Origin of the sequence: Thermotoga sp. RQ7, assembly GCF_000832145.1 — a bacterium.
GTDB classification, from domain to species: Bacteria; Thermotogota; Thermotogae; order Thermotogales; family Thermotogaceae; genus Thermotoga; species Thermotoga neapolitana.
Window position 1 is genome coordinate 228,861 of sequence record NZ_CP007633.1, and the last position, 230,686, is coordinate 459,546.

General features: G+C 47.3%; 230 protein-coding genes, 4 tRNA genes, 1 other RNA gene and 5 pseudogenes (2 of these 240 only partly in view). 108 read left to right on the forward strand and 132 right to left on the reverse strand.

The genetic code is table 11. The features are described 5' to 3' along the window. The 5 genes in view from tpiA to dnaX are tightly spaced (at most 51 nt apart) and all read right to left on the reverse strand, a layout consistent with a single transcriptional unit that may run on beyond the window. Positions 1-588, reverse strand: partial view of a triose-phosphate isomerase gene (gene tpiA, locus TRQ7_RS01210; RefSeq protein ID WP_041844526.1) — the 5' portion only. 144 nt of this gene lie to the left of the window's left edge; 588 of the gene's 732 nt are visible here — the first part of the coding sequence; it begins with the start codon at positions 586-588; its stop codon lies beyond the left edge, outside the window. Positions 589-608: 20 nt separating this feature from the next. Continuing rightward, positions 609-1,820 carry a phosphoglycerate kinase gene (gene pgk / locus TRQ7_RS01215; RefSeq protein WP_041843805.1) on the reverse strand — a complete coding sequence of 404 codons (1,212 nt, stop codon included), beginning with the start codon at positions 1,818-1,820 and terminating at the stop codon, positions 609-611. Between the two features lie 51 nt (positions 1,821-1,871). Next, complete coding sequence (gene gap, locus TRQ7_RS01220; RefSeq protein ID WP_041843806.1) at positions 1,872-2,873, reverse strand: type I glyceraldehyde-3-phosphate dehydrogenase; 1,002 nt, start codon at positions 2,871-2,873, stop codon at positions 1,872-1,874. Positions 2,874-2,889: 16 nt separating this feature from the next. Then, positions 2,890-3,246, reverse strand: a complete 357-nt coding sequence (locus tag TRQ7_RS01225) for a YbaB/EbfC family nucleoid-associated protein (RefSeq protein ID WP_015920311.1) — start codon at positions 3,244-3,246, stop codon at positions 2,890-2,892. A gap of 1 nt (position 3,247) precedes the next feature. Continuing rightward, positions 3,248-4,669: a DNA polymerase III subunit gamma/tau gene (dnaX, locus tag TRQ7_RS01230; RefSeq protein WP_015920312.1), complete on the reverse strand. Its 1,422-nt coding sequence runs from the start codon at positions 4,667-4,669 to the stop codon at positions 3,248-3,250. An 87-nt stretch (positions 4,670-4,756) separates the two neighbouring features. Here dnaX and TRQ7_RS01235 point away from each other — a divergent pair, with 87 nt between their 5' ends. Further along, the gene (locus tag TRQ7_RS01235; protein ID WP_231556123.1) at positions 4,757-5,326 is read left to right on the forward strand and encodes a transglycosylase SLT domain-containing protein; all 570 of its coding nucleotides are present in this window, start codon (positions 4,757-4,759) and stop codon (positions 5,324-5,326) included. On the opposite strand, the gene TRQ7_RS01240 is transcribed toward TRQ7_RS01235, so the two are convergent. Genes TRQ7_RS01240 through csaB form a run of 3 tightly spaced genes read right to left on the reverse strand, consistent with a single transcriptional unit; the run spans position 5,323 to position 7,358 of the window. Continuing rightward, complete coding sequence (locus TRQ7_RS01240; protein WP_144399051.1) at positions 5,323-5,799, reverse strand: tartrate dehydratase; 477 nt, start codon at positions 5,797-5,799, stop codon at positions 5,323-5,325. The two genes, TRQ7_RS01235 and TRQ7_RS01240, sit on opposite strands and share 4 nt — an antisense overlap. Next, entirely contained in the window at positions 5,796-6,404 is a 609-nt protein-coding gene (locus tag TRQ7_RS01245) for a site-2 protease family protein (protein WP_015920315.1), read from the reverse strand. Before TRQ7_RS01245 ends, TRQ7_RS01240 begins: the two co-directional genes overlap by 4 nt. Positions 6,405-6,407: 3 nt before the next feature. Next, positions 6,408-7,358, reverse strand: a complete 951-nt coding sequence (gene csaB / locus TRQ7_RS01250; RefSeq protein WP_015920317.1) for a polysaccharide pyruvyl transferase CsaB — start codon at positions 7,356-7,358, stop codon at positions 6,408-6,410. Between the two features lie 62 nt (positions 7,359-7,420). Between csaB and TRQ7_RS01255 the strand changes: the two genes are divergently transcribed. Beyond that, positions 7,421-8,161, forward strand: coding sequence for an MBL fold metallo-hydrolase (locus TRQ7_RS01255; protein WP_038068151.1), 741 nt, complete (start codon positions 7,421-7,423; stop codon positions 8,159-8,161). Here the strand turns inward: TRQ7_RS01255 and fliY are convergent. Genes fliY through TRQ7_RS01305 form a run of 10 tightly spaced genes read right to left on the reverse strand, consistent with a single transcriptional unit; the run spans position 8,151 to position 18,319 of the window. Beyond that, positions 8,151-9,185, reverse strand: a complete 1,035-nt coding sequence (fliY, locus tag TRQ7_RS01260) for a flagellar motor switch phosphatase FliY (protein WP_015920318.1) — start codon at positions 9,183-9,185, stop codon at positions 8,151-8,153. The two genes, TRQ7_RS01255 and fliY, sit on opposite strands and share 11 nt — an antisense overlap. Beyond that, positions 9,182-10,168 (reverse strand): flagellar motor switch protein FliM, encoded by a 987-nt coding sequence (gene fliM, locus TRQ7_RS01265; protein WP_015920319.1) that lies wholly within the window; start codon positions 10,166-10,168, stop codon positions 9,182-9,184. The genes fliY and fliM overlap by 4 nt, the downstream gene beginning before the upstream one ends. A 9-nt stretch (positions 10,169-10,177) precedes the next feature. Then, positions 10,178-10,684: a flagellar basal body-associated protein FliL gene (locus TRQ7_RS01270; RefSeq protein ID WP_015920320.1), complete on the reverse strand. Its 507-nt coding sequence runs from the start codon at positions 10,682-10,684 to the stop codon at positions 10,178-10,180. A 9-nt stretch (positions 10,685-10,693) separates the two neighbouring features. Continuing rightward, positions 10,694-11,557, reverse strand: coding sequence for a flagellar motor protein MotB (locus TRQ7_RS01275; protein WP_038068229.1), 864 nt, complete (start codon positions 11,555-11,557; stop codon positions 10,694-10,696). Beyond that, positions 11,557-12,345, reverse strand: a complete 789-nt coding sequence (locus TRQ7_RS01280; protein WP_038068153.1) for a motility protein A — start codon at positions 12,343-12,345, stop codon at positions 11,557-11,559. The genes TRQ7_RS01275 and TRQ7_RS01280 overlap by 1 nt, the downstream gene beginning before the upstream one ends. Positions 12,346-12,349: 4 nt before the next feature. Next, on the reverse strand, positions 12,350-12,553 hold the full coding sequence (locus TRQ7_RS01285) for a flagellar FlbD family protein (RefSeq protein ID WP_015920323.1): 204 nt from the start codon (positions 12,551-12,553) through the stop codon (positions 12,350-12,352). A gap of 6 nt (positions 12,554-12,559) precedes the next feature. Next, positions 12,560-14,842, reverse strand: a complete 2,283-nt coding sequence (locus TRQ7_RS01290; protein ID WP_041844528.1) for a flagellar hook-basal body complex protein — start codon at positions 14,840-14,842, stop codon at positions 12,560-12,562. Then, positions 14,842-15,513 carry a flagellar hook assembly protein FlgD gene (locus TRQ7_RS01295; protein ID WP_015920325.1) on the reverse strand — a complete coding sequence of 224 codons (672 nt, stop codon included), beginning with the start codon at positions 15,511-15,513 and terminating at the stop codon, positions 14,842-14,844. Before TRQ7_RS01295 ends, TRQ7_RS01290 begins: the two co-directional genes overlap by 1 nt. Then, the gene (locus TRQ7_RS09455) at positions 15,510-17,408 is read right to left on the reverse strand and encodes a flagellar hook-length control protein FliK (protein WP_052472215.1); all 1,899 of its coding nucleotides are present in this window, start codon (positions 17,406-17,408) and stop codon (positions 15,510-15,512) included. The genes TRQ7_RS01295 and TRQ7_RS09455 overlap by 4 nt, the downstream gene beginning before the upstream one ends. Beyond that, complete coding sequence (locus TRQ7_RS01305; RefSeq protein ID WP_041843807.1) at positions 17,405-18,319, reverse strand: hypothetical protein; 915 nt, start codon at positions 18,317-18,319, stop codon at positions 17,405-17,407. Before TRQ7_RS01305 ends, TRQ7_RS09455 begins: the two co-directional genes overlap by 4 nt. Before the next feature lie 86 nt (positions 18,320-18,405). On the opposite strand from TRQ7_RS01305, the gene TRQ7_RS01310 reads away from it, so the two are divergent. Together TRQ7_RS01310 and TRQ7_RS01315 are read left to right on the forward strand one after the other, a co-directional pair. Next, a complete protein-coding gene (locus TRQ7_RS01310) occupies positions 18,406-18,873 on the forward strand; it encodes a hypothetical protein (RefSeq protein ID WP_041843808.1) in 468 nt (155 codons plus the stop codon). A gap of 33 nt (positions 18,874-18,906) precedes the next feature. Further along, positions 18,907-19,503 (forward strand): hypothetical protein, encoded by a 597-nt coding sequence (locus tag TRQ7_RS01315; RefSeq protein ID WP_041843809.1) that lies wholly within the window; start codon positions 18,907-18,909, stop codon positions 19,501-19,503. Here TRQ7_RS01315 and TRQ7_RS01320 read toward each other — a convergent pair. Continuing rightward, complete coding sequence (locus TRQ7_RS01320) at positions 19,500-20,633, reverse strand: DegT/DnrJ/EryC1/StrS family aminotransferase (RefSeq protein ID WP_041843810.1); 1,134 nt, start codon at positions 20,631-20,633, stop codon at positions 19,500-19,502. The two genes, TRQ7_RS01315 and TRQ7_RS01320, sit on opposite strands and share 4 nt — an antisense overlap. Before the next feature lie 4 nt (positions 20,634-20,637). After that, complete coding sequence (locus TRQ7_RS01325) at positions 20,638-21,399, reverse strand: TatD family hydrolase (protein WP_041843811.1); 762 nt, start codon at positions 21,397-21,399, stop codon at positions 20,638-20,640. A gap of 161 nt (positions 21,400-21,560) precedes the next feature. Here TRQ7_RS01325 and cysE point away from each other — a divergent pair, with 161 nt between their 5' ends. Genes cysE through TRQ7_RS01350 form a run of 5 tightly spaced genes read left to right on the forward strand, consistent with a single transcriptional unit; the run spans position 21,561 to position 25,221 of the window. Continuing rightward, positions 21,561-22,232: a serine O-acetyltransferase gene (gene cysE, locus TRQ7_RS01330; protein ID WP_041843812.1), complete on the forward strand. Its 672-nt coding sequence runs from the start codon at positions 21,561-21,563 to the stop codon at positions 22,230-22,232. Next, positions 22,135-23,010: a cysteine synthase A gene (gene cysK / locus TRQ7_RS01335; protein ID WP_041843813.1), complete on the forward strand. Its 876-nt coding sequence runs from the start codon at positions 22,135-22,137 to the stop codon at positions 23,008-23,010. Before cysE ends, cysK begins: the two co-directional genes overlap by 98 nt. Next, positions 23,007-23,438 (forward strand): DUF123 domain-containing protein, encoded by a 432-nt coding sequence (locus TRQ7_RS01340; protein ID WP_041843814.1) that lies wholly within the window; start codon positions 23,007-23,009, stop codon positions 23,436-23,438. The genes cysK and TRQ7_RS01340 overlap by 4 nt, the downstream gene beginning before the upstream one ends. Next, complete coding sequence (locus TRQ7_RS01345) at positions 23,377-24,942, forward strand: ribonuclease J (protein ID WP_041843815.1); 1,566 nt, start codon at positions 23,377-23,379, stop codon at positions 24,940-24,942. Before TRQ7_RS01340 ends, TRQ7_RS01345 begins: the two co-directional genes overlap by 62 nt. A gap of 33 nt (positions 24,943-24,975) precedes the next feature. Then, positions 24,976-25,221: an acyl carrier protein gene (locus TRQ7_RS01350; RefSeq protein ID WP_041843816.1), complete on the forward strand. Its 246-nt coding sequence runs from the start codon at positions 24,976-24,978 to the stop codon at positions 25,219-25,221. A 7-nt stretch (positions 25,222-25,228) separates the two neighbouring features. On the opposite strand, the gene TRQ7_RS01355 is transcribed toward TRQ7_RS01350, so the two are convergent. The 5 genes from TRQ7_RS01355 to TRQ7_RS01375 form a co-directional block, all read right to left on the reverse strand. Then, entirely contained in the window at positions 25,229-26,158 is a 930-nt protein-coding gene (locus tag TRQ7_RS01355; protein WP_236681727.1) for a hypothetical protein, read from the reverse strand. Then, positions 26,155-26,946 carry an S-adenosyl-l-methionine hydroxide adenosyltransferase family protein gene (locus TRQ7_RS01360; protein ID WP_015920338.1) on the reverse strand — a complete coding sequence of 264 codons (792 nt, stop codon included), beginning with the start codon at positions 26,944-26,946 and terminating at the stop codon, positions 26,155-26,157. The genes TRQ7_RS01355 and TRQ7_RS01360 overlap by 4 nt, the downstream gene beginning before the upstream one ends. Positions 26,947-27,095: 149 nt before the next feature. Further along, positions 27,096-27,257 (reverse strand): rubredoxin, encoded by a 162-nt coding sequence (gene rd / locus TRQ7_RS01365; RefSeq protein ID WP_015920339.1) that lies wholly within the window; start codon positions 27,255-27,257, stop codon positions 27,096-27,098. A gap of 9 nt (positions 27,258-27,266) precedes the next feature. Beyond that, on the reverse strand, positions 27,267-27,662 hold the full coding sequence (locus TRQ7_RS01370; protein ID WP_041843818.1) for a class II SORL domain-containing protein: 396 nt from the start codon (positions 27,660-27,662) through the stop codon (positions 27,267-27,269). Between the two features lie 12 nt (positions 27,663-27,674). Further along, positions 27,675-28,187, reverse strand: coding sequence for a rubrerythrin family protein (locus TRQ7_RS01375; protein WP_038068166.1), 513 nt, complete (start codon positions 28,185-28,187; stop codon positions 27,675-27,677). Positions 28,188-28,479: 292 nt separating this feature from the next. On the opposite strand from TRQ7_RS01375, the gene TRQ7_RS01380 reads away from it, so the two are divergent. The 7 genes from TRQ7_RS01380 to TRQ7_RS01410 are packed head-to-tail and all read left to right on the forward strand — an operon-like array spanning position 28,480 to position 34,450. Beyond that, positions 28,480-28,920 carry a hypothetical protein gene (locus TRQ7_RS01380; RefSeq protein ID WP_041843819.1) on the forward strand — a complete coding sequence of 147 codons (441 nt, stop codon included), beginning with the start codon at positions 28,480-28,482 and terminating at the stop codon, positions 28,918-28,920. Positions 28,921-28,955: 35 nt separating this feature from the next. Then, positions 28,956-29,501, forward strand: a complete 546-nt coding sequence (locus TRQ7_RS01385; RefSeq protein ID WP_015920343.1) for a hypothetical protein — start codon at positions 28,956-28,958, stop codon at positions 29,499-29,501. 51 nt (positions 29,502-29,552) lie between these two features. Then, positions 29,553-30,959, forward strand: a complete 1,407-nt coding sequence (locus TRQ7_RS01390) for a DUF916 domain-containing protein (protein ID WP_168098967.1) — start codon at positions 29,553-29,555, stop codon at positions 30,957-30,959. 4 nt (positions 30,960-30,963) lie between these two features. Further along, positions 30,964-32,106, forward strand: coding sequence for a secretin and TonB N-terminal domain-containing protein (locus TRQ7_RS01395; RefSeq protein ID WP_041843820.1), 1,143 nt, complete (start codon positions 30,964-30,966; stop codon positions 32,104-32,106). Next, a complete protein-coding gene (locus TRQ7_RS01400; RefSeq protein ID WP_041843821.1) occupies positions 32,103-33,410 on the forward strand; it encodes a secretin and TonB N-terminal domain-containing protein in 1,308 nt (435 codons plus the stop codon). The genes TRQ7_RS01395 and TRQ7_RS01400 overlap by 4 nt, the downstream gene beginning before the upstream one ends. A 1-nt stretch (position 33,411) precedes the next feature. Next, a complete protein-coding gene (locus TRQ7_RS01405; protein ID WP_041843822.1) occupies positions 33,412-34,131 on the forward strand; it encodes a hypothetical protein in 720 nt (239 codons plus the stop codon). A 4-nt stretch (positions 34,132-34,135) separates the two neighbouring features. Continuing rightward, on the forward strand, positions 34,136-34,450 hold the full coding sequence (locus tag TRQ7_RS01410) for a hypothetical protein (protein ID WP_038068171.1): 315 nt from the start codon (positions 34,136-34,138) through the stop codon (positions 34,448-34,450). Here the strand turns inward: TRQ7_RS01410 and TRQ7_RS01415 are convergent. Next, on the reverse strand, positions 34,441-35,427 hold the full coding sequence (locus TRQ7_RS01415; RefSeq protein WP_168098969.1) for a BTAD domain-containing putative transcriptional regulator: 987 nt from the start codon (positions 35,425-35,427) through the stop codon (positions 34,441-34,443). The two genes, TRQ7_RS01410 and TRQ7_RS01415, sit on opposite strands and share 10 nt — an antisense overlap. A gap of 284 nt (positions 35,428-35,711) precedes the next feature. On the opposite strand from TRQ7_RS01415, the gene TRQ7_RS01420 reads away from it, so the two are divergent. The 7 genes from TRQ7_RS01420 (at position 35,712) to TRQ7_RS01450 (ending at position 41,260) form a co-directional block, all read left to right on the forward strand. Then, the gene (locus TRQ7_RS01420; protein WP_041844529.1) at positions 35,712-36,242 is read left to right on the forward strand and encodes a cupin domain-containing protein; all 531 of its coding nucleotides are present in this window, start codon (positions 35,712-35,714) and stop codon (positions 36,240-36,242) included. A 25-nt stretch (positions 36,243-36,267) separates the two neighbouring features. Beyond that, complete coding sequence (gene speD / locus TRQ7_RS01425; protein WP_041843824.1) at positions 36,268-36,660, forward strand: adenosylmethionine decarboxylase; 393 nt, start codon at positions 36,268-36,270, stop codon at positions 36,658-36,660. A gap of 13 nt (positions 36,661-36,673) precedes the next feature. Continuing rightward, the gene (speE, locus tag TRQ7_RS01430; protein WP_041843825.1) at positions 36,674-37,555 is read left to right on the forward strand and encodes a polyamine aminopropyltransferase; all 882 of its coding nucleotides are present in this window, start codon (positions 36,674-36,676) and stop codon (positions 37,553-37,555) included. Positions 37,556-37,627: 72 nt separating this feature from the next. After that, positions 37,628-38,959, forward strand: a complete 1,332-nt coding sequence (miaB, locus tag TRQ7_RS01435) for a tRNA (N6-isopentenyl adenosine(37)-C2)-methylthiotransferase MiaB (RefSeq protein ID WP_041843826.1) — start codon at positions 37,628-37,630, stop codon at positions 38,957-38,959. Beyond that, entirely contained in the window at positions 38,922-39,782 is an 861-nt protein-coding gene (locus TRQ7_RS01440; RefSeq protein ID WP_041843827.1) for a phospholipase D-like domain-containing protein, read from the forward strand. Before miaB ends, TRQ7_RS01440 begins: the two co-directional genes overlap by 38 nt. Next, positions 39,760-40,566 carry a Cof-type HAD-IIB family hydrolase gene (locus TRQ7_RS01445; protein WP_041843828.1) on the forward strand — a complete coding sequence of 269 codons (807 nt, stop codon included), beginning with the start codon at positions 39,760-39,762 and terminating at the stop codon, positions 40,564-40,566. The genes TRQ7_RS01440 and TRQ7_RS01445 overlap by 23 nt, the downstream gene beginning before the upstream one ends. Beyond that, positions 40,526-41,260, forward strand: a complete 735-nt coding sequence (locus tag TRQ7_RS01450; protein WP_201771672.1) for a hypothetical protein — start codon at positions 40,526-40,528, stop codon at positions 41,258-41,260. Before TRQ7_RS01445 ends, TRQ7_RS01450 begins: the two co-directional genes overlap by 41 nt. A 1-nt stretch (position 41,261) precedes the next feature. Here the strand turns inward: TRQ7_RS01450 and TRQ7_RS01455 are convergent, their stop codons facing one another. The 4 genes from TRQ7_RS01455 to TRQ7_RS01470 all read right to left on the reverse strand — a co-directional run bounded on the left by TRQ7_RS01455 (position 41,262) and on the right by TRQ7_RS01470 (position 43,037). Beyond that, a complete protein-coding gene (locus TRQ7_RS01455) occupies positions 41,262-41,492 on the reverse strand; it encodes a hypothetical protein (protein WP_201771673.1) in 231 nt (76 codons plus the stop codon). 147 nt (positions 41,493-41,639) lie between these two features. Next, entirely contained in the window at positions 41,640-42,038 is a 399-nt protein-coding gene (locus TRQ7_RS01460) for a nucleotidyltransferase domain-containing protein (RefSeq protein ID WP_012644900.1), read from the reverse strand. Further along, a complete protein-coding gene (ispF, locus tag TRQ7_RS01465; RefSeq protein ID WP_041843830.1) occupies positions 42,020-42,502 on the reverse strand; it encodes a 2-C-methyl-D-erythritol 2,4-cyclodiphosphate synthase in 483 nt (160 codons plus the stop codon). The genes TRQ7_RS01460 and ispF overlap by 19 nt, the downstream gene beginning before the upstream one ends. A 4-nt stretch (positions 42,503-42,506) precedes the next feature. Further along, positions 42,507-43,037, reverse strand: a complete 531-nt coding sequence (locus TRQ7_RS01470) for a Holliday junction resolvase-like protein (RefSeq protein ID WP_041843831.1) — start codon at positions 43,035-43,037, stop codon at positions 42,507-42,509. Between the two features lie 53 nt (positions 43,038-43,090). On the opposite strand from TRQ7_RS01470, the gene nadE reads away from it, so the two are divergent. Continuing rightward, positions 43,091-43,936, forward strand: coding sequence for an NAD(+) synthase (nadE, locus tag TRQ7_RS01475; protein WP_041843832.1), 846 nt, complete (start codon positions 43,091-43,093; stop codon positions 43,934-43,936). 26 nt (positions 43,937-43,962) lie between these two features. Then, the gene (locus tag TRQ7_RS01480; RefSeq protein ID WP_041843833.1) at positions 43,963-45,891 is read left to right on the forward strand and encodes an exopolysaccharide transport family protein; all 1,929 of its coding nucleotides are present in this window, start codon (positions 43,963-43,965) and stop codon (positions 45,889-45,891) included. A 28-nt stretch (positions 45,892-45,919) separates the two neighbouring features. Here TRQ7_RS01480 and TRQ7_RS01485 read toward each other — a convergent pair whose 3' ends face one another. From TRQ7_RS01485 to TRQ7_RS01505, 5 genes are read right to left on the reverse strand one after another with little or no spacing between them, the layout of a single operon-like run. Further along, positions 45,920-47,320: a clostripain-related cysteine peptidase gene (locus tag TRQ7_RS01485; RefSeq protein WP_041843834.1), complete on the reverse strand. Its 1,401-nt coding sequence runs from the start codon at positions 47,318-47,320 to the stop codon at positions 45,920-45,922. A gap of 14 nt (positions 47,321-47,334) precedes the next feature. Further along, the gene (locus TRQ7_RS01490) at positions 47,335-48,762 is read right to left on the reverse strand and encodes a hypothetical protein (RefSeq protein ID WP_041844531.1); all 1,428 of its coding nucleotides are present in this window, start codon (positions 48,760-48,762) and stop codon (positions 47,335-47,337) included. 4 nt (positions 48,763-48,766) lie between these two features. Next, a complete protein-coding gene (locus TRQ7_RS01495; protein ID WP_083941457.1) occupies positions 48,767-49,378 on the reverse strand; it encodes an HAD family phosphatase in 612 nt (203 codons plus the stop codon). Next, entirely contained in the window at positions 49,368-50,570 is a 1,203-nt protein-coding gene (locus TRQ7_RS01500; RefSeq protein ID WP_041843835.1) for a hypothetical protein, read from the reverse strand. Before TRQ7_RS01500 ends, TRQ7_RS01495 begins: the two co-directional genes overlap by 11 nt. 1 nt (position 50,571) lies before the next feature. After that, complete coding sequence (locus tag TRQ7_RS01505; protein ID WP_041843836.1) at positions 50,572-53,550, reverse strand: SLBB domain-containing protein; 2,979 nt, start codon at positions 53,548-53,550, stop codon at positions 50,572-50,574. 203 nt (positions 53,551-53,753) lie between these two features. Between TRQ7_RS01505 and TRQ7_RS01510 the strand changes: the two genes are divergently transcribed. The 15 genes from TRQ7_RS01510 to TRQ7_RS09600 all read left to right on the forward strand — a co-directional run bounded on the left by TRQ7_RS01510 (position 53,754) and on the right by TRQ7_RS09600 (position 69,727). Next, a complete protein-coding gene (locus TRQ7_RS01510; RefSeq protein ID WP_041843837.1) occupies positions 53,754-53,948 on the forward strand; it encodes a DUF1659 domain-containing protein in 195 nt (64 codons plus the stop codon). A 14-nt stretch (positions 53,949-53,962) separates the two neighbouring features. After that, positions 53,963-54,172 carry a DUF2922 domain-containing protein gene (locus TRQ7_RS01515; RefSeq protein ID WP_004081161.1) on the forward strand — a complete coding sequence of 70 codons (210 nt, stop codon included), beginning with the start codon at positions 53,963-53,965 and terminating at the stop codon, positions 54,170-54,172. Between the two features lie 18 nt (positions 54,173-54,190). After that, complete coding sequence (locus TRQ7_RS01520; RefSeq protein ID WP_004081162.1) at positions 54,191-54,424, forward strand: hypothetical protein; 234 nt, start codon at positions 54,191-54,193, stop codon at positions 54,422-54,424. Continuing rightward, positions 54,417-54,779: a sigma factor gene (locus tag TRQ7_RS01525; protein WP_041843838.1), complete on the forward strand. Its 363-nt coding sequence runs from the start codon at positions 54,417-54,419 to the stop codon at positions 54,777-54,779. Before TRQ7_RS01520 ends, TRQ7_RS01525 begins: the two co-directional genes overlap by 8 nt. A 46-nt stretch (positions 54,780-54,825) precedes the next feature. Continuing rightward, positions 54,826-55,236: a glucosaminidase domain-containing protein gene (locus TRQ7_RS01530; RefSeq protein ID WP_041843839.1), complete on the forward strand. Its 411-nt coding sequence runs from the start codon at positions 54,826-54,828 to the stop codon at positions 55,234-55,236. Positions 55,237-55,262: 26 nt separating this feature from the next. Then, on the forward strand, positions 55,263-56,489 hold the full coding sequence (locus TRQ7_RS01535; protein ID WP_041843840.1) for a sugar transferase: 1,227 nt from the start codon (positions 55,263-55,265) through the stop codon (positions 56,487-56,489). Beyond that, on the forward strand, positions 56,468-57,757 hold the full coding sequence (locus TRQ7_RS01540) for a glycosyltransferase family 4 protein (protein ID WP_041843841.1): 1,290 nt from the start codon (positions 56,468-56,470) through the stop codon (positions 57,755-57,757). Before TRQ7_RS01535 ends, TRQ7_RS01540 begins: the two co-directional genes overlap by 22 nt. 4 nt (positions 57,758-57,761) lie before the next feature. Beyond that, a complete protein-coding gene (locus tag TRQ7_RS01545; protein WP_041843842.1) occupies positions 57,762-58,793 on the forward strand; it encodes an SDR family oxidoreductase in 1,032 nt (343 codons plus the stop codon). Between the two features lie 18 nt (positions 58,794-58,811). Further along, entirely contained in the window at positions 58,812-60,992 is a 2,181-nt protein-coding gene (locus TRQ7_RS01550; RefSeq protein WP_041843843.1) for a bi-domain-containing oxidoreductase, read from the forward strand. Positions 60,993-61,113: 121 nt separating this feature from the next. Then, positions 61,114-62,316, forward strand: coding sequence for a glycosyltransferase (locus TRQ7_RS01555; RefSeq protein ID WP_041843844.1), 1,203 nt, complete (start codon positions 61,114-61,116; stop codon positions 62,314-62,316). Between the two features lie 51 nt (positions 62,317-62,367). Continuing rightward, complete coding sequence (locus TRQ7_RS01560) at positions 62,368-63,828, forward strand: O-antigen polymerase (protein WP_168098971.1); 1,461 nt, start codon at positions 62,368-62,370, stop codon at positions 63,826-63,828. A 273-nt stretch (positions 63,829-64,101) separates the two neighbouring features. Further along, positions 64,102-65,538: a glycosyltransferase gene (locus tag TRQ7_RS01570; protein WP_083941388.1), complete on the forward strand. Its 1,437-nt coding sequence runs from the start codon at positions 64,102-64,104 to the stop codon at positions 65,536-65,538. Between the two features lie 16 nt (positions 65,539-65,554). Further along, positions 65,555-66,727, forward strand: coding sequence for a nucleotide sugar dehydrogenase (locus TRQ7_RS01575; protein ID WP_041843848.1), 1,173 nt, complete (start codon positions 65,555-65,557; stop codon positions 66,725-66,727). Between the two features lie 1,778 nt (positions 66,728-68,505). Next, on the forward strand, positions 68,506-69,423 hold the full coding sequence (locus TRQ7_RS01585) for a glycosyltransferase (protein WP_041843850.1): 918 nt from the start codon (positions 68,506-68,508) through the stop codon (positions 69,421-69,423). A gap of 181 nt (positions 69,424-69,604) precedes the next feature. Next, positions 69,605-69,727, forward strand: a complete 123-nt coding sequence (locus TRQ7_RS09600) for a hypothetical protein (RefSeq protein WP_343327290.1) — start codon at positions 69,605-69,607, stop codon at positions 69,725-69,727. 80 nt (positions 69,728-69,807) lie between these two features. Here TRQ7_RS09600 and TRQ7_RS01590 read toward each other — a convergent pair whose 3' ends face one another. From TRQ7_RS01590 to TRQ7_RS01635, 10 genes are read right to left on the reverse strand one after another with little or no spacing between them, the layout of a single operon-like run. After that, positions 69,808-71,034, reverse strand: a complete 1,227-nt coding sequence (locus TRQ7_RS01590) for a sulfatase-like hydrolase/transferase (RefSeq protein WP_041843851.1) — start codon at positions 71,032-71,034, stop codon at positions 69,808-69,810. Next, positions 71,031-72,521: a flippase gene (locus TRQ7_RS01595; protein ID WP_041843852.1), complete on the reverse strand. Its 1,491-nt coding sequence runs from the start codon at positions 72,519-72,521 to the stop codon at positions 71,031-71,033. Before TRQ7_RS01595 ends, TRQ7_RS01590 begins: the two co-directional genes overlap by 4 nt. 16 nt (positions 72,522-72,537) lie before the next feature. Continuing rightward, complete coding sequence (locus TRQ7_RS01600) at positions 72,538-73,860, reverse strand: alkaline phosphatase family protein (protein WP_041843853.1); 1,323 nt, start codon at positions 73,858-73,860, stop codon at positions 72,538-72,540. 41 nt (positions 73,861-73,901) lie between these two features. Then, positions 73,902-75,062, reverse strand: coding sequence for a sulfate adenylyltransferase (sat, locus tag TRQ7_RS01605; RefSeq protein WP_041843854.1), 1,161 nt, complete (start codon positions 75,060-75,062; stop codon positions 73,902-73,904). A 13-nt stretch (positions 75,063-75,075) separates the two neighbouring features. Then, positions 75,076-75,513 carry a hypothetical protein gene (locus tag TRQ7_RS01610; RefSeq protein ID WP_041843855.1) on the reverse strand — a complete coding sequence of 146 codons (438 nt, stop codon included), beginning with the start codon at positions 75,511-75,513 and terminating at the stop codon, positions 75,076-75,078. A gap of 11 nt (positions 75,514-75,524) precedes the next feature. After that, positions 75,525-76,877 (reverse strand): DASS family sodium-coupled anion symporter, encoded by a 1,353-nt coding sequence (locus TRQ7_RS01615; protein WP_041843856.1) that lies wholly within the window; start codon positions 76,875-76,877, stop codon positions 75,525-75,527. 4 nt (positions 76,878-76,881) lie between these two features. Next, complete coding sequence (locus TRQ7_RS01620) at positions 76,882-77,088, reverse strand: hypothetical protein (RefSeq protein WP_041843857.1); 207 nt, start codon at positions 77,086-77,088, stop codon at positions 76,882-76,884. Then, positions 77,085-77,912 (reverse strand): PHP domain-containing protein, encoded by an 828-nt coding sequence (locus tag TRQ7_RS01625; protein WP_041843858.1) that lies wholly within the window; start codon positions 77,910-77,912, stop codon positions 77,085-77,087. The genes TRQ7_RS01620 and TRQ7_RS01625 overlap by 4 nt, the downstream gene beginning before the upstream one ends. Then, positions 77,912-78,514 (reverse strand): adenylyl-sulfate kinase, encoded by a 603-nt coding sequence (gene cysC / locus TRQ7_RS01630; RefSeq protein ID WP_041843859.1) that lies wholly within the window; start codon positions 78,512-78,514, stop codon positions 77,912-77,914. The genes TRQ7_RS01625 and cysC overlap by 1 nt, the downstream gene beginning before the upstream one ends. 29 nt (positions 78,515-78,543) lie before the next feature. Further along, complete coding sequence (locus TRQ7_RS01635) at positions 78,544-78,765, reverse strand: ribbon-helix-helix domain-containing protein (protein WP_041843860.1); 222 nt, start codon at positions 78,763-78,765, stop codon at positions 78,544-78,546. A gap of 95 nt (positions 78,766-78,860) precedes the next feature. On the opposite strand from TRQ7_RS01635, the gene TRQ7_RS01640 reads away from it, so the two are divergent. The 5 genes and pseudogenes from TRQ7_RS01640 to TRQ7_RS01655 all read left to right on the forward strand — a co-directional run bounded on the left by TRQ7_RS01640 (position 78,861) and on the right by TRQ7_RS01655 (position 83,805). Further along, the gene (locus tag TRQ7_RS01640) at positions 78,861-79,325 is read left to right on the forward strand and encodes a hypothetical protein (RefSeq protein WP_236681728.1); all 465 of its coding nucleotides are present in this window, start codon (positions 78,861-78,863) and stop codon (positions 79,323-79,325) included. A gap of 28 nt (positions 79,326-79,353) precedes the next feature. Then, entirely contained in the window at positions 79,354-80,751 is a 1,398-nt protein-coding gene (locus tag TRQ7_RS09460) for a glycosyltransferase family 4 protein (RefSeq protein WP_236681742.1), read from the forward strand. Positions 80,752-80,761: 10 nt separating this feature from the next. Beyond that, positions 80,762-80,908, forward strand: a pseudogene (locus TRQ7_RS09605) (glycosyltransferase family 4 protein); the annotation flags it as partial. A 1-nt stretch (position 80,909) separates the two neighbouring features. Further along, positions 80,910-82,313, forward strand: a complete 1,404-nt coding sequence (locus tag TRQ7_RS01650) for a lipopolysaccharide biosynthesis protein (protein WP_011942971.1) — start codon at positions 80,910-80,912, stop codon at positions 82,311-82,313. 334 nt (positions 82,314-82,647) lie between these two features. Beyond that, complete coding sequence (locus tag TRQ7_RS01655) at positions 82,648-83,805, forward strand: AAA family ATPase (RefSeq protein ID WP_041843861.1); 1,158 nt, start codon at positions 82,648-82,650, stop codon at positions 83,803-83,805. A 54-nt stretch (positions 83,806-83,859) separates the two neighbouring features. Here the strand turns inward: TRQ7_RS01655 and TRQ7_RS01660 are convergent, their stop codons facing one another. The 5 genes and pseudogenes from TRQ7_RS01660 to TRQ7_RS01680 form a co-directional block, all read right to left on the reverse strand. Beyond that, positions 83,860-84,210 (reverse strand): nucleotidyltransferase domain-containing protein, encoded by a 351-nt coding sequence (locus TRQ7_RS01660; protein ID WP_004081204.1) that lies wholly within the window; start codon positions 84,208-84,210, stop codon positions 83,860-83,862. After that, positions 84,161-84,460 (reverse strand): annotated as a pseudogene (locus TRQ7_RS01665) (HEPN domain-containing protein); the annotation flags it as partial. The gene TRQ7_RS01660 and the pseudogene TRQ7_RS01665, both read right to left, overlap by 50 nt. Before the next feature lie 314 nt (positions 84,461-84,774). Continuing rightward, positions 84,775-85,623 (reverse strand): phage portal protein, encoded by an 849-nt coding sequence (locus tag TRQ7_RS01670; protein ID WP_052472218.1) that lies wholly within the window; start codon positions 85,621-85,623, stop codon positions 84,775-84,777. 119 nt (positions 85,624-85,742) lie between these two features. Next, positions 85,743-86,936 (reverse strand): PBSX family phage terminase large subunit, encoded by a 1,194-nt coding sequence (locus TRQ7_RS01675; RefSeq protein WP_052472219.1) that lies wholly within the window; start codon positions 86,934-86,936, stop codon positions 85,743-85,745. Continuing rightward, positions 86,914-87,306 (reverse strand): hypothetical protein, encoded by a 393-nt coding sequence (locus tag TRQ7_RS01680; protein WP_052472220.1) that lies wholly within the window; start codon positions 87,304-87,306, stop codon positions 86,914-86,916. The genes TRQ7_RS01675 and TRQ7_RS01680 overlap by 23 nt, the downstream gene beginning before the upstream one ends. 439 nt (positions 87,307-87,745) lie before the next feature. Here TRQ7_RS01680 and TRQ7_RS01685 point away from each other — a divergent pair, with 439 nt between their 5' ends. From TRQ7_RS01685 to TRQ7_RS01695, 3 genes are all read left to right on the forward strand, one after another. After that, complete coding sequence (locus tag TRQ7_RS01685) at positions 87,746-88,294, forward strand: hypothetical protein (protein WP_041843862.1); 549 nt, start codon at positions 87,746-87,748, stop codon at positions 88,292-88,294. Positions 88,295-88,645: 351 nt separating this feature from the next. After that, positions 88,646-89,863: an AAA family ATPase gene (locus TRQ7_RS01690; RefSeq protein WP_038054488.1), complete on the forward strand. Its 1,218-nt coding sequence runs from the start codon at positions 88,646-88,648 to the stop codon at positions 89,861-89,863. A gap of 9 nt (positions 89,864-89,872) precedes the next feature. Next, the gene (locus tag TRQ7_RS01695) at positions 89,873-90,391 is read left to right on the forward strand and encodes a DUF4276 family protein (RefSeq protein WP_012644934.1); all 519 of its coding nucleotides are present in this window, start codon (positions 89,873-89,875) and stop codon (positions 90,389-90,391) included. 177 nt (positions 90,392-90,568) lie between these two features. Here the strand turns inward: TRQ7_RS01695 and TRQ7_RS01700 are convergent, their stop codons facing one another. Continuing rightward, positions 90,569-91,621 carry a chromosome partitioning protein ParA gene (locus TRQ7_RS01700; protein WP_041843863.1) on the reverse strand — a complete coding sequence of 351 codons (1,053 nt, stop codon included), beginning with the start codon at positions 91,619-91,621 and terminating at the stop codon, positions 90,569-90,571. 89 nt (positions 91,622-91,710) lie between these two features. Between TRQ7_RS01700 and TRQ7_RS01705 the strand changes: the two genes are divergently transcribed. Beyond that, positions 91,711-92,955 (forward strand): HD domain-containing phosphohydrolase, encoded by a 1,245-nt coding sequence (locus tag TRQ7_RS01705; RefSeq protein WP_161595585.1) that lies wholly within the window; start codon positions 91,711-91,713, stop codon positions 92,953-92,955. On the opposite strand, the gene TRQ7_RS09770 is transcribed toward TRQ7_RS01705, so the two are convergent. Genes TRQ7_RS09770 through TRQ7_RS01720 form a run of 4 tightly spaced genes read right to left on the reverse strand, consistent with a single transcriptional unit; the run spans position 92,939 to position 95,754 of the window. Further along, positions 92,939-93,037: a UDP-N-acetyl glucosamine 2-epimerase gene (locus TRQ7_RS09770; protein WP_144399056.1), complete on the reverse strand. Its 99-nt coding sequence runs from the start codon at positions 93,035-93,037 to the stop codon at positions 92,939-92,941. The genes TRQ7_RS01705 and TRQ7_RS09770 overlap by 17 nt on opposite strands. After that, a complete protein-coding gene (locus TRQ7_RS01710; protein ID WP_038066242.1) occupies positions 93,034-94,137 on the reverse strand; it encodes a glycosyltransferase in 1,104 nt (367 codons plus the stop codon). Before TRQ7_RS01710 ends, TRQ7_RS09770 begins: the two co-directional genes overlap by 4 nt. Before the next feature lie 28 nt (positions 94,138-94,165). After that, positions 94,166-94,879, reverse strand: coding sequence for a queuosine precursor transporter (locus TRQ7_RS01715; RefSeq protein ID WP_012644938.1), 714 nt, complete (start codon positions 94,877-94,879; stop codon positions 94,166-94,168). Next, on the reverse strand, positions 94,879-95,754 hold the full coding sequence (locus TRQ7_RS01720; protein WP_041843864.1) for an MBL fold metallo-hydrolase: 876 nt from the start codon (positions 95,752-95,754) through the stop codon (positions 94,879-94,881). The genes TRQ7_RS01715 and TRQ7_RS01720 overlap by 1 nt, the downstream gene beginning before the upstream one ends. 115 nt (positions 95,755-95,869) lie before the next feature. Between TRQ7_RS01720 and TRQ7_RS01725 the strand changes: the two genes are divergently transcribed. Beyond that, the gene (locus TRQ7_RS01725) at positions 95,870-96,199 is read left to right on the forward strand and encodes a DUF1292 domain-containing protein (RefSeq protein WP_038066244.1); all 330 of its coding nucleotides are present in this window, start codon (positions 95,870-95,872) and stop codon (positions 96,197-96,199) included. 28 nt (positions 96,200-96,227) lie between these two features. On the opposite strand, the gene rpsR is transcribed toward TRQ7_RS01725, so the two are convergent. The 4 genes from rpsR to TRQ7_RS01745 all read right to left on the reverse strand — a co-directional run bounded on the left by rpsR (position 96,228) and on the right by TRQ7_RS01745 (position 97,813). After that, positions 96,228-96,455: a 30S ribosomal protein S18 gene (rpsR, locus tag TRQ7_RS01730; protein WP_038066246.1), complete on the reverse strand. Its 228-nt coding sequence runs from the start codon at positions 96,453-96,455 to the stop codon at positions 96,228-96,230. Positions 96,456-96,469: 14 nt separating this feature from the next. Next, positions 96,470-96,898: a single-stranded DNA-binding protein gene (locus tag TRQ7_RS01735; RefSeq protein WP_041843865.1), complete on the reverse strand. Its 429-nt coding sequence runs from the start codon at positions 96,896-96,898 to the stop codon at positions 96,470-96,472. Then, entirely contained in the window at positions 96,898-97,281 is a 384-nt protein-coding gene (gene rpsF, locus TRQ7_RS01740; protein WP_012644945.1) for a 30S ribosomal protein S6, read from the reverse strand. Before rpsF ends, TRQ7_RS01735 begins: the two co-directional genes overlap by 1 nt. Before the next feature lie 76 nt (positions 97,282-97,357). Continuing rightward, complete coding sequence (locus TRQ7_RS01745) at positions 97,358-97,813, reverse strand: metal-dependent transcriptional regulator (protein WP_012644946.1); 456 nt, start codon at positions 97,811-97,813, stop codon at positions 97,358-97,360. Between the two features lie 77 nt (positions 97,814-97,890). Here TRQ7_RS01745 and TRQ7_RS01750 point away from each other — a divergent pair, with 77 nt between their 5' ends. Continuing rightward, the gene (locus TRQ7_RS01750; RefSeq protein WP_236681743.1) at positions 97,891-98,205 is read left to right on the forward strand and encodes a hypothetical protein; all 315 of its coding nucleotides are present in this window, start codon (positions 97,891-97,893) and stop codon (positions 98,203-98,205) included. Here the strand turns inward: TRQ7_RS01750 and TRQ7_RS01755 are convergent. Genes TRQ7_RS01755 through TRQ7_RS01770 form a run of 4 tightly spaced genes read right to left on the reverse strand, consistent with a single transcriptional unit; the run spans position 98,193 to position 104,570 of the window. Further along, positions 98,193-99,533, reverse strand: a complete 1,341-nt coding sequence (locus TRQ7_RS01755; RefSeq protein WP_041843866.1) for an FAD-dependent protein — start codon at positions 99,531-99,533, stop codon at positions 98,193-98,195. The two genes, TRQ7_RS01750 and TRQ7_RS01755, sit on opposite strands and share 13 nt — an antisense overlap. 5 nt (positions 99,534-99,538) lie before the next feature. Further along, the gene (locus TRQ7_RS01760; RefSeq protein ID WP_041843867.1) at positions 99,539-101,176 is read right to left on the reverse strand and encodes a CehA/McbA family metallohydrolase; all 1,638 of its coding nucleotides are present in this window, start codon (positions 101,174-101,176) and stop codon (positions 99,539-99,541) included. A gap of 13 nt (positions 101,177-101,189) precedes the next feature. Then, entirely contained in the window at positions 101,190-103,298 is a 2,109-nt protein-coding gene (locus TRQ7_RS09710) for a carbohydrate ABC transporter permease (protein ID WP_041843868.1), read from the reverse strand. A gap of 9 nt (positions 103,299-103,307) precedes the next feature. Further along, a complete protein-coding gene (locus TRQ7_RS01770) occupies positions 103,308-104,570 on the reverse strand; it encodes a sugar ABC transporter permease (RefSeq protein WP_041843869.1) in 1,263 nt (420 codons plus the stop codon). Positions 104,571-104,666: 96 nt separating this feature from the next. On the opposite strand from TRQ7_RS01770, the gene TRQ7_RS01775 reads away from it, so the two are divergent. The 5 genes from TRQ7_RS01775 to TRQ7_RS01795 all read left to right on the forward strand — a co-directional run bounded on the left by TRQ7_RS01775 (position 104,667) and on the right by TRQ7_RS01795 (position 109,541). Further along, positions 104,667-105,926, forward strand: coding sequence for an ABC transporter substrate-binding protein (locus tag TRQ7_RS01775; protein WP_041843870.1), 1,260 nt, complete (start codon positions 104,667-104,669; stop codon positions 105,924-105,926). Positions 105,927-106,049: 123 nt separating this feature from the next. Next, positions 106,050-107,366, forward strand: a complete 1,317-nt coding sequence (locus TRQ7_RS01780; RefSeq protein WP_041843871.1) for an NCS2 family permease — start codon at positions 106,050-106,052, stop codon at positions 107,364-107,366. A gap of 38 nt (positions 107,367-107,404) precedes the next feature. Continuing rightward, positions 107,405-108,145, forward strand: coding sequence for a basic amino acid ABC transporter substrate-binding protein (locus TRQ7_RS01785; protein WP_041843872.1), 741 nt, complete (start codon positions 107,405-107,407; stop codon positions 108,143-108,145). 14 nt (positions 108,146-108,159) lie between these two features. After that, positions 108,160-108,810, forward strand: a complete 651-nt coding sequence (locus TRQ7_RS01790; protein WP_041843873.1) for an amino acid ABC transporter permease — start codon at positions 108,160-108,162, stop codon at positions 108,808-108,810. Then, positions 108,807-109,541, forward strand: a complete 735-nt coding sequence (locus TRQ7_RS01795; RefSeq protein ID WP_041843874.1) for an amino acid ABC transporter ATP-binding protein — start codon at positions 108,807-108,809, stop codon at positions 109,539-109,541. Before TRQ7_RS01790 ends, TRQ7_RS01795 begins: the two co-directional genes overlap by 4 nt. Here TRQ7_RS01795 and TRQ7_RS01800 read toward each other — a convergent pair. Genes TRQ7_RS01800 through TRQ7_RS01815 form a run of 4 tightly spaced genes read right to left on the reverse strand, consistent with a single transcriptional unit; the run spans position 109,486 to position 113,124 of the window. Then, entirely contained in the window at positions 109,486-111,159 is a 1,674-nt protein-coding gene (locus tag TRQ7_RS01800) for a penicillin-binding transpeptidase domain-containing protein (RefSeq protein ID WP_041843875.1), read from the reverse strand. The two genes, TRQ7_RS01795 and TRQ7_RS01800, sit on opposite strands and share 56 nt — an antisense overlap. Next, positions 111,156-111,494: a hypothetical protein gene (locus TRQ7_RS01805; RefSeq protein ID WP_012644959.1), complete on the reverse strand. Its 339-nt coding sequence runs from the start codon at positions 111,492-111,494 to the stop codon at positions 111,156-111,158. The genes TRQ7_RS01800 and TRQ7_RS01805 overlap by 4 nt, the downstream gene beginning before the upstream one ends. Then, a complete protein-coding gene (locus TRQ7_RS01810) occupies positions 111,491-112,114 on the reverse strand; it encodes a hypothetical protein (RefSeq protein ID WP_038066271.1) in 624 nt (207 codons plus the stop codon). Before TRQ7_RS01810 ends, TRQ7_RS01805 begins: the two co-directional genes overlap by 4 nt. Continuing rightward, positions 112,114-113,124, reverse strand: a complete 1,011-nt coding sequence (locus tag TRQ7_RS01815; RefSeq protein ID WP_012644961.1) for a rod shape-determining protein — start codon at positions 113,122-113,124, stop codon at positions 112,114-112,116. The genes TRQ7_RS01810 and TRQ7_RS01815 overlap by 1 nt, the downstream gene beginning before the upstream one ends. Positions 113,125-113,202: 78 nt before the next feature. Here TRQ7_RS01815 and TRQ7_RS01820 point away from each other — a divergent pair, with 78 nt between their 5' ends. The 4 genes from TRQ7_RS01820 to TRQ7_RS01835 are packed head-to-tail and all read left to right on the forward strand — an operon-like array spanning position 113,203 to position 117,460. Then, positions 113,203-114,843, forward strand: coding sequence for a putative manganese-dependent inorganic diphosphatase (locus TRQ7_RS01820; protein ID WP_041843876.1), 1,641 nt, complete (start codon positions 113,203-113,205; stop codon positions 114,841-114,843). A 4-nt stretch (positions 114,844-114,847) separates the two neighbouring features. Next, positions 114,848-115,744, forward strand: coding sequence for a DMT family transporter (locus tag TRQ7_RS01825; RefSeq protein WP_012644963.1), 897 nt, complete (start codon positions 114,848-114,850; stop codon positions 115,742-115,744). After that, entirely contained in the window at positions 115,674-116,753 is a 1,080-nt protein-coding gene (locus TRQ7_RS01830) for a Gfo/Idh/MocA family oxidoreductase (RefSeq protein WP_012644964.1), read from the forward strand. Before TRQ7_RS01825 ends, TRQ7_RS01830 begins: the two co-directional genes overlap by 71 nt. Beyond that, positions 116,753-117,460, forward strand: a complete 708-nt coding sequence (locus TRQ7_RS01835) for a rhomboid family intramembrane serine protease (protein ID WP_038066274.1) — start codon at positions 116,753-116,755, stop codon at positions 117,458-117,460. The genes TRQ7_RS01830 and TRQ7_RS01835 overlap by 1 nt, the downstream gene beginning before the upstream one ends. Here the strand turns inward: TRQ7_RS01835 and TRQ7_RS01840 are convergent. From TRQ7_RS01840 to TRQ7_RS01865, 6 genes are all read right to left on the reverse strand, one after another. Then, positions 117,447-118,751, reverse strand: a complete 1,305-nt coding sequence (locus tag TRQ7_RS01840) for a nucleotide sugar dehydrogenase (RefSeq protein WP_012644967.1) — start codon at positions 118,749-118,751, stop codon at positions 117,447-117,449. The genes TRQ7_RS01835 and TRQ7_RS01840 overlap by 14 nt on opposite strands. Then, the gene (locus TRQ7_RS01845) at positions 118,745-120,202 is read right to left on the reverse strand and encodes a radical SAM protein (RefSeq protein WP_041843877.1); all 1,458 of its coding nucleotides are present in this window, start codon (positions 120,200-120,202) and stop codon (positions 118,745-118,747) included. The genes TRQ7_RS01840 and TRQ7_RS01845 overlap by 7 nt, the downstream gene beginning before the upstream one ends. Beyond that, positions 120,162-120,584, reverse strand: a complete 423-nt coding sequence (locus tag TRQ7_RS01850; RefSeq protein WP_231555923.1) for a thioesterase family protein — start codon at positions 120,582-120,584, stop codon at positions 120,162-120,164. The genes TRQ7_RS01845 and TRQ7_RS01850 overlap by 41 nt, the downstream gene beginning before the upstream one ends. Further along, a complete protein-coding gene (ftsH, locus tag TRQ7_RS01855) occupies positions 120,584-122,416 on the reverse strand; it encodes an ATP-dependent zinc metalloprotease FtsH (RefSeq protein WP_041843878.1) in 1,833 nt (610 codons plus the stop codon). Before ftsH ends, TRQ7_RS01850 begins: the two co-directional genes overlap by 1 nt. Next, positions 122,403-123,662, reverse strand: coding sequence for a tRNA lysidine(34) synthetase TilS (gene tilS, locus TRQ7_RS01860; RefSeq protein ID WP_012644971.1), 1,260 nt, complete (start codon positions 123,660-123,662; stop codon positions 122,403-122,405). The genes ftsH and tilS overlap by 14 nt, the downstream gene beginning before the upstream one ends. Before the next feature lie 62 nt (positions 123,663-123,724). Beyond that, positions 123,725-123,800 (reverse strand) — tRNA-Thr (locus tag TRQ7_RS01865). A 763-nt stretch (positions 123,801-124,563) separates the two neighbouring features. Here TRQ7_RS01865 and proC point away from each other — a divergent pair. Together proC and TRQ7_RS01880 are read left to right on the forward strand one after the other, a co-directional pair. Next, positions 124,564-125,331 (forward strand): pyrroline-5-carboxylate reductase, encoded by a 768-nt coding sequence (proC, locus tag TRQ7_RS01875; RefSeq protein WP_012644973.1) that lies wholly within the window; start codon positions 124,564-124,566, stop codon positions 125,329-125,331. Then, positions 125,332-125,871, forward strand: a complete 540-nt coding sequence (locus tag TRQ7_RS01880; RefSeq protein ID WP_012644974.1) for a GNAT family N-acetyltransferase — start codon at positions 125,332-125,334, stop codon at positions 125,869-125,871. Here TRQ7_RS01880 and TRQ7_RS01885 read toward each other — a convergent pair. The 6 genes from TRQ7_RS01885 to TRQ7_RS01910 all read right to left on the reverse strand — a co-directional run bounded on the left by TRQ7_RS01885 (position 125,868) and on the right by TRQ7_RS01910 (position 135,616). Beyond that, on the reverse strand, positions 125,868-129,974 hold the full coding sequence (locus TRQ7_RS01885) for a PolC-type DNA polymerase III (protein ID WP_041843880.1): 4,107 nt from the start codon (positions 129,972-129,974) through the stop codon (positions 125,868-125,870). The two genes, TRQ7_RS01880 and TRQ7_RS01885, sit on opposite strands and share 4 nt — an antisense overlap. Then, positions 129,961-130,458, reverse strand: coding sequence for a crossover junction endodeoxyribonuclease RuvC (gene ruvC, locus TRQ7_RS01890; protein ID WP_038066281.1), 498 nt, complete (start codon positions 130,456-130,458; stop codon positions 129,961-129,963). Before ruvC ends, TRQ7_RS01885 begins: the two co-directional genes overlap by 14 nt. A gap of 81 nt (positions 130,459-130,539) precedes the next feature. Continuing rightward, the gene (queA, locus tag TRQ7_RS01895) at positions 130,540-131,547 is read right to left on the reverse strand and encodes a tRNA preQ1(34) S-adenosylmethionine ribosyltransferase-isomerase QueA (RefSeq protein WP_041843881.1); all 1,008 of its coding nucleotides are present in this window, start codon (positions 131,545-131,547) and stop codon (positions 130,540-130,542) included. Between the two features lie 10 nt (positions 131,548-131,557). After that, entirely contained in the window at positions 131,558-132,994 is a 1,437-nt protein-coding gene (gene lnt / locus TRQ7_RS01900; protein ID WP_041437364.1) for an apolipoprotein N-acyltransferase, read from the reverse strand. Continuing rightward, positions 132,987-134,138 (reverse strand): DegT/DnrJ/EryC1/StrS aminotransferase family protein, encoded by a 1,152-nt coding sequence (locus TRQ7_RS01905; RefSeq protein WP_041844538.1) that lies wholly within the window; start codon positions 134,136-134,138, stop codon positions 132,987-132,989. Before TRQ7_RS01905 ends, lnt begins: the two co-directional genes overlap by 8 nt. 95 nt (positions 134,139-134,233) lie before the next feature. Further along, positions 134,234-135,616, reverse strand: a complete 1,383-nt coding sequence (locus TRQ7_RS01910; protein ID WP_041843882.1) for a DegQ family serine endoprotease — start codon at positions 135,614-135,616, stop codon at positions 134,234-134,236. A gap of 115 nt (positions 135,617-135,731) precedes the next feature. On the opposite strand from TRQ7_RS01910, the gene ftsY reads away from it, so the two are divergent. Genes ftsY through TRQ7_RS01930 form a run of 4 tightly spaced genes read left to right on the forward strand, consistent with a single transcriptional unit; the run spans position 135,732 to position 139,324 of the window. Continuing rightward, complete coding sequence (ftsY, locus tag TRQ7_RS01915; RefSeq protein WP_041843883.1) at positions 135,732-136,616, forward strand: signal recognition particle-docking protein FtsY; 885 nt, start codon at positions 135,732-135,734, stop codon at positions 136,614-136,616. Beyond that, complete coding sequence (locus TRQ7_RS01920) at positions 136,613-137,266, forward strand: DUF2225 domain-containing protein (protein WP_012644982.1); 654 nt, start codon at positions 136,613-136,615, stop codon at positions 137,264-137,266. Before ftsY ends, TRQ7_RS01920 begins: the two co-directional genes overlap by 4 nt. Next, entirely contained in the window at positions 137,242-138,906 is a 1,665-nt protein-coding gene (locus tag TRQ7_RS01925; protein WP_041843884.1) for a peptidoglycan DD-metalloendopeptidase family protein, read from the forward strand. Before TRQ7_RS01920 ends, TRQ7_RS01925 begins: the two co-directional genes overlap by 25 nt. A gap of 10 nt (positions 138,907-138,916) precedes the next feature. Then, positions 138,917-139,324: an RrF2 family transcriptional regulator gene (locus TRQ7_RS01930; protein WP_231555936.1), complete on the forward strand. Its 408-nt coding sequence runs from the start codon at positions 138,917-138,919 to the stop codon at positions 139,322-139,324. A gap of 18 nt (positions 139,325-139,342) precedes the next feature. Here TRQ7_RS01930 and TRQ7_RS01935 read toward each other — a convergent pair whose 3' ends face one another. The 5 genes from TRQ7_RS01935 to TRQ7_RS01955 are packed head-to-tail and all read right to left on the reverse strand — an operon-like array spanning position 139,343 to position 142,533. Further along, on the reverse strand, positions 139,343-139,537 hold the full coding sequence (locus TRQ7_RS01935) for a hypothetical protein (RefSeq protein ID WP_012644985.1): 195 nt from the start codon (positions 139,535-139,537) through the stop codon (positions 139,343-139,345). A gap of 3 nt (positions 139,538-139,540) precedes the next feature. Continuing rightward, complete coding sequence (gene sfsA, locus TRQ7_RS01940; protein WP_012644986.1) at positions 139,541-140,209, reverse strand: DNA/RNA nuclease SfsA; 669 nt, start codon at positions 140,207-140,209, stop codon at positions 139,541-139,543. Continuing rightward, positions 140,206-140,685 (reverse strand): flavin reductase family protein, encoded by a 480-nt coding sequence (locus TRQ7_RS01945; RefSeq protein WP_081434628.1) that lies wholly within the window; start codon positions 140,683-140,685, stop codon positions 140,206-140,208. Before TRQ7_RS01945 ends, sfsA begins: the two co-directional genes overlap by 4 nt. Then, positions 140,606-141,985, reverse strand: coding sequence for an MFS transporter (locus tag TRQ7_RS01950; RefSeq protein ID WP_041843885.1), 1,380 nt, complete (start codon positions 141,983-141,985; stop codon positions 140,606-140,608). The genes TRQ7_RS01945 and TRQ7_RS01950 overlap by 80 nt, the downstream gene beginning before the upstream one ends. Further along, positions 141,982-142,533 (reverse strand): hypothetical protein, encoded by a 552-nt coding sequence (locus tag TRQ7_RS01955; protein WP_038066315.1) that lies wholly within the window; start codon positions 142,531-142,533, stop codon positions 141,982-141,984. Before TRQ7_RS01955 ends, TRQ7_RS01950 begins: the two co-directional genes overlap by 4 nt. 86 nt (positions 142,534-142,619) lie before the next feature. On the opposite strand from TRQ7_RS01955, the gene TRQ7_RS01960 reads away from it, so the two are divergent. Further along, positions 142,620-143,153 carry a hypothetical protein gene (locus tag TRQ7_RS01960; RefSeq protein ID WP_038066289.1) on the forward strand — a complete coding sequence of 178 codons (534 nt, stop codon included), beginning with the start codon at positions 142,620-142,622 and terminating at the stop codon, positions 143,151-143,153. A gap of 23 nt (positions 143,154-143,176) precedes the next feature. Here TRQ7_RS01960 and TRQ7_RS01965 read toward each other — a convergent pair. From TRQ7_RS01965 to TRQ7_RS01980, 4 genes and pseudogenes are all read right to left on the reverse strand, one after another. Beyond that, positions 143,177-143,722 (reverse strand): annotated as a pseudogene (locus tag TRQ7_RS01965) (D-alanine--D-alanine ligase); the annotation flags it as partial. Positions 143,723-143,768: 46 nt separating this feature from the next. Then, complete coding sequence (gene corA / locus TRQ7_RS01970) at positions 143,769-144,824, reverse strand: magnesium/cobalt transporter CorA (protein ID WP_038066295.1); 1,056 nt, start codon at positions 144,822-144,824, stop codon at positions 143,769-143,771. 84 nt (positions 144,825-144,908) lie between these two features. Beyond that, positions 144,909-145,457 (reverse strand): DNA protection during starvation protein, encoded by a 549-nt coding sequence (dps, locus tag TRQ7_RS01975; RefSeq protein ID WP_012644993.1) that lies wholly within the window; start codon positions 145,455-145,457, stop codon positions 144,909-144,911. Between the two features lie 109 nt (positions 145,458-145,566). Then, complete coding sequence (locus TRQ7_RS01980) at positions 145,567-145,977, reverse strand: PHP domain protein (RefSeq protein WP_012644994.1); 411 nt, start codon at positions 145,975-145,977, stop codon at positions 145,567-145,569. Between the two features lie 323 nt (positions 145,978-146,300). Here TRQ7_RS01980 and carA point away from each other — a divergent pair, with 323 nt between their 5' ends. Together carA and carB are read left to right on the forward strand one after the other, a co-directional pair. After that, positions 146,301-147,473: a glutamine-hydrolyzing carbamoyl-phosphate synthase small subunit gene (carA, locus tag TRQ7_RS01985; RefSeq protein ID WP_012644996.1), complete on the forward strand. Its 1,173-nt coding sequence runs from the start codon at positions 146,301-146,303 to the stop codon at positions 147,471-147,473. Beyond that, positions 147,473-150,772 (forward strand): carbamoyl-phosphate synthase large subunit, encoded by a 3,300-nt coding sequence (carB, locus tag TRQ7_RS01990; RefSeq protein ID WP_012644997.1) that lies wholly within the window; start codon positions 147,473-147,475, stop codon positions 150,770-150,772. The genes carA and carB overlap by 1 nt, the downstream gene beginning before the upstream one ends. 17 nt (positions 150,773-150,789) lie before the next feature. Here carB and leuB read toward each other — a convergent pair whose 3' ends face one another. From leuB to ilvB, 9 genes are read right to left on the reverse strand one after another with little or no spacing between them, the layout of a single operon-like run. Then, positions 150,790-151,854 carry a 3-isopropylmalate dehydrogenase gene (leuB, locus tag TRQ7_RS01995; protein ID WP_012644998.1) on the reverse strand — a complete coding sequence of 355 codons (1,065 nt, stop codon included), beginning with the start codon at positions 151,852-151,854 and terminating at the stop codon, positions 150,790-150,792. A 3-nt stretch (positions 151,855-151,857) separates the two neighbouring features. After that, complete coding sequence (gene leuD, locus TRQ7_RS02000) at positions 151,858-152,358, reverse strand: 3-isopropylmalate dehydratase small subunit (RefSeq protein WP_038066298.1); 501 nt, start codon at positions 152,356-152,358, stop codon at positions 151,858-151,860. A 4-nt stretch (positions 152,359-152,362) separates the two neighbouring features. Next, positions 152,363-153,616 carry a 3-isopropylmalate dehydratase large subunit gene (leuC, locus tag TRQ7_RS02005; protein ID WP_041843886.1) on the reverse strand — a complete coding sequence of 418 codons (1,254 nt, stop codon included), beginning with the start codon at positions 153,614-153,616 and terminating at the stop codon, positions 152,363-152,365. Then, positions 153,617-155,158 carry a 2-isopropylmalate synthase gene (gene leuA, locus TRQ7_RS02010; protein WP_012645001.1) on the reverse strand — a complete coding sequence of 514 codons (1,542 nt, stop codon included), beginning with the start codon at positions 155,156-155,158 and terminating at the stop codon, positions 153,617-153,619. It abuts the gene before it with no gap. Then, positions 155,145-156,761: a citramalate synthase gene (cimA, locus tag TRQ7_RS02015; RefSeq protein ID WP_012645002.1), complete on the reverse strand. Its 1,617-nt coding sequence runs from the start codon at positions 156,759-156,761 to the stop codon at positions 155,145-155,147. The genes leuA and cimA overlap by 14 nt, the downstream gene beginning before the upstream one ends. 12 nt (positions 156,762-156,773) lie before the next feature. After that, on the reverse strand, positions 156,774-158,438 hold the full coding sequence (ilvD, locus tag TRQ7_RS02020) for a dihydroxy-acid dehydratase (RefSeq protein WP_038066300.1): 1,665 nt from the start codon (positions 158,436-158,438) through the stop codon (positions 156,774-156,776). Further along, entirely contained in the window at positions 158,428-159,438 is a 1,011-nt protein-coding gene (ilvC, locus tag TRQ7_RS02025) for a ketol-acid reductoisomerase (RefSeq protein ID WP_012645004.1), read from the reverse strand. Before ilvC ends, ilvD begins: the two co-directional genes overlap by 11 nt. After that, positions 159,438-159,953: an acetolactate synthase small subunit gene (ilvN, locus tag TRQ7_RS02030; protein ID WP_012645005.1), complete on the reverse strand. Its 516-nt coding sequence runs from the start codon at positions 159,951-159,953 to the stop codon at positions 159,438-159,440. Before ilvN ends, ilvC begins: the two co-directional genes overlap by 1 nt. Further along, positions 159,950-161,695: a biosynthetic-type acetolactate synthase large subunit gene (gene ilvB / locus TRQ7_RS02035; RefSeq protein ID WP_041843887.1), complete on the reverse strand. Its 1,746-nt coding sequence runs from the start codon at positions 161,693-161,695 to the stop codon at positions 159,950-159,952. The genes ilvN and ilvB overlap by 4 nt, the downstream gene beginning before the upstream one ends. Before the next feature lie 227 nt (positions 161,696-161,922). Here ilvB and TRQ7_RS02040 point away from each other — a divergent pair, with 227 nt between their 5' ends. The 5 genes from TRQ7_RS02040 to TRQ7_RS02060 are packed head-to-tail and all read left to right on the forward strand — an operon-like array spanning position 161,923 to position 167,927. Continuing rightward, positions 161,923-164,085, forward strand: coding sequence for an aspartate kinase (locus tag TRQ7_RS02040; RefSeq protein WP_041843888.1), 2,163 nt, complete (start codon positions 161,923-161,925; stop codon positions 164,083-164,085). Positions 164,086-164,090: 5 nt separating this feature from the next. After that, positions 164,091-165,131 carry a threonine synthase gene (gene thrC, locus TRQ7_RS02045; protein ID WP_038066304.1) on the forward strand — a complete coding sequence of 347 codons (1,041 nt, stop codon included), beginning with the start codon at positions 164,091-164,093 and terminating at the stop codon, positions 165,129-165,131. Beyond that, entirely contained in the window at positions 165,128-165,973 is an 846-nt protein-coding gene (locus tag TRQ7_RS02050) for a homoserine kinase (protein WP_041843889.1), read from the forward strand. The genes thrC and TRQ7_RS02050 overlap by 4 nt, the downstream gene beginning before the upstream one ends. An 11-nt stretch (positions 165,974-165,984) precedes the next feature. Then, positions 165,985-166,719, forward strand: a complete 735-nt coding sequence (locus tag TRQ7_RS02055) for an ABC transporter ATP-binding protein (protein ID WP_041843890.1) — start codon at positions 165,985-165,987, stop codon at positions 166,717-166,719. Continuing rightward, positions 166,701-167,927 carry an ABC transporter permease gene (locus TRQ7_RS02060; RefSeq protein ID WP_041843891.1) on the forward strand — a complete coding sequence of 409 codons (1,227 nt, stop codon included), beginning with the start codon at positions 166,701-166,703 and terminating at the stop codon, positions 167,925-167,927. Before TRQ7_RS02055 ends, TRQ7_RS02060 begins: the two co-directional genes overlap by 19 nt. Here TRQ7_RS02060 and TRQ7_RS02065 read toward each other — a convergent pair. From TRQ7_RS02065 to TRQ7_RS02075, 3 genes are read right to left on the reverse strand one after another with little or no spacing between them, the layout of a single operon-like run. Further along, positions 167,919-169,049, reverse strand: coding sequence for an NADP-dependent malic enzyme (locus TRQ7_RS02065; RefSeq protein WP_041843892.1), 1,131 nt, complete (start codon positions 169,047-169,049; stop codon positions 167,919-167,921). The genes TRQ7_RS02060 and TRQ7_RS02065 overlap by 9 nt on opposite strands. Before the next feature lie 4 nt (positions 169,050-169,053). Further along, positions 169,054-169,548 (reverse strand): FumA C-terminus/TtdB family hydratase beta subunit, encoded by a 495-nt coding sequence (locus TRQ7_RS02070; RefSeq protein WP_012645013.1) that lies wholly within the window; start codon positions 169,546-169,548, stop codon positions 169,054-169,056. Further along, complete coding sequence (locus TRQ7_RS02075; RefSeq protein WP_012645015.1) at positions 169,538-170,356, reverse strand: fumarate hydratase; 819 nt, start codon at positions 170,354-170,356, stop codon at positions 169,538-169,540. Before TRQ7_RS02075 ends, TRQ7_RS02070 begins: the two co-directional genes overlap by 11 nt. A 45-nt stretch (positions 170,357-170,401) precedes the next feature. Between TRQ7_RS02075 and TRQ7_RS02080 the strand changes: the two are divergent. The 4 genes and pseudogenes from TRQ7_RS02080 to TRQ7_RS02095 all read left to right on the forward strand — a co-directional run. Beyond that, a pseudogene (locus TRQ7_RS02080) lies at positions 170,402-170,773 on the forward strand (TrpB-like pyridoxal-phosphate dependent enzyme); the annotation flags it as partial. Positions 170,774-170,848: 75 nt separating this feature from the next. Further along, on the forward strand, positions 170,849-172,084 hold the full coding sequence (locus TRQ7_RS02085) for an RNA-guided endonuclease TnpB family protein (protein ID WP_041437377.1): 1,236 nt from the start codon (positions 170,849-170,851) through the stop codon (positions 172,082-172,084). Between the two features lie 28 nt (positions 172,085-172,112). Then, a pseudogene (locus TRQ7_RS02090) lies at positions 172,113-172,892 on the forward strand (TrpB-like pyridoxal phosphate-dependent enzyme); the annotation flags it as partial. A 13-nt stretch (positions 172,893-172,905) separates the two neighbouring features. Then, a complete protein-coding gene (locus TRQ7_RS02095; RefSeq protein WP_041843894.1) occupies positions 172,906-173,760 on the forward strand; it encodes a cation diffusion facilitator family transporter in 855 nt (284 codons plus the stop codon). On the opposite strand, the gene TRQ7_RS02100 is transcribed toward TRQ7_RS02095, so the two are convergent. The 18 genes from TRQ7_RS02100 to hslV all read right to left on the reverse strand — a co-directional run bounded on the left by TRQ7_RS02100 (position 173,757) and on the right by hslV (position 190,694). Then, positions 173,757-176,033 (reverse strand): AAA family ATPase, encoded by a 2,277-nt coding sequence (locus TRQ7_RS02100; protein WP_041843895.1) that lies wholly within the window; start codon positions 176,031-176,033, stop codon positions 173,757-173,759. The genes TRQ7_RS02095 and TRQ7_RS02100 overlap by 4 nt on opposite strands. After that, positions 176,030-176,617 (reverse strand): hypothetical protein, encoded by a 588-nt coding sequence (locus tag TRQ7_RS02105; protein ID WP_041843896.1) that lies wholly within the window; start codon positions 176,615-176,617, stop codon positions 176,030-176,032. Before TRQ7_RS02105 ends, TRQ7_RS02100 begins: the two co-directional genes overlap by 4 nt. A gap of 179 nt (positions 176,618-176,796) precedes the next feature. Next, positions 176,797-177,414 carry a hypothetical protein gene (locus tag TRQ7_RS02110; protein ID WP_012645021.1) on the reverse strand — a complete coding sequence of 206 codons (618 nt, stop codon included), beginning with the start codon at positions 177,412-177,414 and terminating at the stop codon, positions 176,797-176,799. Positions 177,415-177,418: 4 nt separating this feature from the next. Further along, complete coding sequence (locus tag TRQ7_RS02115) at positions 177,419-178,000, reverse strand: sigma-70 family RNA polymerase sigma factor (RefSeq protein ID WP_012645022.1); 582 nt, start codon at positions 177,998-178,000, stop codon at positions 177,419-177,421. A 1-nt stretch (position 178,001) separates the two neighbouring features. Further along, on the reverse strand, positions 178,002-179,555 hold the full coding sequence (locus tag TRQ7_RS02120; protein WP_012645023.1) for an ABC transporter permease: 1,554 nt from the start codon (positions 179,553-179,555) through the stop codon (positions 178,002-178,004). 13 nt (positions 179,556-179,568) lie between these two features. Next, positions 179,569-180,534 (reverse strand): ABC transporter permease, encoded by a 966-nt coding sequence (locus tag TRQ7_RS02125; RefSeq protein WP_012645024.1) that lies wholly within the window; start codon positions 180,532-180,534, stop codon positions 179,569-179,571. Positions 180,535-180,596: 62 nt separating this feature from the next. After that, the gene (locus tag TRQ7_RS02130; RefSeq protein WP_041843897.1) at positions 180,597-182,336 is read right to left on the reverse strand and encodes an ABC transporter substrate-binding protein; all 1,740 of its coding nucleotides are present in this window, start codon (positions 182,334-182,336) and stop codon (positions 180,597-180,599) included. A 15-nt stretch (positions 182,337-182,351) separates the two neighbouring features. After that, positions 182,352-183,521 carry an oligopeptide/dipeptide ABC transporter ATP-binding protein gene (locus tag TRQ7_RS02135; RefSeq protein WP_041843898.1) on the reverse strand — a complete coding sequence of 390 codons (1,170 nt, stop codon included), beginning with the start codon at positions 183,519-183,521 and terminating at the stop codon, positions 182,352-182,354. A gap of 16 nt (positions 183,522-183,537) precedes the next feature. Further along, positions 183,538-183,750: a heavy-metal-associated domain-containing protein gene (locus TRQ7_RS02140; RefSeq protein ID WP_012645027.1), complete on the reverse strand. Its 213-nt coding sequence runs from the start codon at positions 183,748-183,750 to the stop codon at positions 183,538-183,540. Continuing rightward, a complete protein-coding gene (fmt, locus tag TRQ7_RS02145) occupies positions 183,747-184,688 on the reverse strand; it encodes a methionyl-tRNA formyltransferase (protein WP_012645028.1) in 942 nt (313 codons plus the stop codon). The genes TRQ7_RS02140 and fmt overlap by 4 nt, the downstream gene beginning before the upstream one ends. Continuing rightward, positions 184,685-185,905, reverse strand: coding sequence for a GTPase HflX (hflX, locus tag TRQ7_RS02150; RefSeq protein WP_144399151.1), 1,221 nt, complete (start codon positions 185,903-185,905; stop codon positions 184,685-184,687). The genes fmt and hflX overlap by 4 nt, the downstream gene beginning before the upstream one ends. 13 nt (positions 185,906-185,918) lie before the next feature. Beyond that, positions 185,919-186,191 (reverse strand): RNA chaperone Hfq, encoded by a 273-nt coding sequence (gene hfq, locus TRQ7_RS02155; protein WP_012310528.1) that lies wholly within the window; start codon positions 186,189-186,191, stop codon positions 185,919-185,921. Between the two features lie 37 nt (positions 186,192-186,228). After that, positions 186,229-187,146 (reverse strand): tRNA (adenosine(37)-N6)-dimethylallyltransferase MiaA, encoded by a 918-nt coding sequence (gene miaA / locus TRQ7_RS02160; protein ID WP_012645031.1) that lies wholly within the window; start codon positions 187,144-187,146, stop codon positions 186,229-186,231. After that, positions 187,143-187,907, reverse strand: a complete 765-nt coding sequence (locus tag TRQ7_RS02165) for a class I SAM-dependent methyltransferase (protein WP_038066330.1) — start codon at positions 187,905-187,907, stop codon at positions 187,143-187,145. The genes miaA and TRQ7_RS02165 overlap by 4 nt, the downstream gene beginning before the upstream one ends. Then, positions 187,834-188,091 (reverse strand): hypothetical protein, encoded by a 258-nt coding sequence (locus tag TRQ7_RS02170; protein ID WP_012645033.1) that lies wholly within the window; start codon positions 188,089-188,091, stop codon positions 187,834-187,836. Before TRQ7_RS02170 ends, TRQ7_RS02165 begins: the two co-directional genes overlap by 74 nt. 28 nt (positions 188,092-188,119) lie before the next feature. Then, complete coding sequence (locus TRQ7_RS02175) at positions 188,120-188,749, reverse strand: hypothetical protein (RefSeq protein ID WP_041843899.1); 630 nt, start codon at positions 188,747-188,749, stop codon at positions 188,120-188,122. Between the two features lie 11 nt (positions 188,750-188,760). Then, positions 188,761-190,152, reverse strand: coding sequence for an ATP-dependent protease ATPase subunit HslU (gene hslU / locus TRQ7_RS02180; protein WP_012645035.1), 1,392 nt, complete (start codon positions 190,150-190,152; stop codon positions 188,761-188,763). 11 nt (positions 190,153-190,163) lie between these two features. Then, positions 190,164-190,694 (reverse strand): ATP-dependent protease subunit HslV, encoded by a 531-nt coding sequence (hslV, locus tag TRQ7_RS02185; RefSeq protein WP_038066339.1) that lies wholly within the window; start codon positions 190,692-190,694, stop codon positions 190,164-190,166. An 80-nt stretch (positions 190,695-190,774) separates the two neighbouring features. Between hslV and mnmA the strand changes: the two genes are divergently transcribed. Both mnmA and TRQ7_RS02195 read left to right on the forward strand, forming a co-directional pair. Then, positions 190,775-191,851: a tRNA 2-thiouridine(34) synthase MnmA gene (gene mnmA, locus TRQ7_RS02190; protein ID WP_012645037.1), complete on the forward strand. Its 1,077-nt coding sequence runs from the start codon at positions 190,775-190,777 to the stop codon at positions 191,849-191,851. Then, a complete protein-coding gene (locus tag TRQ7_RS02195) occupies positions 191,848-192,777 on the forward strand; it encodes a GAF domain-containing protein (protein WP_041843900.1) in 930 nt (309 codons plus the stop codon). Before mnmA ends, TRQ7_RS02195 begins: the two co-directional genes overlap by 4 nt. 8 nt (positions 192,778-192,785) lie before the next feature. Here the strand turns inward: TRQ7_RS02195 and TRQ7_RS02200 are convergent, their stop codons facing one another. The 4 genes from TRQ7_RS02200 to TRQ7_RS02215 are packed head-to-tail and all read right to left on the reverse strand — an operon-like array spanning position 192,786 to position 195,535. Further along, positions 192,786-192,980, reverse strand: a complete 195-nt coding sequence (locus TRQ7_RS02200; RefSeq protein WP_012645039.1) for a DUF6485 family protein — start codon at positions 192,978-192,980, stop codon at positions 192,786-192,788. Then, complete coding sequence (locus TRQ7_RS02205; protein WP_236681746.1) at positions 192,977-193,582, reverse strand: hypothetical protein; 606 nt, start codon at positions 193,580-193,582, stop codon at positions 192,977-192,979. The genes TRQ7_RS02200 and TRQ7_RS02205 overlap by 4 nt, the downstream gene beginning before the upstream one ends. Positions 193,583-193,587: 5 nt before the next feature. Then, positions 193,588-194,565 (reverse strand): clostripain-related cysteine peptidase, encoded by a 978-nt coding sequence (locus TRQ7_RS02210; protein ID WP_236681730.1) that lies wholly within the window; start codon positions 194,563-194,565, stop codon positions 193,588-193,590. A gap of 58 nt (positions 194,566-194,623) precedes the next feature. Further along, the gene (locus tag TRQ7_RS02215) at positions 194,624-195,535 is read right to left on the reverse strand and encodes a TIGR01212 family radical SAM protein (protein WP_038066341.1); all 912 of its coding nucleotides are present in this window, start codon (positions 195,533-195,535) and stop codon (positions 194,624-194,626) included. A gap of 70 nt (positions 195,536-195,605) precedes the next feature. Here TRQ7_RS02215 and TRQ7_RS02220 point away from each other — a divergent pair, with 70 nt between their 5' ends. Both TRQ7_RS02220 and TRQ7_RS02225 read left to right on the forward strand, forming a co-directional pair. Further along, positions 195,606-197,339 carry a proline--tRNA ligase gene (locus TRQ7_RS02220; protein ID WP_041843903.1) on the forward strand — a complete coding sequence of 578 codons (1,734 nt, stop codon included), beginning with the start codon at positions 195,606-195,608 and terminating at the stop codon, positions 197,337-197,339. Continuing rightward, positions 197,336-198,841 (forward strand): YifB family Mg chelatase-like AAA ATPase, encoded by a 1,506-nt coding sequence (locus tag TRQ7_RS02225; RefSeq protein WP_041843904.1) that lies wholly within the window; start codon positions 197,336-197,338, stop codon positions 198,839-198,841. Before TRQ7_RS02220 ends, TRQ7_RS02225 begins: the two co-directional genes overlap by 4 nt. Here TRQ7_RS02225 and fliJ read toward each other — a convergent pair. Next, complete coding sequence (gene fliJ / locus TRQ7_RS02230) at positions 198,838-199,269, reverse strand: flagellar export protein FliJ (protein ID WP_041843905.1); 432 nt, start codon at positions 199,267-199,269, stop codon at positions 198,838-198,840. The genes TRQ7_RS02225 and fliJ overlap by 4 nt on opposite strands. Before the next feature lie 110 nt (positions 199,270-199,379). Between fliJ and tmung the strand changes: the two genes are divergently transcribed. Genes tmung through TRQ7_RS02250 form a run of 4 tightly spaced genes read left to right on the forward strand, consistent with a single transcriptional unit; the run spans position 199,380 to position 203,174 of the window. Beyond that, entirely contained in the window at positions 199,380-199,955 is a 576-nt protein-coding gene (tmung, locus tag TRQ7_RS02235; protein WP_041843906.1) for a type-4 uracil-DNA glycosylase, read from the forward strand. 4 nt (positions 199,956-199,959) lie between these two features. After that, positions 199,960-200,472 (forward strand): metal-dependent transcriptional regulator, encoded by a 513-nt coding sequence (locus TRQ7_RS02240; RefSeq protein ID WP_012645047.1) that lies wholly within the window; start codon positions 199,960-199,962, stop codon positions 200,470-200,472. 1 nt (position 200,473) lies between these two features. Beyond that, positions 200,474-201,403 (forward strand): SDR family oxidoreductase, encoded by a 930-nt coding sequence (locus tag TRQ7_RS02245; protein WP_012645048.1) that lies wholly within the window; start codon positions 200,474-200,476, stop codon positions 201,401-201,403. Continuing rightward, positions 201,396-203,174 (forward strand): AAA family ATPase, encoded by a 1,779-nt coding sequence (locus tag TRQ7_RS02250; RefSeq protein WP_236681731.1) that lies wholly within the window; start codon positions 201,396-201,398, stop codon positions 203,172-203,174. The genes TRQ7_RS02245 and TRQ7_RS02250 overlap by 8 nt, the downstream gene beginning before the upstream one ends. A gap of 176 nt (positions 203,175-203,350) precedes the next feature. On the opposite strand, the gene groL is transcribed toward TRQ7_RS02250, so the two are convergent. From groL to ssrA, 3 genes are all read right to left on the reverse strand, one after another. Beyond that, positions 203,351-204,967 (reverse strand): chaperonin GroEL, encoded by a 1,617-nt coding sequence (gene groL, locus TRQ7_RS02255; protein ID WP_038066349.1) that lies wholly within the window; start codon positions 204,965-204,967, stop codon positions 203,351-203,353. Between the two features lie 14 nt (positions 204,968-204,981). Next, positions 204,982-205,257, reverse strand: coding sequence for a co-chaperone GroES (gene groES, locus TRQ7_RS02260; protein WP_041843908.1), 276 nt, complete (start codon positions 205,255-205,257; stop codon positions 204,982-204,984). Between the two features lie 203 nt (positions 205,258-205,460). After that, positions 205,461-205,818, reverse strand: a transfer-messenger RNA (tmRNA) gene (gene ssrA / locus TRQ7_RS09485). A 115-nt stretch (positions 205,819-205,933) separates the two neighbouring features. Between ssrA and TRQ7_RS02265 the strand changes: the two genes are divergently transcribed. The 9 genes from TRQ7_RS02265 to TRQ7_RS02305 are packed head-to-tail and all read left to right on the forward strand — an operon-like array spanning position 205,934 to position 214,258. Then, the gene (locus tag TRQ7_RS02265; protein WP_038066356.1) at positions 205,934-206,971 is read left to right on the forward strand and encodes an ABC transporter permease; all 1,038 of its coding nucleotides are present in this window, start codon (positions 205,934-205,936) and stop codon (positions 206,969-206,971) included. Positions 206,972-206,984: 13 nt separating this feature from the next. Beyond that, a complete protein-coding gene (locus tag TRQ7_RS02270) occupies positions 206,985-207,926 on the forward strand; it encodes an ABC transporter permease (RefSeq protein WP_012645054.1) in 942 nt (313 codons plus the stop codon). 12 nt (positions 207,927-207,938) lie between these two features. Continuing rightward, a complete protein-coding gene (locus TRQ7_RS02275) occupies positions 207,939-208,940 on the forward strand; it encodes an ABC transporter ATP-binding protein (RefSeq protein WP_041843909.1) in 1,002 nt (333 codons plus the stop codon). Between the two features lie 3 nt (positions 208,941-208,943). Continuing rightward, complete coding sequence (locus TRQ7_RS02280) at positions 208,944-210,098, forward strand: ABC transporter ATP-binding protein (protein ID WP_041843910.1); 1,155 nt, start codon at positions 208,944-208,946, stop codon at positions 210,096-210,098. Further along, complete coding sequence (locus tag TRQ7_RS02285; RefSeq protein ID WP_012645058.1) at positions 210,095-210,586, forward strand: hypothetical protein; 492 nt, start codon at positions 210,095-210,097, stop codon at positions 210,584-210,586. Before TRQ7_RS02280 ends, TRQ7_RS02285 begins: the two co-directional genes overlap by 4 nt. 12 nt (positions 210,587-210,598) lie before the next feature. After that, complete coding sequence (locus tag TRQ7_RS02290; RefSeq protein WP_038066359.1) at positions 210,599-211,591, forward strand: ABC transporter ATP-binding protein; 993 nt, start codon at positions 210,599-210,601, stop codon at positions 211,589-211,591. Further along, the gene (locus tag TRQ7_RS02295; RefSeq protein ID WP_012645060.1) at positions 211,575-212,423 is read left to right on the forward strand and encodes a VIT1/CCC1 transporter family protein; all 849 of its coding nucleotides are present in this window, start codon (positions 211,575-211,577) and stop codon (positions 212,421-212,423) included. The genes TRQ7_RS02290 and TRQ7_RS02295 overlap by 17 nt, the downstream gene beginning before the upstream one ends. 13 nt (positions 212,424-212,436) lie before the next feature. Beyond that, on the forward strand, positions 212,437-212,997 hold the full coding sequence (locus TRQ7_RS02300; RefSeq protein WP_012645061.1) for a 3'-5' exonuclease: 561 nt from the start codon (positions 212,437-212,439) through the stop codon (positions 212,995-212,997). A gap of 4 nt (positions 212,998-213,001) precedes the next feature. Beyond that, entirely contained in the window at positions 213,002-214,258 is a 1,257-nt protein-coding gene (locus tag TRQ7_RS02305) for a PhoH family protein (protein WP_012645062.1), read from the forward strand. On the opposite strand, the gene scpB is transcribed toward TRQ7_RS02305, so the two are convergent. From scpB to trpS, 3 genes are read right to left on the reverse strand one after another with little or no spacing between them, the layout of a single operon-like run. Next, a complete protein-coding gene (gene scpB / locus TRQ7_RS02310; RefSeq protein WP_012645063.1) occupies positions 214,223-214,726 on the reverse strand; it encodes an SMC-Scp complex subunit ScpB in 504 nt (167 codons plus the stop codon). The genes TRQ7_RS02305 and scpB overlap by 36 nt on opposite strands. Then, positions 214,716-215,393, reverse strand: coding sequence for a ScpA family protein (locus tag TRQ7_RS02315; RefSeq protein WP_041843911.1), 678 nt, complete (start codon positions 215,391-215,393; stop codon positions 214,716-214,718). The genes scpB and TRQ7_RS02315 overlap by 11 nt, the downstream gene beginning before the upstream one ends. A 9-nt stretch (positions 215,394-215,402) precedes the next feature. After that, the gene (gene trpS, locus TRQ7_RS02320) at positions 215,403-216,389 is read right to left on the reverse strand and encodes a tryptophan--tRNA ligase (RefSeq protein WP_012645065.1); all 987 of its coding nucleotides are present in this window, start codon (positions 216,387-216,389) and stop codon (positions 215,403-215,405) included. 51 nt (positions 216,390-216,440) lie between these two features. Here trpS and TRQ7_RS02325 point away from each other — a divergent pair, with 51 nt between their 5' ends. From TRQ7_RS02325 to TRQ7_RS02335, 3 genes are read left to right on the forward strand one after another with little or no spacing between them, the layout of a single operon-like run. Beyond that, entirely contained in the window at positions 216,441-217,055 is a 615-nt protein-coding gene (locus TRQ7_RS02325; RefSeq protein ID WP_012645066.1) for a DUF4897 domain-containing protein, read from the forward strand. Next, on the forward strand, positions 217,027-217,761 hold the full coding sequence (locus TRQ7_RS02330; protein WP_012645067.1) for an NAD-dependent protein deacylase: 735 nt from the start codon (positions 217,027-217,029) through the stop codon (positions 217,759-217,761). The genes TRQ7_RS02325 and TRQ7_RS02330 overlap by 29 nt, the downstream gene beginning before the upstream one ends. Then, positions 217,758-218,255: a DUF6115 domain-containing protein gene (locus TRQ7_RS02335; RefSeq protein WP_012645068.1), complete on the forward strand. Its 498-nt coding sequence runs from the start codon at positions 217,758-217,760 to the stop codon at positions 218,253-218,255. Before TRQ7_RS02330 ends, TRQ7_RS02335 begins: the two co-directional genes overlap by 4 nt. On the opposite strand, the gene prmC is transcribed toward TRQ7_RS02335, so the two are convergent. Together prmC and TRQ7_RS02345 are read right to left on the reverse strand one after the other, a co-directional pair. Beyond that, positions 218,236-219,084, reverse strand: a complete 849-nt coding sequence (gene prmC, locus TRQ7_RS02340) for a peptide chain release factor N(5)-glutamine methyltransferase (RefSeq protein ID WP_012895896.1) — start codon at positions 219,082-219,084, stop codon at positions 218,236-218,238. The two genes, TRQ7_RS02335 and prmC, sit on opposite strands and share 20 nt — an antisense overlap. Continuing rightward, positions 219,033-219,341 carry a metal-sulfur cluster assembly factor gene (locus tag TRQ7_RS02345; protein WP_012895895.1) on the reverse strand — a complete coding sequence of 103 codons (309 nt, stop codon included), beginning with the start codon at positions 219,339-219,341 and terminating at the stop codon, positions 219,033-219,035. The genes prmC and TRQ7_RS02345 overlap by 52 nt, the downstream gene beginning before the upstream one ends. Before the next feature lie 70 nt (positions 219,342-219,411). Between TRQ7_RS02345 and TRQ7_RS02350 the strand changes: the two genes are divergently transcribed. From TRQ7_RS02350 to TRQ7_RS02365, 4 genes are read left to right on the forward strand one after another with little or no spacing between them, the layout of a single operon-like run. Further along, positions 219,412-219,696, forward strand: a complete 285-nt coding sequence (locus TRQ7_RS02350; protein WP_012645071.1) for an MTH1187 family thiamine-binding protein — start codon at positions 219,412-219,414, stop codon at positions 219,694-219,696. Next, a complete protein-coding gene (locus TRQ7_RS02355) occupies positions 219,668-220,420 on the forward strand; it encodes an ABC transporter permease (RefSeq protein WP_012645072.1) in 753 nt (250 codons plus the stop codon). The genes TRQ7_RS02350 and TRQ7_RS02355 overlap by 29 nt, the downstream gene beginning before the upstream one ends. Continuing rightward, the gene (locus TRQ7_RS02360) at positions 220,417-221,361 is read left to right on the forward strand and encodes an ABC transporter substrate-binding protein (RefSeq protein WP_012645073.1); all 945 of its coding nucleotides are present in this window, start codon (positions 220,417-220,419) and stop codon (positions 221,359-221,361) included. The genes TRQ7_RS02355 and TRQ7_RS02360 overlap by 4 nt, the downstream gene beginning before the upstream one ends. After that, a complete protein-coding gene (locus tag TRQ7_RS02365; protein ID WP_012895892.1) occupies positions 221,358-222,065 on the forward strand; it encodes an ABC transporter ATP-binding protein in 708 nt (235 codons plus the stop codon). The genes TRQ7_RS02360 and TRQ7_RS02365 overlap by 4 nt, the downstream gene beginning before the upstream one ends. Here TRQ7_RS02365 and TRQ7_RS02370 read toward each other — a convergent pair. After that, positions 222,049-226,296, reverse strand: coding sequence for an acyl-CoA dehydratase activase (locus TRQ7_RS02370; protein WP_041844540.1), 4,248 nt, complete (start codon positions 226,294-226,296; stop codon positions 222,049-222,051). The genes TRQ7_RS02365 and TRQ7_RS02370 overlap by 17 nt on opposite strands. Before the next feature lie 100 nt (positions 226,297-226,396). On the opposite strand from TRQ7_RS02370, the gene TRQ7_RS02375 reads away from it, so the two are divergent. From TRQ7_RS02375 to secG, 6 genes are all read left to right on the forward strand, one after another. Further along, positions 226,397-226,472 (forward strand) — tRNA-Lys (locus TRQ7_RS02375). A 5-nt stretch (positions 226,473-226,477) separates the two neighbouring features. After that, positions 226,478-226,564: transfer RNA gene (locus TRQ7_RS02380), tRNA-Leu, on the forward strand. Between the two features lie 11 nt (positions 226,565-226,575). After that, positions 226,576-226,650, forward strand: a tRNA-Gly gene (locus tag TRQ7_RS02385). A gap of 49 nt (positions 226,651-226,699) precedes the next feature. Further along, positions 226,700-227,854: a TIGR00529 family membrane protein gene (locus TRQ7_RS02390; RefSeq protein ID WP_144399064.1), complete on the forward strand. Its 1,155-nt coding sequence runs from the start codon at positions 226,700-226,702 to the stop codon at positions 227,852-227,854. Then, positions 227,851-230,601: an excinuclease ABC subunit UvrA gene (uvrA, locus tag TRQ7_RS02395; protein WP_041843913.1), complete on the forward strand. Its 2,751-nt coding sequence runs from the start codon at positions 227,851-227,853 to the stop codon at positions 230,599-230,601. Before TRQ7_RS02390 ends, uvrA begins: the two co-directional genes overlap by 4 nt. A 20-nt stretch (positions 230,602-230,621) precedes the next feature. Continuing rightward, on the forward strand, positions 230,622-230,686 hold the start of the coding sequence (gene secG / locus TRQ7_RS02400; protein WP_038066371.1) for a preprotein translocase subunit SecG. The gene runs 166 nt beyond the window's last position; only the first 65 of its 231 coding nucleotides appear in the window; it begins with the start codon at positions 230,622-230,624; the stop codon falls past the right edge of the window.

Consider the following 230,686-nt stretch of genomic DNA (forward strand, 5'->3'; position numbering starts at 1 on the left):
CCTGATCGTCTCAGCCGTTTCATCGTCGTACATCTCAGAAAGAAGCCTTCTTATGAACGCATGCACTTCCTGAGCCTGCTGTGGTGTTGCTACCTTTCCTGTTCCGATCGCCCACACGGGTTCGTAGGCTATGACCACCTTCTGTGCTTCCTCTCTGCTGAGACCGTAAAGTCCTTCTCTTATTTGTTTTTCAACAACGCAGAACGTGAGACCCTTTTCTCTTTCCTCCAGAGTTTCACCCACACAGAAGATGGGTGTCATTCCCTTTTCAAGAACAGCCCTGATCTTTCTGTTTATCAGTTCATCGTCTTCCTTGAAGATGCGCCTTCTTTCGGAGTGTCCCACGATCACGTACTCAACGCCGATTTCTTTCAGCATAACCGGTGACACTTCTCCCGTGAACGCCCCCTGGTCCTCGTAGAAGACGTTTTGAGCACCGAGTTTGATGTTTCTACCCGAGAGGATCTCTCCAACTTCGGATAGTGCGGTGAACGGCGGACAGACCACTATCTCGAACTCTTTCACATCGTGCAGTTCGTTCAGAAGGAGCGACACGAATTTTTTTGCCTCAGATATGGTCTTGTGCATCTTCCAGTTTCCGGCAAGAATCAATCTACGCCCTGTTTTTTTTTATCGGCGATGCTGGCGATGCCAGGAAGTTCTTTTCCTTCGAGGAACTCGAGCGACGCTCCACCACCCGTTGAAACGTGCGAGAACTTGTCCTCGAGTCCGAATTTGTTGACGGCAGCGGCACTGTCTCCTCCTCCGACGACCGTGATGGCACCCTTTTCGGTGAGAGAGGCAATGGCAAGTGCTATCTGTTTTGTTCCTTCGGCGAAGTCGTCGATTTCAAAGACTCCCATGGGACCGTTCCAGACAACTGTTTTTGCATCGGAGAGTTTTTGTTTGAAGAGTTCCACCGTCTCAGGCCCTATATCGAGTCCCATCCATCCCTCAGGGATACCATCGTCTATCCTGACGACCTTCTTCTCCACACCCGGTTCGATCTTCTGTGCTATGACAGCATCAACGGGAAGTACGATTTCGACACCCTTTTCTTTTGCCTTGCCGAGGAGTTCTTTTGCAAGATCGAGTTTGTCTTCCTCGTACTTCGAAGATCCTATCTGTTTTCCAAGGGCTTTCAGGAATGTGAACATCATAGCACCACCGATGAGGATTCTGTCGGCCTTTTCCATGAGGTTCGTGATGACCCCGATCTTGTCGGAGACCTTCGCTCCGCCGAGAACAACCACGTAGGGCTTTTCAGGGTTGTACGTCACCTTGGAGAGGAACTTTATCTCTTTTTCCATGAGAAAGCCAGCGACACTGGGTATGAACTGGGCTATTCCAACGTTGGAGGCATGAGCCCTGTGGGCGGTACCGAAAGCATCGTTCACATGGATGTCCGCAAGACTGGCCCAGAACTTTGCAAGCTCAGGGTCGTTCTTGGTCTCTCCAGGATGAAATCTGGTGTTTTCAAGAAGGAGTACTTCTCCTTCCTTCAGCTCCTCTACTGCCTTCTTCACTTCATCACCGACTACTGCCGGAACGAACTTCACCTCTTTGCCCAGAAGTTCGGAGAGTCTCTTTGCAACGGGCTCAAGACTGAACTCAGGAGAAGGTTGACCCTTTGGCCTTCCAAGGTGGGAGAGAAGTACCACCTTCGCACCCTGATCGAGCACGTACTTTATCGTCGGAAGGGCAGCCTTTATTCTCGTGTCATCCCGAACGACCCCATCTTTCACGGGCACGTTGAAATCAACCCTCATGATAACCCTTTTTCCTTTCAGATCGACGTCCCTTACGGTCATCTTTTCCATGATCACACCCCCTTGTTTGAGTGTGGAAAGGGCGGGAACACCCGCCCTGAATTACATCTTGAGGAGAAGCTCAAGGGTGTCAACGACTCTGTTGCTGTATCCATACTCGTTATCGTACCAGGAAGCGACCTTTACGAGCTTCCCACCGATGACGTTGGTGAGTGTGGCGTCGAAGATTCCGGAGAACGTCGTTCCGATGATGTCACTGCTCACGATGGGATCTTCGTTGTATCCGATGATGCCCTTGAGTTTTCCTTCGGTGGCTTCTTTCATGACTGCGTTCACTTCTTCCACTGTGGTTTCCTTTTCGACGAGAACCGTAAGGTCCGTGATGGATCCATCGGGAGTTGGCACCCTTATAGCCATTCCATCGAGCTTTCCTTTCACTTCTGGAACAACAAGAGCCACAGCCTTCGCCGCACCGGTGGTGGTGGGTATGATGTTCACCGCAGCGGCCCTGGCTCTTCTCAGGTCCTTGTGTGGAAGGTCGAGCACCCTCTGGTCGTTCGTGTAGGAGTGAACGGTTGTGAGCATTCCACTGACGATTCCGAATTTCTCGTGGAGAACCTTCACTATGGGTGCGATGGAGTTCGTTGTACAGGATGCACAGGAAATGATCTTGTGTTCGGGCTTTAGCTGGTCTTCGTTACAGCCAATGACGACCGTGATGTCTTCGCCCTTTGCGGGGGCGGTGATGATGACCTTTTTTGCTCCAGCCTGAAGGTGAAGCTCTGCCTTCTCCCTGTTTCTGAACACACCCGTGGATTCGATGACGAAGTCAACTCCCAGGTCTTTCCATGGGAGTTTGGAAGGATCTGGCTCTGCAAAGACCTTGATCTCTTTTCCATCGATGATCAGAGAGTTATCTGTGTACTCAACCTTTCCAGGGAACTTCTTGTGAACGGAGTCGTACTTGAGAAGGTGTGCAAGTGTCTTGGTGTCTGTCAAATCGTTGATAGCCACCACTTCGATGTCGGGGTTCTTCCTTTCGTAGATGATCCTGTAGACCAGTCTTCCTATCCTACCGAAACCGTTAATAGCCACTCTTGCCATGCTCTTTCCCTCCTTCTTACATTAATCCTGGTATTCCAAACTGCTGGGTGATTTTGCTCATTTCTTCCTCTCGACGTTTTTCAATTTTCTCCATGATCTCATTCACAGCGGCTGCAAGAAGATCCTTCAACGTTTCAAGATCTTCCTTCAGATCCTCATCGATCTCTATTTCCTTTACCCTGCGATCACACGTTGCCACGATCCTGACAGCACCACCTCCAACGGAGGCTTCCACCTCCATCTCGGAAAAACTCTCCTCCATCTCCTGCATCTTCTTCTGCAGTTCTTCCTGCATCTTCATGAAATCCTTCAGGAGTTTTTCCTGCTTTCCCCCACCCAGACTCTTTCCACCGAAACTTTTGATCTTTTTCAAATTATCCCTCCTGTTCGAAGAGCTTCAAGATCTTTTGAGAAACCTTCTCCACCGTCTCCTCTTTCCCCATCAGACGAAGTTCTACCTCTACTCTCTTTCCCAGCTTCTTCGAAAAGAGGTTCTCAAGTTCAGGAAGCTTTTTCTTCATGAGTTCATAGTGCATCGCTTTGGAAGAATCGAACGTCACAACGACCTTCCCATCCTCGAAACTCACTTCAGAAAGACTGAGTGCAACGAATATGGAAAGATCTCCTTTTTCCTTCAATTCTTCCATCAACTCTTTGAAACGCTCTTCGAACTCGATGTCTTTATCCTTTTCCTCCTTTGTCGTGCTTTCCTGAGCGTTGTTTTGATCATTATCAGCGTTGCTTGCTTTCGTTTTTTCCAGAACCTTTTCACCGGAAAACCTCGTGGATATGTAAGCGGATCCTACCCGGCACACAAGTCGTTTTTCTTCAGCGAACTTTATCTCCCGAAGAAGGTTGAGAAGCTGCCTCGAAACCTGAACGATCTCGGACGTTGAAGCGTTGTAGACCCTCTCCTCTCTTTCCAGATCGTCCACCAGGTCTTCAACGGCTTCCTGAATGAGGACTTCGTAATCTTTACCGCTGTAATAGACATCATCCAGTACGGTGAAGACCTTTCTCACGTTTCCCGATAAAATGGCGTTTACATAGTCCCTCACCACCTGAATCGGAATCAGTCCAAGCGCCCTGTGGACCGTCTCAAGATCGATCTTTCCCTCCGAAAACTTCCAGACCTGCTCCAGCATGGTGAGGGCGTCTCTCATTCCTCCGGCTGCCCGTCTGGCTATGAACCTCAGCGCTTCATCGTCGATGTCTATGCCCTCGGCCCTGGCTACCTCCTGAAGCCTCTTTTCTATGAGTTCATCGGGTATGTTTCTGAACTCGAAGACCTGACATCTGGAAATGATCGTTGGGGGGACTTTTTCCAGGTTGGTGGTTGCAAGAACGAACACAACGTGGGAGGGAGGTTCTTCCAGAGTTTTTAGCAGAGCGTTAAATGCTTCCTTTGTAAGCATGTGCACCTCGTCTATTATGTAAACCTTGTACTTTCCCTCCATTGGTCTGTAACCCACGGCGTCCCTTATCCTTCTGATCTCGTCTATTCCTCTGTTCGATGCCGCGTCGAGTTCTATGACGTCCATGAACGTTCCCTCATCGATTTCCCTGCACGACCTGCACCTGTTGCACGGTTCAACACCTTCTCTGTTCTCACAGTTCAGGGACTTTGCCAGGATCCTCGCGAGTGTTGTCTTCCCCGTCCCCCTGGGTCCAGCGAATATGTATCCATGGGCTACACTGTTTTTCTGTATCGCCCCGATTATTGCCTTTTTCACGTGATCCTGATTCACCACTTCCGAAAATGTCTTCGGCCTGTACTTTCTGTAGAGAACCTCCATGAAATCACCCCATGCTATAATCGAACTGTATCCAGCACTATTATACCAGAGGGGATTTTAAAAGTGATTGAACAGAGGAGGAAGATCGTGAAAAAAATAACTATACTGGTTCTGGTGCTCGTCCTCATACCAGTCTTCCTGAGCACCACTCCCACCGAGAAGAGTATCTCCTTTCGGGAGATAAACACCATCACTGTGAAAGAGTGGTTCAAGGAACTCGTCAGATCGAGAAGGGCATCTTACAAGTTGAAAAGCGATGAGGAATTCCTCGAAGATCTGTGGAAAACGGTAAACGAAGTGGCACGTGAGACCAACATCGACCCGATCCTCCTTGTGTCGGTCATAGACGTGGAGAGCGATTTCAGAAACGTGATAGGGCTGTACGGTGAACTGGGAATGATGCAGATCAAAAAAGAGACCGCCGAAATGGTGGCAAACATCTACAATCTGGAACCTCCGGAATCTGGCTGGACGGAACTCATCTGGAATTATCGACTGAACATAAAGTACGGTGCTCATTATCTGAAGTACCTGTACGACAGGTTCAACGATCTCAGGCTTGCACTCGAGTATTACAACGGCGGAAACAGCAGAAAGACGTACGCGAAAAGGATCCTTGAAACGTACGAAAGTTTCAAAAAGGAACTCGGAATTTAAACTCTTGTGTACATTTTCCCGGAAGAGTCCTGAATCACCCGCAGAGTTAAACCTTCCACTTCCAGTTCCTCGAGTTTTTTGCCATCCGGGGTTTTGTAGACAACCTTTCTAGTTCCCTTCACCTCCTCGAGGGGCTCAAAAAGGACTCTGGAGAACCTTTTCGCAACAGGGAAATTGCTCCTTTTGTTCAAAACAACTCCGCTTACACCCATCAGAAATAGTTTTTCCAGTACTTCTTCGGTGACCTCCTGGAAGAAGAATTTGTTCTTGTCAAACCTTCCCACAGTTACTATCTCTCCTGTCAGGTCGTAGAGTTTTATTCCCTCGGATTTTTCGTACTTTTCGATGATATCAACAACTTCTTTGTCCACAACCACTATCTTCCCGATGTAATGAACCACATCTCCACTTGTCAGTCGTCTTATAACGTTCAGCGAAACAGGGTACCTCAGGACGATTTTCAAAGAGATCACCTCACAATCATCTGAACGAAGTCGTCTATGAACGTCACAAAAGGATTCATCACAAGTGGTATGATCCAGAGCACAAGTAGCGCTATCATGAATAGTATTCCATACACTTCGTATTTTATGAGCCATTCCATGTATCTATCTGGAAGCAAGGAGGCAAGAATCCTGCTTCCATCGAGAGGCGGTATCGGAAAGAGAGAAAAAAGAGCGTAAGTGAGGTTGTACTTGGCAGCCTTCACCATGAGAAACCACCAGAAGCTTCTTTCAGGCAACTTCGAGGCTATGAACCCGCAAAGAAAAAACAGCAAAAAGCTCGTCAGAGGACCGAGGATGGATATCTTCAGAAGGTCTTTCTTCTTGTTTTTCAGTTTCCAGTAGCGAACCGGAACGGGTCTGGACCACCCGAATTCGAACAAAATGAAGGAGATCGTTCCCACCGGATCAAGATGTACAAAGGGATTCAAAGACAGTCTACCGGCCTGCTTTGGAGTGGGATCACCGAGTCTGTAGGCCGCTATTCCCTTCACATACTCCCTCGGCATCGCAACGATGAGAACGGCAAGAAACCCCGTAAGAATGTTGCTCAGTGTTGGTGCAACCATCCTCATGAACTACCATCTCCTCAGTGTATCTTTCAGGAATTCCTTCATCTCCATGGCGTCTTCTTTTAATTTCTCTTTCAGACTCAATCTTTTCTTCAAAACTTTGGATACCTTGAGCGAGATTTCAAGGGGATCTCTTCTTGAGAAAAAGAACTCTTCTTCCGTGTACTTTCTGAAAAACCTCCTCGCCTTCTGGCAGTCAACGATGACAAAGGGGACTTCAAAGTAAGCAGCAACGAGCGCCGGGTGAAACCTTTCGGTGATGACGATCGACGAACTCTTTATCTCTTCGAGAACGTCTCCTCCGGTTCTGAGTGGAGGAAGGTACTGGCAGTCTTTCGAGAAAGCACTCGAGAGAACGAAATCTTCTATTCCGTGTTCTCTCAGACTCTTCAAAACACAGGACACGTCCAGAGGCTTTTTCAGAAAGAAAACGGCCTTATTCTCCTTTTTCACTTCTGATTCGTCGTTCATGAGATAGAGTATCGAAGGATCTGTTCCAAGCCAGGCGTTTCCTCCGAGCGCTCTGACGTACCTGTAGGAGACGGGCTCTCTTGCTATGAAGACCACACTTTTGTGACTCACCACCTCGTGAACGAGTCTTTTTGAGGCAGTTCTTTTCAAGGGGCCTATGCTGTTTCCAAAAAAGATAAGGGGTTTTTTCATGAGAAGTGACATCCTGGACAGATAGTAATAGTAAAGGATACTTCGAAAACTCGTCACATCCTGAAAAAGTCCCCCTCCACCTGCCATCGAAATCTGTGACCTTCTCAGGAAAGAAATCAGTTTCGGAGAGAACCTTCCCACCGATGTTACTCCCATCGATCTCTTCCCATCCGGAAGGGGAGTGTATATGGTTCCAAAATCCAGTTCCTTCAGGAGATCCACACACGCTCTGAACATGATTTCGTCTCCGAAGTTACCAAAGCCGTAATATCCCCACAGAAAGGCGGTTGCCAAGGAAAATCACCTCATTCTGTAGAAGAATACTCTTGGAGAATTATACTACACGAGGTGAAAGGATGATAACGAACCTCTCAGACAGCGTTTTCGTGATAGGCACTGGAATTTCTTCAAACAGCGTCCTCGTGTGTGGAAAAAAAGTGTGCATTCTCATCGACACAACTCTTTTTCCAGAAAAAGCAAGAAAGATCGAAGAGTTCGCACGGGAGATGTTGAAGAAGGAGATCGTCGCCGTCTTCAACACCCACTACCACCCGGATCACACCTTCGGAAACGAAATCTTTGGAAGGATAATTGCTCACTCTCTGACCAAAGAGTCCCTGAGCAAGATGGATGAAGAATACATGGAAAGAATCGGTGTGAAAGTGTCCATAAAACTTCCATCGGAAACGTTCAGCGACAGAGGACTTTACAGATTTGGAGACATCACCGTGGAGGCCGTTCACCTGGGCGGTCACACACCCGATTCCTCCATTTTCATCCTGAAAAACGAAAAGATCGTTGTGTGCGGGGATCTGCTCACCACCGGAATTCACGCCGAAATAGTCACAGACAGTGACCTGTCGATGTGGATATCGGCACTTGAGGAGATAGAAAAAACAGGTGCTCATTACTGTGTCCCAGGACATGGAAGGGTGGGAACGCTCCAGGATGTGAAAGAGATGAAAGACTACATCGCAAAGATACTCCGTCTCAAGAAAGGAAACATCCCTCATTCAGAACTACTGAGAGATCCGAACTTCCTCTCACGCGAACACCCTGAACTTCTGGAATGGGGAATTGAAAACATCATTCGTTGAGAAGTTCCAGCCTTTCCTTGGGACTCACAATCTCCGTCACCCTCACACCGAAGTTCTCGTCTATCACAACGACCTCTCCACGGGCTATGAGTTTTCCGTTAACGAGAATGTCCACCGGCTCGCCGGTGAGTTTATCGAGTTCTATGATTGAGCCTGGTATCATCTCCAGAACACGCTTCAGTGTCATCCTTGTCCTTCCAAGTTCCACTGTCACCTTTAAAGGAACGTCAAGCAACAACTCGAGTTTGTCCTGAGGAATCTCCGTTTTAGCCGTTCCGGATGGCTTCAACTCCGAAAACTCCACCGGTTCGACCTTCACTTTCTTTTCTTCCTTCTTTTCCTCTTTCTTTTCTTCAGCCTCTTCTTTATGTGCTCTGGTGAAGTACTCGTACATCTTCTTGACAAGATCTGCTCCGATCACCTGGTAGAATTTGGATTTTGGAAGCCCTTCTATCTCGATCTCGAACTCCACAACGGCAACATCCTTTTCTGGATCGTCCACAACCGGTGGAAATTTCGTGCTGGGATCGTCGAAGTTCAGAATTTCAACCTTTGGTGGGGAGATGTTCACGGTTATTCCCAGAAGTTCCGAAAGAGAAGTTGCGGCACTTCCCATCATCTGATTCATGGCCTCTCCTATGGCACTGAGTTTGATCTCATCCAGTTCTTCACTTTCCACCTCTCCACTTCCACCCATCATGAGATCGACGATCGCGGCTACCAGGCTTTTTTCCAGAACCAGAACGTTCAGTCCCTTCAATCCTTCCGTGTATTCCACAGTTACAACTACTTTCTCACCATTGAAGTCGCTTTTCACGTTCTTCATCTTTTCCTCGCGAACCATTGGAACGGTGATGTTGACGTTTCTTCCCAGGATCATAGAGAGCGTTGTTGCGGCACTTCCCATAGCGATGTTTCCAATCTCGCCGATCATGTCCTTTTCTTCTGGTGTGAGAACACCCTCTGCTTCTCCACCGAGCAGTTTATCTATCTCTTCCTGGGAAAGGAATTCATTCTCCGTCATTCCTCTTCACCCCCATTAGTGTACTCGCCGGTGATCTTCACAGCGTACTTTCCCTTGTACTTTCCAGGAATTCCCCTGAACTTGGGCTTTCCTTCCACATCGATTCTTATCTCGTCTTTGTAATGTGTGTTGAGCCTTATCACATCGCCTTCCTGAAGATTCAGCACTTCCCTCAGAGTCAGCCAGGCTTCCCCTATCACCGCCTGCACCGTCAGTGGAACACTTTGAGAAGCCACCTTGAGTTCTTCAACTCTTTCTTCGATCCTTTCTGGCTTTCTGCCCATCATCCAGAACCTGTTGGAAAGTTTTTCAAGGAAAGGTTCCAGAAGAGAAAAAGGCCAGCACACGTTGATGAAACTCGTGAACTCTCCCCAGGAAACAGAGGCGGTCACAAGAAGCACTATCTCGTTTGGGGGGACGATCTGGACGAACTGTGGGTTGGTTTCGATGTTTTCTATCGAAGGAATGAAATACTGAAAATCGCTCCATGCCTGAGCAAGAAGCGTAAGAATGTTGGTTACCTCTCTCCTCATTATGGAGGTTTCGATGTCCGTAGGGGTTCTGTTTGGAGGATTGTCTCCAGGGCCTCCCATGATGATATCCAGTATGGTGTAGAAAAGATCGAGCCTCATCTCGAATATGGCACTACCCTCGAACACGTCACCCGTGAAGATGACGATGAAGGAAGGAATCATTACAGACCTTATGAATTCTTCATAAGTGAGCTGGTCGATGCTGATCTCTACGTCAACGAACGTTCTCAACCTTCCAGAAAGGTACGTTGAAAGCGCTCTTCCAAAGTTCTCATGTATCATCTGAAACGTTCGAAGTTGCTCTTTAGAAAACTTGCTCGGCCTTTTGAAATCGTAAGGCTTGACCTTCTTTTCCCCTTCTTCCTTCAGAAGGTCCTCTTCTTTTAGCTCTCCTTTCATCAACGCTTCGATCAACTGGTTTATCTCTTCCTGACTGAGAACATCCGACATGTTACCACCTCACTCGGTGGTCGCAAAGGCCTTTATATAAAGATAAACGTTCAGAACACCGTATTTCTCTCTGTCACCGACGAAGCCGGTGATGGTGTTGACCGCCTCCCTTATCTGTCTCTTCAGAAGTTCAAGGCCCGGAACCGTGCTCAGTTCACTCTTTTCCTTGCTCAGAAAAATCATCATGAGGGCATCCATGATCTCATCTTCTTTCTCCGCGATGGCTGCCCTGCACGTGTCGCTACCAACGGTGAAGGAAAGAGAATCTATCACAACAACATCCCTTCCACCCTTCAAAAGGAACGTCTTGTTCTCACCTGGCTGGATGAGAACTGCCTTTATCTCGACCGGAGTCGAGGGTGTGCTCTCACTCTGTCCACCCTGATTTGTCCCAAGAAACATGGGAAGTAAAAAGTACACAGCGAGTGATACGATGAGCGGTATCACGATACTCATGATCAGTGACGAGACTCCCCGGCGTCTTGGTTCTTCCTCTCTTCTTTCTTCTTCTGCCATCTTCTCACCTCACACCCTCTCTCTCTTTATGAGGATGTCTATTCTTCTGAACTCTCTTCTCAGTCTTTCCAGTTCCTGCTGGTATCTTTCCTCCAGTTCTTTCATCTTCGCTTCCCACTCAGAACGGGTGATCTCGCCGTTTCTGAGTCTTTCGTTGAGCAGGGCTTTTTCTGCGTTTATCTCGTTTTCAAGGTCTTTTATCTTCTTCTTTATCTCCCTGTCCCCAAGACCTATCGGATAGAATCTATCGGGGTTGTAAAAGAAGTCTATGTTGAATCGACCAAGTTTGATATCGGCAGCCCTTTCGATCATCCTCTTTTCCTTCAGTTCCGTCAGAAAGAAATTCACCACACTCGCCGCTCTTGCACTTGAAAGATGCCAGTTGGAAACGTAAATAGAATTTGGAAGAACGGGCCTGTCGTCTGTGTAACCGAAAACCTCCAGCACGTTCGTGGTGTGTTCTATAACGATCTGTCCCACCTTTGCCAGAAGGTCCTTCGCTTCAGCCGTGAGTTTAGCGCTTCCTGTTTCGAAGAATACCATGTCCTTCAAAATTATGAGGGTTCCTTCGTCTCTTTCTTCCACTGTGATCTTCCCTTTGTATTCTTCGGACAATCTCATGAGTTCTTGATATATTCCTCTTTTCGAGGTGATAAGGGGTTCTTCGTTTATGCTCCTTCCTCCCATCAAAACACTCGGTGGTTGCCCACTTAAAGCAATTCTGAGTCCCACCGCCACCTGCTGGAACTTACCGGGACTGATGGTGGACATGGAGATAAGGGCCACAAAGAACGTGAGCAACAGTGTCACCATGTCCGAATAGGTGGTCATCCACTGAGGTGATCCCTTCTGTTCTTCCTGTTTCTTTGCCATCACGCAGCAGCCTCCTGAGAGGCAGCCTCATAGGCTCTTTTTTCTTTCTCAGGCAAGAAGGACTTCAGTTTCTCCTCCAGTATCCTGGGGTTTTCTCCTGCCTGAATCGAAAGAACCGCCTCCAGAATCATTCTCTTTTCCATGACGAGAATGTCTCTTCTCTTTTTTATCTTCTCCGCCATGGGGAGAAACACACCGTTTGCCAGAATAGCACCGTAGAGTGTCGTTATGAGCGCCACTGCCATTGACGGCCCCAGAGTTTCCGGGTTGTTCAAAGACTTCAACATCTGAATGAGTCCTATGAGCGTCCCTATCATACCGAACGCCGGAGCGTAAGCACCAGCAGATTCCAGAACCGCCCTCTCTCCATCCAGTTCTTCCTCAAAGAGTTCAAGTTCTGTCTCCATCATGTTTTTCAAAAGATCAGGATCTGTTCCATCGACCACGAGTTGAAGCGCCTTTTTCATGAACGGATCTTCGATGCTTTCGAGGTTTTCCTCCAGAGAAAGAAGTCCTTCTCTTCGTGCCTTCTCTGAGAAGGAAACCATCGTCTGTATGAGTGAAGTGTGATCTATTTTTGGTTCCCTAAGTGTGGAGAACATGATGTTTATGATTCTGAAAGCCCTGTCTTTTGGATGTGCCACCATTGTAGCCGCTATGGAGCCAACGACGGTTATGAAGAGTGAAGGTATGTTTATGAAGGCCGCAAAATCTCCTCCACCCGTTGCGATTCCTATGAAGAGAGCCGCTATCACAAGAGCCAGCCCCATCAGGGTTGCAAGATCCATGGGATCACCTGCCCTGCTCTTTCCACCAGTTGAAGATCTTTCTCTTGTATTCTATCACCCTCCGGACAACCTCTTCCACGGGCTCTTTCACGATGTACTTTCTACCGTTCACAAGGGTGATCGTTGTATCGGGCAGTGCTTCGATGGTTTCTATGAGATCGGCGTTCAGAACAAACCACTTACCATCGATCTTTGTGAGCCTGATCATTTCTCATCATCTCTTGATGTTCACAAGTTCGTTTAGAATCTGATCCGCCGTGGTGATGACGCGTGCGTTCGCCTGGAACCCTCTCTGGGCAACGATCATCTTGGTGAATTCTTCTGCAAGGTCCACGTTGGACATCTCAAGGGCCCCGGGAATCAGAGTACCCCTTCCACCACTTCCAGGTGCTCCTATTTTGGGAACCCCACTGTTGGAAGACACAGCGTACAGGGAATTTCCCACTTCCATCAAACCTGCTGGATTGTTGAACACCGCAAGGGCGATCTGTCCAAGAACGTCTGTTAATCCGTTGCTAAATGTTCCAATGATCTCTCCCTGCTCGTTTATGGCAAACGACTCCAGAACACCCATGGGGTTTCCGTCCTGCCACGGGATGTTCACGGTGCTGTCACCGGAGAACTGGGTGATTCCGGAAAGATCCGCTGTTATTGTGACTACACCGTCACCATTCTGACCTGTGTCGAACTGGATCGTTCGAAGTTCATCGCTGCTAAGCGCGTAGGAAGAAGAACCAGAATCGTAGTAAAGTCCTCTGTACTGAACAGGTCTTCCGGACTCGTCGAACTCCACAAGACCTGCTATGTAATTATTTCCGCCCACACCTGTGCTTCCGTTTTCGTCCACAAGAGTCACGGGTTCTCCGCTTGCTGTGTACGCCCTCCAGATCCACGCGTTCTTGAAAGATTCAGATCCTATGGTTGTGTTCCCGAGTCTGATGAACTCATAGTACACAGTGTATTCATTTCCAAGAGAGTCGTAAACCTGAACGGCAGTGGTGTACCTTGGAGAGGTGTAGTCGACCTGAACGAAGTTCGTTGGATTGTCTGCCTCGTAGAACCTGGGCTCGCCAGAAGTGGGTATGACGAGTTCAGCACCAGGGGCTATTGTGAGAGATGATGATAAAAACGTTACTGTGTAATCGTTCCCGGAAGTTATGTCAGAATCGGAAATTGTGAAACTACCATTTGAAACTGTGGTCGTTCCGTTGTAGACTTCATTCCCAGAAGAGTCTCTAACTATCACCTGATAGTTTCCATCAGAAAGTGTGGTGGTCCCTTCGATGATTCCGTTGGCTGTTGTGGTCTGAGATTCAGAATAAAGAATCACCGTGTAATCGTTCCCGGAAGTTATGTCAGAATCGGAAATTGTGAAATTGCCACCTGAAACATCTACCGTACCACTGTAAATAACATTTCCAGAAGAATCCAGAACTGTCGCATTGTAGTTTCCATCTGAAAGTGTGGTGGTTCCCGAAAGGCTGCTATCAGTGTTGGCTGTCACAGTTTGGTAATCAGAATTAAGCATTACGGTGTAATCATTACCACCGACAATATTGGGATCAGAGATTGTGTAACTACCATTTGAAACATCCACTGTACCATTGTAGACCACATTCCCAGAGTTGTCTAAAACTACCGCCTGGTAAGTGCCATCTGAAAGTGACGTGCTCCCCGTGATACTTCCATCGGTGGAAGCTGTTATAACCTGAGATTCAGCGTATATCCCCGCTTCTTCTATCCTTCCAAACTCGTTGAACACCGCATAACCACTCACGTCCGCCGTTCCATCGTTGTTAACATCGATTCTCATCGTGTACCTTTGAGAGGAACTGAAAGGGTCTGTTCCAAGGTCTCCGGCTGTCTTTTCGAACCACACCCGAACGTCGTGATCAACTCCGCTGTCGTCCGTCAGGGTGATGGTGAAAGAGCCAGGTCCCACGTTGGAGTTGAGATTTCCTTCAAATCTCACGTTCGACGTTTTCTTTGCGGGCATCGTCATTCCTGCACTGATAACAAGATCTCCGATCGGTCTGTTGGTGTCTATGTACCTTTCGCCCGTTTCGGGATCCTGAACGGCCGTCCATCCCTGAACCTTGTAACCCGTTGATGTCTGAATCAGATTTCCATTGCTGTCCAGTGTGAATGCCCCCGCCCTCGTGTAATAGTAGGCGTTACCATCGGATACGATGAAGAAGCCATCGCCCTGTATGGCAAGGTCTGTTTTCACACCCGTGTTCTGGAAAGACCCCTGCGTCATGATCTTGTCGATGCTTGCCACCTGGGATCCAAGGCCGATCTGCATGGGATTGGTTCCTCCTACGCTTTCCTGTGGAGCTCTGCCCGCCTTGATCGTCTGGGCAAGCATCGTCTCGAAGTTCACCCTCGAAGCCTTAAACCCCACCGTGTTCACGTTGGAGATGTTGTTTCCTACAACATCCATTGCAACCTGGAAGTTCTTGAGCCCTGTGATACCGCTGTAGAGAGACCTCATCATCACGCATCACCCTCCTGGGAGATCTCCAGAATGGAATCAACGGGATAGAGCGAACCGTTCACCAGAACGAAACCTTCACCGTTTTTTATCTGAACAGCCTCAACCAGACCACCTTCCATACCGCCTATCTCCTCAAGCCCACTCGAGGTGACTTTGTACACATGGTAAGTGTAAGTCCCGTCTTCCACACTGACACCGTTATCGTCTCTGCCGTCCCACTGCCAGCCGTGTACACCCGCTTCAACACTTCCCAGGTCTTCTGTTCTCACCAGGTTACCGTTTTCATCCAGGATCTGAATCACAACGTTTGCATCCTCGTCAAGATTGAATATGATGCTGTCTGCTTCTCCGTCTTTCAGATTCACCTCGTTGTTCTTCACCACGACGTATTTTCCTATCAGAGACGCAAGTTGAGCGGGATTCACGCTCGTTTGCGCCTCAACAAAGTCTTTCACAGCACTCGTGAGGTTTGTGATCTGTTCCAGACTGGTCAGTTGCGACAGTTGCGAGATCATGTCCTTTGTCTCCATGGGTTCCAGAGGATCCTGCATCTCCAGTTCTTGAAGGAGAAGTCTGAGAAAAGCATCTTTATCGAGTGTTTTGCTGGCAGTGTAATTTGTTCTCACACCCTGAAGCGTCGAGTAATAGATGTTTCCAAGATCGTATATCATGTCTTCACCCCCTCGATGAATTCCTCAAAGGAAACTTTCTCACCACTGTGTCTTCCTCCATTTTTTTGTTCTCGTCGACCCTCTTTCGCACTCCCTTCGTTGTTTTCCTGGTAAAGATAGTCATCTTCTTCTCTTTCAACGTAGACCTGAGCGTTCAGGCCTTTCTCGTTGAATCGATCCACCAGTTTGGGTATCTCATGCTCAAGAACGTGCTTTGCTTCCTCTGATTGCACCCTGAACACGATCTTCAGGTCGTTGTTTTCCTTTGTGATGGTGATCTCCAGTTTTCCAAGTCTTGGGGGTTCCAGGTCTATCGTTGCTCTTTCCTGCTTTTGAACGTACATCTTTTCCACTATCCTCGGTACACTCTGAAGATCCGTCCCTTTTACTTCTCTCAACGGATAAGCGCTTTTTGCCCTCTCACGTGTGATCATCTCCTGGACTCTTCCATCTGTTAATTCTCTAAAACTCATCAGTTTTCCTTTTTCTTCGTATTTCAAAGATATCTCCTTCAGATCTCTTTTCAGTTCGTTCCCTGAGAAGTCTTTTTCCTTCGATGTTTCACCACCTGACGGTTCCTTCACAACCTCGCTTTTTCCCTGAATTGAAGACCTTTTGAATTCAACGTGTTCACTGGAAGGCTGTTTTTCATTGCCTCCAATTTTTATCTCAAGCGTGCTGATATCTTTTCCAGTTTCTGTCAAACTGGTGATGATCTTTTCTTCCTTCACGTGTGTCACTTCTGTTTCCGATGGCTTCTGTTTCAAAATGCCATCTTGCTGGGGTGTTTCCTGAACCACGCTTTCTTTCTGATCTACAGGAATTTCCCCTGAGATCGTTTCTGCTCTGGGCCCAACGGTTGTTTTTTCCTTTACAGGTATGAACGTTCTTTCAGAAACAGGGTAGGCACTTTCTTTCGAAGCGGTTTCCACATTCTCAGGAGAGATCTTTAAAACATGTTCAACGCTCTGTACGGTTTTGTCCTGAAGCTTTCTACCGTCTGGCAGGCTCTCGTTTGAAACGTGTGAGGAATTTTTTTCCGTTCTCTCTTTTTCTGAAATCATCCTTACTGGTACAGTTTTTCCGATTATTGAATCATTTCGTGAAGTGCTCGCATCAGAAACGCGCTTGAAATTTACTGGTCCCTGAGCCTGAACATTATGCTCTTTCCTTCCCATCATACCTTCACTACCTGTTGTTCTAATTTCTTTGATCTCTTTTGCTACCGAGATATTCTTCTGACTGAGATCGTTTTTGAGAGGAAGATGAGAACCCCTTTTTTCTGACAGCAGAACATCTTCAGGTTCAACATTTCTGGGAAGAGCATTCTCCTTGGATCTCACATCTTTTTCCGTCGAAACAGAATCAGCGGGGATTTTCGTATCGAGAAGGCTTTTAATATCAGCAGGAATTTTCTTTGAAGATACAAATACACGAGCCATCCTGTTCTCGTTAACTCTCATGTTGCTGTCCATTGTTTTTTTCAGAGAAACAGATATATGAGTTCCATCATCGAAAAGAGAGATTCCATCCTCTGGATAACCCGTGAGATCACGCTCGATTTCTGAGATTTTTTTCGTATCTTCAGGAATTTCCACATCTGTGAAGGACGTATCTGGTTTGTCCTTTTCAGATGCTTTCGCCCTGTAATTACGGATGTGATCGAAAAGCACAGAGTAACGAGAAAGCAGAACGTTCGCTTCTTCTCCTTTCTGTTGCTTCTTCCCTTCTTCAGTAAAAACGAAAGGTTTTGATTGAACTTCTTTTTGAACTTCTTTCTTCTCAGTGAGTATCTTCTTCTCGTCGAGAAGAACCGATAGAAATTTTCCTTTCTTTTCCTTTTGAAGTGTTCTCATCAAATTGAGAAGGCCCTCTTTCAGAAGTGTTATCCTCATTCTTTCTCCTCCAGAAGTTCCATCGCGTTCTGTACAATGTACTGAACCAGAGCGGAAGCACGTTCCCTGTCCATCATGGAAAGGATGATCCTCAGAGTTTCAGGATCCACGTTTTCTTTCTTCAAAAACTCAACGGCCACCTCGGGCGAGACGTTGTTCAGAGCGTCCGCCACAACCTTCAGGTACGTCTCCCTTGAGAACAACTGCGCCTCTTTTTTCGTCATCTCCTCTATCGAACTCTTCGCCTGCTCCATGAGAGATTCCAGTCTTTCTATGGTGTTGTCCACCCCGACCATCATCTCCATCACCCTGGCGGCCTTCTGAGGATTCACACCCGAGAGAGCCTCCAAAAACTCTCCTGCGTAAGTGGGATCCGTCCTTTTGAATATCACCGCAAGCGTTTTGTCATCCACGTTGTTCAGAGCGCTTGCAAGATTTCTTGGATCTGTGTTCAAAAGCACGTTTACAAGCTCGTCTACCTGCTTTTCGTAAGACTCCAATCTGTTCTTCTCTTCGATCAGCTGGCTCTTCAGGGATTGAACCTCCTCAAGCATTTTATCGACAACGGATTTTTGAGTCTCCATCACCTTCATCTTCTCTTCTATTTCCTTTCCTTTTCTGGTGAGTTCCTCTATCTTCTGCGTGTAGATCTCTATGTACCGCTGGTAGATCCTGGAATAATACTCAGCAGGGCTCTCTGCCCTGAGCGGCTGATAGGTGATCCTGTCCTTCAAAAAGGGAACCTTGGAGGCAAGAAAGGCAATGTAACTCCTCCAGTCTTCGAAAGGAGACATCCTCCCACCGTACATCCTGTTGATCTCAAAAGAGACGTAACCGTACATAAAAAGAATTATGAGAACAAGAAGCGTTACAAGAAACGCTACAAAAAAACCTTTTCTTTTTCCAGGCAAAGTGCATCTACCTCCCTCGATTCCATACTTCTATGGAAACTCGACGTTTTCCTATGAGATGATAGAATAGACTGGGGGGCGTGAATGTGGGGAAAATTCCTGTCATAAAAAGAAACGGAGAAGTTGTTTACATCGATCAGAATTCGATCAAAAATTTTCTCGGGATTTTTTCGACTTCTCAGAAAGTCGAAAAATCTTTTTATCTTGATAGTTTCAAAATAGAGTCTCGCGGAAAGAAGTACCGGGTGGAAATCGTGCTGAAGAGCTCCGGTGGAGAGAAAATCTCAGGGAGGAGCGAGGGAGCAGGAACGGAGAAGAATCTTCCAAAACTCCTTGGAGAGGCGGTGGTGGATGCCTTCAACATCGAAGAGGACATCTCAATAGACGACATAAGAACCGTTTCTCTTGCTGGAAAAGAGTTCGTCTTCGTACACGTCACCTTCTTCAGAGATGGGAAAGAGCGATGGAAGATAGGAATTTCCCTTCTGGAGAAAGATTTTTTGAGTTCGGTGATCTCTTCCGTGATAGATGCCCTGTCGGGTATAGTACAATAGTAGGTAAGAACGCATCGAGTGGGGGGTATTTCGATGAGTGCGAAGACTCTGGAAGATGTCATATCGAAGATTTCCGGTGTCATTTCTGTGAAGGTGATAGAAGAAGACGGCCAGCCAAGGGAGATCCACGTCATAGCGGATCCCTCCAGGAATCCAAAGCAGATAGTGCGGGACATCGAGACTGTGGCACTCGCATCCCTTGGGATGAAACTGGACAGAAGGATCATCAGCGTGGCCCAGCTCAGTCAGGGAAAGTTCTCTCCTTCCCAGTCCTACGAGATCTCATCCATCGAGGTGAAGAGCCTTGACAGAAAAAAGCAGGTGAGGGTCACAATAAACAATCTCTTCGAAGATGAAGAACTGGTCGGTGAATCCGTCGGGGCAGGCACTTCAACGAATCTTCCAAGACTCGTCGGAGAAGCGGTCATAGAGGCCTTCAACATCGACTCACCCGTTTCGGTGGACGACGTTCAGAGGGTCTTCCTTGCTGGAAAGGAGTTCGTCCTGGTTCATCTCACCGTTCAGGACGACGAAAAAGAGAGGGCAGAAGTGGGGGTTGCTCCACTTGAAGGAGACTTTCTGAAGGCCGTTGCAAAGGCCACACTCAGGGTGGTGAAGGACCTCGCCTAGATGAACAGCTCCATCGTTCTGACAACCTCTTCTATCTCTTCATCGCTGAGTTCTGGAAACATGGGAAGGGCAAGACTTCTCTTCGAAAGTGATTCTGCCACAGGGAAATCTCCCTCTCTGTAACCAAGGTCACTGAAACACCTCTGAAGGTGAAGAGGAAGTGGATAATAAATGGCCGTCTGGATTCCTCTTTCTGAGAGACCTTTCCTCACTTTGTCTCTTGTTTCTTCGTTTTCGAACAGAACGACGTACTGGTGAAACACGTGGTACCTGAAACCCTTCTCCTCCACCCCTGGATAGATCACTGGAAGGTTTCTTTCTTCGAACAGTCTTTGATAAGTTCTCGCCACTCTCAATCTTTCCTCTGTCCACCTTTCAAGGTATCTGAGTTTCACCCTCAGGATCGCAGCGTGGATCTCATCGAGCCTTGAGTTGTACCCCACCTTCTCGTGGAAGTACTTCTTTCTTGCACCGTGCACCCTCAACGTTCTGCACTCTTCTGCGATCTGATCGCTGTCTGTCACGATCATTCCGCCATCGCCGTAGGTTCCCAGGTTCTTGGTGGGAAAGAAGGAAAAGATCGCCGCATCACCGACAGAACCACTCTTTTTTACCTTGCCGTTTTCGAACTTCCACTCCGATCCGAAGGACTGAGCACAGTCCTCGAGAACCATCACACCGTATTTTTCCCTCAGGAAACTCAGTGCCTCAAGATCCATCGTTCTTCCAAAGAGGTGAACAGCTATGACCGCCTTCACTTTCTCTTTTCTCAACACGTGTTCTAGATGGTTCAGGTCCATGTTGAACGTGCTCTCTTCCACATCGACGAAGACCACCCTGGCACCGAGCCTGTAGGGGGCACTCGCTGTGGCAAAGAACGTGTAAGGTGTTGTGACCACTACATCACCTTTTTCCACTCCCATCGCCTGAAGTGCGATGAGGAGTGCATCACTTCCACTTGCAACACCTATTCCGTGCTTCACTCCGACGAATTTCGCCACCTCTTCTTCGAATTTTTTCACGTTCTCTCCCAGTATCACCCTGCCCGATGCGATCGCCCTGTCTATCGCGTCCAGGATCTCCCCTCTTATCTTCATGTACTGTCTTGTGAGATCAAAAAGTGGAATCATCCTCTCACCCCTTGAAGAGCCTGATGGCGTTCTCAGTTGTTCTTTCTTCCACAACTGTACAGGACGTGTCCAGCACGCTCGCGATCGTCTCTATCACGTACCTCAGATACTTCGGCTCGTTTCTTTTTCCCCTGAACGGCTGAGGAGGAAGAAAAGGACAGTCCGTCTCCAGAACGATGTGTTCAAGACCCACCTTCCTCACCACTTCCCTCAGAGAATCGTTCTTCGGATAAGTCACAGGGCCTCCTATTCCAAGGAGAAATCCCAGGTCGACGAATTTCTTTGCCCACTCGTAGTTCGAAGAAAAAGCGTGGATAACCCCTCTTTTTTCTGGAAGTTTTTCGCCTGAGAGTATCCTGTAGGCCTCCTCGTATGCTTCCCTCACGTGGACGATGAGGGGAAGATCGAGCATCCGTGCAAGTTCTATCTGCTCGATGAAAACCCTTCTCTGGTCTTCAGGAGGGGAGATGTTTCTGAAAAAGTCAAGGCCCGTCTCTCCGATGGCAACGACCTTTTCACTCTCTGCAAGTTCCTTCAGTCTCTCTGCAAAATTTTCCGGTACGCTCTTTGCCTCGTGTGGATGAATCCCCACCGAACAGAAGATTCTGTCGCTGAGTTTTGCAACTTCGAGGCTTCTTTTAGAGTCTTCCAGATCCACTCCCACGTTCACAACAAAGTCGATTCCATCTTCTTCGAACCCTGCGATGATCCTCTCTCTGTCGCTGTCAAACTGATGGAAATGAAGGTGCGTGTGTGTATCCACCATTGAAATCAACCTCCCCACGTGTTAATATACTACCAGGAATTTTTGTGATAAAGTGAACGCCTTCACCTTTTTGTGATGGAAAGGTTTCTCTGTTCTTAACAATTAGGCTGGTATAATTTGTGTGAACAAACAGATCTGGAGGTGGTGGATATGGCATCGGGATGCGGCTGTTCGAGAAAGTGGGTGAGTTCTTCAAGGACTTTGTGAACGTCTTCAGGCACATCTCAGAGGATCTTGAGATGTACCTCAAACTCGATCCCGCCGCAGAGAGTAAACTCCAGGTGTTCTTCTTCTACGCTTCCTTCCAGGGTCTTATGTGGTACAGGTTCGCTCATTTCTTTTACAGGTGGAGACTGAAGATCCTTGCCTACATCATCTACTACTTCGTACGTGTTGTGTTTTCCATGGACATTCATCCCGCCGCTCAGATCGCCCCAGGTGTGGTGATAGACCATGGAATCGGAGTGGTCATAGGTAGCACCGCAACGGTGGGAAGAGGAACCCTCATCTACCACGGAGTGACGCTGGGAACGAAAAAGCCCTGTGGTGGAAAGCGCCATCCCGACATCGGTGAGAACGTGATGATAGGAACGGGAGCGAAGATCCTCGGCCCGATAAGAGTAGGAAACAACGCCGTCGTTGGTGCAAACGCCGTTGTTCTGGAAGACGTTCCCGATGGAGCGGTCGTTGTGGGAGTTCCAGCGAAAATCGTCAAATGGAGGAGGGATATATGCGATGATGGAAAGACTGATAGGGAACACTCCGATAGTGAGACTGGATTCGGTGGACTCGAGGATATTCTTGAAACTGGAGAAAAACAATCCAGGAGGTAGCGTCAAGGATAGACCCGCTCTCTTCATGATCCTCGACGCAGAGAAAAGGGGTCTTCTAAAAAACGGAATAGTGGAGCCAACGAGCGGAAACATGGGAATCGCCATAGCGATGATCGGTGCAAAGAGGGGTCATCGTGTGATACTCACGATGCCAGAGACGATGAGTGTGGAAAGAAGAAAGGTTTTAAAGATGCTCGGAGCAGAACTCGTGCTCACCCCTGGCGACCTTGGGATGAAGGGGGCCATAGAGAAGGCAAAAGAGATCGCACAAGAGACGGGAGCACACATACTTCAGCAGTTCGAAAACCCCTACAACGTCTACTCCCATCAGTTCACAACAGGGCCTGAAATCCTGAGACAGATGGATTACCAGATAGATGCCTTCGTTGCGGGTGTGGGAACGGGTGGTACGATCAGCGGTGTTGGAAGGGTCCTGAAGACCTTTTTCGGAGACAGAGTGAAGGTGGTGGCCGTTGAGCCGGCAAAATCCCCTGTTCTCTCCGGTGGACAGCCCGGAAAGCACGCCATACAGGGAATAGGAGCTGGGTTTGTTCCGAAGATCCTGGACAGGTCCGTGATAGATGAGGTGATCACCGTCGAAGACGAGGAAGCCTACGACATGGCGAGGTACCTTGCGAAAAAAGAGGGTCTCCTTGTGGGAGTCTCCTCCGGTGCAAACGTCGCCGCAGCACTGAAGATAGCACAGAAACTCGGAAAAGACGCGAAAGTCGTGACCGTCGCGCCCGACCACGCAGAAAGATACCTGAGCATCCTATGAAAGGAACGTACATCCTGCTTCTGAAACTCGAAAAAAGTGTTAATTTGAAACACGGAAAGAAAACCTCACACCTGAAACCGGGCTATTACGCCTACGTTGGGTCTGCAATGGGGGGATTCTCAAAGAGAATCCCCCGCTATTTTCTGGGCGCTCAGAAAAAACACTGGCACATAGATCACCTCCTTGATCATGCAAAGATCGCAGGACAGGTCATGTTCCACGGAAAAAGACTGGAAGAGGAAATCGCAGGTGTGTTATCATCATATTTTGAAGGCATAGAAGGTTTCGGTGCCAGTGACCTCAGGGTGAAAACCTGTCTTTTTCGTGTTGATCCTGTCGAACTTTTTTCTCTTCTGGGGGGATTTTGTGAGAATAGAGATACTCGACGGCCACAGAAACATCGGGGGAAACAAAATCAGGGTGGTTGACTCTGAAAACGACGCCTTCCTTCTCGATTTCGGTCTCAACTTCTCCAGATGGGGGGAGTTCTTCGAAGAGTTCCTGAACCCAAGAACAGGGAGGATCCTCCACGACCTTTTGAAACTCAACATGGTTCCCCGTCTGAACATCTACAGAGAAGACCTCTTCGATGGAAAGTTCGAAGACCCGGTGAATTACTCCTTTCTTTTCCTGAGCCACGCCCACGCAGACCACACCGGAATGGTCGGTCTCATAGATGAAAAGATCCCCCTTCTCATGACTGGTGAAACTCTTGCTGTGATGAACGCAAGTGTGAAGACAACCAACTCGAACGTTCTCATCCAGCTCGATGGAAAAAAGAGAAGAAAAGCATCAGAAAAAGACGTGGAAAACGGTATCAGACCTGATCTCACGGTGAGTCCCGGGAGGTCAAAAAACACTGAAAGATTGGTGAGATGTGTTTCGTTTCCAAAGAGAACAGAACTCGATGGCTACAGAACGGTTGAGATGAGTACTCTCTGGAAGGACGACCTCTTCGTCGAGCCCGTCTATCACTCCGTGATCGGTGCAGCCGGTCTTGTGGTGAAGGTGGACGGGTTCTGGCTTGCCTACACCGGTGACTTCAGAACGGGCCCGGAGACACCAGAGGAAGAACGTTACTGGCTGGACACACTGGGCGAAAAGAGACTATCACTTTCTCTTCGAACGTTTCAGTTTTTTGAAAAACTGAAGGACAAGCGCCCCATCGTCCTCATCGTCGAAGGAACAAGACTGGCAAGAGAAGAGAACGTGGAAAACACAGAAAAAGACGTCTACGAAAACGCAACGAAGGTCTTCAGAAAGACAAAAAACCTGATACTCGTTGACTTCCCAGTTAGACACCTCGAAAGGCTCTTCACCTTCCTGAAAGTCTGCATGGAAAACAACAGAAAACTCACCCTCATGCCAAAAGATTACGCCTACCTCATCGAGATGGAACGCGTGGAGCCACTCTGGAAACTTTCCGAAGAAGAGAAAAGCCACATCAGGGTGTATCACCCCGGAAAACTGACCTACATAAACCTGGAAAAAGAGGCACTCATCAAAGCAAAGAGTGAGGGTATCCTCATACCTCCCAATGAGATAAACTACTCCCCCGGAGAGTACACACTGGTTGCAGGCTACTGGGACTTTCCACACATCCTCGATCTCGACGAGAACGTTTTGAACGGTGCCATCTACATTCACTCCACCAGCGAGGCCTACACGGAAGAGCAGGAAATCGATGCAAGGCGCTTCATGAACTGGCTCAGATACTTCAACATAAAACCGTTCGGCCTGAAGGAGCGAAACGGAAGTGTGGTCTTCACAAAAGAGTTCCACGCCTCGGGCCACGTTTCACCGAGAAGCCTCGAGGCGATCCTGAACGATCTGAAACCAGACTACATCGTACCCGTTCACACGCTGAACCCGAACTGGTTCGTCGAACGCTGGAAAGAGAGAGTCCTTCTGAATGATGTGATTGTGCTATAATTTGTTCTGACACTTCTAAAGGGAGGTGGAAAGGTGGCAAGCAGAGAGGAGATCCTTTCGAAAGTGAAGAACATAATCTCTGAGAAACTGGGAGTGGACGAAGAACAGGTCACGGAAGAGGCAAAACTCATAGACGACCTTGGTGCGGACTCTCTCGACCTTGTCGATCTTGTGATGGATTTTGAAAGCGAGTTCGGTGTAAAGGTGGACGATGCAGACCTTGAGAAGATCTCGACAGTGGGCGACATAGTCAGTTACATCGAAAAGAAATTGGGGTGAGCTCGCCTCACCCCCTTTCTATCTCCTCCGGTGTGATCAGTCTGATCTTCCCGGAAAGTTCGTACTCTCTGAACCTGTCCCCACTCAGAACGACCGCCCCCATGGAGATCGCAAGAGACACGATCAGACGATCCGCAGGAGACTCGAAGAAAACGTTCGGTGATTCCTTCCACCTCCTGAACCTCTCCCTTTCTGAAACGGGAAGAACAAACTCTGCGTTCCTGTCGAAGACGATCCTGTAGGGAAAGAAAAAATCTTCGAAGATGGAGAGTTTTTCAAAGATCCTGTAGATGTACGAAACAGAGAGGTTCCCCCTCCACAGGAGGTTGCTCCCATCAAGAACAATCGGACAGACAGGTTTTCTCACAACGGACGCGACGACGTAGGGATGAACCCTCAGCGATCTGAGTCTGTTCCTCTCAGAAGCTGGTAAAACCCTGTAGAAGCTTTTCAACTCTTTTACCTTTTCCTCGTTCAACTCCTCAAGCGAGAGTTCCTCGATGTGCTTCAAAATATCCGTCTCTTTACTTTCTTCCTCTTCCTCGTCGACATCTTCCAGATGAAGGTAAAGGTCCAGGAAGTCTCTCTTTCCGAGTTTCATCCTGAGAGAATTCGCCTTCTGAATGAACTCATCGACGTTTTTTGTCTTCAGCATCCTTTTGAGTTTTTCTGAAGGAAGAGGAAACTTCTTTGGAGAGTACCAGAAGAGAATCTCAAGAACGTCCACCTCATCGACCCCCAGGATCTTCGAGGCAAAAGAAAGATCGCCCTTCAGCGCCTTTCTCACGGCAAGTTCGAAGATGTCAACCGGAACATCCACCTCGGAGAGCCTTCCAAGAAAGATCCCCTTTAAGACCTTCAGATCCTTCTCCTTCCAGTTTCTTCTTCTGAGAAGAAAAAAAAAGTCGTTTCTTGCTTCAAGGAGTACCTTCCTCATCTGCATATCTCTATCTCGTCTCCTTCTTTCACAGAGAGAACTTCTCTTGCATCTCCCATGTTCACCGCCACTTCAAGAAAGCCGGCGCTGTCTGGGTGAACAAGGAGTTCCCCTCTTTCCACATCACCGAAGGCCCTCGTGACGGTCGCCCTGTACTCTTTCTTTCCAACCTTCACTCTCACCACGTCGTCGAAGTCCACTCCAAGGCTCATGAACATCTCGAAGGGAATGTTCGTTGAGACGTTCCCGAAGGTGTCCACAACGGCAATCTCGCCGATCACACAGTCTTCCTTCAGGGTGGGTTTTCTCATCTTCAAGGCCTCGTACGAGAGAAGCCTTTCTCCCACCTTTTCCATCGGAAGACCCATGTCAAGGTGTGCCGCAACGGGAGCGAAGATGTCCCGCCCGTGGAAGGTGAAGGAAGGACTTTTTTTGTAGAACAGTTCTCTGTTCTCTATTTCTCTGATCTCTGCCACTCCGTACTCTTCTGCGACAACCGTGAGAACACCGTTATCAGGGGCAACAAAGAAGAGATCGTTCCTGGTCTTCATGACGATCGCTTTTCTTGCGGTTCCCACACCGTAGTCGACAACAACGAGGAACACCGTGGAGGGTGGAAAATCCAGTGACGCACGATAGAGCACATGGGACGCCTTTCTCACGTTGAAGGGTTCTATCTCGTGCGTGATGTCTATGATCTCGGCGGATGGGTTTATCCTCTTGATCACCGCCTTTGCGACTCCCACGTAGTGGCTTTTCAGGCCCCAGTCTGTGAGAAAGCCGATCATATTTCCCCCTCCATTTTTTTGAATTGTTTCACTGTTTTATGGTATTATTATAGCGTGATCATTCGTTCGTATCCCGCCCGAGCCCGCCGGGCCGTGGGGAAAGAGAAAGGGGAGGTTTTCCCTCCCCTTTCTCCGTGAGACCCTTTCGTTCACTCTACAGGTTCAAAGTCTTCCTTCGAGGCCCCGCAGAGTGGACATACCCAGTCATCTGGCAGTTCCTCGAAAGGTGTTCCGGGTTCGATCCCGCTGTCAGGATCCCCCTTCTCTGGATCGTAGATGTAACCGCAGAGTGTGCACCTGTACTTCTTCATGGACTCACCTCACTCCTCGACAGCGATCTTTTTGCTACTTTCCCAAAGACCGTGTATGTTGCAGAAAGACAGCGCGAGTATGGTACCCGATCTGTTCAATTTTAACACGGTCGTGACGACGGGCTCCGTGTAGACGAAACCAGTGTTCGGCCCCTGAACAGACTCTCCATGCGCGTTGAACTCGTACCTTCCCACCTCGTAAACGTAGGGATCACCGTCTGGCTGGAAGAAGACCTTGATCCACCTGATGTGGTGCTCCGTCGTGTTGGGATGTGGGATTTCTTTTCCCACGGTGACGGTGATCTGAACCGCTTCTCCCTTCTTCACCTTCTCTGGTGCCTCTATAACCGGAACGTGCTTTTCCTTTTTGAAATCCTCCGTTTTGATGAAATCAGAAAGTTTCATGCTATCCCTCCTTCATACTGAAAACTCCCTGTAGGCACTCCTCGGTGCACCACAGACGGGGCACTTCTCTGGTGGCTCTCCCTCGACGGTGTGTCCACAGACAGGACAGATGTAAACCTTCTCAGCGGGGTAGTCTTCTCCCTTTTCGACGAGTTCTTTTGCCTTCTTGTACATCTCCGCGTGGATCTTTTCTGCCTCCCAGGCAAACTTCGTACTTCTTTCTGCTCCCTTTTCCTGCTGGAACTGGGCAACCGTGTTGTAGACGGGGTACATCTCCTCGATCTCGAAGGTCTCACCATCGATACACTGCTGGACGTTCTCTGCCATTTCCCTGTAGATCTTCCCGAGTTCCCTGTAGTGGTTCCTTGCGTGGACGAACTCGGCGTAGGCGATCGCCCTGAAGAGATTTGCAAGTTTCTTCAATCCCCTCTGCTCTGCCTCGTCTGCGAAGATCAGGTACTTCATGTGGGCCATGCTTTCTCCCGCGAAGGCATCTTCGAGGAACTTCTTCGTCATCTCTCTCATCCTTCCACCTCCCAACACCTTGGTTGATCCAGAATCATTTTACCACATAATTATAAATTGTAATGGTTTTGATTTTTTACTTTAACATCTGTTTTCGCTCCATTTTTCCATTTCAGGCGTTTGAATGTGTCTTTCCTAAATCGATTTAGAGATATTTCAGTGATATTTAAGTGATGATTCAGAGATTTTTGAGTACTCGTTTTAGTGGATGGTGGGTATACTGCGAGTGGAATCCTGGAGATACCCGGGGTCTCTGGGAAAATCCAAAAAATCTTTGAGGAGGGGTTCAGGTATGAAGAGGTTACTCGTTCTTGCGCTGGCGGTGGTGTTCGGAGTGGTGATGTTCGCAGGAGCCCAGTATCCTGGAGATTTTGAGGACGTTACACTGAGTGGGGAGGCTACCATCAGAGTGCACCAGTGGCTCGATGCAGAATTCACTGCCGGAGAATTCGATATCTACGATTACACCGACGAAGACGATGAACCAATTGACATCGACCTTGGTGATCTGTGGCTTGACTCCAACGCAGATGTGGACGTGAGCGTATCGGTTGATCTTGGTGATCTGGCTGGTTATATCTCTTATGCTTCTATTTACCCAGACGGTGCTGTAGATGCTGACAACCAAAACTACGATGTCATCCTTGAAGATGCAACAGTCGATCCTAACACACCAGCAGACGAATACACTGTAACTGTCACAATAACTCTCAATCCTACCGTTACATTCTGATGGAGTGAGCAAGCGAAAAGAAATGGGGTGATGTTATGAGGAAAGTCATTGCCCTCTGTGTCCTGGCACTCGCCGTCCCCCTTCTTTTTGCAGGAGCCGAGTATTCTGGAGATTTTTCGAACGTTGAACTGAGTGATGAGGCTACCATCAGAGTTCACCAGTGGTTGGATATTTCCTCTCTCAACACGGTGAACAACGAGTTCGATATCTACGATTATGACCAGGAATACGAACATCTTCCACCCGTAGATTACGTAGCTTCCTTCATTGTTTACAACACAAACGCGGCTTTGAGTGTAGTTGTGCTAGTTGATCTCGACCCTGAACCTCAAGATGGACAGTTTACAATCAAGGTAAGATTCTACGAATGGCAACCGAATCCGGGCACATGGTTTCCTGCTGATGACTTCGTAGATCCTGGTACTGAAGTAACAATAGAAGATCATGCCGACTCTGATCTTGGACAGTCACTGGGGATTGGTTTCAAAATCAGTGCTAACGAAGATGTACCGGCTGACACGTACACGCTAAACTATCAGATTGTTTTCAATCCAACGGTGACTTTCGCACAGTCACAGTGAGAGGGGAGGGGGGAACCCTCCCCCTTGAAGAAACAGAAAGGAGAGAGAGACATGAAGAGATCCGTTCTCACATTTTTATTTTTTTTGTTCGTTTCCTCCACCTTCCTTGCTTTGAACGTATACCCTCTTGTGAACTGGCTCGATATGAAACCCGGTGAAGAGAAGACCTTTTCCATTCGGCTCACCGCAGGAAATTCACAGGAAACCGTGGGAATAGAGATAAAGGACTTCGCCATAAAGGCTGGTTCTTACGTGTACGATCTTCCTGATTATCCCTACAGTTTGAGAGAATACATATCCGTTCCTTCGACCGAAATCACACTCGCACCCGGAGAGGTGAGGAACCTTCCCATAACGGTGAAGATACCGGAGGATTTCACCGGTGCCCAGGCGTTCGGTTCGATCATGTTCACCGCCTCCAGTGGAAGAAGAGGTAACATCATCTTCACGCTGAAAATAGCCGTCCTTGTGCTCGTGAACGTGGAAAACCCAAAGATTCTGAATCTCTCCGTTGAGGACGTCAGTTTCTTTGATCTCACCTCTCCAGAATGTCCTCCGGAGTACAGAAACAGGTACGGTGATTTCGGAACTGTGATGAAGTTGAAAGTGAAGAACGAGGGTAACCTTGTGTGTGCACTGAACGGTGAGTTGAGGGTTGTCTCAAGGGAGATAGGGAGGATAGTCTCTTCCATTCCTCTGTCTGGCGACGAATTTGTGATCTTTCCCGATCTGGAGGAGGAATTCACCCTCTACACCGAAAAGATCATGCCGTCCGGAAAGGTTTCACTCCAGATAGAGGGTATGAGTCAGGGAGTGAGGGTCGCCGCCTCGCACGATGTGACCCTCCCAGAAAGAAAGATCACAAAAAAGGCGATCGCTTTGAAGCCGGATCTGATCGTTTTCGATGCGAGCCAGCCGGTGAACCAGAAGTTGCAGATCCAGAACCTCACCCCGGAAAGGCTCACTCTGAATTTTTCCACAGAAGATCCCATCACCGTCCTTCCAAAACGGTTCATCCTTCCTCCGTACGCCGAATCCAATCTCTACGTGAGATACAACCCAAGAGACATCGACAAACTGGAAAAGGGAGACAACATCTTTTTCCTGAAACCCAGCGAAGATGTTTCTCTCGTGGGTCGAGGTGCAATAGTCCTCAGAAACGAAACGGTTGAGCCCTCGTACAGGATCACCATGACCGACTACGCCACAGAAACACAGCAGGCAACGCTCCTTGTGGAGAACACGGGAAGAATGATCATGGAGTTTTCTGTGGTAGAGAAAACTGCCCTCGAGACGAAAACTCTCGTCGAACCCTTCGTACTTCTTCCAGGCGAGAAAAAAATCGTGAGTTTCACGCATCTTCTTCCGATAGGGATGGCAAAAAACGCCGTTCTTCTCAGATCGAGAATCTACAACACGGAGACCTGGAAGGAAGAAAAGCTGAAGTGGAAGGAGTGAAAGCATGAAAAGATGTGCTCTCATGGTTCTCATCGTCCTTTCAGTTTTTCTCTTCTCTGAGGAAAAACTGCTCGACCTGTCCTTCTTTCAAACGGACATAAGGGATGCGCTAACGCAGATCTCCTACGAGATAGGAAAGCCCATCATATACGATAGAACGGTTACGGGATTCGTATCCCTCGAGGTCTATCAGGTGCCCGTTGAGAAGGCACTCGACCTTCTTCTTCTTCCGTACGGATACCAGTGGGTGGAGATCGACGGTGTCTACTTCGTGGGATCTCCAGACCCCGAAAGCCCCAGTTTCTTCACCCTCTCGAAGACATACCTCTACAGAACAAAAGGAAACAGCGCCGACCAGCTGATAGAGGCACTACCCCCTGTGATGCAAAATTACGTCTTTCCCCTGAGCACTGACACCGTGGTCATAAACGCCCCACCCAAGATAGCGAGCAAAATAGCAGAGACGCTGAACACGATTGACGTTCCTGAAGAAGAACTCATCCTGGAAGTGAAAGTGGTCGAGGTCAACGAAGAAACGCTGAGAAAGTGGGGAATTTCCTGGCAGTATTCGAACCAGTCAGAGGGGGAAAATTTCACCATCAACCTGCTTGAGAAGGCCCTGGACATCGTGTTCAACACCCTGGACTACAGTGTTCTCTCTCACATAGAACTCTCCATCGGAGACGGATCGGCAAAGCTTCTTGCAAATCCCAGACTGAGACTCCAGAGCGGAAGTTCAGGAAAGTTCTCTGCGAAAACCCAGAGAAATTACATCACAACCGAGAACGACAAAAAGGTGGTCAAGAGCGTGGAGCTGGGAACGGAGGTCGAGATAAAGCCTTTTCTTCTCAGGGACAACACAGTTTCACTGACGGTGAAGATCACCTCCTCGAACGCTCTGGATAAAAACGAAGGTCTTCCGGATACCACTTCCCAGAGCATAGAGGGAACTGTAAGGTTGAAACTGGGTGAAACCGTCGCCATAGGTGGTATCGGCTTCGACACCTACACGACCGTGACGGACAAGGTACCTCTTCTTGGAGACATCCCCGTTTTTGGATATCTCTTCAAGAAGGAAACAGAGAGAAAGATCCACAAGGAAATCCTCATCCTCGTAAAGTGCACAAAAGCGGGTGAAAGTGAATGAAAAGGGTGATCTTTTCGATCGTCCTTCTTTTTTGTGTGCCCGCTTTTTCGATAGACGTTTTTTTCCAGGACACGGACATAAAGGATGCCCTGGTTCAGCTCTCACAGCTTTCAGGTGTGCCCATACTCTTTTCGTCGAAGATCAGTGGCAGAGTGAGTCTGGAACTCTACGATGTCTCACTCGACACCGCCCTGAATCTTCTCCTTTCCGGAACTCCGTATGACTGGATCAAAGGGGATGGATACTACCTCGTCTTCGCACCATCGGACACGGAGAAACTGGTCTTTCTTCCCTCCGCAGTCATCAACCTCCAGCACGTGCCGGCAGAACAGGTCGTGGAGTACCTGGGAGCCTACAAAGACTTCGTCGTACCAGTTGGGAACACCCTGATCGTGTTCGGTGGTGGGCGTGTTTTGAGAGCCGTGAAGGAAATCGCAGAGAAGATCGATGTCGAAAGGGAGCAGTACATCGCATGGTACAGGTACGTTCGAATCTCAGAGGAAAAAACCGTTACCCTTAAGAGATTGCTCTCTTCAAAAGTCGTTTCCGTGGGAGACACCTATACGGTGATCACAGATGAAGATGTCCTGACCGTGGAAGATTTCATCAGAGTTCTCTCCGAAGAAGAGATGAGAACGATAGCCTCCGGAGTGGTTCCCATCGAAGAGGGCAGGGAAACAAAGATATCGCTCCAGTACAACGAAAAAAGCATCTGGCTTTCCCTGGCTCTCTCTGGAAACAGTATCAGAATAAGTTTGAAAGACTCCAGAACAGCACTGGAAACGGATGTTTCCCTGTCGAGCAAGAAGATCACCATTGTGGACTTCGAAGGTGGTATCCTCGAGTTGAAGGTGGGAAAGATCGCTCCTGTGTCGATCAGGGAAGAGAAGAAAGATGAGGAAAAAGATCACACCCTCACAGGTCGGGTTGAGATGGGCAAGAGTCTCACCTTCCTGAGCGGTGCCACAGCGAGAGTTGTTGGAAACCTTGAACTGGGGCTTCTTGCAGGAGTGAAAGATGAGGAGGTCTTTCTGTCGATCAGTTTGAAGGACGTCCACAACATTCGGGGGAACATCTTCTCCTACGGGGAGTTTCAGCTTTCGATGAACAAAGATGCAGAGGTTTCACAGGAATTTTCCCTGGGCATCGCCTGGAAAGAGAAGGTACTGCTTGGGCTCGGTGTCTGGTCTGATCTTTCGAAGATGAGACCAGAGATCCGTCTTGCTTTCGGTCAGGACGCAGGAGTGGAAATCATCTATGTGGTTACAGAAAAGGTCATCATCGGTTTCTGGGTGAGGTGGTAGCATGAGAGGATTCACTGTTTTCTTTCTCGTTGCACTCTCTTTCAGCCTGTTTGCTCAGAGCGCACTCCAGGAAATAGAGAAAACAAGAGAGTACGTCCTGGAAAGACTCCAGACCGTAAAGCCTCAGGGGAATTCTCTGATAATGATGGAACCTCAGACAACGAAAAACCCCGGGTACAGGTTCTCTTTTTATCTTCTCTTCGATCCGGAAAAGGTGGCTAGCACGCTGAACCCATGTGATTTTCAGGGAATGATCCTCTATCTGATGCTTCATCAGTGCGAATTGAAATCTGGAAGCCTTTCCATCGGAGAGGATATATACGATTACACAGACAACTCAAAACTTCTCTTTGGAATTTTCGTGATGAGTCCATACGAGATGAAAGTAACATTTCAGTTCGATCTGGATGTAAAATTGAAGAGGATGTTCCTCTACGATTTTGTAAGGCACTGGGCGGATGACTCTGGAAAAGACCTCAGCGACTATCTTCTGAGGGACATAAGGGATGTTCCGGAAAAGTACAAGACGATCTCCGAAAACAGGGAAGGAAAGATGGTTTTTGAATTGAAAAAAGAAACCTCGTTCTGGGAAAAAGGAATGTACGTGTGGATCTACGCGGTGTGGGCGGAATTTTCCATAGATAGAAGAACACCGGCCGGAATGTACAGTGGAGTGTACACGGTGAAGTTCGAACCTCTGGCAGACTTCAATGGAGAGTGAGGAGATGGCCTACAGGTACATCTGCAAACAGTGTGGATCTGTGTGGTATTCTGCGTCTTCTCTTGACACACTCTACAAAAAAAACTGTGAAAAATGTGGAGGAGAATTGATAGAGTTCACAACCACCCCAAAACTGGGGGAAATCCTTGTGGCACTTGGAGTTCTTAACACCGCGAGGCTTCAAATTTCCCTGAACCTGCAAAAAAGCCTGAAAAAGAAAATCCAGATTGGAAAAATCCTGCTGAGGCTTGGGTTTGTGGGGAGGGAAGATCTTCTCAAAGCGCTCGAGATTCAGAGAAAACTCTCTTTTCAATCGTAGTACTTCCACCGAAACGTGAGATTTTCATCCGGAAACCTTTCCTTCAGCCTTTCGATGATCTTTTCCTTTATCGCCTCTCTGGCATCTTTTGAAATCCCGCTGATCAGAACCCTCAATTTTCCACTTTCTTTATCAAAACAGAGAATGTCCCCGCTTCTGAAGATCTTTGCAAGATCCGATACACCCGCACTGTCCACTGATGACAGCTCCAGTTTTATTAATAAAGAATTCCTGGTGTTCTGAATGTACCTTTCGAACACATCCTTTTCCACGACGAGAGCGCTGTGTCTTTTCTGACTGTAAAAAGGTATTGTTCTCCACTCTATGAGATCTTCGAAAGTGAAGGACAGGTCCACCCCCAGTTCTTTTCTGAACATTTCGGAGAATTTCTCGTATTCCCTTTTTGCCTGAACCAGTCTCCCCATCTTCACGTAACAAGCCAGTTTGTAAAAATACCCTATCTCATTGAATTCGTCCTCATCCAAAAGCTCGTTCAAAACATCGCTCAGTTTTGTGAAATGGTTCTTTTCAAAGTAGTATTTGACCAGTTCCTCGAGAAGGAGAATGTATTTCTCCCTCAAACCCTCCCGATAGGGAATGGTCCATCCTTCATCCAGAAAACTCGGAAGAAAATGTCCCCGATAAATCCTTTTGGCTTCAAGGAGTTTCTTCTCCTTCTCTTCTCCCTCGCAGACCAGAGCTTCGTTCAACGTTTTTTCGAATTCCACCGTATCGACATTTACGTCATCGGCAATTAGATAACATCGCCCCGCTTTCACAAAAAGTCGATCTTTTGGGATCTTTGTCAATCTGCAAAGAAGGGAAAAATTGGTATAGAAACTCGAAAGAGATGCTTTCGGGTCGATTTCCCACAGGATCTCGCAGATTCTACCTATAGCAACCGGTGAGGAAGAGTTCACGAGGAGAAACAGTATTCCAAATGCTTTGCGATGATTGAAAACGATATCAGTTTTCACTTTCCCCCCAATTTTCACCACAACACGAGCTGTTCCTAAGGTATAGATTTCAAGATGCATAAAGCTCCCCCTATTCAAATCTTAAATTCTGAGGTTAATAACACTCATAAAAAATTTTTGGATATCACGTAATTAAATTATACACTAATTGTCTTTCAAAGTAATTTGTTTGTAATAAAAGTAACACAAAATTAACCTTGACAGCGAGGAGGGGGTGTGTATAATAATGTCTGTGATACTGAACAAATTTGTCAACTATAGTGGTCAAAGGGGCTGGGAATTTTGTGAGGATCGGTGAAAAACTCAAAAAACTCAGGCTCTCGAGGGGACTCACTCAGGAGGAACTCGCAGAACGAACGGATCTTTCAAGGAGTTTCATATCACAACTTGAGTCGGACAAAACATCACCATCCATAGATACACTCGAAAGAATCCTCGAGGCACTGGGAACCGATCTGAAACACTTCTTTTCCGACTTCGAAGAGGAAAGGGTTGTGTTTAAAAAAGAGGAAAGAGTTCCGGTCTACGACGAACCTGAGGGTGTGAAGAGCGAAATTCTGATGAGTGGCGTGGAGGACAAGGAAATAGATCCGATACTGGTAGCGCTCGAGCCAGGTGCTCAGACAGAGGAGGAATCGTACCACGAAGGGTCGGAGTTTGGTTTTGTGATTCAGGGAAAGATCGATCTCTATCTCGACGGCAAAAGGTACAGGTTGAAGGAAGGAGACTGCTTCTACTACAGGGCGGACAAGAAACACTACGTGAAGAATCCGGGTAAGAAGAAGGCGGTGTTACTCTGGATCATGATTGACTGAAAATCTTCAGAGGGGAGGGATTCACATGAAGAGCCTGGGAAGGCACCTGGTGGCGGAGTTTTACGAATGTGACAAGGAGATTCTCGACAACGTGCAACTCATTGAGCAGGAGATGAAACAGGCAGCCTACGAAAGTGGAGCGACAATAGTCACATCAACGTTTCACAGGTTCCTCCCCTACGGGGTGAGTGGTGTGGTGGTGATTTCCGAATCCCACCTAACCATTCACACCTGGCCAGAGTACGGCTATGCTGCGATCGATCTGTTCACCTGCGGAGAGGACGTCGACCCATGGAAGGCATTCGACCATCTGAAAAAAGTCCTCAAGGCAAAGAGGGTACACGTTGTGGAACACGAAAGAGGCAGGTACGACGAGATAGGAATCCCGGAGGACTCGCCGCACAAGGCCGCCGTCTGAGGAGGTGTGTGAATTGAAAGAACTGGAAAGAGAACTTCAGCCAAGACAGCACCTCTGGTACTTCGAATACTACACGGGAAACAACGTGGGGCTTTTCATGAAGATGAACCGCGTGATTTACTCAGGACAGAGCGACATACAGAGGATCGACATCTTTGAAAACCCCGATCTCGGTGTAGTCTTCGCACTCGATGGCATCACGATGACAACAGAGAAAGACGAGTTCATGTACCACGAGATGCTCGCACACGTTCCCATGTTCCTTCATCCCAACCCGAAGAAGGTGCTCATCATCGGTGGAGGAGACGGAGGAACACTCAGAGAAGTCTTAAAGCACGATAGTGTGGAAAAGGCGATTCTCTGTGAGGTCGATGGCCTCGTCATAGAAGCGGCGAGGAAATATCTGAAACAGACCTCCTGTGGTTTCGACGATCCCAGAGCGGAGATCGTGATAGCGAACGGTGCCGAATACGTGAGGAAGTTCAAAAACGAGTTCGACGTCATCATCATAGACTCCACGGACCCGACGGCGGGTCAGGGCGGGCACCTCTTCACCGAGGAGTTCTACCAGGCCTGCTACGACGCATTGAAGGAAGACGGAGTCTTCTCTGCAGAAACGGAGGATCCGTTCTACGACATTGGATGGTTCAAACTCGCCTACAAGAGGATCAGCAAGGTCTTCCCGATCGCAAGGGTTTACCTTGGTTTCATGACCACCTATCCCTCCGGCATGTGGTCCTACACCTTCGCCTCCAAGGGAATAGACCCGATAAAAGACTTCGACCCGGAAAAGGTGAGAAAGTTCAACAAAGAACTGAAGTACTACAACGAAGAAGTCCACGTCGCGTCCTTCGCCCTTCCGAACTTCGTGAAGAAAGAACTCGGACTGATGTGAACAGCCCCGCTTCGGCGGGGTTTTTCCTTTCTGGTATAATCTAATTAGTCTGAGCAAACTGGGAGGTCGAACATGAGATTTTACATAAAGACCTTCGGCTGTCAGATGAACGAGAACGACTCAGAAGCGATGGCAGGTCTTCTTGTAAAAGAGGGCTTCATCCCTGCCTCGAGCCCGGAAGAGGCAGACGTGGTCATCATAAACACCTGTGCGGTGAGGAGAAAGTCCGAGGAGAAAGCCTACAGCGAACTGGGACAGGTCCTGAAACTGAAGAAGAAAAAGAAGATCGTCGTTGGCGTCGCAGGATGTGTCGCAGAAAAGGAAAGAGAAAAGTTCCTCGAAAAAGGAGCGGACTTTGTTCTTGGAACCCGTGCCGTTCCGAGGGTGACAGAGGCCGTCAAAAAAGCACTCGAAGGAGAAAAGGTGGCGCTCTTTGAAGACCACCTGGACGAGTACACACACGAACTTCCAAGGATAAGAACGAGCAGGCACCACGCATGGGTCACGATCATCCACGGCTGTGACAGGTTCTGTACCTATTGCATCGTCCCCTACACCCGGGGAAGGGAAAGAAGCAGACCGATGGCGGACATCCTGGAAGAGGTGAAAAAACTCGCAGAGCAGGGCTACCGTGAGGTTACCTTCCTCGGCCAGAACGTGGACGCCTACGGAAAGGACCTGAAGGATGGCTCCTCTCTTGCAAAACTCCTCGAGGAAGCCTCGAAGATCGAGGGAATAGAGCGAATCTGGTTTCTCACCTCCTATCCAACGGACTTTTCCGATGAACTCATAGAGGTGATAGCAAAAAACCCGAAAGTGGCAAAGTCCGTTCACCTTCCCGTTCAGTCCGGAAGCAACAGAATTTTGAAACTCATGAACAGAAGGTACACGAAGGAAGAGTACCTTGCCCTCCTCGAGAAGATCAGATCGAAGGTGCCAGAGGTTGCAATAAGCAGTGACATCATCGTGGGCTTTCCCACGGAAACGGAAGAGGACTTCATGGAGACGGTGGACCTTGTAGAGAAGGCACAGTTCGAGCGTCTGAACCTTGCCATTTACTCTCCACGTGAGGGAACTGTAGCCTGGAAGTACTACAAAGACGACGTGCCCTACGAAGAAAAGGTGAGACGTATGCAGTTTCTCATGAACCTCCAGAAGAGGATCAACAGAAAACTCAACGAGCGATACAGAGGAAAGACGGTGCGTATCATCGTCGAAGCGCAGGCAAAGAACGGCCTCTTCTACGGCCGCGACATCAGGAACAAGATCATCGCCTTCGAAGGTGAAGATTGGATGATAGGGCGCTTTGCGGACGTGAAAGTGGAAAAGATCACTGCAGGGCCCCTCTACGGAAAGGTGGTCTGGGTTGAAAAGACTCCTTCTCCCGTTTCTTCTTCTGAGTGAAGTTCTTCTTTCACAGGTCTACTTCAGCATGGTGGATGACCTTTCTTTTCTTGTCATCTCACACCTGGAGTCTGCAAGCGATGTGACGGTGGTCGCCTACTCGATCGACCCTGATTATCTTGGCCTGAAAGAGTGCAGCATGGCCACAGAAGTTCCCGTAGAAGGTGCCTTCGTTCACATCTCAGATGGGCTTCTTCACTCGAAGTTCATCGTCCTCGACCACGAAACGGTGATCTTCGGCTCTGCGAACTTCAACAGGCCCAGTTTCGAAGAACACCTGAACAACCTCATCGTGTTCCACTCGAGAGAGATCGCAACTTTCTTCGAGAAAATATACGACTGGCTCGTCTTCGGAAAAAGGCCACAAGCCAGACTCGAAACAAAAGAGGGAACGTTCTTTCTCATTCCGGCCGTTGACGGGGAAAGGGTCGTTCTCGATACCCTCTGGAAGGCAAAAAGGTACGTTCTTCTCTGCAGCTACGCTTTCACAGATGAAGACGTCTTTGCCACGCTGAAATTCCTCTCCTCGCAGGGTGTGGAGGTGTACATCATCACGGACGAGTGGTTCGAGTCTTCAAGGCTCAGGGAACTTCCCCTTGAGACCTTCCACGTCCTCGAGGTGAAAGAGCCCCTCATGCATCATAAGTTTCTGGTCATTGATGGGAAGATCCTGATCACGGGTTCTGCCAACTTCACAGAGAGCGGGTTTCACAGAAATGTGGAAGTGATGTTCGAAACGAGTAACAGAGAGTACGTAGAATCTTTCGAGGAAGAGTTCAACAGGATCTGGAGGGGATACTTTGTACAGGGTGTTCGTTTTTGACCTGGACGGAACACTTCTCAACGACAACCTGGAGATATCAGAAAAGGACAGAGAAACCATAGAAAAACTCTCCAGAAAGTGCCATGTTGTCTTTGCAAGCGGAAGAATGCTCGTTTCCACACTGAACGTGGAAAAGAAGTACTTCAAAAGAACCTTTCCAACGATCGCTTACAACGGTGCGATGGTGTACCTTCCAGAAGAAGGCGTGATCCTGAACGAGAAGATCCCGCCTGAGGTAGCAAAAGACATCATAGAATACATAAAACCGCTCAACGTTCACTGGCAGGCTTACATTGACGATGTGCTCTACTCCGAAAAGGACAACGAAGAGATAAAAAGCTACGCAAGACACTCGAACGTGGACTACCGCGTTGAACCGAACCTTTCTGAACTCGTCTCAAAGATGGGAACGACGAAACTTCTTCTCATCGATACCCCGGAAAGACTCGACGAGTTGAAAGAGATTCTCTCTGAAAGGTTCAAAGATGTGGTGAAGGTCTTCAAGTCCTTCCCTACTTACCTTGAAATCGTTCCGAAGAACGTGGACAAAGGAAAGGCACTGAAGTTTTTGAGAGAGAGGATGAACTGGAAAAAGGAAGAGATCGTCGTCTTCGGTGACAACGAGAACGACCTGTTCATGTTCGAAGAGGCAGGCCTTCGTGTTGCAATGGAAAACGCCATAGAGAAGGTGAAGGAGGCATCGGATATTGTCACGCTCACTAACAACGATTCTGGTGTGTCTTATGTTCTTGAGCGCATTTCCACAGATTGTCTTGATGAGTGAGATACCGGAGAGCACCAGTACTTCTGTGGCGGTGAACGTTCCCCTTCAGAGCATACTGAAGGATGTTTCCCTTCTATGTCTTGGAAGTTCTGGAAACCTGAACCTCTCGAGGGATGTAGGAATCGCCGTGGGAAAGATCCTGAAAGAAAGGGGAGTCTCTTACTACGTATTTGGCAGTTTCGACGTTCTGAGAAGAACAGACCCTGAGCCCCTCCTGAAAGTTTCCTCCTCCCCATACATCACCGCACAGGTTCTCTCTCTCCTTGCAGAGGGACTCTCCATCGCCGGTGTCGTTCCTGTCTTCAACGCAACAGGCCCCGTCAATGATCAGGTTGTCACCGCTCTCATCACGAGAAAGGCCACCTACCCTGTGATGGTGGAAGATATGGAAAAGTACGAGTACCTGAAAAAACTCGGCTACACCACAACGTTCGTTATGGACACGAAGGGAAACGTGCTCGTGGGAAGGCCAGTAAGATTCTCCTGGGCCTATGGAAAGGAGATAGACTACGAAGATCTCAGAAGGGAAGTTCTGGAAAGCTCCGTAGTCCTTCTGGATAAGGATACAAAGAAAATCAGCGTGAACGATCCGTGGGGTGGCGGGGTGCTTGTCTTCTCGGATGAAGAGTGGCTTTTGAAGATCGCACAGGCTGTGTTGAACGGAAAGAGAAATCCCACAGGAAGAGTGCCCTAACTCACATTTTTTCAGCAAGTTCTCTCAGAAAGTCTTTGAATCTTTCTATTTCCTCTTCGAAGCGCTCGTAAACAGCGCCTGCTTTTTCCAGAAGAGGTTTCATCCTCTCCCATTGCAGAAGATAACCGTACACGTTTCTGAAAACATGTCTGAATCTCAGATATTCATCAAGAGTTTCCCTGAGTTTTTTTGAAATCACAGCGGGACGAACCCTCGGGATCTCAAGCGACATTTTGTTCAGTAACCTCGCTCCGTTCATCTCATAAGATATCAGTTCGAAGGAGACTTCCGAGCGCCCTCAAGATGAAACGGTCTGGCTCTTTATTGGAAAATTCTCTGCTTTACTCTTTCATCTCTTTCACAACCACATCAAGGGCATCTATCTATCTCCGCTATCAGTGAGAGAATCTGTTCCCTCTTCAATCTCCATTCCCTCCCTCTCGATCAGGTTCCTGAGGAACGCAGGACATCCTTCAAGATCGATCAGATCTACCTCGAACTCAGAGAGCCTGTTGATCTCAGAGAGCACCCTGAAGTACTCCTCTTTCGGAAGGCCTTCCACCGCAAGATCGATATCGGATCGCTCAGTGAACTCTCCTGCCCCTCTTAAGTACTTCGCAAGAGAGCCAAAAAGAACCACCCTTTTTGCACCGTACTTTTCTCTCAGTACCCTGGTGACCTTCCTTGCCTCTTCAAGAGCCTTCTGAGCCATCAATTTCATCTTTTCTTCTTCCTTCTTTTTTCTCTCTACCCAGGCCCTTATATACTCTTCGTACATTTTTTCTCCTCCACAAGACACACCGCATATGCGGAGATTCCCCTTTCTTCTCCCTCAAACCCCAGCGTGTTTCCGCTCTTGAACTTCACGTTCACACGGGATGTTTCAAGTGCACTTTTGAGGTTTTCCAAGATCTTTTCTCTGTAGGGGGAGAGTTTCACGATGGAGGCCACAACCGTTGCGTCCACGTTGACCACACTGAATCCTCTCTCCTCCAGTATCTTCACCGTTTCTTTCAAAAGGTCCAGACTGTTTGCGTCCTTGTACTCCTTCGTCTCCGGAAACCACGTTCCTATGTCGCCAAGGCCAACGGCTCCAAGCAGAGCATCTATTATCGCATGTGAAAGAACATCACCGTCCGAGTGGCCGAGACTTCCAAGGGGTGCGTCTATCTCCACCCCGGCAAGGACCAGCCTTCTTCCCTCAACGAGCGGATGTCTGTCGTATCCAAAGCCGATGAACATGGAATCACTCTCCACGATAGTGCAGTTTCTCCCAGTAAACCTCTCTTTTTTCCACCACGTCCCTTACCTGTCTTTCTCTGGTGTTCAGATTTCCCGTTTTTCCCGTCTTGACCTCAACAAACACTATTCTTCTCAAGTTTCCTTCACTCAAACCATCGAAGACCACAAAATCCACTGGAGTTCCTATAAATCTTGCATCTTTTGGATTGTATCTGAATTCTGGGAAGAAAGGTATCAGGTGCTCTGTAACCTGACCCATTATCACACTTTTGCTTTTGTTGATGGCATCCTCTCTGATCCTTTTCTCCTCTTCCATCTTCCACTCCTGAAATTTCACTTCGTATTCTCTTTTCAAATTTGCCTCAAGAACTTTTCTCTGAAGTTCCCACTCGTTCTTCTTCCAGTCTTCAAACATCTTCATAGCCCTGCTTTCGGCTGTTCCTTTGAGCTCTTGAATCTCGCGTGACATTTTTAGAAGATTCCTCGCCAAGATGAAAACTACAATGACGAGAATTACAATAATTACTATCATCATGCGAATCCCCCCTGTCTTAATTCTACATGTTAAAATCCCAGAGGGTGATAGCAGTGAAAGAAAGTCTCATCAATTTCATAAAAGAGAAGATAGAAGAGTACAACTACAGAGGAGCGGTTGTCGGAGTGAGCGGTGGGATCGACTCCGCCGTAGTTCTCTCTTTGTGTGTTCAGGCGCTTGGAAAAGATCGGGTGTTTGGTCTCATTCTTCCAGAGCGCGACTCTTCGAAAGACTCGGTGAAAGACGCCGTTGAACTCTGCAAAAGCCTGAAAGTTGAGTACAAAATAAAACCCATCACTCCCATCTTGAGAAAAATAGGTGTCTACAGGCTCTTTCCACCAAAACTCTTTTTTCCAGAATCGGTCGTGAAAAGATACGTCCTCAACAAATGGAACTCTCTTTCGAAGGATCCTTTCCTGGACGACCTCAGAAACTCCGGCCCCAACGAATTTCTGAAAGGCCTCGCCTACTACAGAATAAAACACAGAATCAGAATGTGCCTTCTCTACTTCGAAGCAGAAAAGAGAGGCTACGCCGTTGTGGGGACGACGAACAGAACGGAGTACCTCACAGGCCTGTACGTGAAGTGGGGTGACGAGGCAGTCGACATAGAACCCATCATGCATCTCTACAAAACGCAGGTTTTTGAACTCGCAAAAGAGATGAACGTTCCAGAAAAGATCCTGAAAAAACCCCCTTCTCCCGATCTCATTCCCGGCATCACAGACGAGATGGCCTTCGGCATGAGCTACATGGAGCTTGACCGCATACTGATGAAGATCGACAGGGGAGAGAGTTTGGAAGACGAAGACCCAGAAAAAGTAGAGAGAGTGAAGAAGATCCTCGAACTTGCAGAAAAGCACCGCCGTGGGATTCCAATCAGCTTTGATAGAATATAATCAGAACACACCAAGGAGGGAAAGCTGTGGAAGAAAGAGAACTAACGCTCGGCGATATCCTTTTGATGTTCAAAAGAAGGTCAAAACTCTTCTGGATCGTTCTCGTTCTGACGGTCCTTGCAACGGGGATTTATCTTTTACTCGCCACGCCAAAATACGAAGCCTCCGCGAAAGTGAAGGTCTCAACACAAAAAGGCATGAGTCTTGGACTTTCCATTGAAGGTCTTCTTGGAGGTCTTTCCAGCCTTCTTGGAGGTGGAGGAAGCCTCGAAGACGAGATACAGATCATGCTTTCTCGAAGAAACATCGCAGCCGTGATAGACGAGCTTGACCTTGCCCACAAACTCCTCGATGAAAAAGACATAAAAAAAGCTATGGAAAACGGCCTCACAGAAGACGATTTGAAACTCTCTCTTTACAACTACATGGTGGAAAAGCTCATAACCGTCGAGCCTGTGAAAAATTCGAACATACTGGAAGTTAAATTCACCTGGCAGGATCCAAAGCTCGCCGCCGAGGTGGCGAACAAGATCGTAGAAAATTACGTCAAGATCAGTGAAAGCATCGCCAAAACCCAGCTTGGGGCGAAAAAAGAGTTCCTCGAAGAACAGATCCCGAAGGTGGAGCAGGAGCTCAAAGAAGCGGAGAACAAACTCAAGGTTTTCAAAGAAAAGAACAAAATCTACTCCGTCGAAGCGCAGTATCAAACGCTTATAGAACGTTACGCTTCTCTTCTTCAAAAGAAGGAAGAATCTCAAATCGCCATGGAAGCGGCTCAAAAGCAGACTGAATTCTTCTTAAACGAGCTCAAGGATCTCGATGTTGAGATAGAAAAGCTCAGAGACAGCATCACGTTCGATCCGATCATCTCCCAGCTAAAAAGCAGACTGATCAACATCCAGATAGAACTCGCAGGGCTCATGGAGCGCTACACTGAAACAAACCCCGCTGTGGTTCAAAAGAAAGCAGAACTCGAAGAAACCCAGAAACAGCTCAAGACAGAACTCGAAAGACTCCTCACATCCCAGGTGAAAAAAACAGGTTACACCATCTACGGAGAAGCGCTCAGCAGTCTCATAAAAGCCGAATCCGAGAGAATCCTCTACCAGACGCAGTACGAGGCTTTCAAAAAGCTCTACGAAGACCTCGAAAAGGAACTCTCAAAGCTCCCAGAACTCGAACAGCAGCTCATCGAACTCGAGAGAGACTACAAAGTGAAAGAAACGATCTACACCACTCTTCTTCAGGCAAAGTACGAATCTCTCATATCTGAAGCAGCGATCACGGCCAACGTCAACGTCATAGACTGGGCAGTTCCACCGCTCTCACCCTCAAAGCCAAACAAAAAACTCACCCTCGCGGTCGGAGGGGTGCTTGGAATATTTCTTGGCATCCTCGCTGTCTTCTTCGCGGAGTTCACCGACAGAAGAATCAAATCAGAAAGTGAGGCGGAGTACCTCCTCGGTGTGGAAAAGATCGTGGCGAGAGTTCCTCTGACAAACAAAAGTGAAGTGATAGAAAAGGCCCTCGGAATTTCCGCAGTGAAAGCAGGAAAGGTGGTGTTCATCACCGCAATAGAGGACGGAGCGGGTGTGAGCACCACAGCAAAGCACATGGCGCACCTTCTCTCGAAGAAGGGAAAGGTACTTCTTCTCACTGAGGAAAACGTCGATGGCCCATTCGACAGAAAGGACGTCTTCGACCTTTTGAGGAACCCGGAGATCCTCGAAGAATTCAAAGAACACTACGACAAAGTGATCATCGACGCACCTTCGCTGAAGAGAACACCGGAGTTCCTCCCGGTAGCGGAAAAAAGCGACACCACGTACATCGTGATCAGACTCGAACACACCTACTCGGAAGATCTAAAGATGCTCCACTCTCTGAAGAAGGTAGACGGCTTCATCCTGAACGGCCTGACGAGGAGAAACTCAACGTACGTGGAGGAAAAATGAGGAGGGGATTTTCCCCTCCTTTTATTTTTCACTGCAGCCAATACACCAGAAATTCATCCCACTGTGTGTCGTTGGGGAAGGAGAGAGTCATGTAGTCGTTCTCATATATTCCATACACACTCCTGCTTTCAGGCATGAAGATGCTGACTGGAGCCAAGAGTTTTCGATCACCTTTTTCACCGTAGGAATGAACAACAAACGAGGATGGATCGGGAGCTATAGAGAGTTTTGTCACCCATTTGTCTATAAAATCACCGAGATCAACAAGAACGGGCCGATTGTAATAGTCAATGTAACTCTTCACCACATCAGAATAAACCGCGTCGACCTTGCTCAGATTCGCTTTCAGATCATAAGTGAATGAATCTAAAGCAGAAACAAAACCTTCTACTTGCGAAGTGTCGTACACCGCAAGGCTCAGTCCATCTTGACGGTAAGAATCGTAAGCGGGAGAAGAATAGTAATCCCTGTAACTGTCAACAATCATCTCTGCCACACTGAACTGTGTACTATCGGGAGTTATCTCATCCAAGAAACTGTAATTCCATCCATCCGCTGGTTCGTTGAAACTGGAAGCCACAATGTAATGAGCCGTGTTTCTGAGTTCGTATATCACCTCAAGGGATCCCATGAGACACGCGTCGAATCCAAGGATGTCGAGTTTGTCTCCAGAAAGAGCGTTTTCAAGTGCTTTCCTCAGGTCTGCTACAGCAATTGCCGTTCCTCGAGTCTCGTCGAACCCAACAGCCTTCGTTGAGATGTAGTATGAGTCACCGATCCACGCACTCCCGTGATCCCAAATCACAAGCGCGTAGCGATCGGCATCGAATTGATTGAGAATCATCTCAAGCCAGGCTTCCAGATTTGTGTACGATCCACTGTTGAAGTCAATTCCCACCATTCCAACAACAGCCTGCCAGTTTCCGTTTTCATCGAGCACCAGTACTCCATCACCAATTTCTACACCATCGTAGACAACAACCACAGAAACACTTCCACTGGCGTTTCTCATCTCGGAAAGGTCATCCTCGGAGTAGTAATAAAGATTGTTGTCTGCTGCCATCCACACGATGAAAAGCCACTTCGGTTTTGTGAAACTAACATCAAAAGACCTGCTCACACCACCTGCCACCGCTGTGAATGTGTAAGTTTTCTCCGATGGAGAGAAAAAACCTATTCTTGCTACACCGCTTGTGTCGGTGGTTGCTTCTCCAAGGAAGGCACCATCCACATAGAAAGAAACATCCTCACCTGAGACGGGAAGACCGTACTCGTCGAGCACCTGAACGTCCACAAAAGCGTATCTCCCAGCGATGTGGGTTTCATTATCCGCGATTATTGTGGAAGGTGTGGACGCGTGTGTGTAGATCTCCGGCATACATCCAGAAAGAAAAAGAGCAGAAACCACAATCAAAAGAAACCATCTCAAACTTCTCTTCCTCCTCAAAAGCCAAATTCGATCCCAAGACCAGCCAGAAACTCACTACCTGAAAAAAGAAGAGAAAAACTCACGTGCCCGATTTTCCCCCTCAAACTCGCCCCGAAAATGGTTTTCGTTTCCCCTTCCTCCGCCGTCGGATATTCCGTATAGAGTGTGTTCGGCCCCTTCACAAGGTAGAAGAAATCCGTTTCAAGACTGACGTTCTCTTTGAAAAGATCAAAAGATACGTTCAAAAGTTTTGCGTCCGGCCCGAAGGCAAAACCTACAGGATAGTCAACGATCGTTCTGGAAGATGGGAGATTTGTGAGATAGACGATCCTGTTGTTGAACTTCAAGTAGGGAAGGAACGTGTTGTAGACGAATTTTGTAGCCAGAGCGTACTCCACACCGAGCACGCCTTTCAAAGATCCGGTGGAAAGCGCTCTTCTCACACCCACGTTGAACGCATAAGCGGTGGGTTTTGACTCATCCTCAGTTGTTCCCACAAGATCGTCGAGAACGAACTCTCCGTGAACTTCAAAGCCTTTTTTTGGGACCCAGGAAAAGTCGAAAGATGCCATCGAGTTCGTGTAGCCCTCGTTGTAGTTGTTGTGCCAGATCGAAAAGGGACTCACGGCGAAAAGATCAGGGTACTTTCCACCGATCATCGTGAGCTCTCCCGCACTGAACCTGAAGTTCTCAAAGGGGTGAAAGTCGAGCCTGTGGGCTACCAAGGTTTTCACCTTCTCGGTGTACGGAGAGAGGGGATCTGCGTTCACAGGCCTGAAAGTACTCTGTTTTTCCCACTCTTCAGTTGTCAAAACGGGATTTATCGAGATCAGGTGGAACGTGTACTGTACCTGGGCCTTCGTTGAGAACGTGAAATGGCTGAAATAAGGGCTCACATCCGAGATCACAACGGGAAACTCGGAGCTTCCCCATCTGATCTTCGATCTTCCAACGGCTACGTAAAAATTCTCACCATCGTAAACACCGTAAGCGGTGTACGGAAAAGTCGAATCGGCGCTCGAAAGCTCTTTCCAAATTGGCGGAACGTTGCTGTGAAGGTCCAGATAAAAGTCGCTGTAGTTGTTTGTGAAGGGGATCTCTGTGTAAAACGAAATCTCTCCCACGAAGCCTTCGAAAGAAACGTTCAAAAAGTAAGGAGTGTTCTCGTACAGGTAGAAGTTCTCCCAGGGAGGATCAGAGAGGACGAACCATCCCGTTTTTGTCTTTCCCTGAAAATTCCCGAAATAAAAAAACGGTGAGACTTCAAGAGAAACTCTATTTTCTCTCTCACCAGAAGGCATGGGAAGAACACCGGGAAGCGCTTTTCCTTCGAGAACGTACTCGTAAACCATCTGAGGTGCGAGCTCTGTGATCAACGGCTCTGAAAACAAAACAGAAGAGACAATCACAGCAAAGAAAACCCACCACTTTCTCACGATCATCCCCTCACAGTTCAATCTTTAGCTCTCTGACCAGAATTTCCTTCAATTTCGAAGGCTTTTCAAGACGAACAGCTCGAAAACCAATCTCTCTTGCAGTCTTGACATTTTCCGGTGTGTCGTCTATGAAGAGGCTCTCTTCAGGTACAATCTTGTATCTTCTGATCAGCTCGAGGTATATCTCTTTCTCAGGTTTCAGGTAGCCTACGTGAGAGGAAATCACCATGCCGTCGAAGAGTTCGAAGAAATCGTACCTTTCCCTCACCATCTCGAAGTAGATCCTCCCGTAGTTGGAAAGAGCGTAGAGTTTGAAGGTCCTTTTCAGAGCTGGAAGAAGTTTCACGTTCTCTTCGATGGGTCTCAAAAGTTCTGGAACTTCCCTTTCAAGCCTTTCTACGTACTCTCTGAACCCAGAAAGCTCTCTCTTCTTCTTTTCCCACAGCTTGTTCTCAGGAAGAACACCTCTGTCCATCAACTTCCAGTCCTCGTGTTTGAAGATCTCTTTCTCGAGAACTTTTGCCACCTCTTCCGGGAAAGACTCGAGCAGGTATTCACAGGGTCTCCAGTCGATCAGAACCCCTCCAAGATCGAAAACGATGTTCTTCACTTCAAAAGCCAACTTCAAACTTCACCTCCAGACCGATCCCGTCGAGACTGTTCCACCAGACATCCACGTTTCCTCCGTACTCTCCAAAGAAGGTGTTCAGAGACACCTTCACCGTGTGTTCTTCTGTGAGATCGCCGATGAGCCACTTCGTGTCGGGGGGCATCTGTTCACCGTGCCAGGGCTCCTCTGGTGTTCTGTCTCCATAGACGAGGTAGTGGTACATAACACCGAGAGAACACCAGCCAAGAGAGCGTTCAAGGCCGAGCTTCAAAGAGAAGGAATTTTCGCCGTATTTGTATCCGATCATCCTGTCTTCGATCGCTCCTTCGGAAAAGTACGTGTATTCGTAGGGAACGTTTGAGCTTGTCCTCTCGAAGGTGTACGCGCTCGCACCGGAGGCTTCTCCGTAGAATCTCCAGGGACCCGTTCTGTATTCACCGCCGAGAAGGAGTGCTATCTTGTCCGGGTTCAGATATCCTCCTGTTCCAAGGAGCCTGTTCAGGCTCATGTCGTCTATCAGTGCCTCGAAATAGACCCTTCCCGCACCGAAGTTCCACTCGACCCATCCACCCATGAGGGCGTTCGCGTTCTCTGAAGGATCTCTCCAGGGAGCCCCCTCCTGGTACTGCCAGATCTCCTGTACAGCGATCGTTGGGATAGGAACAAAGAAGTAGTAAGGATTGAACACCTCGTTCAGATAAACCACGGCGTCTTCGTAGGCGATCTTCAAGAGTCCAAGGTCGAACACTACCGTTCTGTAGTTGAAGCTCTTTTCGTCGTTTATACGAAGCCAGAGTGATTCAACGTGCCAGTTGTTTCGGGAGTAATTCAGAGAAAAACCGGGAAAGCCGTAAAAGCGGGAGTTGTTGTCCAGAAAGAGTTTGTCGATTCCGGGTCCTCTCTCCTCGTTCAGGATCCCCGCCTTCAGCTTAAAGGGGCCTACCTTCCCAGAAAGGTTCGCCTCCGGGATGTAGTAGAACTCCACTAACTTTTTGAGTTCATCGATGATACCGGTGTGGACGATCCCGAAGCCCTTGCCCACACCGGCTCTGCAGTTGAACTGCCAGTCCTCGTCAAGCCACACACTCTCGGACAGCTCTCCCGTCCATTTGAAGCCGTTCTCATAAGAAAGATCCAAAGAAACGTTCGTGCTCGCGAAGATGAGAACCGGCAGAGCTATCAAAATTGAAACCAATCTCCTCACGTTACCACCCCATGAAGTCTCTGACGTTGCTGATTGTGTTTATCACGGTGTTCACTATGGAGAGCGCCTCTGTGACCTGTATGAGCGGGTTGTCGGGAACGAAGACCACATCACCCGGTGCGACGTTCGGGTTCACACCTCCACCCTTTCCAGAAAGAACTCCTGAGAGATCGCAAACGGTGACCTCTCCCTGAGGTCCTCCCTTGAATAAGAATATCCTGCTTGTGGCGGCTCTGTCTGTGAACCCACCGGCCCTCATCACCACATCGAACACCGTCGAGTACCTGTCCACCTTCACGATACCCGGTGTCCTCACGTTACCGAGCACGTACACGTAGTTCGTTTCAACGGGTGGTACGTACACCACGTCTCCTGGCTCTATCTTCACCTTCTGCACCTCGTCTATGTTCGTGAAGTCGTAAGTCGTTTCATTCTCTCCCCTTCTCAGGATCACCTTCGTCTTCAGGGCCCAGTTGCTCAGCCCACCGGCCTGTGCTATGAGCTTCAGAAGTGTCACGTCTCCTTTGAGCTCGTACGCACCGGGTCTTACCACCTCTCCCACGACGTAGGCGAAGTTCTCCGTCTCAAGAGGCACGAAGACCACGCTTCCGCTCTCAAGAACAGGCCCACCTGTGTTGATCACGTCTTCATAATACACTTCTTTCTTCTCACCCGATGGACTCACAACGACGATCCTGCTCGATCCCGTGCTCTTTACACCGCCCACCTTGCCCAGGACGTTCCTGAGCGTTGGTGTTTCCTCGTCTTTGAAGGTCACGAGCGTGTTCGTGATGCCTTCTCCGAAGACGTAAACGTGAGGTCTTTCGGTGTATTTCACGTACACGAGGTCACCGTCCTTCAGCTCGAACAAGCTGAGCTGGTTTTGAGGAACGGTGATCTCACCGCCGTTTCTCAGAACGACCACGTCTCCCGCTTCAAAGAGAGCGTCTTCTTTGTACCCTCCCGCCTTCACAATGGCTCTATCTAAGAGAGCCGACTCATCGGGCTCGAAGACAACCATCTGGGGCACCTTCACAAAGCCGTCCACGTAGACTCTGACGGCTTCTTTCACATCCACCTCGACAACCGCACCGTCTTCGAGTGAAAGATCGGTAACTTCCGCCAATTCCTGCACCTTTCCGCTCGAGCGCACCTTCAATCCCGCTATGTACTTCTTCTGTATTTTTCCGAACCTCGCGAGGGCTTTCTCGAGTGTGATGTCTTCGTCTTTCGCAAAATCGACGTATCCGTACACGTCCCCGGTGAAATAGACCCTCTTCGTCTGTATCGTCTTCACGAGGATCGTGTCGCCTGTTTTGAGAGAAACATCCTCCGTCAATACCTTCTCTGGATCGAAGATCTTTTCCTCGCCGTCTCTCAAAAGTGAAAGACTCTTCACAAGAGAGAAATCCTCGATCCCGTACTTCTTCAGGGCCGTCGAGAGTGTGAAGGGTTCGTCCTTAGCAAAACTCATCCTTCCGTTCCTTGTAGCATTGTCTCCCACCATGTAAACGAACCTGTCCGTGTATTTCTCCACGTAGACGAACACTCCGTCTTCGAGGGGAATCTCTTTTTCCACTATCTCCTCTGGGAAGTATTCCTTTCCGGACAGTTTCACGGAGACAACCTGACTTTCGTCGACGAAACCACCGGCCTTCGCTATGAGGTTTCTCAGCGTGAACGCCTCATCCTTTCCAAAGGCGTAAAGCCCGGGGCTTCTCACGTACCCGAGGATGTAAGCCTTCTTTGGAACGAACTTCTTCACGTTCACTACGTCGCCGGGTTTCACAAGAAAGTCCAACTTGTCTGGTGAAAGCTCCACAGTGCTTCCGCCTCTTGTGATGACGATCGAATCGATTTCTTCAACACTTCCTATGAACCCTCCTGCCATCGAGAGGAGCTTTTCCAGGGTCACCGATTCCTTCGGAGAGATCTCGTAAACACCTGGTCTTGCCACATATCCTGATACATAGACTCTTGTCTCTTCGTATTTTTTTATCTCAACGACATCTCCGACATTCAGCTGAACGTTCTCATCCAGCACTTCCGGTGTGTACTCTGTGGTCTTTCCATCCCTTGTGATCAGAACTTTTTCTATGTATCTGTTATCAACGGAGACTCCGCCGGCTTTTGCGATGAGATTTTTGAGCGTGAGAGACTCTTCTCTGGAGAAGGTGTACATTCCCGGTCTTGCCACCGTTCCCACAACGTAGGCGAACCTCTCGTCGAGTTTTTGGACGTGCACCGTGTCCCCTGGTTTCAAAAGGAGGTTCTTTTGATAGATATCTTTCTCTGATATCTCAACCGTTTTGTCTTTCGAGAGGACGATTATCTTTCCCGAACTCTCCTGCGTGGTACCGCCCGCTGCCGCTACGGCGTCGAGCAGGGTCATCTCCCTTCTGTAGGGGTAAATACCTGGTTTTGACACAGCTCCAACGATCTTCACGAACTCCGTGTAGCTCTTTTCTGGGAGTATCACCTGATCGTTCTCCTGGAGCATCACGTCTTTCTCGGGAGCTTCACCCCAGAGAAGCGAAGAGAGATCCAGTTCAAAAACCTTCCCATCTCTCAAAACCTTCACCTTCGAAAGATCGACTGAGGAGAGATCCACAGAAAGAAGAGAGAAAAGCTCAGAAACGCTGAGATCTTCTATTCCCATGTCCACCACTCTGTTCACAACACCGGAGACGTAGATGTTCCTTGGAGCAATCTGCTGAAGAGACACGATCACCTCAGGTTCAGAAAAACTCCTGGAGAGCCTTTCCTTGAAAAGCTCTGTTAACTGGTCCACACTGAGGCCTTCCACCTTCACACGTCCCACGTACGGAAACGTGATCGCACCTTCTATGTCCACTGCGCAATTTCTCGTCAGATCTGGGTATCCCACCACTTCGATCCTTAGAACGTCTCCCTTTCTTATGGTGTAGGACAGAGAAAACACCGCAATCAGAAGAAACAGAAAGATCAGCGCTCTTTTCATCTCGAACCCTCCTCTTCGTCTTTTCTGTTGAAAATTATACCTTACGTCTGAAGAAAGATCGAACCAGAAATGATTCGCTTAGCGATTTTTATTCACTAATATGTTGAATATACAAAATTTTATATGTGATTTAACATCCCTGTCAGGACTTATTTATTGGAGGGACTGCGCAGTCCACAAAAAAACTCACAGGAGGTGTTACTATGGAAAAGGCCCTCAGGATCGTGTGGGCAACAGGTGAAGTGGACGAAAACGGAAACCCTGTGACGAGAAGACAAACCATCTCCGTCAGTCCAAATGCGACAGCACAGGATCTTGCGAACGCGGTGAACACCCTCGACTTTCTCTCGAGCTACACCTACGTTTCCGCTCAGCTCGTCACGTACGAAACCATATGAGGAGGTGAAGTGGTATGAAGAGACTGTACATGGATTTTTACAACGAGGCAGAAGGGAAGAGAAGAAGAATAATAGTCAACAGCCCAGCTGACGGACTCACAGCGGATCAGGTTCAGACAGCCATGCAGACGCTTCTGGACTCAAAAGTCCTGGAAGGCTACGCGATCGACAGAGCAGTGATAGTTGAGACAAACTCCAACGAATTTTTTGATCTAATTCACTGACGAAGGGAGGGCGTCTGTATGATGACAATACTTCCATTTCTCAAGGACGTCCTCCCGCTCGCCGTCTCCCTGGTCGAAAGACCGGGGGACGGTGAGTCCAAGAAGGAGGAAGTGAAAGAGATCGTCTTCGGTCTCTTCGACAGCTTCGGAATCGACCTTCCCTTCGACTACGATATCTTAGATCACATCCTGGACTACGCCATAGACTTCGTGGTGGACTTCTTCAACGATCGGGTGTGGAACAATGCCTAAGAGAAATACGAAGAAACTGAAAGACGAAGAACTCACCATCGATGAACCCTACGAAAGATACCAGAACGAGATAAGAAAGAAAGCAGGATTCTTTTTCGAAAAGTTCAGGGAAAAGATTTCTTCCTTCGAAGATCTTTACCAGGCGATATGTTCTATCTTCTGCTATGCTCGTAAAACATGGAACAAGGACAAAGGAAGCTTCTCCGCTCATTTGAAATCCACCATAAACAGAAAAGTGATCGACCTCATTCAGGGGATCCCTCTCCCGGGATGCAGCGACGCTCCGTTCGACATTCTGAAAACAGAGTACAAATCTCGATGCAGGCTGGAAGACTTCGAAGAGAAAGATCGTTGAACAAAAGCGGGGTCATCCCCGCTTTCTCTTTTCCGGAGGTGATAAGATGAAAGAGAAGTTTCTCGGAAGATTCAGCGAAACCGCCTTTCTTCTTGGAAAGCTCACCGGGATGGATCCGAAGATACTCCTTGCCCAGTCCGCCCTCGAAACTGGCTGGGGAAGACACACGGTGGGAAACAACCTCTTCGGCATAAAGAAACTCTCCTGGCTCGAAGGAGGAGTTGAAGCGGAAACGAAAGAGTTCGATGGAGTGAAAACGATCGATACGTTTCAAACTTTTGTCAGTCCAGAAAACAGTATGATCGCCTACTTGATTCTTATAAAAGAGTGTTATAATAAGGCCTGGGCAGAAAGAAAGAACCCCAGGTTATATTTTCATCTCCTTCAGGAACTGGGATACGCAACAGATCCGGTGTACGCAAAAAAGTGCCTTGATGTTTACAATTGTGTTGAATAACTTTTAATTAAGGGGAGGCGAATGTTTTGTATCAACTGATTGTCTTCGATCTTGTGGTGCTTTCTGCACTCAACCTCCCTTTTTTTAACTGGTACGTGGGAATACTCTTTTCGCTGTGTATGACACTTTCTTTCTTTGCCTTCAGGCTCTACGACCTTGAAAATGTTCAAAACTACAACGAACAAATCATAAGAACAACTGTTGGCACTCTTTTTTCTTTCATACTGATCCTTTTCTTCTATCCCCTCTTCGAAAAAGACATCACCCGATACAACTTCTTCTACAACTTTTTGGTCTCTGTCGTTTTGATCCCTCCTCTGAACACCCTTCTTGGAAAACTCTTCATCAAAAACCAGCCCACAAAAACGTTCCTTGTCGTGGGAAGAAAAGAAGAAATAGAACCCATCCTGAAAGAAATAGAAGAAAAAACGACGGGAAAGTACCGCTTTGCAGAGTACATAAACCCAACGGTTGAAGTTCTGAAAAGAAAACTCGTCCATTACGACGGAGTCCTTCTTGCAGACCCAGAGTTCGAAGACGTTCTGAAGAAGGTGAACATCGAACGTGTGGAATACCTGCCAAACCTTGTGGAAAAAACCCTGAAGAGAATCCCCATGAAAGTCCTGGAAAAGTTCAGAGAGTACTACGAGGTTTGCTTCAGCGCTGTGAATGATGACTCACCGGCAAAAAGAATCCTGGACATCGCTGTCTCTCTGATCGCCCTTGCTGTCTTCTCCCCCATCATGCTCGTTGTTGGTATAATTATATACCTGGAAGATGGAAGGCCCGTTGTGTTCAGGCAAAAGAGGGTTGGGAAAGATGGGAAAACTTTCATCATCTACAAACTTCGTTCCTTGCGAAATGGAAAGATCGACCCAGCAAATCCAAACAGAGCCATAGAGGAAAGACCGTTGAAAGTGGGAAAAGTCATTAGAAAACTGAGAATAGATGAGTCTCCGCAGTTTCTGAACGTCTTGAAGGGTGACATGAGTGTAGTCGGTCCTCGTCCTGAGATGGTTGAATTTCACAACATGATGAAAGAACAGATTCCTTTTTACAATATGCGTCTGCTCGTCAAACCGGGTATCACCGGTTGGGCACAGCTGAACTACAAGCACACGACCACGCTTGAAGATTACAGGAAGAAGACAGAGTACGACCTCTGGTACGTGAAGAACAGAAACATCTTTCTTGATCTTCGAATCATTCTGCAGACACTGGAGGCTGTGTTATGGAGAAGAGGGGCAAAGTAGATACAAGAGAGCGCCCATTGAAGATAGCTCTGGTAGTTGATAAATTTTATCCCGAAGCTGGAGCGGCAGCTGTGCAATATTACGAGCTTGGGAGATTTCTGGCAAGATTGGGCCATGATGTTTTTGTTTTAACTACAATCCCTCGTTATATAGAAAATTCCTCATACAATCCTGTGAGTGTGAAGAATGAACGTTGGTACAAAGAAGAAATTTTTGAAAATATGCACCTTTTTAGGATTAAAGTACCGGAAATAGATAAATCAAATCTCATTAGAAGAGCATTTGAACATTTCTACCTAGAGTTTCGAATGAAAAGAATCGTTGATATATTAGTAGGTTCCAAAAGAAAACCGGACGTTTTGTTAATATACTCTCCTCCTCTTCCTCTTTCTCGCGTGGGGATATATTCCCAGAAAAAATACGGGATACCTTATGTATTGAACGTTCAAGACTTATTCCCAAAAGAAGCCATTCAAATGGGAATATTGAAGAATAGACTAGTAATTAGATACTTTGAAAATATGGAAAAGAAAGCCTATAAAAACGCATCAGCTATAGTTGTCCATTCGGAAAGAAACGCTGAGCATATAAAGCAAGTAAAGCCAGATAAAGAGACCTTTGTTATAGAGAATTGGGTTGATGAGAACAGAATCACACCAGGCCCCCGAGTCAACAAATTTTCTATCGAGCATGGTTTAATCGACAAGTTTGTTGTGTCGTTTGCTGGAACCATAGGCTTTGCCCAAGATGTAAAATCTATTATTGAATCGGCAGCCTTGTTAAGAGAATATAAGGACATAGTTTTTATTATTGTAGGAGATGGTGCTCGAAAAAAGGAAGCAGAAAACTTAATAGAGAAATATAGACTCAACAATGTGAGGTTGCTACCACCTGTTCCACCAGACGAATATCCTCTTGTACTACATTCTTCAGATGTTTCGCTGGCAACATTGATAAAAGATTTAAGGACACCTGTTGTTCCATCTAAAATCGTCAGCATAATGTCTGCGGGCATTCCTGTAATAGCATCTCTCGATTTAAACAGCGATGCTCATCAACTTATTCGAATAGCCAAGTGTGGTTTCTCATATCCTCCTGAAAAACCAGAGCTGATAAAAGAAGCAATATTAACTCTCTACAAAAACCCTGATCTCAGGGTAAAACTCGGGAAAAATGGGAGAAAATATGTTGTGGAGAACCTTTCAGTGAGGGTAGCAGCAAAGAAATTTCTGGAAATTTTTAAATCGAGTCTAAATGAGGAGGGATAAGAACATGGAGGATTATAAGCTCTATTACAAGGGAAAACGTGTTTTAGTGACAGGTGGTGCTGGAGCGGTTGGATCGAATCTGGTTAGAAGACTGTTAGATTTAGGAGCTTTTGTGGTAGTTATAGATAACCTGAGTTCCGGATATACCTGGCTTCTTCCTCAAGATGCCCCGAATCTGCTGTTCATAGAGGGTGATATAACAAACGATGTCGACTTAAAGAGAGTGTTCAATGAGGAACCGGAGATAATATTTCACCTTGCGGCATTTTTTGCCAATCAGAATTCCGTTGATTATCCTGAAAAGGATCTCTGGGTAAATGGTTTTGGCACTTTGAAACTTCTGGAATACACCAGAATATATGGGAAAGTTGAAAGGTTCGTCTATGCATCTTCAGGGTGTTCCATTTATCCTAGCGATGCTCCCATGCCTTTCAAGGAAGATCTGCCCATATCTTCCTGGATGAGCACGCCTTATCAGATTACGAAGGCTCTGGGGGAACTTTACTGTAATTACTTCTACAAAATGTACGACATTCCCATTACAAAAGCACGCTTCTTCAACTCCTTTGGGCCCGGCGAAGTTCCTGGACAGTACAGGAACGTTATCCCAAACTTCATATACTGGGCAATGCTTGGTAAACCTTTACCCATCACAGGTACAGGTGAAGAGACGAGGGATTTCACTTACGTAGGGGATATTGTCGACGGATTGTTGAGGATGGGATATTACAAAGAAGCCATAGGTGAGGCTTTCAATCTCGCAGCCGGAAGGGAAGTGAAGATAAAGTATCTCGCTGAGAAAGTGAACGAACTCACCGGAAATACCGCTGGTATTGTTTTCAAACCACGAAGAAAATGGGATACCAAGCCAAGAATGCTCGCATCCAACGAAAAAGCAAAGAAAGTCCTTGGTTTTAATCCTGATCCAGATTTCGACGGAAGGCTTGCTGAGACAGTCGAGTGGTTTAAGCAAAACTGGGAGAAAATTATTCAGAGCGCAGAGTTTGGTCCTGGAATATCATCAGCAGTGAGATAAGTGAGAGGGTGTTTTGAGATGAGACAGGTGATAATGAACTACCGTACAGGAAATGTTGAATTAGCAGATGTGCCAAAGCCAAGGCTCAAATCTGGTGGAATGATCGTTAAAAATCTCTACTCTGCCATCAGTGTGGGAACAGAGAAACTGATGATCAAAACAGGAAAAAGCAGTCTTTTGAGAAAGGCCAAAGATAGGCCTGATCTCGTGAAGAAAGTTTTGGATAAACTCAAGACAGAAGGTTTCATAGAGACATACAGACAGGTAGTCAACAGACTTGATGATCCTATACCTCTGGGATACTCGTGCTGCGGTGTAGTTGAAGAAGTCGCAGATGATGTTAAAGAGTTCAAAACAGGAGATATTGTTGCTTGTTTTGGAAGCGGATATGCTTCACATGCAGATTACGTGTGGATCCCCAAGAACCTTGCCGTTCGTGTGCCTGATGAAGTATCACCTTTGAGTGCTTCGTTTGCCGGCATTGCCTCTATCTCGTTGCATGCTATCAGGCTCAGTAACGTTACTCTGGGAGATTCCGTTGCTGTCTACGGCCTTGGACTGCTTGGATTAATAGCCGTTCAAATCCTGAAAGCCATGGGATGTAAAGTGCTGGGAATCGATATTGACGAAGAAAAATTAAAATTGGCAAAAGATCTGGGATGTGATTTTGTGGCAAATGGACACGATAACGCCGACATGTTTGAAAAATCGAAAAACATCTCAGATGGACAAGGAGTTGATTCTGTAATCATCTTCGTTGCTTCTGGAGGATCTGATGTGCTTTACAACGCCGCAAACATGGCAAGAGATAAAGCAAAGATCGTTGCAACAGGGATGCTGGAACTTGAGATTCCGCGCAAAGACTTTTTTGAAAAAGAACTGGAACTCGTTGTTTCAAGAGGCGCGGGAGCAGGTATGTTTGACGAAAACTACGAGTTGAAGGGTTTCGAATACCCTGTAGGTTATGCCAAATGGACAGTGAAAAAGAACATGGAAGAAATACTGGAACTCATCAAAGAAAAGAAAATTGATCTGGAAAAAATCGTCACCCACAGATTTAAAATTGAGGAGGCAGAAGAGGTATACAACAAATTGATTAGAAATGAACTGAAAGTGATAGGAACGGTCTTTGAATATGGAGACTATGAAGATAAAAGAACGGTTGTAACAGTTGAAAAAGCAAAAACCGTTGAATCCAAAAAATCAGGGAGAAAAAATGAGTACTTAATCTTAGGCATAATAGGTGCGGGGCTTTTTGCCAAAACAACTCTATTCCCCATACTTAAAAAATTGCAGAAGAAAGGAAAGGCAAGGCTGAAATACGTTGCTACCACATCAGGGACAACCTCGTACCACGCAGCAAAGAAATACGGTTTTGAATATGCCACCAGTGATTACAGTAAAATCCTTGAAGATGATGAAGTCGATGCCGTTATGATTTTGACCCAGCACAATTCACATGCAAAATTTGTCGTCGAAGCACTGGAAGCAGGAAAGCATGTGTTCGTGGAAAAACCATTAGCATTGACCGTTGAACAGCTTGAAAAGATAAGAAAAGCATACGAAAAGCATCCTGACAGAGTCATCATGGTGGGTTTCAATAGACGTTTTTCCCCCCACGCAAGATTTATAAAAAAGCATTTTGAAGGTGCAGATGGTCCGTTTGTTGTTTTGTGCAGAGTGAACGCTGGATACATTGAAAAGTCATCGTGGGTTCTCGACCCGAAAAGAGGAGGCGGAAGGATAGTTGGGGAAGCGTGTCATTTCATAGATCTCATTCAATACCTAACAGGAGAAATACCGGTATCCATATCCGTAGAAACTATAGATGAAAAAAATGGTTATTTCAAAAATGACAACGTGGTGATCACCTTGAAACTCGATAAAGGCTCTGTAGGAACCATTGTGTACTATGCCAACGGGCACAAGCGGTTTCCAAGGGAACTCGTTGAAATCTCTGGAAACGGTACGAATGGACAAATAGATAATTTCGTGAAATCCATGTTTGTTGGTGGTACCAAAGTCAAAAAGTTCAAAACCCTGGGTGTCGATAGAGGACACAAAGCGGAAATGGAACTGTTTGTGGAGAGCTGCTTGAAGGGTAAAGCACCTGTCTCGTTTGAAGAACTTTACAGCATCTCGCTGGCGAGTATTGTTGGAGAAGATCTGCCAAAAGATAAACCACTCTTTATTCGTTGAGAGTAAGCACTTCAAAGCAGGTGATTCAGATATACTAGGGTTATTTGAAGAGACTTGTGGGATGAAAGAGAAAATAGGATTTTGAGAGTTGGATATTTTTAGAATGAATAGGGGGAAAAAGATGAAAATCCTTCAAATAAACTCTGTCTGCGGAAGGGGAAGCACTGGCAGAATAGTTTCGGATATACATAGAGCCCTTTTAGAAAATGGACATGAGAGTTATGTCGCTTATGGGCGGGGATCCTCCGTTGGCTGCTTGGAAGCAATAAGAATAGGTACGGATTTTGATGTTTATATGCATGTTTTAAAAACCCGACTGTTTGATCTTCATGGTTTTGGATCAAAAAAAGCCACTGCCAGATTCTTAAGAAGAGTTGAAGAAATAGACCCGGATATAATACACCTGCATAATATACATGGCTATTACATCAATATCGAATTGCTTTTTAAGTACTTGAAAGAAAAACAAAAGCCTGTTGTGTGGACACTTCATGATTGCTGGGCGTTTACTGGGCACTGTACGTATTTTGATTTTGTTGGGTGTGATAGGTGGAAAACGGGTTGTTATCATTGCCCACAAAAGAGACGATATCCTGCGAGCTGGATATTAGATAGGTCGAGAAAAAACTGGCAAGATAAGAAAAGATTATTCACAGGAATAAGAAATACGATTTTAGTAACTCCGTCTAAGTGGCTTGCAGATCTTGTCAAACAATCTTTTTTGAAAGAGTATCCTGTTGAAGTTATACCAAATGGGATAGATACTGAGGTTTTCAAACCCACTCAAGGAGATTTTAGGAAAAAATATAATATCGAAGGCAAATTTATAATTCTTGGAGTTGCAAATAAATGGGAAGAAAGGAAAGGGTTGAAATACTTTTTCGAACTAGCAAATATGCTCCGAGACGATGAGGTAATAGTCCTTGTTGGTTTGACCAAAAAGCAGATAAAAGAACTTCCAAAGGGTATCATTGGTATTCAGCGGACGAATTCTGTAAAAGAACTCGCAGAAATATACACAGCAGCAGATGTGTTTGTCAATCCAACTTTTGAAGACAACTACCCAACAGTCAATTTGGAAGCACAGGCTTGTGGGACATATGTTATAACCTTTGCCAGCGGTGGAGCACCTGAAACTATAGTGAGAACAGGGACTGTTATAAATGATAAAACATCCGAGAAAATAAGAGAAGCCATTGACAATGTGAGAAGATCAGGATATCCCAAAAACAAAACCATGATAAGAGATGTAAAAGATATGATAGACGATTATATAGAGCTTTATAACTTAATGGCCAAAAACCGCAGGACATTTAGCAATTAAAAATCTTGTTAACTTGTAGTTGCTCTCCTTAAGAATATCCTGAAAATGGATATGGAGGGAAGAGTTTTGAGATCTTCAACGCTTATTCAGGGTTATCAGAATGATACAAATTCTTTAATATTAAGAAGAACATCAGCTTCTTTCCCGTTCATAAGTTTCATTCTATTTGTGTTAATTAATATTTTGGTAATCCTTTTCGTACCCGTCGATAACTTTCCTGTTCTGCTTTCTTCAATTTTAAATCTATTGCTAATCACTGTATTTGTTTTTGTTCATTTTAAAAACTCACCATATTCAATATCCAATGCCACGATATTAGGATTTTTCTATTCGTTTTTCTGGCTTGCTCCGTATATTCAATTGACTAATAGAAGATTCCCTAACACCATGCCTTTCGATGATGAGTTGATTATCCTCACAAATCTAGTGATCACACTTTTTATTTTCGCATACTGTTTTACTAGATTTTTATTGAAAGATTATAGAATAGTTCCTTTTAGTTCTCATCATTTGAATATAGAACCTTCTACGATTTTTCTCAAAGCAATCTTTCTCATATCTATACTTATATCTTTTTTACTTTTGCCAATGGTGATAAAGTTATTTGTAAATCGCGAATGGTTAATAGAGAAACAGTCTTTGTCTCTTATTGTCAGAAATTTTCTATTTTCAATTCCAACCTTTCCTATATTTTATTTGTCAACATATAAATCGTACTTTGCGAGAAAACTAGGTGCAATTAAATACAATATGTTACTGATCATTTCTATATTCATGTTACTACTATTCGCGAATCCTATCACTGGAAAGAGAAATCTCATTGGACCTATATATCTCTCTGTATTATTTTTATGGCTCAGAAGCAAAAAGTGGTTGCTTCATTCATTTTTCATTATCGTAATAGTCCTCACAGTTTTGTTCCCTTTAACCAAGTCTTTTACCCATAGCAGTCTTACAATTGGCTCATTTTCAAAAGCGTTTTTGAGAATGGAAAGTTACAACATATACAAAGAACTTCAGGGATTAGATTTTGATGCTTGGTCCATGCTGATGGCAGGAATAGATTACATCAGAAAATACGAGATAACTTATGGAAGACAAATCCTGGGAGTTCTATTATTCTGGATTCCGAGATCGCAATGGACAAACAAACCTGTTGGAAGTGGACACCTAGTAGCTGAGAAACTTCTTATGAAGCAATATGCCATGTGGTTTACCAATCTTTCGTTTCCCCTCCCAGCTGAAGGTTTGATAAATTTTGGATTAATAGGTGTAATAATGTTTGCAATATTCCTCGGAGTAGTTTCGCGATATCTAGACACTTTGCAGAATACAGAAGGGTATCTTAGAACTTTATCAATATTTACAGCATTCTACCTTATATATGTATTGAGAGGAGATTTGATGAGTAGTTTCGCTTATTATGTGGGGAGAATATTGGGGATGTACGTAGTTCCTTTAACAATTAAAAAGATTATGAGAGCGATATTATATGACTATATAGCACGCTGATAACTACACTCCCATTCTAAGTCACAAAAAATCAAGGAGGGATTTCAATGGTATATATTTCCACCATTGAAGATTTGGAAAAATCCATGGGCATCAAAAAGAAAATTTATTCGCAAATAAAAATTTTTCTGTTGTTTGATAAGGCAATTCTTTTGATTGCCAACAAAGCCGGAACGGTGTACCTTGAGGTCTTAAGTAACCATAATCATGCAAAGGAAACTCTCTTTAAATTAAGAAATCTCATTGATAAAGTACTTTATCATATGAAAGATTATGTCTGTTCTTAATAAAATTATTAACAAAAATACCGGAAAGCGGGTTATTTATTTAAGATCTTGTACAGTGTATGATATATACTTACTAATGCTAATAAAAACCTTAAAAGAAAACGGCTACAAGATAATTATAGAAATCCCAACTGCGACTTTTGTAAATGAGTATCTTAAGGAGTTTAAAAAGGGAAGGTTTTCAAAAAGTACTAGCATGAGGAGTGATTGCATGAAAATAGTCCACATATCTCAATACTATAACGATGGATATGGATATCAGGAAAATCTACTTCCATATTACCAAAAACTTCTAGGGCACGAAGTTGTCCATATAACCTCTGATCGAATGTCTGCCTTTGTGAATAATAAGGCAAGAATTATAGGTGTGAAGGAATATGTTGAAGAAACTGGTGTTCGATTAATAAGGTTACCTATAAAATGGGAATTCAAGGGCAGATTTGTTGTATTTAATGGTCTTTATGAGATGTTAGAGCGGGAAAAACCAGATTATATATTCCATCATGGATTAACGTGTCCATCACTAATAGAATGCGCCAAATACAAGAAAAGATATCCTTCAACTTTCTTGGTGGCCGATAATCATGCTGACTTAGTTATTTCTGGAAGAAACAAATTGTGGTTGAAAGTTTATTATGAAATAACATGGAGATATCTTCTGAAATATGCTGTTAATTATGTTGATATTGTTTTTGGAGTTACACCGCTTCGATGTTTGTTTCCAGTGAAGTTTTTAGGTATTCCTGAAAAAAAGGTTAGATTGCTTCCAATAGGAGCCGACGTTTTAAATGTTCCCAAAGAAAACAGAGATGATATAAGAAGAAAATATGACATCTCTACTGAAAAGTTGATTTTCGTCACAGGAGGTAAAATTACTCCAGAAAAGCAGATGTCTAGAATACTCGATGCCTTTTCCCTGTTAGAAAACCATTCGACCCAATTACTAGTCTTTGGTAGGGTACAGGATAAGGAATTTGAAGAGAAAATGAAAAAGTTACCAAATGTAAAATTTATGGGATGGGCTAATAGGTATAAAACATTGGAAATATTAAAATTATCGGATGTTGCTGTTTGGAATTCGCAACACACAACATTAATAGAAGATGCTGTAGCAACCTGTACACCTTTGATTTTGAGATATTATGGAACAACTGCCCATTTCATAGACGGAAATGGATTTTATCTTTACAGTAATTCAATCAAGGAACTATATGAGAAAATGAGTATCATTGCTAACAACGAAGAAATTCTTCAGAAATTTAGAGAAAAAGCAAAAGAAATTATGAAAATACTCTCATATGAAAACATTGCAAAGGAAAGTATAGAATACTACTATGACCAGCAACCCAAAGCGATTCACAATAAGTTTATGAATGAGAAATACCTGGACTTTCAATATCAGTATTTTGAGAAAATCCATTAATTAGGAGGGATAGTATATGCCAAAAATAACAGTAGTTGGAGCAGGGTATGTCGGATTATCGCTGGCAATACTCTTGGCTCAGCACAATGAGGTAACGGTTTTAGATATAAACCCCCAGAAAGTGAAAATGATAAATGAAAGAGTATCTCCCGTAAAAGATCCTGACATCGATTATTTTTTGAAAAACAAAACTTTACATCTAGAAGCTACTCTGGACAAAGAAAAAGCCTACAGTAATGCCGACTACATAATCATTGCCACTCCGACCGATTACGATCACAACAAAAATGGCTTTGATACAAGTTCTGTGGAACAGGTTCTGGAGGATGCACTCAAGTACAATGATAAAGCCCTCATTGTCATAAAATCAACAGTTCCCGTTGGATTTACAGAGAACATGAAAAAGCGGTTTAACACAGACAGGATAGTGTTCTCACCAGAATTTCTTAGAGAAGGAAAAGCACTTCATGACAATTTATATCCTTCCAGGATAGTGGTGGGAGAAAAATCAGAAAGGGCAAGAAAATTCGCAGAGCTTCTGCTTCAAGGAACCATAAAAAAAGACGTTCCTGTCCTTCTTACAGGTTCATCGGAGGCCGAAGCTATAAAACTTTTTTCAAACGCTTATCTGGCAATGAGAGTGGCTTTTTTCAATGAATTGGACACCTTCGCTGAACTCAAAGGATTGAACACCAGAGAAATCGTAGAGGGAGTTTGTTTGGATCCAAGAATAGGAAACCACTACAACAATCCCTCTTTTGGCTACGGAGGATACTGCTTACCAAAAGATACAAATCAACTTGCAGCGCAATTTAATGGAATACCTCATGAAATTATAACTGCTATTGTAAGGTCGAATCAAACCAGGAAACGTCATATAGCCGATATGGTTATAAAAAAGAAACCAAAAAATGTGGGTATTTATCGGCTTACCATGAAAAAAGATTCCGACAACTTTAGAAATTCCTCTATTCTCGATATACTGGATCTTTTGAAAGAGTATGGCCAATTTAGAATTATCATTTATGAACCACTAATAAAGGAAAAGACTTTCAAAGAAATTCCTGTGGTCAACAACTTAGAAGAATTCAAACAAATGTGCGATCTAATCCTGGCCAACAGAATGTCAGCCGAATTAAATGATGTGAAAGAGAAGGTTTACACTAGAGATTTGTTTAATAGGGATTGAAAAGGATATTACGTCAATCTAAAAACAATCTCTTCACACACTACAGAGATTTCTCTCTTTAATTATCACGTTTGTTTTGTTATGACTATTTTGGCGATAGTAACAGTGTACAATGAAGGAATTTATTGGGATAAATTGATAAGATTTTGCTTTAGATAACAGCTTAAAATTAGTGTTTGGAGGTAAAATTAATGATTGAAGAAATTCAGCATAACAATGAAGTTTTTAAGTTGAGGTCAAAACGCACCGCATATAAAGAACTGATAACTCTTGGGATTTTACTCGCTGTTTCGGTAGTGCTTTACATAAATCTATACTATATACACAGTGATCTTATATCATTGGTAGTTTTACTGATACCAACCCCACTGTGTTTTCTCAATTTTACGTCTCCTCTTTCAATTGTCCTTTTTACACTTCCACTAATGCACGTTTCTATCTTCGGCAGATCTCCTGCTTTTTACTTATTTCCGATTTTATTCACCATTGAACTCATGAAGAGAAAAACGAAAACACTAAATTTCGGTATGAGACACTTCTTACTTCTATTTCTGATCCTAATGGGAATAAAAGATGTGATTGCATATGAAAGATTTGAAGGTTTGAGTTATGTTGTGTCTATCATATTCATGAATTTTATAATAATGACATACTCAGGGAAAGTGATTTTACAGTATATTAAGAAATTCATGGGAGTAAGTTTGATAACCTTCGGTTTTTTTCAACTCATAACTGGAAAACTCAATACAAGATGGATAGGATCAAACATAACATTTCAATTAGCTGGAACTTACGAACCAAATTATTATTCTTTCTACCTCACTCTATTTTTTGTCGTACTATTATATGAAGAGGGATCTAATATAATTAAAAAAGCACTGTTATTCATAATACTATTCTTAATAATTGTAGCGCAAAGTATGACTGGGTACTTATCAATAAGTATTGTTCTAGGATTATACTTTTTTTTCTCTTGGAGAAAATCGACTATTAGCAAATTATTCCTAACTTTTAGTGTTATAACATTGCTCCTCTTTTCGATCATACTGTCTTGGGAATGGCTGGCTGGCTTTCTTCATAATACTAGAATAGGATTCCTAATAACAGCAATTAATCAAAAGGTTCCCCTATCTACTATCACATCTTATCGTTCTGTCATTTTTCAAATTTATCTGCAAAATATCTTTAAAAGAGATTTACTTGAATTATTGTTTGGTAAATTGTATAATGAAATTTATTTTATTCCACAACTAGGAAGATACATGTTTAGTCACAATTTCTTCATCGATTTGATGAATCAAGTAGGTATTGTAGGAACGATATTTTTTATCCTCTATTTCATTAGGATTTGTGACTACTTAAGGGTAATACGAAATCCTACTGAGTTCAAAATCTCATTATCAATAATATTAGTTTTTATAGTTTTTTTCCTTAACACTAAGGTTGTTTTCGGAAAGAATTGTGTGGTTTTTCTTGTTTTTAATAGAACTTTTCGGGATTCATGATATTTCAGCCGCTAACTATAATAGAAAATCCTTCAATCTATGTTCAAAATGATAAAGTAAATATTGCAACCTTATCATAATTCGATCATGTGTTATTTTGCAAAAAACATTTCCTGATGTAAAGGTTAGTTTTCATTTAAAGCTTTTAGGCCTTCATATCTAGTATTTAACTTAAATCTAGGAGAGAATTAAAATTTAATCAAATCTCAATATAGTATGTTAAATAAAACCTCATATTTTCTGAATTAGCAGAATTCACTGGAGGTGAATTTGATGAATATATGGCAGAATAATACTTTCAACAAGAATTCTTTTGATTTTTCGATAATCATTGTAACTAGAAATAGAAATGAGGAGATCAAAAGAGCTTTTCAAAGTATTAAAAAATTCGAAGGAGTGTCATGGGAACTAATAATAGTGGACAATGGCTCGACTATTGAATCCAAAAGAGAATTAATATCTACCATTAAACAATTTGGAATCAATAATGTAAGAATTATAGAAGTAGAGAGAAATTTGGGCGTAGCTGGTGGTAGAAATGTCGGTATTGTTAATTCATCCGGAAATTTTTTGTTTTTTATAGATGATGATGCAGTGGTGCCTGATAGTAAGATCCTAATAAAGGCAAGAGAGATATTTGAGTCCAAAGATGATGTTGCAGCCATAGCTTGCAATGTTATAAACATGAGAACACTAACTTTGCAACTATCACCATTTCTTGACAAAGAGAGAAATTATGTTCTCTCTTTTATTGGGGCAGGACATTTCATTCGAAATTCCCTGTTTAGGACAAAAAAATTACCATTATACCCTTCGTCTCTCTTTTATGGTTTCGAAGAATACTATCTTTCCTATTTGATATACGATCTGGGCATGTCAATTCTTTTTGCCCCTGAGCTTGTGGTCTTGCATTTCCCAAGTGCCAACACGCGTCTTTCTAAAGATGGAATTATATTAAACAATATAGTTAACAAAGCTATTGTCAATTCTTTGCTGTTTCCAGAAAAGTACAGAAAAACTATTGTTAGGAATATGTACTTAAGATTGCTAAAATATTTTTGGAGAAAACCTAATATGATAAGAAGGGGAATAAGGTTTTATCATGAGAGGCTGAACAGCGAGTCCTCTGCCAGAAAACTTTCAGAAAAAACCGCAGAGTGGTTAATAAAAAGTTATAAAAATATCTTATAAATGGTAGATGTTTCGATAACAAAAACATTTCCCTAATTGTAAAAAAATTCTAAAGTTGTTACTTGTTACCCTTCTATGATTTTTTGTTTAAAAAATATTTATGTTTCAACGGATGATATTTCCAAATAGGAACAAGAGCTAGCTATGTATGGCTTTAGAAACTCGGACCTGTAGAATATACGTGATAGGAAGCAGCAACGGTGGAATTCCAGAAGCGATAGGTTTTGATGAATACGTGGTGGAAGAGAGAGAAAACTTCGAAGAGAAATTTGCAAAGAGGGTGATTAATATTTTGAAAATTTGAAAAAGGGCTATAAAGGATAGGTTGAATTCGTAGGATCATCAAAAAAAATATAGCAATACCCTGCAACACCTCTGGAAAAATCATTGCTTGAAGATTTTCATCTTATTCACAATGTATTTTCTCCTGAGCCTTACCAATATCTCATTAAGATAATTCAAGTCTTCTGATAGTACTATTTTTTCATGGTTTATTTCGGCAAACCTGACTATTTTGTATTTACCACTTTCCTTTCTATATCCTATTGCTATTGCTTCATCCTGATAACCAATTTGTGGTACTTCTTGCCCGAGAAAAACCTTCAACACTAACTCGTGGATTTTCCAGCTGGGTAGAACACCCTCTCCTGTGATTCTTATGTCATCTATTTTACCGACCATAAACAGAGGAATCCTAAGAACCTCTTCTATTAACCCATCACCTGGGTGAGTAAGAACTCCCTTTTCCCCAAATGCTTCTCCGTGGTCGGAAAGTACTATCACTAGCGTTTTGTCGAGATTGAATTTCCTGTCTATGAGATCTAAAAGATCTCCTAGTGAGCTATCTAGATACTCAACCTCTGTTTGGTAGAAGTACTTAAGAAGTTCTATTTCTTTTTCTTTTAAAATATCAGGAGAGGTATATAATTTTCTTACCAGTTTTGAAGCATTTTTTAACTCCCTAGGGGAAAGTTTCGGTGATCCATATGGAGCATGTGTATCCATCAAGTGGATAAAACCAAATGCAGGCTTTGTGGATGATAGTTGCAATTGAGACAAGTAGTCTATTATCATGTCTGATCTTATTTTATTTTCAAAAAGGGTGTTTTGATTTTTAGGGCCTTGAGTTAGTAGAAATTTGATTTTATTATAGATTTTCTTAGTTGAATAGAAAAGATGGTCATTTTTTCTAAGGATAGTTTTTATTGCCTTCTTTATAGCATTTTCTGGCTTTTGATAACCAAAATCAGTTGGTGGTAACTTTCGTGTGTTTAAAAAGTCTTCGAAGATTCCCTCTTTAATATAATAACCATAGGCTCTGGACGTTACCACATTTGCTGTTATGAAAATAGATTGATAGCCATGTTTATGAGCAACAAAGGGAAGATAAGTATATGCTTCCTTGCTGATTTTCGCATCTTTTATCACCTGGAACGGTAAGGTTCCTGTCAGAATAGATGGTACTGCAAAGAAAGTGCTTGGGGCAGCAGAGAAGACATTCTCCAAAACTAAACCAGACTTTTCCGCATATTTTTTTATTTTCATACCCTGAAAAGCATCGTATCTCAGGCAGTCTGTGATTATTATAAACACGTTGAGTTTTTCACTCACCTTTTAACCCTCCCCAGAACACTTTTCAATATCACCTTGTCCTCCTCGAAAAGCCCAAGAAGAACAAGCCCAAGAAACATCACAGCAAAACTACTAACCAGTCCCAGTAAAAGCAAAGTGATACCTTGTGAAAACTGTTTCAAGAGCATCAAAACGATCCAGACGGCTGCTCCCGATACGATGGGCTTTATGTACCTCAAGTTGTAAGGAAACATCCTCAAAGCCAGGTACACTTCTATCATCTTTATTATATTCACAGTAGCGATTGCGAGTGAACCCCCAACGGCAGATCCAAGCACACCATACCTTGGAACAAGCAGGATGTTCAGGACAATGTTCAGTGAAGCCACTAGGATACCGTTCAACATCTCGTACTTTTGGTACTTCGTCATGGACAAAAGTAAGCCGTTCGATCCAACAGCTGCGTTGACAAGTTGCCCAACTGAAAGGAGTATCAAAGCATTTTTTGCCTGCGTATAATCCTTACCGAATATACTGAGAATTTCTTCCGGGAAGGTTATTATCCATAAGAACAGAGGAACAGTTAGAGAAACAATCCACCTTGTGAGGTTTGAGTACATGTTCGAGAGAGTCTCTCTCTGATTTGTGTGATAGAGTTCAGAGATGATGGGGGCAAATATCATGTTGAAACTTCCCAAAAAGAAAACAAGAAGCTGAGACACTGTGTTTGAGACCGCGTAGAGTCCGACACTTCTGGAATCAGAGAAGATGCCAAGTATCAACTGATTCACCTGTCCCATCAAAAAATAAGTGAAACCCACAAAAAGCATGCTCAACGAATAAGAGAAAAACTCTCTGGCGTTGATGGAATCGTTTTGAACATCTTGAATTGGTCTCAAAATCTTTCTGAGATTGAAAAGAAGAAATCCTACAACAACAGCGGTCGAGACAACGGTTGCAAGAACTGCTCCTGTGAGTTTGAGGCCAAGAAGGTACAGCACTCCGAATACAGCCATTCTTAAAATTCTTTCCAAAACCTCTTTGTAAAAAGTAAAAAGAGCTGGTTTCTTGAAACCCTGAAACACCCCCACCAATACGTTCATGATGGTGTAGAGAGCCAGAACGAAGGAAAACCAGAGAAGAATTCCTTCAAGTCTTGGCTCATTGAAGACACTTGCCAGTTGTTTCCTGAAAACAACCAGCAAAACAGAACTCGCAATCGAGATGAGTACAGACGTGCTGAAGATGATCTTGAGGAGTGCCTTTACTTTACCGAATTCTTGCTTTCCCAGGTATTCTCCCAGAAATCTCACTGCTCCTGAGCTCATTCCTAACACAGAGAACAAAACTCCGACGTTTGTGACGGTCAATCCTAGAGCGTACAGACCGTAAAGATCTGCTCCAAGAAACCTTGCGAACATCACCTGCAGGGCAAATCCAAGAAGATATCCTATCACCCTCGTGGAGAAAATCATTCCGGCCTGTTTGACGGTGACTTTCAGGTATCTTTCGTATTTTGTTTCCAAGAAGATCTACCTCCACTCATTCGAAAAAACTCAGCACAAAATCTCTCACCTCATAAATGCTCCTCGGCACCGTACCATCCGTTGAAATGACAATACCATCTTCCGCGTGGTTTGCGTCGTCTGGTCCTGTGTCGTTTTCGTGGAGCCAGATCGTCTCATTTCCAACACTTCCTATGGAACGCCATTTCAGGTTCCCAAAGTATATGATCAAATCGGGTGCGATGTTGTTCACTCCCCTGTACACTTCTTCCGGCTTGAACACCTTCGTTCCTATATTGTTTCCATGCTCGTCCGTTATGGCTTCCAGTTCTTCTATTAGCCTGTCTCTGAACTTTTCGTACTCGGACTTCTTCACCACGCCGTTTGGTTCCCTTCCTTCAACGTTTATGAAGAGCCTGCCATAGTATCCCCCAAGACCCCACGCCCTGGTTTTTTCCCAATCTACCATTCCCTTCTTTATGAGTTCTCCTATGCGTGTTGGTTTTTCCGGTTTTTCTTTGAGAACAAGATAGCCCTTTTCGATGAGCCAGTCGTTTATCGCTATTCCCCCGTCCATCTTCTGGATTCCATGGTCTGAGACGATGATTACCACAGTGTCATCCGGAAGCAACGAAACCAGTTTTCCTATTTTCTCGTCCAGATATTTGTAGTAGTCTCTTATAGCGTTCTTGAAAGGACTGTTTGGATCGTGCTTGAAGTGTGTGGGATCGTGGTGTGCCCAGAGAGCGTGATGCATCCTGTCCGGTCCCATCTCCACCATCATGAAGAAATCCCATTCCTTTTCTGTAACAAGATGTTTTGCCACTTCAAATCTTTTGTCGGTCATCTCGTAAACCTGATCGATGACAAGTTGCTTGTTTTCCGTTCTGAAGTTTTCCACGTCAAACATGTACTTCCCCACCCACTCTTCTATCTCTTTCTTCAACTCTGGTGGGTAAGTGTAATCCACGTCCGTGCTTGGGGTGAGAAAACTCGTTACCATATATCCGTTTATAGGTTTTGGAGGATAGGTCAGAGGCACTCCTAGAACGATCGTTTTGCAACCTCTGTTTCCGAGGATATCCCAGACGGTTGGATACCTGACCATCCGGGAGTTCGCGAAGGTCACAGAATCGTAGTCGTAGTTTTTTCTGTTTCTGAATCCGTATATTCCAAGCTCTCCTGGGTCTCTGGATGTCATCATGCTCATCCAGGCGGGGACTGTGATAGGAGGAATGGTCGATCTCAGCGGGCCGTAACTTCTGGCAAGTTTTCTTATGTTCGGTAGTTCTTCCCAGAATTCCTCGAAGACAAGTTTCGGATCGGCACAGTCCAAACCGATAATGGCTACTTTTTTCATTCTCTTCACCCTCTCCTCTTTATGATTCCTCTAGTATACTATCAACCTTTCACACTTTCCCTGTAATACTCTATCAAGATCCTGGCTACTTCCGGTCTTGTGAACTCTGGTGGTGGCATGATACCATTCGAGAGCATCTCTCTTACCTTTGTTCCACTCAGGAACACGTGGTCCTCATCGCCGTGTGGGCATGTTTTCTTTGTGGCCATCCCACCACATTTCTTACAGTAAAAAGCGTGCTCGAATTTCAACGGAACGATCCCTATCTCCTCTGGTTTGAACTGATCGAATATCTCCTGAGCTTCATAGGTTCCATAGTAATTCCCAACACCCGCATGATCCCTTCCCACTATGAAGTGTGTGCAGCCGTAGTTCTTCCTGCATATCGCATGAAACACTGCCTCTCTGGGACCAGCGTACCTCATGTTCACAGGAAAAACTCCCAGAAAAACTCTTTCCTTCGGATAGTAGTTCTCTATGATCACCTCGTATGTCTTCATTCTCACCTCTGCCGGAATGTCTCCCTTCTTGGTCTTCCCAACAAGGGGGTTTATGAAGAGCCCGTCCACTATCTCCAGCGCCACCTTCTGAAGGTACTCGTGTGCTCTGTGTATGGGATTTCTCGTCTGAAACGCCACAACTGTTTTCCATCCCTTTTCCTGAAAGATCCTTCTTGTGTCTTTGGGATCGAATCTGTACTCGAGAAAATCCCTGTGCTCTATCCTTCTGACAAGCCAGACCTTCCCCCCAAGACACACATCACCCTGGAAGTATAAAAACGCAACACCAGGGTGTGCATCTTCCTCTGTTTTGTAGACTTTCTTCGCCTCTTCCCTCTTTCTCCTCTCAAACTTGTCCTCCACCTGCATCACAGCATACAGCTTCCCATCTTCTCCATGGATCGCAACCCAGTCTCCTATCTTTATCTCTCCCGCCTGTTCTTTTGAAACTGAAAGCACAATAGGTATGGTCCAGACCACCCCGTTTGAGAGTCTCATATCATCGAGAACGGAGTCATAATCTTCTTTCGTCATGAAGCCTTCCAGTGGACTGAACAAGCCTGTTGCTATGTTCTCCAGCTCCGACAGATCCCAGTAAGACACGGTTATCTTCTTCATCTCTTTTGCCCTGGCTTCCCAGTCCTTTTTCTCTTCGCCCTCTACAATCCTGTTCACCAGTTTTCCTCCGTGCGGTGCAATCACAGAAAACACCTCCTCACAAATCCACAACCTCGATATTTTTGTTTTTCTTTGCAATCTCAGATAATATCGGTTTTACCACCCTCCAGAGAGGATTTCTTCTTTTCACAAACACGTAGATCTTACCTTTGCTTTTCGAGGCCATCTCGAGCAAAATTTCTTTCATGTTTCCCTTCCTCTTCACGATCTCGCAGTGGATTTTTCTTTCTTCCAGCACGCGCCTGATTTCCTCTGAGACAGTCTCTATTTTTCTTTCCAGCTGTCTCTTCAGTGTCTCAACGAAGGAGTCGATTTCGTGTTTGCCAAGCCACCCTTTCTCCGCCACAAGCTCCACAGAAAGAGTAAGCAGTTTCTCGTCGATCAGGAAAATTATCCGAACTTCCCTGCTTCCTTTTATTCTCTTCAAAAAAGAAAGAGGCTTCCACTCAAAATCCAAAAATACAACGTCTACCATCCATCTTCCTCCTAAAGAACGTGCCTCCACAGGGTGTTCACAAAAAGCAAAAGGATTCCAAACGAGAGAACACTCATGATAACTCCCCGCTTTGCAAGATCTCTGACATCCAGATATCCTGTGGATACAACCAGCGCTGTACTGGGAGAACCTGTTGGTAACACAAAAGCAAAGCCAGTTGCCATAGAAATTATAACGGTCATGGCTTCAGGAGAAAGCCCCACTTTTCCAATAAGCGGGAAAGAAAGCTGAGTTAGAATTACAGCCGCCGCTGAGTTGCTCATCACCTCTGTCAACAACATGCCGGCAACTATCAGCAGAATTATCAGAAGCCATCCAGGTACGAGTCCGAGATTCAGAGAAGAGGTGATCCATTCTGCCACTCCCATTCTGTTCATCATCCTTCCCAAAACGATGGCTCCACCGTACATGAGGATAACACCCCAGTTGACGTCCTCCTCAACCTCTCTCCAGCTTATTGTTCCCGTCAAAAACAGGGCGATGACCGATCCAAGAGCGATGTTGGCAACCCCTACCTTCTCGCTCGCACAGATCCACGTCAGTATCGTAACAAACGCGATAACAGATACAACGAGCTGCTCTCTGGATGACGAGAGCTGTTCCTTCCTTTCCAACAGGGACCTTCTCAACTCTTCGATGTCAACATTCGGTGTCCACTTTGTCACAAAAAACGCCGCCAGCAAAAGCAACGTGAAAGTCACAGGAAAAGACATTGAAAGCCACCTGAGAAAGCTCAACCCTTCCGAGTAATATGGCTGGAACATGGCAAGAACGAGCGGTGCCCGCGCACCACCAAGCAGTGTGGTGTTACCCCCCAGAACGGCTCCCCAGAAAGTCGAAAGAAGAAGCACTTTCACGAAGTCTTTGCTTTCTTTGTCTTCCCTGAGACCAGAAAACTCCAGTATCACAGGGATCAAAACGGCAACCACCGCGTGGCTGATCATTATGAGAGAGAGAAGATATGCCACAAAGAGAAAACTCAAAGCCAAACTCCTGGACGTCTTACCAAACACTTTGACAAAACTGAGAGCCATTTTCTGTGTGATGCCTTTTCTTCTCAACGCAGAGCTCAAAATAAAGGATCCCACCAGAAAAAACACGGCCGTGTTCCCAAAGTAGGAGTAAACTTCTTCGGAACTTGCAAGTCCCAGTATAGGAAAGGAAACGATCGCAAGAAGGCTTGTCACCATTATCGGCACGATGTTCGTGATCCACCAGAGTACACACACAAGAAAAACCGCCAGGGTTTTGAAGCCCTCTACACTCAGACCCGGCGGCGGTGAAAAAAGGAAAGGAAGAGAAAGGATCACGGAGGACGACAACAGTACCGCTGCCTTTTTCATCTTCTCAGTCCAGATATCCGAGATCCCTCAGCCTCTTCTTTATGATCTCTTCCTCCTCTTCTGAGAAAACCTCGCTTTCGCTTTCTTCCTCGGAACCCAGGACTTCTCTGAGGACGAACGTGACGTACTCGTCCACCGTTTTGAATCCGTATTCTTCGAGTTTCTTTTCAATGGCTTCGTAGAGTTCATCAGGAATGTTCACCTGTTTCATAATACACACCTCCCATCGATTTCTTTGAGAAAGTCTTTTAAATACCAGTAGCCCACTTCTATGCCGAACGGTATGTCTGGTTTGTTCTCTCCGTGGAAATCTGTCCCTGCCGTAACCAGGAGATCATATTTCTTTGCAAGCTTCAGATAAAAAGCTGTCTGTTCACTGCTGTGCTGTGAATAGAAGGCTTCTATACCTCTCAAGCCGTAATCTACCAGCCTTCTTACGAGTTGTTCGAGCCTTTCTTCGTCTTCTTCTGACTGATAGGGATGCGCAAGTACAGGGATTCCCCCTGCCGCTACGATCAACTCTATGGCCTTGTCTGGCTGAAGGCGCTTTTTGTCCATGTAAAGTGGCTTGCCCTTCGCAAGGTATCTGTCAAAGGCTTCCTGATAGCTGGAGACGTAGCCCTTCTTCACCATCAGGTGTGCAAAGTGCAGTCTTCCTATCAGCTCCCCACCGGCCTCTTCCAGAAGTTCCTCCATGGTTATCTGGAAGCCCATCCGGTTCATTTTTTCGATCATCATGCGGTTTCTTTCCATCCGGAAATTCTGAAGATCCTGAAGAGTCTTGCGCAATTGCGGGTGAGAAGGATCTACTCTGTATCCCAGGATGTGAAGTGTTCTGGGGTACTCTGCACTGATCTCAACTCCCGGAATGAAGATCACACCTTCCTTCCTCGGCACATCCTGTATTCCTTCCACCGTGTCATGGTCGGTCACAGAGATGACCTCTATTTTTCTCTCCAGAGCCATATCTACAAGTTCCTCCGTGCTGAAGCTTCCATCGGAGGCTTTCGTGTGTACGTGAAGATCCACTTTCATCAGATAATCCCCTTCTCCCTCAGGTAGTTCAGTATCTTGTTCACCGATTCTTCTATCGATTCTTTGTCTGTTTCTACAACAAGTTCGGGATCTTCTGGCTCTTCGTACGGTGCGGAAATGCCCGTGAACTCCTTGATCTCCCCAGCAAGGGCTTTTTTGTACAGTCCCTTAGGGTCTCTTTCTATGAGGACATCAAGAGGGCACTTCACGTAGACCTCTATGAACTCGCCCTCCTTCAGCAGATTCCTTGCCCTTTTTCTGTCCTCCCGGTATGGAGAGATGAAGGCGGTGATTGTTATTAGACCGGCGTCTGCGAAAAGTTTTGCAACTTCACTGATTCTTCTGATGTTTTCTTTCCTATCTTCCGGTGAGAAACCAAGGTCACTGTTCAGGCCGTGTCTGATGTTGTCTCCGTCCAGAACGTAGGCAAGTTTTCCCATTTCGAGGAGTCTCCACTCAAGTTCATGAGCGATCGTGGATTTTCCTGCACCAGAAAGACCTGTGAGCCACACCACAACACCTTTTTGACCGAGTAACTTCTCCCGATCTTCTTTCTTCACCTTTCCCTCGTGCCATACGATATTTTTTGCTTTTGGATTCATTTCTTAAACCAACCTCCTTGTTGATTGATTCATAGATAACCGAGATTTTTCAACCTTCTTTTGATAGCCTCTATCTCTTCTTTGGTGAGAGAAGTCATACTGAATTCATCTTCTTTTTGAAGATCCAGGGAAACAAGATCTCTTAACACATCGACTATGAACTCTGTGACACTGCTGTAGCTTGTGCCTTCAATAATCTGTTTTATTTTGTCGTACAGGGGCTTTGGAATTTTGATGGTGACTCTCTCCATACTCCAATCACACTCCAATAAGAGTCTGATGATATTCTACCATAATTCTTGGTATAATCTCAAAGATCATATTTTTGAAGCGAAAGGGATGATCTATGAAGATTCTCTTCCTCACCAATCTTTTTCCGAAGAGAGAAAATCCAAACTCAGGTATCTTCATAACAAAAAGGCTGAAGGAGCACGAAAAACTCGGCGTTGATTTTACGGCCGTTTCGCTGGCGTTCAGGAATAAAGGAAGGCTTCTAAGTCTTCTAAGAAGCCTTTTACACAAACCTTTTGAAATACCTCTTGAAGAACTGGAAGGAGTGTCCTTCAAACCTGTTTTTGTTGAAAGAGGGCTCTTTGATGTAGTTATTCAAAAGTTCTGGACAATGAAAAAAGCACTCGAAAACTTCACGGATCGATTTGCTGAACAGATTTTTCAGAAGTTTCCAAAACACAACATCATCCACGCACACGGGATGTATCTTCCCGCACCAGCAGGTGTTGTTGCAAGGAAGGTCTCTGAGATCTGGAACGTTCCTTACGTTGTGACGTTTCACTGGGACTATGTAAGTTAAATCTTCAATTCAGGGGGTGTCACACTTGATGGGTGATAAAAAACTTCAAAAAGCAATCGAAAACTTTGAGTGCGGAAACTATAATGCGGCGCTTAAGCAATTAAACACTATTATAAAAGATGATCTTCACAATGAAAAAGCGCATTATTATTTATGCTTAATCTACCATCACCTGAAGAAGTGGTCGAGATGTAAAAAGTGTGCTTTTTCATTTCTCAAAACATTTGGCAAAAGGGGCGATATATTAACGCTATTAGGGGATGTTTATCTTTTCGAAGGTAATTATCGAAAGGCCATGAAAAGTTACAGATCAGCTGTGAAGTACTGTTCTTCTTCGAAAGAGAAGGAGGAATTGCAAGAAAAAATCCAGAAAGTTCAGGTTCTGTTCGATGAAAAAAAGTCACAACCCAGGTTAGCCGTCATTGTAAATGAAGGAGGAGACAACTTTACTGACGAGTTGATAGAACACCTGTCAGAAACATACTGGATTAGAAAATTCATTATTCGATCATTCAAAACCTCACTCTTAAATACATTTTTGAAAGCCAAAACGAAAGGATTTCTCAGCGACAGGTTTTTCCAATTTGCTACAAGAGTTTTGGGTTCTGAATTGAAAAAGATCATGTCCTGGGCTGATGTAACGTGGTGCGAATGGGCAAATGCTTTGGCAGCTGTCTGTAGTTATATTAAACCCAGAGGGAAAAAACTCTTTATACGTCTTCACAGATATGAAGCGTTCACTGATATACCATTTGTGATAAACTGGAAAAACGTTGATGGGCTTGTGTTTGTTTCCAAATTTATGGAAGAGATTTTAGAAATGCGAGGATTGAAATTAGACGGAGTGAATTGGAAAGTCATCTACAATGGCATTGATGTGGGAAAGTTCCAATTCAAGCCGAGGCAGAAAGGCTATAACATCGCATGGGTGGCTCACATAATTCCCAGGAAAAATCTATTTATGGCACTGGAGATTATCAGAAAACTTGTGAACGTAGATTCAAATTATAAATTGCACGTTGCTGGAGATTTCCCGGATCCAGAGTATGAGATTTTTATCAAGAACGCTATCAAGAATATGCAACTGGAAGAGAACGTGATACTCTATGGTTGGGTAGATGATGTGAACGCATTTCTTGAAGATAAGAACTACATTCTTTCTACAAGTCTTCATGAAGGGCATCCGTATAATTTAATAGAAGCAATGGCTCGCGGTATAAAGCCAGTTATTTATAATTTCTATAACGCTTCTGAACTTTTTGAAGAAAAATTCCTCTTCAACACAACCGATGAAGCAGTTCAAAAAATTCTCGATGATGAGTATGACTCAGAGTATTACAGACACTACATTGAGCAAAAAGGATGGACCCTAGAACATCAAGCCAGAGAGTTTGATGGTTTCATTAAGGAGCTTTTGGATTCATAAAATGTATTGTGGGAGAAACGAGGAAAGGTTTGCAAAAAGGGTGGTTGATGTTCTAAAGAGTGGCTACGACAGAAACAAATTGATAGAAAGAGCAAAAGGATTTACATGGGAAGAGATTGTGAAAAGGGAAATAAAAATTTACAACCAGGTGGGATGAAATGAAACAGTATATAAAGGGATTCCTTTCGTTTTCTGCTGGCACATGGATCCGTGCTATTGTTAGCTTTTTTTCTACTCCCGTCATAAGTTATCTGATTGTTCCTGAAGAGTTCGGAAAAGCAGCCATGTTCACACTCGTTTATAACATCGCTCTTCTTGTTTCTCTAACAGGGCTCGATCAGAGTTTTGTGAGATATTATTACCAAGAAGAGAAAAGGAATGAGTTGTTCTGGAGTTGTGTATTTTTACCTTTTACTTTTGGTATTTCTGTATCCCTTATTTTCATTCTTTTCGAGTCTCATCTTAGTCTGATTCTTTTCGGAAAAGACTATCAAGGAATAGGACTTATTTTCTCCATCTCTCTTATGACGGGCATCTTCCAGAGGTTCAACCAACTCTCTATCAGAATGCAAAAGAGAGGAGTTCTCTATTCTATACTTGATGTAGTGAATTCTCTTGGAAACGTGGGAGGAACCATAGTTTTTGCTCTGACTGTTTCAAAAAGTTTTTATGCTGTTGTCTGGGGACAGATCTGTGGAAACGTATCAGCTCTGGTTTTGGGTTTTATCACCGACAGAGAGTCACGGAAGTTCGCGAAGGTAAATTTCAAAAAAATAGGAGAGTTCCTAAAGTACGGTTTGCCGCTTCTTCCAAGTTCTCTTCTCTTTTGGCTTTTTTCTTCGATAGACAGAATTTCCCTGAGACAGTACTCAAATTTTACAGAGATAGGACTCTACAGTGCGGCTTTCAAGATAGTCTCTGTGATGCAACTGTTTCAGGCAGGTTTCACCACATTCTGGATTCCGCTCGCTTATGAAAGATTCGAGACCCGGCCCGACTCCAGAGAATTCTTCAAAAAGGCAAATCAAATGGTAAGCCTCACCATATTTTTGTTTGGTCTTCTTGTTCTTTCCTTCAAGGATATGATCTTCTTGCTCTTTGCCAGAAGTTACAGAAATGCATCTTTCATTGCTCCTTTTCTGATTTTACAACCGATCATGTATGTTGTATCAGAGACAACGGTTCTTGGGATAAACTTCACGAAAAAGACGTACTGGCACATCGTCGTGACCGGACTTTCTGCTCTGGCCAATTTTGCAGGGAACCAGCTTCTTGTTCCATACCTTGGAGCAAAAGGTGCCGCCATATCCACAGGTCTTTCATATGTTCTTTTCTTCACCCTCAGAACACTCATAGCCGAGAAACTTTATCCGATCGGTTTTAACCTTAAGAAGATCTACGCTGGTGTCCTTGTTGTCTCACTGGTAGCATTTTTTGGAACTTTCCTGGAAAATTTCCTGATCTTTCCTCTTCTATCCGTCACAGGGATATTTCTTATCTTACTTCTCTACAGAGACGAGATGATCTATCTGAAAAACCATTTCAAAAACCTGCACAGGTAAAAATCTCAATCAGCCTCCACCAGGGCCAGAAACAGCCATGCGGGAATTCCTACAACACCTTCGTCTTTGAAGATGGTATCCTGGGTGATGAGAATTTCCCTTCAACTATACCAAACCGTTCGAATTTATCGAACACATTCGATAAACTCGTACGAATTTATCGATTACATTCGATAAATACCTACAAGTTGAAACCAGTCCGTTCATCGAAAGTGTTTTTCTGAATTCTGTCGAACCTGTCCGGTGTCTGTCGAGTTTGTCGACGGTGTCGAGACGGTAACAGGAATTTGTAGTATAATCTAAACAAAACAGAAAATAATACAGGGGTGATTTTGTGAAGCAAACGGTGGCCGATCTTTTGAGTGTTCTGGTGGACAGACCGCTCAGAGAAGGCGAATCAGAGTACCTGGTGAACAGGGCCAGGGAGATAAACTATCTGAACTCAATAGCACTTCATCAACCTTTTGGGATCGTGGGTGTTTCTGGAGAAACGGGCATTGGAAAAACGACGGTACTCAACTTCGTGAACCCGGAAGGAGTATTCACGGTCAGGGTGAACATCTCGCTCAGAGACTCCATGGAGAGCATACTCTACGATCTTTTGCACAGTCTGGCGCTTTCCCTGGAGAAGGTGGAGGGAGTGTCGGATCTTGCAAAAGAGGTTAGAAAGTGGATAACGGATGAAGTTTCAACCATAAAGGGCTTTTCCCTTGGTGTTTCCTTTGGTGTGAACGCCAGCCTGACACATGAAAAATCGATCAGACCGAGGTTCAATTTCTTCAAAGCCAGAGAAAAGCTCGGAGAACTGATAAAACAGACGGTTCAGAGAAAAGGAAAATTCCTTCTGATCATAGACGAACTGGACAAGGAAAAGAAAGAAGACGTTCTCAGGGTGATAGATTCGATAAAGAACTTCATCATCATGGAGGACTTTGTCGTCATACTTTCTCTTCCCTTTTCTATATACCGAGAGTACGCTGCCGACAGACTGAGATGGAACGAAGCAGGAAATCTGGAAAACATATTCACAGACATCGTTTTTGTTGAGCCTCTGAAGAAACTTGAGATCAAAGAGTTGATCATCAAAAGGCTTGGATCTTACATTGAACTCATCGAAGACGGAGTGCTCGATATAGTGGCCGATTTTTCCGATGGAAACCCAAGAGACGGCCTGTGGATACTGACAAAGGCGATCTACGACAACATTCACAAGGAACTGTTGAGTAAAGAGGATCTGATCAACACGATCAACAGGACGATATCAGAGTACACCGGGCTGACTCTGAACCTGACAGAAAACCAGAAAAAGGCCATTCGAGTCCTGAGAGGTTCTGTCTACTCCAGAGAAAAGATCATAGAAACACTTCAGAAAGAGGGCTTCAAGCGAACAACGGCGTACTCAGTCATGGATCAACTCCTTCAAAAGCGGATACTCCTTGTTGAAAAGGAAGGCTACAGGATCTCTGGAAAGTTCAGTTACATGGAGATCTGACGGTTTGTCGATCCCGTTCGATGTCTGTCGAGTTTGTCGAGGTTGTCGAGATTTCTATAACGCTTTATAAACAACCACTCCACCCTCGATCATCTTCGAGATGGTCTTTTCCATCTGTTTGTATTCACTCAGAGAATAGACGTGCGGTTCCAGTCCTTTCAATTTGATGGTCCTTTTCACTATTTTATAAGCGTCTTCTCTGAACGGGTCTTCGTACACGACAAGAAGATCGACATCGCTGAAGACGGTGAAATTTCCCTTCGCATAAGAGCCAAAAAGTACCACAAGTCTCACAGGAAGTTTCTTCAGGAGTTGTGGAAGGGAATTTCTGATGATTCCCAGGACCTTTTCCCTTTTATATTCTGGATAGAAGATCTTCGCAGAATCGGATGATCTTTTCAGCATAGTTCACCAGCCTTTCGGCTTCAATTCTGGAATACCTGTTTCTGGGGGAGCCGGAAGGAAGGGCATCCGGATACCTTGTGGGGATACAAGCTTTGTCCAGTTCAAGGGCATGGTCCATGAGTTCTTCAGGGATTTCAAAGTGTCTGGAAAGTTCTTCGAGCAGATCTGCTATGGAACGTTCCCATGCCTGTGCTCCCATTTTCTGGAACACGGCTTTTACGGCTTTTTCTGCTGCCTGTTGTGAAGAAAAGTAAGTAGAGATTTTCTCGTGATTATTATAACCCCACTAGTTTGGAGATTTTGACCTATATGTAGGTCAAAATTGGGAAGATTTGACCTTTTGATAGGTCAATATGTGTTATAAAGCGGGAAAAGAAATACCCAGGGGTTGTTTCGGATGCCCGAAAGATATCTTATAACCTGGGATTTGCACACCGAACTCTCCCTGGATGGTGTGAAAATAAAAGTTCTGCCTGCCTATCTCTTTTTGCTCGACACGGTTTGATGTTTGTTTCAATATCTTTCAAATAGGTAATATACGTTGAGATGTCAGTGTTTTTACTTTTACACATTGTAAAATAAAATTTTCCGTTCTGCGAGAGGCACGACTGTGTTCATGTAAAATTGCCTATTTGCCTCCTGGAAGTTCGAGTACGTCTTGAATTCAGGTTCTCCTATCAGCTCAGGTGCGACTCCTAGCGTGACTGCGATCGCTCTTAGGATCAATTTTTCTGCTGTCACCCAATCGAATTCCTGAGGCGACATCGAAAGAGGCTTCCAGTCGAGACCGCCTTCGAGGATGAGCGGTCTTCCTGCGTTTGCGGGTCCTGTGTAGCGGTGGAGTTCTGCTTTCAGTCTCTGATATTGCTCCTCCGTGAGAGGATCCTGAGTCACGAATGCCCCTGACGGTCTCATGCCGTTCTGGAGGAGTGCGTTCTGCCACGCCTTGATTGCGAGGTACTGCTCTATAACATCCTTGAGCACGATAAGGGGAGAAAGACCCAGAAAGTCATCGAAAGGATTGAACAATTTGATGTGAACAATCTCGCTTGGGTCGAATGTGACAACCTGCCCTCCTACTCGATATTCGTACGACTCCACAACCCCCTTTCTGTCCCCTGCCTTCACGACCATGCGAAGGGGATTGAGGTTGTAAAGCTCTACGATCCTGTTCCCTGCACGCACAAGCTCTACGAATGCATTCCCTGAGATGAGAAGCGAGATCACAACCGCTTTTAAGAACGAGGATTGTGCTTCGTGGGGGTTGGGATTCCTCCAGAGTTTTTCCAATTGCGTGCCCTCCACAGGAGAGTCGGAATCGTCCACAATCTGATAATCGAGGTTTGCGATTGCACGGGCTATGAGATTGATTCCTGCGTGGATGTAAGGCACTTCTTTGTATCCTCGGATCATGACCTCTTGATCTGAGAGACGTCTATAGGAAAGCGCATTCATGACGATTGCAACGTTGGTACGACTTTCTTTTTTGCGGAAGCGATCCCAGAATGCTACATTATCGCCTCCTACGCCTCCTAAAGGATTTTGATGCTGACTGTGCCGATTGCTTTAATCCAACTTGCGATTGCGTAACGGAGGGCATCCATGGCGTGATCGTTGAACTTGACTGGATGGTCGAGGATGTTGCCCTGTGCATCCTGCTTCCATCTATACAATTTTATCTCTTTGAGGGTGTTGGCGCAAGTTTTTACAATGTGGAGTTTCTGTCGTTTTACAATATCGATGCCGAGTTTGACGTCTTTGAAAGCGGGACGCGCATTGAAGCCTGCCCTCTTGAGCTCCTGAATCCGTTGAGGTTCGGCGGAGTCACAGTAGATAAGTGCTGTCGGAGAATGTATAAAGTCCTTGAGAAGATCGATCAAGTCCTGATTTGTCAGGTGTGTTTGATAGATCTCGTCCAGAACCCAAAATTCATTGTCCAATATCCCGATTTTGAGCACGGCCGTGGGGTTGTTATACCCGAAGTCCACACCGTAGATGATCTCGTCGAAGTGGTTAGGTGCCTTGTCCTCTATCGTGTAGTGAGTGTAAATCACGTGCCCTGGGGTTGCAAACTCTCCGAGGGCGTAGATTTTGTGATATGTTCTGTCCTGCTCTGCGAGTTCCTCGAGGAGTCTGATGTATTCCTCATCAAGGAAGGGGTTGTCCTTGTACGTGACCCGCATGATGCCGATGTCGTCTTCTTTTCGCTCGTCAAAGAAGTACTCCTTGATCCATGAAGGAATAGGGTTGAACGTCAGGAACATCTGATTTCTCCTGTGATCCGTTGTGTTGCGTCGCAGTCGCAGTTTCACTTGCTGATACTCCTCGAGCGTAAACTCTGTTGCTTCCTCCATCCAAACGTAATTGAACTCTGCAGATTTGATTTTCTCGGGATCGTCTAACCCGCGGAAGAAGATGAGATTGCGGTTCGGTTTGAACTCGATGATCTGATCTGCCTTGTGATGCTCGTATGGAATTTGATAGTGCTCAAGGAGATTCAGGACCAATCGGTAGGCAGTCAGTCGCAGGGAGGGGTTTGTCTTCCTTGTTACAAGAATGTGTTTGTTCTTTGCTCTGAGGAGGAGGTAGATGATGTACTGTGCGACTGTGCAACTCTTCCCTGCTCCTGCTCCGCCGTAGATGAGGTTGATCTTGTACGGAGAGTTCTTGAGGAACCTCCAGATCTTCTTGATGACGACAAAATCAATCTGTGTTGCTGTCTCCATCCTCGCCTGCCTCCACGATGCGGATTACTAACCCGCCTTCGGTGTGGATGTCCATTTTATCCTTTCTGCCCCACTCCTCGGGATATCTTCTTTCGAGCCACCATGCGGCCGCCTGCCAGTTGCCCTCCTGGGCGGACTTCTGGATGAGTGCGACGTTTCTTGCAATTGCCTCTGCCTCCGCTTTTTTTATAGCCTCGAAAAACTCCCTTTTTAAGCCATGCTTCGCTTTCTCGCCCTCCTGAAGCCATCTGTAAAATGTACTTTCGGCGATGCCGAGGTATTGTGCCACGTGTTTGTAGTAGTTGCCCGCACGTATTAGTTCGGATGCCAATTCGATGAGGTCTCTTGTGAGCTTTGTTCTGCGAGGCATGTTCTCACCCCTTTCGGTAGCGGTCGCTTAGGATACAGGGAACTGTATGATTCCACTTTACCTCGTGATGAAGGCGGGGGTAGGTATATCCGAGAACCGTGAGGGAAACCCCTGTCGGATGAATCATGAGCGGAAGAAAACTCTTGATATAAGAAAAATAACCCCATACCAGTAGCCCTGTATGATACACACCCCCTATATATAGTATCTACTGGTATGAGGATACCATATGTTGTGCTTGATGTCAAAAATCTCTCGCTTTGAGAATTTTTAGTAAAATATTTCTATGAACATTCAGTCCACTCATCATAAATATATTATCACCCCTCCCAATTCTGGAACATTATGACTATTAATTAGTCCGTTACCTAAACTTTACTTGACCTAGGACTAATTTCTGGTCTATAATGTAATTGGACTAAAAGATAGGAGTGAGAACATGAGACAAATAATTAAAGTGATAACTGTTGTTTTAATGCTCTTTGGGGTGGCTCTTCTGGGAAACGAAGTGTGGTTTTTCTTCGATCCTGTATTTTCTGTCCTTCCATGGATTATTGAAGGAAGTGGCGGTTTCACTGGCGGTGTGGAGTTCTCTGTGTCAAACACGGACACTGTTCTCATCCGCGGAATTGGATACACAGCGTCTATGTCTGATCCTTCGAACATCGAAATCTTGGCTTTTGGAGGGGAGATTTCGTACAATCGATATTTCAAAGAAGTTTTCAACGGAGGATATGTTGGTGTGTCACTTGGTTATTCTTTGATAACATACAAACTCAACGACACATCTCTTAACATTCACGCGCCTGTTTTTGGTGGATCACTTGGTTACAAAATAAGATTCAACCATGTGTACATCAACCCTTACATCGATTATAGTTACTACTTCCTCATCTGGAATGAATCAGACCTGGAAGAAGACATTTCTCTTCCAAATATTTTCATGGAAGGCTTTGGATTTGGTATAAACCTGGGAGTACAATTTTGAAGGTTAGATCAGTATCCTTCGCCTCTGTCTGAATTAAACATAGGGCATTCGACCCCCTGGCATCTGTCAGGGGGTTTTTGTTTACCTGGAGATGGGCTTTTCACAGTGGACGGTGAAGATCCAGAGCGTTTCTCATGCCAGCAGGGTACGCTAAAGACCCAACCACCAGATCTCTTCCCGCATTTCTCGTCACCTAGCAAGCATGAAACTGCTACTTCAGCCTGATTACTCTGAAAGGTTATAGTTCAGACTATTATATTTTGAACTATAATTCCTATAAGTTGAGTTCTGCGGTTTGTTTTACCGACAATTGATTTATGTAGTAATATAGTGTTGAAGGGAGGAGGAAATATGTTTATTGAAAAGATAGAGGGGAAAAACTTCAAGAGTTTTGATGAACTGAAAGTCGATCTTGGGAATTTCAATGTTGTGATTGGCCCTAACGCTTCAGGAAAGTCAAATTTCATTCGCATTTTTGAGTTTCTAAGAGATATTGCCAACTTTGGCCTGGATAACGCAATATCCCTGCAGGGAGGGCATGAGTACATAAGAAACATGAAAATAGGTTCAACCCAGGATCTATCGCTAAAGGTAACTTCTTCTGAATCACAGTCGCAAAACAAAGAAATACCATCTTTTCTAGGGAACGGAGAAGTTTTAAAGATAGTAAAGATTGAGTACGAATTTTGCTTGCGGTTTGACCAAAAGACATGGTGTAGAGTAACAAAAGAAGAATTGAAACAAGATCTTAAAATTTTTACAAGAAAAGATCAGACAGATGTTTTTTTAAAAGTTCTTCGGAAAAACGGAAAATTGAACTACCAGATAGAGGTACCAGATTCTAATTACAAAAAGATGGTCGAAAATACGCTCTTTTTATTGAAAGAAAATATACCAGAAAATTCTCTTTTGATGGAAACTCCTTTATTCAGGTTCCTGACCCCACTTGGTGATATATTCAGAGAGATCGCAATTTACGACTTCGATCCAAAACTGTCAAAAAAGGCTATTCCTATTACAGGGAAAGCCGAACTGGAAGAGAATGGCCAGAACTTACCAATAGTGGTTAAGAAAATACTGGAAAACGAAGAAAGCCGAAAAAAGTTTTTCAATCTTGTAAAAGACCTTCTTCCTTTTGTGGAAAGCCTTGATATAGAGAAACTTGTAGATAAATCTCTGCTGTTCAAGATACGAGAAAATTACTTTGAAGACTACATACCGGCACCTTTGATTTCTGATGGGACAATCAATATAATTGCCCTTGTTCTCGTTTTGTATTTCGAAAAGAAACGTGTGGTGATCATAGAAGAGCCAGAAAGAAACATTCACCCCTACCTTGTTTCCAAGATAGTAGATATGATGAAAGATGCTTCTCGTCAAAAGCAGATAATAATCACCACACACAATCCGGAGTTTGTGAAGTATGCAGGTCTAGAAAACTTGCTCTTTGTCTTTCGTGATGAAAAGGGTTTTTCGAGGATTGAAAGACCCGCAAATAAAAAAGAGGTAGAGGTATTTCTCAAGAACGAAATAGGTATAGATGAACTCTATGTCCAGAATTTACTGTGAGGTTCAAGCATGCTCCTGATCATATTTGTTGAAGGAAATGATGATGAAAGATTCTTTGAAAGAATTGTGGTGCCAGTTTTGAAGAAAAAATTCGATAGTGTGAAATTGGTAAAATACGCTCAGATGAAAAAAGAGCGGCTTGAGAGTTATATACGTTCCATCACAAGTGCTGGATGGGATTACATTTATGTAACTGATATGGACGATTCACCATGTGTAACTGCGAGAAAGCAACAAATACAGAATTATTTGCCCAATATAGATCCAAAAAGGGTTGTCGTTGTTATCAGAGAGATAGAAAGCTGGTATCTTGCTGGATTGAACAAAGACAAATCTCGAGATTTAAAAATCAAAGAAAGAAAATTAAAAAACACCGAAAATATAACAAAGGAACAATTCAACCGTTTGATCCCAGAGAAATATTCTAGAATAAACTTTATGATCGAATTGCTTGAAAACTTTTCCATAGAAACAGCCAAACAAAAAAACAGATCTTTCAAGTATTTTGTCGAAAAATTCTGTTCCTAACACCTATGGGGTACACTAAAAGCCAGGTCATCAGGTTTTCGTTCATATATTTCCCATCGCCCAAGCATATTGTGTATCGTTGTTTCATAACAGTATCCCGACAGAGTGGATGATTGGACTCTGCAACACGGTCATTGAATAGCAGCACTAACTTTTTCCGTTTTCAAGCGTTTTGATTCATTCTTCTCCAACAACTGTGCTGATATCTTCCATTGTTTTCTGGCTTTCAAGGCTGATGGCTTCAAGGCTGGAGAGATTCTCTTTCAGAACCCTGAGGATATCGTTGAGGGATTTGAGTATTGATAGTGCTTTCTTCAATTTTTCTCGAAGTTTTTCAGATTCTGCCTGTGCTTTTTCAACTTCCCTGGTTAGAGTTTCTGAAAGGATTTTCAGCTGTTCGTCTTTTTCCTTCAAAGCCTCCTGAAGGGTGGTCAGTGAGCTCTGGTAAGTTTCTACCAGAGTTTCCAGCTCGTTCATTCGCTCCAGCTGAGTTTTGGCCTGAGATAGCTGTTCATCCCTTTTTCGAATCTCTTCTTTCAGAATTGTGATGGTGGACTCTGCTGTCTCAAGACGCTTTTTCAGATCTTTGTTTTCCTTGAAAATCTCCGTTATCGTAGCCGGTGCACTTGCAAGCGAAGCAAGAATGGTGATCTCCTCGTTCTTCGCATCGAGTAGATTTTCCAGATCCTGGATTTGATTTTTCAGGTTGAGAATATGCTGATCCTTTTCTGCTATTTTTTGATCTTTCTCTTCTAGCAGGCTTTTCAGGAAAGACACAGACGCGGTGAGAGTTGTGATCCGATCTTCCAGGTCAGACTCACGATCTTGAAGTTCTGTTATTTTTTGATCTTTTTCTTTCAGCAGGCCTTCTAGGGAAGACACAGATGCAGTGAGGGTCGTGATCCGATCTTCCAGGTCTCCTATGGTCTGTTCTTTGTTTGAAAGTTGGTCTTTAAGATCTTCAATCTGGCTCTCCAGTTCACTCACTTTCTGCCTCAGACTTTTAACATAACTTTCGTTTCGCTGAATCACAGATCTCAATTGCTCAAATTCACTTTTTGAAATGTCCACGTAGTCATCGTGTCCCACCCACGTATGAAGTTCTGAATCAAGCATATAGTGGATTTCATAGGACCTGTTCGCTGAAAAATCCAGAACGGAGAATGTTCCCCTTGCAAAAAGTATCAGAGAGATCAGTAAAAAAAGCACACCAGACACTTTCATCCTCATGTTGATCCCCCCTGAACTCGATATCACCGATATTATATAATTGTCCTGGAAACTTCCCTGCAACGAGGTGAAAAATGTTGAATTTAACGGTGCAGGTTCCCCTTGAGTCTTTTGTGAAAATATTCAATCACTTTGGAATCCTCGAGTACAGAAATTTTGTCAAGCACTCTATCCAGGTTGCAAAAATTACAAGGGAGATGGTAGAAAAACTCTCACTTCCGGTAGATCTGGATCTTGCCTATCTTTCCGGGTTGGTACATGACACCGGGCTTGTTCTTCTCGCATCGACGGAGAACTACAAAAGGTTCAGCGACCTGTTCAGAGGAGTGGCCGACCTGGAAAAACTCGTATTTTCCCTCGATGAAAAGAACAGACACGCTGGTGTTTCCCATACACTCATTTCCTCCGTGGACTTTCTGTCTTCAGAATGTAAAGAGGCCGTTTTGTATCATCACGCACCATACCATGAACTGAAAGATGAAACAACAACCTTGCTTGCAAACTGTATAAACGCCGCTGACAGGATCTCCCAGATTCATCTGAAACACCACACCGAAGAGTTAAGTGTGGACTTTCTGAAAGAAGCAACCGAGAGAATAGAGAATGATCCGGGCATAACTTCACCGGTGAAACAGGTGGCACTGGAAATTCTGCACGATCACTGCATTGTATATCTTCTGGATGAGAATCCAAGGTTCCATTCTCCCAGGCTTTTGTCTCTCAGCGAGTTTGAACCCCTCGTTAAGATCCTTGCCTTCTTGCTCGATGTGAGAAGCATCTACACGAGACAGCACACACTCACGGTTGCCGAAGTTTCCAGAATCATTGCTGAAGAGATGCTGGGCGAAGAGGATGCCAAACTTGTTTACATCGCCGCTTTGCTTCACGACGTGGGAAAGATCAGCGTCCCACTTGAGATACTTCACAAACCGGGCAAATTGAACGAGGTTGAGATGTTCATCATGAGAAACCACGTGGTGGATACCTACAGAATTCTGGAAGAAGCAGGCCTTGGCTACATAACAAAGATAGCGGCCGCACACCATGAAAGGTGCGATGGATCTGGATATCCTCTTGGGCTGACCTCACGAAACCTCACCGTGCACCAGAAGATTCTTCAGGTAACGGATGTGTTCTCAGCACTCATCGAGGACAGACCATACAGAAAGGCACTCTCTGTTTCTGAAGCACTGAAGATTCTGGAAAAAGAAGCCTCTCAGGGTAAACTGGATCGAAGGGTGATCGAAACACTGAAACTCCTTGTGGAAAGGAAAGATACCGTTTCCCGGTTGAAAGAACAGGCTTTTGCCCGATTCTCTAAGATGCACTTGTGAGAACTATCACCTCAACGATCCTTCCGGCAGCGTTTCCGTCACCGTACAGTCCATCTGGATAATATGATCCAAGTACTTTCATTCGATCACCTCGGCTATTTTCTTCAGAAATTCTTCTTCTTTCCTTTCATCCCAGACGAAAAGGTTCTGATGTTTCTTGATGTTTTCCAGTATTCTTTCGTATCTTTGACAGGCGTCTTCTATTTTCCTCAAACTGTCCTCTGTATTTGAAGGATCAATGACAACTCCTATCTCTAACTCTTTAACTAACCTTGCCATTGATACGAAGGATTTTTTGACAACAACCGGAGTACCGGCAGCGATGGAATCGTAAAATTTATGCGGCAGAGCGTACAAATCGTTCTTGTAGTCCTCTCTCCCGATTGTACTGTAAGACACAAGCGAAAACATTCCTTTTGAGATCTCCTCCATCATTTTCTCATACGGTAGAAAGGAAGTGTATGTGTGAGGCACATCGGAGAACACTTTTGATTCCATTCCTATTACTCTGAAAGAAAATCCCTTTTCGATCAGTGCCTTTATGAGTTTCTTTTCATAGGTGAGATTTCTCTGGGTTTTTCCCACCATGATGATTTCCTTTCTTTTTCTGCCGGAATCAGGTTCGATTTTCAATGACGCATAATTCGGAACAACGAAGGTCTTTGACGGGGCCAGACCAGTTTTTGCGACGATCTCATCCCGTGTTTCTTCAGAGACAAAGATACACAGGTCAGACAGTTCAAGTTGTTTTTTGAATATTCTCCACATGAAAAATTCTTTCAGATCACTCAATGGTCTGGGAAGGACGTTGAGGAAATTTTGGGGATGGTATTCGTGAATATCGTAGATGATCTTTTTCCCCTGTTTTTTGGTTATCAGAAATGGTTTCAAGGGCTTCGTGGCCGGAAAGTGATGGAGGTAAAGCACATCGTAGTCCTCTCTTTCCACAAGATGACAGATCTTCTCATCGAAGATCCTTCTTTCTGAAAGTTTGCGCAAAACGCTTCCTGTGTTCTCGCATTTTAGTGGTATGTATTCAATTCCTCTTTCCTCGAAACCGGATTCTGATTCCTTCGTTCGGTACTGGTATATGACCTTCCATCTTTTAGACAGTGCTCGCACCGTTCTGAAGACCCTTTTGTCGTCTCGAGAATGCATGTATCCGATGACAAGAATCTTCACAGCAGTCACTCCTTTGAAGATGTCGTTTTCAACCTCTCACAGTGATTGTTTCTTCATGAAAACCCGTCATCCACTTCACACCCTTCACCACGACCCAGGTGTCCAGATAGTCGAAGAGCCATTCAAAGAGCGTTGTCCAGATGAGAAAAACGGTGATTGTTCTCAGGGAGAAGTACCCGGTGAGGGCACCGTAGAAGAAGATCACGTTGTCCACAAGTTGAGCGAGTTTCGTCGCTGCGTTGTCACGGAGCCACAGGTGTTTTCCAAAAAGACCTTCTGTTCTCTTCAGAAAATCCTGAAAGCGCGCCTTGAAGACACCGGACACAACGAAGGCAATCCAGCTGAAGATCGTGGTCCTCCAGACGGGAAGAAAGAGAGCCTTCATGTGCTCGTGAGCCCAGTCCTCGTTCGATGGAACGTATCCGAGGGCAACAAGCATTCCCGCAAGGAACACAACCTGGGCGAAGAAACCAACGGCAACCAGTTTCTGTGCTTCCCTGTATCCGTAAACCTCCGTCACGATGGCAACCAGCGTGATGAAAAAGGGGCCAAGGAAGACACCGGCGTACAGCTGTACACCGGGAAGCAGATCGTACGCCTTCAACACAGCCACGTTCATGTAGAGCACCAGCATCGCCCCGAGGGCGTATATTCCCTTCAATCCGAAGAAACGAATGGTGATGAAAACAAGCAAAACTCCAAGGAAGTACTCAAGGGAAAGAAAAAGCCAGTTCACAACCATCACACTCGCCTCCACAAGAGTGTGTTTTCTCTGAACTCTCTTTCCACTTCTTTTCTATCCAGAAGAAAACTCAGATACGCATGAACGGTGGATCTGTAGAGTACGTACTGTGTGAGGTTCTCCAGGGTGATTTCAAACCTGTCGAAAAGACTCTTCATGAGTTCTTCTGTTTTTGCTGGAACCTTCAGAATGTCCAGGATCGTGTTGATGACGCTTTCTACCGTTTTTCTGTTGAGTTCAACAAGTTCTTCTATGTCCTGAACCACCTTCCCATGAGACGGCACGTAGTAGTTGTAGTTTGTCTTTTCCAGAAAGTTCAGCGTCTGAAGGAACTCTTCCACGTTGTAGACGACGAAGATCCTGTGTTTTTTGATCGACTCTTCGGAAAAGACCGAATCGGCACAGAAGAGAACACCATCCACGGCCACACCGATCTGTCCTGGGGAGTGTCCGGAAAGAGAGACGATCTCAAGTTCCACTCCATCGAGAATGAGAGGGCCTTCTTTCAGTGTTTCGTCGACCTTTGAAGGTTTTGCCATGAGGAACTTGTTTCTGAGTTCTTCAGGTGGAAAGGCACCGTAGAGGTAGAACGGTTCGAGGACGGTGTGTTCTATGATCTCTTTTTCCAGTTCCGAGGCGAGCACTCTGGTGGAAAAACGCTTTTTCAAAAACGCGTTCCCGCCGCAGTGGTCGGCGTGTGAGTGGGTGTTTATGAGATAGAGCGGAGGCTTTTCTAAAAGACGTGAAACCTTTCTTGGAACGCTTTCGTCGATGCCGCTGTCTATGAGTACGCTGGAACTTTCTGCGTGCACGACCCCTATGTTCACCGGGTTTGGAACGTAGGAGACCTTCTCTGTGAGACGTTCTATCTCCACGGCTTCAGAACCTCCTGAGGGACGGATCTCTGGAAGATTATACCAGAGACTTGATTTTCTCTCTCACAAATGGTAGTATTTCTCAGAGCACAGTTTTTTCAAGGAGGTTTTTATTATGAGTATGCACGAGCATGAACACGAACATGAACATCAGACGGAAGTCTTCAGCCTGTTCGACCAGGATGGGAACGAGGTGTTCTTCCACAAACTGGGAGAAGTTGAAGACGAAGGGAATACCTTCTGGGTCTGCGAAGAGGTCTTTCTGAACGACGCAAGGGACATGATAGAAGACCTCGGTGAAGTTTACATCTTCAAGGCAGACGAGACTCCCGAAGGCATCATGCTGGAAGGAGTAGAATACGAAACGGCGAAAAAAGTCTTCGAGAAGTGGCAACAGAGCATTCCCGATATCGAAGAGATGTTTTTCGAAGAGGACGGGGAATGAAAAAAGGGCGCATCGGCGCCCTTTTGTTTTATATCTTCAGGTAAGGAAGTAGTCCCATCTGTCTTGCTCTCTTGATGGCCACCTTCACCATTCTCTGGTGCTTGGCGCACGTTCCGGTGAGCCTTTTTGGAATGATCTTTCCCTTGTCCGTGAGGAAATCACTGAGGAGTTTTGTGTCTTTATAGTCAACGTAATCCAATTTCATCTCACAGAGTCTGCACTTTTTGATCTTCTTTCTTCTTCTTCTGTAAGCCACAGCACACACCTCCCTCAGAATGGCGGTTCGTCTTCACTGAAGGTATCATCGGTGAAATCTTCCTCTGGAATCTCCAGTTTTTCTTCGATGTCTTCGCTGGGCATCTCGACAGGCTTTCTGTCCATGAACCTCACGACGTTCGCAACCACCTCTGGAGAGACCCTCTTTTCTCCGGTCTGGGTTTCCCATCTTCTCATTCTCATTTCACCTTCGACGAGAATGAGTCTTCCCTTAGTGAGGTACGTTCTTGCAAACTCTGCGAGCCTTCCAAAGGTCACCACCCTGAAAAAGTCCGTCGTCTGGGCATCGTCGGGGGTGTTCTTCCTTGGAACCCTATCCACTGCTATCGTGAAGGTGGTGACGGGTGTTCCACTCAGGGTGTATCTCTCTTCAGGGTCTCTCACGAGTCTTCCAATGAGGATGATCCTGTTGAAAAAAGACATCAGGCTTCGGTTCCTCCTTCACCCTCAGAGACCTCAGCCTCTTTCTTTTCGCTCTGAGCCTTCCTCTCTTTCTTTTCCAGGTCAAACCTTCTGAAGGTCTGCCATCTGATGATCTCCGGGGTTATCCTGTAGAAATTCTCCAGTTCCTGAAGGTGCTGTCCGTCACACCTGAAGTAGATCACCGTGTAGTCTCCTTCGCTGAACTTTTTGATCTCGTAGGCGAACTTCCTCATGCCCATCCTTTCGACTTTGTCGATCTTTCCCTTGACCCTCTCTTCGATGATTCCTTTGACTCTTTCGACGAGTTTTTCTCTTTCTTCTTCTGGTACGTTTGGAGCGATGATGAACATGCTCTCGTAGATCCTCTCCTTCACGTAAGCCACAAAAACTCACCTCCCTCGGACATCTGGCCCCACCTCCGGTTCGGTGGAGCGGGATTTCACTCTCACGATTATACCATCACCTTTTGAGTCTGCAAAGGGTTGGAAACTCTCCTGTTTCCAGATATTCTTTGAAGCCCTTTATACAGATGGGCGTTATGTGAGGACAGTGTGTGAGGAAGTTCATGAAGTCGACGACCCTGTCTGCTATCTTCTCCTCGAGATTGAAGAAGATCTCCCACGCACCCTTTTCTGCCTCTTCCTCATCGAGGAACAGGATCTTCTTCAAAAACTCCTTCAGGTTGTTGAAGCGCTCCAGTTCTTTCTGGGCAAGTTCTGTACCCTTTTTTGTGAGGGAAATGGGGCCCCTTCTCACGTAGTTTATCAGTTTTTTCGATGCGAGTTCTTCGAGGATTTGCTTGGCAGATGGCATCTTCACTCTGAGAAAATCCGATACTTTCTTCAGCCTTGTGCTTCCCTCATCCAGTGTCAAAAGGACCGCAAGAAGGTATCGCTTTTCGGTCGGTGATAACATATTTCTACCTCCCTTTAAGGTTATTCTAACACAGATGTCGGGATGGTAGAATATCGTTGAACGCAGGTGAAGGGGTGATGAAGTTGAAGTTCTTCGGAATGGTCCTGATACTCCTTGGGGTACTCATTCTTCTTTCTGTCTTCAACGTCTTCGATGTTTCCTTTGGAAAGTTTCTGGGCTTTGTCTTTGCGGCACTCTTTGGTTACACGGGGGTGAACGCCCTCGTGAGGAAGGGCTTCCCTAACGGGCTTGTCTCCTGTGCGATAGCCCTCGTTCTTGTGCTTCACGTTTTCGGTGTCCACAGGTTCACCTTCTGGGAAGGTTTCGTTGTTTTCTTCTCTGTTCTTCTCATAGAGTGGGGATTCTTTGCGATTCTCTCTCACAGGGGCTGAATCTTCATTCCCATTGCTCTCATGTAGCCCATCGATGTGGCGTACTGGACCGATCTTGTCCAGCCTGAACAGTCTCCGATGACGTGAAGGTCTTCCACCACGTCGTTGAGGAACTTGTTGGTGTAGAACTTCACCTCGACCGCGTAGAGCAGGTTGTCGAAGTAAGCAGCCCCCGGTATCACCCTGTCGAGGTTCTCAACGAAGTCCACAAGGGACTCTCTTATCTTCGAGGGGAACACGAGGTTCGCGTCTCCGAGAATGTAACTTTCCGGGTCCAGGGTGGGGTGGACCCTTCCAAGCCTTTTGGTCCTTCTGAACTCTTTGAAATCACCATACGTCTGGAGAATCACTTTTTCCCTGTCTCCTGCGAGGATGTTTGCGAGTTTTGCGAGATTCACCCCGTAGCCCGTCGGGTCTTTGAAGGGCTCTGTAAAACGCGTGGTGACCAGGATGGCAAAGTTCGTGTTCTCTGTCTTTCGAAGACTGTCCGAGTATCCGTTCACCGTGGTGAAGTCCTCGTACTTTTCCAGGGTCACCTTCCCTGCCGGGTTCTGACAGAAGATCCTGCAGATGTAACCCGTTTTCGTTCTGTAACGGATCTTCACCTCGTACATGTCGGAGAAGGGATCCATAACGTGGTTTGGAAGTTCGTATCTGATTCCGATGTCGACGAACTGATTCGGTTTCACAAGTTGTGGGTACTTCTCTTTGAGACGTTCCATGAGTCTGTGACCACTTCTTCCTACGGCGATCACGAGTTCATCGAATTCGAAGTCTCCCTTTTCGGTGTGTACCCTGTGGGGTGGCCCAAAGTCCACGTCCTCTGCGGTAACTCCGAAGAGAAATTCGATGTTTTCGAACGAGGAAAAGTGTCTGTATATGTTCTCGTTCGTCTCTTTGAGTATGTCAGTTCCCAGATGGAAGAAGTACGACTTCACCGGCTCAAAGCCGTGGTGGTAGAAGAGTTTGTAGACTCTCTCGTTCGAAAAGGACTCTCCAAACTCGATCTTTTTTCCGTCTCTTTCGAAGGATCTCAGATAGTTTATGAGGCCTTCTCTTCTGTCAGCGGCTGGCTTGTAGCCGGAAAACTTCAGGTAGAACTCCACCGTCTTTGCCTGGATTTCGAGGGGAATGTAGATCTCTCCTCCCATGCCGTATGAGATGAAGATCTTTCCATCCATCCTCACACCGGAGATGGTGTTGTGGGCGTAGTCCTTTCCCCTCTCAAGAATGGTGATCCTGTAGTTGTTTATCTTTCCACTCTCTATGAGGCCGTGGATGAAACCGATTGCACTCGCACCAAAGCCGATGATTCCAAGTCTCTTCAACCGGCTCACTCCCCAAGCAGTTTCTTCAACTCTTCGATCGTGACAACCTCACCTTTTATCTGTTCCAGATAGATCTTTCTGTACTCTTCATCACCACCCGGCACGATGTATATTTTACCTTTGAAGTTTTCAATGGCTTCCAGTTCTTTCTGAGAGAGTTTCTTGGCAAAATTCAGTCCACCTTCTTTCGGTGTCGAGATGATGAGGATGTCAACGCCTGAAAGATCTTTCAGCATCACCTTCGGATACTCCACTCTGTATCCTTTCTTTTCCAGTTCTTCTGCAAGGACTTTGAGTTTTTCCAGATGGTCGTTTTCGTGGAGGGTGTCTATCATGATCACACCCTTGAGTTTTTCTTTGACGAAGAAACTCGCCGACTGAACGATCTTTCCATCAACGAGGAAGGATACCCGGTGATATCCTTTCTTCAGCGTTTTTGTGGGAACGACGAACCTTTTAACCTGGTACGGAGAAAACTTCTGTGGTACCTCCCTGAGCGCTTCATCGTCCAGAAGAACCGAGAGCGTCACTTCTTTTTCTTCATCCGTCACGTTGTAGACCTCGAAGTAGATCTTTGCGGACTCACCCTCGTGGATCTCCTCCGGAGACACCCTCACACTGTTCACGTAGACAGAAGACGGTATCTGAAACCAGATCGGTGAGGTGACGATTTCGTCACCGTCCATCTGTTTCATGTAGACGAAGTACCATTCGTAACCATCGGAAGGTGTGACCGAGAGGGTCAGGTTCAGTCTTTCTATGTTCGGTCTGAGTTCCAGAACGGTCCCACTCTGGGAGATGACGGCAAGGTAGAGGAGTTTTTCCGTATCCTGATACTCGACGGTCAGAGTCCTTGGGGAAAGATCGTCCACGAAGACGACGTCTCCCATGAGGTACTGGTTGCTCTTAAAAAGAACTCGAACGTTTCTGTCTTCACTTCCGAAGGTGTGTCTCTTCCAGAGGGCGTCCATGATGGAGTCGTAAGTCAGTGCGTCTGCCACTATCCCCGTTCTTGCCTCGTTTGCGCTTCCCCAGTTTGGCTTGTGGTTGTCCTGTCCGACGGTGGCTCCAAGGTGCCATCCTCTGTTGAGTGCGAGGATGTAGTTTCCGTACATCTCGGGGTTTATCACATCACCCGAGGACCAGTTTCCGTTTCCCACCTCGATCAAATTCACGTACTCGTCCGCCTCGGGAAAATACCTGAACGAGTCGAAGGTTCCAAAGGTGCTTATGGGATGGTTGAACTGGGCAAGTTTTCTGTGTTCGACGAGCCACCTGTAGAAGCCCTCCAGACTGCTCTCTCTGTTTCTGTCGATCCACTCGAGGGACTCGTACACGTTTATGTGCCCAACACCCGCCGTCCACTCGAACCCCTGAAGGGCTACGAACTTTCCATCTTCCGTGTGTCTTTCTGCGGCAAGTTTTGTCAGATACGGCTTTGTCTTGCCGTTTATCTTCTGAGCAAAATAGTAGGCGTGGTCCGTGATCGCAAGAACGTCGAGGTAGTTCTTCGCGTATTCGTAGGCCTGATCCGGTGTTCCGGAGCCGTCAGAGTAGGACGTGTGAGAGTGCAGATTTCCGTAGTATATCCCTCCAAAGGCCACACAGGAAAGAACAAGTAAAAAGAGCACCAGTTTCTTCATTTTATCGCCTCCCTCACTTCAGTCCGGTCCTTGCGATTCCCTGTATGAAGTACTTCTGGGTGAAGATGAACAGGATCACCACGGGAAGAATGGAGAACGTTGCCGCCGCCATGAGGAGGTTGTACTGTGTTCCCACGTCGGAACTGAACGCCTGAAGTCCCACGGGGAGTGTTCTGTACTTTTCGCTGTTCGTCACGATCAGAACCCAGAGGAAGGCGTTCCAGCTTCCAACGAACTTCAAAAGTGCCGAGGTGATCACGGCTGGTCTGCTGAGAGGAACGACTATCTGCCATAGGAACCTCCAGTGAGAACACCCATCTATCTTCGCAGCGTCGAAGAGTTCTTTTGGAATGGTCAGAAAGTGCTGTCTCAGAAGGAATATGGCAAAGACACTGACGATCCAGGGAACGATCAGAGCGTAGTAGGTGTCTATCCAGCCAAGTTTCGATATCGTGATGAAGTTGGGAACGAGGAGCACCTCACCCGGAATCATCATCGTGGCAAGAAAGAGCCCGAAGATGAAATCCCTTCCCGGAAAGACCATCCAGGAGAAGGCGTATGCGGCAAGGGACGCGGTGATCACCTCAAGGATGGTCGTTGCGGAGGCAACGAAGAAGGTGTTGAAATAGTATCTTGGAAACGGAGCGGCGTTCCAGGCATCGACGTAGTTCTGAAAGATGTTCGCCAGCACCTCACGGAAGGAAAACCTGAGTTTCACGGATTTTATGGGTTCGTCGCTCAAAAAGACAGCGGGAACACCCTCAAGGAGGATCTCTATGACCTCACCGTTTTTCACCCGGACTTCCTTCACGAAATCTGGAGCGTCCACGATCTTCCAGGAACTCATGGCATCCTCGTAGGCCTTTCTGAGAACGGCAACACTTCTGAGGTACTGCGCAATCGCACCGAGCACATCTTCGCTCAGATCAATCTGGGAGAGTTTTGACTTCAGGACCCTGTAGGTGGAACTATCGAAGAGAACGGTGTCCAGTTTCTCCATCATCGTGGAAAAGTCTTCCTCTTCGATGCCATTTTCTTGTGCTAGACTGATCAGAGAAGAGATGACGGGTTTCAACGTGGCTATGGTGAGAAGGTCGATGTGATACTTTTCTGAGATCTCTTTTTCCTTCAACGACACGTAGTTTTCCAGAAGGTTTTCTTTCGACTCTTTCAGGAGTTTCTCAACAATTTTTCTGTCGGGGAAGCGTTCTATCTTCTTCAAAAAGAGCGCTTCTCTTTCTTTTTCACTCATCGCCCTTGCAACGATGTTCTTTTCGACCGTGAGGTTCTGAGCGCTCTGGAAGAACTCATTGACCTCGAGGTAGTAGGAGATGTTGTCTTTTATCCCTTCGATGGGAAGGACCACTCTGTTTTCGTACACGGAAACGAGAGGGTTGTCTCCAGAGTACTCGAGGTTCACACCTTTCAGTATTGCATAGAGATCCCTTATTTCGTTGTCGGAGAGAATGAGTGTGCTTCCTGCCTTCATCTTCTCTACGTTCTCCTGGAGTGTGGAGAGTTCTTTCTTTTTGGCTTCAAGAAACAGGCGGAACCTCTCTCTTTCTGCGTCGTCTTTTATTCTCAGTTCTGTGAACCTTTCAAGTTGAGAGATCGTTCTCAGCGAGCTCTCTATCATACTCGAAATCTCGTTTATCAAGGTTGCCCTCTGAAAGTATGGACTCGCACCGCTTCTGTAGTGAATGAAGAACTGCTCGAAAAACTCCTCCGGCGTGTTCCAGGAAAGTTCAAAAGGAGCCTTCGAAGCGATTTCTCTGACTCTTTCCTCGTCCACCTTCGTTGTGTACCTTGCTCCTTTCAGAGGGATCGTCATCGTTCCTCTGTAGAACGGGTCGTCGTTCACCGTGATGGTCAGAAGGTTTTCCTCTTTCACCTTCAGTGCGTAGGCCTCCCTCAAGCTGACTCCCCTGGACACCTTCTGAACACCTGGTTTCAGGACCACCTTCACATCACGGGAAAATGAGAAGTTCTTCGTGTAGAACTTCGGAGGCCACTGCTGTACCTCAGAGGGTGCCTTGAAGGAAGTGAGCACCATCCAGACGAAGGGCCCAAGCATGATGACAGCACCGAATATGAGAAGGAGGTAAACGATCAGTTTCTTCACGCTACCACCTCACGATACGTACTCGACCGCTCTTCTTCCAACCCTGTACTGAATGAAGGTGAAGACGAGGATGATGGCGAAAAGGATGTACGCTGCCGCCGAGGCGATTCCCATCCTCTGCTGTCTGTAGAACAGATCGAACACGTAGTACACGAGCGTCATTCCACTGTTGTTGTAAGGGCCGGGAAGTCCATCGTAGAGAATGTAAATTTCTGCAAAGACCTTGAAGGCGCCTATGAGGGAGACGATGAGCAGAAAGAACGTCGTTGGAGACAGAAGGGGCCAGGTGATGTAGAAGAACTTCTGGAAGGAATTCGCACCGTCGACCTCCGCCGCTTCGTAGTAGGACCTGTCTATGTTCTGAAGGCCCGCAAGGAATATCACCGCGTCGTACCCCACGGTCTTCCAGACAGAGACTATGGCGATCGTGGGGATCGTCCACCTTTCATCTTTCAGCCAGGAAACTGGATCTATGTGAAACAGTGAAAGGATGTAGTTCAAAAGACCGAACTCGTCGTTGAATATCCACTTCCAGACAAGGGATATGGCGACGACGGACGTGACGAAGGGAATGAAGTAGGCGGTCCTGAAGAAGACCCTGAATTTGACGTTGCTGTTCAAAAGGAGGGCTATCACAAGAGACAGAAAGATCTGGGTTGGAACACTGAGTATCACGTAATAGAGCGTGTTCGTGAGAGCCTTGAGGAAGAGGTTCTTGTCCTTTGCATCGAGCAGAAAGTTCACCATCCCGGGAAGAGAGGAACGAAGTTCCACGAAGGCAAAAACCACAAGAAACAGAACGAACCAGATCCAGGTGTTTTTCATGTTCAGTCTTCTGAAATCATACACCAGCCACGACCAGGAGATCGCCGCCACAAGGAAGGAAAGCAGAGGATTTTCTACGTTGAACAGGTTCAAGGCAACGTACATCATGACAACAGCCACGTTCGAGAGGATTCCAGAGAGCGTTCTTTTCTTAAAAAGGTGAACGATCAGAAGAACAACGGCGGCCGCAACGGCAAGGTGGAAGAAGGTGTTCAAAACGGTGAATATGAATGAGTACTTCGGAGGATAGTCGAAGCGAAAGATCTCGATGTAGTTGTCGAGCCCTGTGAAGTAGGGATTTTTCATGTTTCTGAAGTCCCACTTGAAGAAACTCAGAACGAAGGAAAAGCCAACCGGCCAGAAGACGAACATACCGAGGACCGCAAGCGAAGGAAGCAGAAAAAGATACGCAAGGACCGTCTCCTTGAGCTTTTTCGATACCTTCATCTTCAGCCCTCACTTCCCTGTGGTTTCTTCACACTCAAATTATAACCTATGCGGTATAATTCATTGTGGTGAAAGCTCAAGAAAGGAGGGATTTCTGTGAAGAAAGTTCTTGTTCTTTTGATGGTGGTTTTGAGTGTTTTGGCTCTTTCGAAGGTGAAGGTCACGTTCTGGCACGCCATGGGTGGTGGTCACGGTAAGACACTTCAGGAGATAGTTAACACCTTCAACGAACTCCATCCCGACATCGAAGTGGAAGCGGTCTACGTTGGAAACTACGGTGCCCTTTCCCAGAAGCTCCTTGCGGCCGCACAGGCAGGAGAGCTTCCCACCATCGCCCAGGCGTACTCCAACTGGACGGCAAAACTCATACAGAGCGGAGTTGTGCAGCCTCTGAACGAGTTCGTGAACGATCCAAAGATAGGCCTCACGAAAGAAGAATGGGAAGACATCTTCGAACCTTTGAGGAAGAACTGTATGTGGGGTGACACCATATACGCTGTTCCTTTCAACAAGAGTCTCTATGTACTCTACTACAACGCGGATGCCTTTGCGATGTACGGTGTGGACGTTCCCAAAACGATCGATGAGCTCTACGAGGCAGCACGTATCATGACGGAAGATTTCGACGGAGACGGAAAGATCGACCAGTACGGATTTGGCTTCAGAACCACCGTTGACTTCTTCCAGATTCTTCTCACTCTGCGCGGTGGATCCATTCTGAAACAAGTCGATGGGAAGTGGGTGTCCAACATCGACAGTCAGGAAACAAGAGAAGTTCTTGCTTTCGTGAAGAAGATGGTCGACGATGGTATCGCCTACTACCAGGGAGGATACCTGGATGGGGTCTTTGGACAGCAGAAGATCATGATGTACATAAGCACGATAGCGGGAAGACCCTACGTTGAGCAGTCCACGAAGGGTAAGTTCACGTGGAGCTGGGCACCCGTTCCCACCTGGGTGACGAACAAGGTGCCTTTCGCGGGAACGGATATCATCATGTTCAACACAGCAAGTGAAGAAGAAAAAAGAGCAGCCTGGGAGTTCATGAAGTACCTCATCTCTCCTGAAGTGACCGCCTACTGGGCGATAAACACGGGTTACATTCCGGTGAGAAGAAGTGCCCTCGAGACCTCCATCTGGAAAGAGGCGGCAAAGTCCGATCCTCTGCTTGAGATACCACTTTCTCAGATAGACAACGCCGTGTTCGATCCGCAGATTGGTGTCTGGTACGAGATCAGAACGGTCGTTGGAAACATGTTCTCCGATTTCATAAACGGAAAAGTCGATATGGAAACGGCGATAAAGACGGCGGATCAGAAGATAAAAGAGTATCTGAAGGAAGAGTACGGCGAATGAGCGGGAGGGTGTTCCTCCCGCTTTTCTTTTGTTTAAAGTGCTCTTAAAGAAAACATGAGAGAATCAAAACAAAGCCTGGGATCTTCCGATCCCTTTAAATTTTTTATACCGGAGGTGAGGTGTGTGTTCCATCTGAAAGAGCATGGAACGAACGTGAAAACGGAGATCTTTGCGGGCATCGCCACTTTCCTCACCATGGCCTACATCGTCTTCGTGAACCCCTCCATCCTCGTTCAGGCGGTTGGAGTGGACGCGGGAAGTCCTCTGTATCAGCAGTTCTTCGGAGCCTTCATGGTCGCAACGATCCTGGGATCTGCCACGGCAACACTCGTGATGGCGTTCTTTGCCAACTATCCCTTCGCACTCGCTCCCGGTATGGGACTGAACGCGTACTTCACCTACACAGTATGTCTTGGAATGGGGATCGACTGGAGGGTGGCACTTGCGGCAGTTTTCGTTGAAGGTCTTATCTTCATCGGTCTGACGCTCGTTGGATTCAGAAAGTTCGTGGCCGGCATCATCCCTGAATCCATAAAGATCGCAATCTCTGCTGGAATCGGGTTTTTCATAGCGTTCATAGGATTGAGGAGCGCAGGGATCGTCGTGTCGAATCCTGCAACCTCCGTTGCCTTAGGCGATCTCACAAATCCCGGGGTTCTCGTGACTGTTGTGGGGCTTCTTGTGATCGTGGCGCTTTACCACAGGAAGATTCCGGGTGCTGTGATGATCGGGATCCTCGTTGCAACACTCGTGGGTGCCATTCCGGGAATAGGTGTTACGAAGTACCAGGGGATCGTTGGACCCATTCCGGACATTTCCCCCACGTTCATGAAACTCGACTTTTCTGGGTTTCTGAGTCTTGATTTCTGGATCGTGGTCCTCACGTTCTTCTTCGTTGACTTCTTCGACACGCTCGGCACCATCACGGGGCTTGCCCAGAGTGCCGGCTTCATGAAGAACGGGGAGCTTCCACGAGCAAACAGGGCGTTTCTTTCGGACGCCATAGGAACCTCGGTTGGTGCCCTCTTCGGTACATCGACGGTGACGACCTACATAGAGAGCGGTGCAGGAATAGCAGAGGGTGGAAGGACGGGACTCACTGCTCTCGTTGTGGCACTGTGTATGCTCGCCATGCTCTTCTTTGCACCCCTTGCCCAGACGGTTCCCGGATACGCCACAGCCCCCGCTCTGATCTTCGTCGGAGCCCTCATGATAGGAAACCTCGGAAAAGTCAGATGGGATGACATAACAGAGGCACTGCCTGCGTTCATCACGGTCATAGCGATGCCTCTCACGTACTCCATAGCAAACGGTATTGCACTCGGAGTCATCTCCTACGCTCTGGTGAAACTCTTTTCCGGAAAATCAAAAGAAGTGCACTGGTTCACGTGGATTCTTGCGCTTGCCTTTGCGCTGTGGCTTCTCTTCATAAAGCATTGATATGCAAAAAGATGGTATAATAACTCAGGGGTGATAGAATGAGAAGGCTGATCGCAGTACTGGTTCTTGCAATTTCAATGGTGGCTTTTTCAGGAGCCATCGAGGAGATCAAAAGCAGAGGGTACCTTCTTGTTGGACTCTCTGCGGACTTTCCACCTTTTGAGTTCGTCGATGAGAACGGAAACATCGTGGGATTCGATGTAGATCTTGCAAAGGAAATAGCAAGAAGGCTTGGTGTGGAACTCAAGATAGTCGACATGACCTTCGACGGGCTCATTCCAAGTCTTCTGACAAAGAAGATCGATATGATCATCTCCGGTATGACGATCACAGAAGAGAGAAAAAAAGTTGTGGCCTTCTCCGATCCGTACTTCGATGCGGGACAGGTCATCGTGGTGAGAAAGGACAGCGACTTTCGGCCGAAGACTTACGAGGACCTTGTGGGAAAGACCGTGGCGGTTCAGATAGGAACCACAGGAGACATAGAGGTTTCGAAATACGATGGAATCAACGTTGTCAGGTTCGACAAGTTTACCGATGCTTTTCTGGAGCTGAAGAGAGGAAGGGCGGATGCCGTGGTGCTGGATTCTGCTACCGCAAGGGCCTTTGTTTCAAAGAACCCTGACCTTGTCATCTCAAGTGATGTTCTCTCCAGTGAACAGTACGGTATCGCCGTGAGGAAAGAGGACACGGATCTTCTTGAGTTCATCAACGGTGTTCTGAGAGAGTTGAAAAAGAGCCCCTACGACGTGCTCATAGAGAAATGGTTCTCAGAGTGATGGAGGAGTGAAGGATGCCAGAATGGTTGGAAGTGATCGTTGACAATCTGCCTCTTCTTCTGAAGGGTGCCCTGCGCACCCTTCAACTTACTTCACTTGCGGTTCTTATAGGACTTGCCATAGGAATCTTCGTCGGTATGGGAAGGCTCTCGAAGTACCGAATTATAAGGTACCCATCTTCCGTCTACGTGGAGTTCATCAGGGGAACCCCGTTGATGGTCCAGCTCTTTCTGGTGTACTTTGGGCTTCCCGAACTTGGCCTTGAGTTCGACAGGTTCACGGCTGCCGTTGTTGCACTGGGCATAAACAGTGGAGCGTACGTTGCCGAGATCGTGAGGGCAGGAATACAGTCCGTACCGAAGGGACAGTACGAGGCGGCAAGATCCCTTGGAATGTCACACTTTCAGGCGATGGTTCACGTGATACTTCCACAGGCGTTCAGGCACATTCTTCCCGCACTTGGAAACGAGTTCATCGCCCTCGCAAAAGACAGCTCTCTTGCGATGGTGATAGGAACGGTCGAACTCATGAGGAGCGCCCAGTACATCGTCAGCAGAACCTTCATGAGTTTTCCCATATACGGTGGAGTGGCGCTGATCTACTTTGCCATCACCTTTTCCGTCTCCAGACTGGTGAAATTGGTGGAAGGCAGGTTGAAGATATGAAAGAGACCGTTTTGAAGATCGAAGGACTCCACAAGTTTTTTGGAAAACTCCACGTGCTCAGGGGAATTGACCTTGAAGTGAAAAAAGGCGAAGTGATATCGATAATAGGACCGAGCGGAAGCGGAAAGAGTACACTTCTTCGCTGCATAAATCTGCTCGAGGAGTACCAGAAGGGGAAGATCTATTTCAAGGGAGAACTCATAACCCACAGGAACATAAACCGGATAAGAAGTTCCATCGGAATGGTCTTCCAGCAGTTCAACCTCTTTCCCCACCTTTCCGTTCTGGAAAACCTCATACTGGCACCGGTGAAGGTGAAGAACATGCCAAAGGAAGAGGCCATAGAGAAGGCAAGAAAACTGCTTGAGAGGGTTGGTCTCATCGACAAGATAAATGAAAAGCCGGGAAACCTCTCCGGAGGCCAGCAGCAGAGGGTGGCGATAGCAAGATCTCTCATGATGGATCCTGAACTCATGCTCTTCGACGAACCCACTTCCGCTTTAGATCCGGAACTTGTGAAAGAAGTTCTCGACGTCATAAAGGATCTTGCGCAGACGGGCATGACCATGCTGATCGTGACACACGAGATGAGGTTCGCACGGGACGTTTCCGACAGAGTGATCTTCATGGATGAAGGAAGGATCGTTGAGAGTGGACCACCGGAGAAGATCTTTTCTAATCCTGAGAGTGAGAGGACGCGTGAGTTTCTCGGACACTTTCTCTCAGTTTGAAGTATTCTGAAAGGACCTCTTTTGCAATCTGGGCGGCTGCACCAGAACCGTAACCTCCATGTTCCACCATCACAACGATCGCAACCTCGGGATCCTCGGCAGGGGCAAAGCCCACAAACCACGAGTGTGGATCACCGTTTGAAGTCTCTGCCGTCCCCGTTTTCCCAGCCACCCTGTAGGGAAAACCCCTGAACACGTGGTACGCGGTTCCGGGGTCTTCCTCTTCGTTTCCCCTGAAGGATGTCACATCGACCATGGCATCTTTGAGGAAAGTCCAGATTTTCTCGTCGATCTGAATCTGTGTTTCGATCTCTGGTTTCACCTCTTCTGAGCCGATCTTTTTGACCACGTGTGGCCTGTAGAACACACCTTCGTTTGCCACAAGTGAGACGAGTTTCAAAAGTTCTACGGGGGTGACCTCGAGGTATCCCTGGCCGATGGACATCAAGATGGTGTCACCGGGATACCATGGTTCTCCGACCTTTTCAATCTTCCACCCAGGCGTTGGAAGAAGGCCTTCCTTTTCTCCGGGAAGGTCTATCCCTGTTTTTTCGAAAATTCCAAACTTTCTTGCGGTCTCCGTCATCTTTTCAACACCGAGTTTCAATCCGAGTTGATAGAAGTAGATGTTGCAGGAGACCCTGATCGCCTTTCTGAGATCTGTTGGGCCGTGCCCTTCTTCTTTCCAGTCCCTGTACCTTGCAACAACCTCTCCTTTACTGTTCCTGTAGTTGAACACTCCGTGGCAGTCGATCTTTTCGTTCGGATCGATCCCGTTCAAAAGAGCAGCCAGAGCCCAGAGGACTTTGATGGCAGAGCCAGGATTGTAGACAGAAGAGATCGCCCTGTTGATGAGAGGAGAGGGAGAATCTCTCAGTAGTCTTTCCCATTCCCTCCTTGTGAACCCTTCATAGAAGTCTTGGGGATTGTACTCCGGGAAAGAAGCCAGAGCGAGAATTTCTCCTGTCTTCACTCTGGAGAGAATCACGGCACCTGGTTTTCCAGCTTCTTCCAGGGATTTTTCCGCGACTTTCTGTATCCTGGAGTCGATGGTGAGCGTTATGTCCTCTCCTGGCTTTGGAGGGCTTTTCATCACTTCTGAGGTGACCCTCCCGGAGGGTTCCACGAACACCATCTTTGCTCCTTCGATTCCCGTCAGAAACTCATCGTAAACACGTTCAACACCGTACATACCCTTTCTGTCCACGTTCACGTACCCCACAACGTGAGATGCAGTGAGGGTGTATCTTCTTCTGTAGTCCAGACTGATGCGCACTCCCTTTTTTGAAAGAACGTCCGCACGTGCCTTATCGAGAACGACCTTTTCACCCCTTATGAGACGAAGGACCTCCTCTGATGTGAGAAGACCTGTTTTTTTCAGTTCATCGATGTTGTTCAACCACGGATCGAGAACGTACACCTCCTCGTCTCTGGCAAGGACCTTTCCATCACTGGTGAGGATCTTTCCTCTGGGAGCAGGCACCTTCACAATCCTCGTCTGAAGAAGTTCCAGATACTTTCTGTGTTCCTCGTGCTCGAGGATCTGAACCTGAAAAGCCTTGATGATGATCAGAACGAACGAAAGTGCCATGAAAAGCAATATCAATCTGTTCTTCACCGCCGCCTCACCCACAACAGAAGGAATATCCCGGAAAGAGCAGACAGAACAAGAGAAACAGAGTCAGAAGGGATACATCCCATCACGATCAAAACAGAAGCGGGCAGGATCATCGATGAGAAATGACCCCTGAGTGCGTCAAGAACAAGAAACGAAAGGAGGATGATCACGTACCAGTAGCTGGGCATGGCAAGGAACCTGATCAAGAGAACAAGAAAAAAGAGGGTGTTTTTCCTTCTGTAGAGAGCAAGTCCAAGAAAGGCAGGGAAAAACATCAGAACGTCTTTGAAGACAAAATCCCAGAGAACACTCAGGACGGCAAGAGCGTAGATCATTCTACCACCCCTACCACGGCCACTCTGTCGGGAAGGTCTTTTTCTGCATTCAGAAGAAAGTACCCCCCGTCGTAACCTGCCACAGTTCCGACGAAAAGAAAGTCCTTCAAAGCCACGTTCCACTTTTCATCTTCCAGGAACACCTTCCATCCCGTCACGTCCACGTCTTCGAGTATGGAAACCCTTGGAACGGCCCCTCCCTTCAACACCCCCACAACGGAAGAAGATGCATTCTCTATCCGAACCCTCTCAACGAAGTCCTCGGAAAACACGGTTTCCACTTTCGAAAGAGGCCCCTTTTCCACAACGATTCCAAGGAATCTCCTCTCGAAGGGATCGAGTACGAGAGAGCCTTCCTGCACCTCTCCGAGAATGTAGAAGTATCCATCACCCCTTCCTGTAACAAAAAAAAGGCCCCCAACACTTTTCGATCCCACGTAGATGTCTCCGGGGTAGATTTTGTTTTTCAGTTTCAAAATGACGTCTTCGATCGACGCCCTCAGTTTCAGGAAGGGAAACGACACTCTGTAGAAAAAAGGATGAAGTTTGTCAGAGACGTCGAACGTTTCGTTCAGAAAGAAGACGGTCAAAAACAGAAGAAAAACAATCGCTTTTTTCATCATCCAGCACCCTGGAGTTTCTTCAGGATGTTCACCTTCTCGAGGACCATTCCCGCTCCTTTCGCAACAGCTGTGAGGGGCTCTTCTGCTCTGATCACGCTGATACCAGTTTCTTTCTGAAGAAGCGTGTCCAGACCCCTCAGAAGGGAACCTCCACCGGTGAGGAAGATTCCCCGCTCTATGATGTCAGAGACGAGTTCGGGAGGTGTCTTTTCCAGAGTTGTCCTCACACTCTCCACAATTGTGACCACGACACTTCTGAGGGCCTCTCTCACCTCTCCACCCTTCAGGGTGAGTTTTCTTGGAAGGCCTGTGGACAGATCTATTCCGGAAACGGTCGTTTCGAGTTCGTCGTTCTCTTTGGACGGGAAAACGTTTCCTATTTCGATCTTCACTCTCTCTGCTGTTCTTTCACCGATCGCCACCCGGTACGTTTCCCTCACGTACTGCATGATGGCCTCATCCATCTCGTCTCCTGCTATACGCACTGACTCCCAGGTGACGATGCTGCCAAGGGAGATCACGGCGACCTCTGTTGTACCACCACCGATATCCACCACCATGTTTCCAGAGGGCTCTTCAACGTTGAGATTGGAACCTATCGCTGCCGCCATGGGCTCTTCTATCAGAAAGACCTTGCTCGCTCCGGCTTCGAGTCCTGCATCCAGTATGGCCCTTCTTTCCACATCGGTGATGCCTATGGGAACACCTATAACAACACGTGGTTTGAGGAAATTAAAGCCGTTTTTTGCCTTGTTTATGAAGTACTTCAGCATCACAAGAGCCACGGTGTAGTCGGCTATTACTCCATCCTTCATGGGTCTTATGGCCTTTATAGTGGCCGGGGTTTTCCCCAGCATGTTTTTCGCTTCGAGACCAACTTTCAGTATTTCGCCTGTAGAGGAATCTATCGCGATCACGGAGGGTTCGTTCACAACGATACCCTTTCCCTTGAGAAAAACGAGCGTATTCGCCGTTCCAAGGTCGATTCCTATGTCTTTTCTTAACACCTTCTTCCCCCTCTCAACAATCTCTTGCTGTTAAGGATTATACCATCTGATAGAATTTCTAGTACGGAGGTGAAGACGTTGGAAAGAGTGTACGTGGTGGGACACAGAAATCCAGACACGGACAGTGTGTGCTCTGCAATAGGGTACGCCCATTACAAGGCTGAAGTGGAAAAGAAAAAACAATTCATCCCAGCACGGTGCGGGGAGCTGACGAACGAAGCACTGTTTGTCCTCGATTATTTCAAGGTGAGGCCACCAATCTTTCTTGAAACGCTGGAGCCCACCGTTGAAGACCTCGAGTTGAAAGATCCGATCTTCGTCTCCCCTGACACACCGGTTTACGATGTCGCCATGCTGATGGAAGGAAAGGGAATAAAGAACGTTCCCGTAGTGTCCAGAGGAAAGATGGTAGGAGTGGTCACAGAGAGCAACCTTGCCCGGGTTTATGTGAGAAGGTTGAAGATAGAACCACTAGTCATACATCCCGTTCCTCTTGAACAACTCGTCAGAGTGTTGAAAGCAGAAGTCGTGTGCGATCACCTGAAAGAAAAAACCATCTCCGGAAAGGTCCACATCGCCGTTGACGCGCTCCACGTGCTCCTTGGAAAGATCGAAATAGGTGACGTGGTCATTGTTGGAGACAACGAACCATCCCAGATAGCGCTTTTAGAAAAGGGAGCAAAACTCATGATAATCGTGAACAACGCGCCCGTTTCCAGCAGGGTACTTGAGATCGCAAAGGAGAAAGGTGCCGCCGTCCTGAGAGTGAAGTTCGACGCTTTCGGTGCGGCAAAGCTCATAAACCTGGCTCTTCCTGTGACACTGGTGATGAGCAAAAAATTTCCAACGGTGACCAAAAGAGACACGCTCGAAGACGTGAAAAACATCGTGTTCACCTCCAAACTGAGGGCAGCGTTCGTGGAGGACGAAAAAGGAAAACTTCTTGGTGTGATAACGAGAACAGACCTGATGAAGGATGTGAGAAAAAAGGTCATCCTGGTGGACCACAACGAGATCACACAGGCGCCGGAGGGCGTGGAAAAGGCGGAGATCCTTGAGATCATCGACCATCACAGGCTCGGTGGTTTGAGTACCCTGAACCCCGTCTTTTTCTACAACGAACCCGTGGGCAGCACCTCCACGATCGTCACGGAGTTTTTCCTGAGAGACGGTGTGAAGATGGAAAGAGAAATCGCCGGGGTTCTTCTTGCCGGGATCGTATCCGACACCCTCTTCTTCAAGCTTTCCACGACGACAGAGAAAGACAGAGCGATGGCAGGTTTCCTTGCCAGGATCACAAAGCTCGATCTGGAAAAGTTCGCAAAAAAGGTGCTGAAGGAAGGAATGAAGATCCCGGAAAACGTCGATCCCCTCGATCTGCTGAAGAGGGACGTGAAGGTGTACGAGATGGGTGAGGATTCTTTTGCGGTCTCTCAGATCATGACGTCAGATTTCTCCGTCCTTTTGAAAGAAAAAGAAAAGTTCGCTACTGCCCTGAAGAGCCTCAAAGGAGAGCTCGGTGTGACGCACTGTTTTGTTCTCTTCACCAATCCGATAGAAGAGGCGAGCCTTGTGATGGTGGAGGGAGATCAGAGGATACTGGAGAAAGCCTTCGATGGTGCAGAAAAGAAAGACGGTCTCTTCCTTTTGAAGGGTGTCATGTCCAGAAAGAAGGATTTTGTTCCAAGGATCGGAGATATCCTGAGAAGGGAGAGATGATCCCTTGGAGAGGTTTTTTGCGTGGCTTGTGATAGTGCTCTGGGGTGTTTCTTTTCTTGCAACAAAGGTGGTTGTACAGGTTCTGAATCCTTTCCTTGCAGGCTTTTTGAGATTTCTGCTTTCTTTCCTCTTTCTGAGCCTGGTATCGGGAAGGCCGAAGATCTTCAACAGAGATATCTTCATGGCGGGTTTCTGGGGCGTTTTTGGTTACTTTGCCTTTGAGAACTCTGCTCTCATGTTCACAGAACCTACCAACGCTGCGATCATCGTCTCATCTGCTCCCATCTTCTTTCTTCTCTTCTCACACATCGTCCAGAAGAAGAAAACCACGGCGGGCATGTACCTTGGCGTGCTGCTTTCTTTTCTGGGAGTTGTCCTCGTCATACTGAACGGACGGTTCGTTCTCAAACTCAATCCGATTGGAGACCTTCTCGCCTTCGGGGCGGCCCTGTCGTGGGTCTTCTACACACACCATGTGGAAAGACTGGGAAGTCTTTCTTTCAAAGAGAACGCCGGTATCATGTTCTGGGGAATGGTTCTTTTTCTTCCCTTTTCTGCTGGAAAGTTCCATCAGGTGCTGGACATGAATGCCTCTGTAATCGTGTCTCTGATCTATCTTGGGATTTTGTGTTCTGGCCTTGCATACTTTCTCTGGAACAGGGCGATCGAGAAACTTGGAAGCAGGAGAACAACGAACATGATATACTACATACCAGTTGTAACGGCCGTGGTTGAACACACTGTGAAGATGAGGTTTCCGTCTGCTCTTTTGATCGGAGGAGTTGTGCTCGTTGTTCTGGGACTTTCCATCTTCGAAAGGGAGGCAGAACATGAAACTGAGAGTAGCACTGATAGGATGCGGAAGGATCGGCCAGAAAAAGCACGTTCCTGCTCTGATTGAAACGAGGGATCTTTTCGATACGGTGGCCGTATGCGATCTGGTGGAAGAGAGGATGAACGTGGCCGCCGATCAGTTTGAGAAAGCGGGTCTTAAAAGACCTGAGACTGTGAAGGATTACAGGGAAATTCTCAGAAGAGACGACATAGATGTTGTATCCATCGCAACAGAGAGCGGAAAGCACTATCAAATGACGATGGAGGCACTGGAGAGCGGAAAGCACGTTCTTGTGGAAAAACCCATGGCACTCTCTACACGGCACATGAACGAGATGGTGGAACTTTCGAAGAGAAAGAACCTGAAACTCGGTGTGTTCTTTCAGAACCGGTTCAATCCGCCTGTGCAGGAGGTCAGAAAAAAGCTGGATTCTGGGGCTTTCGGAAGGGTGTTCTATGCGTCCGTGGCGGTGAGGTGGAACAGAAACGAAGCGTACTACAGGCAGGCAAAATGGAGGGGTACCTGGGAGATGGATGGAGGAGTGCTGATGAACCAGTCCACCCACGCCATAGACCTCCTTCAGTGGTTTCTCGGTGGAGAGATCGAGGAGATATACGGCCACATAGCGAACACGAACCACCCTTACATAGAGGCTGAAGACACCGGGTTTGCCATTGTGAAGTTCAAAGGAGGAAAAACGGGTCTGATAGAAGCAACAAGTAACGTGTTCCCGAGAAATCTCGAGGAAACACTCGCCATCTTTGGAGAAAAAGGAACCGTCGTCGTTGGAGGGCTTGCGGTCAACAGGATCCTCACCTGGAGGTTCGAAAAAGAAGAGTCCCATCCGTTCATGAACCTGCCAGATCCGGACACGGTGTATGGAGACAGTCACAAGTACGTGTACAGAGACTTCTACGAAGCGGTCCTCAAAGACAGAAAACCCTACATCTCAGGAGAAGATGGAAAGAAGGCTGTGGAGATAGTGCTCGGGATATACAAGTCCTTCCTGGAGGGAAGACCGGTGAAGTATCCGTTCGATTTTTCCACAGAGGAAATGAAGGGAGTAAAGCTGTGATGAGAAAAAGGGCTGTTTATTTCATTCTTCTGTTCAACGCGTTCATATTCGTGTTGATGGCGCTTTCCGGGGTTTTCTCCACAAGAGAGCCCATTCTTCAGATGCTTCTTCTTCTCAGATACGGTGCCCAGTACGGTCCCAGAGTCGATGCGGGAGACTGGTTCAGGTTGATCACGGCCCTCTTTGTCCACGGAGGAATCCTCCACATTCTCTTCAACTCCTATGCCCTATACTACTTCGGGCTGATCGTGGAGGACATATACGGTTCGGAGAAGTTCCTGTTCAGTTACTTTTTCACGGGAGTGGTTGGAAACATCGCAACGCACATTTTCTACCACGACACGATCTCTGTTGGTGCAAGTGGTGCGATCTTTGGCCTCATAGGAGTGCTCTTTGCGGCAGGCTTCAGAAAGGACACACCCTTTTTCATGAAGCCGGTGACCGGTGTTTCTCTTCTTCCCATCATTCTGATAAACGTGGTGTACGGGTTTCTTCCCGGAACGAACATCAACAACGCGGCGCACCTTGGAGGATTTCTGTCTGGGATGCTCCTTGGATACACAATGAAGCCCTTCTCGTGGAAGAGAAGGGCCCTCTGGAAAGCCATTGCCATTCTCACCGTTTCACTTGTGGTTCTCTCTTATGTTTTCCTGATCAGACAGATCCCGGAGATCGATGAGGCGATCAGAAGGTTCAGAGCAGGATGATCTTTTCTCTGTTTTCCTTCACATCCTTTGTGATGTTCTTGGTGTCGAAGACAACGGGTGCGTGCTTTACAACGAAGTTGTAATCCACTCCGTTTTTGTGAGCAGTTGTTATCACGACGATGTCCACGCTCTTCAGGTACTCTTCTGTGAGTTCGACCCTTCTGTGGATTTTCTCTCCTCTCTTCACCTCAGGAACGTAGGGGTCGAAGAACTCGACGATCGCTTTTTTCTTTTCGAGATGATCCCATACCTTGAGGGCAGGTGACTCCCTCACGTCGTCTATATCGCCCTTGTAGGCAACCCCGAGGAGAAGGACCTTCGAGCCGTTCAGAGGTTTTTTTCTCTCGTTGAGTATGTCCTGGACCCTCATCACAACGTACTCGGGCATGAAATCGTTTATCTCCCCTGCCATCTCCACAAGATCGAGTCTCACGTCGTACTCTTTTGCCTTGTAAGCGAGGTAGAATGGATCTATCGGTATGCAGTGGCCACCCGCTCCAGGACCGGGATAGAAGGGCATGAAACCAAAGGGCTTCGTAGCGGCAGCGTCTATCACTTCCCATATGTTGATTCCCATCCTTCTTGCAAGGATCGCCACCTCGTTTATGAGTGAGATGTTCACGAGTCTGAAAGTGTTTTCGAGTACTTTTGACATCTCCGCTGCTCTTGGGGAGGAGACGGTGTGCACCGGTGCTTCGAGCACGTTCTCGTAGAGGATCTTCGCAAGTTCAGTGCACTTTTCTGTGACTCCACCCACCACCTTCGGTGTGTTCTTCGTCTTGTAGATTCTGTTTCCAGGGTCCACCCTCTCTGGACTGAACGCAAGGTAGAAATCTTCTCCTACTTTCAAACCAGTGGACTCCAGTATGGGAAGAACGACCTCCTCTGTGGTACCGGGGTAGGTCGTGCTCTCAAGGACAACGAGCATTTCCCTGTGGAGGTACTTTGCTATCTCTTTGGCGGTGTTTATCACGTAGGTCAGATCGGGCTCTTTGTATTTTCCCAGTGGGGTCGGGACACAGATCGTTGCAACGTCGCAGTTTTTCAGTTCAGAAAAATCTGTGGTGGCCCTGATCATCCCCTTTTCCACAAGATCCTTTAGCTCTTCATCCACCACGTCCCCTATGTAGTTTATTCCCGCGTTCACCATATCGACCCTCTTTTTCTGGATATCGAAGCCGATCACTCTGTATCCTGCTTTTGCTTTCTCCACGGCCAGAGGAAGTCCCACGTATCCAAGACCGATGACACCTACCACTGCCGTTCTGCTCACAAGTTTTTCCTTCAACACAGCCTTTTCCTCCCTTCGTTGAAGATCATCTTTCTGAAACGCTTCTTGTTTTCGAACGACTTCACCCACTCGACTATCTCTTCTCTGGAAGCACGTGCTATCGTGTACTGTATCACAGATTCTCTGATGCTCTCAAAGTCAACCCTGAAACCTTTGAGATATTCTTTCAGAAACTTTTCTTTTTCTCTCAGAACATCCACGGGCTCCATTCTTCTTTCTTCAAAGTCCGTTCCCGGTTTTGGAATGAGAGGGTTGAAGCTCATATGGACCTCCCTGTAGCCCATCTGGAGTGCGAGCTCTCCTATCTTTCTGAAAGCCCTGAGGTCTTCTTCTGTTTCCTCTTCAAGACCGTATATGAAGTACATCTTTATTCTATCAAAACCGACGTTTCTTGCCATTTTCAGGGCGATTTCGATCTGTTCATCCGTTATGTCCTTCTTCAGTATGTCTCTGATCTTCTGAGAGCCGGCCTCCGGGGCTATTGTGAAGGATCTCTGCCCCGATTCTTTCAGTACCTTCAGAAGTCTTTCAGAAAGGCGGTCGAGTCTCAGGGAGGAGACCGAGATCTTCAACTGATGCCTTTCAACAACGTCGAGGAGTTCGTTGAGCCATGGATAATCGGTTATGGTGGCACTTATGAGCCCGTATTCCTTCCAGGGTATTTCCTCCACAAGACTCTCAAACCTGTCCGGTCTCACAAACCGGGCGGGCTTTAAATTCTTTCCAAATATGCAGAAGGCACACCTTCTTATACAGCCTCTTCCCAGCTCCACCAGGAGTTTTCCGAGAAAGACACCAGCATCCGAAACGATGTGTGCATGGGGAAGAAACTCATCTACGATCACACCGGTTGCTATCTCCGAGTGTTTCTTTCCCAGAGAAGGAACGTTCATCGAAGGAATCTCGGCGAGTGCTTTCAGAATGTCTTCTTTTTTCTCTCCGGTGAGAGCTTCTGAGAACTCTTCAAGGTGTTTTTCCAGCTCACCGTAGTAGACCGCATCAGCAACGGGAAGAAGAAACTCGGTGTTCAGATAGGTCACAGCACCACCTGCCACAACAAGGGGATGATGCTCTTCTCTGTCTTTCCAGAGAAGAGGGATTCCCTTTTTTTTGAGAAGATCGAGGAGGTTCAAAAGATCGTTCTCAAAGCTCACAGAGAAAAGCCAGATGGGAAACTCATCAAGGGGAGTCTGTGTCTCAAGAGAATAGTATTTTGAAAAGGATTCGTCGTAGAAGAACCTTTCACATCTGATACGAGGATGCTGGTTGAGAAGTTTTTGAACGTAATAGAAGGCAAGTCCAGAACTTGCAACGATGTAATCGTTGGGAACAATGAGGGCGACACGAACGTCGCCCTCGAGTTTCAGATTTTCAACCTGTCTTTCTTTGCTTTTGAAGCCCAGGACCTTTTCATATTCCAAAAAATCCTGGGGTCTTCTCGGTTTTCTCAAGCGCTACCCTCCGCAAGTAATTCCTGGAAACGATAGCTCTTACAAATTCTGCCTCCAGAATTTTTTCATCGCCACTCATCACGATTCCCCTGAACTTCACCCGGTTTCCTGTGACTCCGATCACCCTCACACCAACAGCTACTCTTGTTCCTGTGGGAATGGCTTTCACATGCCTTACACAGCTTTCCACGACAACAGCCGTGTAGTCGTCGGGAAGGTATCTGCTCAAAAGGTCGTAGGACACCCTGTGTACAACTCCCATGAGAGCAGATGTGGAGACAAGATGAAGATCGAGCATCATCACGTCCTCATTCCATGCCATCGTTTCATCGAGCGCCACGTCTTCCGTTAGCCTCTTTCCCTCAAGAAAGTCAAATTCCATCATTCCACCACCTTTTCAAACTCCTCAGAGAGGATCTTCCTGAGCTCTTCTCCCTCAATGGTCTCTTTTTCCAGAAGAATTTCCACAATGTTGTCAAGTTGTTTTCTGTACTTTCTTATGATCTCTTTTGCACGCTCGTAGCAGTTCGTCACGATCTTTTTCACTTCCTCATCGATTTTGCTCGCCACTTCTTCACTGTAGTTTCTCAGACGTGTGATCTCCTTTCCAAGGAAGACCTCCTGCTCTTCCTTGCCCCAGGCAAGGGGACCGAGTTCTTCACTCATACCAAGCTGGCACACCATGTTTCTGGCGATCTCGGTTGCCCTCTCTATATCGTTGGCTGCTCCACTCGTCACATCTCCGAAGACCACTTCTTCCGCTGCCCTTCCCCCGAGCAAGGCGGTGAGCTTGTCGAGGAGTTCATTTTTCGTAACAAGATACTTGTCTTCCTCTGGAAGATGAAGAGTGTATCCGAGTGCTTTGTAACCTCTTGGAATTATCGAGATTCTGTGAACGAGTTCTCCGTTGGGAACAACGGTTGAGACAACTGCGTGCCCTGCCTCATGGTATGCGATGATGCGCTTTTCTTTTGGACTAATGAGACGGGATTTTCTAGCAGGACCGGCTATCACCCTGTCTATCGCCTCTTCGAAATCTTTCATCGTGATCTTTTCTCTTCCATCTCTTGCCGCAAGAAGCGCTGCTTCGTTGACAAGGTTTTCCAGATCGGCGCCCACAAAACCAGGGGTTCTCTTTGCGAGGATCTCCAAATCGACATCCTCAGCGAGGGGTTTGTTCCTTGTGTGTATTTCCAGTATCTTTTTTCTTCCAAGCATATCAGGTGGATCCACCACGATCTTTTTGTCGAACCTTCCAGGTCTCAGGAGGGCCGGGTCAAGGATGTCCGGTCTGTTCGTGGCGGCCATGACTATGATTCCTTCTTTCGAGTCAAAACCGTCCATCTCCACGAGGAGTTGGTTCAGCGTTTGCTCCCTTTCATCGTGTCCCCCACCAAGACCCGCTCCTCTGTGTCTTCCCACCGCATCTATCTCATCGATGAAGACGATACAGGGAGCGTGGGCTTTCGCCTGTGCAAAAAGATCCCTCACTCTTGCCGCTCCAACTCCGACGAAGAGTTCTACAAAGTCGGATCCACTGATGTGGAAAAATGGAACGTTCGCTTCACCGGCAACGGCCCTGGCAAGGAGAGTTTTTCCGGTACCCGGTGGTCCAACGAGTAGAATTCCTTTCGGCATTCTGGCTCCGATTCTGTTGAACTTCGATGGGTCTTTCAGAAATTCCACGACTTCTTTTAATTCTTCTATCGCCTCGTCTGCTCCACCCACATCCTTGAAGGTGACTCTCTTGCTTCCAGAAGGTTTGTACATGGTTGCCCTGCTCTTTGTGAAGGTGAAAGCCTGACTGTTTCTACCAGAAAGACTCCTCATTATGAAGAGCCAGACGACTATGAAGAGAATCGTCGGTATGAGAGTTCCCAGGACGTTTATCCAGAAGGAACTGCTGCCACTTCTTTCACCGGAAACTTTTACTCCTTTCGAGACGAGTTTTTCGATGAACTGTGAGTCGTTCACCACCCATGGAGCGTCAACTTCGTAAACCCTTCCGTCTTTGGTGTAAACCCTCAACACTCCATCGTCCCTGATGACCACTTCGGATACCAGTCCTCTATCGTCCTCCACCATCTGAACAAAACTCGTGTAACTCAGCTTGGAAACGGGAGAACTTTCGATGTAGAAAAATCTTGCGAGCCAGAACAGAGAGACTATTATGAGAATCGTAAACAATAGATTCCAGATACTAGACCTGTTCAAAACTCGTACCTCCTTTCACGTAACCGATCGGAAATTCTAAAAGTTCCACGTTCACTTCCGGTGGAAACTCGTCTGAAAATGCGATCCCCGGTACCCAGAGAACCCTGCCCTGTTCGTCAACGAGCAGGGGCACTCTGTCCCGGTAAAACACTGGCACTTTCTTTTCAATGAAAATGTCCTTCAGTTTTTCTTCCGAGCCGTTGATTATAATTCTATCACCTTTTCTTCTATTTCTGAGCCAGAACGCACGTTCAATTCCGTGGAGGTTCACCTTTATTTTAAACCCTTCGATGTCGAAAATGCCATCTTTCACCTCCAACCTGTACTTCTTTTTGAACAGAGTTTTCCCCACCGCCCCGTATCCAAACGATCTTTCCACAAACACATCTTTCCAGAGCTCAACCCTTCTTGATTTCAACGATTCTATTAACTTTTCGTAATCCGGTGTTCTTCCATAGAGGGTTTTCAGCACCCATCTTGTGACTTCAAGAAACAGGAACTGGTTCTTCGGCTCTTCGAAGACGGCAAAATCCTTGTAAAAATGAACTTTTTCTTTCACGAAGTTCTGAACAGTCTCCTCAACGAATTCTCTCAACATGAAACTGATCGAAACCAGTCTGTAAACAGCATCTTCTACGTTCGGGTTTAGTTTCTTGAGAAGAGGAACAACCCTGTGTCTTATGAAGTTTCTGGTGTATTTGATGTCGTAGTTCGTTTCATCCACGACGAACGGGATCTTCTGTTTTTGAGCGTAGTCCTCTATCTCAGATCTCTTGAAAACAAGAAAGGGCCTTATGTACTTTTCTCTCTTCACCGGAATACAAGCAATTCCCAGAGGGCCGGTGCCTCTCACCAGTCTGTGAAGGACTGTTTCCAAAAGATCGTTCTTGTGATGAGCAAGAGCGATCTTTGTTGCCCCGAGTTTTTTTGCCACTTTCTCAAGAAAACTGTACCTCACCTCTCTTGCCACTTCTTCCAGAGTCTTTCCAGAGCCCTTCCACAGTGCAGGAACGTCCACAACAGCAGTTTCCACAGGAACGTTCCATTGACGACAGATGTCTTCTACGAATTTTCTGTCCCTTTCTGAACTTTCTCTTATTCTGTGATCGAGATGAGCACCCAGAACTTCGATCTTCAAAAGGGGGGAGAGTTTCTTCAGGATGTACAGGAGGGTCATCGAATCTATTCCACCGGAGACGGCAACGAGAACAATGTCACCTTCACCGATCAAGCGATTTTCCTTCACGAATTCTAGGAACCTTTCCTCAAATTCTTCGGTAATGTTTCACACCCCTCTATGAAAAGAAATGGAGCCAGCGGTGGGACTCGAACCCACAACCTGCGCATTACGAATGCGCCGCTCTGCCGGTTGAGCTACGCTGGCCTCCCTCTAGTTTCTATTTTACCAGCAGGTGGGAGAATTTCAAGACCGGTTGGTAAAAGATTCCCCAGTGAGAGTATGGGGAGATAATGAATGTTTTTCAAAAGGGTTATACCTCTAAGGAAGTATTGAAACCGAAATCGTGGTTTACTTCCAGAATGCCGGTGGATTGTTTCCATACCTCAAAGGAAGTATTGAAACCCGTTGGATTTCAGAGAAATTATACCACAAAGCATTTCAAAAAGCAAGAGTATATGAGAACATACAAAGGGTGTTTCATCACAGGTGATTCTAACACACAGAAAGATCCAGTCAAGTACTGTTTGGAAAAATGGAATAATTGCATAGTCAATGAAAAACCTCAAGAAAGACAAAATCAAAAGATAAATTATCCTAACCTAGGTCAGGGCATTTTGGAGTGTTTCAAGGGAAAACCGTCTAGTTCCTGTTTTCACAAGTTTGTTCAAAAAGGTCCCCCTTAAAAGGTTAGAGACTAAGTGTGTGGTTTCTTTATTCATGATAGATATATGATGATAGATGAAGACATATTCTCATATTCTGTTTCACTTTCTTGCTCATTATTCCCTTTCTCTTGCATACATCACCTCTCTCAAACCCGCATGAATTTTTTCGTTACCGGTAATTGCATACTCTGTATCGCATATTCAGAGCCAGTTACAATCAACACCCACTTTGTGAATAAATGGAACTTACCTTCAGGGACGAAATTGTATAATATTCACAAACCAATGTCGGAGGGAAGAGTATGAAGGTATCCGTTATCGGTGTTGGAAACATGGGGTCTATCTTTGCAGAGAAACTGTCTGAGAAGGCAGAAAAGGTGCTTCTTGTTGAAAAAGTGCCGGAAAAACTTGCTCGTTTTAAAAGAGAACCATTCGAGATAGTCGATATCGAAACGGCAAAACTTTCTGACTACATCGTACTTGCTGTGAAACCACAGGACGCCTCAAGCATCCTGGAGAAACTGAAAGGATACAGCGGTGTTCTCATATCCATAGTTGCCGGGTTGAAGATATCAACGATAGAAGAATACGGCATCCTGAAGGTGGCGCGTGTCATGCCAAATGTCGGTGTGAGGGTGAAAGAAGGTGTTCTTGCCGTCAGTTACAGTGAAAAAGTCCGTTCCGAAGAAAAAGAAGGTGTGAAATCACTTCTTGAAAGCCTCGGTCTTGTTGTGGAAATAGAGGAGAAACACTTTCCTGCGATAACTGCCCTCACAGGAAGTGGACCGGCCTTTGTCTTTGTAATGACAGAGGCTTTCCTCGATGCCGCATTGAAGATGGGGCTTTCCTTTGAGGTGGCCAGGGATCTTGTGTACAAACTCTTTGAAGGCTCTGCAAGACTTCTTTTTGAGACAAAAGAACATCCTGCCGTCTGGAAACACAGGGTCACCTCACCGGCAGGAACCACCATCGAAGGGATAGTTGCAATGGAAAAATCTGCCGTGAGAGGTGGGATCATAGAATCTCTACTTGCATCTCATAGAAAAGCTCTAGAACTGGAGGGAAAATGAGTGTTTCCAAAAAGGGTTCTACTCAAAGACGGATCCTCTCTCATGATACGTGAAGCAAACATCTGGGACGCAAAAAGGATCGTTGAATACATGAAAGAGGTCACCTCTGAGACGGACTTTCTCATAACAAGGCCGGATGAGGTGTACGACGTTTCTACCGAGAGAAGTTACATAAAAATGTACAGAAACGATCCCAGAAAACTCATGCTCTTAGGGGAGATCAACAGAGAGATCGTTTCCATGCTGACCTTCACGGGATTTGGTAGAAAAAGAACAAGGCACGTTGGTGAACTCGGAATAAGCGTCAAAAGAAGGTACTGGGGCCTTGGTATAGGAACGGCAATGATGACATGCGCTATCGAATGGGCAAAGGAGAACGGTTTCAAGAGGATTCAGCTGGAGGTTTTGAAATCAAACGAAAGAGCGATAGGCCTCTACAGAAAACTCGGTTTCGAGGTGGAAGGTGTGAAGAAAAAAGCCGTCAGAAAAGACGACGGCTCCTATGAAGATGTACTCATCATGGCACTTCTTTTCGATTAAAAGAGCGTGAACTGTTCCGTTTCTGGAAGGTCTCTCAGAACCCCCAGACTCTTCATCAGTTCGACGTGGTTTTTGTTCACCTTCGTCCTTCGAACGAGGTCCTCTATTGAGGTGAACGGTTTCTCTTCACGTGCCCGAACGATAGATTCTGCAACGCTGTCACCAAGCCCTGGAAGTTTGTTGAAGGGGATTCTGAGGGCGTTTCCTTCTATCAGAAACTTCTTTGCATCCGACTTGAATATATCCGGTGGAAGGAACGAAAATCCCCTCAGTATCATCTCCAGGGCAACTTCCAGGACACTCTCTTCGTTTTTCTTCTGAGCATCCTTTCCTGTCATCATCTTCAGTTCCCTGAGACGCGCTTTGATGGCCTCTTTGCCCTTCAACACAAGGGTGGGATCGAACTGATCACCCTTTATCGTGAAGTACGCCGCGTAGAACTGAAGCGGATAGTGAACCTTGAAATAGGCGATCCTGAAAGCCATGCTCACGTACGCCACAGCGTGGGCTTTGGGGAAGAGGTACTTTATTCTTTTACACGACTCTATGAACCACTCCGGTGTTTTCAGCCTTCTCATCTCTTTTTCCATCTCTTCTGTGATGCCCTTTCCCTTTCTCACGCTCTCCATGATCTTGAACGCAAGAGATGGTTCCATTCCCTTGTGGATGAGAAAGTTCATGATGTCGTCCCTACAGGATATCACCTCGGAGAGTTTGGCATAGCCCAGGTTTATCCAGTCTCTCGCGTTGTTCAGCCACACATCCGTCCCGTGCGAAAGTCCAGAAATCCTCACGAGTTCTGCAAAGCTCTTTGGCCTCGTTTCAACAAGCATTCCTCTCACAAATTCCGTTCCAAACTCTGGAATGCCGTACGTTCCCACATCGCTTCCCAGTTCCACGGGATCCACACCAAGAGGCTTCACCGAACTGAATATGGCGAGGGTATCGGGGTCATCCATGGGAACGCTCATGGGATCGATCCCGGTGAGATCTTTGAGCATCTTGATGAAGGTGGGATCGTCGTGACCGAGTGCATCTATCTTCACAAGGTCGTCGTGTATCGTTTCGTAGGCAAAGTGCGTGGTGAACACTCCCGCTTCTCTGTCGTTTGCAGGATACTGTATCGGAGTGAAATCGTAGACTTCTTTGTCTTTCGGTATGATCATGAGACCGCCGGGGTGCTGTCCTGTTGTTCTCTTCACGCCGGTGATCATGGATGCAAGTCTTTCCATCTCCGCCTTTCTTAATCTTTTACCCGTCTTTTCTTCGTAACTTTTTACGTAACCAACGGCGCTCTTTTCCGCTATGGTGTTTATCGTTCCCGCTCTGTAGACATGGTCCTTGCCGAAGAGTTCTTCAACAAACCGATGTGCCTGATCCTGATACTCACCTGAGAAGTTCAAGTCTATATCGGGTACTTTGTCTCCTTCAAATCCCATGAACGTTTCGAAGGGTATATCGTGTCCATCTTTTTTCAGTGGAGTTCCACACTTCGGGCAGCTTTTGTCTGGAAGGTCGTAGCCTGCACCGTACCTGTCGTCTTCCACTATCTCGAAGTATTTGCACCTGGGGCAGCGATAGTGAGGAGGAAGCGGATTCACCTCGGTGATTCCAAGAAGGTGGGCAACCAGTGAAGATCCAACAGAGCCCCTTGAACCAACAACGTAACCATCGCTCATGGATTTCTGAACGAGTTCCTTCGCTATGAGATACAAAACGGCGTAACCGTGGTTTATTATCGCATCGAGTTCCTTTTTTATCCTCTTTTCAACGATCTCGGGAAGCGGGTCCCCGTAGAGTTCGTGTGCCCTTTCCATGGTGAGATTTCTCACGATCTCGTCCGCGTTCTCTATGACGGGTGGATGGAGTTTTTTCTCAAGAGGCTGGACTTCCTCTATCATTTCGGCTATTCTGTTTGGATTTTCTACAACCACTTCCTTTGCTATTTCTTCATCTTCGAATATCTCCATCGCCTTTTCCAGCATTTCTTCCGTTGTTCTGAGATAGAGAGCGGGCTGTCTTTCAAAATTCCTGCTTTGAGGGGCAAGGAGTGCGGAGCGCCCCTTTGCATCCTCTGGATCCAGGAAATGAACGTCTCCCGTCATGACAACCGGTTTGTTCAATCTCTTTGCGATTCTGTAGAGTTTTCTGTAGACCTCTTTGAGCCTTTCCCTGTCGACCTCTTCGTCCTCTTCTATTACATCCAGGGGCATGATCTCTATGTAATCGTAGAACTTTGCTATCTCTTCGAGTTCAGAATCACTGGCTCCTTCAAGCGCTGCACGTGCAAGTTCACCGGATATACAGGCACTTCCCACGATCAAACCCTCTCGCTTTTCGATCAGCTCGCTCTTCAGAATCCTTGGTACGCTGTGGAAATACTTCGTGTAGGAATCGGATACCAGCCTGTAGAGGTTTTTCAGGCCTGTTCTGTTCTGAACGAGTATCGTACAGTGATAGGGTTTCTGCGCGGTGAAATCCACGGAGTCCTTCAGTTTTTCCATCTCGGAGAGCTTAGTGATTCCGATCTTTTTCATCATTTCGATGAATCTGAGGAAGACCTGAGCGGTGACTCTTGCATCGTCCAGTGCCCGGTGGTGTCGGAAAGAACCAAGACCCAGTTTTTTCACAACGGAATCAAGAGAATAACTCTTCAGTCTCAGAAGGGATTTGGCAAGTGCAAGGGTGTCAACGTAGGGTTTTTCCCAATCTTTTCCAAGTACCTTTTTGATCCAGAGCCTCAAAAACCTGTAATCGAAGTTCGCGTTGTGCGCAACCAGGATGGAATCTTCCAGGAACTCAAGGAACTCCGGTAGAACTTCTTCGATGGCCCTTTCTCCTTCGAGCATTTCCTGAGTGATTCCTGTGATCTCAGCACTTTTCCTGGAAATGGTTCCGGACGGTTTTATGAGCGTGTGGTATTCATCGATGATACGTCCTTCTTTTATCTTCACCGCTCCTATTTCAATGATTTCATCCACCTGAGGATCGAGACCGGTTGTTTCAAAATCGAAAACGACGAAGGTGACATCCTCGAACGTTGCATTGCCCGAAAAGTTCTTCAGTATGGGTTCCACATCGCTCACAAGATACGCCTCTATTCCGAATATGGGCTTTATCCCGGCACTCTTTGCTGCGTCGTAGAAATAAGGAATCGCCTGAACGTTTCCGTGGTCTGTGATTGCCACAGCCGGAAATCCCCACTCTTTCGCACGATTGACATATGATTCAATATCCATTATTGCATCAAGATCGCTGAACTTGGTATGGGCATGAAGTTCCACCCTTTTAATGGGAGAGTTGTCCACTCTTTTCTCTTCGGGAAGTTTGGTCACACCCTTCACGTAAAGAACCGGCTCTCCATTTTCCTGAGCCAGATCCCCTGTCACAACAACGACGTCACCTACCGATACTCCCTTTTCTATCTCTTCTATGCCGTTGAAGGCCTTGCAGATGAGAGAGTCTTCACCGTCTGTGAGATAGAGTAGGAGAAGTGTCCTTTTGCCGTCCACTTTTTCCATCTTGAAGACTTTTCCTTTTATGGAGGTTTTCTTGTTGTATTCGAACACCTTCGAGGGGGTGAAGACGATCTTTCTTGGTTTCTGCCCGAACACGTGGTTGCTGTCTTCAACTTTTACTTCTTCACCTTCTGGCCTCCTCTCAGCTTCTTCTGGCTCTTTCTGTGGAAGGATTTTTTTCAAAAGATCATCGGAAGGTTCTATGACTTCCAGCATGATTTCCACACCGGAGGGTAGAATGCTGTCAAGTTCCCTTCTCATACTTCTGAGTTTTGATGCGATTCTTTCACGGGCAAAATCCCCCAGAACTTTCAGTACGAGTCTGTTTCCTTCAAGCACGACATCCTTTATGTAGGGAACGTTTCCATTCAGAATGGAAAGGATCTTCTCTTTCAGATCACTACCATCTCTGTGGTATCCGTTCAGCACGACGCGAAACCTCGTCTCCTTCTCCAGAGACCGAACGAGATCTTCAACTTCCTCGGAGTAGTTCTCAACAGATATGGTCACGACGCCGGTACCAGGATCGATTACCAGACTTTTCAGGGTGATGTTTTTCCATCTCAGGTTTTCAATCTTTTCCATGTGTTACCCTCCTCATTCTGCTCTGAAGGGCGTGACACCACGCTATGGCAAGGGCATCCGCAGCATCATCGGGCCTGGGAATCTCGGAAAGTCCAAGAAAACGCTTCACGTTCTCCTGAACCTGTCTTTTGCTCGCTCTTCCGTATCCCGTCAGAGAGATCTTCACTTCGTTTGGAGCGTATTCGAAAACAGGAACGCCCTTTTCCTCCAGGGCAAGAAGAATCACTCCACGTGCTTCTCCAACACCTATGGCGGTGGTAACGTTCTTGACGAAAAACAGCGTTTCCATGGCACACTCATCGGGAGAGAATTTCTCCAGAATCCTCAAAAATTCCTCGTGTATCTGCTTCAATCTTTTCCCCCTGGGAAGATCTTTGGAGGTTTCTATCGCCCCATGGAAGACATGGGATATCCTGTTTCCAGAGATCTCAATGATGCCTATTCCCACTATTCCATACCCGGGATCAACACCGAGGATTCTCAACCGTCCGACCTCCATTATACTGTTCACATATTTTCGGTTTTTATACCATCTGTTTAAGAGAAAGTCGTGTTTTCCAAACCGCTACAGAATCAGCATCGCATCACCGAAAGAGAAGAATCTGTATCTTCTCTTCACAGCCTCCCTGTAGGCTTCCATGATGAAGTCCTTTCCGGCGAACGCCGCAACCAGCATGAGGAGGGTTGATCTGGGAAGATGAAAGTTCGTGATCAGTGCATCGACCATCTTGAACTCGAAAGGAGGGTATATGAAAAGATCCGTCTTTCCCGCGTACTCCTCCTGCTCGGGAAGCCGGGCTATCGTCTCCAGAGTCCTCACGGTTGTGGTCCCAACCGCCACAACCCTCTTTCCTTTCTCTTTTGTTTCTCTGATCTTTCTGACGGCCTCCCTGGGTACCCGGTAGTATTCCTCGTGCATTCTGTGTTTTTCCACTTCTTCTACCTTCACCGGCCTGAAGGTCCCTATTCCAACATGAAGAACGATCTCGGCAAATTCTACTCCCTTCTCTTTCAACTTCTCTATCAACTCAGGTGTGAAATGAAGCCCGGCAGTCGGTGCTGCAACGGACCCGTTTTCTTTTGCATAGACAGTCTGATACCTGTCCAGCGGAACTTCCTTCTTTATGTAGGGAGGAAGCGGGGCTTTTCCTTTTTTGAGGATGAGGTCGTCGTTTTTCGGTCGAAACTCCAGTATCCTTGTTCCATCCTCGCTTCTGTCGAGACAGACTGCCGAAAGATTGTTATCGATCAACAGTTCAGTTCCCTTCTTCACCTTCTGGCCGAGCTTCACAAGACAGCGCCAGATTCCTTCCTCCAGGCGATCAAGAAGGAGTATCTCTATGTGTGCACCTGTTTTCTTCTTTGCGTAAAGGCGAGCAGGTATCACCTTTGAAACGTTCAGAACGAGAAGATCATCAGGTTCCAGATACTCTACTATTTCACGAAAGATACGATGTTCTATCTTTTTTGTCTTTCTGTGAAGAACCATGAGACGCGAGGCGTCACGCGGTTCTACCGGCTCCTGTGCGATGAGCTCTGGCGGAAGTTCGTAATCGAACTCTGAAACCTTCATTATCATCACCTCACAGTTTCGATAGCACCCAGGAAAGACCACTGAGAAGAATCGAGAAGTAGAAGAACCAGTCTCCGAATTTCACGTAGAAAGTTTCTCCCTTTCTCGGTTTCACATGAAACAGTCCCAGAAGCCTTTCTTCAGATGGAAGCACCCTGAGAATTCTACCGTACTCGTCTATCAGCCCGGTGATACCCGTGTTTGCAACCTGAAGAAACTGTCTTCTTGTTTCAGCGGCCCTGAAGACTCCCTGAACAAAGTGGTTGATCAGCGCCACTTTGTAGTGAAACCATCCGTCGTTCGTCACGGTCACAAGGAACTCGCTTCCGTTTTTCACGAAGTTTCGGGACACCTCCGGAAAGTAACTCTCAAAACATATCTGAACGGAAAACGAAGGACTTTCTCTCACTTTGAAGACGGAAAATTCTTCACCGGGTTCATAGTAAGAGAGCCCTCTCAAAAAACTGAAGACACCAAAGACTTTAGGATAAGGAAGTGTTTCGACGAAGGGAAAGAGTTTCACCTTCGAGTAGACTCTTTTGAACTCACCGTTTTCCAGCAGAAAAACACTGTTTCTTCCACTGGCCGGAAAGCCAAGGATGATCGAGTTTTTTCTTGAAATCTCCTTCAAACTGTTCGAAACAGATGAATACCTGACATCTTCCAGGAAAAACGCCTCGGGTGTGATCACAACGTGGTCTTCTTTTCCTTTCAACATATCTTCGAGGATGTTGAGCATGTTCTCGCTCGACGTGAAGTACTTCAAAGAGGTGGAAACGTTGGGCTGAAGAGCCATCACTTCGAACGTTCCACTCTCCGGTAGTGGAAGAAGATGTTCCACCGTGGCGTTGAGGATGTAAACAAGAGCGATCAGCACAAAAATGAAAACAGCCTTTCTTTTCTTCAGAAGTTCGTAGAAGACGGTGTTCAGAAACACTATCAGAAACACAAGACCCAGTGTTCCCGTGACAGAAACAACTTGCAAAAGACCGGTGTGTCTGAACAGGGCCTCGGAGATCCTTCCTCCTGTGAACCCCAGTTCTCCGATCCCACGGATGTACTCAAACATCGTGTAGATGGAAGCAAGATAGAGTGACCTCAGAAGCGTTCCACGCGGTGCAAAGTGGGAAAGGAATCCAAAACCAAAGAACGGAGCAGCCTCTATGACTCCCATCAAAAGATACACCACAACACCGAGCCACGACGGGTACCTTCCAAAAACAAAAGGAAGGTTCTCCGTCAATGTTGGAAGAACCCAGAAGAAGGTAATTAGAATGTGTGTGAAGAAGTAGAGAAACGAAAGGAGTGCCTTCTTCCAGATCCCCACCCGCTCCATGGCGAAGAGAAGAGGGATCAGGGAAAACCAGATCAAAGCCCCGGATAGAAAGCCGGGCATTGAAAGGGCCGTGAGAACCCCAGATAAAACACTGAGAAAAAAACTAGCCAACCCTTTCCACCGCCTCCTCGAGGATTTCCACCACACGCTCCTGTTCTTTCGGGGATATGTTTGTGAAGAAGGGAAGCGCGAGCGTCTTTTTAGATTCTTCTTCCGTTACGGGCAGAAGTCCTCTCATGTTTCCAAACGTCTTCTCGTAAAAGGGCTGAAGATGAACGGGATGGAAGTAATTTCTCACCTGAACACCCTTTTCTTCCATGTATTTCATAACGCGGTCTCTGTCCGGTCCGTTCAGTCTGATCACGTAAACGAACCAGCTCATTCTGGTCACGTATTCTTCGACAACGGGAACCTGAACCCATGGAAGATCCTTCAGCATCTTCGAGTATCTGTCTGCCGCCTCTGAACGCTTTTCCAGTATCCTGTCGATCCTCTCCATCTGCGATAAACCGAGTGCAGCGGACATCTCATCGATCCTGTAGTTGTAGCCAAACCTCACATGATAAAGCCACTTCTCGTCTTCTCCCCTTCCCTGGTTGCTCATGCTCTTTACGAGTGTGAAGATCTGTTCGCTGTCTGTCACAACGACCCCACCTTCTCCGGTGGTGATCTGCTTGTTCGGGTAAAAGGCAAAAGCTCCCGCCACACCGAAGGTTCCCGTTTTCTTTCCTTTGTATTCTGAACCGAGGGCCTCACATGAATCCTCTATCACAGTGATCCCGTACCTGCTGCAAACTTCCAGCACACCGTCCCAGTCGAGGGGATGCCCGAACACATCCACCGCCATGAAGAACCCGGGAACACCTTTTATGTGAACATCTCCCTGTTTGAATCCCTTCAGACACCTTTTGATGGCATCTTCAAGTGTCTCAGAAGAGACGTTCAGTGTTCTTCTGTCCACGTCCACAAAAACGGGAATTGCCTTTTTCATGAGGATGACGTTCACAGAAGCAATGAAAGTGAAGGAGGGAACAAGAACGATGTCTCCTTCTTTCACGTTCAAACTCTCCAGTATGAGATGAAGGGCTGCGGTTCCGCTGCTGACAGGCCAGCCGTACTTTGCTCCTACGTACTGGGCCACGACTTCGCCGAACTTTCTGGTGTGATCTCCCAGGCTCAGTCTGCCACTCTTCAGAACTTCCACGACTTTTTCTATGTCTTCTTCTGTTATATCCGGTCTGGAAAGTGGTATCATCCTTCTCACCTCGTTTTTATGATATCAAAAAAATCCCCCTCCACTGGAGGGGGAACCACCGCAGGGGGCTCTATTAACATTGAGGGGAGGCTTCTCTATTTTTGATAGATGAAACTTACAAACACCCTCGCACCGTTTCTGTAGATGTACAGAGCCACATAGTCTCCTTTCTTGATTCCTGAAGCGACTCTTTCGAGGTCCTCCACTGAATTTATATCATATCTTCTTCCATTTATGTAAACTGCTACGATGATGTCTCCTTTCTGGATTCCGAACTTTCCGCTGCTCTCTCTTACTATGACTCCCTGGATCTCTTCCGGGATCGAGTAAGTTTCTCTGTCCGCCGGTGTGATGTTGGCCACCGTGATTCCGAGAACGTCTATCGTTTTTTCTCCTTCTGCTGCCGCGGTTTCCTCTTCAGAGGAAGATCCGAACGTTACCTGAACTTTCATGATCTTTCCTTTCCTCTCTATGGTGAGAGTTGCGGTGTCTCCTGGTTTGTAGGTGTGGATGATGGAAACGAGTTCTTCGTGACTCCTCACATCCTGATCATCGACTTTGAGGATCACGTCACCTTCTTTGAGGCCGGCTTTTTCTGCGGGAGAGCCTTTCTGTACACTCGTTATGAGGGCACCGCTTGTGGTTTCAAGTCCCAAGGCTTTGGCCGTCTCTTCTGTGAGGGTCATGACGGTCACACCGAGGTAGGCTTTCTCAACCTTCTTTTTGGTGAGAATGGTGTCCAGGAACTTCTTCACTGTGTTTATGGGTATGGCGAACCCAAGGTTCACCGCCTCTTGAGGATTGACTATTGCGGTGTTTATTCCGATCACCTCACCGTGGATGTTCAGAAGAGGACCTCCACTGTTTCCGGGGTTTATCGCTGCGTCCGTCTGGATGAGTCCCACGTAATATCCGCTGCCATCGGGCTTTGGTATTTTTCTGTTCGTAGCACTGACCACACCCACGGTCACCGTGTGCTGGAATCCAAGCGGATTTCCTATGGCTATTGCCCACTCACCGATTTTCACCTTGTCCGAATCACCAAACCCAAGGTATGGAAATTTTTTGTCTGTTGCCTTGATCTTTATAACGGCGATGTCGAGTTCTTCGTCACCACCTATGTACTCTGCATCGTACTTGCTTCCATCCAGCAGCGTCACGGTGATGTTGTCGGCCCCACCGACCACGTGGTAGTTGGTGAGGATGTAACCTTCAGGATCGAAGATGAAACCAGATCCAAGGCTGGAAACCTGTCTTTCAAAACCCGGAGGGAGTTCTCCAAACCACTTCCTGAAGAAGTCCTCAAAATAGGGGTCGAAGAAGGAGGTTCTCACCGTTTTCGTCACATCTATCTTCACAACGGCCGGTGCACACGCCTCCACAACCTTCACGATGGGACTTTCGTAGTCGGGATTGACGTATGGAAAGACGCTGGAGAGAACAACCACAGTTAAGATGAGTGCGAGAAATTTCTTCATCCTTGATCCCTCCTTCGGTGAGGTTTCCGGTTTCTTAGACACACATCTTCCCCAGACGGTTCAAAAAACACATGTGGTATTCTTATATTGATGGAAAAATCGGGAGGTAGAAAAGATGGGACTCTTTGACTTTCTGAAAAAGGGTCTTCAGAAAACAAAAGATGCGTTCTTTGGAAAAGTGGTGAGTCTTCTTAAAGGAAAGAAACTCGACGATGAAACCCGCGAAAAACTCGAAGAACTTCTCATTCAGGCAGACGTCGGTATTGAAACAACAGAGTACATCTTGGAAAGGCTCGAGGAGAAAGATGGAAACGCCCTGGAAGCACTGAGGGAAACTCTTCTTGAAATTCTGAACTTCGACACAGCACTGAACGAACCGGACAACCCCCCCTTCGTGATAACCGTGGTCGGTGTGAACGGAACGGGAAAGACCACATCCTGTGGCAAACTCGCAAAGATGTTCGCTGATAGAGGAAAAAGCGTTGTACTGGCAGCCGCCGACACCTTCAGAGCCGCTGCCATAGAACAGCTCAAACTGTGGGGAGATCGTGTCGGCGCCACCGTGATAGCCCATTCAGAAGGTGCAGATTCCGCTGCCGTTGCGTTCGATGCCGTCTCCCACGCTCTTGCCAGAAACAAGGATGTGGTGATAATAGACACCGCTGGAAGGCTTCACACGAAGAAGAACCTCATGGAAGAACTGAGAAAGGTCCACAGGGTGATAAAGAAAAAGATCCCGGAGGCTCCACACGAGGTGCTCCTTGTGATAGACGCCACCACAGGGCAGAACGGACTCGTTCAGGCGAAGGTGTTCAAAGATGCGGTGGACGTCACAGGAATCATTCTGACAAAGCTCGATGGTACCGCAAAGGGTGGAATTGTCCTTGCCATAGCAAAGGAGTTGGGAATTCCCATAAAGTTCGTGGGAGTTGGTGAAAAAGAAGACGACCTGAAACCTTTCGACCCCAACGCGTTCGTGGAGGTGCTCCTTTCCGAATGAGAACCTTCTGGGAAAAAGAGTTCACGTGCCCTTTCTGCGGACACAGGTTCAAAAAAAAGATGGTCTTCTTCGATGCGGTGAAGATCAAATCGAGAGACATCGACCTGAAACCAATCTTTGAGGATGTGAATCCCATGCTCTACGAGGTAGTAACGTGTCCAAACTGCTACTTTTCCGCGTTCGACAGGGATTTTGAAACCATCAAAATAAAAGGTGAGGAAACAGAGAAAAAACTCAAAAAACTGCTCGAAGAGGCCAGAAAGAAGATCAAAATAAAGGACGAAGAAACACCCACAGAAGCGATAAAGCGGTACGCACTGAGCGGAATCGTGTACTCTGTTTTGAATCAGCGGAAGAAAGTGGCAATTTCCTACCTCAAGATCGCCTGGATCTTCAGAGAAATGGGAAAACCAGAAGATGAAAAGCGATACCTTGAGCGTGCTCTGAGGGAATTTGAAAATCACTTCAAATACGACAGTTATGAAGAGTCGGATGAGCCCATGATACTCTTCTACCTCGGAGTGTTGAATCAGATCCTTGGAAACAGGAAAGAAGCTGCAAGGTGGTACGAGCGTCTCCTTGGAAAGCACAGAGATTCCCTGTATGCGAAAGTGGGGAGAGAAAGATGGCAGGACTTAAGAAGATCGTGATCTTCCTTCTGGTACTGGTTCTTCTTGGAGCGTGTGTGCCTTCTGAATGGAGAGAAAAACTGGACAGAGTGGAGGAACAGATCAGGCAGATCAACGCCCATATGGATCTTCTGGAGAAAAAGATCGACGATCTTCAAAAAAGAGTGAACTCCCAGGACGCCTCTCAGGAGGAGATGGAGTCGCTGAAGAGAGAAATGGAGTACCTGAAAAAGGATCTTTCTTCCCTGCAGGAAGAATTCCACACAAGACTGAATGAGATCGAAGGCAGTTACTACACCATTTCCATGAAACTTCCTGCCGTGGAGAAGGCTGTCTCTGTTCTGTCTGATCTTGAAGATCTGAAGACGAAGGTCTCAGAACTCGAAAGAAAGATGAGCATAGCCACCCTCGGAAGTTCCCCATCTCCTTCTGAGGATCTAAAGCACATCCTCCTTGATCTGGAGGAGAGGGTCTCCCGTCTGGAGAGAAACTCTTCGCGTGTTGACGAAATGGAGAAAAGACTGGAAAGTTCAGAAAAACTTCTCTCCAAGGTGGCTCTGCGCGTGCTTTCACAAAACGAGGCCAGAGAAACGGTCGTGTACACCACAGACGATGAGATTGAAAACCGCATCGAACAAATAGAGAACAGACTCTCGCAGCTGGAAAACAACCAGAAGAACCTGGAGCAAGTAGTGCAGGAGATGAAAAACATCGATACTTCCCAGTTTGTGAATGTGAATCCGGCATCGTACACCGAGCAGTTGAGGAAGTACCTGGACGAGTTCAGAAGGCTGGTGAGAAGTTACGAGATAGCCAGAATCCTTGGAATCGAAGAGGGATACGTTTTCGTCAGGGTGGAACGAGGAGACACCCTTGCAAAGATCAGCGATGCCTTCAATCTAGGACCGGACGGAGTGGAGAAGATCATGAAACTCAACGGAATAGAAGACCCCAGAAAGCTCATAGCGGGACAGATCATAAAAGTGCCCGTGACGAATCTTTCTGCGAGTTTCCCGGTGGGAGAAAAGCCCGATCCAAAGATCGTGGTCGCTGGATTCGGCCTGAAATCGGATGGCTCGTTCTCTTCGGGAGTTGTGCTGGAAAGTTCCGGCCAGAAGGTGAAGGCTGCTCTTCCGGGAAGGGTGAAGAGCGTAAAAGATGGAACGGTCGTTGTGTACCATGGAAACGACGTGGAGACCGTGTACAGGAATCTTTCCGTTGTGAGAGTCAACGTCGGTGACTGGGTTGGTGCGGGAGAGACGATCGGATACGGAGGAAGCAACGTGGAGTTCGAACTCTACGTGGAGGGAGAACCGAAGGATCCCATGCTCCTGTTCTTTTCGAACATGGGAGAGTTCGAAATCAGTTTCTACACAGAGTGGGAGGACGGAAAACTTCCTGAACATCCTGCTTTCAGGCTCACAAAATCCGGGAAAATACCGAAGGAGTGGCAAACGGCCGCGGCTGACACGTCTGTCTTCCCCATCGGGTCCGTTCTTTACATTCCTGAACTCAGAGACGCCCCAAACGGTGGTGTTTTCGTCGTGGAAGACATCGGAGGAGTCATAAAGGGAAGAAAGATCGACATATACCTGGACAGCATAAGAGAGGCGCTTCACAACCGAAAGATCGTGTCCAGAGTTTTCGTCTGGAGGGATTGACGTGTTCACGATGCGGAGTGAGTACGCTCTCAGACTCATGATCGTGATGGCAAAGGAGTACGACAGATACCTCTCGATGACGGAGATACTGGAAAAGGCAAAAAACTCCGTTCCCAGAGAGTTCGCAGAGAAGATACTCTACACCCTCAGGAAATCAGGCATCGTGGAAACAAAAAGAGGAAAGACCGGAGGATACAGGCTTGCACGACCGCCAAAGGAGATAAGAGTGTCCGATATCATCTTTCTTCTGGACAGAAAGGCCAGGGTGTTCTTCGACATGCCTGGCTGTCCCGATGAACTGGACTGTGTCATCAGATCTCTCTGGAAGAGGGTGGAAGAAGAAATAGAGAAGGTACTCGGTAGCGTCACCCTGGAAGATCTTGTGAAGGAACAGGAAGAGAAGTTGAAACAAATGTGAGGCCCGCCTCGTGCGGGCTCATTTCACTTTCAAACTGAGTTTCTCTTCGAAGAAGACCTTTTTCCCATCCACCTCGAATTCTCTGATTCCAGTTCTCTGAGCGTATTCTCTCAAAACCTCCTCGATTTCTTTCTTCTCCGCCCTGAGTTCCTTCATGAGGTCCTTTATCTCCACGTACCTTCTCACAAGCTGCTCGATGGTTGGATTCTCCATCTCTTACACCTCCTCGCAGATCGGCAGATTCCCCATCGAGTGGAGATACTCTCCATCATATTTTAACCTGAATACACAAACATCGACCCCTTTGCTCAAAGCGTGCCAGAAGATCTCGGAAAAGAAAGGATCAACCTTTCTGTTTGGAAGAAAACACCTGCTCTCAAGGAAAACCAGTATCAAAAGAAGCGCCCTGAAACCACTTTCAACACATCGGATCAGTTCTTCCACGTGTCTTTTTCCCCGCACTGTTGGAGCATCCGGAAACATGGCAACGCCGTTTTCTTCGAACGTACATCCCTTAACTTCCACAAAGGTTTTCCCGTCTACCAGAAAATCCAGCACGCTGTTTCCTGAGGTCTTTTCTCTTTCTATTCTGGCACCCGGGAACATCTCCCCGAGAATCCTTTCTGCCACGAGGCTGTGGTATCCAGAGTGAACAAAGACAAACTCTTCTCTGTATTCGACCGCAAGAAGGTCCCATTTTGTCTTTCTCCTTTCGGATTTTGCCCGCTTTAAAAGGACCCTTTTTCCAGGTGACAGCAGTGGAAGACGGCCTGTGTTGTGGATGTGTGCCTGTGTTCTCTCTTTTCCAACAGAGACGATACCCGTGAATCTGGTCTTCCTTTCAAGAAAAATCCCTTCTTCGTCGAAGGGTATCTCGAGTTTCATCTCTGAAGCACCTTCTCGATCTTCCCAAAAAACAACGTGTGGAAGCCGTGATCTTTGTAGAACCTGTCGATGATCTCCTGAGGAAGAACGAAGGGCTCTACGTTGTTTGCGAAAGTCACAGAGCACTCGATCAGTGTGTGTGCTTCTTTTATGGGAGCACTGAAGCCTTCCAGTTCATCCAGGTGAAGAAGTACCTTCTCGAACTTGTCTTCCTGGTATCCACTCACCCGTCCAAAGTAGTTAAGCGCCTCTCTGTGTTCTTCGCTCAGAAAGTTCAGGGTGAATCTTTTGCTCTCTTTGATGAGACGCCAGGTGAATCTCTGAGGCCTCACAGCGGTGATGAAGTACTCTTCTTCCCACATGATGCCGAAGAATCCCCACCCTATAGTCATGCCGTTAACTCTGTCCTTTGCCCTGCTCGTCAGAATCACCCTTCCTTTTCTTAAGTCTTCCAGCAGTCTTTCGTACACGCTCACCACTCCTTTTCAGGATAAGATACACATCCATCAGTCTGTACACGGGCCTTCTCAGGGTGACAAATAGGGTGCTCAACATGAACGCCCTGAACGGAATGTACTGCCTCACCTTAACTTTCCTCAACAGGAATATAGCAGAGAATCTGAAGAATCCAGCCATTAAAAAGAGTATCTGAAGACCGTAGATCTCAAAACCGCTTACGTTCACGTAGATGTCAGAAAGAAGTTTTGCGACGATCCCGCCCAGGAAAGAACCTGCCAGACTTCCCACACTGGCAAAAGAAGCGTTCAGGCCGAAAAAGATGGGATCCGATTCGAAGGCAACCTCCATGGGGAGAATGGCAAGCGACAGGTTTATGGCAGACCAGGCCACAGAGGAGATCACCGCATCTGCAAACATCAAAGTCCTGTACGTTCCACCGTTCATGAAAAGCCACATCCCAGAAACAAGTGAGGCAAGCACTATTCCAAACTCTGCTATCGTTTTGTGTCCGACGTTGTCGGAGATCTTTCCCAGAACCCTGTAGGCCAGCATCGCCACGAAATTGTTCAGTATCATCATGTAGGCGATGTAGGTGTAACTCACGTTCAGGTTCTTCAGAAGATGGTAATGGTAGAACGCAGAAGAGAACGTAACCGCCATGTTCCAGTAGAACGTGAAGAGAACGAACCTCATGAAGTTGTCGTCTTTGAAGACGGCCTTCAGAGGGACACCACTTCCCGATGCTTTTACCGGGACGTCTGGAATCTTGTTCATCGAGAGGATGGAAAGAACAGTTCCCACCGTGGAGATGAGAAGCACAAAGACAAAGCCCATGGAGAAACGATCGACCAGGAAGGAGTAGAGGTATATTATGAAGGCGTTGCCTATGGAAAGGAACATGTTTCTGTTTCCGAACACCCTTCCCCTTTCTTCAGGGGGAATGAGATCTCTCATCCAGGAGTTCCAGGTGCTGCTTGAGAGGGCCGCAAAGATCTGTGAGATCATCAGGGAAGCGATGAAGACAATCGGATCTGTTTTTCCAAGGAGAATGAACACAACGAGCGCTGCAAAACTGAATCTGCTCAGGGCGTTGAACACGTTGACGAGAAAGCGCCTCTTTCTGTACTTTCGCACGAAGAAAGAAGCGAAAAGTTGAAAGAACTGCATCATGGGTGGTACGGCGGCGGCGATGCTCAGGAGGAACTCATCCAGGTTGAAAAGCATCGCAAGTCCCGTAAAAACGGGACCCTGAACGAGCAAAGAATAGAACAGTGAAAAGATACCTTCGAGTGTGAGAAAAAGATAGGTGTTTTTCATGACCGCGGTCTCCAGAACACGTGTCCTGTCTTCTTTTTGTAGAGGATTTTGGCCATCACATAACTTCCAAGAAGGTCGAAGATGAGATCCAGCATCGTGTCGTCCAGTCCTTTTTGAGTGTTGTATCCCGGAACAACCTTGTCAGTGACGAATTCAGCGATCTCCCAGAGGAGTCCAGAGAAGGTACCAAGAAGAAAGGCCATCAGTATCGCTCCTGGAACCTCGTTCCAGTACCTGGATTTCTTTGTCAGAATCTGATAGAAAAAGTAAGTGACAACGAAAGATCCATAGAAATGAAGGTACTTGTCCCAGAAGGGGATCTTCTCGTAGAAGTTCATGAACTGCCCCAGAACGGAGTGAAGAAATATGGACGAAGAGAGCATCAGTTTTGTCTTTTCAGGCACTTCCTGGTGCACGATCTTTTCGTACACGTACGGGGAAAAACCTCCCAGCCAGAATATGAAATAACCCACCGTCTCAACAATTTTGGCACGGATTAGAGAAAAAACGGCTGGAATTCCAAGAAAAAGTATCAATATTTTGTTCAGAACCCTTTCACTGGTTCTTTCGACCGTATCGATTATTTCCTCATCACCTCCGTGCGCTATTATATTCGCAGAGGGAGTGAGAAAACTTGAAGTATCTGTTACTCTTTTTGACAACGTTTCTTTTCGACAACTCGGGAACACCCCTTCCTATTCTAGCAGCGTCCACACTGATTTCAGCAGGGAAGATGCAGGCAGGACCGGCTTTCTTTGCGATCTACCTGGGACTTTTAAGTTGGGACTCTCTTACCTTCTTTGCGGGAAAGATGCTGAAACCTTTCTTTTCCAGACTCAACTGGAAGGTTTTTCAGAAAATCCTCAGGGAGTTTTCGAATGTTTACATCTCTTCGGAAAAGATCCTGATTTTGTTCTGCAAGTTCGTTCCGTGGGTGGGAAAGGCCACACCGTTTCTTGCAGGATACATGGAAAGACCCTTCAGAACACTTCTTGTGATATGGGCCGGAGATCTAATATACGAAAGCGTGTTCTTCTTCACCACACTGACGGCTGGCAGGGTCTTTCTAGAGTTTTCAAAAATTCTGGGAATCGCTCTTTTTGCAGTGCTGATGGTTGTCTACTTTCTCTGGAAGAGAAAGATGAGAAAGTTCATTGAAAAACATTGAAAGGGGGGCCAGGCCCCCGTGCTTCACCTGATGTTCAACCTCTCCTCTGCCGCTTTGAGTATTGCCTCCAGCATTTCTGCGTAGGACATTCCTGCTATCTTTGCCATCTTTGCAAGATGACCATCCCAGCACCATCCGGGATTTGGATTCACCTCGAGAAGTTTCGGATTTCCTTCAGCGTCGAGCCGCCAGTCGAATCTGCAGTAATCTCTGCACTCCAGCCTTTCGAACAGTTTCAAACAACATTCGATTATGAACTTTTCCGTTTCCTCTGGAAGTTGTGCGGGGACAGACTTTATGTTCCAGTATGGAGAATCGGGCAACCATTTCGCTTCATACCCACATATTCTTGGGAGTTCTGGAGGAAGTGCAGAATAGTCCTCTTCTATTATGGGAAGTACGACGTAAGATTCTGGTGGGTTTCCTATGATACCCACACTCAGATCCTTCCCCGTCAGAAATTCCTCTACCAGGATTGGTTTGTCATAACCAAACCTGTCTCTTATCTCTGAAACGGCGTTTATCAGCTCTTCAGGAGAGTAAACAACACTTCTTTGAGTGATACCGAAAAACTACTCCCATCATCATTACAACTCAAAAGTCAAAATTCTCATCTCATAACCACTTCTTTTTCCTGAAATAGACCACCATCAGAAACGCTATCACACCCATCACAATGAGAACCACTGGATAACCCCATTTCCAACTGAGTTCTGGCATGTACTCGAAGTTCATACCGTAGATACCCGCTATGAAGGTGAGGGGCATGAAGATCGTTGCTATTATGGTGAGAACCTTCATCACCTCGTTCGTTCTGTTACTCATGTTCGAAAGGTACACGTCCAGAAGGCCACTCGCGATGTCCCTGAATGTTTCCACGGTGTCTGCAATCCGGATGGTGTGATCGTAAACGTCTTTGAAGTAAGGAAGAGTTTCTTCTTTGATGAGTGAAGATTCACCTCTAGAGATTTCGTTCAGAACCTCCCTCAGAGGCCAGATCGTCTTTCGCAGTTCTATGAGGTTTCTCTTCAACACGTATATCTTCTGGACTGTGTCTTCTGCGGACATTTCCAGAACTTCTTCTTCCAGTATCTCGGTCTCGTCGTCGATCTTCTCCAGCAGGACGAAATAGTTGTCCACCAGAGCGTCCACCAGCGCATAAAGAAGATAGTCTGCTCCCCTCTTTCTTATGACCCCTCTGTTGTGTCTTATCCTTTCTCTCACAGGATCAAAGACATCTCCCCTCTTTTCTTGAAACGTGAGAACACAGTTTCCTCTGAGAATCAAACTGATTTGCTCTGAGGTAAGTTCAGAGGAATTCTCATCGTAGGTGATCATTTTCAGTACGAGAAATACGTACTCATCGAAGAATTCGATCTTCGGTCTCTGATTGATATTTAGGATGTCCTCCAGAACAAGGAGGTGTATCCCGAAATGTTCTCCTATTCTTTCTACAACGTCTGTTCTGTGGACACCAACGATGTTTATCCACGTGGTCATTGAAGAATCTCTGAGGGAAAGAACATCCTCAACATTTGTTGTCCTGAACTCTCTGAATTCCTCAGGTGAGTAACTCATCACTTCAATCTCAAAGTCCTCTCTGTACTTTCCTGTATAAACGAGCGTTCCCGGAGGAAGACCCTTTTTGATGGACAGAACACGATCTTCCATCACAATCCCTCCCTTTTCTTTGTTCATCCTATTTTAAAACAAAAGGCGCACCCTCGGGTGCGCCCTTTTTGATCACGGAAGCCTTCACTTGAGGAACTTCGAGACGAACGGTGAGGTTTCCCCGCGTCTCATGAAATGCCCGGAAGGACCTTCTCCTAAAAATTCGGAAAACCAGGACTCGTGCTCGATCTCTTCGTTTAAAATTGCAAGAGAAAGTTCGTATGTTCTGTGGTCCTTTCCTGCCGTCATGTTGCAAATTTCCGTGTAGCCTCTCACTGCACACCTTTCAGCGGCAACGAGCACCTTCAATATCTCCTGAACGGTTGGAGTGTCAGGAAGTCTTGCAGGAGGACACGCAGAAAGGTCGTGGAACTCTTTCATGCAATCTGGAAGCTTTCCTCCGAGTTCGTAGATTCTGGGAACGAGCGCTTCAAAGTGATTTCTGTCTTCAATTCTGGCCACTTCTGTGATTTCTTTGAGAGTCTCTCCTTCAAGTCCGATGAGATTTGCTCTTAAGATGGTGTAGTAGTAATAAGTTGTGAGTTCTGCCGCTGCGTTTTTTATCAGGAGTTCCAGTAAACGATCAACATCCACCCCTGCCTTTTCAACCATTTCTCTTGCTACTCTCGCCATGTTAACGCCCCCTTCGATCTTCCTGAAAATCGTTTAGCACTTCCGTGAAAGAACCAAACTGTTTCAATCGAAAGTGTTGGTTTATGATACCATTTTCCCAGAGGAAAAGTCAAGTTTTTTCTCTCATCAGATAGATCGCCACATCCGTGTTCTTCCTTATCGCTTCTTTGATCGCCTCTACGTTCCTCTCCGATCTGATCAGTGTTTTCCAGGAATACACATGCCACACCTCATGGAAATCGGAGTTTGCCACGTACCGGTATTTCTTCACACCGATCGAGTTGAAAAGATCATCTCGATTCGCCACTTCCCAGGCATCGAACATGTCTTTGAAACGCTCCATGTTCACCCAGAGAAACCAGGAAAGATGTTCCTCGTCCTGTTTTTTTCTATCTGGATGTGCTGCTATAACCAGTGCATTCTGTTCTTTCAACCTTTTCACGATCTCCTCCACCGGGAGAGAAGGGTCCACGTACCCCTTTACATCTATGGCAAGAATGTGATAGAGAAAGGTGTCCATCGCTCATGTTTGTGTGCACATGAAAATCGCACAGAAGTCATTCCACAGAATCCTTCATAGATTCCCACCTCCGTTCACATGATAGGAAGAATCCTTTAAATCTGTGTTCAGTTCTGTGAAGATAATGTATTCCAGAATCCTTTCCTTTCGGTTTTCAATGTCTGTCAGGAAAATAGCCTTCATCATTTTTGCATATAAATGTTCAAGTAGTAAATGTTTATTCCAAATTAATACCCTGTGACTTTCCTTTAATTCAAAGTAAAGAAAACTGACTAGCCCTTTACCTGTGGTTATAATCTCTGAGAAAGGGAAGGAGGTGCAACATGAAAACGCTTCTTGCTCTGGAAGACGGATCGTTTTTTTTTGGGCAGAGTCTGGGTGCAGAGGGTGAAACCTTCGGCGAACTGGTCTTCAACACAGGAATGACCGGCTATCAGGAAGTTCTCACAGATCCCTCCTACACGGGTCAGATCGTTGTGATGACCTATCCTGAGATAGGAATCTACGGAGTAAACGAAGAGGATGTGGAGTCGGATGGGATAAAGGTTGCGGGATTCGTTGTCTACAGAAGTGTGTCCGTTCCTTCCAACTGGAGAGCCACCATCTCCTTTCCGGATTATCTGAAAAAACACAACATAGTTGCCATCGAAGGTGTGGACACGAGGGCCCTCACGAGGAAGATCCGTGTGAAAGGTGCCATGAAAGGTGCCATATCCACGGTGGATCTGAACCCAGAATCCCTGGTCAGACGCGTGAAGGAAAGTCCCGGCATAGTGGGAAGAGACCTGGTTGGTCTTGTTTCTCCGAAAGAGATCATCGTGGAAAACGAAGATGGGGAATTTTCAGTCGTTGTCCTGGACTCCGGGGTGAAATGGGGTATCCTCAGAGACCTGAAGAGAGTGGGAGCACGGGTGGTGAGGGTACCCTACGGTGTGGACATAGATGACATCAAAAAGCTCAATCCGGATGGTGTTCTCATCTCCAATGGTCCCGGAGACCCGGCCGCCCTGCTGAAAACTGTCCGTCTGATAAGAGACCTTCTGAAGGAGGAAATACCCCTTGCGGGAATCTGTCTTGGACATCAGCTTCTTGGTCTTGCAATAGGAGCCAGAACCTACAAGATGAAGTTTGGACACAGAGGAATAAACCATCCTGTGAAGGATCTGAGAAATGGACGTGTTCTGATCACCACCCACAACCACGGCTTTGCAGTGGATCCAAAGAGTTTTGGCCTACCAGAACTTGGAAGCGAAGATCAGGATGCGAACGTTCTCACCAGCAACCTTCAGAAGATATCCGTTCTTGAGGGAACCAGTCCGCAGGGAATAAAAGTTGAGATCACCCATATTTCTCTCAACGATGGAACGATAGAAGGAATGAGGCTGGTTGATTATCCAGCCTTTTCTGTTCAGTACCACCCTGAAGCCTCTCCCGGTCCTCACGATGCAAAGTACTTCTTTGAAGAATTCAAACGCCTCATAAAGGAGGTAAGGTAATGCCCAGAAGAGAGGATATAAAGAGGATCCTCGTCATAGGATCCGGTCCGATCACGATCGGTCAGGCCGCCGAGTTCGACTACTCGGGCACTCAGGCACTCAAAGCCCTCAAAAGTGCGGGATACGAAGTGATCATAGTCAACTCAAACTCCGCAACCATAATGACGGATCCGGAGTTCTCGGACGCCGTTTACATAGAGCCCCTGACGGTCGAGTTTCTGGAAGAGATCATAAAGAAGGAAAGGCCGGACGCTCTGCTTCCCACCCTCGGAGGACAGACCGCTCTGAACCTCGCCGTAGAACTCGCCGAAAGTGGTATTCTTGACAGGTACGGAGTTCAGTTGATCGGCGCCAAACTTGAGTCGATCAAGAAGGCTGAAGACAGAGAACTCTTCAAAAAGACCATGGAGGAAGCTGGCCTTGAAGTTCTGAGAAGCAGACTGGTGAACAACCTCACGGATGCACTGGAGACGGCAAGAGAATTCGGCTATCCCGTCATCATAAGACCCAGTTTCACACTGGGAGGAACGGGCGGAGGAGTTGCGTTCAACGAAGAGGAGTTGAGGGAGATCGTTACAAAAGGACTCATAGAAAGTCCCGTACACACCGTTCTCATAGAAGAGTCCGTCATCGGTTGGAAAGAGTACGAACTCGAAGTGGTGAGGGATGGAGCAGGAAACTTCATCGTCGTCTGTTCTATAGAGAACCTCGATCCGATGGGGATACACACGGGAGATTCCATCACGGTGGCTCCCTCCCAGACGCTCACCGACGTTGAGTACCAGAGGATGAGGGATGCAGCGTACAAAGTCATCGATGCGATAGGAATAGAAACGGGTGGTTCGAACATCCAGTTCGCCGTGGATCCGAAGACCGGTAGGATGGTCGTCATTGAGATGAACCCGAGAGTTTCAAGATCGTCCGCTCTGGCGTCGAAGGCAACGGGATACCCCATTGCGAAGATAGCCGCACTTCTTGCCGTTGGATTCACCCTCGATGAGATCCCAAACTACATCACGGGAAAGACGCTGGCGGCCTTTGAACCTTCCATAGACTACGTCGTGGTGAAGATACCGAGGTTCCAGCTCGAAAAATTCCCCGGAGCCGATCCAAGGCTCAACACCCAGATGAAATCCGTTGGAGAAGTGATGGCAATAGGAAGAACCTTCAAAGAGGCACTGGGAAAGGCCCTTAGGTCTCTCGAACTCGATGCTGCCCCGAAACTCGATCTTGACCACATAAGGGAACACCTTGCAAATCCAACTCCTGAGAGGATCTCCTATATCTTTGCTGCGTTCAGAAACGGAATGGATGTGGAAGAAGTACACGAACTCACGAAGATAGACAGATGGTTTCTCAGGGAAATGAAGGCCTGCATAGACCTCGAGGAAGAACTGAAAGAAAAGAAATTCGACGTCGAGGTTCTCAGGAAGGCGAAACAGTGGGGATACTCCGACAGGGAAATTGCCGAGATCTGGCAGGTTTCCGAAAAAGATGTGAGGAAGATGAGAGAGAAAAACAGGATCTTTCCGGTCTACAAGATGGTGGACACCTGTGCGGCAGAGTTCGAAGCCCAGACCCCGTATTACTACTCAACGTACAACGGAGTGGAAAATGAAGCAATACCTACAGACAAAGAGAAGATCATGATCCTCGGCTCCGGCCCAAACAGAATAGGTCAGGGTATAGAGTTCGACTACACGAACGTTCACGGTGTGTGGGCTTTTCAGGAAGAAGGGTACGAGGCGATCATGGTGAACTCCAACCCGGAGACCGTCTCGACAGACTACGACACCTCCGACAGACTTTACTTCGAACCCCTCACGGTTGAAGATGTCCTCGAGATCGTGAGGAACGAAAAGCCAAAAGGTGTTGTGGTGGCGTTCGGTGGTCAGACTCCTTTGAGGATCGCAAGGCACCTTGTGGAAGAGGGTGTGAACATCATAGGAACGAGTTTTGAGTCGATAGAGATCGCTGAAGACAGGGAAAAGTTCGCAAAACTTCTCAAAAGGATCGGGCTCAGATGCCCCCCGTTCGGGACGGCATCTTCCGTGGAGGAAGCACTGAAGGTGGCAGAGGATCTTGGATACCCGGTTCTTGTAAGACCAAGTTACGTCCTTGGAGGAAGGGCCATGGCGATCGTCGACACACCGGAAGAACTGGAAAGATACGTCAGGGAAGCGGCGATCGTCTCACCGGGGTACCCCATACTGATAGACAAGTTCCTGGAAGATGCGATAGAACTCGATGTGGATGTTGTATCGGATGGAAAGTACGTGTGGATAGCGGGTTTGATGGAACAGATCGAAGAAGCGGGCGTTCACTCCGGAGATTCGGCGTGTGTTCTTCCGCCGGTGAGCCTCTCGGAAAAACTCGTTGAAGAGATAGAGAAAACCGTTCACAGACTGGTGAAGGCACTGAAAATAGTGGGAATCGCGAACATTCAGATGGCGGTAAAAGACGAAGAGATCTACATAATAGAGGCAAATCCACGGGCGTCAAGAACCGTTCCATTTGTGAGCAAGGCAATTGGAATTCCTGTGGCAAAGATTGCCGCCAAGATCATGGTGGGAAGGTCCCTTCCAGAACTTCTTTCCGAGTACTTCCCCTATCCAACAAGACCGGGAACAAAGGTGGACAAATTGGGAGACAGCGAGATCCTTCCCACACCGTGGCCGAGGATGTTCTCCGTGAAGGAAGTGGTGATACCATTCCACAAGTTCCCCGGCACAGACGTTCTTCTGGGTCCTGAGATGCGCTCCACAGGAGAGGTCATGGGAATAGGAGAGGATTTTGCAGAGGCTTTTGCGAAAGCCGAGATCGCTGCGGGAAATCCGCTCCCGACAGAGGGTGCCATCCTTGCAACGATCGCAGACAAAGACAAGAGAGACGCCATCCCACTTCTTGCACACCTTGCGGACATGGGATTCGAGATCTACGCGACCAAGGGAACGGCAAAGGCACTCCAGTCCCATGGAGTGGACGTCAAAGTTGTTCCCAAAGTGGGTGAAGGAAGGCCGGATGTGATCGACCTTCTGGAGCAGGGAAAGATCTCTCTTGTGGTGATCACCCAATCCAGCGATGAACCCTCACTCGTTGCGGTCTCGCACGGAAAGGACCCCTTCAAGGTAGAGGGAAGAAGAACGGTGGGATACATGATTAGAACCACAGCACTGAAGAGAAAGATACCTTACCTGACAACGGTGGAGGCACTCAGAGCAGCGGTGGCGGCGATCAGAAAGATGAAGAGGGGTTCGATCGTGAAGGTGAGAAAACTCACCGACACATGGAAAATGTGAAGGGCCTCTTCGGCCCTTCACCATATTTCTTCAAGTTTTTTGCATATGAGATCTCCCATTTGAGAGGTGGAGACGGCCTTTTCCGGATCTTCCGCGATGTCCTTTGTCCTGTACCCTTCTTCTATGACCATCTCGACCGCCTTCTCTATCTTTCTTGCCTCTTCCACCATGCCAAAAGAGTACTCGAGCATCATGGCGAGGGAGAGGATCTGAGCGATGGGATTGGCGATGTTTTTCCCAGCTATGTCGGGTGCCGATCCCCCCGCCGGTTCGTAGAGATTCTTGTCGCCGAAGGAAGCGGAAGGAAGAAGACCAAGAGATCCTGGAAGTGCGGCACTCTCGTCTGAGAGTATGTCTCCGAACATGTTCGTTGTGAGTATCACGTCGAACTGTGAGGGTTTCAATATGAGTTGCATGGCCGCGTTGTCCACGTACATGTGGTTGAGTTCCACGTCTGGATAATCCTTTGCAACTTCGCTCACGACCTTTCTCCAGAGCATCGAACTGTAGAGAACGTTCGCCTTATCCACGGAGGTGACCTTTTTCCTTCTGTTTCTTGCAATTTCAAAGGCGGTTCTTGCTATCCGTTCCACGGTTTTTCTGTCGTAGATCATGGTGTCGAAACCTTTTTCCTCGTCGATACCCCTTGGCTGGCCGTAGTACACTCCGTAGGAGAGCTCTCTTACAGTGACAAGATCTACGCCGGCCTCGATCACCCTTTCCTTCAGAGGAGAGATGGATACAAGTGATCTGTAAACCTTTATCGGTCTGATGTTCGCGTAGAGATTGAGCATCTTTCTGAGGGCAAGAAGGCCACCGATCTCCGGTCTTTTCTCAGGTGGAAGATCGTCCCACTTTGGGCCTCCCACACTCCCGAGGAAGATGGCATCTGCCTCCATGCAGATCTTTCTGGTCTCCTCTGGGAGAGGTTCGTCGAATCTGTCTATGGCATCTCCTCCGATGTGACCAAAGACCTTCTCGAAGGTTTTGCCCGTTTTTCTTTCAACAACCTCGAGGACCTTCAGGGCTTCTCTCACAACTTCAGGACCTATACCGTCTCCCGGTAGGATCGCTATCTTCATCTTTCACTCCCCCATCTCTTTAAGACAGTATTCGAGCCATCCACCGGCTTTCATGATATTCATGAGAAACTCGGGATAGGGCCTTATTTTGTACTCTTTTCCCTTCGAAAGATTCTTCACGACACCGTTTTCAAGGTCCACCTCGGCAACATCACCTTCTTCGAATTCGTCCGCTTCCTTCAGCTCAACAATGGGAAGACCTATGTTTATAGCGTTTCTGAAGAATATTCTCGCAAAGGACTTGGCGATGACACAGGAGATGCCCGCAGCCTTTATGGCAACGGGGGCGTGTTCTCTTGAGGAACCACATCCGAAGTTTTCACCGGCGACGATGATGCCTCCCTTTATGTCGTCCCGCCTTCCAAAACCAGGTCTTGCATCCTCCATGCAGTACTTTGCCAGTTCCTGAGGATCCGAGGTGTTCAGATACCTTGCGGGTATGATCTCGTCTGTGTTCACGTTGTCTCCAAAAACGAATACCTTCCCCTTTATCTTCATCTTCATCACCTCACAGTTTCCTGGGATCTGCTATATATCCTTTCACCGCACTGGCTGCGGCAACGGCGGGGGATGCAAGAAACACCTTGCTGTTTGGATGTCCCATTCTTCCCACGAAGTTTCTGTTGGTTGTGGAGACGGCTATTTCTCCCTCTGCGAGGACTCCCATGTGTCCTCCAAGACAGGGACCACACGTTGGAGTGGAAACGGCGCATCCGGCATCGAGGAAGATATCGATGAGACCCTCCTTCAGGGCCTGTTTGTAAACCTTCTGAGAGCCGGGTATGATGATGCACCGCACGTTCGGAGAAACTGTTCTTCCCTTCAGGATCTGGGCTGCGAGTCTGAGATCTTCTATTCTTCCGTTGGTACAGCTTCCTATCACCACCTGATCTATTTTGATTCTCTCTTTTTCTGCCTCGGAGATGTCCTTCGTGTTGGACGGCAGGAAGGGATAGGCAACCTGGGGTTCGAGCTCAGAGAGGTTCATCTCCACTTCTTTCACATACTCTGCGTCCTCATCCGGGTACATCTCTTCCACCTCTATTCCTCTTTCTTTCTCGTAGGCTATTGTTGTCTCGTCCACGGGGAAGAGACCCGTTTTCCCTCCTGCCTCGATCGCCATGTTCGATATGGTGAATCTACCGTCCATGGAGATCTCTTTCACACCTGGACCAGAAAACTCTATGGCCTTGTAGTTCGCACCGTCCACCCCGAGGATGGATATGAGTTTCAAAACAAGGTCCTTGGCGGTCACCATTTCGTTGAACTTTCCATAGAGCGTCACCTTTATACTCTCTGGAACCCTGAGCCACACCTTTCCGATGAGGTAGAAGCCCGCTATATCCGTGGAACCAACACCCGTGGCAAAGGACCCCAGCGCCCCGTAGGTACACGTGTGAGAATCTGCCCCCACAACGAGGTCGCCAGACTTCACTATCCCTTCCTCGGGGAGTAGAACGTGCTCGATTCCCATTCTTCCTATTTCGAAGAACTTTTCTATTCCCTGCTCTCTGGCGAACTCCCTCATCATCTTCACCTGCATGGCGGACTTTATGTCTTTGTTCGGTGTGAAATGATCTGGTACGAGAACCACCCTGTCTGGATATTTAACCCTCTTTCCACCGTACTCTTTAAACTTCTTTATGGCAAGAGGAGCCGTTATGTCGTTGGCGAGGGCAACATCTGGCTCTAGAAGAAGGAACTCGCCCGTTTCGACCTTTCTTCCGGCCTTCTTCGAGAGGATTTTTTCTGCAAGTGTCATTCACTCAACACCTCCGTTTTTTCTCAAAAGCCCCTTTGCTATGAGATACTTGTTTATAGCGTTTATGTAAGCGATGGCGGAAGCCTCAACGATGTCCGTGGAAACACCCCTTCCACTGTAGAGTTCACCGTCTATCTTCAGGGTCAATTTCACCTCTCCCTGAGCGTTCTTTCCTGTTCCAACCGCCTGGATTATGTACTCCTCGAGTTTTGGTTGAAGTCCGAGTGCTTTATCTATGGCCTTGAAAATGGCATCCACAGGGCCGTTTCCTGTTTCCGCTGCCTCTTTTTTCTCGTTTCCAACCTGAAGAACGACCGCCGCCGTGGGAAGCAGGGTGTTTCCTGTGTGCACGTGGAAGTGAACGAGCCTGTAACCATTCAGGGGTTCCTTCAAGACTTCAGAGACGATGGAAAAGAGATCGTCATCGTAGACTTCTTTCTTTCTGTCGGCAAGCTCTGTGAATTTCTCGAACACCTTCTGGAAGGTCTCATCGTCCAGTTTTATGCCGTAACTCTCCAGTTTCTTTCTCAAGGCATGTTTCCCCGAATGCCTTCCGAGAACGAGCGTTTCAGAAGACCTTCCTATGTCCGAGGGTTTCATGATTTCGTAGGTCTCTCTGTGCTTCAGAACACCATCCTGGTGTATGCCCGACTCGTGCAAGAAGACGTTCTCTCCCACTATGGGCTTGTTTCTTGCCGGAATGAGGCCCGTTATGTGGGTGAGAAGTCTGGAAGCAGGGTATATCAACTCTGTCCTTATACCCGTTTCGTACGGGAGTCTGTCTTTTCTCACCTTGAGAGCCATTACGAACTCTTCCAGTGCACAGTTACCGGCTCTTTCTCCTATCCCGTTCAGGGTCACCTCCACCTGAGTCGCACCGTTCTGAACCGCAGCGATGGAATTTGCCACGGCAAGACCAAGATCGTTGTGGCAGTGAACGGAAAGATCGACGTTTTCTATCCCGGGAACTCCTTCCTTCAGGGTTCTTATGAGTTCTCCGAACTCATCGGGAAGAGCGTATCCCACGGTGTCTGGAACGTTTATCGTTGTTGCGCCGGACTCTATGGCCGTTCTGTAAACCTCTATCAAAAAGGGCACTTCCGTCCTGGAGGCATCCTCTGCGGAGAACTCCACAAGATCGAAGAACTGTCTGGCGTAGGTGACGTACTTTCTCACCCTTTCGAGAATCTCTTCTTTTTCCATTCTCAGTTTGTACTTTCTGTGTATGGGAGACGTTGCTATGAAAACGTGTATCATCCTTTTGTCTTTTGGGCGATCTTTCAGGGCCTCGTACGCCGCGTCGATATCCTTTTCCACACACCTTGCAAGCCCCACCACTATGGGTCTCTGAACAGCCTCTGCCACCCTCTTCACGGCTTCGAACTGAACGGGCGAGGAGACGGGAAAGCCCGCTTCGATGAGATCGACACCGAGGTCTTCAAGCATGAGGGCCATCTCAACTTTTTCTTCAACGGACATGGAGGCTCCAGGTGATTGCTCTCCATCCCTCAGCGTTGTATCGAAGATCTTAATCCTTCTCATTTCTTCTCATCTCCTCTTCATCCCTGTGGAGTTTGTACTCCAGGGATTCAAGCAGTGCCGTCCAGGAAGCCTCTATGATGTTCGGGGAAACACCCACCGTTCCCCATCTTCTCTTTCCATCGCTGGACTCTATGAGAACCCTCGTGGTCGCTCTGGTACCCGCCTGTTCGTTTAGGATCCTCACCTTGTAATCGGTGAGTTTTGTGTTTTTCAGGGAAGGATAGAACTTCTCAAGTGCCTTTCTCACCGCCCTGTCCAGTGCTTCGACGGGTCCTTCACCCTCTGCCGCGGTGTGTTCGAAGGGTTCATCGTGCCCCAGCCTCTCCGCCACTTCATCGGGTACCCTTACCTTCACGGTCGCTTCTGAGAAACTCTTTTCGTCCCTGTTCTTCACGGTCATGACGGTGAAGCCAAGAAACTCGAAATACTTCCTTCTTATTCCAAGCATCTCTCTGACGAGAAGTTCAAAGGATGCCTCTGCACCCTCGAAATGATATCCCTGCGCTTCGAGTTCTTTTATCCTTTCGAGTATCTCCCTGACCTTGGGCGAGGATTCGTCTATTTCAAATCCCATCTCTTTTATTTTCTCAAGCACGTTGCTTTTTCCAGAAAGTTCGGAGATCGAGATGATCCTCCTGTTTCCCACGAGTTCTGGAGGAATGTGCTCGTAGGTTCTGGGATCTCTCTTTATGGCAGAAACGTGCACTCCACCTTTGTGTGCAAAGGCATAATCTCCCACATAGGGCATGTTTTCAATGTGTGGCCTTCCGGAAAGTTCGGCCACAAGATGTGCGACGTCGAAGAGTTTTTTCAGGTTCTCCTTCGGTATGACCTCAAGTCCCATCTTGAGAACGAGGTTCGGAATCACAGAACAGAGATTCGCATTGCCACATCTTTCGCCAAGGCCGTTTATGGTTCCCTGAACGTGTACCGCTCCCTTTCTCACGGCAGCGAGCGTGTTGGCTACGGCCACATCGGAATCGTTGTGTGCGTGTATTCCTATGGGAGCCTTCACATGTTTTTTCACCTCTTCTACGATCTCTTCGATCTCGTGGGGGAGTGTGCCGCCGTTTGTGTCGGCAAGAACAAGACAGTCTGCCCCCGCCTCCTCTGCCACCTTGAGGGTTTTGAGGGCATAGTCTTTGTTTGCCTTGTAACCGTCGAAGAAATGTTCAGCGTCGTATATCACCTCGTCGGCGAATCTTTTCAGGTAAGTGATCGTGTCGTATATCATCTTGAGGTTCTCTTCGAGAGTTGTTCGAAGGGCTTTTTCCACGTGTAGATCCCAACTTTTACCGAATATCGTGTAGACCGGTGTTTCGGCTTTTATGAGCGTCTGTATGTTTGGATCTTCTTCTATCCTCGTGTTTGGTCTTCTTGTGGAACTGAAAGCGGCCACCTTTAAATTCTTGAAGCGCATGTTCTTCACGGCTTCGAAGAATGCAATATCTTTCGGGTTCGAACCGGGCCATCCCCCTTCGAGGTAGTGAACGCCGAGGTCATCGAGTGCCTCGGCGATTCTGATCTTGTCTTCCAGGGAAAAGGAAACTCCAAAAGCCTGAGCCCCGTCCCTGAGAGTCGTATCGTAGATCTTGATACTCAAAAGACCACCTCCTCAGGGCTTTCTGAACGTAGCCCCTTTGCTGGCAGACTGAACGAAGAAGGCGTACCTTCTCAGATAATCACTGTCCATATCCTTTACTTTCGGTACGAATTCCCTCATTCTTCTGTTGAACTCTTCCTCCGATATCAACAGGTTTATCATTCTCTTTTCGAAATCTATCTCGATGAGATCTCCATCTTTTACGATGCCTATGGGACCACCTTCTGCTGCCTCCGGAGACACATGACCGATGACAGCACCGTGTGAACCTCCAGAGAACCTCCCGTCCGTGATGAGAGCCACATCTTCTGCAAGGCCCATCCCCACGATCGCGGACGTAGGAGAGAGCATCTCCCTCATGCCGGGTCCACCCTTGGGACCTTCATAACGGATGATCACCACATCTCCCTTTTTGATCTTTCCGGAAAGAATGGCTTTTGTTGCCTCTTCACCATCTTCGAACACAACGGCAGGTCCAACATGGTGCTTCATCTTTTCGGGGACACCGGAGAGTTTGGCAACTGCCCCCTCCGGGGCAAGGTTTCCGAAGAGAATTCCAAGCCCACCCTCTCTATGGTATGGATTGTCGAAGGGTCTGATCACTTCTTCGTTCATGATCTTTGCTTCCCTGACAAGATCTCCTATCTTTCTCAAATAGATGGTCATGGCATCTTCCTTCAGAAGATTGTTTTCCTGAAGGCGTTTCATTACAGCGTAGATACCACCCGCTTCATCGAGATCCTGTATGTGGTAAGGTCCAACGGGTGAGATGTTGCAGATGTGGGGAACCTTCCGGCTGAGTTCATCGAAGAGTCTTATGTCGAAGTCTATCTCGAAACTTTCTGCGATCGCTTTCAGGTGAAGTACGGTGTTCGTCGATCCTCCCGTTGCAAGATCCACCATGATTGCGTTCATGAGGGACTCCCGGGTGACGATGTCCCGAGGTCTTACGTTTCTTTTCACGAGCTCGACGACGAGCATACCGGCCTCTTTTGCCATTCGAAGCCTTTTTGCATGAACGGCAGGCACCGTTCCGTTTCCCCTAGGAGCGATCCCCAATGCTTCTGCAAGAGAATTCATCGTGTTGGCGGTGAACAGTCCTGCACAGGATCCTGCGCCCGGACAGGCAAGATCTTCGATCGCCCTGAGGGTTTCTTCGTCGATCTTTCCCACTTTATAACCACCGACGGCTTCGAAAACGGTGATGAGGTCTATGTCTCTTCCAGCGTATCGACCAGCGAGCATGGGACCACCGGAGATCAGGACAGAGGGAATGTTCAGCCTTCCCATCGCCATGATCATCCCTGGAGTGATCTTGTCACAGTTTGGAACAAACACCAGACCGTCGAAGGGAAAAGCGTTTGCAACTATCTCTATGGAATCGGCTATGAGTTCCCTGGAAGGTAGTGAGAACTTCATTCCCTTGTGATCCATCGCTATGCCGTCGCAGATCCCGATCGTTGGGAAGACGAACGGAACTCCCCCGGCCATCCTCACTCCTGCCTTCACTGCCTCAACGATCCGGTCAAGGTGCATGTGGCCGGGGATGATCTCGTTCCACGAAGACACGATACCGATGAAGGGTCGGTTCATCTCATCATCGGTTATTCCAAGTGCCTTCAGAAGGGACCTGTGTGGAGCCCTTTCCAGTCCTTTCTTTATCACATCACTCCTCATCCACATTCCTCTCCTTGAGCCAGGGCATCATCTTTCTGAGTTCCTTTCCCACTTTCTCTATGAGGTGTTCGGATTCTTTCTTCCTCATGGTGTAGAAGAACGGTCTTCCTGCCTGATTTTCGAGTATCCAGTCTTTTGCGAACTTTCCTGTCTGAATGTCCTTGAGCATCTGTTTCATGTTCTCTCTGACTTCTCTGGTGACGATCTTTTCCTGGCTGATGTAATCACCGTACTCTGCGGTGTTGCTGACGGAGTACCTCATGAAACTGAGTCCACCTTCATATATGAGGTCGACGATGAGTTTGAGTTCGTTCAGACACTCAAAATAAGCAATCTCCGGCTGGTATCCGGCTTCCACGAGAGTTTCAAATCCCGCTTTTATGAGAGCCGTCACACCGCCGCAAAGGACTGCCTGTTCTCCGAAGAGGTCCGTTTCCGTTTCTTCCTTGAAGGTTGTTTCTATCACACCCGCTCTCGTCACACCGATTCCCTTTGCGTAGGCAAGAGCGATCTCTTTGGCTTTTCCGGTGTAGTCCTGGTAGACCGCCACAAGTGCGGGAACTCCTCTTCCTTCAACGTACTCTCTTCTCACGATGTGACCTGGGCTTTTCGGAGCGATCATGGTCACATCGACGTTCTTTGGCGGGATGATCTGATGGTAGTGTACGTTGAAACCGTGGGCAAACATCAGCATCTTTCCCTCTGTAAGATGCTTTTCAATGTACTTTTTGTACACCTCCGGCTGGTGCTCGTCTGGAATGAGAATCATGATGATATCTGCTTCCTTTGCTGCTTCTTCGATGGTCTTCACGGTGAGTCCCTGCTCTTCTGCTTTCTTCCAGCTTTTACTTCCCTCTCTCAAACCCACTATGACGTTGAGTCCACTGTCTTTTAAGTTCAATGCGTGTGCATGCCCCTGACTTCCAAAACCGATTATGGCGATCTTTTTGTCTTTGATCAAATCGAGATTGGCATCCTTGTCATAGTAGATAACCGCCATCAAAACCCCTCCTTCTCTTTTGTGTTCCACCTGTTCATAGCGACGATACCCGTTCTTGCGATCTCCTCCACCTGTTTTTCCGGAAGAAGATTTATGAAGGCTTCCACCTTGCTTCTTGCTCCGGTGATCTCTATGATGGCTCCCTCTTTGGAAACATCTATGATCTTGCCTCTGAATATTTCAACGAGCTGAAAGATTTCCTGCTTGTCTTCCCCGAATTTCACCTTGATGAGGGCCATTTCCCTTTCCACACGGTTTTCCGGAAGAGGATCTATGGGAGTTACCTTCACAACCTCAACGAGCTTGTACGCCTGTTTCTCTATCTGTTCTATCGTTCTGTCGTCCCCTTTCACCATGATCACAAGCCTGGAAAGACCCGGCACTTCCGATTCTCCAACCGTGATACTGCTGATGTTGAAACCCCTTCTTGCGAAAAGATTCGCTACTTTCCTCATCACACCGGGTTTGTTGTGGACCAGCATGGAAACGAGATGTTCATGGACCTGGTTCGTCATCTTTCATCACCTCTCCTGCTCTCCTCGATAACCTTCAGAACCCTTTCGACGAAACTTTCATCGTAGGGTGCTTCGACAAGGGGTGTTCCCACATCCCCTCCTGGTGGGACCATCGGAAGCACGTTCTCGGCAGGATCAACGACCGCGTGTATGAGCATGGGCTCTTTCGATCTTGCGAGTTCCTCCACCGCCCTGTCTACTTCATCTGGCTTTTCTATTCTCATCGCTTTTATACCGACTGCCTCTGCTATCTTTGCAAAGTCCGGGTTGTCGGCAAGGATGGTGGCGGAGTACCTGCAGTTGAAAAAGAGCTGCTGCCACTGCCTGACCATCCCCAGAGCCTTGTTGTCCATAACGATGATCTTCACCGGAAGGTTGTACCTTTTCACCGTCATGAGTTCCTGGATGTTCATCTGAAAACCACCATCACCGGCGAAGATCACAACTTCCCTGTCAGGGGCTCCTATCTTCGCACCTATCCCCGCCGGAAGGGCGTATCCCATCGTTCCAAGACCACCGGAACACAGGAAGGACCTCTGGTGTTTGAACCTGTAGTACTGCGCCACCCACATCTGGTTCTGTCCCACGTCCGCCACAACTATCGTGTCATCGGGAAAGACCTCGTTCACCTTCTCCACAATGTACTGGGGTTTTATGAGTTTTCCATCCCTTTTGTAGGTCAATGGGTACTTTTTCTTCACTTCCTGGAGTTCTTCGATCCATTCGGAAAAATCTGTGTCCAGATCGTACTTCAAGAACTCCTCAAGGACGTTTCTCAGATCTCCAACGATGGGTACATCCACGGAGACGTTCTTTCCTATCTCGGCAGGATCTATATCAACGTGGACGATCTTGGCGTTTCTGGCGAAGGTTCGAGGATTACCGAGTATCCTGTCACTGAATCTCACACCGAGGGCTATGATGAGATCGGCGTTCGCCACTGCGTAGTTTCCATAGTACGCACCGTGCATCCCTATTCCATCGTAGTAGAGCCTTTCATCGGACGGATTCACTCCACGTCCCATCAGGGTGCTGACAGCCGGTACACCGAATTTATCGATGAACCTGTTCACCAGGTCCATGGCACCGGAGAGGTTCGCTCCGCCCCCAACGATGACGATGGGACGCTTTGATTCTTTCAAAAGTTCCATTGCCTTCTTTATCTGTTTTGGGTGACCCTTCACGGTGGGTTTGTATCCCAGAATCTCTATTTCATCGGGATAGTTGAACTCTCCTTCTGCTGTCTGAATGTCTTTTGGAAAGTCCAGAACAACAGGACCTGGTCTTCCCGTTGTGGCAACATAGAACGCCTCTTTTATGGCATAAGGAAGTTCTTCTATGCTCGTGACAAGGTGATTGTGTTTTGTGATGGGCATCGTGATGCCGGTGACGTCGACTTCCTGGAAGGCATCCGTTCCAATGAAGGAGGTTGGAACCTGACCCGTGATCACAACAAGCGGTATGGAATCCATGTAAGCGGTGGCAATTCCCGTCACCGTGTTGGTGGCTCCAGGACCAGAGGTGACTATGACCACGCCTGGTTTTCCGGTGACCCTCGCGTAACCATCCGCTGCGTGTGTGGCTCCCTGTTCGTGTCTGAAGAGGTAGAAATTTATCTTGTCTTCGTAATTGCAGAGTTCGTCGTAGACGTTGATGATGGCGCCTCCAGGGATACCAAAGATCGTATCCACACCTTCTCTCAGAAACGCCTCGAACAACATCTTGGAACCTTTCATCTTCACGTGGATCACTCCTCTCGGGTATTGAATGATTATACCAAAATCTTGGAATAACGAATCATGGGGGGTTTTTTAGGAATAGTATCATCACGTGCTTTACAATGTCAAGTTATCGAGTCGAATTTTTTAGTATCGGTAGCATTTTCATCATGAAAATGTAAAATTCAGGATAAGAGGGGAACATATCGATCGTTTAAAATGTTCACAAATTCTGCTGAGGAGTGAGAAAGGTGAGGGTGGGAATTGCGGGTCTTGGAACCGTGGGTGGAAGCATATACAGAATACTGAAGGAGAGGGGAGAAGAGATAGAGAAAAGAGTCGGTGAAAGGTTTATCGTATCGAAGGTCATAAATCGTTCCCCGCAGAAATACGAGGTCTACGGCGTGCCTCCGGAGGAAATAGCGTTCGATTTCGATGATCTGATCCTGAACAGTGACGTGGTGATAGAGGCCATCGGTGGAACGGACGTGGCCGTGGATCTTGTTAGACGAGCCCTGGAACTTGGAAGAATCGTTGTGACTCCCAACAAAAACCTCATCTCGGAGTACGGAAACGAATTCGTGGATTACATAAGAAAGAGAAAACTCTTCTTCGAAGCCTCGGTTGGTGGAGGCATTCCGATCATCTCCCTTCTTCAGGATTATCTGATCTTTCAGAAGGTGACCAGAATACGCGGGATCATGAACGGAACGACAAACTACATTCTCACAGAAATGAGCAAGGGAAGGCCTTTCGATGAGGTCTTGAAAGAGGCTCAAAAACTCGGATACGCCGAAGCAGATCCCACGAACGATGTCGAAGGATACGACGTCGCGTACAAGGTCTCGGTCCTGGCGGGCGTGGTGACGGGAAGGTTCCCCGGTATCCACAGCGTTCGATTCGAGGGGATAACGGGCATAGATCCCGAGTATCTGAAAGAAATCGTTCGCTCCGGGAAAAAACTCAAATTGATCGGGGAACTCGACTTTTCGACGAACACCTACGAGGTACGTTTGAGGGAGGTCACGCCGGAAGATCCATTCTTCAACGTCGATGGTGTGGACAACGCCATAGAAGTGTCCACCGATCTGGCCGGGGACTTTCTTCTGAAGGGAAGGGGAGCAGGCGGATACCCGACAGCCAGTGCGGTGATAGCGGATCTGTTCAGAGTGGCAAAGTACAAGGTGCTCGGCGGTGCTGAAAAGTTCTCCGTTGTGGTGATGAAATTCGGTGGTGCGGCCATCTCCGATGTGGAAAAACTGGAAAAGGTAGCGGAGAAGATCATAAAGAGAAAGAAAAGCGGTGTAAGACCGGTTGTCGTCCTCTCGGCGATGGGTGACACCACCGACCGCTTGATAGACCTCGCAAAGACCATAGACGAGAATCCCGATCCAAGAGAACTCGATCTTCTTCTGTCAACGGGGGAAATCCAGAGTGTTGCTCTGATGAGCATCGCTCTCAGGAAAAGAGGTTACAGGGCCATCTCCTTCACCGGAAACCAGTTGAAAATCATAACGGACAAAAGGTACGGTTCTGCAAGGATCATCGATATCAACACGGACATCATCTCGAGGTATCTGAAACAGGATTTCATACCGGTCATCGCGGGATTTCAGGGTATAACGGAAACGGGGGACATAACCACACTCGGAAGGGGTGGATCTGATCTCACAGCGATCGCCCTTGCGTACTCTCTCGGTGCGGACCTGTGCGAGCTTTACAAAGATGTGGACGGTGTCTACACGGCAGATCCCAAGATTGTGAAGAACGCCCGGGTTATCAAGGAACTGTCCTGGGAAGAGATGATAGAACTTTCTCGACATGGAGCACAGGTGCTTCAGGCGAGGGCAGCGGAATTTGCAAGAAAATACGGTGTCAAGGTGTTGATAAAGAACGCGCACAGAGAAACGCGCGGCACTCTCATATGGGAGGGGACAAAAGTGGAAAATCCAATTGTCAGGGCGGTTACCTTCGAGGACGGCATGGCAAAGGTGGTCTTGAAAGACGTTCCCGATAAACCCGGTGTTGCTGCGAGGATCATGAGAACCCTTTCTCAGATGGATGTGAACATCGACATGATCATCCAGGGAATGAAGAGCGGTGAGTACAACACCGTGGCTTTCATCGTTCCGGAATCCCAGCTTGAGAAACTGGACCTTGACCTTCTGAAAACAAGAAGCGACGCCAGAGAGGTTATAATCGAAAAGGGTCTTGCGAAGGTTTCCATAGTCGGTGTGAATCTCACCTCTTCACCGGAGATCTCCGCAACCCTCTTTGAAACACTCGCCAACGAGGGCATCAACATCGACATGATCAGCGCTTCAAGCAGCAGGATCTCTGTGATCATAGACAGCAAATACGTGGAAGACGCCGTCAAGGCGATCCACAGTAGATTCGAACTGGACAGGGAGTGAGGAACTTGGGCATACTCGAAAGGTACAGAAAGTTTCTTCCGGTGACAGAAAAAACCCCCATGATATCACTCAACGAGGGGAATACCCCTCTCATCCCTCTTGTAAACATGAGCAGGGAACTCGGGATAAAGGTCTACGTGAAGTACGAAGGGGCGAATCCAACGGGATCCTTCAAAGACAGGGGAATGGTCGTTGCCGTTGCCAAAGCCCTTGAAGAAGGCGCCAGAGCCATCATGTGTGCCTCGACGGGAAACACTTCTGCTTCTGCCGCCGCTTACGCTGCAAGAACGGGGTTGAAGGCCATCGTTCTGATACCTGAGGGGAAGATCGCTCTGGGAAAACTCGCCCAGGCTATGATATACGGTGCCGTTGTGCTGCAGGTGAAGGGAAACTTCGACAAATGTCTGGAACTGGTGAAGGAGATCACTTCCAAATATCCCATCACACTCGTGAACAGCATCAACCCTTACAGACTCGAGGGACAGAAGACTGCCGCCTTCGAAATCGTCGATGAACTCGGTGATGCTCCGGATTATCACTTCATTCCTGTGGGAAACGCCGGAAACATCTCTGCCTACTGGATGGGTTACAAGGAGTACTACCAGCATGGCCTTTCTTCTAAGCTTCCCAGGATGATGGGATTTCAGGCGGAGGGGGCAGCCCCGATCGTTCGAGGGCATCCCATCGAAAATCCAGAAACGGTTGCCACAGCCATAAGGATAGGAAATCCTGCCAACTGGGAAAAGGCGATTCGAGCCCGTGATGAGTCGGGTGGAGAGATCGACATGGTGAGTGACGAGGAAATCCTCAAAGCCCAGAGACTTCTGGCTCAAAAGGAAGGAATCTTCTGCGAGCCTGCATCCGCTGCATCGATAGCGGGACTTTTGAAGAAACACCGTCAGGGACTCTTCAAAGGTGGAGAGACGGTGGTGTGCACCCTCACCGGAAACGGCCTCAAGGATCCAAACGTGGTCATTTCACAGTTGGAGCCACCGAGGACGATAGAGGGAAAGATAGATGAGATCCTGGAGGTACTGGATCTATGAGAATAATGGTTCCGGCAACGACCACCAATCTCGGTGCGGGTTTCGATGTGTTCGGTCTTGCCCTCGATCTCTTCAACGAGGTGTTTTTTTCTTTTGACACCGATAGAACCATCATTGAGAGCACAGGAAAATACGCGCCGGATCTTGAAAATCACGATCTGTTCTTTGAGGTCTTCGAGTTCTTCGAGAAAAAAACAGGCTACAGAGTGCCTCCCGTGAGGATAAGCCAGGTGTGCAACATACCGATCTCCAGTGGACTCGGGTCCAGTGCTGCTGTGATCGTTTCTGCTCTTCACATAGCAAACGTGGGAACAAAGGCGAACCTTTCTCAGTGGGACCTCATGAAACTTGCCGCAGAGATCGAAGGACATCCTGACAACGTTGTTCCGGCTTTTGTGGGGGGACTGGTTGTCTGCTATCAGGATGGGAAAAACTTTGATTTTGAAAAGTTCGAACTGGATTTTGAACTCACCTTCCTCGTGCCCAGCTTTTCTCTTTGCACAAACACCATGAGAAAGGTCCTCCCCAGGCAGGTTCTGTTTGAAGACGCCGTTTTCAACATCAAGAACTCCTGTCAATTCCTGGCAAAGATCGCCTCAGGTAAACTGAACGAGGCTTTCAAATACGTGGGAGACCGTCTTCATCAGAACTACAGGATAAACGGAAACGAAAAGATGAAGGAATTCGTTGAAGCCATTCTTTCGAAAAAACCGGGATACTGGTTTGTGAGTGGTTCGGGACCCTCTGTATGTACCGACCTGGAAGATTTCGAGGGAATACCTTATCTGAAGGAAGTTCTGAAGTTGAAGGTGAACAACAGGGGGTTGATAATCTCAGAATAGGGGGTGTTCTCATGGGGGTTGTGATCGTCGAGGACCTGAAGAAAAGCATCGGAAGAAGAGAAATCCTCAAGGGGATTTCGTTTGAGATCAAAGAGGGAGAAATCTTCGGTCTCATAGGTCCCAACGGAGCGGGAAAAACCACCACTCTCAGAATCCTCTCCACCCTCATAAAACCCTCCTCCGGGAAAGTTTCCATCTTCGGAAAGGATGTGACCAGAGAGCCACACGAGGCGAGAAAACTGATCAGCTATCTCCCGGAAGAGGCAGGAGCGTACAGAAACATGAAAGGGATCGAATATCTGAGATTCGTGGCGGGCTTTTACATGCGAAATTCCAGGGAAATGGAAGCCATGGTCGAGAAAGCCGTTGAAATCTCCGGACTCGGAGACAGAGTGAAGGACAGGATCTCCACCTACAGCAAGGGAATGGTGAGGAAACTCCTCATAGCAAGATCTCTGATGGTGAACCCACGTCTTGCCATACTGGATGAGCCCACCTCCGGACTCGACGTTCTCAACGCGAGAGAGGTGAGAAAGATACTGAAACGGGCGGTTCGGGAAGGTCTCACCATACTGCTTTCATCCCACAACATGCTGGAGGTGGAATACCTCTGCGACCGAATAGCCCTGATCCACGACGGCAGGATCGTTGAATCCGGCACTGTGGAAGAACTCAAGGAAAGGTACAGCGCCCAGAACATCGAAGAGGTCTTCGAGGAGGTGGTAAAATGTTCGGAAAACTCCTGAAGAAAGAGATAAAAGAACTTCTCAATCTTGGGGCCATCGTTTCTGTGATTGTGATCGCCGTTCTGTACGGTTCTCTGGGGAATGTTTTCGAAAGCACGATAGAAAAGTCCACACAGAAACCGAAGATAGCGGTGGTGATGGAAGACACCGGAACGTTCTCTGAACTGATAAAACAGGAACTCGGCAACATGTCGGATCTCATCTACGTGGGGAACGATTTGAAGGAAGCAGAGAAAGTGGTGATGGAAAAGAAGGCCTCTGCGATGGTTCTGATACCGGATAGTTTCTCCAGGGATCTGACATCAGGGAAGAAAACCCGGGTGGAGATCATATGGTATCTTAAGGGAACGGGAATATCCGACACCATTTCCACCGGAATGGTCCTCTCCCTTCTTGAGCCGATCAGGGTGAAGATCGCTTCCCTGATACTCGGTGATCCGGAAAGGGCGCAGTTTCTGTTCGATCCGTTCACGATCGTTCAGCACACGTACCTGAAAGGAAAGTTTTACGAAAACCGCTCGCCAGATGCGATCATGAACATCTTCTATTCCCAAAACATAATGATTCCCATACTGATCATGATGCTCATCATCATGTCGGGATCGTCTCTCATATCCTCCCTTGCTCTGGAGAAAGAAAACAAAACCCTGGAGACACTCCTCACGATGCCCGTGAAGAGAGAACACATAGTGCTCGCAAAGATCTTGGGAAGCACGATCGTTGGCCTGATTCTTGCAGGAATATACATGGTGGGGTTTTACAACTACCTGAGATCGCTGACTCAAAATACGCAGGGAATAGGTATGAGTTTTAGCGCAACGGATCTTCTACTGATAGGAACCAGCCTCTTCCTTTCCATCCTTGCCGGCCTTTCACTCTGCATGTTCCTCGGCATGATGGCAAAGGATAACAGAAGCGCTCAGATTCTCACCTTTCCCATATCGATCCTTGCTTTGATACCCATGATAGCGAACATGATCGTGGATTTTTCGAACCTTCCGGGTGCTCTGAAGGCAGTTATCTTTGCCATTCCGTTCTCTCATCCCATCATGGCTCCAAAACTGGTTTTTTACGGGGATTACTCTCTCATCGTCTCGGGAATAATCTACCTTGCTGTTTTCTCCATCATCGTCATAAGTGCTGCCTTCAGGATGTTCAACTCGGACTATGTCGTTCTTGGATGGCAAATAAAAAGACGCTCACGATGAGTTTCTGACGGCAAAATAAACGTTCTGGTGCACTCTCATGTCGAACGCCTCGGGGATGATTCTGTCAGGATGGGGCTTGCACGAGTTTGCGATCGCATCCACAGCGGAAAAGAGCATGTTCTTTGTGATCTTTGATCTCTTTTCTACGGCCCCTTTCATGATGCCGGGAAAGGCAAGGAGGTTGTTCACCTGGTTTGGATAGTCCGACCTTCCCGTTGCAACGATGAATGCTCCCGCCTCTTTTGCAAGACGTGGATCTATTTCTGGAACTGGATTTGCCAGTGCGAAGACAACGGGCTTTCTGTTCATCTTCTCTATCCACTCTGGTTTTACGATGTTTCCCTTCGAAACACCTATGAAGAAGTCCGCGCCTTCGAGTGCGGTTTCGAGACCACCTGAGAGTCCTTCTGGGTTGGTGATACGGGCGATTTTGAGGTGGTACTCGTTCAGACAGGTTTCCGGGTGTTTCTCGTTGAGGATGCCATTTTTGTCCACTGCCACAACGTTCTTCACACCAAGGTCGAGAAGGAACCTCACGATGTTGTATCCTGCAGCCCCTATCCCGTTCACCACCACTTTCACTTCTTCTATCTTTTTCCCCACAAGTTTCAGTGCGTTGAGAAAGGCTGCAGACACAACAACGGCCGTTCCTTGCTGATCGTCGTGGAAGACGGGGATGTTCATCTCCTCAGAAAGACGTTGAAGGATTCTGAAGCACTTCGGTGCCGCTATGTCTTCGAGGTTTATCCCCCCAAAGCTCGGCTCGAGACTCTTCACGATTTCAATGATCTTCTCCTCATCATCTTCAGAAAGGCAGATGGGAAAGGCATCAAGATCCGCGAAGGCCTTGAAAAGAAACGCCTTTCCCTCCATCACAGGAAGCGCTCCGTAAGGCCCTATGTTTCCAAGACCAAGTACGGCGCTTCCATCCGAAACGACGGCGATCGTGTTCCATCTGGACGTGTAGGTGTAGGTATTTTCTGGATTTTCGGCACAAACCCTGGCAACTTCAGCAACACCGGGGGTGTAGAGAAGAGAAAGGATCTCTTTGTCCACCCTCTCAACGGGGAGAGAGATCCTTATCTTTCCCTTCAGAAATCTATGAATCTTCAGAGGATCCATTCTCTCACTCCTTGAAGATTGTGTTTCCTTCACTGTCTATCGCCACAATGAGGGGGAACTCTTCCACCTCTATTTCGTATATGGCCTCAGGCCCTAGGTCTTCGAACGCGAGCACCCGGGCGCTCTTCACCCTTTTTGAAAGGGCAGCAGCCGTTCCACTTGGTGTTATGAAGTAGACCCTCTTCCACCTCTTACAGGCGTCGATCGCCTTTTTTGATCTTTTTCCCTTTCCCACCGTTGCGACGACACCCAGTCTGAAGAGCATCTCCAGATAATCATCCATCCTGGCACTCGTGGTGGGACCTATGGCACCTATCACTTTCCCCTGAGGCGTTCTGGCGGGCCCTGCGTAGAACACTATCTGCCCCTCAAGGTTCACGGGCAGCCTTTCTTCCTTTTCTAAAAGTTCTTTCAGTCTCTTCTGTGCCTGATCTCTCATGACGATGAGTTTCCCGGAGTAGCGTACCTCCTGGCCGGCTTTCAGTTCTTCAACCTTCAACGATCACTTTCCCCTTTCTGCAAAGATAGCAGTCCACCGAGATGGCAACGGGCAGGGTGGCGATGTGGGTTGGAAAATGCTCCACATGAACTGAATAAACGGTTTTTCCCCTTCCAAGCCCCTGAAATCCTATTCCAAGGAGGTTCAGTTCACTTTCAAGTTCTCTTTCGAGTTCGGCGTACCTTGGGTCTTCGTTTCTTTCTTTGAAGTCTCTTGTCAGAGCGAGTTTGGAAAGAAGAACTGCTTTGTCAGCCGTACCACCTATTCCGATACCCACATGAAGAGGAGGACAGGCCTTCGCTCCGTTTTCTCTGATGTGCTCAACGACGAACTCTTTGATTCTGTCCACCCCGGAGGTTGGATTCATCATGCGAAGAACTGAGAGGTTTTCGCTTCCACCACCCTTCACAAGAAATCTGATCTCAAGCCTCTTTCCCTCAACTTGAAAGAGATGAACAACGGCGGGGGTGTTGGTTTCCGTGTTGATTCTGTCGAACAGAGGATCGGAAACAACGGAGAACCTGAAAGGATATTCCCTGTAGACCTCTTCAACCGCTCTGTTCAGTGTCTGTTCGATGGGTTCTTCCAGTTCGATAGTGTGACCAAGAAAAACAAAGAACTCCACCATTCCCGTGTCCTGGCAGAGAGGAAGGTTTTCCTCTTTGGAAATACGATAGTTTTCCTTTATTATATCAGAAAAGGGGCCTTCGTATTCTTCGATGATCTCTCTGACTTCTTCGTTTATTCTTACGTTGGCCTCTACAATGGCTTTCTTCACTTTTTCAAGAACGGTGTGTGCTCTGATCAACTCTTTTCACCTCAATGGAGATTATATCATCGAAGGAGGGGGATTATGAGAGTTGTTGTGAATCTGAAACCTGAGGAAATTCCAAGGTACTGGTACAACGTTCTCGCAGATCTTCCCTTCAAACTCGATCCACCTCTTGACCCGGAGACGAGAAAGCCAATCTCACCAGAAAAGCTCTCCGTGATATTTCCAATGAGTCTGATCGAACAGGAAGTTTCGGAGGAGCGATTCATCGAGATACCAGAACCCGTCCTGAGGGAGTACGCAGTCTACAGACCTACCCCACTCATCAGAGCCACCTTCTTGGAAGAGTATCTTCAGACACCTGCAAGGATCTACTACAAGTACGAAGGAGTTAGCCCTACCGGCAGCCACAAGCCAAACACGGCCATCGCACAGGCCTATTACAGAAAACTTGCCAGAAAGCACAACCCATTTATGAGATCGTGATGAACGGCAAGAAGTGTTAATATAACACTAGAGGTGCTGAACATGGCAAAACACATGAAAACATACAAATTCCCTGCACCACCTGAGTACCACACAAAATGCAAAGAACTATCAAAACTTGCTGGACGAGTATACAGCAAGACAGTTTCTCTTGTCAGAAAAATCCACAAGAAAAAAGGCTTCTGGCTTTCTATGAACACGGTACAAAAGTACATCCTTCGATGGGCACAAAACATTCCCCTTCACTCTCAGACCAAACAAGCCCTGGTGCAAAGATACTTTGAAGCCCTCAAATCCTACTTCAAGGCAAGTAAAACAAACCAAGGCCTCAAACCACCCTTTAGAACACCAAAGTACACAAACGTTGTCTGGAAAAACCAGGCAGTAAAACTTCTTGAAGATGGAACCCTAAGACTTGCGATGGGAAATGGAAACGATCCTCTCTACATACCAACAACCCTCCCAAAGGAAGTGGACATAAGACGTGTCGAACTTGTCTACGACAAAAGACAAGACAAATACTTCTTCCATGTGACAGTTTCATTCGAAAGCCAGACGAACATTTCTGGTAGTAAAGTAGTCGGCGTCGACCTTGGCGTTGTGCACCCAATCGTTGCCTCAACAGAGGACAAGGCAGTTATCTACAACGGCGGAGTGCTCAACTCAAAGCTTCGCTACCGAAACAAAAAGCTCGCTGAGCTCCAAAAGAAGCTGGCAAAGAAGAAACCTGGCTCAAGACGCTACAGGAAACTTGTTCGGGCAAAAAGAAGGCTTCTTGCAAAGCTCTATAACCAGATCAAAGACATTCTCCACAAGTACACAACACACTTTGTCGGGTGGTGCCTGACAGAAGGAGTAGGCACCATCGCAATCGGAGACCTTCGAGGTATACGAGACAGGGTCGACTACAACTCTACTGCCAACCAGAAGATCCATCAGTGGCTGTTCAGAAAAATTTCTGATCTCATCAAGACCAAAGCAGAAGCACTCGGTATTGAAGTGGTCTTCGTTGACGAGTCCTACACATCACAGACGTGTCCTGTCTGTGGTGCAAAACACAAAACATCGACGAGGAACTTCAGGTGCTTGGGTTGTGGTTTTGAATGGCACAGGGATGCGGTAGGGGCATTGAACATCAGGAAAAAGTATACAGGCGAGAGCCTGGTAGTAGGGGCTTTGGCGTCCCCCGTGGGTGTGATGTACAACTCACACCTTCGTTGCCCGGTGGCCATGTGGTCACCGTGGAAGCCCACCTTCGAGTGGGTAAAAACCTCCTGATTCCCTTAGGGGATCGGGAGGACGTCAACAGCAAAAGCCTATGAGAAAGCACATGATGAATCTGTTCGGAGGAAAAGTAACTCCAAGCCCCAGTGAAGAGACGAGTTTTGGAAGAAAAATTCTGGAAGAAGATCCCGAAAATCCCGGAAGTCTGGGAATTGCCATCAGCGAAGCACTGGAAGTTGCAGTTTCCGATCCCGATACGAAATACTCACTTGGAAGTGTTTTGAACCACGTTCTTCTTCATCAGACGGTGATAGGACTTGAAATTAAAAAGCAACTCGAACTTCTTGGAGAAAAGCCCGATGTTATACTTGGATGCCACGGTGGGGGATCGAACTTCGGAGGAACGATCCTTCCCTTCATACCGGAAAAACTTTCTGGAGAGAACATCAGATTCGTTGCCTGCGAACCGACCGCCTGTCCTTCACTGACCAGAGGAAAGTACGACTACGACTTCGGAGACACGGCCGGCCTCACACCCCTTCTCAAGATGTACACGCTCGGAAAAGACTTCATTCCACCGAAGATACACGCGGGTGGGCTCAGATACCATGGTTCTGCACCAATAATAGCAAGACTCGTGAAAGAAAAATTGGTGGAAGCACAGGCGTTCGATCAGGAGGAAACGTTCGAGGCAGCAAAGCTCTTTGCGAAACTGGAAGGGATAATTCCTGCACCAGAATCGGCCCACGCGATAGCGGGAGCGATAAGAGAAGCAAATAAGGCAAAAGAAGAAGGAAAAGAACGTGTGATAGTATTTACACTGAGCGGTCACGGCCTTCTGGATCTGACAGCGTATGCGTGAGGAGGAATTCCGCTTGAAGAAAAAACTCGTCTTTTCCGTGTGGCTCAACTCTCTCATCACCATCGCTGAAGTTATAGGAGGACTGGTTTCAGGGAGTCTTGCCCTCCTGGGGGACTCCCTTCACAATCTCTCCGACACCTTGAGTCTTCTTGCAAGTTTTGTCGCCATCAAAATCGGTGAGAAGCCGAAGAACGAAAAGTACACCTTCGGATACAGAAGAAGCGAGATAATCGTGGCATTTTTGAACGCCATCTCTGTCGTGGTAATATCGATATTGATATTCGTGGAGTCAATGAAAAGGCTGATGCATCCTCCCACGGTTCACGCAACGGTTCTTCTCTACGTTTCGCTGATAGGACTCGTTGCCAATCTTCTATCGGTTCTTCTTCTCCACGAACATACCAGAGAGAGCATGAACGTTCGATCCGCCTACCTTCACCTTGTAGCGGACACTCTGTCTTCTATCCTTGTAGTCGTCGGCGCCGTGCTGATGAAGTTCTGGAAGGTGTACTGGCTGGATCCTGTGATCGCTGCGGGTATCACGGTGTACATGTTCAAAGAGGCTTACGAGATACTGAGAGAATCCCTAGATGTTCTGATGGAGGCATCTCCAGATCTGGATTTTGAGAGCATAAAAAGAGAGATAGAGAAAATAGATGGTGTGAGGAACGCACACCACTTTCACGCCTGGAGGGTGGGAGAGAAAGAGATCCATTTCGAGTGCCATGTGGAAGTGGAGAACATGGAACTGAAAGACGCACAGAAGATCCTCGATGAAATTGAATCCAGACTGAAAAGGTTCGGTGTCACCCACGTGACCGTTCAGCTGGAATGCAACCGCTGCCACGGAGAGATGATCTGCAGTTAGAGGGTGAAGATGGGTTCTTCTCTGAGGAACCTTCGATCACTTGTGAACAATATCACCTGCCTTGTTCTGGTTATCTCTTCCAGCTTTGACCAGAGAAGCTCTATCTTCTCGTCGTCCAGGTCCACAAATGTGTTGTCTATCACAAGTGGGAGATCGATTTCGAGGACACGCGATACAAAATCCTTCGCATGAAGCGCCAGAACTTTCAGAGCGGACGTATTCAGGACTCTCATCACCGATTTTTCCTGAGGAACGTTGACCGCAACCGCCAGATGGGGAGAGACGTTGAAGACCATCGACTCACCGAAAAATTCCCTGTAAACCCTGCTCAGTTCTTTTGAAAACTCCTCGGTATAGCCTATCACAAATTCACTGTACTTTCTCTTCACCCTGTCTTTGAAGGCAGGAATGTTTTCGATGATTTTTTCCGTCAGAGCGAATTCCAGTCTCTTTTTTGTGAGCTGTTCCATCAAACCGTACGGTTCTTCGAGGGGTGGAATTTCCAGGGCTTCCAGTTCCCTTCCGATGCTGTTCACTCTTTCTTCGAGTTCTTTTATTCTCTGGCTCGATTTCATCGATTCAACGTTTTCTTTTTCTTCGAGGAGCTTCTTCATGGTATTTTGAAGATCTTTCTTTTCTCTCTCGAGTCTCAGGAGTTGTTCTTTCAGCTCCAGCTGTTTCAAGAGCTCTTCAACACTCTCTAAACCGACCTTTTCCAGCGCTTTTCTGAACTCTTCTTCCTGCTCTCTCATGTATTCTGTGAGCTCTTCCAGATTCTTCCTCCTTTCTGTAAGGGAAGAGGCCAGAGAGTCTTTCATCATGAGAAGCTCTCTTATCTGGTTTTCCACGTTTTCGAGGGCCTTCCTTGGATCACTCCCGTATTTTGCGAGAAATGGTGCGATTTCAAACATCCTTGAGTTCAACTGTTTTTCCAGCACGGTCTCGAGCCCATCGATATCCTCAACACCCACCGCCTCCTTCAACCGTTTCAACACCTGATTCTTTTCCTCCATCAGTTCCCTCTTTTGAGAAGAGATAGTGACGAATTCGCTGTCCAGATTTTGGAGCTCTTCTTTCACTCTGAAGTAGTTCCATATGGAAAGCAGAGCCCCACCGGCACCAGCGAACGTCAGATAGATGAACGGATTCTTCGATGCCAGAAAGATGAAAACAGCGGATACCACAGAAAACGTCAGAAACACGCTGACAAGGACTTTGAACACAGAGAGTGTTCTGTCTGCTTTTTTCATTCTGTCTCCTATCTTTTCCAAACGTTCGTTTATGGTGTTCATCTGTCTTTCTATCTCTTCCAGAGGTCTTTTCAAACGACTCGAAATTTCGTTCATCCTTGCTCTGTGCTCGTTTTCGACAAGATTCATCTGAAGCCTCAGGTTTTCCAGTCTCAACTTCAACTCTTCAAAACTTCTGCAGGAAAAATCCTTAAGGATGTCTTCCATCTTTTCCCTTGTCTCGTTGTATTTTTTCTCCAGTTCCTTTATCTCCATTTCAAGCTGGCTTTGCCTTTCTTTCAGATAATTCAACTTCTGAAACAGCCCGTAGGCTTCCTCCAGGTCGTTCTTTGATGAGACGATCTGGCTTTCAAGTTCCTTCAACTCGGCTTCGACATCCAGGAGTTTCTTCTTGACCTCTTCGAGATGAAAATCAATCGACTGAAGTTGTCGTTTCTTTTCCTCTTCCAGTCGTCCTCTCTCTTCATCGAGAAGCCTTCTGCTTTTCAGTAACTCTTCCTCGAGGTTTTTCTTTTTTTTCATCAAAAGGAGCACCTTTTTTCTCTTTCCCTTCCACTCGTTGATCTTCATCTCAAGGTTTGATATCTCGTTTCTCAGCATCTTTTCCTTTTCCATCAGACTGGAAAAGTCTTCGTTCATCACACGTTCCATCTCTCTTGCAGGGAAAAGATTTCTGTAACTCTCCGAAACGAGGGAAGAGATCTTTTGAGATCCTTCGAGGGTATCATCCACGTGCTCCGGTAAAAAAGAGGTGAAGAGGAAGACCTCAGGATCAACCGCTCCCGAACCAAAGTGCACTGTCCCTTCATCGGTTTCGAGACGACCACCGAACTTTTTCGAATACCAGGGTCTGTAGTCTTCAAGTTTCGCTAAATTTCCCGTGAGACAGTATCTGATGAAGTTTGCAAGGGTGGTTTTACCCGCTGCGTTTCCACCGAAGACGATGTTCAGTCCATCCTTAAGATTCAGAGAGAAATCTTCGAACTTTCCAAATCCTTCGATGTAAACTTGCCTGATCTTCATATCTCTTCCCTCACCCCTGCTTCTTCAAGAAGGAGAGAATCCAGTTTCGACCAGTTTCGCCTGTTCAGCACCTTCCCCACAAATCGAACGTTCCTTCTGTTCTTTATCTCCTCGTACTCGTGGTTCCACAGGAGACCATTCAGAACGATCAGAGAATCTTCAGGAAGAGAGGTCAGGTCCTCGTAAACTTCCACCTTCAGAAACTTCAACTTGAAACGTGAAAGATCGAAGCGCTCAAAATTTTCGCCATTGTACAGAAGACATTCACATTTGTCGCTGAGAGGAGAGGAGGAAAAATCAGTAAACGAAACGGAAAACTCCCGTTTCACAGGCACATTCAGGTACTCCACTATTTCGTCGAGCACGATGGACTCCGGTGGAATGAACTCCTTTATGAATTTCTCCGCTAGGAAGGGATCCACGCTGTCGCCGAACAGATTTATGAAAACGAACCTTTTCCCCCTGAAGAGTCTGGTCACATAGTTCAGGAGTTCCATCCTGGCCTTATCCAGCTCTTCTTTGAAAAGAATCGTTTCATTTGGATAGTCGAAGAACCTCAAATCTTTGATCAAAACGTGTTCCATATTCTTCCTCCTTCAAGGGTTTTTCAAGAAGATTTAAGAAGTTCTTCCATGGTGATTCAATTCAGTGTTACAGGGGTAAGTTAAATTTTGAATTGCGTGTCCCTCATCCCCCCGATCCCCCCTGGACCCGATTAAGACAAAAAGAAGCATGGGAGGGACGATCGTCCCTCCTTTGTTTTTTACCTCGGTATGTAGAGGTTCAGATCTCTCGCTATGTTCTCAAGGCGCGTTTGAGTGACCTGAACGATCTTTGTGGGATGATGAGAAGTTCCTACACCGAATACAAGCAAAAAGACCCTGTTTGGAACACCGACGATCAACGTTGCGTTTCTGGGGATCACGATATCGTAATCTGTAGCGATCTTTGGCTCCTTGTAATAGAAGAACCTGTAAGGAGAAAGTCCTGGCTTTATGTCCCTTGAGAAGATGATCTTTTCTCCATTCTTGATGGTGATCCACACAGGGTCGTTCCCCACAACGAAGATGCGTATATAGCCGGTGGTTGGGTCGTCCTCTATCTCGGAAAAGATCTTCTCAAAATCTATCCTGGATTTCTCAAAGTACTCGTAGGCGGTGATGTAACGACTGACGATGGAGTTCGGTTTCAACAACTCTTCAAGCGTTTTCAGGCGGTCTTCGTAACCGTTCAATTTCGATTGAAGCGTTCTTTCCAGTTCTGAGACTCTTGCATCGAGCTTTTTGAGAAAAAAGAAGTTGAAGACCGAAAGAACGAAGAAGAGCAAAATGGCCACCACTATCAGTGAAGCAAAAAAAGAAACAAGAAAATCTCTCTTCATCGTATCACCCTAATTCGGAAATCATTCTCTTTACCTTCTGAACCGTGTTGTCCACCTTCTTTGAAGACACACGAAACTCCTCCGCTATCTCTTTGTACGAGTATCCATCCAGCCATCTGAGGAATATATTCTTTTCCAGTTCATTCAAATTCTCCAGAACCTTCTCTAGAATTATATCAGAAAGAGCGCTCTGGGCGATGTCTCGGCTGGCATCCGGCATCTCGAAAGGTGAATCGTCCTCTTCTTTTTCCATCGACTCCACCTTCACGGCATCGGAGAGCATCCTGTTCTTTTTCCTGTTCATGTAGGTGAGAAAGGATTTTATTTCAGATTCCACACTTCTCCAGGCAAAGGATGTGAAGGAGCTCTTGGAACTGTCGTAATAGAAAATGGCCTTTATGAGTCCCACCAGTCCGTTCTGTATCACATCCTCCTGCTCCGCCCAGCTGGCAAAATAGCGGGAGGAAATTTTCACAACCATGGGATAGTACTTTTCGATGATGAGATCTATCGCTTCCTTGAAACCTGCCTGTGCGTATTCCACCAGCTCCTCCACCCTTTTTCCCCTCAACCTGTACTTCAGCATCCTATCCGAGAGACCTCGGGTCCAGAGCGTCTCTCAAGGCGTCTCCAACGAAGTTGAACGAGAGCACCGTGATGAAGATGAACAGCCCCGGTATGAGAAGCCATGGATATTTGGTCATGTAGGCTACATTCTGCGCCTGAGCGAGCATCAATCCCCAGCTTGCATCGGGTTCTCTTATACCGAGACCCAGAAAGCTGAGACTCGCCTCCCCCAGGATGTATCCTGGTATTGCAAGAGTGGCGGCAACTATCAGATAGCTCGTTGTGTTTGGAAGAACGTGACGAAAGAGGATCTTCGTGTCTGGAAAGCCAAGCGCCTTTGCTGCCTCCACGAACTCCCGTTGCTTTATGGAAAGCACCATTCCCCTTATCACCCTGGCTCTGCCCGCCCATCCGATGAAAGAGAGTATGAAGACAAGCAAGATGTACACCTGTGTGGATGGAATGTCCAGTGGGAGCAAGGATCTCAGAAGGATCAAAAGGTAAAACCCCGGAAGCGACATGATGATCTCAGAGAACCTCATCATGAACTCGTCCACAAGCCCACCGTAGTATCCGGAGATTCCGCCAAAGATCAGAGAAAGCGCAAAAGTGATGAACATTCCTATGAAACCAATGGAGAGAGAGATCCTGGAGGCAAACACGAGTCTGCTCCAGATGTCTCTACCGTACTGATCCGCACCCATTATGTAGAATCTCACGTATTCGTTGTTGTCATAATTGTCCACACCGAAGAGGTGGTACCTGAAGGGTATGAGCCAAAAAAGATAACCGAGTCTGTGCTTTCTGTCACCACCCCAAGATTTGATGAACCATTTTACCGGATACGTTTTGTAATCGTAATCGACCACCTTTCCTGTGATCATCTCGATGTCCTCACCTTTTTTCACCAGGATCATGTTGAGTTTCTCCTTCAGGATTACCTTTTTGATATCATCGGGAGAGTTGAGCCCCAGTCTGAAACCGTACTTTCCAAAGTACGTATCCTTTGCAACGGGCGAAGTGGTTTCTATCTCCGCTTCACCCTTCGCCAGGACGTCGTCGTCGTATCCGAACAGGAAGTAGTCCACCACCCTGGTGGTGGAGCCGGCGTACTTTCTGGTGCCGTCCTTCAGAACAAGGTAGTACTCTTCGTCCACCATGAAGGAAAAACCGGTGACCCCTTCTTTTCCTATCTCGTAACTGATCTGTGATCCAAAGACATCCAGAACGAGTCTTTTTGGAAAGAGCATCTCGTAGAATTTTCTCTCAAAAGTGGCTTTGTCCACGTAACTCACAGTTGGAAGAACATACGCTCCAACGCGTTTTCCCTTGTATTCTCTGTGCACTCTGGTCGGTGGGGCGAAGGAATGTTTCAGTGACTGTTCGTAGGGATGGTAAGGCGAGAGAAAATCGGCAAAAAGAGCCATGAGATAGAGAACTATGAGGACATAGAGCCCAAACATACCGAGCCTGTTTCTTCTGAAAGCCCTCCAGATGAGCTCTCTTCTGGAGAGAACCTTTTCCTTGAACTCTATCTCACCGTTCTCAACGTGGATCGCTTTTTCCTCAGCCATGACGACTCCTCCTTCACTCGAATCTCACTCTTGGATCCACAGCGGCAAGGAGTATATCAGCGATGAGGTTACCCACCACCAGCATGATAGCACTGATCACAGCAGACGCCATGACTATGTAGATATCCTGCTGAAGGAGAGCCTGATAGATGAGTCTGCCCATACCGGGCCATGCGAAGATGTTCTCTATGATAACCGCACCCCCGAGAACGTTGGAAATACTGAACCCAAGGAAGGTGATCATGGGGTTGATGGCATTCCTCAAGGCGTGCTTGTATATAACCACACGTTCCGGCATTCCTTTCGCACGGGCGAATTCCACGTAATCTTCGTTCAGAACATCAAGAAGGCTTCCTCTCATGTACCTCATCAGGGACGCAAAACCACCAAAACCGAGGGCGATCGTGGGTAGTACCAGGTGCGATGCGATGTCTTTGAATCTTTCCCACGTTGTCATGTCGTTGTGGTTCACCGAGACCATACCGGCGATCGGGAACCAGCCTGTTTTCGCAGCCACAAACAGAAGGAGTATGGCCAGGAAAAATCCTGGAAGCGCAATACCACTGAAGGCAACAACCGTGAGGATCTTGTCCCAGATGGAGTACTTTTTCAAAGCAGAGAAAACCCCCACTATTATCCCCAACACCCACTGAAAAGCAAGTGAAGAAACAGATAGAATCACCGTGGCGAATACCCTCTCCCATATGAGAGTGGAAACGGGTCTCCTGTAATAGAAAGAATACCCGAAGTCACCCTTTAAAACGTTCTTCAACCATATCCCGTACTGAACGATCCAGGGCCTGTCCAGGCCAAGTTCTTTTTCCATCTTCTCAAGAAACTGCTGCGATACAGAAGGATCCAGGCGATACATATCCAGGAAATTTCCCGGTGCCGCCTGCATGATGATAAAGACGAGGAAGGATATGATCAGAAGCTCCGGTATCATGATGACCAGTCTGCGGGCGATGTACTTGAGCAAACAGGATCACCTCTTCATCAGAAGTTTGGAAAGGAGGGGGGAAGTTCCCCCTCCGAAACACTTCACTGCTCTTTCCAGACACAATCCTGATTCCAGCCCCACATTCCACCGAACGCGGTGGGTTCGAGGTTGTGGAGTTTGTTGCTGTACGCGTACAGGTAAAGCTGCTGGGTGGTGTAGATGAGTGGCAGGTGTTCAGAGACCAGTCTCTGGAACTCTCTGAACATGTCCACCACTTTTTGCTGATCGAGGATCTTCACGTTCTCTTCGAAGATTCTATCGATCTCTTTTTCCCAGTCAGGCAAGTAATAGTCGTTCGGATCAACGAAGTCTTTGACCTCAGGATGATAATTCCAGAAGTGGAGAGCACCTTTTATTCTCCACACGTTCGCTCCACCCTGTGGTTCGTCGGATCCCGTGAGCCCTATTATGACAGCCTCCCAATCACCGTTCACGACGAGTTTCTGAACGAGTGTGTTGAAGTCTATAGGAGCAAACGTCACGTCCATTCCGAGCTTTTTGAGCGACTCCGTTATGATGTTACCCATCCCTTCACGAACCTGGACTCCGGCATTGGTCATGATGATGAACTTCACCGGGTTTCCTTCGCTGTCGAGGAGCTGACCGTTCTCATCCCATTTGAATCCACCGAGTTTGAGCATTGTTCTTGCAAGGTCGAGGTTGTACGGGTATTTTCTGAGAACGGATTCGTCGTAGTAAACGGTTGCAGCCTGGCTGATCGGACCCCACTGTTCCACTGCAAGACCGTTGTAGAGCGTGTCTATCATGGATTGTTTGTCGATGGCGTAAGCAACAGCCCTTCTGAAGAAGTCGTTTCTGAACCATTTCCTCTTCACAGGATCTGGGGCGTTCCAGTTGAAAGTGATGAACGTGGTACCAAAGTTGGGGCCACCCACACCGACAACCCAGCCTTTTTCCTGAGCCATGGCCTTGAGCTCAGCGTATTCTGTTCCGCGTGGCCCGTACACGTCAACTTCTCCGTTTTCGAACGCGAGCCTCTGGGCGTCCTGTGTCGGAATGATCTTGAAGATGATACCGTCAAGGTACGGAAGCTGTTTTCCGTCTTTGTCGTACTTCCAGTAATACGGGTTCTTCACGAATCTCACGTACTGATCGGGAACGTATTCGACGGGGATGAACGGACCGAGTCCAACGATCTCTCCCTTGTTTATGGAATCAACCGTCCAGAACTCTTTGAATTTTCCTTCTTTCACGTAGGGTTCTGCGACGTGTTTCGGGAAGATGGGAATGCCTCCGATGTACCTCACGGCGAGCCTGTAGGTTTCTTTCAGGGTCGTCTTTACCGTGTAGTCGTCGATCTTTTCAGCCACGGGCCAGTTGTCGGCAAAAAGGTCCTGCATATCGTTCGGTATGTCGGGATTGAAGTAAATGTCGTTGATCGTGAAGACCACATCGTCCGCTGTGAACGGAGTTCCGTCACTCCACTTGACTCCCTTTCTCAGATGCCAGATGATCTCCATGCTGCCGTCTTCGTTCTGTTTGAGCTCCCAGCTTTCTGCAAGGGCGGGATGTATCCTCGCGTGGTTGTCGAGTTCTATCATGGAAGCCATGAACCTCGCTATAACATCTCTAGAGCTCGTCTCCTGTGCGACCACATCGTTACACGTTCTGGGACCAGAGAGCGTAGGAACTACGAGCACTCCCCCGTACTGTCCTGTGGCGTCCGCTCCAATGTAAGTTTCAAACTGGGCAAACGGTGAAAGTTCTGCAAACATTGCAACGGCAAGAATCAACACGAAAACACCAAAGAACTTACGCATGAACACACACCTCCTTTATGATGAGTGTAGATGGCATGCCACCCAGTGGTTCGGTGAAACCTCTTTCATGAGAGGATACTCTTTCTCGCATATTGGCATCTTGTAAGGGCACCTCGGATGGAAGAAACATCCTGCGGGTCTGTTGATGGGACTTGGAACTCCTCCTCTGAGAATGATTCGCTTTCTTGAACGTTCGACCTTTGGATCTGGCACCGGAACGGCAGACAGCAGTGCCTGAGTGTAGGGATGCAGCGGATTGTCGAAGATTTCATCCGTGTCACCCATTTCCACGATCCTTCCAAGGTACATGATACCCACTTCATGGCTTATGAATCTCACAAGCCCAAGGTCGTGTGATATGAAAAGATAGGTGAATCCATTCTCTTCCTGGAGTTTGAGGAACAGATTTATAACCTGTGCCTGGACTGAAACGTCCAGAGAGGCCGTTGGTTCGTCGAGGATCACTATTTCCGGGTTTATGGAGATGGCCCTCGCGATGGCAATCCTCTGTCTCTGCCCTCCACTGAACTGGTGAGGATACCTCTCCAGGTGGTAATCCTTGAGCCCAACGCTACGAAGGAGTTCCCTTGCCATGTCGATGGCCTCTTCACGGGTTTTTGCAAGTCCATGAAAGAGGATGGGCTCCGTCAATATGTCTCCAACAGTCATTCTTGGATTCAGAGAGCTCATCGGATCCTGAAAGACGATCTGTATCTTCCTTCTGAATTTCATTCTCTTCTCTTCTATGTTTTCAAGCAGAGTTCGATAGAATCTTTCCTCGTTTTCTTCTACCTTTTTGAAAAAGACCTCCGCGTACTTTTTGTCGACACCATCCAGGGTGTTTATTATCTCATCGGGTGAGAGGGAGGTCTTCATCTTGCGGAATATATCCACGTAGGTCGTCTTCAGGTAAGAAATAGCCTCCTTCGTTTTCATGAAATAGTAAGTGGTATCGTCACCATCGACGATGACACGACCGGCAGTCGGATTTGTGAGACGGAGCACCGTCTTTGCGGTGGTTGTCTTTCCACAGCCAGACTCACCAACGAGAGCGAAGGTCTTTCCTTTCTCCACGGCAAAAGAGATATCGTCAACCGCTTTCACATAATCGACGATCTTTTTCACAAGGAAACCCTTTCTGATTGGAAAGTACTTCTTCAGGCTCAACACTTCCAGTGTTTTCACCTTGAACAACTCCTTTTCATACGATGAGTGTGTAACCCAGACTGTCAACCACCGCTTTTATCTGCTCTTTGGAAATCGTTTCATCGTCGTAGTCCACACCAACAACTTCGGCTGCCATTTCGTAATCCACCTTGAACACACCATCGAGTTTCTCGATTGCGCTCTTCACCTTTTTGTAGTCTTCCTCGGTCTTTGCTCCTTTCAGCATGAAGTAGTTCAACCTTCTCAACTCTCATACCTCCCTTCCAGCTTCATTCCTTCTTCTATCAGTCTTCCGTTCCTGAGTTCCCAGAAAGTGAGTTTCTTTTTCCCGGGAAGTTGCAGGTATTTCACCTTCACCATTCCTTTACCGGTTCCTATCCAGGCACCCTCTCTATCTATATAGTGTATCAAACCTGGTTCATCGTTCGAACTATCTACAGCCATTGCTCCGAACAATTTTACCTCTTTCCCGTTCAAAAAAGCCCTTGCACCGGGCCTTGAGTCGTACGCCCTGATCTTGTTCTTCACCGTCTCCGCGCCCTTCGAAAAATCAACGAACAGGTCTTCTTTCTTTATGAGAGGAGCATAAGTTGCCCGGGTATGATCCTGCTCTCTCAGATGTATTTCACCATTTTCCAACTTCTCAAGAAACTCAATCACCATTTCCTTCGAAAGCTCTATCAACCTTTTCTCCAGCTGATCGAACGTTTCGAAAGGGTCTATGTTCACTTCTCTCTGAAGAGCAATGGGACCTGCGTCGAGTTCTTTCACCATTCTGTAGATGGTAACCCCCGTTTTCTTCTCCCCATTTTCAAGGGCCCTCTGTATAGGAGAAGCACCTCTGTACTTCGGAAGAAGAGAAGGATGGATGTTGTAACAACCATGCTTTGGAAGTGAAAGCACCTTTTCACCCAGTATCTTACCGTAGGAAGCAACTATCAGAACATCCGGATTCACCGAATGCAAAAACTCCAGAGCCTCTTTCCTGTTTATCGATTCCGGTTGAATACAGGGAAGGCCTTTTTCCTCTGCAACGACCTTAACAGGAGTGGGGAGCGTTTTCCTACCACGGCCTTTCGGTTTGTCCGGTTGTGTCACAACACCGACGATGTTGATTCCTTTTTTCACCATGTAGCGCAGAATCTCTGCTGCAAACTCAGGAGTTCCGACAAAGACCACTCTCAAGATGCCACCTTCCCCTTCAACAGCTCTACGGTATCTTTATCAGCCTTCACTGTGACAAGAACATAACTGTCTCGATACTCCTCGTTCAGTATCTCCAACCTGTCCTTCATTGCGTAAACCAGCCCTATCTTCTCTATGGGAACTTCAATGGTTTCTTGAACATCCCTTTGGCTCAGGACCTCTTCCAGTTTTTCCAGAAGGCGATCGAGTCCTATCTTCTTTTCTGCCGAAATGAACAGAGCCTCAGGATACTTCCATTTCAACGCCTCTATTCTGTCCTCAGGACAAAGGTCGATCTTGTTGAAGACAAGGATCCTCGGGATTCTGTCTGCTCCGATCTCTTCCAGCACCTTCTCCGAAGCCCTCATCTTTTCTTCAGCATACGGATCGGATGCATCCACAAGATGTATCAAAACATCCGAATACTTCACCTCTTCCAGGGTTGCTTTGAATGCACTCACGATCGTGTGGGGAAGTTTTCTTATGAATCCAACGGTGTCACTCACCAGGATGATTTTCCCGCTTTTCAGTTTCAAGCGTCTTGTCACCGGTTCAAGCGTGGCAAAGAGCTTGTCTGCAATATAAACATCACTCTCTGTGAGTGATTTGAGAAGAGTGGACTTTCCTGCGTTGGTGTAACCCACAATGGACACATGGGGTATCTTCTTTTCCAGTCTCTGCTTTCTCTGAACTTCTCTTTCTTTCTCTATCTCCTTCAGCCTTTTTCTGAGCTGTGAAATGCGGTTTTTGATATGTCTTCTCAAAACCTCAAGCAGGGGTTCACCGGGACCCCTCGTTCCAATACCACCACCGAGTCTTGAGAGCTCCTCTCCCCTTCCAACCAACCTCGGCAATTCGTAAAGGAGACTCGCCATTTCCACCTGGAGTTTTCCTTCTTCGCTGGTTGCATGGCGTGCAAAGATTTCAAGGATCACCTGAGTCCTATCCAGCACTTCCGTTTCCAGGTACTCTCTCATGTTTTTCGACTGAACCGGGGTGATCTCATCGTCCACCACGACAAGGTCTGCTTCACAGAATTCCACTATTTCTTTGAGTTTCTGAAGTTTTCCTCTCCCAAGGTAGGTAGCAGGATCGGGTTTTGATCTTTTCTGCCAGAGCCATTCAACAACATCAACGCCCAGGGTTTTGCACAACCCCTTCATTTCTTCAAGGGACTCTTTTATCTTCTCTTCATCCTTTCCAACGGCAACAACGATCGCCTTTTTCCCTTCAAGATCCCTGGTCTTCAGGAGTTTCATCCTCCTTTTCTGGCTCCTGTTTTCTGGGCATCAACATAACGTACGAAGAGGGTATGATGGTGCTGATGGCATGTTTGTAGATGAGACTTTGCTGATTTCCACTCTCCAGAAGGACGGTGTAACTGTCGAAAGATCTGATGAACCCCTTAGTTTGAAAACCGTTCACCAGGTACACTTTCACCTCGATCTTGTTGACCCTGAGGTGGTTCAGAAATCTGTCCTGAAGGTTGAACTTTTCTGCCAAGGTGAACTCCCCCCTCAACGTGAGATTCAAATATAGATTATACCGAAAAATTCTTCACTATGAGTTCCTTCAAAGTCTTCTTCAACTCCTCTTTGCTCACGAAAGTTAAATTGTACCATATGGCGTTCTCGTACCTCTTGAACCATATGATCTGTCTTCTTGCAAAGTGCCTTGTGTTTCTCTTTATGAGATGAACCATCTTTTCGAAGTCGTACTTTCCTTCCAGGTATTCGATCACTTCTTTGTATCCTATCGTCTTCATTGAGTTCAGGTCTTTTGAATATCCCATACTCAAAAGTCTCTTTACCTCGTCCACAAGACCCATCTCTACCATCCTGTCGACCCTTCTGTTTATCCTGTCGTAGAGATCGTACCTTTCCCTCGTCAGCACTATTATGAAGAACCTGTCGTCTCCTTTTGTTTCCTTCTGAAGTTCTGATATCCTCCTTCCCGTCTTCATATAAACTTCGAGTGCTCTGATGGTTCTTTTAAGGTCGTTCGGATGAATACGTGTTGCCGCCTCTGGATCGAATTCTTCGAGCATTTTCCTCAGGATCCCTGGTTCCCTTCTTTCGAGTTCTCTCAATTCCTTTCTTATGTTCTCATCTGCGGGCACTCCCTCGAATATACCCCTCACAAGAGCATCCGCATAGAGCCCCGTTCCACCCACGTATACGGGTATCTTCCCACGCTTGAGAATGTCCTCCACTGCCTTCAGTGAATCTTTCCTGTAAAGAAAGGCGTTGTAATATTCGTCAGGATCCAGTATGTCGATCATGTGGTGAGGTACCCTTTTTCTCTGCTCCGGTGTTGGTTTGGCCGTTCCTATATCCATGTAGCGATAGATCTGTCTTGAGTCCATCGATACGATCTCTGCGTTTATCTCCTCACATACTTCCACCATGAGGTCTGTTTTCCCAACGGCGGTGGGACCCCCAACTATGGCCATCTTCATCGCTTGTAGATCACCCCGTACATCACCCCGCTTTTTCTGGAACCCTTCAGCTCATCCACTCTGATCCTTTTGAAGAGTGAGTCCTTGATGTGGCTTTTCAGTATGACCTTCTTTCTGGCGATTCTGAGCATCTCCTTCACGTCGTCCTCGTTCACCGTGTCGTACACCGCAAAGGGTCTTAACGGGTTCATGGCGGAAGACTCGTACACCGGATTTTCGAACATAGGATCGCAGTAGACCACATCGAAGGAGTTATCGGGTTGCTTTCTGATGTATTCTTTGAAATCCGCGTGATAGAGTTCGATCCTTTTCAAGGCCTCTTTCAGCCATTTTATATCCGTTTCGAAATTCTCCATACCGTGTTTCACCACGGTGTATATATGAATCGACCCCTCAAGGCCAATTACCTTTCCCTCGGGAAGGAAGGCTGCCATGAGAATGGCCTCACTTCCAAGTCCGAAGGTCGTGTCCAGAACCACTTCGTTCCCCTCTGGCTGGAGGGTCTCTATCAGATAGTCTCTTTGTCCACTCCTTATGTTCCTCATGCGAAGAATGGCAGAAGAAGGATGAAAGAAGAACTCCCCACCAGGCCATTTTATCGAAATCTTGTTCTTTTCCACCACATAATAGAAGTCCACCTCTACTTCCTTCAAACGTTTTCTTGGAACGTAGATCGTTCCGAGTTTTTCAGCGAGTTCCCTGGCCTTCATCACCTGTTCTCTGTCCGGTTTGTGGGACGTTGTAACCACGAATCGCTTCACTCTCTATCACCTCTAAGAGTCTTTCGTTCAGCCTTTTCTGCTCTTCGATCTTCTCTTTCAGCGCATCGTACTCCTTCAGAAGCTGGTTGTGCCGTGCTTCCGCCATCTGGTAGTTGTGATAGCTCACAAAGAAGACAAACAGCATGAAAAACAAAAGTGTTAAAAGTCCCACGTTCAACTTCAAAACTCTCTTTCTTCTTCGAGGCCTTATCTTAGAACGTGACCTCGTACTCGTCCCTCCCCTCCTCTAAGGTGAGAGAGGTTGACATATCGTCGAAAGAAACGTCCACATCGTATCTTTCGAACGGTCTTGGCAGGTAGAAGAGAAACTCTCCGTTGTAGACAGGAACCTTCATCTCGTAGCCCTCGAAGCTTAAAGTCACAACGCTTCCTTCTTGACTGATTCCTCCAGACACCCTCACAGGCTCTTCGACGGCAAAGACCCTTTCCTTTTCAAGATCAAGAAGAAGATAGGCGTTGTCATCAAGGATCGTAGATGTTTCAAATCCAGTGATGTCGTGAAACAGCACAACTGGCCTTGCACTGAAAGACGCCGTCACCGTCTGCTCTTCTGTCACAATCGTTGCGTTCACGGTGAGTAGAAGATCTGTCGTGTCAAAAGGTATGTCCACGGTGGTCAGATGGAATCCCCCTTCCCTGAGAACGTATTCGAGACTGTGTTCTTCTCCGTTCACCGACAGAGAACTTTCTTTCAGATCAACGGTGGCATCATCAAGAACACCGATGTTGAACAGATAAACGTACAGATCCGCCCTGTCTGGACCTGTCAGCGTACAGGCTGCAGCAAGAAGAAAAAGGAATGAGAGAAAAAACACCCTCATAACGGCACTCCTCACAGTATGTATGCACTCAGGTCTTCGTCCTGGACGATTCTTTCGAGTCTTTTTCTCACGTACTCTGCGTCTATCACCACTTTCTTTTCTGGAATATCCGGTGCTTCGAAGGAGATCTCCTCAAGGACCTTCTCTGCCACCGTGTAGAGTCTTCTTGCACCGATATTTTCCAGTCTCTGATTGAGCTGGTAGGCAATGCGCGCCATCTCTCTGATACCGTCTTCGGTGAAGACGAGTTCTACACCTTCCGTTGAAAGCAGCGCCTGGTACTGTTTTATGATAGCGTTTTCGGGTTCTTTCAGTATTCTCACGAAATCTTCTTCGGTCAGTGGTGAAAGCTCCACACGTATCGGGAAGCGTCCTTGAAGTTCTGGAATGAGATCGGATGGCCTTGAAACGTGAAAGGCCCCTGCCGCTATGAAGAGTATGTAGTCCGTCCTCACGGGTCCGTACTTCGTCATGATCGTGGTGCCTTCCACGATCGGAAGCAGATCTCTCTGAACACCCTGCCTGGAAACGTCTGGACCCGAAGCGCTTTCCTTCCCTGCTATCTTGTCTATTTCGTCTATGAATATGATACCCCTGTTCTGAGCTCTGTCGAGGGCCTCCTGTATCACCTTATCCATGTCAATGAGTTTTTCTGCTTCCATGGGAAGGAGAACCTTTCTCGCCTCTGAAACCTTCATTTTTCTCTTCTTTTTTCTCTTTGGAAGCATTCCGCTGAACATGTTCGATATCTCTATTCCCAGATCCTCCATGCCCGGTCCGAATATCCCCATGAAGGGAGAAGCCGTTTCTTCGATTTCCACTTCTATCTCTTCGTCTTCCAGTTCTCCCCTTCTGAGTCTTTCTCGCATCTCTTCTCTTTTCGCCCTGAACCTTCGCCTGTCCTCCGGTGTGTACTGTTGCTGCTGGCCTCCCGTGATCAGGTTTATGAAAGGATTCGTGATCGCTGGAACGGCCCTGGATTCCGGGACGAGGGCATCGAGAATCCTTTCTTCCACCAGTTCTTTCGCCCGTTCTTCTACTTCTTTCATCTTCTCCTGTTTCACCATGTTGACACTGATCTCAACGAGGTCTCTTATCATGGAATCCACGTTTTTTCCCACGTACCCAACTTCTGTGAATCTCGTTGCTTCAACCTTCAAGAATGGAGAACCTGAGAGTTGAGCCAGTCTTCGAGCGATCTCCGTTTTTCCCACACCGGTGGGCCCGATCATCAGAATGTTCTTTGGAAGGACTTCTTTTCTCCATTCTTCAGGGAGTTTCTGCCTTCTTATTCTGTTTCGAACAGCAATCGCAACCGCTTTCTTTGCTTCCGTCTGGCCAACGATGTATTTATCGAGTTCCCGAACGATTTCTTTCGGTGTCATCTCATCAAAACTCTTCATAAGAACACCTCCTAGACTTCTTCTATCACGAGGTTCTGGTTCGTGTAGATACATATTTCCCCGGCTATCATCATGGCCTTCTCCACGATCTCCCTTGCGGAAAGATCGGTGTTTCTGAGCAGAGCCTTTGCGGCGGCAAGAGCGTAAGGACCCCCTGAACCGATGGCGGCTGCGTCGTCGTCGGGCTGAATGACCTCACCGTTTCCGGAGATGATGAAGATGTTCTCTCTATCGGCCACCAGAAGCAGAGCCTCCAGTCTCCTCAAGATCCTGTCCGTTCTCCAGTCCTTTGCGAGTTCAACCGCTGCTTTTGTGAGGTTTCCTCCCCATTCCCTCAGCTTTGCCTCGAATCTATCGAAGAGCGTCATAGCGTCCGCCACAGATCCCGCAAATCCGGCAAGCACCCTTCCCTCGCCGAGTTTTCTCACCTTCCTTGCGTTTCCTTTCAACACGGTGGAACCGAAAGTGACCTGTCCGTCCCCACCCATCACGGTTTTCCCATCTCTTCTCACCACGAGAATCGTCGTGCCGTGGAATTTCATGTTCTGCACCTCCTCAAGTTATTTTAACTCAATTTCTCGAATAAAGGAAATGGTATCATCTTAAATGAGGAGGTGCGAACTTGAAAGTAGGTGTGGCTCTGAGTGGCGGCGTGGACAGTGCTGTTGCCCTGTATCTTCTTCTCAAAGAAGGACACGAGGTGAAGGCATTCCACATGAAAACAAAAGAAGACGAGTTCTTCCTGAAAAAAGAGATAAAAAAGAAGGTCTGTTGCAGTCCCTCTGACACAGCCGATGCGATAAGGATCGCTCGCTCTCTGGGCGTGGAAATAGAGATCGTCGATGTGAGAGAAGTCTTCAGAGAAAAGGTCATAGAACCTTTCAAGAGGGATCTGCTCAGAGGACTCACTCCCAATCCCTGCGTCCATTGCAACAGGTATGTGAAGTTTGGATACTTCATGGACTACGTACTTTCGCAAGGATTCGACGCTTTCGCAAGCGGGCATTATGCGCGTGTTGAGTTCAGTGGCAAATACGGAAAAAAGGTAATAAAGAAGGGCGTGGACGGAAAAAAAGATCAATCGTATTTCCTTGCCAGGATAGAACCCTGGAGGATAGAGAAACTTCTCTTTCCAAACGGCATCTACACGAAGGAAGAGATCAGGAGAATCGCAGAAGAGGCCGGTATACACGTGGCAAAGAAACAGGAAAGCCAGGACGTGTGTTTCATACCGGATGGAAGCATCGAAAACTTTCTGAAAGATGAAGGAATAACCCTTTCAGAAGGAAAGGTGATCACAGAAAAAGGCGAAGTCGTCGGACACCACAGAGGTTATCCACTCTACACGGTCGGCCAGAGGAAAGGACTGAAGATAGAAAAGTTCGGTGAAAGACTTTACGTGAGAGAGAAGATACCAGAAAGCAACGTCGTTGTGGTCTCTGGTCTGGAAGGTGTTTTCTTCTCTGGACTGATCGCCGTCGATCCCGTATGGCACGTCGATCTTCCGGAAGAGTTCAGATGTGTCTGCAGGGTGAGAAAGAAAGCAGAGGAGGCACCGGCGATCGTCAGGGTGAAAAATTCTGAAGTGGAAGTTCGATTTGAAAAGAAGATATTTGCAGTGACACCAGGTCAGATCGCTGCCTTCTACGACGAAGACACACTCCTTGGAGGAGCGATCATAAAGGAGGGAATCCCATGAGGAGCATCGTGCAGAACAAAACTGAAGAGTGCCTTGAAATTCTGAGATGGGACAAAACAAAGTGGATAGACTTCTGGAAAGAACTCAGAAAGAAGTTCGGTCCGATAATACCGAACTACGAGAAAAAACTCGAACTGGACGAGGAAAAGATAAAGGAGATCCTCTGGAACACGGAAAGAAGAGAACTCGACCGGTTCAAATGGGAATGGCTGGACATCTCAAGAAACAAGAAGGTGGAGTGTGCTGAAGCACTTTCTGAAAGAGAAGAGTTTCTTGATTTGAAAAGAGAAGACTTCTCCGTGTTTCTCATGTCACTTCTTGGTATCTCAGACTGGGTCGTCGTGGACGGTGAGAGAGAAAAGATCGTGATCGTGGACGTTTTCTCCCTCTGGAGGAAGGGCCTTCTCAAAGAACTTTCACTCGCCACCCTTCAGGCGGTGATAGAGTTTCGAAAAGGCAAAGAGAAAGGAAATTACCCGGGAAAGAAAGAGTACTTCGATTCACTGATGAAGGAGATCGAGAAAATCCTGGAAAGAGGAAAAGACGCCCTTGGAGATCTCTGTGGATTTTTGAGAAACCACGTTTCTTACTACGACTGGGTTGGTTTTTACTTCGTCGAAGACGGAAAACTGAAACTCGGTCCTTTTGTGGGAGAGCCCACAGAACACGTTGAGATACCCTTCGGTGTTGGAATCTGTGGCCAGGCCGCCGAAAGAGAAGAGACCTTCGTTGTCCAGGATGTCAGCAAAGAGACGAACTACCTCTCCTGCAGCCCGAAAACGAAGGCAGAAATCGTCGTTCCCATATTCAAAGACGGAAGGATCATCGGAGAACTCGATATAGATTCACACAGCTTTTCTCCGTTTTCCGAGGAAGACAGGAGGTTCCTTGAAAAGGTGTGTGAACTTGTTTCAAAGGTGGTGTGAGGAAAACCTCACACCACCTTTTTGAAATGCTCGATGGACCTGTCCCAGGTTCTTTCCGCGTCGTTCGGGAAATAGCACGCCGGAAGTTCTCCGTGCTGTCTGTGGTAGTGCATACACTCACAGCAGATACCCTTCCTCGGACAGCCAGGATATGAACAGTTGCAGTAGGAGAGGTTCCTTTCCTTGTTCGGACAGGCCTTCACGGTTTCACCTCCAGATTCTTCATGATTCTATCGTCAATGTCGAGAAATTCGTTGATTTCCTTTGAAAGTTCAATAACCAGATACAACCAGTACGCGTTGAGCGTTATCAAAGTCAACAAAAGAACAGATAGGACGTTTCTTTCCTTTATGATGGGCCGAAACTCTACATCGAACAGCACACGGTAAAGACGTACTTTTTCCTCCTGAAGGTGCCTGGCTGCTTCGAAAAGAAAGTGCAGAAAGGTTACAAAGAACACCACCTGAAGAAGCGAAAACAGCCACACCTCCGGGAAGAGAAAGGAAAGAAACCAGAAGAGAACAAAGGCAAAATACGTCCAGTTCGGAACAAGCGGCACTTTCTTCAGGTCAAGACCGTGGCTTTCCGCCAGCCTTTGCGTTTTCAAAGCGTTTTCGTTCAGCAAGACCGTCCACTGCCTGTAGACAACAAAAAGAGAAAGAGAAGAAATCATCGAGAGAAAAAGTGCCGTAAGACCGAAGACGTGAACTTGCCTTCCGGCGAGGATTTCCCCGTAATATTTTACCAGCAGCACGGTGCTTGCGATCGAAAAGATCACACCTATCCAGGCAAGGTTCGTGCTCACCCTCTTCAATCTCTATCCCTCCAGTACGAAATGAGATCGTCCCAAAAACTGTCTGTTATGAAGTCACTCAGTGCGGAAAAATCATCCCAGTACTCAGGGTTTTTCATGTTCTCCGGCAGATAGATGAGAAGATCTCTGTAGCCTTCCGGTGTTCCGTAGATTCTGGCAGAAACGATGGCACCATGAAGCTTTTCCCCATAATATCTGAGGGTATCGTCTGAAGACCCGTAGAGTGCTTCTGCAAAACTTCCAAGTTCTATGAGTTCGGTAGGAACGTTTTCCACGGTCCTTCTTTCAACAACGAAATCCCACGGTGAAAGGTCTTTTTCCCTCATGTACTGAGAAATTCTGTTCAGCCAGTACATGATATCATCCAGTTTCGAAGTATCCCAGACACTCAGGGAAACGCTTTCCCCGTAACTTTCGTGGTATTTTTGAACAATTCCGTAAAGAAGGGAGGAAAGATCTGATGCTTTTTTCAGTGCGGTGTAGTTCCAGCCCTCTGCTGGGATCTCCCTGGAGGAAGTTACGATGTATTTTGCACAGTCTTTCAGTTCCCACAGGATCTCGAAAGTTCCCATCAGGCAAGCATCAAAGCCAAGTACCGTGACAGGAGAGTTTTTTAAAACGTTCTTTATCTCTTTCACCGAGAGAAAATCTGAGTTTTTTACATCGTAAGCCACACCCTTCGTCTTCACCTGGGCTTCACCACGCCACCAGTCACCGTGATTCCAGATCACAAGGAAGGAAAGATCGTTTCCCCGGTACTCTTTCAGAAAGGAAGAAAGAGCCTCTGGATCACCGGAATCTATCTCGTTGAACGTTTCCAGAGGTACCAGATCACTTTCCACACGGTACAGGGTATCAGAAGCGGACGCATAATCGACCATAGCGAAAACTTCTATCCAAGATGGGTTTTCTTTCATCTCCTCCAGGTCCTGAGATACGTATTTTTCCAGATCGTTGTCTGCGGCTATCCACACGAGGAAAGAGAGTGTGTGCCTTGGAACAAAAAAGCAGCCGGAGAGCAGAAGAAACAGACTACCTGTTAAGATAATCGAACCTTTTGCCTTGATAAGTATCTCTCCTTTCGAGTTCCTTTTCTATCATGTTGATGATCTCTATCTTGCTCTTTCCCCAGTTTGCAAATATCGTGCCTTCTTTCGGTGGATCGGCGACCAGTCTGTGAACGACCACCTTCGGTGACAGGTACTCCAAGAAGGTGATCACCCTTTCTATGTACTCTTCGAGACTGCAGATCTCTATCTCTCCCTTCCGGTACATCTCAGCGAGTTTGGTTCCCTCTACCACGTAAAGGGAGTGAAGTTTCACACCGTCAACATCGAGAGCCGAAAGAAGTTTCGCCGTTTCCACCACATCTTCCATGTCGTCCCACGGCAGGTTCAGTATCACGTGGACCACAAGTTCCATTCCCCTTCTCTTCACCCTGACAGCAGCATCCACGAACTCTGCGAGTGTGTGTCCCCTGTTGATCTTTCTGAGGGTCCTGTAATTTGCCGTCTGAAGGCCCAGTTCAACGGAAACGTCCACTTTCCTTTTGAACTCCTCCAGAAGATCCAGCACTTCTTCGGGAACAAGATCGGGCCTTGTGGAGACGGAGAGCTGAACTATGCTGTCATCCACCAGGGCTTCCTCGTACTTTTTTCTGAGTTCATCGATGGAAGCGTACGTGTTGCTGAACGCCTGAAAGTAAGCGATGAACTTTCTGATTCCCCTCTTTTCATACCTTTCCTTCATTCTGAGCACCTGTTCTCTGATGGGTAGTTTCATGAGTGTGGTGAAACCGCTTCCCGTGGCATCACAGTAGATACACCCTCCCGTTCCCTTCGTTCCATCCCTGTTGGGGCAGGAAAATCCCCCGAAGATGACTATTCTCTGAACCCTCTCGCCATACCTTTCCTTCAGATGATCGCTGAGTTTTCTGTAGCGCACCATATTCCCTCCTTCAGTCCTTATGATACAATAGTTTCAAAAGAACTCGTAATCGAGGAGGAGATCGGCCTTGCGAATGAAACAGCTGTACGCCCCAACGCTCAAGGAAACTCCTTCTGACGTGGAAACGGTGAGCCATGAGTACCTTCTGCGCGGTGGATTCATAAGAAAGGTGGCCGCCGGGATATACACCTACCTGCCACTGGGAAGAAGGGTTCTTCTCAAGATAGAGAACATCGTACGCGAAGAAATGAACAGAATAGGTGCACAGGAGATCCTCATGCCCATTCTCCAGCCCGCCGAGTTATGGAAGAGGTCCGGCAGATGGGACGACTACGGTCCTGAGATGATGAAACTCAAGGACAGACACGAAAGAGACTTCACACTCGGACCCACACACGAAGAGATCGTGACAGACCTCGTGAAGAACGAACTTCGCTCCTACAGACAGCTTCCCCTCGTTGTCTATCAGATAGCGAACAAGTACAGGGATGAGATCAGGCCCAGGTTTGGCCTTCTCAGAGCAAGAGAGTTCATAATGAAAGACGCCTACAGTTTCCACTCCAGCTGGGAATCGCTGGACGAGACCTACGAATTGTTCAAAGAGGCTTACTCGAGGATCATGGAAAGACTCGGTGTGAAGTACATGGTCATAGAGGCAGAAACGGGTGCCATCGGCGGAAACGCTTCTCATGAGTTCGTCGTTCCCGCAAAGATCGGAGAGACGAACGTGCTCTACTGCGAAAAATGTGGTTACCAGGCAAGCGATGAAAAAGCCGAATACAGAGGAGAATACCCCGCAGAGGAAGAAGAGGAAAAGCCCCTCGAAAAGATTCCAACTCCCGGTGTGAGAACGATAGAGGAAGTCTCACAGTTTCTCGGGGTTCCTCCATCGAAGATAGTGAAGTCCCTTCTGTTCGTGGGAAGAGATGGGTACGTGATGGCTCTCATAAGAGGTGATCTGGAGCTGAACGAGGCAAAGCTCAAATCCCACCTGAAAGACCAGTCTTTGAGGCTTGCCACTCCTGAGGAGGTCCTGAAAGACTTCGGTGTTCCCATCGGGTTCATCGGCCCCATCGGTGCGAACGTGAAGAAGGTGGCAGATCACAGCATCAAAGGTCTGAAGAACTTCGTCGTGGGTGGTATGGAAAAAGACACACACTACGTCAACGCAAACCACCCGAGGGATTTCAAAGTTGATGAGTGGTGCGATCTGAGAACCGTTGTGGAGGGTGATCCCTGCCCCGTGTGCGGTGAACCCCTCAGAGCCACAAAAGGAATAGAACTCGGCCACATCTTCAAACTTGGAACGAAATACTCTGAAGCGATGGAAGCCTACTTCATGGACGAAAACGGTGAGATGAAACCCTTCATCATGGGATGCTACGGCTGGGGTGTTTCCAGAACGATGGCGGCGGTCGTGGAACACTTCCACGACGAAAACGGTATGATCTGGCCCCTGTCCATAGCACCGTACACGGTCATCGTCGATATCCTGAACATGAACGATCCAGATCAAAAGCATGTCGGAGAGGAGATCTACAGGGCTCTTCTGGAAAAGGGTGAAGAGGTTGTCCTCGACGACCGCGAGGTTTCACCGGGATTCAAATTCAAGGACGCGGATCTCATCGGTTTTCCCATAAGGATAAACGTGGGAAGATCCCTGAAAGACGGTGTGGTCGAACTGAAAAAGCGCTATTCGAAAGAACTCGTGAAGGTGAACATTCAAAATGGACTCGGCTCGCTTTTTGAGGCTCTGAACAGAATGAAGGCAGAATACGATCCTAGGGAGGCTATCGAGTGAATTACTCTCGACTCTCTTCTGCCACTCTTCAAGGCATAGAAGCGATGAAGATAGACGTGGAAGTTGATTTCGACAACAGGAGCGTTTTCAACGATATAGATGTGGTGGGGCTCGGAGACACCGCCGTGAAGGAAAGCAGGAAAAGGGTGAAGAGTGCTATTCTGAACAGCGGGTTTTCTCTTCCCCATGGAAAGTTCGTGGTGAACCTTGCACCGGGAGATGTGAAAAAAGAAGGCTCCATGCTCGACCTTCCGATAGCCCTGTGTATCCTTGCTTCAACGGGCATTGTTCAGGTGAGCGAAAACATCCTCGCCGTTGGAGAACTTTCGCTGAACGGTGAAGTGAAAAGGGTAAGTGGCATTCTACCCGTTCTTCTGGCCCTTTCTGGGAACTTCAGAGGAACCGTCATAATTCCAAAAGAAAACGAAGAAGAGGCAACGTGTGTGAAGGACCTTCACGTCTACACGGTGGAATCCCTCAGAGAGTGCGTGGAGTTTCTGAGGGGAGACAGGGTGTTGGAAGAAGTTGAATACGTTGGGATAAAAGAAGCTGTGCTGGATCGATCCGTTGACTTTTCGGACGTTCGGGACCACGAGATGGTGAAAAGGGCCGTCGAGATAGCGGTAGCGGGGTTTCACAACATTCTCATGGTGGGAAATCCAGGCTCTGGAAAGACGATGATAGCAAAGAGAATCCCCACCATCTTCCCTCCGATGACGGAAGAGGAGATCATCGAAACGAGCAAGGTGTACAGTGCAGCGGGTTATCCCGGTCTTGTCCGAATCAGACCGTTTCGCTCACCGCACCATACAGCCTCCACCGTTTCCATCATCGGCGGTGGCACAACACCGAAACCCGGAGAGATTTCCCTTGCACACAACGGTGTGCTCTTTCTCGACGAACTACCAGAGTTCAAGAGGGACGTGCTCGAGGCTCTGAGGCAGCCCCTTGAGGAACATTGCGTCACCGTTTCAAGGGCAAAGTTCACCGTCACTTACCCTGCCCGTTTCATGTTGGTTGGTGCGATGAATCCCTGTCCCTGTGGAAACTTCGGAGATCCAAAACAACCCTGTGTCTGCTCTCCAAAGGACATTCTGAGATACAGGAAGAAGATATCGGGTCCACTTCTGGACAGAATAGACATCGTCGTGAACGTGCCGAAACTTTCTTTCGAGGAGATGATGAGAAAACCCGAAGGAGAAAAGAGTGCATCCATAAGGGATCGAATCATGAAAGCAAGAGAAATCCAACAACGACGTTTTCAAGACACACTCATCTCCTACAACTCTCAAATGACACACAGGATGTTGAGAGAACACGTAAAACTCGACGATAAAAGCGAGAACCTGCTCAAAAGGTACGTGGAAAGGTATGGACTTTCCGGCAGGAGAATCGATAAGGTGTTGAGGCTTTCAAGAACGATAGCCGATCTTGACGGCAGGGAAAGGGTGGAAATGAAACATCTGGCGGAGGCGTTGCAGTACAGATTCAGGGATGACTAGCTCCACCAGAATTTCCTTTCTGCGATTTCGTCCATTCTCTTTCTCTCTTTCAGGTTTTCCTCTGCCTGGTACTCTTTGAGTTTTCTTTCTCTCAGTTTCTCAAGCATCTTTCTTTCTTTCATCTTCTCCAGAAGACTTTTTCTGATATTTTCCTGCTCTTTCAGCAATTCCTGTAGCTCTTTCTGATACTTCTCTATCTCCATTTCATAAAAGCGTATCCCACGTTCGAGTTCGAGTAGATCTTTCTTCGAAAGCAGACCTTTCCGAAGAAAGTTGTTTTCTATTTTTTTCTTTTCGATGGTCAATTGTTGTATAATGCTTCTGAGATTTTCGATCTTTTCAGAGATCTTTGAGAGCTCATTTTTCAAAGTTTCTTCTTCCTTTCTTCGAACCGCGTATATTCTCTGGAGTCTAAACTTAAAAGCCACAGCAATCACCCCGGTCAGGGAATTTGCGAAAACCGTATGCAAGGTGATAGAATTAAGTAAGGTTCCATTAATTTCTGATAATATTTTACCTGATTCTGGAGGAGAAAGTGTTGTTCACCAGAGAGGAATTGATGGAGATAGTGAAAGAAAGAGTAGAAAGGTGCACTGCGTGTCCACTGCACCTCACAAGGACGAACGTTGTCGTGGGGGAAGGAAACTTGGACACGAAGATCGTCTTCGTTGGTGAAGGTCCAGGAGAAGAAGAAGACAAAACGGGAAGGCCTTTTGTTGGAAGGGCGGGCATGCTTCTGACAGAACTTCTGAGCGAGGTGGGAATCAAGCGAGAGGACGTGTACATCTGCAACGTTGTGAAGTGCAGACCCCCTAACAATCGCACTCCAACTGAAGAAGAGATGTTCGCGTGTGGGCATTTCCTGCTTGCACAGATCGAAATAATAAATCCGAGTGTTGTGGTCGCTCTGGGAGCCACTGCCCTGTCCTTCTTCATGGATGGAAAGAAGGTCTCCATAACCAAGGTACGGGGAAATCCAATGGATTGGCTGGGCGGAAAGAAGATCGTTCCAACGTTTCATCCAAGTTATCTTCTGAGAAACAGAAGCAAGGAACTGAGAAAAATCGTTCTGGAGGATTTAGAAAAAGCAAAAAGTTTCATAAAGGAGGGTTGATAAGATGCCTAGAGGAAGAAAGAAAACGCTGACACCTGCACTCGAAGATTACCTTTCTGTGATTCAGGAGATACTTCAGAGCCAACCCGCAGCGAGGGTGAGTGTTATAGCGAGAAAGATGGGTGTCAGTCTTCCCAGTGTAACAAACGCCATGAAAAGGCTCGCGGAACTCGGATATGTGGAGTACGAAAAGTACGGTTACATCACCCTCACCGAAAAGGGCAAGAGAAAGGCAAGATCCCTCAGAGGATCGCAGAACAGACTGAGGAACTTTTTCTTCTACGTTATGGGAATCCCCTCTCCAACGGCCGAAAAACTGGCGCGACACTTTTCCCACTTCCTGGATGCACGCACAAGAAGCAGGTTCAAAAAGTTCTACGACATCATGGTGAACTTCGACGAGAGCAGAGTGCAGGAACTGAAAGAATTTCTCGAAGAAAGCAAGAGGATCGTGAACGTCCAGGAAATACCGGAGGAAGCGAAGAAGATCGAGGAGGACGAAGAGGAGGAAGCATAGTATGAACGTTCTGGTAACTGGTGGTGCAGGATTCATCGGTTCACATGTGGTGGACAGGCTGATAGAGAAAGGTTACGGTGTCATCGTGATAGACAACCTGTCATCCGGGAAAGTCCAAAATCTCAACAAGAACGCTCTCTTTTATGAGCAGAGCATAGAAGATGAAGAGATGATGGAACGCATCTTCTCCCTGCATAAACCCGAATACGTGTTTCACCTTGCAGCCCAGGCGAGCGTGTCTATTTCCGTGAAAGAGCCAGCAAGAGACGCAAAAACGAACATCCTTGGTTCTCTCGTGCTCCTTGAGAAATCCGTAAAGTACGGGGTGAAGAAGTTCATATTCTCCTCCACCGGTGGGGCGATCTACGGCGAAAACGTGAAAGTTTTCCCTACACCGGAGACAGAAATCCCCCATCCCATATCACCCTACGGCATAGCAAAGTACAGCGTGGAGATGTACCTGGATTTCTTCGCCAGGGAGTACGGATTGAAATACACCGTCCTCAGGTACGCCAACGTTTACGGTCCAAGGCAGGATCCCCACGGAGAAGCCGGGGTCGTAGCCATTTTCACCGAAAGAATGCTAAAGGGAGAGGAAGTTTACATATTCGGAGATGGGGAATACGTGAGGGACTACGTTTACGTCGATGATGTGGTCGAGTCGAATCTTCTTGCCATGGAGAGAGGAGACAACGACGTGTTCAACATCGGAACGGGAAGAGGAACCACTGTGAACGAACTCTTCCACATGCTGAAGGAAATCACCGGTTACAACAGAGAACCCGTCTACAAACCTCCAAGAAAGGGCGATGTGAGAAAGAGTATCCTCGACTGGACAAAGGCGAAGGAAAAACTCGGATGGGAACCGAAGGTTCCCCTTGAGGAGGGGTTGAGACTCACCGTTGAGTACTTCAGAAAAGCCGTTGACTGAACTGCTCAGACCGGAAGATTTCGATGACTTTTCTGGACAGGATCATCTGTTCGGTGAAGACGGGATCCTGAGGAGGACTCTGAAAACGGGTAACATGTTTTCTGCCATACTGTATGGACCACCGGGGTCTGGAAAGACCTCGGTTTTTTCGTTGCTGAAAAGGTATTTCAACGGAGAGGTCGTTTATCTGAGTTCCACCGTCCACGGTGTATCTGAGATAAAAAGCGTGCTCAAAAGGGGAGAACAGCTGAAAAGATACGGAAAAAAGCTTCTACTGTTCCTCGATGAAATACACAGGCTGAACAAAAACCAGCAGGCAGTTCTGGTCACACATGTGGAAAGGGGAGACATCATCCTCGTTGCAACCACGACGGAAAACCCAAGTTTTGCCGTTATCCCTGCCCTCCTTTCAAGGTGCAAGATACTCTACTTCAAACCACTCTCAGAAAACGATCTTCTTGAAATCGTTGAAAAGGCCGTGAAGAAACTCAATATGAAACTGGACGACGACGTGAAAAAGGCACTTGTGAGAAACGCTGAAGGGGACGCAAGAAGATTGTTGAACACCCTGGAGATTGTTCACCAGGTGTTCAGAGACAAAGAGGTGACCATAGAAGATCTGAAAACCCTGTTCGGAAAGAGTGTGAGTTACTCAAAGGAAGAGCATTACGATTTCACGTCCGCTTTCATAAAGAGCATGAGAGGAAGCGATCCGAACGCGGCGATCTACTACCTCGTGAAGATGATAGAAATGGGAGAAGACCCAAGGTTCATTGCCCGAAGGATGATCATATTTGCGAGTGAAGATATAGGACTGGCAGATCCAAATGCACTGATCCTGGCCGTCTCCACCGCTTTTGCCGTTGAACATGTGGGACTGCCAGAGTGTTTGATGAACCTGGTGGAGTGTGCTGCTTATCTTTCTCTTGCTCCAAAGAGCAACTCGGTCTATCTCGCTATGAAAAAGGCACAGGAACTTCCGGTGGAAGAAGTGCCGCTCTTTCTGAGAAATCCCGTAACGGAGGAGATGAAGGAAAGAGGTTACGGAAGAGGATACCTCTATCCGCACGATTTTGGAGGATTCGTCAGGGTCGACTACCTTCCAGAGAGGCTGAAAAACGAGGTGATATTTTCACCAAAAGGGGCTGGATTTGAGAGGGAATTGCTTGAAAGGCTAAAACACCTCTGGCCTGAAAAGTACGGGGGTGATGGTATGTCTGAGATCAGAAAAGAGCAACAGTACAGAGGCAGAAAGATACTGGTCGTGAAAGGTGACATCACAAAAGAGGAAGTAGATGCAATAGTGAACGCCGCCAACGAATATCTGAAGCACGGCGGTGGGGTTGCAGGTGCGATCGTAAGAGCAGGTGGAAGTGTGATACAGGAAGAAAGCGACAGGATAGTGAGAGAACGCGGTAGAGTTCCCACAGGAGAGGCCGTGGTGACAGGAGCGGGAAATCTCAAGGCCAAGTACGTGATCCACGCGGTGGGACCCGTCTGGAGAGGTGGAAACTACGGAGAAGATGAACTTCTGTACAGAGCGGTTTACAACGCTCTTCTCAGAGCCCACGAGCTCAAACTGAGGAGCGTTTCAATGCCCGCCATCAGCACTGGTATCTTCGGATTTCCGAAGGAAAGGGCGGTAAAGATCTTCGCCAGAGCGATCAGAGATTTCATCGACCATCATCCGGACACGTCCCTAGAAGAGATAAGAATATGTAACATCGATGGAGAAACGACCAGAGTGTTTGAAGAGAATCTGAAGATCTGAAAAAGGGGCCATTGGGCCCCTTTTTTAAAGACCTCGGAGGAAGTATTGAACCAACTCAAACGATTTCTTGGATCTGATACCGGCAAGATCGCCATACCTGAAAGGAGATATTGACGTTTTTATTGTATCACAACCAGATAAAAAAACAAGGGGGCGTCCGCCCCCAATACGTGTCATCAGTATTCCTCAGGCAGAGACGGTGTTTCTTTCTTTTCCTCAGGTTTTTCGACCACCAGCACTTCCGTTGTCAGGAGCATTCCCGCGATGGATGCTGCGTTCTGGAGAGCGCTCCTTGTGACCTTTGCAGGATCTATGATTCCTTTCTCAAACATGTTTCCAAATTCGCCCCTCAGAGCGTCGAAACCGTAAGCCGGATCGTCGCTGGCAAGGATCTTCTCTATGATCACGGCTCCATCGTATCCAGCGTTCTCTGCAATCTGTCTGATCGGTGCAGAGAGGGCTTTGTAGACGATCTGTGCTCCTATCTTCTCGTCACCATCGAGCTCTTCGAGAAGCTTTTCTACGGCTTTTCTGGATCTCAGGAGAGTGACTCCTCCACCGGGAACGATTCCCTCTTCTACGGCAGCCCTAGTTGCGCTCAGAGCGTCTTCGATTCTGTGCTTCTTTTCCTTGAGCTCTGTTTCGGTGGCGGCTCCGACCTTTATGACGGCGACTCCACCGGCGAGTTTGGCCATTCTCTCCTGGAGAGTTTCTTTTTCGTACTCAGATGTGGTCTCTTCTATCTGAGCCTTGATCTGTGCGATTCTCTTCTTGATCGCTTCGGGATCTCCTTTTCCTCCGATGATGATGGTCTCGTCTTTCTTGACCCTCACAAGGTCGGCCCTTCCAAGGTCCTCGAGTGTGAGGTCTTCGAGGTTGATTCCGAGTTCTTCACTTGCAACCTGTCCGCCGGTGAGGATGGCTATATCCTGGAGCATGGCCTTTCTTCTTTCACCAAATCCAGGTGCTTTTACTGCACAGGACTGAAGCGTTCCCTTGAGTTTGTTGAGAACGAGTGTGGTCAGAGCTTCACCTTCGACGTCCTCGGCAATGACAAGGAGTGGCTTCCCTGTTTGAGCAACTTTCTCAAGAATCGGTATCAGAGGCTTCACAGCACTGAGTTTCCTGTCGGTAATGAGGATGAAAGGTTCCTTCAAAACGACTTCCATCTTCTCTGCATCCGTCACAAAGTACGGTGAGATGTATCCCCTGTCGAACTGCATTCCTTCGGTGAATTCAACGTAGGTCTCGAGTGTCTTGGAGTCCTCAACCGTGATGACACCGTCTTCTCCTACCTTGTCCATGGCCTCGGCGATAAGTTCTCCTATTTCAGGGCTGTTGGCGGAAATCGCCGCAACATGAGCGATGTCTTCCCTTCCAGAGAGTTTCTTGGAGAGCTTTTTGATTTCCTCAACGGCCCTTTCAACGGCCTTGTCTATTCCTCTTTTGAGCAGGATCGGGTTCGCACCGGCTGCAACGTTCTTGAGACCTTCTTTGATCATCGCCTGCGCAAGAACCGTTGCCGTTGTCGTACCGTCTCCGGCGACATCGTTCGTCTTAGAGGCAACCTCCTTCACGAGCTGAGCACCGAGGTTTTCGAATTTATCCTCGAGCTCAATTTCCTTTGCAATAGAAACACCGTCGTTCGTTATGGTTGGAGATCCCCAGGATTTCTCAATGACAACGTTTCTTCCCTTCGGTCCAAGGGTTATCTTCACAGCGTTTGCGACCTTGTCCACACCTCTTTCGAGAGCCCTTCTTGCTTCCTCGTTGAACTTCAGAAGCTTCGGCATATCTCACACCTCCCTCACTCTTCGATTTTCGCAAGTATATCGTTCACATCGATGATGATGTAATCTTCATCATCGATCTTTATCTCCGTACCGGCATACTTGGAAAAGATCACCTTGTCTCCCACCTTGATGTCGAACTTCTCTTCATCTTCTATCCTTCCCACCGCAACGACTTCGGCTTTCATGGGTTTTTCTTTTGCTGAATCTGGAAGCACGATTCCTCCTTCGGTCTTCTTCTCCTCCTTGATGGGTTTGATCAGCAACCTTTCACCGAGAGGTATCACCTTCATACTTCATCCCTCCTTCGGAAATTTTTTAGCACTCTCGACTCATGACTGCTAATATAAATATACAACTTTTTCCATGCGACTTCAAGCGCTATGATTTAAGGAAAAATAACAGAAAAATTACGATATAATTAAACAAAAGATAAAAAATGTCTAAAACCACGTTTCAAAATATAAGGGGGTGCTTTCGGCACCCCCTTCCTTTCTGGTGGAGGCGGGGGGATTCGAACCCCCGTCCGAAGATGGAGGCCCCTGGGCTTCTCCGAGCGCAGCCCGTGTTTCGTGTCTCGGGAAGGACCCCCCCACGGGCAGGGTGTCGCTTCCCACAGCCTTCCTGAACCTTCCCGATCCGGGCCGGAAGGCGGAGCCCAGATCGGTAGGCTGGATCCCTCACGCCCTCTTCCGGAGCCCAGCCAACTCCGGAGAGGACGGCCGCCTATCTATTAGGCGGCAACAGCAACAGGTTCGTTGGCACTTATTCGTGTTCCCACCTTTTTTACGAGGAGGTGGGGACCTCGGCTCGCTTCCCAGGGGACTCCATCCCCGTCGAACCCGTTCGCCCCCTGGTTTCAGCCATGATTATTATACCACTTCCATTGACTTTGTTTTCCCCAGAAAGGTTCAGATTATTGTATAATCATATGAAGGCATCAGGAAAATCGACCAGGAGGTGTACCCTGTGACAGCATACGTTATACGAAGGTTGCTTCTGCTTCCCCTGATACTCCTCGGTGTAACGTTCATCGTGTTTTCCATGATCCAGTCACTTGGACCTGACAAACTGCTGGCTGCTTATGTGAATCCGAACATGCTCGACAAACTGACGCCAGAGCAGATGGACGCATTGAAGGAAAAGTACGGACTGAACGACTTCTTCGTGATCCGGTACGGCAAATGGCTTCTCAACACCCTGAAAGGAGACCTTGGATGGTCTCTTGTGGGAAAAGAACCCGTGAAAGACGCCCTTTTGAAGAGGTTGCCGTACACGATTGAACTCGCACTTTACGCCATTTTCCCGGTTATATTCGTTGGAATCTGGCTGGGTGTGAAAGCCGCTGTACACAGAGGAAAATTCCTGGACCATTTCATAAGGATATTCGCAGTTGTGGGATGGTCCTTTCCGGATTTTGTTTTTGGACTGCTTGTTTTGATGATCTTCTACAGCATTCTGAACTGGCTCCCTCCGGGAAATCTCAGCTTATGGGCTGAGGAGGTGATCAGATCTCCTGAATTTCGTCGCTACACAAAACTCATCACAGTCGATGCCCTGCTGAACGGAAGACTCGACGTTTTCTGGGACGGCCTGAAACACCTCATAGGTCCCATCATAACACTCTCCTGGCTCTGGTGGGCGTATCTTTTGAGAATCACAAGATCCAGTATGCTGGAGGTTTTGAACAAAGAATACGTGAGAACGGCCAGAGCGAAGGGCCTTCCAGAAGACGTGGTCATAAACAAGCACGCCAAGAGAAACGCACTCATTCCAGTCACCACGGTGGCCGGAGGCATGGTGATAGGGTTGTTCTCTGGAACGGTGATCGTGGAGACCGTTTTCAACAGAACGGGTGTGGGAAGCTTCACGGCACAGGCAGCACTCCAACTCGATTACGCGTCCGTCATGGCTTCTGCTCTGTTCTTCTCCACGATCCTGGTGGTAGGGAATCTCATTATAGACATCCTGTACGCCCTCATAGATCCCAGAATAAGACTCGGATGAGAGGTGAAATGGCGTGAATCAGGAGCTGAAGAGAATTCTGAAGAGATTTTTCAAAGATCCATCCGCTGTGCTCGGACTTTCTCTGGTTCTTTTTTTCACGGTGGTGGCCATTCTGGCGCCCGTTATCGCACCACCCGTTCATCCTCTCACGAGGATGAAACTCCCAGATCCCTATTTGATGCCCGTTGTGAGCTGGGATCAGAGTCCTCAGCCACCGACTACGAAAGAGGACGCCATAGCGAAAAATCCTAACAGAGAACCGATACGTGGTGTGGATTATCATCCATTTGGTGTCATAGGTGGAAGGGACATATTCTACGGAGTTGTCTGGGGAACGAGGACGGCTTTCAAAATAGGGATAATAGTCACCCTGGCCAGACTTCTGATAGGAATCCTGATAGGTTCCATCTCCGGATACTTTGGAGGATGGATAGATGAACTTCTCATGAGGATCACCGACGTATTCCTTTCAATTCCGTTTCTCATAGCCGCCGTTGTTCTTACGACGGTGCTTGGAACGGGCCTGGACAAGGTCATGATTGCGATGATCGTATTCGGCTGGATGGGTGCCGCAAGGCTCATAAGAGGGAACATACTGCAGGTGAGAGAAGAACAGTACGTTCTCGCAGCGAAGGCGATCGGTGTGCCGGACTTTCTCATCATACTCAAACACGTGCTTCCAAACTCCATTTTCCCTGTTCTGATCTGGGCATCCATGAACATGGGATCCCTTGTGATAACGGCCGCTGTGCTCAGTTTCCTTGGTCTTGGAGCACCTCAGGGATACGCGGACTGGGGGTCTATCCTCAGTTACTCCAGAGACTGGATGATGGAGATCGGAAAACACTGGTACGCCCTCGTCTATCCGGGAACCGCCATGGTGCTGTTCGTGCTCGGATGGAACCTGCTGGGAGATGCACTGAGAGATGCATTCGATCCAAGGCTCAAATTCTAAGGAGGGATCGAGTTGAAAGAACCCTTGCTTCGAGTGGAAAATCTCAAGACCTACTTCTATACAGAAGATGGTGTTGTTAAGGCCGTTGATGGAGTCTCTTTCGATGTGTTCGAAGGAGAGACCCTTGGTATCGTTGGAGAGTCAGGAAGTGGAAAGAGCGTAACTTCTCTTTCCATAATGAGACTTCTCGATCAAAACGGAAGGATAGAGGATGGGAAGATCGTTTTCAAAGGGAAAAACCTTCTTGAACTTTCAGAGAGTGAGATGAGGAAGATACGAGGAAAAGAAATCGCCATGATCTTTCAGGAACCCATGGTGGCCTTGAATCCCGTCTTCACCATAGGAGATCAGATAATGGAAGCGATCATGCTTCATCAGAACGTCTCGGAGAAAGAGGCACGGAAGATGGCGATAGACATGCTGAGAAAAGTGGGAATCCCCGAACCCGAGAAGAGGGTCGACGAGTACCCTCATCAACTGTCCGGTGGTATGAGACAACGTGCGATGATCGCCATGGCTCTTTCCTGCAGACCAAGCCTTTTGATAGCGGACGAGCCCACGACCGCACTGGACGTCACCATCCAGGCTCAGATCCTCGAACTCATGAAGGAACTTCAGAGAGAGTACGGAATGGCGATCATTCTGATCACCCACGACATGGGTGTCGTTGCGGAGATGTCCGACAAGGTTGCAGTTATGTACGCTGGAAAGGTGGTTGAATACGGTGATGTGAAGACCATCTTCAACGAACCGAAACACCCGTACACCTATGCACTCCTCGAATCCACTCCAAGAATCGATATAGATCAGGAAAGGTTGAAGAGTATTCCAGGAAACGTTCCGGATCCTCTCAACTTCCCCACAGGGTGTAAGTTCCATCCAAGGTGTGAGTTCTTCGTGAAAGGAAAGTGTGATGTTGAGGAACCCAAACTGGAAGACATCGGAAACCACAGGGTCAGATGTTTCTTCTGGCAGAAACTCGATGAGATCAGACGCGCAAAAAGCGAGGTGTGAGACGTGAGCAAGGAAATCGTGAGAGTAGAAAACCTCGTGAAATACTTTCCCATAAGGGCTGGTGTTTTCAAAAGGATCGTCGGATGGGTCAAAGCGGTGGACGGTGTGAGTTTCAGTATAAACGAGGGTGAAACTTTTGGCCTGGTGGGAGAGTCGGGATGTGGTAAAACGACCGTTGGAATGACCCTTTTGAGATTGTACGAACCAACATCGGGACGAATAATCGTTGATGGAGAAGACACGACCTACTACTTCATGAGCCGCTCCAGGGCAAAGGACTACATAAGAAAGACTTATGTGGAAAGGTTCAGAAAGATGAAGAAAGATGACATAGAAAAGCTCAATGGAGTGGACAGAAAGTACGCCCACCTTTTCTTCGAAGAGGCAAAGGCTTCACCGAAGAAGTTCATGGCTCTCCTTCTTGATGATCTGAAGGAGAAAAGGAGAAAGTTCAGAAGAGAAATGCAGATAGTCTTCCAGGATCCGTACAGCTCTCTGAATCCGAGACTGAGAGTGAGAAGCATTGTGAGAGAAGGAATTGTCACACACAGACTCGCACGCGGTAAAGAAGTTGAAGAAAGGGTCAAAGAGATCCTCGAAGACGTCGGCATTCCCTCTGCTTACATCTACAGGTTCCCCCATGAGTTCTCCGGTGGTCAAAGGCAGAGAATAGGCATTGCAAGGGCTCTTGCACTGGAGCCAAAGCTTGTCGTGGCAGACGAAGCAGTGGCAGCCCTCGACGTCTCCATAAGGAGCCAGATCATAAACCTCATGGAGGATCTTCAGAGGGAACACAGGTTAACCTACATCTTCATCTCTCACGATCTTGCCGTCGTGAAGCACATCAGCGATCGGATCGGTGTGATGTACCTCGGAAAGATAGTGGAACTCGCTCCAAAAAAGGCCCTGTTTGAGAATCCTCTGCACCCCTACACCGTGGCCTTGATGTCGGCGATACCGATACCCGATCCAAACAAAAAGAGAAAGAGAATTATACTGAAAGGAGATGTACCGAGTCCGATAAATCCTCCTTCTGGATGCCGGTTCCATCCAAGATGCCCTATTGCAAAGGACGTTTGTGCCAGGGAAGAACCACCCCTTCGGGAAATCGAAGGAGGGCACTTCGTCGCCTGTCATTTTCCGGGTGAGTTGCGATGAAAAGACACTGGTTCATCCTGTTTTCAATAGCGATCGTTATATTGCTTTTCAGGGTTAAGTGGGATGTGAAGAAGATCTACGTGAAAGATAACGGGATTAAAGAAATGGTGGAAAAGATCCTGATAGAAAAACACTACAGGTTCTCTTTTGTGGACAACGAAGAAAACGCTCTGGTGATAGAGAAAGACAGAATGATCCTGCCACCAAACGACATAGTCCTGCATCTGGACTGGAGCGAAGAAAAGAAGGAAAAGGCAAAAAGACTGGCTGAATCTCTGTTTCAGGAAGGGGTTGTCCTTTCGGCCACCGAAACAAAAATCGCCACAGAAGATGTGATACTGGAAAGGGCACTGGACAGTTTTTTCAGAGGAGATAGTTCTTTCTTCGAGAACGGATATTACTGTGGAGACATCTATCTGTTTCTCAAAGATGAGTGTGTTGCAAGGTACGATCCAAAAACAGAGGAACTTGTCCTTTTTGGTCCTTAGGAGGTGAAGACTTTGGCAGCGCTTCTTGAGGTGAAGAACCTGAGCACGTGGTTCTACATGGAAGAGGGTATAGTCAAGGCCGTGAACGATGTGAGTTTTTCTCTGAACTCCAACGAAGTGCTTGGAATCGTGGGAGAAACTGGCTCTGGAAAGAGCGTGACGGTAAAATCCATTATGCGTCTCATAAAACCCCCGGGAAAGATCGTGAGTGGTCAGGTCCTGTACAGAGGACAGGACATTCTGAAGATCCCCGAAAAAGATATGCACAGAATCCGTGGAAAGGAAATCGCTATGATCTTCCAGGATCCAATGATGTCTTTGAATCCCCTGTACACGATAGGTGACCAGCTCATGGAAACGATCAGGTATCATCTGGGATACGACAAAAGAAGGGCCTATCTCAGGGCCGTTGAAATGCTGGAACTCGTTGGGATACCCGAGCCAGAAAAGAGAATGAACAACTATCCCTTCGAGTTTTCTGGCGGTATGAGACAGAGGGTGGTCATAGCGATCGCTCTGTCCTGCAACCCCAGCGTGCTCATAGCGGACGAGCCTACAACCGCGCTGGACGTCACCATTCAGGCTCAGATCCTCGAACTCATGAAAGAACTACAGAAAGAGTTCAAAACGGGTCTTCTGTTCATTACGCACGATCTGGGTGTGATCGCGTCCATGGCAGACAGGATCATGGTGATGTACGGTGGAAGACAGATGGAGATAGGAACGTCCGATCAGATCTTCTACTCTCCGCGTCATCCGTACACGAAGATGCTCTTGAGAAGTATCCCGAGAGTTGACAAGAGGCTGGAAAAACTCGAGTCTATACCCGGTCAACCTCCCAGAATGGTGGACATACCGCCTGTGTGTCCCTTCTTGCCTCGATGTCCAAGGAGGGTCGACAGGTGCCTGGCCGAGCTGCCAGAACTCATTGAGATAGAGGAAAATCACTTCGTGAGGTGTTTCAATCCCGTCGAGGAGGAAGTGAGCGTTGAAGGAAATACTTGAGTTCCAAAGAAAAGAGATCACAGAGTATCACGTTTACAGAAAGCTGGCAAAAAAGGTCTCTGGAAAGAACGCAGAGATCCTTCTCTCCATAGCCGAAGATGAAAAAAGACACTACGAGATGTTCAGAAAGATCACAGGGAAAGAGACAAAGCCATCGATGCTTCTGGTCTTCTGGTACATACTACTTGCCACTCTGTTTGGTCTCACCTTTGCCCTGAAACTCATGGAGAGGAACGAGAAAAAGGCCGAAAAAGCCTACGAGAAGATAGACATTCCCGAAGTGGTCAGGATCATGAAAGACGAAGAAAGACACGAAGAAGAAATCCTGAACATGCTCGACGAGGAGCGCTTGAACTACGTCAGTTCCATGGTTCTTGGCCTCAACGATGCCCTGGTTGAGTTGACAGGAGCACTCGCGGGGCTCACCTTTGCCTTTCAGAACACCAAGATAGTGGGACTTTCTGGCCTGATAACGGGCATAGCAGCCGCCTTTTCCATGGCCGCCTCTGAGTATCTCTCCCAGAGAGCAGAAGAACAAACCGAAAAAACCAGTCCTCTGAAGGCTGCACTGTACACGGGTATTGCCTACATTGTCACCGTAGCGATACTGGTGGCTCCTTTTCTCATTCTGGAGAACCCCTTTGTGGCTCTGGTTTTCACACTGATCGGTGCCACTCTTGTTGTCCTTTTTTTCACTTTCTTTGTCTCCGTAGTCAAGGAAAAGAGGTTCGGCAGTTACTTTCTGGAGATGTTCCTTCTCAGTTTTGGTGTTGCCGCTTTCTCTTTCCTGGTTGGGGTGATTGCCCGAAGGATCTTTGGAATCGAAATATGAGGAGTGTTAGGCAATGATATGGAACGACATCATTTTCTGCGTCGTGGACACGGAGACCACCGGAACAGATCCTTTTGGTGGAGACCGGATCATCGAAATAGCCGCTGTTCCTGTGTTCAAAGGAAAGATCTTTTCGAACAGGGCGTTTCACTCTCTGGTGAATCCCCACGTTAGAATACCCGCCCTGATACAGAAAGTACACGGAATCAGCAACGAAGAAGTGGAAGAGGCCCCCGATATGGGAACGGTTTATGAACGCTTCAGGGACTATGTGAAAGGGACCGTTCTTGTCTTCCACAACGCCAACTTCGATCTCACGTTTCTAGATATGATGGCAAAAGAAACCAGAAACTTTCCACTGACGAACGCCTACATAGACACACTGGACATCTCCCAGGAGGTCTTCGGAAGACCGCATTCACTGAAATGGCTCTGCGAAAAACTGGGAATAAGAGATAAGATAGAACACCGGGCGCTCTCCGATGCCCTGGTGACGGCAAAGGTTTTCGTTCGGCTCGTGAAACTGCTTGGCGAACACAAGGTGGACGATTTCATACGAAAGAAATGGGGGTAAGACCATGGTGAAAAACTACGTCCTCGACACGAACGTTCTGATCCACGATCCGGATTCCATATTCTCCTTTGAAGACAACAACGTCATCGTTCCTCTTCCGGTCCTGGAAGAACTGGACAAACTGAAGAGAGAACACGGCAGCGTGGGTAAGAACGCCCGTGAGGTGATAAGACGTCTGGATGAACTCAGAAGGAAGGGAAACCTCAGAAAGGGTGTTCCTCTGGAGAACGGAGGAGTGTTGCGTGTCCATGTGCTGGAAAGGGAAGTGGAGGGAGCGCCCCGCTTTCTCCATGAAAGATACATGGACAACATCATTCTCTCGTACGTGCTGGACCTCATCAACAGGGAGAAAATTCCCACCATTCTCGTCAGCAAAGACATAAACCTCCGTGTGAAAGCGGACTCCCTTGGCATACCCGCTCAGGACTATCTCACTGACAGATCGGAACTGGAAACCATGCCGAAAGGCTACATGGAGTTTCACGATGAAGACCTCAAAAGAGCGCTGAAAACCAAAGAAGTGGTCGAAAAAAATCTGGATCTTCTCGACAACTTCTACATCGATCTGGGGGAACTTTACGGAAAGTACAGGAAAGGAAAAATCTTTCGCGTTAAACCCTTCGAGATAATGGGAATATCTCCCAGAAACAGAGAACAGATCTTTTCCATGGACGCACTCCTGGACGATGAGATTCCCCTCGTGTTCCTTGTGGGGATAGCGGGAACGGGAAAGACCCTCCTGGCCCTCGCAGTCGGTCTTTACAAGGTTCTGGTGGAAAAACGGTATAGAAAGCTGATCGTAACTCGCCCCACGGTTCCCATGGGACGGGATGTGGGCTACCTTCCTGGAGAACTGGAAAAGAAGATGAAACCCTGGCTGCAACCGATTATGGACAACCTGGAATTGATCTCGTCCCTTTCTGGACTGAAGATCAAAGAACTGGAAAAACAGGATCTTCTGGAGATAGAAGCCCTTTCCTTTATCAGGGGAAGGACGATTCCGAAGCAGTTCATCATCATAGACGAGGCGCAGAACCTCACCCCGCACGAGGTGAAAACGATTCTCACACGCGTTGGAGAGGACACAAAGATCGTTCTGGTCGGTGATCCGTACCAGATAGACACACCTTACCTGGACAAGGATACGAACGGACTGGTCTACGCAGCTTTGAGGCTTCTCGAATCGGATCTTTCCGCCGTTATAAAGCTGGAGAAAGGAGAAAGATCAAGGCTGGCCACCGTCGCCGCCGAGCTTCTGTGAAACTTCCTTCAGCATTTCGTCCAGCATGGCACTCTCAACGAAAGAGGGAGAAAGCTGGTACAGAAAGCCTCTTCCGTGTCGTTTTTTGCGGACCACTCCCATCTTCTGAAGGGAAGACAGAACATTTGATGAATCCTTTCCCCTGAACGCGTCTATCTCGCTCTTTGGCAGCGGTCCGGAAAGAAGAAGCAGCGCCACAATCTCCATCTGTGATTCGGTGAGGTTTCTGTACTTTCGTCTGGACATTCTGGAAACAAGATCCGCGTACTCGGGTTTCGTGTAAAACCGGTACTTGCCCCCAACCTCTCTCAGGACAACTCCGTGTTCTGGCTTTTCGTACTCTTTGACCAGCTCTTCGAGTATCTCCTTCACCTTTTCTTCGCTTGTTTCGAGAACCTTCGCCAGTTTCTCCGGTGATACACCGCTTGACGCAAACAGCAGGGCCTCGATGGCGGCTTTAAGGTGCATGAGCGAACCTCCTGATCTTCATGTCCTCGAGAAGTATGAGTTTTCCGATCTTCACAAGCTCCAGGATGGCGAGCAACCTCACTATGAGTTCATAAACGTTCTTTGCTCGGGAGAGCAAAGAAGGAATTTCCTCTTCCCCATCGACCTCTTCTAAAATTTTTTCCATCATGTCCTCCACAGAAAGAACCTCACTCTTCACACGATGGACGGACTCACGGAGGGCCTCTTCCTTCCAGATGCGCTCCAGGATCTCTCTGAACTTCTCTAGTCTTTCGACCTTTTCAAAGAAGGGTGTTTTTAACCGAACGGGTTTTCTTTTCAAAAGGGACGGCTCTTCCCTCATCCTCTGAACGATCTCCTTCACTTTCGAATACTCTTCCAGTCTTCTGTAGAGTTCCTCACGTTTTCTTTCCACTTCTTCTTTTTCTTCTTCCCTCACCCTTGGAATGAGAAGTTTGGATTTCAGTTCCATCAGCGTGGACGCCATCTCGAGAAAATCCGATGTGATCTTCATGTCCAGCCTCTTCATGTGTTCCAGATATTCGACGAATTCGTCTGCGAGTTGGGATATGGGAACCTGCCTGATGTCCACCTTCTTTTTCCTCACAAGATAGAGTAGAAGATCAAGGGGACCCTCGAAGACGGGGAGCTTGAAAACAAGTTCCATATTTTCACCTCAAAACATGAGATTCATTGCTTTCCTCACTTCCTCCATAGTTTGCCTGGCCACTTCCCTGGCCCTTTTCGTTCCTTCGAAAATCACATCGTCCACATAGTGTGGATCTTCGTCTATTCTGGAAAAATTCTCCCAGATCGGCATCAGTTTCTTCTTCATGTTCTTCAAAAGAAGCTTTTTGCAGTCAACACATCCTATCCTGGCCGTTGTACAGCCCTCCCAGACCCATTTGCTCTCCTCTTCGCTGATGTCGAACGCCTGGTGGTATTTCCAGACAGGGCAGTTCTCAGGATTTCCCGGGTCTGTTCTTCTCACCCTGGCAGGATCTGTCATCATTCTCAGAATGGTTCTTTCCAGTTCAACCTCTGAGATTTCAAGGTTTATGATGTTTCCGTAACTTTTGCTCATCTTTCTTCCATCTGTTCCCGGAAGTTTGGGTACCCTGGAGAGGATGGCATCCGGTTCGGGAAAGACCTCTGCGTACAGGTGGTTGAACCTTCTTGCGATCTCCCTTGTGAGCTCTATGTGGTAAACCTGGTCCTCACCGACAGGTACTCCTTCGGCCTTGTATATCAGTATGTCCGCAGCCTGAAGAACAGGGTATATGAGAAATCCTGCGGTGGAAAGGTCCTTGTAATTGAGTTCTTTCTTTATTTCCTTGTAGGTTGGAACTCTTTCAAGGCGCGATACGGAGACGATCATACTGAACAGAAGTGCAAGTTCTGCATGCTCTTTCACACCGGACTGGACGAACACCACGGACTTTTCAGGATCTATTCCACAGGCGAGAAACCCCCTCACCAGATCCCGTGTGTACTCTTTCAGCCGGGAAACATCGTCGTAGTGTGTTGTCAGGGCGTGCCAGTCGGCCACGAAATAGAAACACTCGTTCCCCTCTTCCTGAAGTTTCACCCAGTTTTCAAGAGCCCCCACCAGGTGACCTATGTGAAGTTTTCCCGTTGGTCTCATACCGCTCAGGATTCTCAACTTTTATCCCTCCGCTTTCTGTGGTAACATTTATTAAAAAAGAGAAGGAGTGTGAAAACGTTGAGTTCAAAAACCATCTACATTTTGCTCGTGATCATGGTGGTCTTCATGCTCGTGGAGTTTCTTTTTTTCTTCCTGGGAGGACGAGCTCCCTTTGAAATAGTATACTACAAGAGCACGATGGAGTACGATTATTCTGGAAATGCGACGTTTACCACGAACGCGAAGCTGTATTTCAAAGACGAAAAGAAAAAGGAAGAGTACAAGGCAAACTACGCCTCCGCCTCCAAAGAGGGACTGAATGAGTATTTCTCTCAGGTCAGCAAAGAGGTCGGAAGAGAGATAATCCCGCTGGACTACGAGGTGAGTGTTAGCGACTCTGGAGGCATGCTTGAGGTCACAGAGACCACTCTTCTGAAGGGCGCTGCACAGTTGAACGGTGATGTTCTGGACACGAGCATGGGAAGTCTCACACTGAACGTGCCAGGAGAGACAGAGATCGTTATGAAGCTGCCGGAAGACGCCACGGTGATATCGATCTTCCCCACTCCAACCGAGAGGGAAAACAACGTTCTGATATGGAGACCGAAGGAACCAATGAGATTTCCAAGCGTCATCTTCAAGAGGGTGACGGAGAATGAAGGAGTTTCTGAAACTGCTGAATGAATCCAGACTCACAGTTGTGCTCACAGGAGCCGGAATAAGTACCCCAAGTGGTATTCCCGACTTCAGAGGGCCACAGGGTATATACAGAAAGTACCCGCAGAACGTCTTCGATATAGACTTCTTCTACTCTCACCCCGAAAAATTCTATGAGTTCGCAAAAGAGGGTATCTTCCCCATGCTGGAAGCAAAACCAAACCCTGCACACGTTCTGCTGGCAAAACTGGAAGAGCGGGGACTCATAGAGGCCGTTATCACACAGAACATAGACAGACTCCATCAGAAAGCAGGAAGCAAAAAGGTCATAGAACTTCATGGAAACGTCGAAGAGTACTACTGCACAAGATGTGGAAAGGAATACACGGTGAAAGACGTTATGGAAAAACTCGAAAAAGACAGCGTTCCAAGGTGCGACGATTGTTCAGGCCTGATCAGACCAAACATCGTGTTCTTTGGAGAGGCATTACCTCAGAACGCCCTGAACGAGGCAATCCGCCTTTCATCGAAAGCCAATCTGATGATCGTGATGGGATCCTCTCTGGTCGTGTATCCGGCTGCCGAACTTCCCCTCATAACCGTTCGCGGTGGAGGAAAACTGGTCATCGTGAACATGGGAGAAACTCCGCTTGATGATCTGGCCACTCTGAAGTACAATATGGATGTTGTCGAGTTCGCCAACAATGTAATGAAAGAGGGAGGAATTTCATGAGTTTTCTCGATTACCTTGTAGTCCTATCGACACTGGGTACGGTGGTTTTTTCATGGACTTACCTTCTTCTTGGAAGGGAAAACGGTCAGAGAGAGCTGGACAGAGAGGAAATCGAAGAAAGAATAATGGAACTCATGGGAAAGTTTCGTTACATGTCTGCAAACAGGCTGGAACTACTTGAGAGAAAAACCCAGGAGATCAGAAGACTCATAGCAGAGGCGAACACCGCCATGTCGAAGTTGATGGTGAAAATGTCGGAGATGGAACGGCTGGAACTTTCCAAGGTGGAAATCACCGAAGAGAAAACCGTGAGAGAAGAACAAAAAACACAGAAAGAACCTGAAGACGACACAGAGAAGGATGCCGGTATAGAGAAAAAGATCGTCTCCATGTACGACAGAGGATTTTCTGAGATAGACATCGCCAAAAAACTCGGTGTCACGGTGGGGGAGGTCAGGCTGATCCTGCAGCTTTTCAAGAGGAACGTCGGTTGATATGAAGAAAACGATACCTGCCCGATGTGTCTTTGAGGAAGGCTGCCCCCGGTACGATCTTTTTTAACTCTTCCACCTGGTCTTCTCCTATCTCCATGAGAACGATCTTTCCTTCCGTACTGTACCTTCTGAAGAACTCTCTGTAGAAGTCAAGTCCGTCCTCGCCGGCAAAGAGAGCTTCTGAAGGCTCGAAAAGAACGTCCTGTGGAAGTCTGGCACTCATTTTTACATAAGGAGGATTGGAAAGGATCATCTCTATTTTCTCGTAATCTTTTTCGAACGGCTCCAGAAATCTTCCCCGCTTCACCACGAATCGATCCAGAACGCCGTGTCTTTTCGCGTTTTTCAGAGAAACTTCCACCGCCTTTTCGGAGATATCCGTTGCAAAAACGATTGCCCCAGAAAATTTCGCAATGCTCACTCCAATCGCACCACTTCCAGTTCCCACGTCGGCAACCACCCTTAAGCCGTATCTTTTGATCAGATCGAGTGCCATCTCAACGAGTTCTTCCGTTTCCGGCCTTGGAATGAACACACCCTCTTCCACGAAAAAAGAAAGTCCCATGAACTCCTTTTCTCCAAGGATGTAATGGAGAGGGTATCCATTTGCTCTTTTTTCCACCAGTTCTTTGATGATACTCTTTTCTTTTTCAGAAACGATGATGTCTTTTGTGACAACGTCTTCTTTTCTCACTCCAAGAACCTTTGCCGCTATCAGAATAGCCTCCAGAACTGGATTTTCTGCCACGTTCTTTAACTCAGAAGAAAGTTCTCTGATCAGATCCCAAACTTTTCTCTCAACTCCGGTGACATTCTCTCTGGCGTCCATGGCGGATCGAAGGTGAGCTCCACCTCCACGTTTCCAACGCCCTCTATCTTTTTTATGGCCTCTTCCGCGTCGGAGAGGATCATACCTGCCAGAGGGCACATGGGAGTCGTCATCGTCATGAGCACCTTCACGTTGTTCTGGTCATCGATCTGGATATCGTACACCAGGCCCAGACTCACCACGTCCAGTCCCAGTTCAAAATCTATCACGTTTTTCAGAGCGTTCAGAACGTCTTCTTTTGTCACCTTTTTTGGCATACACATCCCTCCCGGTTCCATTATACTATGATACAATTAAAATTAGAAGAACCAAATTGGGGGTGGCAGTGTGCCGAAGGTTACAGTTTCCATAAAAGTAGTACCTGCCGTGGAAGATGGAAGACTCCACGAGGTGATCGACAGAGCCATAGAGAAAATAGCATCGTGGGGCATGAAGTACGAAGTGGGACCATCCAGCACAACGGTGGAGGGAGATTTCGACGAGATCATGGATCGAGTGAAAGAACTCGCAAGATACCTTGAAAATTTTACAAAGAGGTTCGTTCTCCAGCTCGACGTGGACTACAGATCTGGAGGTATCACCATTGAGGAGAAAGTATCGAAGTACCGCTAAGTGGATCTTTCTGGTTGCCACTCTGGTCGTGTGGGAGTTCTCGAATGTACCGCAGTATCTTCTCCCAAAGCCGTCCTCCATCGTCTCCCAGATGATCTCACAGTGGAGAATACTGCTCGTTCACAGTCTGTACACCATAGCTGAGTCCCTCTCTGGTCTTGCAATCGGTCTTGTGATCGGTGTGGGACTCGCTGTGCTAATGGACACTTTCCAGTTCATCAGAGAGATACTCTATCCCGTGTTGATCGTTTCACAGGCAATTCCCATAGTCGCCGTGGCACCGCTTGTGGTCATCTGGTTCGGACTTGGAATCGGAACGAAGGTGGGTGTTGTGGCTTTCGTGACACTCTTTCCCGTGGCTCTCAACACCCTGGAAGGATTCAGAACGATAGATCCGGACGCACTGGACCTTTTCAGGGTGATGAAGGCAACCAGAACACAGATCTACAGATACCTGATAATACCCCACACGCTTCCTTACGTTTTCTCCGGGCTCAAGATATCCGCCACCTACGCCGTGGTCTCCGCCGTCATAGGTGAGTGGCTTGGTGCAGAGAAGGGACTTGGAATCTACATGATCAGAGCCATGAACACGTTCAGAGCAGACAGACTCTTTGTTTCCATCGTGATAGTGGTGATCCTGAGTGTGGCCGTGTTCAAGATGGTGGATCTACTTTCAAGAAGATTCACGCCGTGGTTTGAGGAAAGGAGGATGGTAACATGAAGAAGATACTGGTGCTTCTCTTTCTGATTCCCCTCGTCCTTTTCGCAGAGGAAGTAACGGTTGTTCTGGACTGGTATCCAAACACGAATCACACGGGACTCTACGTTGCCAAAGACCTTGGATACTACGAAGAAGAAGGTCTGAACGTGGAGATCGTACAACCCTCCAGGCTTACGGCGGAACAAATCGTGGCCAGCGGAAAAGCAGAATTCGGTGTCAGTTACCAGGAGGCGGTCACTCTCGCCCGGGGAGAGGGGCTTCCCATCGTCTCAATAGCCGCAGTAATACAGCATAACACATCGGGATTTGCATGGCTGAAGAGTGAAGGCATAAAGAGCGTGAAAGACTGGGAAGGAAAAAAATACGGAACGTGGGGATCTCCCATAGAAAGAGCAACGATAGAGTACATCATGAAAAAATACGGTGCTGATCCTTCGAAGGTGATCTTCGTGAACGTTGGACAGATGGACTTCTTCGCCGGGACCCTGAACGACGTGTTCGATTTCGCCTGGATCTTCTACGGGTGGGACGGTGTTGCAAGCAAGGTGAAAGGAATAGAGATAGAATTCCTCCCGCTTCGGGAGATAGACGAGGTCTTCGACTACTACACACCCGTTCTCATAACGAGTGAATCCCTGATAGAGAAGAATCCGGACCTTGTGAGAAGATTTCTGAGAGCGACGGCAAGGGGCTACGAATACGCCATTCAGCATCCTGTCGAGGCTGCAAAGATTCTGCTCAAATACGCTCCGGAACTCGATGAAAAGATAGTTGTCGAATCTCAAAAGTACCTCGCCGGCCAGTACAGGGCAGACGCCGAAAAGTGGGGATACCAGAAAGAAGAGGTGTGGAGGAGATACGCAGAATGGCTTCATTCGACGGGTTTTTTGAAGGAAATGATAGACGTGACGAAGGCCTTCACGAACGAATTTCTCCCGTGATCTCGGTGAGGAACCTGAAAGTTCGATACGGTGATCTTCAGGTGGTGGAGGATCTCTCCCTGGATCTTTTCGAGGGAGAGATCCTCTCTCTTGTTGGACCATCCGGTTGTGGTAAGACTACCATCGTGAAGGCCATTCTCGGTCTCATCCCGTATGAAGGAAACGTATTGATCTCCACATCCAGTGTGGGATACTGCCCTCAAAAAGACGTGCTCTTCGACTGGATGACGGTCTACGAAAACGCCACCCTTCCGCTCATTCTGAGGGGCAAAAAAGCTACAGAGAACGTGAAAGAACTGATCGAAAGGTTCGGCCTTTCGGGCTTCGAAGACAAACGTCCTTATCAGCTGAGTGGAGGTATGAGACAGAGACTTTCGGTCCTCAGGGCCGTGCTCTCGGGGAAAGACCTTCTGGTACTGGACGAGCCATTCTCATCGGTCGACGCGTACACGAGAAAGAAACTTCAGATATGGCTTTCAGAAGAGATACACAGGATGAAAAGCTCTGCCATACTGATCACACACGATGTGGAGGAAGCCGTGTTTCTCTCCGACAGGATACTGGTCCTTTCCCCACGACCCACGAAGGTATTGAGGGAGATCCTGGTACCATTTCCAAAACCGAGAACGCTCGAAGTGCTCTCGGATCCACTCTTTTCTGAGTTAGAAAAGAAGATTCTGGAGATCCTCATGAATCAACTCTGATCTTCTCCGAAGCACTCTCTGAAAATTCCTCCACAACACCCAGGCCGTCGATCACACCGTTGAGGTAGTTTCTCAGGCGTCTCACCTGGAACATGAAAGCCTCTAACTTACTCTGAACGGTAGGAGTGAATGGGTTTCCGTCGGACTCTATGTGTATCACCGGAAGGTCTCCAAACTCTTCCAGCACTTTCTTGATCTTCCCCTTTGCCTTGTGTTTCAACTCTTCCAATCCTCTCTTCACAATTGCTTCTGCTATTCTGCTCGGCATACAGCCGAACGGTCCGATGGAGATGATACCATCGTAATGTTCCACTATTTCGTGGAGAATCGTGCCGATCGTGAGGATCGCTTCACCCGTGAGCCTTGGGTTCAGGTAGTCCCTGGCGGATCTGACGATTTCCCTTATGTTCACCATGTGACCCCTGTAAAAGCCCGTTTTTTCCATGGTCCTTTTCACTCGCTTCTCTATGTACCTTTTCACCAGCAACTCTATGCGTTTTTTCAGCCTGTCCATTCCTGTGGAGTCCGGCGAGATCAACCTGTTCAGGAAGAGATAATCCGTGTAGTAGATCCATTCGTGAACGGGGGAGATGTGCATGACGATGCCGTTCTTTTCCATGAGTTCTTCCAGGTTCTTCCTGGAAAATTCATCCCTTCTGACGTATATTTCACCTGTCAGAAGCACCTTAGGAGCGTGTTCGTAGTCCATTCTCTTTTCAACACCCGAGAGTATCTCTGCAACTTTCTCGAGCGTTTTGAAGAACTTTCGAAGAGGATCGTTCGCCAGACTGAGCAGTATCTTTTCTTTGCAGCCCTCCACAACCTTCCTTGCTTCTTCTCTATCCTTTGCAAGCGTCATAACACCCCGTTCCACATCGAAGAAGACGTCCGATACAACCACCGCAAGCCAGGCCCTTATCCTGAAGGCGGTCCCCAGACCAGCGTAAGCGTTCTCCGAGTTGAGTCCAAAAAGCGTCACGTTCTCCACGTTGTTTCTGTCCAGCCACAGGTTCATGAATACGCTGTATTGTCCAAATCTGCATGGCCCCATCGTCTCTGGCATGAAGTAGAGAACGATTTCGTCCCGATTCGCCTTCTCTTTCACGTACTTTATGAGACTTCCAAGGGTGAGCTGAAGAGGCAGACACTCCTTCGACAGAGAGTTCCCCCTTCCGAGCTTGAACTCCTCCACATCCGGTGGTGGACATACATCGGATCTGACACCATAGTATCTGAACGCTGCAGAAAGACACTGAGAACCGAACTGTCCCATCGAAGGAAAGACGACCTTCACACGCTCGTCGTCGAGCGTTTTTCTCTTTCCATCCGGCGTGATGATGTAGAGTCTGTCCTTTTCCAGAACGGTGTAGGGTCTTTTCACCGGACTTTTTCCTTCTTCTTTTTTCTTCAGTTTGAGGTAACTTCTCACTATATCGATGAACGCTTCCACTCTTGTCTCCACACCCGCATCCGCCGTGTGACTGTCGAGTTCCAGCACCAGGGAAGGCTTCTTCCCCATGATGTCTCTGAAGTAGGAGATGATGAAAGAATCTGGTCCACAGCTGAAGTTGGTGATGTAGACACCGAAGAGTTTTGGGTGCTTTTCGACGAATCGGGCTGCCTTCAGTATCATCTCTCCCCAGGACCAGTACATGTTCCTGTAACCATCTTCTTTTTCGAAGGGAAGAGAGTCGAAGTTTATGATGGGTATTCCGCGGGTGGCGAACTTTTCTGGAATTCCCATGTTTGCATCGGAAGAAAACGCGTTGTAGGACCTTCCAAAGAGAACGACTCCAAACTCTGAACTCTCGAGAACTTTCAGAAAATCGTTCCACTGCTTTTTTATCGACTCGAACCTTTCACGAAAGACCGCCTTGGCTTTTTCGAAGGCTCTTTCCCCTTCTTCTCTCGATTTTCCTAGCTTTTCTGCCAGTTTGAGGAACTGTTCTCTCTCATCTCCACGTGAAAAGTCAAAATACTCCGTCACGAGCTTTTCTTTCAAAGACGGAAAGGCCGATGAAAGCCAGTCCGCTTCACTCTGAACGAAGGGACAGAAAACGTTGTAGTTCTCGGAATTTTCCACCTTTATCCCACGTATTCTGGGAACGAAGATCAAATCCGGATTTTTCGAAAGAAGGTCGTACATGTATCCATGGGAGAGTTCCACTGGGAAACAGAACTCGGAGTTCTTCATTTCCCAGCCACGTCTGTCGGATTTTTCAGGAACGATCACCTCGAATCCCAGTTCCTCCAAAAATGTGTAGAACAGAGGAAAGAGGTTGTTCATCGCAAGAGATCTGCTCAGACCGATCGTCTTCGATGAACCCTTTACATGTTCGAAATCAAAGATGTACCTTTCTCTTTTTTTCACGAAATTGTACTTCGTGCTGTCGACGTTCAGGTGTCTCACCACGTTTTCGTACCTGTTGCAGGCACCACCGAAGGGGAACCTCTTTCCATCGATCTCTATGATCCTGATTTCACACTTTCTGTCACACTTTTCTTTTCCACCAGGGCAGATGAACGTTCCTCTGTATCTGACCTCTCTGGATATCAACTCTTTCAGATCGAATTCTTTCTCCTTCAAAAATCCAAGTTCCAGATTCTCTTTGGTGAGGAGTGCTACGCCGTAGGCACCCATCAGGCCGGGATGAGGGGGAACCACGATCTTTTTTCCGACAAGGGCGGCCATGGCAACGGGAACGGCTCTGTTGTAGCAGACTCCGCCTTGCATGAAGATCTTCTTCCCAACGGGTCTGTTTCCTTTTACCCTGTTCAGATAGTTCATGCACACAGAGTACACAAGCCCCGCACAGATGTCTTCTTTGGAGATACCTTCGTTCACAGCGGTTTTGACATCGCTTCCTATGAAAGCAGCACACTGGTCGCTGAAGTTCGGCGGGTTTTCGCCCTTCATGGCGAGGTCCCCGATCTCCGTGTAATGAACCCTCAAAGATTCCCCTGCAGCTTCCTCGAGGAAGGATCCCGTTCCGGCAGAGCACGCCTCGTTCATGGCATAATCGGTGGGCACACCGTTCACCAGATAAGTGTATTTCGCATCCTGACCGCCTATTTCGAAGATGGTATCCACTTCCGGATCGAAGTGAGCCGCCGCCCTGGCATGGGCCATGATCTCGTTGTAGACGGCATCGGTCTGTGAGTAAAGTCCCACGATCTTTCTTCCAGAACCTGTAACACCCAGACCGATTATCCTCACCCTGGTTCCGTTCAACTGTTCGAGGATCGAAGTGTAACACTGTCGTGCCGCCCTTATGGGATCACCGAGGGTTCTCAAATACACACCGGCGAGAATGGCGTTGTCTTCGTACCTCATCAGAACTGCCTTCGTGGTAGTCGATCCAACGTCTATTCCCAGAATACACACGTCACCATCTTTTGCTTCCTGAAAGGGCATCTCCTTGAACTCCACCAGATGAGCGTACTTTCTCAGGGGCTCATGTGTGGGAAAGCTGGATCTTTTTTCTTCCTTTATCACGAAAGTGCGCTTTGTTTCGATCCTGTTTGCGATCCCCCAGAGGTACGCCCCGAACGCTTCGAAGAACAGGGCTTCCTCGGGAACAACAACGTCGAGAAATCTTCTCAGGTGCTTCAGCATGAGTCTGTTCCTGGTCGTACCTCCAACAAGCAGGATCTTTTTCACGTTCGCCTTGTGTGCAAGTTCGACGATTTTGTCGGCCATCACCTTTCCAAGACCGTTCAGAACCAATTCTTTTGGCACTCCCTTGTTCAGAGCGTGTGTGCAGTCGCTTTTGCAGAAAACCGTACATCTGGAGGAGAGTTCGTAATAGTCTTCCACATTCACCCTGTTTGCTTCCTCGAGGGAGATCCCCATTCTCTGAAGCTGTTGCAGGAAAAATTCACCCGTGCCCGAGGCACACTTGCTACCCGTGTATATACCCGTTATGATTCCCTTCTCGTTCACCCTGTAGAGTACGGTGTTTTCCCCGCCCGCACTGACTATGGCCTCCACCCGACCGTATTTCTCCATAAGGTGTCTGTAGGCGACCTCCGTTGCTTCGGCTTCGGAGATCTGGGGAAGATCTATCACTTCTCTTGTCTTGCGCCCGGTGAGGACAACGGGACCTTTTTCGAGGAAGGTGGGTATCATGGAAGAAAGGAGTGCAAGCGGGTCTCCGTTGTGGGGAAGATTGCCCTTCCCGCTTTTGCTGTAGAAAGATACGCTCGAGGATCCAACGCACACACCGGTCATTGGCATCACCTCTTTGTTGGATATTTTAACACCAAAAGATTTCATCCTCAACTTTTCCCCCTTGAAATCCTCTGCAGTCTGTGATATCATTTGTACCGGCGACCCGGTAGCTCAGCAGGCAGAGCACCTGACTTTTAATCAGGGGGTCGTGGGTTCGAATCCCACCCGGGTCACCAGTGGTGCGAGAGTGGCGGAACTGGCAGACGCGCTGGACTTAGAATCCAGTGGGCTGAAGCCCGTGTGGGTTCAAGTCCCACCTCTCGCACCAGGATAGAGCAGGCGGGTGTAGCTCAGTGGTAGAGCACCAGCTTGCCAAGCTGGGGGTCGCGGGTTCGAATCCCGTCGCCCGCTCCAGAGAAGAGAAGGGGGATATCCCCTTCTTCTTTTTCTTTGATGGAGGTCGATGCAGTTGTACACCTTCTCCGTGGTGACCTCTCTGATAACGATCGTTATCACTCAGAGAATCCTGAAGAAACTCTCCCTGTCTCTCCTGTCCGGAGTGGCTGTCTTGTTTCTCATACTGAGAATTTCCAGCGTGGTTGAAATTGCACTGCGTGTTCTGACATCTTCCTCGTTCTGGTCTCTTCTGTCGACTGTGTTTCTGATCTATCTTCTTTCTGGTATGATGGAATCATCCGGTGATTACAGGAAATTCTCTAAAGAGATGAGAAACATCTTCTCCAAAAACGTGGATTCGTTCGTTCCTGCTCTCATCGGACTCATGCCGATGCCAGGTGGCGCACTTTTCACCGCCCCAATGGTGAAAAACTCCCTTCCAGATGAAAGTCCCCTGAGACTTGCCGTCAAAAACTACTGGTTCAGACACACGATAGAATTCTTCTGGCCCATATACCCTGCAGTGGTACTCGTATCAGAACTTTCCGGTGTCCATGTGAGCAGCGTTTCTTCAAAATTGTTTCCCGTTTTTGTCCTCGCCTTCATAACGGGATGGCTGTTTTTCAACGGAATGCAGATTCCCCGTCTGTCGAGACCAGGTTCTATCTCCAATCTTTTTGTGCTCCTTCCCATCACCGGAACTGGCCTTATGATTCTGGCGTTCCGGGTACCGGGCTGGCTCGCCCTCCTTTTGAACACAGCAGGATACACCGTCTTCAGAAGAAAGTTCTTTCTGAGTGCTCTGAAAAGCACCCTCAGAAAATGGGATGTTTTCGTTGTGCTCTTTCTTGTTTACTGTTACAAGGTTGCGATCGACACCATGAACGTGGGAGAAAAAATCGCCCATGAGTTTCTGGAATGGCACATCTCTCCGTTTCTTCTTCTCTTTTTTCTTCCCTTCGTATCCGGTGTCTCCACAGGAATAACACAGGCGGCGGTCGGTATTTCTCTTCCCGTTGTTCTCAGTATGTTTAGCAAGGAGTACGCTATATACACCTACATGTTCGCTGTGGGTGGTGTTATACTGTCTCCGGTTCATCTCTGTGTGGTTCTTTCCGCGAAGTTCTTCAGAGTCGATGTGTTTGAAATTCTCAGAAGGGTCTTTTTCCCACTGGCGCTCACTCTGGTCTTTGGTGCCCTCATCCTGGGGGTGATCACGTGAACGAGATCGTCGTGAGAGGGGCAAGGGTGCACAACCTGAAGAACATAACGGTGAGGATACCGAAGAACAAACTCGTCGTCATAACGGGACTTTCGGGTTCGGGGAAGTCATCTCTTGCGATGGACACCATATACGCAGAGGGACAGAGAAGGTACCTGGAGTCCCTTTCCACGTACGCAAGACAGTTCCTCGGCGAACTCAAAAGACCGGATGTGGACGAAATAGAAGGACTCTCCCCCGCCATCGCCATAGATCAGAAGACGGTCTCGCACAACCCCAGATCCACGGTGGGAACGGTGACGGAGATCTACGATTACCTGAGAGTTCTCTATGCCAGAATAGGAAAAGCGCACTGTCCTGAGTGCGGCAGGCCGCTCGAGAAGAAAAGTGTCGACGAAATCCTTCAGGATCTGTTCAACTCGTTCAGAGAGGGAAGTCGAATCTACATCCTCGCTCCCATCGCAACGGAGAAGAAGGGAACCTTCAAGAAGGAAATCGAGGAGTTCGCCTCGAAGGGTTTCACAAGAGTTGAGATAGACGGGGAAATGTACAGACTCGAAGAGGTGCCCGAACTTGACAAAAACAGAAGGCACACGGTGAAACTGGTGGTCGATAGATTGACTCTGGAAAGCAAGAATGAGCACAGAATACTGGACAGTCTGGAACTTGCGATGAGAGAAGGAAAGGGCTTTGTGGAAGTCAGAAACGTGGACTCTGGAGAGAGCAGAACCTTCAGCGAAAACCTCATGTGCCCCGTGTGTGGAATCGGCTTTCCTGAGATCACGCCGAAACTGTTTTCGTTCAACAGCCCGTACGGAGCGTGTCCCAACTGCCATGGACTCGGTTTCACGTTCGAGGTGGACCCGTCACTTGTGGTGGATGAAGAAAGAAGCGTGCTGGATGGTGCGATCATCCCCTACAGATGGGACAGGAGACTCTCGAGGTGGGTGGCAAGGGAGCTGGAAAGAAGAGGTTTTTCCGCAGAGGTTCCCTTCAAAAACCTCCCCGAAGAGGCGAAGAAGTTTGTGTTGTACGGCGATGATCACTTCGAAGGAGTGGTACCGAAGGTTGAAAGATGGCACAGGGAAACCGAGTCTTCCGAAATGAAAGAGTGGCTGGAGAAAAACTTCGTCGTTCAGAGAACGTGTTCTCTCTGTGGTGGAAAGAGACTGAACAGAGAGGCCCTCTCTGTGAGAATAAATGGCCTGAACATACACGAGTTCACCGAGCTTTCCATCGAAGAGGAACTGGCGTTTCTGAAAAATCTGAAACTCACAGAAAGAGAGCAAAAGATCGCTGGAGAACTTTTAAACGAGATCGAAAAGAGACTTGAGTTCCTCATGGACGTTGGCCTTGGGTATCTGAACCTCTCAAGATCCGCCACCACTCTTTCGGGTGGAGAATCCCAGAGAATAAGACTTGCAACGCAGATAGGATCCGGTCTTACGGGGGTCATATACGTCCTCGACGAACCCACGATCGGCCTCCACCCGAGAGATACAGAGAGGCTGGTGAGGACCCTGAAGAAACTCAGAGACCTCGGAAACACGGTTATCGTGGTAGAACACGACGAAGAGGTGATCAAGAGCGCCGATTACATAGTGGATATTGGACCGGGTGGGGGTGCAAACGGAGGGCGTGTGGTGTTTCAGGGCAGCGTGGAGGAACTGATCAAAAACCCAAACGGTTCTTTGACCGGAGAGTACCTCTCCGGGAAGAAAAAAATCCCTCACAGAGGAGTGAGACGACGCCCCTACGGATTTCTCAAACTGAGAGGTGTTCGTCACAACAACCTGAAGAACATAGACGTTGAGATTCCCCTCGGAGTCTTTGTCTGTGTGACCGGAGTTTCTGGATCGGGAAAGTCTTCTCTTGTCATGGAAACGCTTTATCCTGCCCTCATGAACGTTCTTCACGGAGCAAAGCTCCCGGTCGGCGAGTTCGACTCCCTGGAGGGCGTTGAGAACATAGACAAAGTGATCGCGATAGATCAATCACCGATCGGAAGGACTCCAAGGAGCAATCCTGCGACCTACACGAAGGTGTTCGATGAGATACGCACCCTCTTTGCAATGACGCCCGCAGCAAAAGCTCGTGGCTACACGAAGAGCAGGTTCAGTTTCAACCTGAAGGGAGGAAGATGCGAGGCCTGTCAAGGCCAGGGTTACGTGAAGATAGAGATGCTCTTTCTTCCAGACGTTTACGTGGAGTGCGATGTTTGCAAAGGAAAAAGATACAACAAAGAAACCCTTGAGGTGACGTACAGGGGAAAGAACATTTCTGATATACTCGATATGACGGTGGATGAAGCACTGGAATTTTTCAAGAATGTTCCTCCTATAAGGAGGACTCTTCAGGTTCTTCACGATGTGGGGCTCGGTTACATAAAACTCGGCCAGCCCGCAACAACGCTATCAGGCGGGGAGGCACAGAGGATAAAACTCGCGTCTGAGTTGAGAAAGAAAGACACGGGAAGAACGCTCTACATACTCGACGAGCCAACGGTAGGACTCCATTTTGAAGACGTGAGAAAACTCGTAGAAGTCCTTCACAGACTCGTTGACAGGGGTAACACGGTTGTGGTCATAGAACACAACCTCGATGTAATAAAGAACGCAGACCACATCATAGATCTCGGACCTGAGGGAGGAAAAGAAGGAGGGCGCATCGTGGCGACCGGTACTCCCGAAGAGGTGGCAGAAAATCCCTCTTCCCACACCGGAAGATTCCTGAAAGCTGTGTTATAATGCCTGGGGAGGTGCTGTGGATGAAGACGTTTTTCCTCATCGTTCACACCATCATAAGTGTAGCCCTCATCTACATGGTCCAGGT

What these genes read in the sequence shown, in the direction of transcription:
- ilvD (WP_038066300.1), bottom strand. Translation starts at nt 158,438, where the DNA reads ATGAGGAGTGATGTGATAAAGAAAGGACTGGAAAGGGCTCCACACAGG.
- prmC (WP_012895896.1), bottom strand. Translation starts at nt 219,084, where the DNA reads ATGGACGCCAGAGAGAATGTCACCGGAGTTGAGAGAAAAGTTTGGGAT.
- TRQ7_RS01725 (WP_038066244.1), top strand. Translation starts at nt 95,870, where the DNA reads ATGAGTATGCACGAGCATGAACACGAACATGAACATCAGACGGAAGTC.
- TRQ7_RS01505 (WP_041843836.1), bottom strand. Translation starts at nt 53,550, where the DNA reads ATGAAAAGAGCGCTGATCTTTCTGTTTCTTCTGATTGCGGTGTTTTCT.
- TRQ7_RS02335 (WP_012645068.1), top strand. Translation starts at nt 217,758, where the DNA reads ATGAGTTTTCTCGATTACCTTGTAGTCCTATCGACACTGGGTACGGTG.
- TRQ7_RS01325 (WP_041843811.1), bottom strand. Translation starts at nt 21,399, where the DNA reads ATGGTGGATACACACACGCACCTTCATTTCCATCAGTTTGACAGCGAC.
- TRQ7_RS01290 (WP_041844528.1), bottom strand. Translation starts at nt 14,842, where the DNA reads ATGATGAGGTCTCTCTACAGCGGTATCACAGGGCTCAAGAACTTCCAG.
- TRQ7_RS01270 (WP_015920320.1), bottom strand. Translation starts at nt 10,684, where the DNA reads ATGGCAGAAGAAGAAAGAAGAGAGGAAGAACCAAGACGCCGGGGAGTC.
- TRQ7_RS01520 (WP_004081162.1), top strand. Translation starts at nt 54,191, where the DNA reads ATGATGACAATACTTCCATTTCTCAAGGACGTCCTCCCGCTCGCCGTC.
- TRQ7_RS01525 (WP_041843838.1), top strand. Translation starts at nt 54,417, where the DNA reads ATGCCTAAGAGAAATACGAAGAAACTGAAAGACGAAGAACTCACCATC.
- TRQ7_RS01700 (WP_041843863.1), bottom strand. Translation starts at nt 91,621, where the DNA reads ATGAGGATGAAAGTGTCTGGTGTGCTTTTTTTACTGATCTCTCTGATA.
- TRQ7_RS01275 (WP_038068229.1), bottom strand. Translation starts at nt 11,557, where the DNA reads ATGGCAAAGAAACAGGAAGAACAGAAGGGATCACCTCAGTGGATGACC.
- TRQ7_RS01295 (WP_015920325.1), bottom strand. Translation starts at nt 15,513, where the DNA reads ATGATATACGATCTTGGAAACATCTATTACTCGACGCTTCAGGGTGTG.
- hslU (WP_012645035.1), bottom strand. Translation starts at nt 190,152, where the DNA reads ATGAAGAGTTTTGATGAGATGACACCGAAAGAAATCGTTCGGGAACTC.
- TRQ7_RS02110 (WP_012645021.1), bottom strand. Translation starts at nt 177,414, where the DNA reads ATGAAGAGAGATTTTCTTGTTTCTTTTTTTGCTTCACTGATAGTGGTG.
- TRQ7_RS01810 (WP_038066271.1), bottom strand. Translation starts at nt 112,114, where the DNA reads ATGAAAAAAGCGATTGTTTTTCTTCTGTTTTTGACCGTCTTCTTTCTG.
- leuA (WP_012645001.1), bottom strand. Translation starts at nt 155,158, where the DNA reads ATGAGAAGGATTAAGATCTTCGATACAACGCTGAGGGATGGAGAGCAA.
- TRQ7_RS09770 (WP_144399056.1), bottom strand. Translation starts at nt 93,037, where the DNA reads ATGAAAGTACTTGGATCATATTATCCAGATGGACTGTACGGTGACGGA.
- TRQ7_RS01920 (WP_012644982.1), top strand. Translation starts at nt 136,613, where the DNA reads ATGAGAACCTTCTGGGAAAAAGAGTTCACGTGCCCTTTCTGCGGACAC.
- TRQ7_RS01545 (WP_041843842.1), top strand. Translation starts at nt 57,762, where the DNA reads ATGGAGGATTATAAGCTCTATTACAAGGGAAAACGTGTTTTAGTGACA.
- TRQ7_RS09460 (WP_236681742.1), top strand. Translation starts at nt 79,354, where the DNA reads ATGGGTGATAAAAAACTTCAAAAAGCAATCGAAAACTTTGAGTGCGGA.
- TRQ7_RS01405 (WP_041843822.1), top strand. Translation starts at nt 33,412, where the DNA reads ATGAGAGGATTCACTGTTTTCTTTCTCGTTGCACTCTCTTTCAGCCTG.
- TRQ7_RS02130 (WP_041843897.1), bottom strand. Translation starts at nt 182,336, where the DNA reads ATGCGTAAGTTCTTTGGTGTTTTCGTGTTGATTCTTGCCGTTGCAATG.
- TRQ7_RS01585 (WP_041843850.1), top strand. Translation starts at nt 68,506, where the DNA reads ATGAATATATGGCAGAATAATACTTTCAACAAGAATTCTTTTGATTTT.
- TRQ7_RS01625 (WP_041843858.1), bottom strand. Translation starts at nt 77,912, where the DNA reads ATGAAAGTGGATCTTCACGTACACACGAAAGCCTCCGATGGAAGCTTC.
- TRQ7_RS01980 (WP_012644994.1), bottom strand. Translation starts at nt 145,977, where the DNA reads ATGGACACCTTTCTCTATCACATTCTTGCCATAGATGTAAAGGGGTAC.
- TRQ7_RS01650 (WP_011942971.1), top strand. Translation starts at nt 80,910, where the DNA reads ATGAAACAGTATATAAAGGGATTCCTTTCGTTTTCTGCTGGCACATGG.
- TRQ7_RS01395 (WP_041843820.1), top strand. Translation starts at nt 30,964, where the DNA reads ATGAAAAGATGTGCTCTCATGGTTCTCATCGTCCTTTCAGTTTTTCTC.
- TRQ7_RS01830 (WP_012644964.1), top strand. Translation starts at nt 115,674, where the DNA reads ATGAAACTGAGAGTAGCACTGATAGGATGCGGAAGGATCGGCCAGAAA.
- TRQ7_RS01375 (WP_038068166.1), bottom strand. Translation starts at nt 28,187, where the DNA reads ATGAGAGAGATGACGAAGAAGTTCCTCGAAGATGCCTTCGCGGGAGAA.
- TRQ7_RS01340 (WP_041843814.1), top strand. Translation starts at nt 23,007, where the DNA reads ATGAAAGGAACGTACATCCTGCTTCTGAAACTCGAAAAAAGTGTTAAT.
- TRQ7_RS02390 (WP_144399064.1), top strand. Translation starts at nt 226,700, where the DNA reads ATGCAGTTGTACACCTTCTCCGTGGTGACCTCTCTGATAACGATCGTT.
- TRQ7_RS01635 (WP_041843860.1), bottom strand. Translation starts at nt 78,765, where the DNA reads ATGGAGAGAGTCACCATCAAAATTCCAAAGCCCCTGTACGACAAAATA.
- TRQ7_RS01555 (WP_041843844.1), top strand. Translation starts at nt 61,114, where the DNA reads ATGAAAATCCTTCAAATAAACTCTGTCTGCGGAAGGGGAAGCACTGGC.
- TRQ7_RS01685 (WP_041843862.1), top strand. Translation starts at nt 87,746, where the DNA reads ATGAGACAAATAATTAAAGTGATAACTGTTGTTTTAATGCTCTTTGGG.
- hslV (WP_038066339.1), bottom strand. Translation starts at nt 190,694, where the DNA reads ATGAAATTCCACGGCACGACGATTCTCGTGGTGAGAAGAGATGGGAAA.
- TRQ7_RS01885 (WP_041843880.1), bottom strand. Translation starts at nt 129,974, where the DNA reads ATGGAAAAGATTGAAAACCTGAGATGGAAAAACATCACCCTGAAAAGT.
- TRQ7_RS01380 (WP_041843819.1), top strand. Translation starts at nt 28,480, where the DNA reads ATGAAGAGGTTACTCGTTCTTGCGCTGGCGGTGGTGTTCGGAGTGGTG.
- proC (WP_012644973.1), top strand. Translation starts at nt 124,564, where the DNA reads ATGAAGGTATCCGTTATCGGTGTTGGAAACATGGGGTCTATCTTTGCA.
- TRQ7_RS02085 (WP_041437377.1), top strand. Translation starts at nt 170,849, where the DNA reads ATGGCAAAACACATGAAAACATACAAATTCCCTGCACCACCTGAGTAC.
- cysK (WP_041843813.1), top strand. Translation starts at nt 22,135, where the DNA reads ATGATGGAAAGACTGATAGGGAACACTCCGATAGTGAGACTGGATTCG.
- TRQ7_RS01255 (WP_038068151.1), top strand. Translation starts at nt 7,421, where the DNA reads ATGATAACGAACCTCTCAGACAGCGTTTTCGTGATAGGCACTGGAATT.
- fliM (WP_015920319.1), bottom strand. Translation starts at nt 10,168, where the DNA reads ATGTCGGATGTTCTCAGTCAGGAAGAGATAAACCAGTTGATCGAAGCG.
- TRQ7_RS01315 (WP_041843809.1), top strand. Translation starts at nt 18,907, where the DNA reads ATGAGTGCGAAGACTCTGGAAGATGTCATATCGAAGATTTCCGGTGTC.
- TRQ7_RS01690 (WP_038054488.1), top strand. Translation starts at nt 88,646, where the DNA reads ATGTTTATTGAAAAGATAGAGGGGAAAAACTTCAAGAGTTTTGATGAA.
- TRQ7_RS01790 (WP_041843873.1), top strand. Translation starts at nt 108,160, where the DNA reads ATGCCAGAATGGTTGGAAGTGATCGTTGACAATCTGCCTCTTCTTCTG.
- TRQ7_RS01760 (WP_041843867.1), bottom strand. Translation starts at nt 101,176, where the DNA reads ATGAAGAAACTGGTGCTCTTTTTACTTGTTCTTTCCTGTGTGGCCTTT.
- TRQ7_RS02345 (WP_012895895.1), bottom strand. Translation starts at nt 219,341, where the DNA reads ATGCCAAAAAAGGTGACAAAAGAAGACGTTCTGAACGCTCTGAAAAAC.
- TRQ7_RS01715 (WP_012644938.1), bottom strand. Translation starts at nt 94,879, where the DNA reads ATGGTTGTGAACTGGCTTTTTCTTTCCCTTGAGTACTTCCTTGGAGTT.
- TRQ7_RS01795 (WP_041843874.1), top strand. Translation starts at nt 108,807, where the DNA reads ATGAAAGAGACCGTTTTGAAGATCGAAGGACTCCACAAGTTTTTTGGA.
- TRQ7_RS01450 (WP_201771672.1), top strand. Translation starts at nt 40,526, where the DNA reads ATGTTCTTGAGCGCATTTCCACAGATTGTCTTGATGAGTGAGATACCG.
- TRQ7_RS02060 (WP_041843891.1), top strand. Translation starts at nt 166,701, where the DNA reads ATGTTCGGAAAACTCCTGAAGAAAGAGATAAAAGAACTTCTCAATCTT.
- TRQ7_RS01540 (WP_041843841.1), top strand. Translation starts at nt 56,468, where the DNA reads ATGGAGAAGAGGGGCAAAGTAGATACAAGAGAGCGCCCATTGAAGATA.
- groL (WP_038066349.1), bottom strand. Translation starts at nt 204,967, where the DNA reads ATGCCGAAGCTTCTGAAGTTCAACGAGGAAGCAAGAAGGGCTCTCGAA.
- TRQ7_RS02115 (WP_012645022.1), bottom strand. Translation starts at nt 178,000, where the DNA reads ATGCTGAAGTACAGGTTGAGGGGAAAAAGGGTGGAGGAGCTGGTGGAA.
- TRQ7_RS02195 (WP_041843900.1), top strand. Translation starts at nt 191,848, where the DNA reads ATGAGGAGCATCGTGCAGAACAAAACTGAAGAGTGCCTTGAAATTCTG.
- leuD (WP_038066298.1), bottom strand. Translation starts at nt 152,358, where the DNA reads ATGAAGATGAAGATAAAGGGGAAGGTATTCGTTTTTGGAGACAACGTG.
- leuC (WP_041843886.1), bottom strand. Translation starts at nt 153,616, where the DNA reads ATGACACTTGCAGAAAAAATCCTCTCGAAGAAGGCCGGAAGAAAGGTC.
- gap (WP_041843806.1), bottom strand. Translation starts at nt 2,873, where the DNA reads ATGGCAAGAGTGGCTATTAACGGTTTCGGTAGGATAGGAAGACTGGTC.
- TRQ7_RS01455 (WP_201771673.1), bottom strand. Translation starts at nt 41,492, where the DNA reads ATGTCGCTTGAGATCCCGAGGGTTCGTCCCGCTGTGATTTCAAAAAAA.
- TRQ7_RS01680 (WP_052472220.1), bottom strand. Translation starts at nt 87,306, where the DNA reads ATGCCTCGCAGAACAAAGCTCACAAGAGACCTCATCGAATTGGCATCC.
- TRQ7_RS01905 (WP_041844538.1), bottom strand. Translation starts at nt 134,138, where the DNA reads ATGATACCACTTTCCAGACCGGATATAACAGAAGAAGACATAGAAAAA.
- cysC (WP_041843859.1), bottom strand. Translation starts at nt 78,514, where the DNA reads ATGAATCCAAAAGCAAAAAATATCGTATGGCACGAGGGAAAGGTGAAG.
- TRQ7_RS09455 (WP_052472215.1), bottom strand. Translation starts at nt 17,408, where the DNA reads ATGAGGATAACACTTCTGAAAGAGGGCCTTCTCAATTTGATGAGAACA.
- TRQ7_RS01805 (WP_012644959.1), bottom strand. Translation starts at nt 111,494, where the DNA reads ATGATCTACGCTCTTGCCGTCCTGAGTGTTCTCTGGGATTTTGTCTTC.
- cysE (WP_041843812.1), top strand. Translation starts at nt 21,561, where the DNA reads ATGCGGCTGTTCGAGAAAGTGGGTGAGTTCTTCAAGGACTTTGTGAAC.
- TRQ7_RS01785 (WP_041843872.1), top strand. Translation starts at nt 107,405, where the DNA reads ATGAGAAGGCTGATCGCAGTACTGGTTCTTGCAATTTCAATGGTGGCT.
- TRQ7_RS01390 (WP_168098967.1), top strand. Translation starts at nt 29,553, where the DNA reads ATGAAGAGATCCGTTCTCACATTTTTATTTTTTTTGTTCGTTTCCTCC.
- ispF (WP_041843830.1), bottom strand. Translation starts at nt 42,502, where the DNA reads ATGTTCATCGGCTTTGGATACGACAGACATCCGCTCGTTGAGGGAAGA.
- TRQ7_RS01570 (WP_083941388.1), top strand. Translation starts at nt 64,102, where the DNA reads ATGTCTGTTCTTAATAAAATTATTAACAAAAATACCGGAAAGCGGGTT.
- carB (WP_012644997.1), top strand. Translation starts at nt 147,473, where the DNA reads ATGCCCAGAAGAGAGGATATAAAGAGGATCCTCGTCATAGGATCCGGT.
- TRQ7_RS02105 (WP_041843896.1), bottom strand. Translation starts at nt 176,617, where the DNA reads ATGGAACACGTTTTGATCAAAGATTTGAGGTTCTTCGACTATCCAAAT.
- dnaX (WP_015920312.1), bottom strand. Translation starts at nt 4,669, where the DNA reads ATGGAGGTTCTCTACAGAAAGTACAGGCCGAAGACATTTTCGGAAGTG.
- TRQ7_RS01770 (WP_041843869.1), bottom strand. Translation starts at nt 104,570, where the DNA reads ATGAAGGTATCGAAAAAGCTCAAGGAGACGGTCCTTGCGTATCTTTTT.
- sfsA (WP_012644986.1), bottom strand. Translation starts at nt 140,209, where the DNA reads ATGAAACTCGAGATACCCTTCGACGAAGAAGGGATTTTTCTTGAAAGG.
- TRQ7_RS02300 (WP_012645061.1), top strand. Translation starts at nt 212,437, where the DNA reads ATGATATGGAACGACATCATTTTCTGCGTCGTGGACACGGAGACCACC.
- TRQ7_RS01745 (WP_012644946.1), bottom strand. Translation starts at nt 97,813, where the DNA reads ATGTTATCACCGACCGAAAAGCGATACCTTCTTGCGGTCCTTTTGACA.
- TRQ7_RS01280 (WP_038068153.1), bottom strand. Translation starts at nt 12,345, where the DNA reads ATGGATCTTGCAACCCTGATGGGGCTGGCTCTTGTGATAGCGGCTCTC.
- TRQ7_RS01320 (WP_041843810.1), bottom strand. Translation starts at nt 20,633, where the DNA reads ATGATTCCACTTTTTGATCTCACAAGACAGTACATGAAGATAAGAGGG.
- TRQ7_RS01245 (WP_015920315.1), bottom strand. Translation starts at nt 6,404, where the DNA reads ATGAGGATGGTTGCACCAACACTGAGCAACATTCTTACGGGGTTTCTT.
- TRQ7_RS01515 (WP_004081161.1), top strand. Translation starts at nt 53,963, where the DNA reads ATGAAGAGACTGTACATGGATTTTTACAACGAGGCAGAAGGGAAGAGA.
- TRQ7_RS01360 (WP_015920338.1), bottom strand. Translation starts at nt 26,946, where the DNA reads ATGATCGGCTTTCTCACAGACTGGGGCCTGAAAAGCCACTACGTGGGA.
- TRQ7_RS01490 (WP_041844531.1), bottom strand. Translation starts at nt 48,762, where the DNA reads ATGATCGTGAGAAAGTGGTGGGTTTTCTTTGCTGTGATTGTCTCTTCT.
- TRQ7_RS01600 (WP_041843853.1), bottom strand. Translation starts at nt 73,860, where the DNA reads ATGAAAAAAGTAGCCATTATCGGTTTGGACTGTGCCGATCCGAAACTT.
- TRQ7_RS01530 (WP_041843839.1), top strand. Translation starts at nt 54,826, where the DNA reads ATGAAAGAGAAGTTTCTCGGAAGATTCAGCGAAACCGCCTTTCTTCTT.
- TRQ7_RS01670 (WP_052472218.1), bottom strand. Translation starts at nt 85,623, where the DNA reads ATGATCCGAGGATACAAAGAAGTGCCTTACATCCACGCAGGAATCAAT.
- ilvN (WP_012645005.1), bottom strand. Translation starts at nt 159,953, where the DNA reads ATGACGAACCAGGTCCATGAACATCTCGTTTCCATGCTGGTCCACAAC.
- TRQ7_RS02065 (WP_041843892.1), bottom strand. Translation starts at nt 169,049, where the DNA reads ATGGATCCTCTGAAGATTCATAGATTTCTGAAGGGAAAGATAAGGATC.
- TRQ7_RS01640 (WP_236681728.1), top strand. Translation starts at nt 78,861, where the DNA reads ATGAAGATTCTCTTCCTCACCAATCTTTTTCCGAAGAGAGAAAATCCA.
- TRQ7_RS01935 (WP_012644985.1), bottom strand. Translation starts at nt 139,537, where the DNA reads ATGGAGAATCCAACCATCGAGCAGCTTGTGAGAAGGTACGTGGAGATA.
- TRQ7_RS01410 (WP_038068171.1), top strand. Translation starts at nt 34,136, where the DNA reads ATGGCCTACAGGTACATCTGCAAACAGTGTGGATCTGTGTGGTATTCT.
- TRQ7_RS01550 (WP_041843843.1), top strand. Translation starts at nt 58,812, where the DNA reads ATGAGACAGGTGATAATGAACTACCGTACAGGAAATGTTGAATTAGCA.
- TRQ7_RS01835 (WP_038066274.1), top strand. Translation starts at nt 116,753, where the DNA reads ATGAGAAAAAGGGCTGTTTATTTCATTCTTCTGTTCAACGCGTTCATA.
- TRQ7_RS02315 (WP_041843911.1), bottom strand. Translation starts at nt 215,393, where the DNA reads ATGGAACTTGTTTTCAAGCTCCCCGTCTTCGAGGGTCCCCTTGATCTT.
- ftsY (WP_041843883.1), top strand. Translation starts at nt 135,732, where the DNA reads ATGGGACTCTTTGACTTTCTGAAAAAGGGTCTTCAGAAAACAAAAGAT.
- TRQ7_RS01575 (WP_041843848.1), top strand. Translation starts at nt 65,555, where the DNA reads ATGCCAAAAATAACAGTAGTTGGAGCAGGGTATGTCGGATTATCGCTG.
- TRQ7_RS02240 (WP_012645047.1), top strand. Translation starts at nt 199,960, where the DNA reads ATGCCTAGAGGAAGAAAGAAAACGCTGACACCTGCACTCGAAGATTAC.
- TRQ7_RS02100 (WP_041843895.1), bottom strand. Translation starts at nt 176,033, where the DNA reads ATGAAGATCAGGCAAGTTTACATCGAAGGATTTGGAAAGTTCGAAGAT.
- TRQ7_RS02370 (WP_041844540.1), bottom strand. Translation starts at nt 226,296, where the DNA reads ATGACCGGTGTGTGCGTTGGATCCTCGAGCGTATCTTTCTACAGCAAA.
- TRQ7_RS01510 (WP_041843837.1), top strand. Translation starts at nt 53,754, where the DNA reads ATGGAAAAGGCCCTCAGGATCGTGTGGGCAACAGGTGAAGTGGACGAA.
- TRQ7_RS01660 (WP_004081204.1), bottom strand. Translation starts at nt 84,210, where the DNA reads ATGCTGAAAAGATCATCCGATTCTGCGAAGATCTTCTATCCAGAATAT.
- miaA (WP_012645031.1), bottom strand. Translation starts at nt 187,146, where the DNA reads ATGAAGATGGCCATAGTTGGGGGTCCCACCGCCGTTGGGAAAACAGAC.
- TRQ7_RS01610 (WP_041843855.1), bottom strand. Translation starts at nt 75,513, where the DNA reads ATGGTAGACGTTGTATTTTTGGATTTTGAGTGGAAGCCTCTTTCTTTT.
- TRQ7_RS02330 (WP_012645067.1), top strand. Translation starts at nt 217,027, where the DNA reads ATGAAGGAGTTTCTGAAACTGCTGAATGAATCCAGACTCACAGTTGTG.
- TRQ7_RS01615 (WP_041843856.1), bottom strand. Translation starts at nt 76,877, where the DNA reads ATGAAAAAGGCAGCGGTACTGTTGTCGTCCTCCGTGATCCTTTCTCTT.
- TRQ7_RS02305 (WP_012645062.1), top strand. Translation starts at nt 213,002, where the DNA reads ATGGTGAAAAACTACGTCCTCGACACGAACGTTCTGATCCACGATCCG.
- rd (WP_015920339.1), bottom strand. Translation starts at nt 27,257, where the DNA reads ATGAAGAAGTACAGGTGCACACTCTGCGGTTACATCTACGATCCAGAG.
- pgk (WP_041843805.1), bottom strand. Translation starts at nt 1,820, where the DNA reads ATGGAAAAGATGACCGTAAGGGACGTCGATCTGAAAGGAAAAAGGGTT.
- TRQ7_RS01750 (WP_236681743.1), top strand. Translation starts at nt 97,891, where the DNA reads ATGAAGTTGAAGTTCTTCGGAATGGTCCTGATACTCCTTGGGGTACTC.
- TRQ7_RS01620 (WP_041843857.1), bottom strand. Translation starts at nt 77,088, where the DNA reads ATGAAACAGGTGAACATTCCTGATGAACTCTACGAAGCCATTGAAAAG.
- TRQ7_RS01400 (WP_041843821.1), top strand. Translation starts at nt 32,103, where the DNA reads ATGAAAAGGGTGATCTTTTCGATCGTCCTTCTTTTTTGTGTGCCCGCT.
- TRQ7_RS02050 (WP_041843889.1), top strand. Translation starts at nt 165,128, where the DNA reads ATGAGAATAATGGTTCCGGCAACGACCACCAATCTCGGTGCGGGTTTC.
- miaB (WP_041843826.1), top strand. Translation starts at nt 37,628, where the DNA reads ATGAGATTTTACATAAAGACCTTCGGCTGTCAGATGAACGAGAACGAC.
- TRQ7_RS01385 (WP_015920343.1), top strand. Translation starts at nt 28,956, where the DNA reads ATGAGGAAAGTCATTGCCCTCTGTGTCCTGGCACTCGCCGTCCCCCTT.
- TRQ7_RS01695 (WP_012644934.1), top strand. Translation starts at nt 89,873, where the DNA reads ATGCTCCTGATCATATTTGTTGAAGGAAATGATGATGAAAGATTCTTT.
- groES (WP_041843908.1), bottom strand. Translation starts at nt 205,257, where the DNA reads ATGAAGGTGATACCTCTCGGTGAAAGGTTGCTGATCAAACCCATCAAG.
- fliY (WP_015920318.1), bottom strand. Translation starts at nt 9,185, where the DNA reads ATGACGGAGAATGAATTCCTTTCCCAGGAAGAGATAGATAAACTGCTC.
- ilvC (WP_012645004.1), bottom strand. Translation starts at nt 159,438, where the DNA reads ATGGCGGTTATCTACTATGACAAGGATGCCAATCTCGATTTGATCAAA.
- TRQ7_RS01735 (WP_041843865.1), bottom strand. Translation starts at nt 96,898, where the DNA reads ATGTCTTTTTTCAACAGGATCATCCTCATTGGAAGACTCGTGAGAGAC.
- TRQ7_RS01370 (WP_041843818.1), bottom strand. Translation starts at nt 27,662, where the DNA reads ATGAAACTTTCTGATTTCATCAAAACGGAGGATTTCAAAAAGGAAAAG.
- TRQ7_RS02055 (WP_041843890.1), top strand. Translation starts at nt 165,985, where the DNA reads ATGGGGGTTGTGATCGTCGAGGACCTGAAGAAAAGCATCGGAAGAAGA.
- TRQ7_RS02245 (WP_012645048.1), top strand. Translation starts at nt 200,474, where the DNA reads ATGAACGTTCTGGTAACTGGTGGTGCAGGATTCATCGGTTCACATGTG.
- TRQ7_RS02175 (WP_041843899.1), bottom strand. Translation starts at nt 188,749, where the DNA reads ATGAGGGTGTTTTTTCTCTCATTCCTTTTTCTTCTTGCTGCAGCCTGT.
- TRQ7_RS01950 (WP_041843885.1), bottom strand. Translation starts at nt 141,985, where the DNA reads ATGAAAAACACCTATCTTTTTCTCACACTCGAAGGTATCTTTTCACTG.
- carA (WP_012644996.1), top strand. Translation starts at nt 146,301, where the DNA reads ATGAAAACGCTTCTTGCTCTGGAAGACGGATCGTTTTTTTTTGGGCAG.
- TRQ7_RS01560 (WP_168098971.1), top strand. Translation starts at nt 62,368, where the DNA reads ATGGAGGGAAGAGTTTTGAGATCTTCAACGCTTATTCAGGGTTATCAG.
- corA (WP_038066295.1), bottom strand. Translation starts at nt 144,824, where the DNA reads ATGGAAGATCGTGTTCTGTCCATCAAAAAGGGTCTTCCTCCGGGAACG.
- dps (WP_012644993.1), bottom strand. Translation starts at nt 145,457, where the DNA reads ATGGCGAGAGTAGCAAGAGAAATGGTTGAAAAGGCAGGGGTGGATGTT.
- TRQ7_RS02285 (WP_012645058.1), top strand. Translation starts at nt 210,095, where the DNA reads ATGAAAAGACACTGGTTCATCCTGTTTTCAATAGCGATCGTTATATTG.
- TRQ7_RS01910 (WP_041843882.1), bottom strand. Translation starts at nt 135,616, where the DNA reads ATGAAGAAATTTCTCGCACTCATCTTAACTGTGGTTGTTCTCTCCAGC.
- leuB (WP_012644998.1), bottom strand. Translation starts at nt 151,854, where the DNA reads ATGAAGATAGCGATCCTACCGGGAGACGGTATAGGTCCTGAAGTTGTG.
- TRQ7_RS01925 (WP_041843884.1), top strand. Translation starts at nt 137,242, where the DNA reads ATGGCAGGACTTAAGAAGATCGTGATCTTCCTTCTGGTACTGGTTCTT.
- speD (WP_041843824.1), top strand. Translation starts at nt 36,268, where the DNA reads ATGAAGAGCCTGGGAAGGCACCTGGTGGCGGAGTTTTACGAATGTGAC.
- scpB (WP_012645063.1), bottom strand. Translation starts at nt 214,726, where the DNA reads ATGCACCTTAAAGCCGCCATCGAGGCCCTGCTGTTTGCGTCAAGCGGT.
- TRQ7_RS02360 (WP_012645073.1), top strand. Translation starts at nt 220,417, where the DNA reads ATGAAGAAGATACTGGTGCTTCTCTTTCTGATTCCCCTCGTCCTTTTC.
- TRQ7_RS01285 (WP_015920323.1), bottom strand. Translation starts at nt 12,553, where the DNA reads ATGATCAGGCTCACAAAGATCGATGGTAAGTGGTTTGTTCTGAACGCC.
- TRQ7_RS02120 (WP_012645023.1), bottom strand. Translation starts at nt 179,555, where the DNA reads ATGGCTGAGGAAAAAGCGATCCACGTTGAGAACGGTGAGATAGAGTTC.
- TRQ7_RS01470 (WP_041843831.1), bottom strand. Translation starts at nt 43,037, where the DNA reads ATGATGATAGTAATTATTGTAATTCTCGTCATTGTAGTTTTCATCTTG.
- TRQ7_RS01675 (WP_052472219.1), bottom strand. Translation starts at nt 86,936, where the DNA reads ATGGAGACAGCAACACAGATTGATTTTGTCGTCATCAAGAAGATCTGG.
- TRQ7_RS01355 (WP_236681727.1), bottom strand. Translation starts at nt 26,158, where the DNA reads ATGAGGAAGGTACTCCTTGAAGCAAGAAACGACTTTTTTTTTCTTCTC.
- TRQ7_RS01460 (WP_012644900.1), bottom strand. Translation starts at nt 42,038, where the DNA reads ATGTACGAAGAGTATATAAGGGCCTGGGTAGAGAGAAAAAAGAAGGAA.
- queA (WP_041843881.1), bottom strand. Translation starts at nt 131,547, where the DNA reads ATGAAGGTTTCAGAGTTCGATTACGAACTTCCGCCAGAGCTCATCGCA.
- TRQ7_RS01930 (WP_231555936.1), top strand. Translation starts at nt 138,917, where the DNA reads ATGCGGAGTGAGTACGCTCTCAGACTCATGATCGTGATGGCAAAGGAG.
- TRQ7_RS01850 (WP_231555923.1), bottom strand. Translation starts at nt 120,584, where the DNA reads ATGGAATTTGACTTTCTTGAGGGAAAGAGGCTAACGGAAGACGTGGCG.